General features: G+C 69.5%; 170 protein-coding genes, 2 tRNA genes, 1 rRNA gene, 1 other RNA gene, 5 pseudogenes and 1 riboswitch (1 of these 180 running past the window's edge). Of the genes and pseudogenes, 108 read left to right on the top strand and 71 right to left on the bottom strand.

Features of this window, described 5'->3' with window-relative positions:
• Positions 1–87, top strand: a 5S ribosomal RNA gene (gene rrf / locus ACWIHT_RS24680); the annotation flags it as partial.
• Positions 88–187: 100 nt separating this feature from the next.
• On the opposite strand, the gene ACWIHT_RS24675 is transcribed toward rrf, so the two are convergent.
• From ACWIHT_RS24675 to ACWIHT_RS24655, 5 genes are read right to left on the bottom strand one after another with little or no spacing between them, the layout of a single operon-like run.
• Positions 188–1,498 carry a DUF58 domain-containing protein gene (locus tag ACWIHT_RS24675; protein WP_456170375.1) on the bottom strand — a complete coding sequence of 437 codons (1,311 nt, stop codon included), beginning with the start codon at positions 1,496–1,498 and terminating at the stop codon, positions 188–190.
• Positions 1,498–2,490, bottom strand: a complete 993-nt coding sequence (locus ACWIHT_RS24670; protein WP_456170374.1) for an AAA family ATPase — start codon at positions 2,488–2,490, stop codon at positions 1,498–1,500. Before ACWIHT_RS24670 ends, ACWIHT_RS24675 begins: the two co-directional genes overlap by 1 nt.
• Complete coding sequence (locus ACWIHT_RS24665; protein ID WP_456170373.1) at positions 2,487–3,680, bottom strand: DUF4350 domain-containing protein; 1,194 nt, start codon at positions 3,678–3,680, stop codon at positions 2,487–2,489. The genes ACWIHT_RS24670 and ACWIHT_RS24665 overlap by 4 nt, the downstream gene beginning before the upstream one ends.
• Positions 3,677–4,462 carry a DUF4129 domain-containing protein gene (locus ACWIHT_RS24660; RefSeq protein ID WP_456170371.1) on the bottom strand — a complete coding sequence of 262 codons (786 nt, stop codon included), beginning with the start codon at positions 4,460–4,462 and terminating at the stop codon, positions 3,677–3,679. Before ACWIHT_RS24660 ends, ACWIHT_RS24665 begins: the two co-directional genes overlap by 4 nt.
• A 4-nt stretch (positions 4,463–4,466) precedes the next feature.
• Positions 4,467–5,816, bottom strand: coding sequence for a DUF7544 domain-containing protein (locus ACWIHT_RS24655; protein ID WP_456170370.1), 1,350 nt, complete (start codon positions 5,814–5,816; stop codon positions 4,467–4,469).
• Positions 5,817–5,956: 140 nt separating this feature from the next.
• On the opposite strand from ACWIHT_RS24655, the gene mtnA reads away from it, so the two are divergent.
• The 7 genes from mtnA (at position 5,957) to ACWIHT_RS24620 (ending at position 15,038) form a co-directional block, all read left to right on the top strand.
• Positions 5,957–7,096 (top strand): S-methyl-5-thioribose-1-phosphate isomerase, encoded by a 1,140-nt coding sequence (mtnA, locus tag ACWIHT_RS24650; protein ID WP_456170368.1) that lies wholly within the window; start codon positions 5,957–5,959, stop codon positions 7,094–7,096.
• Positions 7,097–7,104: 8 nt separating this feature from the next.
• Positions 7,105–7,794: a two-component system response regulator MtrA gene (gene mtrA, locus ACWIHT_RS24645; protein WP_187284748.1), complete on the top strand. Its 690-nt coding sequence runs from the start codon at positions 7,105–7,107 to the stop codon at positions 7,792–7,794.
• A gap of 1 nt (position 7,795) precedes the next feature.
• A complete protein-coding gene (gene mtrB, locus ACWIHT_RS24640; protein WP_456170367.1) occupies positions 7,796–9,880 on the top strand; it encodes an MtrAB system histidine kinase MtrB in 2,085 nt (694 codons plus the stop codon).
• On the top strand, positions 9,870–11,708 hold the full coding sequence (locus tag ACWIHT_RS24635) for an LpqB family beta-propeller domain-containing protein (RefSeq protein ID WP_456170366.1): 1,839 nt from the start codon (positions 9,870–9,872) through the stop codon (positions 11,706–11,708). Before mtrB ends, ACWIHT_RS24635 begins: the two co-directional genes overlap by 11 nt.
• A gap of 242 nt (positions 11,709–11,950) precedes the next feature.
• Complete coding sequence (locus ACWIHT_RS24630; protein ID WP_456170365.1) at positions 11,951–13,084, top strand: ComF family protein; 1,134 nt, start codon at positions 11,951–11,953, stop codon at positions 13,082–13,084.
• 312 nt (positions 13,085–13,396) lie between these two features.
• Positions 13,397–14,089 carry a ribosome hibernation-promoting factor, HPF/YfiA family gene (gene hpf / locus ACWIHT_RS24625; RefSeq protein ID WP_019066020.1) on the top strand — a complete coding sequence of 231 codons (693 nt, stop codon included), beginning with the start codon at positions 13,397–13,399 and terminating at the stop codon, positions 14,087–14,089.
• A gap of 205 nt (positions 14,090–14,294) precedes the next feature.
• Complete coding sequence (locus ACWIHT_RS24620) at positions 14,295–15,038, top strand: response regulator (RefSeq protein ID WP_026178126.1); 744 nt, start codon at positions 14,295–14,297, stop codon at positions 15,036–15,038.
• Positions 15,039–15,041: 3 nt separating this feature from the next.
• Here ACWIHT_RS24620 and ACWIHT_RS24615 read toward each other — a convergent pair whose 3' ends face one another.
• Together ACWIHT_RS24615 and ACWIHT_RS24610 are read right to left on the bottom strand one after the other, a co-directional pair.
• On the bottom strand, positions 15,042–16,217 hold the full coding sequence (locus ACWIHT_RS24615; RefSeq protein WP_456170364.1) for a winged helix-turn-helix domain-containing protein: 1,176 nt from the start codon (positions 16,215–16,217) through the stop codon (positions 15,042–15,044).
• A gap of 58 nt (positions 16,218–16,275) precedes the next feature.
• On the bottom strand, positions 16,276–16,845 hold the full coding sequence (locus ACWIHT_RS24610; protein WP_456170362.1) for a GNAT family N-acetyltransferase: 570 nt from the start codon (positions 16,843–16,845) through the stop codon (positions 16,276–16,278).
• 268 nt (positions 16,846–17,113) lie between these two features.
• Between ACWIHT_RS24610 and secA the strand changes: the two genes are divergently transcribed.
• Complete coding sequence (gene secA / locus ACWIHT_RS24605) at positions 17,114–19,927, top strand: preprotein translocase subunit SecA (RefSeq protein WP_456170361.1); 2,814 nt, start codon at positions 17,114–17,116, stop codon at positions 19,925–19,927.
• A gap of 202 nt (positions 19,928–20,129) precedes the next feature.
• Here secA and ACWIHT_RS24600 read toward each other — a convergent pair whose 3' ends face one another.
• Complete coding sequence (locus ACWIHT_RS24600) at positions 20,130–20,948, bottom strand: Rv3235 family protein (RefSeq protein WP_456170359.1); 819 nt, start codon at positions 20,946–20,948, stop codon at positions 20,130–20,132.
• A 333-nt stretch (positions 20,949–21,281) separates the two neighbouring features.
• Here ACWIHT_RS24600 and ACWIHT_RS24595 point away from each other — a divergent pair, with 333 nt between their 5' ends.
• Together ACWIHT_RS24595 and ACWIHT_RS24590 are read left to right on the top strand one after the other, a co-directional pair.
• A complete protein-coding gene (locus ACWIHT_RS24595; protein WP_262061146.1) occupies positions 21,282–21,797 on the top strand; it encodes a DUF6912 family protein in 516 nt (171 codons plus the stop codon).
• 97 nt (positions 21,798–21,894) lie between these two features.
• Entirely contained in the window at positions 21,895–22,560 is a 666-nt protein-coding gene (locus ACWIHT_RS24590; protein ID WP_456170357.1) for an HAD family hydrolase, read from the top strand.
• Between the two features lie 23 nt (positions 22,561–22,583).
• Here ACWIHT_RS24590 and ACWIHT_RS24585 read toward each other — a convergent pair whose 3' ends face one another.
• Entirely contained in the window at positions 22,584–23,150 is a 567-nt protein-coding gene (locus ACWIHT_RS24585; RefSeq protein ID WP_456170355.1) for a DJ-1/PfpI family protein, read from the bottom strand.
• 646 nt (positions 23,151–23,796) lie between these two features.
• On the opposite strand from ACWIHT_RS24585, the gene ACWIHT_RS24580 reads away from it, so the two are divergent.
• Positions 23,797–28,728: an NAD-glutamate dehydrogenase gene (locus ACWIHT_RS24580; RefSeq protein ID WP_456170353.1), complete on the top strand. Its 4,932-nt coding sequence runs from the start codon at positions 23,797–23,799 to the stop codon at positions 28,726–28,728.
• 156 nt (positions 28,729–28,884) lie between these two features.
• A complete protein-coding gene (locus ACWIHT_RS24575; protein ID WP_456170352.1) occupies positions 28,885–29,352 on the top strand; it encodes a GtrA family protein in 468 nt (155 codons plus the stop codon).
• Here ACWIHT_RS24575 and ACWIHT_RS24570 read toward each other — a convergent pair.
• Both ACWIHT_RS24570 and ACWIHT_RS24565 read right to left on the bottom strand, forming a co-directional pair.
• On the bottom strand, positions 29,349–30,209 hold the full coding sequence (locus tag ACWIHT_RS24570) for an ABC transporter ATP-binding protein (RefSeq protein WP_456170351.1): 861 nt from the start codon (positions 30,207–30,209) through the stop codon (positions 29,349–29,351). The two genes, ACWIHT_RS24575 and ACWIHT_RS24570, sit on opposite strands and share 4 nt — an antisense overlap.
• On the bottom strand, positions 30,202–31,119 hold the full coding sequence (locus ACWIHT_RS24565; RefSeq protein WP_456170350.1) for an ABC transporter permease: 918 nt from the start codon (positions 31,117–31,119) through the stop codon (positions 30,202–30,204). The genes ACWIHT_RS24570 and ACWIHT_RS24565 overlap by 8 nt, the downstream gene beginning before the upstream one ends.
• Positions 31,120–31,697: 578 nt before the next feature.
• Here ACWIHT_RS24565 and ACWIHT_RS24560 point away from each other — a divergent pair.
• Entirely contained in the window at positions 31,698–32,324 is a 627-nt protein-coding gene (locus ACWIHT_RS24560) for a TetR/AcrR family transcriptional regulator (RefSeq protein ID WP_262061139.1), read from the top strand.
• Positions 32,325–32,428: 104 nt separating this feature from the next.
• On the opposite strand, the pseudogene ACWIHT_RS24555 reads toward ACWIHT_RS24560, so the two are convergent.
• The 3 genes and pseudogenes from ACWIHT_RS24555 to ACWIHT_RS24545 form a co-directional block, all read right to left on the bottom strand.
• Positions 32,429–33,354: pseudogene (locus tag ACWIHT_RS24555) on the bottom strand (ADP-ribosylglycohydrolase family protein).
• The gene (gene galE / locus ACWIHT_RS24550; RefSeq protein WP_456170349.1) at positions 33,354–34,334 is read right to left on the bottom strand and encodes a UDP-glucose 4-epimerase GalE; all 981 of its coding nucleotides are present in this window, start codon (positions 34,332–34,334) and stop codon (positions 33,354–33,356) included. The pseudogene ACWIHT_RS24555 and the gene galE overlap by 1 nt, the downstream one beginning before the upstream one ends.
• Positions 34,335–34,432: 98 nt before the next feature.
• A complete protein-coding gene (locus ACWIHT_RS24545) occupies positions 34,433–35,704 on the bottom strand; it encodes a glycosyltransferase 87 family protein (RefSeq protein WP_456170391.1) in 1,272 nt (423 codons plus the stop codon).
• Positions 35,705–35,886: 182 nt separating this feature from the next.
• Between ACWIHT_RS24545 and ACWIHT_RS24540 the strand changes: the two genes are divergently transcribed.
• Positions 35,887–37,698 (top strand): glycosyltransferase family 39 protein, encoded by a 1,812-nt coding sequence (locus tag ACWIHT_RS24540; protein WP_456170390.1) that lies wholly within the window; start codon positions 35,887–35,889, stop codon positions 37,696–37,698.
• On the opposite strand, the gene ACWIHT_RS24535 is transcribed toward ACWIHT_RS24540, so the two are convergent.
• Entirely contained in the window at positions 37,658–38,131 is a 474-nt protein-coding gene (locus ACWIHT_RS24535) for a MarR family winged helix-turn-helix transcriptional regulator (RefSeq protein ID WP_456170348.1), read from the bottom strand. The genes ACWIHT_RS24540 and ACWIHT_RS24535 overlap by 41 nt on opposite strands.
• A gap of 133 nt (positions 38,132–38,264) precedes the next feature.
• On the opposite strand from ACWIHT_RS24535, the gene ACWIHT_RS24530 reads away from it, so the two are divergent.
• Positions 38,265–38,678, top strand: a complete 414-nt coding sequence (locus ACWIHT_RS24530; protein ID WP_200714340.1) for an organic hydroperoxide resistance protein — start codon at positions 38,265–38,267, stop codon at positions 38,676–38,678.
• Between the two features lie 97 nt (positions 38,679–38,775).
• On the opposite strand, the gene ACWIHT_RS24525 is transcribed toward ACWIHT_RS24530, so the two are convergent.
• From ACWIHT_RS24525 to ACWIHT_RS24490, 8 genes are all read right to left on the bottom strand, one after another.
• On the bottom strand, positions 38,776–40,053 hold the full coding sequence (locus ACWIHT_RS24525) for a hypothetical protein (protein WP_456170347.1): 1,278 nt from the start codon (positions 40,051–40,053) through the stop codon (positions 38,776–38,778).
• Positions 40,050–42,317: a bifunctional glycosyltransferase/CDP-glycerol:glycerophosphate glycerophosphotransferase gene (locus ACWIHT_RS24520; RefSeq protein WP_456170346.1), complete on the bottom strand. Its 2,268-nt coding sequence runs from the start codon at positions 42,315–42,317 to the stop codon at positions 40,050–40,052. Before ACWIHT_RS24520 ends, ACWIHT_RS24525 begins: the two co-directional genes overlap by 4 nt.
• 7 nt (positions 42,318–42,324) lie before the next feature.
• The gene (locus tag ACWIHT_RS24515; protein WP_456170345.1) at positions 42,325–44,520 is read right to left on the bottom strand and encodes a bifunctional glycosyltransferase/CDP-glycerol:glycerophosphate glycerophosphotransferase; all 2,196 of its coding nucleotides are present in this window, start codon (positions 44,518–44,520) and stop codon (positions 42,325–42,327) included.
• Between the two features lie 150 nt (positions 44,521–44,670).
• A complete protein-coding gene (locus ACWIHT_RS24510) occupies positions 44,671–46,932 on the bottom strand; it encodes a bifunctional glycosyltransferase/CDP-glycerol:glycerophosphate glycerophosphotransferase (protein ID WP_456170344.1) in 2,262 nt (753 codons plus the stop codon).
• A 154-nt stretch (positions 46,933–47,086) separates the two neighbouring features.
• Positions 47,087–47,995, bottom strand: coding sequence for a carbohydrate ABC transporter permease (locus ACWIHT_RS24505; RefSeq protein WP_456170343.1), 909 nt, complete (start codon positions 47,993–47,995; stop codon positions 47,087–47,089).
• Positions 47,992–49,332, bottom strand: a complete 1,341-nt coding sequence (locus ACWIHT_RS24500; protein WP_456170342.1) for a carbohydrate ABC transporter permease — start codon at positions 49,330–49,332, stop codon at positions 47,992–47,994. Before ACWIHT_RS24500 ends, ACWIHT_RS24505 begins: the two co-directional genes overlap by 4 nt.
• Positions 49,333–49,339: 7 nt before the next feature.
• On the bottom strand, positions 49,340–50,725 hold the full coding sequence (locus ACWIHT_RS24495; RefSeq protein ID WP_456170341.1) for an ABC transporter substrate-binding protein: 1,386 nt from the start codon (positions 50,723–50,725) through the stop codon (positions 49,340–49,342).
• Between the two features lie 155 nt (positions 50,726–50,880).
• Positions 50,881–54,369 carry an FHA domain-containing protein gene (locus tag ACWIHT_RS24490; RefSeq protein WP_456170339.1) on the bottom strand — a complete coding sequence of 1,163 codons (3,489 nt, stop codon included), beginning with the start codon at positions 54,367–54,369 and terminating at the stop codon, positions 50,881–50,883.
• 347 nt (positions 54,370–54,716) lie between these two features.
• Between ACWIHT_RS24490 and ACWIHT_RS24485 the strand changes: the two genes are divergently transcribed.
• From ACWIHT_RS24485 to ACWIHT_RS24470, 4 genes are all read left to right on the top strand, one after another.
• Positions 54,717–56,432, top strand: a complete 1,716-nt coding sequence (locus ACWIHT_RS24485; RefSeq protein ID WP_456170338.1) for a serine/threonine-protein kinase — start codon at positions 54,717–54,719, stop codon at positions 56,430–56,432.
• Between the two features lie 144 nt (positions 56,433–56,576).
• Complete coding sequence (locus ACWIHT_RS24480; protein ID WP_456170337.1) at positions 56,577–57,818, top strand: serine/threonine-protein kinase; 1,242 nt, start codon at positions 56,577–56,579, stop codon at positions 57,816–57,818.
• A gap of 348 nt (positions 57,819–58,166) precedes the next feature.
• Positions 58,167–59,273: a peptide chain release factor 2 gene (gene prfB / locus ACWIHT_RS24475; RefSeq protein ID WP_456170336.1), complete on the top strand. Its 1,107-nt coding sequence runs from the start codon at positions 58,167–58,169 to the stop codon at positions 59,271–59,273.
• Positions 59,274–59,607: 334 nt separating this feature from the next.
• Positions 59,608–60,219 carry a hypothetical protein gene (locus ACWIHT_RS24470; RefSeq protein ID WP_456170335.1) on the top strand — a complete coding sequence of 204 codons (612 nt, stop codon included), beginning with the start codon at positions 59,608–59,610 and terminating at the stop codon, positions 60,217–60,219.
• Between the two features lie 96 nt (positions 60,220–60,315).
• On the opposite strand, the gene ACWIHT_RS24465 is transcribed toward ACWIHT_RS24470, so the two are convergent.
• Positions 60,316–60,507, bottom strand: a complete 192-nt coding sequence (locus tag ACWIHT_RS24465; protein ID WP_043679302.1) for a hypothetical protein — start codon at positions 60,505–60,507, stop codon at positions 60,316–60,318.
• Between the two features lie 260 nt (positions 60,508–60,767).
• Here ACWIHT_RS24465 and ftsE point away from each other — a divergent pair, with 260 nt between their 5' ends.
• From ftsE to ssrA, 5 genes are all read left to right on the top strand, one after another.
• On the top strand, positions 60,768–61,457 hold the full coding sequence (gene ftsE / locus ACWIHT_RS24460; protein ID WP_019065989.1) for a cell division ATP-binding protein FtsE: 690 nt from the start codon (positions 60,768–60,770) through the stop codon (positions 61,455–61,457).
• 65 nt (positions 61,458–61,522) lie between these two features.
• Positions 61,523–62,443 (top strand): permease-like cell division protein FtsX, encoded by a 921-nt coding sequence (gene ftsX, locus ACWIHT_RS24455; RefSeq protein WP_262061122.1) that lies wholly within the window; start codon positions 61,523–61,525, stop codon positions 62,441–62,443.
• Positions 62,444–62,510: 67 nt separating this feature from the next.
• On the top strand, positions 62,511–63,695 hold the full coding sequence (locus tag ACWIHT_RS24450; protein ID WP_456170334.1) for a S41 family peptidase: 1,185 nt from the start codon (positions 62,511–62,513) through the stop codon (positions 63,693–63,695).
• Positions 63,696–63,741: 46 nt separating this feature from the next.
• Positions 63,742–64,284 (top strand): SsrA-binding protein SmpB, encoded by a 543-nt coding sequence (gene smpB / locus ACWIHT_RS24445; RefSeq protein ID WP_043259227.1) that lies wholly within the window; start codon positions 63,742–63,744, stop codon positions 64,282–64,284.
• Between the two features lie 105 nt (positions 64,285–64,389).
• Positions 64,390–64,777: a transfer-messenger RNA gene (ssrA, locus tag ACWIHT_RS24440) on the top strand.
• Positions 64,778–64,903: 126 nt separating this feature from the next.
• Here the strand turns inward: ssrA and ACWIHT_RS24435 are convergent.
• The 8 genes and pseudogenes from ACWIHT_RS24435 to ACWIHT_RS24400 all read right to left on the bottom strand — a co-directional run.
• Positions 64,904–65,297, bottom strand: a pseudogene (locus ACWIHT_RS24435) (helix-turn-helix domain-containing protein); the annotation flags it as partial.
• Between the two features lie 273 nt (positions 65,298–65,570).
• A complete protein-coding gene (locus ACWIHT_RS24430) occupies positions 65,571–66,143 on the bottom strand; it encodes an RICIN domain-containing protein (protein WP_055531922.1) in 573 nt (190 codons plus the stop codon).
• 167 nt (positions 66,144–66,310) lie between these two features.
• The gene (locus tag ACWIHT_RS24425) at positions 66,311–69,181 is read right to left on the bottom strand and encodes a glycoside hydrolase family 3 C-terminal domain-containing protein (protein WP_456170332.1); all 2,871 of its coding nucleotides are present in this window, start codon (positions 69,179–69,181) and stop codon (positions 66,311–66,313) included.
• Positions 69,182–69,290: 109 nt separating this feature from the next.
• The gene (locus ACWIHT_RS24420) at positions 69,291–70,301 is read right to left on the bottom strand and encodes a LacI family DNA-binding transcriptional regulator (protein WP_456170331.1); all 1,011 of its coding nucleotides are present in this window, start codon (positions 70,299–70,301) and stop codon (positions 69,291–69,293) included.
• Positions 70,301–72,541: an alpha-xylosidase gene (gene yicI, locus ACWIHT_RS24415; RefSeq protein ID WP_456170330.1), complete on the bottom strand. Its 2,241-nt coding sequence runs from the start codon at positions 72,539–72,541 to the stop codon at positions 70,301–70,303. The genes ACWIHT_RS24420 and yicI overlap by 1 nt, the downstream gene beginning before the upstream one ends.
• Positions 72,542–72,556: 15 nt before the next feature.
• Positions 72,557–73,381, bottom strand: a complete 825-nt coding sequence (locus tag ACWIHT_RS24410) for a carbohydrate ABC transporter permease (protein ID WP_456170329.1) — start codon at positions 73,379–73,381, stop codon at positions 72,557–72,559.
• On the bottom strand, positions 73,378–74,337 hold the full coding sequence (locus tag ACWIHT_RS24405; RefSeq protein WP_456170328.1) for a carbohydrate ABC transporter permease: 960 nt from the start codon (positions 74,335–74,337) through the stop codon (positions 73,378–73,380). The genes ACWIHT_RS24410 and ACWIHT_RS24405 overlap by 4 nt, the downstream gene beginning before the upstream one ends.
• Positions 74,334–75,602, bottom strand: a complete 1,269-nt coding sequence (locus ACWIHT_RS24400) for an ABC transporter substrate-binding protein (RefSeq protein ID WP_456170327.1) — start codon at positions 75,600–75,602, stop codon at positions 74,334–74,336. Before ACWIHT_RS24400 ends, ACWIHT_RS24405 begins: the two co-directional genes overlap by 4 nt.
• 268 nt (positions 75,603–75,870) lie before the next feature.
• On the opposite strand from ACWIHT_RS24400, the pseudogene ACWIHT_RS24395 reads away from it, so the two are divergent.
• The 4 genes and pseudogenes from ACWIHT_RS24395 to ACWIHT_RS24380 form a co-directional block, all read left to right on the top strand.
• A pseudogene (locus ACWIHT_RS24395) lies at positions 75,871–76,143 on the top strand (LysR family transcriptional regulator); the annotation flags it as partial.
• Positions 76,144–76,592: 449 nt separating this feature from the next.
• The gene (locus tag ACWIHT_RS24390) at positions 76,593–77,501 is read left to right on the top strand and encodes a hypothetical protein (protein ID WP_456170326.1); all 909 of its coding nucleotides are present in this window, start codon (positions 76,593–76,595) and stop codon (positions 77,499–77,501) included.
• A gap of 104 nt (positions 77,502–77,605) precedes the next feature.
• The gene (locus ACWIHT_RS24385) at positions 77,606–79,735 is read left to right on the top strand and encodes a glycosyltransferase (protein ID WP_456170389.1); all 2,130 of its coding nucleotides are present in this window, start codon (positions 77,606–77,608) and stop codon (positions 79,733–79,735) included.
• Positions 79,732–81,018, top strand: a complete 1,287-nt coding sequence (locus tag ACWIHT_RS24380) for an acyltransferase family protein (protein WP_456170325.1) — start codon at positions 79,732–79,734, stop codon at positions 81,016–81,018. The genes ACWIHT_RS24385 and ACWIHT_RS24380 overlap by 4 nt, the downstream gene beginning before the upstream one ends.
• Here ACWIHT_RS24380 and ACWIHT_RS24375 read toward each other — a convergent pair.
• Genes ACWIHT_RS24375 through ACWIHT_RS24365 form a run of 3 tightly spaced genes read right to left on the bottom strand, consistent with a single transcriptional unit; the run spans position 80,984 to position 82,236 of the window.
• Positions 80,984–81,181 (bottom strand): DUF397 domain-containing protein, encoded by a 198-nt coding sequence (locus ACWIHT_RS24375; protein ID WP_456170324.1) that lies wholly within the window; start codon positions 81,179–81,181, stop codon positions 80,984–80,986. The two genes, ACWIHT_RS24380 and ACWIHT_RS24375, sit on opposite strands and share 35 nt — an antisense overlap.
• 11 nt (positions 81,182–81,192) lie before the next feature.
• Positions 81,193–81,372 carry a DUF397 domain-containing protein gene (locus ACWIHT_RS24370; RefSeq protein ID WP_456170322.1) on the bottom strand — a complete coding sequence of 60 codons (180 nt, stop codon included), beginning with the start codon at positions 81,370–81,372 and terminating at the stop codon, positions 81,193–81,195.
• 12 nt (positions 81,373–81,384) lie between these two features.
• A complete protein-coding gene (locus ACWIHT_RS24365; protein ID WP_456170321.1) occupies positions 81,385–82,236 on the bottom strand; it encodes a helix-turn-helix domain-containing protein in 852 nt (283 codons plus the stop codon).
• Between the two features lie 185 nt (positions 82,237–82,421).
• Here ACWIHT_RS24365 and ACWIHT_RS24360 point away from each other — a divergent pair, with 185 nt between their 5' ends.
• A complete protein-coding gene (locus tag ACWIHT_RS24360) occupies positions 82,422–82,880 on the top strand; it encodes an ATP-binding protein (protein WP_456170320.1) in 459 nt (152 codons plus the stop codon).
• A 19-nt stretch (positions 82,881–82,899) separates the two neighbouring features.
• Here the strand turns inward: ACWIHT_RS24360 and ACWIHT_RS24355 are convergent, their stop codons facing one another.
• Complete coding sequence (locus ACWIHT_RS24355) at positions 82,900–83,538, bottom strand: hypothetical protein (RefSeq protein WP_456170318.1); 639 nt, start codon at positions 83,536–83,538, stop codon at positions 82,900–82,902.
• A gap of 357 nt (positions 83,539–83,895) precedes the next feature.
• On the opposite strand from ACWIHT_RS24355, the gene ACWIHT_RS24350 reads away from it, so the two are divergent.
• Positions 83,896–85,251, top strand: a complete 1,356-nt coding sequence (locus ACWIHT_RS24350) for a nitrate/nitrite transporter (RefSeq protein ID WP_456170317.1) — start codon at positions 83,896–83,898, stop codon at positions 85,249–85,251.
• 127 nt (positions 85,252–85,378) lie between these two features.
• Positions 85,379–86,539, top strand: a complete 1,161-nt coding sequence (locus ACWIHT_RS24345) for a uroporphyrinogen-III synthase (protein ID WP_456170316.1) — start codon at positions 85,379–85,381, stop codon at positions 86,537–86,539.
• 229 nt (positions 86,540–86,768) lie between these two features.
• Here ACWIHT_RS24345 and ACWIHT_RS24340 read toward each other — a convergent pair whose 3' ends face one another.
• The gene (locus ACWIHT_RS24340; RefSeq protein WP_456170315.1) at positions 86,769–87,299 is read right to left on the bottom strand and encodes an anthrone oxygenase family protein; all 531 of its coding nucleotides are present in this window, start codon (positions 87,297–87,299) and stop codon (positions 86,769–86,771) included.
• A gap of 233 nt (positions 87,300–87,532) precedes the next feature.
• Here ACWIHT_RS24340 and ACWIHT_RS24335 point away from each other — a divergent pair, with 233 nt between their 5' ends.
• The 6 genes from ACWIHT_RS24335 (at position 87,533) to ACWIHT_RS24310 (ending at position 94,694) form a co-directional block, all read left to right on the top strand.
• A complete protein-coding gene (locus ACWIHT_RS24335) occupies positions 87,533–88,126 on the top strand; it encodes a CGNR zinc finger domain-containing protein (protein WP_456170314.1) in 594 nt (197 codons plus the stop codon).
• A gap of 329 nt (positions 88,127–88,455) precedes the next feature.
• Positions 88,456–88,977: a sigma-70 family RNA polymerase sigma factor gene (locus ACWIHT_RS24330; RefSeq protein ID WP_019056398.1), complete on the top strand. Its 522-nt coding sequence runs from the start codon at positions 88,456–88,458 to the stop codon at positions 88,975–88,977.
• 38 nt (positions 88,978–89,015) lie between these two features.
• Positions 89,016–89,771 (top strand): anti-sigma factor family protein, encoded by a 756-nt coding sequence (locus tag ACWIHT_RS24325; protein ID WP_456170313.1) that lies wholly within the window; start codon positions 89,016–89,018, stop codon positions 89,769–89,771.
• A gap of 152 nt (positions 89,772–89,923) precedes the next feature.
• Positions 89,924–92,260 carry a HelD family protein gene (locus ACWIHT_RS24320; protein ID WP_456170312.1) on the top strand — a complete coding sequence of 779 codons (2,337 nt, stop codon included), beginning with the start codon at positions 89,924–89,926 and terminating at the stop codon, positions 92,258–92,260.
• Positions 92,261–92,566: 306 nt separating this feature from the next.
• Positions 92,567–94,006, top strand: a complete 1,440-nt coding sequence (locus ACWIHT_RS24315) for a malic enzyme-like NAD(P)-binding protein (protein ID WP_456170311.1) — start codon at positions 92,567–92,569, stop codon at positions 94,004–94,006.
• Between the two features lie 406 nt (positions 94,007–94,412).
• Positions 94,413–94,694, top strand: a complete 282-nt coding sequence (locus ACWIHT_RS24310) for an HU family DNA-binding protein (RefSeq protein ID WP_019056394.1) — start codon at positions 94,413–94,415, stop codon at positions 94,692–94,694.
• 96 nt (positions 94,695–94,790) lie between these two features.
• Here the strand turns inward: ACWIHT_RS24310 and murA are convergent, their stop codons facing one another.
• The gene (murA, locus tag ACWIHT_RS24305) at positions 94,791–96,137 is read right to left on the bottom strand and encodes a UDP-N-acetylglucosamine 1-carboxyvinyltransferase (protein ID WP_043679363.1); all 1,347 of its coding nucleotides are present in this window, start codon (positions 96,135–96,137) and stop codon (positions 94,791–94,793) included.
• Positions 96,138–96,446: 309 nt separating this feature from the next.
• Here murA and ACWIHT_RS24300 point away from each other — a divergent pair, with 309 nt between their 5' ends.
• From ACWIHT_RS24300 to ACWIHT_RS24250, 11 genes are all read left to right on the top strand, one after another.
• A complete protein-coding gene (locus ACWIHT_RS24300; RefSeq protein ID WP_262061095.1) occupies positions 96,447–97,022 on the top strand; it encodes a YqgE/AlgH family protein in 576 nt (191 codons plus the stop codon).
• 49 nt (positions 97,023–97,071) lie between these two features.
• Positions 97,072–97,359: a DUF3039 domain-containing protein gene (locus tag ACWIHT_RS24295; protein ID WP_026178118.1), complete on the top strand. Its 288-nt coding sequence runs from the start codon at positions 97,072–97,074 to the stop codon at positions 97,357–97,359.
• A 217-nt stretch (positions 97,360–97,576) separates the two neighbouring features.
• The gene (locus ACWIHT_RS24290; RefSeq protein WP_456170310.1) at positions 97,577–98,872 is read left to right on the top strand and encodes an extracellular solute-binding protein; all 1,296 of its coding nucleotides are present in this window, start codon (positions 97,577–97,579) and stop codon (positions 98,870–98,872) included.
• A 4-nt stretch (positions 98,873–98,876) separates the two neighbouring features.
• The gene (locus ACWIHT_RS24285) at positions 98,877–99,758 is read left to right on the top strand and encodes a carbohydrate ABC transporter permease (protein ID WP_456170309.1); all 882 of its coding nucleotides are present in this window, start codon (positions 98,877–98,879) and stop codon (positions 99,756–99,758) included.
• Positions 99,755–100,600, top strand: coding sequence for a carbohydrate ABC transporter permease (locus ACWIHT_RS24280; protein WP_431250755.1), 846 nt, complete (start codon positions 99,755–99,757; stop codon positions 100,598–100,600). The genes ACWIHT_RS24285 and ACWIHT_RS24280 overlap by 4 nt, the downstream gene beginning before the upstream one ends.
• Before the next feature lies 1 nt (position 100,601).
• Entirely contained in the window at positions 100,602–102,242 is a 1,641-nt protein-coding gene (locus ACWIHT_RS24275) for a beta-N-acetylhexosaminidase (RefSeq protein ID WP_456170307.1), read from the top strand.
• Positions 102,243–102,476: 234 nt separating this feature from the next.
• Positions 102,477–103,370 (top strand): FAD binding domain-containing protein, encoded by an 894-nt coding sequence (locus ACWIHT_RS24270; RefSeq protein ID WP_019065955.1) that lies wholly within the window; start codon positions 102,477–102,479, stop codon positions 103,368–103,370.
• Positions 103,367–105,166 (top strand): 2Fe-2S iron-sulfur cluster-binding protein, encoded by a 1,800-nt coding sequence (locus ACWIHT_RS24265; RefSeq protein WP_456170306.1) that lies wholly within the window; start codon positions 103,367–103,369, stop codon positions 105,164–105,166. Before ACWIHT_RS24270 ends, ACWIHT_RS24265 begins: the two co-directional genes overlap by 4 nt.
• Entirely contained in the window at positions 105,163–107,478 is a 2,316-nt protein-coding gene (locus ACWIHT_RS24260; RefSeq protein WP_456170305.1) for a xanthine dehydrogenase family protein molybdopterin-binding subunit, read from the top strand. The genes ACWIHT_RS24265 and ACWIHT_RS24260 overlap by 4 nt, the downstream gene beginning before the upstream one ends.
• 269 nt (positions 107,479–107,747) lie before the next feature.
• A complete protein-coding gene (locus ACWIHT_RS24255; RefSeq protein ID WP_456170304.1) occupies positions 107,748–108,923 on the top strand; it encodes an SUKH-4 family immunity protein in 1,176 nt (391 codons plus the stop codon).
• A gap of 104 nt (positions 108,924–109,027) precedes the next feature.
• Positions 109,028–109,735, top strand: coding sequence for a DinB family protein (locus tag ACWIHT_RS24250; protein WP_456170303.1), 708 nt, complete (start codon positions 109,028–109,030; stop codon positions 109,733–109,735).
• Positions 109,736–110,070: 335 nt separating this feature from the next.
• On the opposite strand, the gene ACWIHT_RS24245 is transcribed toward ACWIHT_RS24250, so the two are convergent.
• Positions 110,071–110,145 (bottom strand) — tRNA-Cys (locus tag ACWIHT_RS24245).
• 189 nt (positions 110,146–110,334) lie between these two features.
• Between ACWIHT_RS24245 and ACWIHT_RS24240 the strand changes: the two genes are divergently transcribed.
• The 6 genes from ACWIHT_RS24240 to ACWIHT_RS24215 all read left to right on the top strand — a co-directional run bounded on the left by ACWIHT_RS24240 (position 110,335) and on the right by ACWIHT_RS24215 (position 116,193).
• Complete coding sequence (locus ACWIHT_RS24240) at positions 110,335–111,804, top strand: MFS transporter (protein WP_456170302.1); 1,470 nt, start codon at positions 110,335–110,337, stop codon at positions 111,802–111,804.
• A 31-nt stretch (positions 111,805–111,835) separates the two neighbouring features.
• Entirely contained in the window at positions 111,836–112,033 is a 198-nt protein-coding gene (locus ACWIHT_RS24235; protein ID WP_388675268.1) for an Arc family DNA-binding protein, read from the top strand.
• Positions 112,034–112,420 carry a type II toxin-antitoxin system death-on-curing family toxin gene (locus tag ACWIHT_RS24230; protein WP_456170301.1) on the top strand — a complete coding sequence of 129 codons (387 nt, stop codon included), beginning with the start codon at positions 112,034–112,036 and terminating at the stop codon, positions 112,418–112,420. It begins immediately after the preceding gene.
• A 118-nt stretch (positions 112,421–112,538) separates the two neighbouring features.
• Positions 112,539–114,338, top strand: a complete 1,800-nt coding sequence (locus ACWIHT_RS24225) for a DEAD/DEAH box helicase (protein WP_456170300.1) — start codon at positions 112,539–112,541, stop codon at positions 114,336–114,338.
• A gap of 330 nt (positions 114,339–114,668) precedes the next feature.
• Entirely contained in the window at positions 114,669–115,310 is a 642-nt protein-coding gene (locus ACWIHT_RS24220) for an IclR family transcriptional regulator (RefSeq protein WP_456170299.1), read from the top strand.
• 88 nt (positions 115,311–115,398) lie between these two features.
• Positions 115,399–116,193 (top strand): S16 family serine protease, encoded by a 795-nt coding sequence (locus ACWIHT_RS24215; RefSeq protein WP_456170298.1) that lies wholly within the window; start codon positions 115,399–115,401, stop codon positions 116,191–116,193.
• Here ACWIHT_RS24215 and ACWIHT_RS24210 read toward each other — a convergent pair.
• From ACWIHT_RS24210 to ACWIHT_RS24180, 7 genes are all read right to left on the bottom strand, one after another.
• Positions 116,190–116,375: a hypothetical protein gene (locus ACWIHT_RS24210; RefSeq protein WP_456170388.1), complete on the bottom strand. Its 186-nt coding sequence runs from the start codon at positions 116,373–116,375 to the stop codon at positions 116,190–116,192. The genes ACWIHT_RS24215 and ACWIHT_RS24210 overlap by 4 nt on opposite strands.
• The gene (locus tag ACWIHT_RS24205) at positions 116,365–116,970 is read right to left on the bottom strand and encodes a helix-turn-helix domain-containing protein (RefSeq protein WP_456170297.1); all 606 of its coding nucleotides are present in this window, start codon (positions 116,968–116,970) and stop codon (positions 116,365–116,367) included. Before ACWIHT_RS24205 ends, ACWIHT_RS24210 begins: the two co-directional genes overlap by 11 nt.
• A gap of 67 nt (positions 116,971–117,037) precedes the next feature.
• A complete protein-coding gene (locus ACWIHT_RS24200; protein ID WP_456170296.1) occupies positions 117,038–117,994 on the bottom strand; it encodes a glycine betaine ABC transporter substrate-binding protein in 957 nt (318 codons plus the stop codon).
• The gene (locus ACWIHT_RS24195) at positions 117,991–118,794 is read right to left on the bottom strand and encodes an ABC transporter permease (protein ID WP_456170295.1); all 804 of its coding nucleotides are present in this window, start codon (positions 118,792–118,794) and stop codon (positions 117,991–117,993) included. The genes ACWIHT_RS24200 and ACWIHT_RS24195 overlap by 4 nt, the downstream gene beginning before the upstream one ends.
• Complete coding sequence (locus ACWIHT_RS24190; protein WP_456170294.1) at positions 118,791–120,047, bottom strand: betaine/proline/choline family ABC transporter ATP-binding protein; 1,257 nt, start codon at positions 120,045–120,047, stop codon at positions 118,791–118,793. The genes ACWIHT_RS24195 and ACWIHT_RS24190 overlap by 4 nt, the downstream gene beginning before the upstream one ends.
• Positions 120,040–120,687 (bottom strand): ABC transporter permease, encoded by a 648-nt coding sequence (locus ACWIHT_RS24185; RefSeq protein ID WP_456170293.1) that lies wholly within the window; start codon positions 120,685–120,687, stop codon positions 120,040–120,042. Before ACWIHT_RS24185 ends, ACWIHT_RS24190 begins: the two co-directional genes overlap by 8 nt.
• Positions 120,688–120,699: 12 nt before the next feature.
• A complete protein-coding gene (locus ACWIHT_RS24180) occupies positions 120,700–121,191 on the bottom strand; it encodes an Lrp/AsnC family transcriptional regulator (protein ID WP_456170292.1) in 492 nt (163 codons plus the stop codon).
• A gap of 126 nt (positions 121,192–121,317) precedes the next feature.
• Between ACWIHT_RS24180 and hppD the strand changes: the two genes are divergently transcribed.
• Together hppD and ACWIHT_RS24170 are read left to right on the top strand one after the other, a co-directional pair.
• Entirely contained in the window at positions 121,318–122,472 is a 1,155-nt protein-coding gene (gene hppD / locus ACWIHT_RS24175) for a 4-hydroxyphenylpyruvate dioxygenase (RefSeq protein WP_456170291.1), read from the top strand.
• 32 nt (positions 122,473–122,504) lie between these two features.
• Positions 122,505–123,371, top strand: coding sequence for a phage baseplate protein (locus ACWIHT_RS24170; protein WP_456170290.1), 867 nt, complete (start codon positions 122,505–122,507; stop codon positions 123,369–123,371).
• Between the two features lie 11 nt (positions 123,372–123,382).
• Here the strand turns inward: ACWIHT_RS24170 and ACWIHT_RS24165 are convergent, their stop codons facing one another.
• Positions 123,383–124,864, bottom strand: a complete 1,482-nt coding sequence (locus ACWIHT_RS24165; protein ID WP_456170289.1) for a tetratricopeptide repeat protein — start codon at positions 124,862–124,864, stop codon at positions 123,383–123,385.
• Between the two features lie 92 nt (positions 124,865–124,956).
• On the opposite strand from ACWIHT_RS24165, the gene ACWIHT_RS24160 reads away from it, so the two are divergent.
• Complete coding sequence (locus tag ACWIHT_RS24160; protein WP_456170387.1) at positions 124,957–126,363, top strand: FAD-binding oxidoreductase; 1,407 nt, start codon at positions 124,957–124,959, stop codon at positions 126,361–126,363.
• A 22-nt stretch (positions 126,364–126,385) separates the two neighbouring features.
• Here the strand turns inward: ACWIHT_RS24160 and ACWIHT_RS24155 are convergent, their stop codons facing one another.
• Entirely contained in the window at positions 126,386–126,859 is a 474-nt protein-coding gene (locus ACWIHT_RS24155; RefSeq protein WP_019065934.1) for an SsgA family sporulation/cell division regulator, read from the bottom strand.
• A 264-nt stretch (positions 126,860–127,123) separates the two neighbouring features.
• Here ACWIHT_RS24155 and ACWIHT_RS24150 point away from each other — a divergent pair, with 264 nt between their 5' ends.
• A complete protein-coding gene (locus tag ACWIHT_RS24150) occupies positions 127,124–128,725 on the top strand; it encodes an RDD family protein (RefSeq protein ID WP_456170288.1) in 1,602 nt (533 codons plus the stop codon).
• 89 nt (positions 128,726–128,814) lie between these two features.
• A complete protein-coding gene (locus tag ACWIHT_RS24145) occupies positions 128,815–129,432 on the top strand; it encodes an RDD family protein (protein WP_456170287.1) in 618 nt (205 codons plus the stop codon).
• Between the two features lie 111 nt (positions 129,433–129,543).
• Here ACWIHT_RS24145 and ACWIHT_RS24140 read toward each other — a convergent pair whose 3' ends face one another.
• A complete protein-coding gene (locus tag ACWIHT_RS24140; RefSeq protein ID WP_456170286.1) occupies positions 129,544–129,873 on the bottom strand; it encodes a hypothetical protein in 330 nt (109 codons plus the stop codon).
• Positions 129,874–130,308: 435 nt separating this feature from the next.
• Between ACWIHT_RS24140 and ACWIHT_RS24135 the strand changes: the two genes are divergently transcribed.
• From ACWIHT_RS24135 to ACWIHT_RS24125, 3 genes are all read left to right on the top strand, one after another.
• A complete protein-coding gene (locus ACWIHT_RS24135) occupies positions 130,309–132,651 on the top strand; it encodes an immune inhibitor A domain-containing protein (protein WP_456170285.1) in 2,343 nt (780 codons plus the stop codon).
• 147 nt (positions 132,652–132,798) lie between these two features.
• Entirely contained in the window at positions 132,799–133,146 is a 348-nt protein-coding gene (locus ACWIHT_RS24130; protein ID WP_456170284.1) for a hypothetical protein, read from the top strand.
• Positions 133,147–133,315: 169 nt separating this feature from the next.
• Entirely contained in the window at positions 133,316–135,514 is a 2,199-nt protein-coding gene (locus ACWIHT_RS24125) for an MMPL family transporter (protein WP_456170283.1), read from the top strand.
• A gap of 63 nt (positions 135,515–135,577) precedes the next feature.
• On the opposite strand, the gene ACWIHT_RS24120 is transcribed toward ACWIHT_RS24125, so the two are convergent.
• Positions 135,578–136,162, bottom strand: a complete 585-nt coding sequence (locus ACWIHT_RS24120) for an isochorismatase family protein (protein ID WP_201055416.1) — start codon at positions 136,160–136,162, stop codon at positions 135,578–135,580.
• Positions 136,163–136,277: 115 nt separating this feature from the next.
• Positions 136,278–137,624, bottom strand: a complete 1,347-nt coding sequence (locus ACWIHT_RS24115) for a nicotinate phosphoribosyltransferase (RefSeq protein WP_456170281.1) — start codon at positions 137,622–137,624, stop codon at positions 136,278–136,280.
• An 80-nt stretch (positions 137,625–137,704) separates the two neighbouring features.
• On the opposite strand from ACWIHT_RS24115, the gene clpS reads away from it, so the two are divergent.
• The 8 genes from clpS to ACWIHT_RS24075 all read left to right on the top strand — a co-directional run bounded on the left by clpS (position 137,705) and on the right by ACWIHT_RS24075 (position 143,510).
• Entirely contained in the window at positions 137,705–138,022 is a 318-nt protein-coding gene (clpS, locus tag ACWIHT_RS24110) for an ATP-dependent Clp protease adapter ClpS (RefSeq protein ID WP_200690853.1), read from the top strand.
• Positions 138,023–138,034: 12 nt separating this feature from the next.
• On the top strand, positions 138,035–138,640 hold the full coding sequence (locus ACWIHT_RS24105; RefSeq protein WP_456170280.1) for a DUF2017 domain-containing protein: 606 nt from the start codon (positions 138,035–138,037) through the stop codon (positions 138,638–138,640).
• Positions 138,641–138,928: 288 nt separating this feature from the next.
• The gene (locus tag ACWIHT_RS24100) at positions 138,929–140,353 is read left to right on the top strand and encodes an amino acid permease (RefSeq protein WP_456170279.1); all 1,425 of its coding nucleotides are present in this window, start codon (positions 138,929–138,931) and stop codon (positions 140,351–140,353) included.
• Positions 140,354–140,442: 89 nt separating this feature from the next.
• Positions 140,443–140,871, top strand: a complete 429-nt coding sequence (locus ACWIHT_RS24095) for a Mov34/MPN/PAD-1 family protein (RefSeq protein ID WP_456170278.1) — start codon at positions 140,443–140,445, stop codon at positions 140,869–140,871.
• 47 nt (positions 140,872–140,918) lie between these two features.
• Entirely contained in the window at positions 140,919–141,974 is a 1,056-nt protein-coding gene (locus ACWIHT_RS24090; protein ID WP_456170386.1) for a LacI family DNA-binding transcriptional regulator, read from the top strand.
• Between the two features lie 100 nt (positions 141,975–142,074).
• Complete coding sequence (locus ACWIHT_RS24085) at positions 142,075–142,170, top strand: putative leader peptide (protein WP_019065921.1); 96 nt, start codon at positions 142,075–142,077, stop codon at positions 142,168–142,170.
• A gap of 104 nt (positions 142,171–142,274) precedes the next feature.
• Positions 142,275–142,553, top strand: coding sequence for a MoaD/ThiS family protein (locus ACWIHT_RS24080; protein WP_019065920.1), 279 nt, complete (start codon positions 142,275–142,277; stop codon positions 142,551–142,553).
• Between the two features lie 6 nt (positions 142,554–142,559).
• Positions 142,560–143,510, top strand: coding sequence for a PLP-dependent cysteine synthase family protein (locus ACWIHT_RS24075; RefSeq protein WP_456170276.1), 951 nt, complete (start codon positions 142,560–142,562; stop codon positions 143,508–143,510).
• A gap of 16 nt (positions 143,511–143,526) precedes the next feature.
• Here the strand turns inward: ACWIHT_RS24075 and ACWIHT_RS24070 are convergent, their stop codons facing one another.
• Positions 143,527–144,432 carry a hypothetical protein gene (locus tag ACWIHT_RS24070; protein WP_456170275.1) on the bottom strand — a complete coding sequence of 302 codons (906 nt, stop codon included), beginning with the start codon at positions 144,430–144,432 and terminating at the stop codon, positions 143,527–143,529.
• 89 nt (positions 144,433–144,521) lie between these two features.
• A complete protein-coding gene (locus ACWIHT_RS24065) occupies positions 144,522–144,947 on the bottom strand; it encodes a type II toxin-antitoxin system PemK/MazF family toxin (protein ID WP_456170274.1) in 426 nt (141 codons plus the stop codon).
• 212 nt (positions 144,948–145,159) lie between these two features.
• Here ACWIHT_RS24065 and ACWIHT_RS24060 point away from each other — a divergent pair, with 212 nt between their 5' ends.
• Positions 145,160–145,912: an MBL fold metallo-hydrolase gene (locus ACWIHT_RS24060; RefSeq protein ID WP_456170272.1), complete on the top strand. Its 753-nt coding sequence runs from the start codon at positions 145,160–145,162 to the stop codon at positions 145,910–145,912.
• 71 nt (positions 145,913–145,983) lie between these two features.
• Here ACWIHT_RS24060 and ACWIHT_RS24055 read toward each other — a convergent pair whose 3' ends face one another.
• Complete coding sequence (locus tag ACWIHT_RS24055) at positions 145,984–146,694, bottom strand: SDR family NAD(P)-dependent oxidoreductase (RefSeq protein WP_456170271.1); 711 nt, start codon at positions 146,692–146,694, stop codon at positions 145,984–145,986.
• Between the two features lie 163 nt (positions 146,695–146,857).
• Here ACWIHT_RS24055 and ACWIHT_RS24050 point away from each other — a divergent pair, with 163 nt between their 5' ends.
• The 4 genes from ACWIHT_RS24050 (at position 146,858) to ACWIHT_RS24035 (ending at position 150,018) form a co-directional block, all read left to right on the top strand.
• Positions 146,858–147,304 carry an Rrf2 family transcriptional regulator gene (locus tag ACWIHT_RS24050; RefSeq protein ID WP_456170270.1) on the top strand — a complete coding sequence of 149 codons (447 nt, stop codon included), beginning with the start codon at positions 146,858–146,860 and terminating at the stop codon, positions 147,302–147,304.
• Positions 147,305–147,429: 125 nt separating this feature from the next.
• Positions 147,430–147,858, top strand: a complete 429-nt coding sequence (locus ACWIHT_RS24045) for a nuclear transport factor 2 family protein (RefSeq protein WP_456170268.1) — start codon at positions 147,430–147,432, stop codon at positions 147,856–147,858.
• Between the two features lie 126 nt (positions 147,859–147,984).
• Positions 147,985–149,049 carry an MBL fold metallo-hydrolase gene (locus ACWIHT_RS24040; protein ID WP_456170266.1) on the top strand — a complete coding sequence of 355 codons (1,065 nt, stop codon included), beginning with the start codon at positions 147,985–147,987 and terminating at the stop codon, positions 149,047–149,049.
• A 36-nt stretch (positions 149,050–149,085) separates the two neighbouring features.
• Entirely contained in the window at positions 149,086–150,018 is a 933-nt protein-coding gene (locus tag ACWIHT_RS24035) for an NADP-dependent oxidoreductase (protein ID WP_456170265.1), read from the top strand.
• Positions 150,019–150,087: 69 nt separating this feature from the next.
• On the opposite strand, the gene ACWIHT_RS24030 is transcribed toward ACWIHT_RS24035, so the two are convergent.
• Entirely contained in the window at positions 150,088–151,341 is a 1,254-nt protein-coding gene (locus ACWIHT_RS24030) for a PTS transporter subunit EIIC (RefSeq protein WP_456170264.1), read from the bottom strand.
• 193 nt (positions 151,342–151,534) lie between these two features.
• Complete coding sequence (locus ACWIHT_RS24025; protein WP_456170263.1) at positions 151,535–152,827, bottom strand: PTS transporter subunit EIIC; 1,293 nt, start codon at positions 152,825–152,827, stop codon at positions 151,535–151,537.
• A 15-nt stretch (positions 152,828–152,842) separates the two neighbouring features.
• Here ACWIHT_RS24025 and ACWIHT_RS24020 point away from each other — a divergent pair, with 15 nt between their 5' ends.
• From ACWIHT_RS24020 to rdgB, 4 genes are all read left to right on the top strand, one after another.
• Positions 152,843–153,202 carry a PTS glucose/sucrose transporter subunit IIB gene (locus tag ACWIHT_RS24020; RefSeq protein ID WP_262061038.1) on the top strand — a complete coding sequence of 120 codons (360 nt, stop codon included), beginning with the start codon at positions 152,843–152,845 and terminating at the stop codon, positions 153,200–153,202.
• A 91-nt stretch (positions 153,203–153,293) separates the two neighbouring features.
• Positions 153,294–154,031 carry a ribonuclease PH gene (rph, locus tag ACWIHT_RS24015; protein ID WP_019065907.1) on the top strand — a complete coding sequence of 246 codons (738 nt, stop codon included), beginning with the start codon at positions 153,294–153,296 and terminating at the stop codon, positions 154,029–154,031.
• Positions 154,032–154,176: 145 nt separating this feature from the next.
• On the top strand, positions 154,177–154,584 hold the full coding sequence (locus tag ACWIHT_RS24010) for a hypothetical protein (RefSeq protein WP_456170261.1): 408 nt from the start codon (positions 154,177–154,179) through the stop codon (positions 154,582–154,584).
• Positions 154,585–154,615: 31 nt separating this feature from the next.
• Entirely contained in the window at positions 154,616–155,218 is a 603-nt protein-coding gene (gene rdgB / locus ACWIHT_RS24005) for an RdgB/HAM1 family non-canonical purine NTP pyrophosphatase (RefSeq protein ID WP_456170260.1), read from the top strand.
• A 52-nt stretch (positions 155,219–155,270) separates the two neighbouring features.
• On the opposite strand, the gene ACWIHT_RS24000 is transcribed toward rdgB, so the two are convergent.
• Positions 155,271–155,343 (bottom strand) — tRNA-Leu (locus ACWIHT_RS24000).
• Between the two features lie 264 nt (positions 155,344–155,607).
• On the opposite strand from ACWIHT_RS24000, the gene ACWIHT_RS23995 reads away from it, so the two are divergent.
• From ACWIHT_RS23995 to ACWIHT_RS23980, 4 genes are read left to right on the top strand one after another with little or no spacing between them, the layout of a single operon-like run.
• Positions 155,608–156,450 carry a helix-turn-helix domain-containing protein gene (locus ACWIHT_RS23995; protein WP_456170259.1) on the top strand — a complete coding sequence of 281 codons (843 nt, stop codon included), beginning with the start codon at positions 155,608–155,610 and terminating at the stop codon, positions 156,448–156,450.
• Positions 156,432–156,641, top strand: coding sequence for a DUF397 domain-containing protein (locus ACWIHT_RS23990; RefSeq protein WP_456170258.1), 210 nt, complete (start codon positions 156,432–156,434; stop codon positions 156,639–156,641). Before ACWIHT_RS23995 ends, ACWIHT_RS23990 begins: the two co-directional genes overlap by 19 nt.
• 27 nt (positions 156,642–156,668) lie before the next feature.
• Positions 156,669–156,878: a DUF397 domain-containing protein gene (locus ACWIHT_RS23985; RefSeq protein ID WP_456170257.1), complete on the top strand. Its 210-nt coding sequence runs from the start codon at positions 156,669–156,671 to the stop codon at positions 156,876–156,878.
• A gap of 27 nt (positions 156,879–156,905) precedes the next feature.
• A complete protein-coding gene (locus ACWIHT_RS23980; RefSeq protein ID WP_456170256.1) occupies positions 156,906–157,115 on the top strand; it encodes a DUF397 domain-containing protein in 210 nt (69 codons plus the stop codon).
• A gap of 94 nt (positions 157,116–157,209) precedes the next feature.
• Here ACWIHT_RS23980 and bcp read toward each other — a convergent pair whose 3' ends face one another.
• On the bottom strand, positions 157,210–157,677 hold the full coding sequence (bcp, locus tag ACWIHT_RS23975) for a thioredoxin-dependent thiol peroxidase (RefSeq protein ID WP_456170255.1): 468 nt from the start codon (positions 157,675–157,677) through the stop codon (positions 157,210–157,212).
• Between the two features lie 121 nt (positions 157,678–157,798).
• Here bcp and ACWIHT_RS23970 point away from each other — a divergent pair, with 121 nt between their 5' ends.
• The 3 genes from ACWIHT_RS23970 (at position 157,799) to sugE (ending at position 159,038) form a co-directional block, all read left to right on the top strand.
• Positions 157,799–158,128, top strand: a complete 330-nt coding sequence (locus ACWIHT_RS23970) for a DUF3618 domain-containing protein (RefSeq protein ID WP_456170254.1) — start codon at positions 157,799–157,801, stop codon at positions 158,126–158,128.
• A gap of 67 nt (positions 158,129–158,195) precedes the next feature.
• Positions 158,196–158,552, top strand: coding sequence for a GroES family chaperonin (locus ACWIHT_RS23965; RefSeq protein WP_026178110.1), 357 nt, complete (start codon positions 158,196–158,198; stop codon positions 158,550–158,552).
• 61 nt (positions 158,553–158,613) lie between these two features.
• A riboswitch (guanidine-III (ykkC-III) riboswitch) is annotated at positions 158,614–158,681 on the top strand.
• A gap of 36 nt (positions 158,682–158,717) precedes the next feature.
• Complete coding sequence (sugE, locus tag ACWIHT_RS23960) at positions 158,718–159,038, top strand: quaternary ammonium compound efflux SMR transporter SugE (protein WP_456170253.1); 321 nt, start codon at positions 158,718–158,720, stop codon at positions 159,036–159,038.
• 12 nt (positions 159,039–159,050) lie between these two features.
• Here the strand turns inward: sugE and ACWIHT_RS23955 are convergent, their stop codons facing one another.
• Complete coding sequence (locus tag ACWIHT_RS23955) at positions 159,051–161,468, bottom strand: transglycosylase domain-containing protein (protein WP_456170252.1); 2,418 nt, start codon at positions 161,466–161,468, stop codon at positions 159,051–159,053.
• Positions 161,469–161,711: 243 nt separating this feature from the next.
• Here ACWIHT_RS23955 and ACWIHT_RS23950 point away from each other — a divergent pair, with 243 nt between their 5' ends.
• The 4 genes from ACWIHT_RS23950 (at position 161,712) to ACWIHT_RS23935 (ending at position 165,276) form a co-directional block, all read left to right on the top strand.
• Positions 161,712–162,512, top strand: coding sequence for an ABC transporter permease (locus tag ACWIHT_RS23950; RefSeq protein ID WP_456170251.1), 801 nt, complete (start codon positions 161,712–161,714; stop codon positions 162,510–162,512).
• Between the two features lie 85 nt (positions 162,513–162,597).
• A complete protein-coding gene (locus tag ACWIHT_RS23945; protein WP_456170384.1) occupies positions 162,598–163,362 on the top strand; it encodes an ABC transporter permease in 765 nt (254 codons plus the stop codon).
• Positions 163,363–163,368: 6 nt separating this feature from the next.
• Entirely contained in the window at positions 163,369–164,355 is a 987-nt protein-coding gene (locus ACWIHT_RS23940) for an ABC transporter ATP-binding protein (RefSeq protein WP_456170249.1), read from the top strand.
• Between the two features lie 63 nt (positions 164,356–164,418).
• The gene (locus tag ACWIHT_RS23935; RefSeq protein WP_456170248.1) at positions 164,419–165,276 is read left to right on the top strand and encodes a DUF1707 SHOCT-like domain-containing protein; all 858 of its coding nucleotides are present in this window, start codon (positions 164,419–164,421) and stop codon (positions 165,274–165,276) included.
• A gap of 69 nt (positions 165,277–165,345) precedes the next feature.
• Here ACWIHT_RS23935 and ACWIHT_RS23930 read toward each other — a convergent pair whose 3' ends face one another.
• A complete protein-coding gene (locus ACWIHT_RS23930; RefSeq protein WP_456170247.1) occupies positions 165,346–166,695 on the bottom strand; it encodes an SGNH/GDSL hydrolase family protein in 1,350 nt (449 codons plus the stop codon).
• A 105-nt stretch (positions 166,696–166,800) separates the two neighbouring features.
• On the opposite strand from ACWIHT_RS23930, the gene ACWIHT_RS23925 reads away from it, so the two are divergent.
• The 6 genes from ACWIHT_RS23925 to ACWIHT_RS23900 all read left to right on the top strand — a co-directional run bounded on the left by ACWIHT_RS23925 (position 166,801) and on the right by ACWIHT_RS23900 (position 173,816).
• Positions 166,801–168,147, top strand: coding sequence for a DUF445 domain-containing protein (locus tag ACWIHT_RS23925; protein ID WP_456170246.1), 1,347 nt, complete (start codon positions 166,801–166,803; stop codon positions 168,145–168,147).
• Positions 168,148–168,231: 84 nt separating this feature from the next.
• Positions 168,232–168,651 carry a hypothetical protein gene (locus tag ACWIHT_RS23920; RefSeq protein ID WP_456170245.1) on the top strand — a complete coding sequence of 140 codons (420 nt, stop codon included), beginning with the start codon at positions 168,232–168,234 and terminating at the stop codon, positions 168,649–168,651.
• Positions 168,652–168,923: 272 nt separating this feature from the next.
• Positions 168,924–170,204 carry a DUF3500 domain-containing protein gene (locus ACWIHT_RS23915; protein ID WP_456170244.1) on the top strand — a complete coding sequence of 427 codons (1,281 nt, stop codon included), beginning with the start codon at positions 168,924–168,926 and terminating at the stop codon, positions 170,202–170,204.
• Positions 170,201–171,595 carry a HupE/UreJ family protein gene (locus ACWIHT_RS23910; protein WP_456170243.1) on the top strand — a complete coding sequence of 465 codons (1,395 nt, stop codon included), beginning with the start codon at positions 170,201–170,203 and terminating at the stop codon, positions 171,593–171,595. The genes ACWIHT_RS23915 and ACWIHT_RS23910 overlap by 4 nt, the downstream gene beginning before the upstream one ends.
• A gap of 60 nt (positions 171,596–171,655) precedes the next feature.
• Positions 171,656–172,282 (top strand): TetR/AcrR family transcriptional regulator, encoded by a 627-nt coding sequence (locus tag ACWIHT_RS23905; protein ID WP_456170242.1) that lies wholly within the window; start codon positions 171,656–171,658, stop codon positions 172,280–172,282.
• Positions 172,283–172,370: 88 nt separating this feature from the next.
• Positions 172,371–173,816 (top strand): alpha/beta hydrolase domain-containing protein, encoded by a 1,446-nt coding sequence (locus ACWIHT_RS23900; protein ID WP_456170240.1) that lies wholly within the window; start codon positions 172,371–172,373, stop codon positions 173,814–173,816.
• A 66-nt stretch (positions 173,817–173,882) separates the two neighbouring features.
• On the opposite strand, the pseudogene ACWIHT_RS23895 reads toward ACWIHT_RS23900, so the two are convergent.
• The 4 genes and pseudogenes from ACWIHT_RS23895 to ACWIHT_RS23880 all read right to left on the bottom strand — a co-directional run.
• Positions 173,883–174,815, bottom strand: a pseudogene (locus ACWIHT_RS23895) (hydrolase); the annotation flags it as partial.
• Positions 174,816–175,063: 248 nt separating this feature from the next.
• The gene (locus tag ACWIHT_RS23890) at positions 175,064–175,912 is read right to left on the bottom strand and encodes a hypothetical protein (protein WP_456170239.1); all 849 of its coding nucleotides are present in this window, start codon (positions 175,910–175,912) and stop codon (positions 175,064–175,066) included.
• Positions 175,913–176,043: 131 nt separating this feature from the next.
• A complete protein-coding gene (locus tag ACWIHT_RS23885; protein WP_456170238.1) occupies positions 176,044–176,646 on the bottom strand; it encodes a DUF5753 domain-containing protein in 603 nt (200 codons plus the stop codon).
• 102 nt (positions 176,647–176,748) lie between these two features.
• A pseudogene (locus ACWIHT_RS23880) lies at positions 176,749–177,605 on the bottom strand (hypothetical protein).
• Positions 177,606–177,735: 130 nt separating this feature from the next.
• On the opposite strand from ACWIHT_RS23880, the gene ACWIHT_RS23875 reads away from it, so the two are divergent.
• Complete coding sequence (locus tag ACWIHT_RS23875; protein WP_456170237.1) at positions 177,736–178,122, top strand: nitroreductase family protein; 387 nt, start codon at positions 177,736–177,738, stop codon at positions 178,120–178,122.
• Positions 178,123–178,133: 11 nt separating this feature from the next.
• Here ACWIHT_RS23875 and ACWIHT_RS23870 read toward each other — a convergent pair whose 3' ends face one another.
• On the bottom strand, positions 178,134–178,340 hold the full coding sequence (locus tag ACWIHT_RS23870) for a DUF397 domain-containing protein (protein ID WP_456170236.1): 207 nt from the start codon (positions 178,338–178,340) through the stop codon (positions 178,134–178,136).
• Complete coding sequence (locus tag ACWIHT_RS23865; RefSeq protein WP_456170235.1) at positions 178,340–179,185, bottom strand: helix-turn-helix domain-containing protein; 846 nt, start codon at positions 179,183–179,185, stop codon at positions 178,340–178,342. The genes ACWIHT_RS23870 and ACWIHT_RS23865 overlap by 1 nt, the downstream gene beginning before the upstream one ends.
• Here ACWIHT_RS23865 and ACWIHT_RS23860 point away from each other — a divergent pair.
• On the top strand, positions 179,184–179,738 hold the full coding sequence (locus tag ACWIHT_RS23860) for an ATP-binding protein (RefSeq protein WP_456170234.1): 555 nt from the start codon (positions 179,184–179,186) through the stop codon (positions 179,736–179,738). The two genes, ACWIHT_RS23865 and ACWIHT_RS23860, sit on opposite strands and share 2 nt — an antisense overlap.
• Before the next feature lie 152 nt (positions 179,739–179,890).
• On the opposite strand, the gene ACWIHT_RS23855 is transcribed toward ACWIHT_RS23860, so the two are convergent.
• Entirely contained in the window at positions 179,891–183,055 is a 3,165-nt protein-coding gene (locus ACWIHT_RS23855) for a DUF3427 domain-containing protein (protein WP_456170233.1), read from the bottom strand.
• A gap of 156 nt (positions 183,056–183,211) precedes the next feature.
• Here ACWIHT_RS23855 and ACWIHT_RS23850 point away from each other — a divergent pair, with 156 nt between their 5' ends.
• A complete protein-coding gene (locus tag ACWIHT_RS23850; RefSeq protein WP_456170232.1) occupies positions 183,212–184,324 on the top strand; it encodes an MrcB family domain-containing protein in 1,113 nt (370 codons plus the stop codon).
• A gap of 69 nt (positions 184,325–184,393) precedes the next feature.
• Here ACWIHT_RS23850 and ACWIHT_RS23845 read toward each other — a convergent pair whose 3' ends face one another.
• From ACWIHT_RS23845 to ACWIHT_RS23835, 3 genes are all read right to left on the bottom strand, one after another.
• On the bottom strand, positions 184,394–185,404 hold the full coding sequence (locus ACWIHT_RS23845; RefSeq protein WP_456170231.1) for an SEC-C domain-containing protein: 1,011 nt from the start codon (positions 185,402–185,404) through the stop codon (positions 184,394–184,396).
• 198 nt (positions 185,405–185,602) lie between these two features.
• Complete coding sequence (locus tag ACWIHT_RS23840; protein WP_456170230.1) at positions 185,603–186,820, bottom strand: MFS transporter; 1,218 nt, start codon at positions 186,818–186,820, stop codon at positions 185,603–185,605.
• A gap of 35 nt (positions 186,821–186,855) precedes the next feature.
• On the bottom strand, positions 186,856–188,331 hold the full coding sequence (locus tag ACWIHT_RS23835; protein ID WP_456170229.1) for a beta-1,6-galactanase: 1,476 nt from the start codon (positions 188,329–188,331) through the stop codon (positions 186,856–186,858).
• A gap of 217 nt (positions 188,332–188,548) precedes the next feature.
• Between ACWIHT_RS23835 and ACWIHT_RS23830 the strand changes: the two genes are divergently transcribed.
• The 3 genes from ACWIHT_RS23830 (at position 188,549) to ACWIHT_RS23820 (ending at position 191,228) form a co-directional block, all read left to right on the top strand.
• A complete protein-coding gene (locus tag ACWIHT_RS23830; protein WP_456170227.1) occupies positions 188,549–189,343 on the top strand; it encodes a class E sortase in 795 nt (264 codons plus the stop codon).
• A gap of 101 nt (positions 189,344–189,444) precedes the next feature.
• Positions 189,445–190,098, top strand: coding sequence for an RNA polymerase sigma factor (locus tag ACWIHT_RS23825; RefSeq protein ID WP_456170226.1), 654 nt, complete (start codon positions 189,445–189,447; stop codon positions 190,096–190,098).
• Positions 190,095–191,228: a CU044_5270 family protein gene (locus ACWIHT_RS23820; protein WP_456170225.1), complete on the top strand. Its 1,134-nt coding sequence runs from the start codon at positions 190,095–190,097 to the stop codon at positions 191,226–191,228. Before ACWIHT_RS23825 ends, ACWIHT_RS23820 begins: the two co-directional genes overlap by 4 nt.
• A gap of 59 nt (positions 191,229–191,287) precedes the next feature.
• On the opposite strand, the gene ACWIHT_RS23815 is transcribed toward ACWIHT_RS23820, so the two are convergent.
• Complete coding sequence (locus tag ACWIHT_RS23815) at positions 191,288–192,715, bottom strand: MFS transporter (RefSeq protein WP_456170223.1); 1,428 nt, start codon at positions 192,713–192,715, stop codon at positions 191,288–191,290.
• 68 nt (positions 192,716–192,783) lie between these two features.
• On the opposite strand from ACWIHT_RS23815, the gene ACWIHT_RS23810 reads away from it, so the two are divergent.
• The 5 genes from ACWIHT_RS23810 to ACWIHT_RS23790 all read left to right on the top strand — a co-directional run.
• The gene (locus ACWIHT_RS23810; protein ID WP_456170222.1) at positions 192,784–193,311 is read left to right on the top strand and encodes a winged helix-turn-helix transcriptional regulator; all 528 of its coding nucleotides are present in this window, start codon (positions 192,784–192,786) and stop codon (positions 193,309–193,311) included.
• Between the two features lie 59 nt (positions 193,312–193,370).
• Positions 193,371–193,661, top strand: coding sequence for a DUF6412 domain-containing protein (locus tag ACWIHT_RS23805; RefSeq protein ID WP_456170383.1), 291 nt, complete (start codon positions 193,371–193,373; stop codon positions 193,659–193,661).
• A gap of 71 nt (positions 193,662–193,732) precedes the next feature.
• Entirely contained in the window at positions 193,733–194,386 is a 654-nt protein-coding gene (locus ACWIHT_RS23800) for a YidC/Oxa1 family membrane protein insertase (RefSeq protein ID WP_456170221.1), read from the top strand.
• A gap of 129 nt (positions 194,387–194,515) precedes the next feature.
• Complete coding sequence (locus ACWIHT_RS23795; RefSeq protein WP_456170220.1) at positions 194,516–195,373, top strand: fumarylacetoacetate hydrolase family protein; 858 nt, start codon at positions 194,516–194,518, stop codon at positions 195,371–195,373.
• Between the two features lie 67 nt (positions 195,374–195,440).
• Positions 195,441–195,510: the beginning of an acyltransferase family protein gene (locus ACWIHT_RS23790; protein WP_456170219.1), read on the top strand. 2,042 nt of this gene lie beyond the right edge of the window; 70 of the gene's 2,112 nt are visible here — the first part of the coding sequence; it begins with the start codon at positions 195,441–195,443; its stop codon lies beyond the right edge, outside the window.

Genomic DNA, 195,510 nt, shown 5'->3' with positions numbered 1-195,510 from the left:
GGTTACATTCCGAACCCGGAAGCTAAGCCTTACAGCGCCGATGGTACTGCAGGGGGGACCCTGTGGGAGAGTAGGACGCCGCCGAACAAATATTGCGAGAACCCCCGTACCGTTAATTCGGTACGGGGGTTTTCTGCGTTTAAGGGGGCCTGAAAAGGGGTCTGCTTTTTTAAGCAGACCCCCCTTATTACAAACGTCCCGCAGCCTTGAGAGCCAGATACGCGTCCGCCAGTGCCGGTGCGAGGTCGTCCGGTGTTGCGTCGACGATGGTGACGCCATGCCGGCGGAGTTTTTCCGCGGTACGGTCGCGTTCGGTCTGGGCACGTGCCGCGGCTGCCGCCTCGTATACCGCCTCTGTGTTTCCACGGGCCGTGGCCATGCGCGCTATGTGCGGATCTGCCACGGATGCCACCAGAACCGTATGGCGCTGAGTGAGTTGGGCGAGGACGGGGAGCAGGCCCTCTTCGACCGGGGCCGCGTCGAGGCTTGTGAGCAGGACGATCAGGGAGCGGCGTGGCGCGGTGCGGATCGCCGTGGCGGCGAGGGCTCGGGCGTCTGTTTCGACGAGTTCCGGTTCGAGTGTCGCCATCGCGTTGACCAGTGAGGGGAGTACGTCGCGTGCGGTGCGGCCCTGGACGAGGGCGCGGACCCTGCGGTCGTAGGCGAGGAGGTCTACGCGGTCGCCTGCGCGGGATGCCAGGGCTGCCAGGAGCAGGGCGGCGTCCATGGAGGCGTCGAGGCGCGGGGCGTCGCCGACGCGGCCGGCCGAGGTGCGGCCGGTGTCGAGGACCAGGAGGATGTGGCGGTCGCGTTCCGGGCGCCAGGTGCGTACCGCGACCGTCGTTTGGCGGGCGGTGGCGCGCCAGTCGATGGAGCGGGTGTCGTCGCCGGGGACGTATTCGCGCAGGCTGTCGAACTCTGTTCCTTCGCCGCGGGTCAGCACGCTGGTGCGGCCGTCGAGTTCGCGGAGGCGGGCGAGTTTCGACGGGAGGTGCTTGCGGCTGGTGAAGGGGGGCAGGACGCGTACGGCCCAGGGGACTGCGTGGGTGCCCTGGCGGGTGAGGAGGCCGAGGGGGCCGTAGGAACGGATGGTCACTCGGTCTGCTTGGCGGTCGCCTCGGCGGGTGGGGCGTAGGCGGGTGGTGAGGCGGCGGCGTTCGCCGGGCGGGATCGTCAGGCGGTGGCGGGAGGCGGCGAATTCCGTGCCGGGGAGCCAGCTGCTGGGGGGCCAGGCGTCGCGGATGCGGGCTCGGAGCAGGCGGCGGGACGGGTTGGTGACGGTCAGGGTGACGTCGGCGGATTCGCCCAGGCGTACGGAGGTGTCGCCCGAGCGGGTGAGGCTCAGGCGGCGTACCGGGGCGGCCAGGGCGAAGTCGCAGGCGCAGGCCAACGCCAGGGGGGCGTTGACGGCCAGGATGCCTGTCCAGCTGGGTTCCCAGATGCCTACGGGGAGGGAGCCCAGGGCTGCGAGGAGGGCGGCGCGGCCGGTGAGGGCCATCAGCGGGGGACCGGGACGTGGGCGAGGATCGCGTTGATGACGGAGTCGGCCGTCACGCCCTCCATCTCGGCCTCGGGGCGCAGCTGTACGCGGTGGCGGAGGGTGGGGAGCGCGAGGGCCTTCACGTCGTCGGGGATGACGTAGTCGCGGCCCGTGAGCCAGGCCCACGCGCGCGAGGTGGCGAGGAGGGCGGTGGCGCCGCGCGGGGACACGCCGAGGTTGAGGGACGGCGATTCGCGGGTGGCGCGGCAGATGTCGACTACGTAGGCGGTGATTTCGGGGGAGATCGTTGTCTTGGCGACTGCCGCGCGGGCTGCTTCGAGGTCGGCCGCGTTCGCTACGGGGCGCAGGCCGGCGGCGTGCAGGTCGCGCGGGTTGAAGCCTTCGGCGTGGCGGGTGAGGACGTCGATCTCGTCCTGGCGGGAGGGGAGAGGGATCGTCAGTTTGAGGAGGAAGCGGTCGAGTTGGGCTTCGGGGAGGGGGTACGTGCCCTCGTACTCGACGGGGTTCTGCGTCGCGGCGACCAGGAAGGGGTCGGGGAGGGGGCGCGGAGTGCCGTCGACCGTGACCTGGCGTTCCTCCATCGCTTCGAGGAGGGACGACTGGGTCTTCGGCGGGGTGCGGTTGATCTCGTCCGCGAGGAGGAGGTTGGTGAAGACCGGGCCGGGCTGGAAGCGGAACTCTGCCGAGCGGGTGTCGTAGACCAGGGAGCCGGTGACGTCGCTGGGCATCAGGTCCGGGGTGAACTGGATGCGCTTGGTGTCGAGTTCGAGTGCGGATGCGAGCGCTCGGACGAGCAACGTTTTGGCGACCCCAGGGACTCCTTCTAGTAGAACGTGTCCGCGGCAGAGGAGGGCGACGACGAGGCCGGTCACGGCGGGGTCCTGGCCGACCACGGCTTTGGCGATCTCGGCGCGCAGGGATTCGAGGGAGGCTCGGGCGGCGCCCGGATTCCCCGCAGGCCCGGCGTTGTCAGTGGTCGGGTCCATCATGGACGGCGTACCTCTCTTTCGAGGGCGTCGAGTTGGTCGGCGAGTGCGATGAGGGCCATGTCGTCGCTGGGCGGCGGGCCGAAGAGGAGGGAGTGCAGGGTCTGTCCGTCGCCGTGGAGGTGGGCGGAGAGCGCGGGGAGCAGGGCCTCGGGCGTGTGCGCCTGGGAGACGGGGACGCCTACGAGGGGGGCGAGGCGAGTGCGGGTGGTGGAGCGCAGAGCGGTGGCCGCGCGGTCACGGGCGTTGGCTTTGCGGTAGAGGCGGGCGCGGCCTTCGACGGTTTCGGAGGCGCGGATCGCCACGGGGAGTTTTTCGGGCACGAGGGGGCCCAGTCGGCGTGCCCGCCAGAGGGCGGCCAGGGCTGCGGCGATGAACAGTTGCAGGGTGCCCCAGAGCCAGCCCGAGGGGAGCAGGTCGAGGAAGCTCTGGCTGCCGGAGTCGGTGGCCGTGGTGTCGGACAGCGAGGGGAGGTACCAGACCAGATGGGGACGCGAGCCGAGGAGTTGGAGGGCGAGCGAGGCGTTGCCCTGCTTGTCGAGACGCTTGTTGAAGAAGATGTCGGGCGCGCCGATGACCACGGTGTCGCCGCCCGCGGATGCGTCCGGGAGCCGGAGCAGGGTCGGTCGGCCGTCGCTGGGGTAGCACTCGTCGGCGTCGGTGGCCGTGGTCGTGTACCTGTAGTCACCGGTTTCCGCGTCGCCCGCGCGCCGGGCGGCGGGCATCGAGCAGTCGGGGGAGAGCGGCGAGTCGAAGCTGGGCCCCGCGTCGACGGTGACCTCGGGGGCGAGCCCGCTGAGGGACGGGGCGCTGGGCGCGACGAGGATCGTACGACCGCCGGAGTTCGCGAACTCCGCGTGCAGGGCGGCCTGTTGACGCTTGGTCAGCAGGTCCGGGACGGCGACCAGGAGGGTGGTGTCCGGGCCGGCCGCGGCGCGGGCCTGGGCCAGGGTCGAGACCACGCGCGTGGACACGCCCCGGTCGCCGAGGAGTTCGGCGACGGCGCGGCTGCCGTAGGGGTCGGCGGAGCGCGGGTCGAGGTCGCCGTGCCGGGCGTCGGAGCGGATCGCGGCGATCCCCACGGCGGCTGCCAGGAGGACCACGAGCGCGAGGACGATGCCACGCGCGCGGGTCCACACCTGGCGGACGGTGGGCGAGGCCGAGGTGGTGGGAAGCGTCGCCTCCGTGGTCATTCGGCGGCCCCCTGGCTGGTGTGGTGGGCCGTGTTGTGGGCGCTGCTCGTGAGGACGGGCCTGGTCCGCTCCAGGGCGCGGTCGAGTTCGGCGATGCGGCGGTACGACTGCTCGCTCGCGCCGCGTCCGCCGTACGTCACGTCGTCGAAGTGTCCGGCGGCGGCGCGTAGTTCGTCCGTGTGCGACGGGAGTGCGCGGCCGGCTTCCGCGACCGCCTCGTCGGCGGTGCGGCCGGGGCGGACGTCGAGCAGGGCGCGTTCCTCCAGGGAGCGGACGATGGCACGCATGCGTTCCTGCACGGCGGGGTTCCAGTGTCCCTGGGCGGCGTGTGCCTCGGCGGCCGAGCGGTGTTCGGCGGCGCTTCGGGGCCGGTCGTCGAACAGGGCGGCGGTGGAGGCGGGTTCGTGGCGGGGGGTGCCGAGGCGCCACCACAGGGCGGCCACGACTGCGATGACGACCAGGATGACGACGATCAGGCCGAGTGTTCCGCCGGGTGTCGCCTCCGATGCCCTGCTGAACAGTTTGTCGACCCAGTGCGAGATGGCGTCCAGGGCTCGTTGCACCAGGCTGGGGTCGTTCTCGTGGTACATCTGCTTGGACAGTTCACGCCGGGCCGCCTCCCGCGCGGGGTCGCGCGGGATCGTCACCGGTGGTTCGTCTCCCGAGAGGGCTGACGACCGTACGACTGTGCCGTGGGCGTGCAGCAGTGCCCTCGTGGCCGATTCGACGGTGTGCGGCAGCGCCGCGGGCACCGCTGTGAGTACTCCCCCCGCCAGGCTCACCGCATCAGCTCCCCGGAGTGGGGCCGGGGGCGGCGGTGCCGTAGTCCTGGACTCCGGCGGCGCGGGCCAGGTCGAGGTCGAGGGCCTCGCGGCGGATGCGCTGGTCGATGTACAGGAGCACGGTGACGCCCGCGGTGATCGGGAACGAGATCATGCGGCCGATCACCGCGCCGATGCCGCTGATGACGAGGAACGTCCAGCCGACGTCGCCGGTGCCGTTGACGAGGCCGCTGAGACCGTCGCCGCTCAGCACTCCGGCGATGAAGGCGAACGGGATCACGAGGATGGACGACAGGATGCTCGCGATGATCTGGGCGAGCAGCTGGATGCCGAAGATCCGCCACCAGGAGCCGCGCACCAGCTTCGCGGAGCGGCTCATCGACTTCACGATGCCCTGCTTCTCCAGCATCAGTGCGGGCGAGGCCAGGGAGAAGCGGATCGCCAGCCAGAGGGTGACGAAGCAGCCGATGAGGCCACCGATGACGGCGAGTGCGATGCCCCCGTCCACGGATCCCGTGACGGCCACGATGATGCCGGGCACGGTGGGGACGCCGATCAGGACGATGGCCATGAGGATCAGCAGGCAGATCAGGCCGAACAGCTTGAGCACTTGGGGGCGGGCGTCACGCCAGGCTTCCGTGGCGGTGACCGGCTTGCCGAGGACGGCGCGGCTGGTGACGGTCGTGAGCAGGGCGGTGGCGATCACCGTGCCGATGAGGGCGACCAGGTAGACGACGCCGGTGCTGAGGAGGGCCTCGCTCATGCCGCGGGTCACTTCGGAGGCGCTGGCGTTCGGGTCGTCGAGGGCGTTGGCGCTGGTGAGGTCGCTGAAGGCGAAGCCCTGCACGAGGACGACGATGGTCTGCATGACGACCGCGACGCTGAGCGAGATGCCCAGGACCGTGCGCCAGTAGGTGCGCATGGTGGACACGGCGCCGTCGAGGATCTCGCCGACGCCGAGCGGGCGGAGCGGGATCACACCGGGCTTGGCCGCGGGCGGGGGACCGCCCCAGCCGGCTCCCCAGCCGGGAGCGCCGTAACCGCCGGGCCCGCCGTATCCCCCAGGGCCTCCGGGGCCCGCCGGGCCGCCGGGGTGGCCTCCGCCCCAGCCGGGGCCGGGCGGTGGGGGCGGTGCCTGGCCCGGGCCCGGGGCGTCGGTGGGCGCGGACCACTGGGCGGGTGGCGGCTGCTCCTTGGACCACTGCGGGCCGGTGCCCGACGGGTCCGTGCCGGGCTGGTCCGCGGGCTGTGCGGGGCCGGAGCCGCTCTCAGGCTCGGCCGGACCGGAACCGCCGGGCTCGGGCCCGTCGGGCGGGGCGGATCCGGGCGAGGCCCAGCCCGGAGTGTCGTTCATCGTCGCTCCTTCACGGTGCCCGTCCGCGGGCGCGGCGGCAGGTTGGCAGCCATCGTGCCATGGGGTGGTCGACCGGTGACCGGCCGCGGTATGGGCTGCGCACCTTCAATTGTCCGTCGGATACGGGGCAGACTGACCGCATGGCTGATCAGTACGCGCGATCCGGCGAGAGCGGCCGGCCGACCGAGATACCCGCGATCCGCTGGGACGAACCCCCCGAGGGTCCTGTACTGGTTCTGCTCGACCAGACGAGGCTGCCCGCCGAGGAGGTCGAGCTGGTGTGCACGGACGCCTCCGCGCTGGTGGACGCGATTCGTTCGCTGGCGGTGCGCGGTGCGCCGCTGCTCGGCATCGCGGGGGCGTACGGCGTCGCGCTCGCCGCCGCGCGGGGCTTCGACGTGGACGAGGCCGCGATCGCGCTGGCGGGCGCCCGGCCCACCGCGGTGAACCTCTCCGTGGGGGTGCGCAGGGCGCAGGCCGCGCACCGGGACGCGGTGGCCAAGGGTGGCGATCCTGAGCAGGCGGCCGGGGCCGCGCTGGCGGCGGCGCGGCGGTTGCACCGGGAGGATGCCGAGGCCAGCGCGCGGATGGCCGCGCACGGGCTGGCCCTGCTGGACGAGCTGCTGCCCGGCGGTGGGCACCGGATTCTGACGCACTGCAACACCGGAGCGCTGGTGTCGGGCGGCGAGGGTACGGCCTTCGCGGTGGCGCTCGCGGCGCACCGGGACGGGCGGCTGCGGCGGCTGTGGGTGGACGAAACGCGTCCATTGCTGCAAGGTGCTCGCCTGACGGCTTATGAGGCGGCGCGCAACGGTATGGCGTACACCTTGCTCACGGACAACGCGGCGGGCTCCTTGTTCGCGGCCGGGGAGGTGGATGCGGTGCTGATCGGGGCGGACCGGATCGCCGCCGACGGTTCGGTGGCGAACAAGGTGGGGAGCTATCCGCTCGCCGTGCTCGCCCGGTACCACCATGTGCCGTTCATCGTGGTGGCGCCGGTGACGACGGTGGATCCGGACACGCCGGACGGTGCGTCCATCGAGGTGGAGCAGCGCCCCGGGTTCGAAGTGACGGAGATCACGTCACCCCAAGTGACGGTGTCGGGAGCGGGAGGCGGGATTCCGGTGGCACCTCTGGGGACCCAGGCCTACAACCCGGCGTTCGACGTGACGCCTCCCGAGCTGGTGACGGCGATCGTCACCGAAGAAGGCGCTGTTTCGCCCGTGACGGCGGGGGCGCTGGCAGAGCTGTGTGACAGGTCACGACAGGTAACGATTTAGTTAATGGGATGATGTCGTTTATGAAGGGACGAGTCCTTGTCGTCGATGACGACACCGCACTGGCCGAGATGCTCGGCATTGTGTTGCGTGGTGAAGGTTTTGAGCCGTCTTTCGTAGCCGACGGCGACAAGGCGCTGGCCGCTTTCCGTGAGAGCAAGCCCGACCTGGTGCTCCTGGACCTGATGCTGCCCGGACGGGACGGTATCGAGGTGTGCCGCCTGATCAGGGCGGAGTCCGGGGTACCGATCGTGATGCTCACGGCGAAGAGCGACACCGTCGATGTCGTGGTGGGCCTGGAGTCCGGCGCCGACGACTACATCGTGAAGCCGTTCAAGCCGAAGGAGCTGGTCGCCCGGATCCGGGCGCGGCTGCGGAGGTCCGAGGAGCCGGCGCCCGAGCAGCTCGCCATAGGCGATCTGGTCATCGACGTGGCCGGTCACTCCGTGAAGCGGGACGGGCAGTCGATCGCCCTGACCCCGCTGGAGTTCGACCTGCTGGTCGCGCTGGCCCGTAAACCGTGGCAGGTGTTCACGCGTGAGGTGCTCCTGGAGCAGGTCTGGGGCTACCGGCACGCGGCGGACACCCGTCTGGTCAACGTGCATGTCCAGCGGCTGCGTTCCAAGGTCGAGAAGGACCCGGAGCGGCCGGAGATCGTGGTGACCGTCCGCGGCGTCGGTTACAAGGCGGGACCGAGCTGACATGTCCAGGGACAGTGCCGCTTCGGCACCCGGGGGGACCGGGGCCCGCGCGGGGCGGCCTGTCGGCCGGACGGCGGCGGGCTCCCGCTGGGCACGTCTGCTGGAGGGCGGGCTGCTTCAGGGCGGGGTCCAGGGCAGCCCGGTCCTCCGCCTGTTCATGCGCTGGGTGCGGCGGCCGCTGCTGCCGGTCATGCGGCTGTGGCGGCGCAACATCCAGCTCAAGGTCGTCGTCACCACCCTGCTGATGTCTCTGGGCGTCGTCCTGCTGCTGGGCTTCGTCGTCATCGGCCAGGTGCGCAACGGCCTGCTGGACGCCAAGGTGAAGGCCTCGCAGAGCCAGGCCACGGGTGGGTTCGCCGTGGCCAAGCAGCGGGCCGACGAGGCGGCCAGCGGGACCGCCGACGACGGCTCCGCGACCGACGGCAACTCCTCGCAGAACGTCATCTCATGGATGAGCGACCTGGTGTCGTCGCTGTCCAGCGGCGGTCAGGGTGCCTTCGACGTGGTGACGCTGCCGGCGGGTGCCGACACCGGCGGCGGACGCAGTCCGCGCGGTTCCGGGTACGTCGACCCGTCCGCGAGCGTGCCGGAGGACCTGCGCGCGCGGGTCAACGGCAGTACGGCGGCGGCCCAGAGCTACACCCGGATCATCTACAGCAACGGCAAGGAGTCCCAGCCCGCGCTGGTCGTCGGCAAGCAGGTCAACGACCCGAACAACAACCCCTACCAGCTGTACTACCTCTTCCCGCTCACCCAGGAGGAGAAGTCGCTCAGCCTGGTCAAGGGGACGCTGGCGACGGCCGGGCTCTTCGTCGTCGTACTCCTCGGGGCCATCGCCTGGCTCGTCGTGCGGCAGGTCGTCACGCCGGTGCGGATGGCCGCCGGGATCGCCGAGCGGCTGTCCGCCGGGCGCCTCCAGGAGCGGATGAAGGTCACCGGTGAGGACGACATCGCGCGGCTCGGCGAGGCCTTCAACAAGATGGCGCAGAACCTCCAGCTGAAGATCCAGCAGCTGGAGGACCTGTCGCGGATGCAGCGCCGGTTCGTGTCCGACGTGTCGCACGAGCTGCGCACGCCGCTGACGACCGTACGCATGGCCGCCGATGTCATCCACGACGCGCGCGTGGACTTCGATCCGATGACCGCGCGGTCGGCCGAACTCCTCGCCGACCAGCTGGACCGCTTCGAGACGCTGCTCGCCGACCTGCTGGAGATCAGCCGCTTCGACGCGGGAGCGGCGGCCCTGGAGGCCGAGCCGATAGACCTCAGGGAGGTCGTACGGCGGGTCATCAGCGGGGCCGAGCCGCTCGCCGAGCGCAAGGGCACGCAGATACGCGTCGTCGGCGACCAGCAGCCCGTGGTCGCCGAGGCCGATCCCCGGCGGGTGGAGCGGGTGCTGCGCAATCTCGTCGTCAACGCCGTGGAGCACGGCGACGGCAAGGACGTCATAGTCAAGCTCGCCACCGCGGGCGGGGCGGTCGCCATCGCGGTGCGCGACTACGGGGTGGGGCTCAAGCCTGGCGAGGCGACCCGGGTGTTCAGCCGCTTCTGGCGGGCCGACCCGGCACGCGCGCGTACCACCGGTGGTACGGGTCTGGGGCTGTCCATCGCCCTGGAGGACGCGCGGCTGCACGGCGGCTGGCTGCAGGCGTGGGGTGAGCCGGGCGGCGGTTCGCAGTTCCGGCTGACGCTGCCGAGGACCGCCGACGAACCGCTACGGGGCTCGCCGATACCCCTGGAGCCCAAGGACTCACGCCGTAATCGTGGACTCAATGACGCCGGACTGTCGAGCGGGGGCGGGGACAAGCGCGCGACGGTCCCGGTGCAGCCGATGGGTGACCAGGGGGCGCCGATACCCGCGCGGACCCCGATCACCCCGAGGCTGACCGGCGCGACCGCGACGGCGGACCCGACGGCGCTGCCCGGCAACGGCGCACGCGTGGTGCCCCGGCCGAGCGGCGGCACACGGCGCCAGGAGGACCGGCCGACCGAGGACGAGCCGCGCAGTGACACCGCGCGCGGTGTCGACCCGGCCGCAGTGCCGGAGGAATCGAACAAGCAGGGGGAGGCATCTCGTGGGCGCTGACCGCGAGGAGGGCGCCCGGCGAAAGCCGGCACGCGCGGCGGCGTACGTCGCGTGCGGCGTCGTAGTGCTGGCGGGATGTGCCTCGATGCCGGACAGCGGGGACCTCCGGGGTGTCGAGTCGACGCCGCGGCAGGACACCCAGGTGCGCGTTTTCGCGATGCCTCCCCGGGAGGACGCGACGCAGGGGGAGATCGTGCAGGGTTTCCTGGAGGCGCTGACCAGCGACGATCCGAACTACAAGACGGCACGTCTGTATCTGACCGCCAAGGCGGCGCGGGGCTGGCAGCCGGAGGCGTCCACCACCGTGCTCGCCGACGGGCCGAGCACCGAGGCCGTCCATCCGCCCGGCGACCGGGAGGACAGCGACGCTTTCGCGTACACACTGACCGGAGACCGGGTCGCCACGGTGGACTCGCAGCAGGCGTACTCGCCCGCGGACGGCCGGTACAGCCAGCGGGTGCATCTGGCGAAGGACACGAAGAGCGGGCAGTGGCGCATCGACGGGCTGCCACAGGGCGTCGTCATGGGCAGTTCGGACTTCCAGCGCAACTACATGTCGGTCGACAAGTACTATTTCGCGTCGAACACGACGGCCGGGGCGACCCCGCAGCCGATCGCCGTGGCGGATCCCGTGTTCGTACGGCGGCGGGTGGACCCCATGACGCAGATGGTGCGCTCGCTCCTCGACGGGCCCACCAGCTGGCTCGGGCCCGTGGTCAGGTCGAGCTTCCCCACCGGGACGGCGCTGCGCAAGGGAGTCACCTCGCTGACCCCCGACGACCAGAACAAGCTGACGGTCCCGTTGAACCAGAAGGCCTCGCGGGTGGGGCTGGCCCGGTGCAACGAGATGGCGACGCAGATCCTCTACACGCTCCACACCATGACGCCCACGGTGGACGAGGTCGAGTTGCAGGCCGCCAACGGCGCACAGCTGTGCGTGTACTCCGAGAACAACGCGGAGTCCCTCGTGACCCGCGGCCCCGTGAACCACCCCGTGTACCTGTACTTCATCGACGACAAGCACCGGGTGGTGCGGATACCCGGCGGCAGCAGGGGCACGCACGCCGAGGCGGTGCCGGGTGCGCTGGGCGAGGGCACCAAGCAACTGGGGTCGGTCGCGGTGTCGCGCGACGAGGAGAGCGGAGCCGCGGTCAGTCTCGACGGGAAGTCGCTCTACGTCGGGTCGATGGTGTCGGGCGCGTCGCTCGGGGACCCCGTGCTGACGAGCCAGGGTAAGACGGCGGCCGACCGGCTGACGGCTCCCAGCTGGGACGTTCAGGGCGACCTCTGGGTGGCCGACCGGGACCCGAAGAACCCGCGGCTGCTCGTGCTGCAGAAGGGCGCCGGCCAGCCGATCGCGGTCGACACCCTGGGGCTGGACGGCCGGATCGAGTCGGTCCGAGTGGCGGCCGACGGGGTGCGGATCGCGCTCGTCGTGGAGAAGGACGGCAAGCGGTCCCTGCAGATCGGGCGGATCCAGCGGAGCGGCGCGACCGGGGAGCAGCCGGTGGTCTCGGTCCTCGAACTGCGTTCCGCGACCCCCGACCTGGAGGAGATCACGGCCATGTCGTGGGCCGGGGACAGCCGGCTCGTGGTGGTCGGGCGCGCGCAGGGCGGCGTGCAGCAGATGCGGTACGTCCAGGTCGACGGCTCCACACCGGAGGGCCCGGCGCCCACCGCCCTGACCGGCGTGAAGGAGATCGCCGCGTCCGAGGACGACAAGCTGCCGCTGGTGGCCTTTTCGGAGGACGGGATCGTACGGCTGCCCACCGGGGCGCAGTGGCAGAAGGTGGTCAAGACTGGGTCGGCGCCGGTTTACCCGGGGTGAGGCGATCGTCGGCCCAATTGGGTTGAGTTGCTTGCCGGTTGATCTGGCGTGAGGCAGTGCGAAGCGGCCGTCCTCGGTCGGGCTGAGGCTCGGCGGGAGGCGGCCGTTCGCGCGTTCCGGGGCGGGGCCGCACTCGTGTGGGGGACGGCTGTCGGCGGTTGCGCGGAGTTCTCCACAGGCAGGCGTCCGCCGGTTGTCCACAGGGGTGGCCGGTCGGCGAGAGCGTTGGCACAGTGGTGGGCATGCGGGGCTGGTGGCGGGACCTCACGGATCTGGTGCTGCCGGCCGAGTGCGGAGGCTGCGGGACGCCTCGCACGGTGCTCTGTCCGGAGTGCCGTGCCGCCCTGAACGGGGCCGTACCGAGCCGGGTGCGACCGGTGCCCGAGCCGTCCGGGCTGCCGGCGACGTATGCGGCGGCTCCTTACGAGGACGAGGTGCGCGCGATGCTCCTCGCCCACAAGGAACGAGGCTCACTGGCCCTCGCCGGACCCCTGGGCGCCGCTCTCGCGGGCGCTGTGCGGGCGGGGCTCCGGGAGTGCCGGGCGCGGGGCCAAGGGGCTGTGACGGAGAGGGACGGGGGGTTGGCGGGGCTGAGCGGAGGTTCGGCGCGGTGGGACGGGGATCGGGTGCCGGGACTTGGCGAGCTGAGAGAGGAGGGGGATGGGGGCAGCGAGGGCGAGAGGGACGACTGGGACGACTGGGACGACTGGGCTGAGCGGGAGGCAGCGGGGGCGAGACAGGCGGCCACGGGAGCACGGCGGGCACCCGCGGGGCGACACGGGCAGGTGGTCGTAGGCGGCGCCCCGTTCCGGAGCGGTGTCGAGGCGCCGGTGCTGCTGGTTCCCGTGCCCTCCGCGCGTGGGGTGGTGCGGGCTCGTGGGCATGATCCGGCGCGACGGATCGCCCTCGCGGCGGCGGGGGAGTTGCGGCGGAGCGGGACGCCGGCCCGGGTGGTGGCCGTGCTGCGGCAGCGGCGATGGGTGGCCGACCAGTCGGGGCTCAACTCCCGGCAGCGGCTGGACAATCTGGCCGGTGCCCTGGAGGTGGTCGCGGGTGGTGCCCGGTTGCTGGTCGGCGGTCGGGTCGTGCTCGTCGACGACCTGATGACGACGGGGGCCTCGTTGCGGGAGGCGGGGCGCGCCGTGCGTGAGGCGATCACCTGCCATGGACCGGGAGGAGCAGTTGGAGCAACTCCGGCCGTGTACGCGGGTGTGTCCCGGGAAGGCAGAGGGGAACAGATGCAGGCAGCAAAGGAGAAGGGGAGTCACATGGCACTCAGTGCACCGGGAATCGTGGGTGTGAACGGCCCCGGTGACCTGATCTGCGCGGCAGTGATCGCGGCATCGCCTGATTCCTTCGAAATAAACCGGAACTGACTGCAAACTTACGTCGTTGCAGGTAATGACAGGGCCAATTCACCTGAACGGAGGTACGCCGCGGTAGAGGGTGACGACATCCGTCCGGGCGAGATATGTTCGGTTGTGAGAGAAAGGCGCAGGCCGCACCTCTCCTATCCGAATGCCGTGCCGTGGGTTTTCTGCAATCACCACGGCCATGGGGTGGAGATCTTGCCCATGGGGGAGGAGGAGGTGGAAGTCACCGAGTCCGAGGTTCCGGGGTGACCGGAACTTGGTGCAAAAGGGAGACGCTCCGCAGCGAAGCGGAGTGATCCGGGAACGGAGTTCTGCGTGGACATCGTCGTCAAGGGCCGCAAGACCGAGGTGCCCGAGCGGTTCCGCAAGCACGTGGCCGAGAAGCTGAAGCTGGAGAAGATCCAGAAGCTCGACGGCAAGGTGATCAGCCTCGACGTCGAGGTGTCCAAGGAGCCCAACCCCCGACAGGCCGACCGTTGCGACCGAGTGGAGATCACGCTCCGCTCCCGCGGTCCGGTGATCCGGGCGGAGGCATCGGCCAACGATCCGTACGCGGCGCTCGACCTCGCGGCGGAGAAGCTGGATGCCCGGCTGCGCAAGCAGCACGACAAGCGTCACACGCGCCGCGGTGCCCGTCGGCTCACGGCCGCCGAGGTCCCCGACCACGTCCCGGGCGCGGCGACGCTCAACGGCAACGGCCACGCCGCCCCCGACGAGCAGTCGGACGGTGTGCCCACCAAGAAGATCGGCTCGCTGGAAGTGAAGGGCGAAGGCCCCCTCATCGTCCGCGAGAAGACCCACGTCGCCTCTCCGATGTCCCTCGACCAGGCCCTCTACGAGATGGAACTGGTCGGACACGACTTCTACCTGTTCGTCGACTCCGAGACCAAGGAACCGAGTGTCGTCTACCGGCGGCACGCCTACGACTACGGCGTCATCCACCTCAGCACGGACCCGATGGTCACCCAGGCGCAACCGCCCGCGGCGGGCGGCACGTTGGGCGGCTGACCCACCCGGCGGCAGTCGAGCCGGTGCCCCTGGAGCGCGTGTGCGCCCCCAGGGGCACCGGTGTGCGACCACTTCGCGCCCCGCTCCGTGACCGCACTAGCGTCCGGGCATGGAATCATGGCCGCACAGGGCCCAACCGGTGGGCCGCTGCCTTGGGTTGGCGATGGCGCAGGACCACAGGCCACAGCCTTCAGGGGGAGGAACGATGGCGGACAGCTTCGGACCGATGCATGTCGAGGATGCCGATGGCGTCGTCGCCATGGGCCCGGAAGCGGGCTCGACACGCAAGGAGCCGATCAGAGTCCTTGTCGTGGACGACCACGCCCTTTTCCGCCGCGGCCTGGAGATCGTGCTGGCGGCCGAGGAGGACATCCAGGTCGTCGGCGAGGCGGGCGACGGCGCCGAGGCCGTCGACAAGGCCGCCGACCTGCTGCCGGACATCGTGCTGATGGACGTACGGATGCCGAAGCGGGGCGGGATCGAGGCGTGCACCTCCATCAAGGAGGTGGCACCCAGCGCGAAGATCATCATGCTGACGATCAGCGACGAAGAGGCCGACCTCTACGACGCGATCAAGGCGGGCGCCACGGGATATCTCCTCAAGGAGATCTCGACCGACGAGGTGGCCACCGCCATTCGCGCCGTGGCCGACGGGCAGTCGCAGATCAGTCCCTCCATGGCGTCGAAGCTGCTCACCGAGTTCAAGTCGATGATCCAGCGCACCGACGAGCGCCGGCTGGTGCCCGCGCCCCGGCTCACCGACCGTGAGCTGGAGGTTCTCAAACTTGTCGCCACCGGTATGAACAACCGCGATATCGCCAAGCAGTTGTTCATCTCCGAGAACACCGTGAAGAACCATGTGCGCAACATCCTGGAGAAGCTGCAGCTGCACTCCAGGATGGAGGCCGTCGTCTACGCGATGCGGGAGAAGATCCTCGAAATCCGGTGACCCTCACGCCAGCAGGCGCAGGAGCTCTCCGGCGAGGGGCGCGCGCAGTTCGGGGGCGTCGACCCGCTCCACGCGTACGTCCGTGCAGTCCACCCAGCTCGCGGCCTCGACCAGGGCCTGTGCCACGGACCGTACGGCCTTCGCGCCGTCCAGGGTGACCTGCTTGGCGACCAGGGTGCGGCCCTCCCGCGCCGGGTCCACGCGGCCGACCAACTGGCCGCCGGCGAGGACCGGCATCGCGAAGTAGCCGTGGATCCGCTTCGGTTTGGGGACGTAGGCCTCCAGGCGGTGGGTGAAGCCGAAGATCCGCTCCGTGCGGGCCCGCTCCCAGATCAGGGAGTCGAACGGGGACAGGAGCGTGGTGCGATGCCGACCGCGCGGGGCGGTCTCCAGGGCCGCCGGGTCGGCCCAGGCCGGCTTGCCCCAGCCCTCCACGGTGACCGGGACCAGGCCCGAGTCGGCGATCACCGCGTCGACCTGCTCGCCCTTGAGGCGGTGGTAGTCGGCGATGTCCGCGCGCGTGCCGACGCCCAGTGACTGGCCCGCCAGCCGGACCAGACGACGGAGGCACTCGGTGTCATCCAGCTCGTCGTGCAGCAGCTGATCCGGGATCGCGCGTTCGGCGAGGTCGTACACCCGCTTCCAGCCGCGGCGCTCCACGCACACCACCTCCCCGTACATGAGCGCGCGCTCCACGGCGACCTTGGCGCCGGACCAGTCCCACCACTCGCTGGTGCGCTTGGCGCCGCCCAACTCCGTTGAGGTGAGTGGGCCTTCGGCCCGGAGCTGCTTGATGACCTGGTCGTAGGTGCCGTCCGGGAGGTCGTGGTTCCAGTGCGGCCGACCGCGGTAGGCGCGGCGACGGAAGGCGAAGTGGGGCCACTCCTCGACGGGGAGGATGCAGGCCGCGTGGGACCAGTACTCGAAGGCGTGCGTCTGGGTCCAGTACGCGTCCTCGACCGTCTTGCGAGGGACGGCGCCGAGGCGGGCGTACGGGATGAGTTCGTGGGAGCGGGCGAGGACCGAGATGGTGTCGAGCTGGACCGCGCCGAGATGGCGGAGCACACCGCGCACGCCCGCGCGGCGGTCGGGGGCGCCGAGGAAACCCTGTGCGCGCAGGGCGATGCGGCGGGCGTCGGCTGCCGACAGGTCGGTCGTGGGGCGCGGGGCACTCGTCATGTCTCCGCACGATAGAGGGTGCCACTGACAACGCGCGCCGACCTGTGGATTCGCCTCGCTACGGCTGCGCGGGCAGGTACGGGGCGGTCGAGGGCAGGCCCAGGTCGGAGGGGAGCAGGGAGGCGACCCAGCAGTCCCGTCGTACGCCCTTGTTGTTGATCGAGGAGCGGAGCGTGCCCTCGATGGTGAAACCGGCGTGCTCGGCGACCGCGCGGGAGCCCTTGTTGCCGACCTCCGCGCGCCATTCCACGCGGTCGATCGACAGCCGGGTGAAGGCCCAGCGCGAGACGGCGACGGTGGCCTCGGTGATGTAGCCGTTGCCCCGGTACTGCTTCGTGGCCCAGAAGCCGACCTCGCCGACACCCAGGGAACGCATCGTGATGCCGAGCATGCCCACCAACTCCCCTTCGGGGAGAAAGACACCGAAGGTGAACATCGAACAGTTCGCCCAGCCCTCGGGGACCAGCTGCTCGGTGAAACTCCGCGCGTGCTCCGGGAGGTAGGGCGAGGGGATCGTCGTCCAGCGCTGGATCTCGGGGTCCTGGGCCGCGGAATACACGACATCGGTGTCCTGCGGGCCGACGCTGCGCAGGAGGAGACGTTCGGTCGTGAGCGTGACGGGTTCCATCGGCCGATTCTGCTCGGGAGCGCACAAGGACGCCATGCTTTTGCGCTGTGTGAGCGGGTGATCACATTTCGCGCAATTCCTCGGAACGACGCGGCACCATCGGCGACTCCCGGCCGTTGTCCCCTTTGAAGCGTTTTTGAAGTAGTGGACGGTCGGCGTCACCAGCAGGCTCCCGGCGTGGCGGGGTCCTCGCATACGATGGCCGTTGCTCAGCCATGTCATTGGAAACCGACCGTCCCAGGCCCGACCGGCAAGGAGACCAACCCCCGTGTCCGTCCTCTCGAAGATCATGCGTGCAGGCGAAGGCAAGATCCTGCGCAAACTGCACCGCATCGCGGACCAGGTCAACTCCATCGAAGAGGACTTCGTCGACCTCTCCGACGCCGAGCTGAAGGCCCTCACCGAGGAGTACAAGCAGCGCTACATCGATGGTGAGACCCTGGACGACCTGCTGCCCGAGGCGTTCGCCACCGTACGCGAGGCCGCCAAGCGCGTCCTCGGCCAGCGGCACTACGACGTGCAGATGATGGGCGGCGCCGCCCTGCACCTCGGCTACGTCGCCGAGATGAAGACCGGCGAGGGCAAGACCCTGGTCGGCACCCTGCCCGCGTATCTGAACGCCCTCTCCGGAGACGGCGTCCACATCATCACGGTCAACGACTACCTGGCCGAGCGCGACTCCGAGATGATGGGCCGCATCCACAAGTTCCTGGGACTTGAGGTCGGCTGCATCCTCGCCAACATGACGCCGACCCAGCGTCGCGAGCAGTACGCGTGCGACATCACCTACGGCACGAACAACGAGTTCGGCTTCGACTACCTGCGCGACAACATGGCGTGGTCGCAGGACGAACTGGTGCAGCGCGGCCACAACTTCGCGATCGTCGACGAGGTCGACTCCATCCTCATCGACGAGGCCCGTACGCCGCTGATCATCTCCGGCCCGGCCGACCAGGCCACCAAGTGGTACGGCGACTTCGCCAAGCTGGTCACCCGCCTGAAGAAGGGCGAGGCAGGCAACTCCCTCAAGGGCCTGGAGGAGACGGGTGACTACGACGTCGACGAGAAGAAGCGCACGGTAGCCATCCACGAGGGCGGTGTCAGCAAGGTCGAGGACTGGCTGGGCATCGACAACCTCTACGAGTCGGTGAACACCCCGCTCGTGGGCTACCTGAACAACGCCATCAAGGCCAAGGAACTCTTCAAGAAGGACAAGGACTACGTCGTCATCGACGGCGAGGTCATGATCGTCGACGAGCACACCGGCCGTATCCTCGCCGGCCGCCGCTACAACGAGGGCATGCACCAGGCGATCGAGGCGAAGGAAGGGGTGGACATCAAGGACGAGAACCAGACGCTCGCCACGATCACCCTCCAGAACTTCTTCCGCCTCTACAGCAACCTCTCGGGCATGACCGGTACGGCGATGACCGAGGCCGCCGAGTTCCACCAGATCTACAAGCTCGGCGTCGTCCCGATCCCGACCAACCGGCCCATGGTCCGCAAGGACCAGTCGGACCTGATCTACCGCACCGAGGTCGCGAAGTTCGAGGCGGTCGTCGACGACATCGCCGAGAAGCACGAGAAGGGCCAGCCGATCCTCGTCGGTACGACGTCGGTCGAGAAGTCCGAGTACCTCTCGCAGCAGCTCGCCAAGCGCGGTATCCAGCACGAGGTGCTGAACGCGAAGCAGCACGACCGTGAGGCGCCGATCATCGCCCAGGCCGGCCGCAAGGGTGCCGTGACGGTCGCCACCAACATGGCCGGCCGCGGTACGGACATCAAGCTCGGCGGCAACCCCGACGACCTCGCCGAGGCCGAACTGCGCCAGCAGGGCCTCGACCCCGAGGAGCACATCGAGGAGTGGGCCCAGGCGCTGCCCGCCGCCCTGGAGCGGGCCGAGCAGGCGGTCAAGGACGAGTTCGAGGAGGTCAAGGACCTCGGCGGCCTCTACGTCCTCGGTACCGAGCGGCACGAGTCGCGGCGTATCGACAACCAGCTGCGCGGTCGCTCCGGCCGTCAGGGCGACCCGGGCGAGTCCCGCTTCTACCTCTCCCTGGGCGACGACCTGATGCGGCTGTTCAAGGCCCAGATGGTCGAGCGCGTGATGTCGATGGCGAACGTCCCGGACGACGTGCCGATCGAGAACAAGATGGTCACGCGCGCGATCGCGTCCGCCCAGTCGCAGGTCGAGCAGCAGAACTTCGAGACCCGCAAGAACGTCCTCAAGTACGACGAGGTCCTCAACCGGCAGCGCGAGGTCATCTACGGCGAGCGGCGCCGCGTCCTGGAGGGCGAGGACCTCCAGGAGCAGGTCGTGCACTTCATGGACGACACGATCGACGCGTACATCACCGCGGAGACCGCCGAGGGCTTCCCGGAGGACTGGGACCTCGACCGGCTGTGGGGCGCGTTCAAGCAGCTCTACCCGGTGAAGGTCACCGTGGAGGAGCTGGAGGAGGCGGCCGGGGACCGGGCCGGTCTGACCGCCGAGTTCATCTCCGAGTCCATCAAGGACGACATCCACGAGCAGTACAAGGAGCGCGAGGAGCAGCTCGGCTCCGAGATCATGCGCGAGCTGGAGCGCCGGGTCGTGCTGTCGGTGCTGGACCGCAAGTGGCGCGAGCACCTCTACGAGATGGACTATCTCCAGGAGGGCATCGGCCTGCGCGCGATGGCCCAGAAGGACCCGCTGGTCGAGTACCAGCGCGAGGGCTTCGACATGTTCACCGCCATGATGGACGGCATCAAGGAGGAGTCCGCCGGCTATCTGTTCAACCTGGAGGTCCAGGTCGAGCAGCAGGTCGAGGAAGTCCCCGTGGAGGACGACAAGCCGTCGCTCGACAAGGAGGACACGGTGCCCGCGCAGGCGAGCGCCCGTCCCGAGATCCGCGCCAAGGGGCTCGACGCTCCCCAGCGGCCGGACCGGCTGCACTTCTCCGCGCCCAGCGTGGACGGCGAGGGCGGCGTCGTCGAGGGCGACTTCACCAGCGACGACGAGCCGGTGCGCTCCGAGGCGGACGGCCTCACGCGCGCGGAGCGCCGCAAGCAGGGGCGCCGGAGCAGCCGTCGCAAGAAGTGACGGCCGCTCCGCGCGGGCGGGCGGCGAGGTGTGACAGGCACCTCTGAATAAGGGCTGAGCCTGTCGGGACCGCTCCTCGTGGAGAGACCTTGAAGGGCCGGGCATCGTGAAGGTGCCCGGCCCTTCGGCGTGCACATGTACGGGCGCTGGCTGCGGCGAATGTGCCCCGCCCGTCAGTTGGCGTCGGCCGCGCGGGCCCCCGTCAGTCGTCGTCCGGCGTGTGCGGGGCGCGCGGACCGCCCAGTTCCACCGCCGTGCAGCGCCAGCGGAGGTCCGTGCCCCGTTCCAGCCGGAAGGCCATCGCCCGTACCTGCTCACCGGCGCTGATCCGGGCGAAGGCCTCCACGGCGCCGGGGCGGGCGACGTAGTAGCCGATGTCGCGGACCACCGGGCGGGTGCCCCGGGTGGCACGCAGGGGACCGTGTTCGGCGAGCCGGATCAGCTCGTCGTAGGCGCGGCCGGCGGTGTGCCGCAGCATCCAGTGGACGGGCCGCTGGCCGCTCAGCACGGCGAGGAGACGGTCGGCGAAGACGTCGGTGGGGCGGGGCTGCGGAACGCGGCCGGGGGCGGCCTGGGCGGGCACGGTGCGGGGTGCGGCCCGGTCCGTAGCGGGAGCTGAGGTGGTTGGGGCTGTGCCGCGACCTGGCGCCGGTGCGAGAGCCGTCGAGGCCACGCCCCGGCCGGACGCGCCTGTGGGTGTCGTACGGGCTGCGCCCCGGCCCGCTGAGCCCGCCGTCGGCGTACGAGGGCTGCGGCCCGGAGCGGCCGGTGGGCGGCTGTCCCCGGGGGCCGTGCGGGCCGCGCTGAGGCCTGCCGTCGCGGCGGCGGCAGTGCGGGTCACCTCGGTTCCGGGCGTCGTGAGAAGCGAGTCCCCGGCGGTGTCGGACGTGATCGGCAGGGCCTCGCCGGTCGTCGTACGGGACGTGCCCCCGCCCTGTCCGCGCGGCGCTGCCGTACCCGGGCGGCGCGGGTCGCGGCGGGTCGGGGGGCGGGTCGGGGTGTGCTGGGCGGTCCTGGTCATGACCTTGTGCATGGGGGTCCCCGTGTGGTCGGCCCGGAATGTACCGGGAAGTAACTTGCTGGTTGGGGATCTTGTACGGGGCCGGGGGCGAGGACGGCAAGCACGTGGCGGGGCGCGTCGGAGGGGCCGTATTGTTCACTTATCCGAGTGATTGCGGGGCCCTGAAGCCCATCGGCGCAGGGGTGCCCCGGGTGAATTTCCGGCGTGGGGTGGACGCCTCCAGTGGTGCGGGTGGGGACTCGATGGGGGACGCGCGCACGTATCCTGGAGGCCCTCCCGGAGGCATGGCACCGTCCTCCGCGAGGCACTCTCCGACTACGAAAGCGGCCAGCCATGCGCGTCTACGTCCCCCTGACCCTCCCCGGTCTCGCCGAGGCGTACAAGACGGGTGAGCTGGGGACGGGACCCTTCGTCGCGTACGCCGTCACACCCGCGCTGCGCGAGTGGTATCTCTCCGACGACATCGAGGAGTTGGAGTACGCGGCGCTGAACCGGGCCGCGCTGGCCTCGCTGCGGCTGCTGGCGGCCGACGCCGACGCACCGCGACGGCGGGTCGTGGTCGCCGTCGACGTACCCGACGGCGCGGCGCACGCCGACCCCGACCGCGGACTCGAACCGGCGGCGCTCGGCGAGGTGCGGGTCACCGGAACCGTGGCGCTGGCCAGGGCGGCGGCCGTGCACGTAGATCTGGGCGACGCGGAGAACGACGTGAGTGCCGCCGCCGACGCGCTCCCGGCGGCGGATCGCGGGGACGACGACGCGCAGTTCGTCGTGGACGGGGCCGAGGACCACGAGCTGCTCTGGTACGCGACGCAGGAGATCCCGAACCTCGTCGGGCTGGCGGACTGAGCCCGTCCAGCGTCCTTTCGGCGGCGGTCAGCCGGCCGAATATGGCCGCTGAGCTGCGGTTCTCTTGATTGTCAGTGGCGGCGGGTACGTTTTTGGCATGGGGATGCAAGCAAACGCGCACATCGTCTGGGACTGGAACGGCACGCTGTTCCACGACAATGACGCGATCATCGGGGCGACCAACGCGGCCTTCGCCGAGCTCGGGCTCAAGGCGATCACGATGGAGGAGTACCGGACGCTGTACTGCGTGCCGGTGCCGAAGTTCTACGAGCGGCTGCTCGGGCGGCTGCCCACCGACGCCGAGTGGGAGGTCATGGACGACACCTTCCACCGGTACTACGCCGAGCACCGGGTCGTCTGCGGTCTGACCGAGGGTGCGGCGGACCTGCTCGCGGGATGGCGGACCGCGGGTCGCAGTCAGTCGATCCTCAGCATGTACGTCCATGACGAACTCGTCCCGCTGGTGCGGGAGTTCGGGATAGAACCGCACTTCATACGGGTCGACGGGCGCACCGGGCCCTCCGGCGGCAGCAAGGCCGAGCACATGGTGCGGCACCTCGGGGCGCTGGCCGACGTGGACCCCGAGCGCACCGTGGTGATAGGCGACGCGGCCGACGACGCCGTGGCCGCCCTGCACGTGGGCGCGCGGGCCGTGCTGTACACCGGCGGTTCGCACAGCCGGGCCAGCCTCGAAGTGGTCGGCGTGCCCGTGGTGGACTCGCTGGCGGAGGCCGTCGCGGAGGCGGAGCGGCTGGCGGCGTAAGGAGGCTTGCGCAGCCTCCGAGATCACGTCACCGGCGCCTTCGTCCGCAGCACCGTGAGGAACTCCCGCATCCAGCTGGAGTGATCCGGCCAGGCGCGGGCAGAGACCAGCGTGCCGTCGACGACCGTCTCGGCGTCCTGGAAGGTCGCGCCCGCGGACTGCATGTCGAGTTCGAGGGCGGGGTACGCCGTGACGCGCCGGCCGCGCAGGCCGTCGATCGCGGCGGTGAGCAGGGGGCCGTGGCAGATCTGGGCCACGGGCTTGTCCGTGTCGAAGAAGGACTTGAGGATCTTGCGGAGTTCGGGATCATTGCGGAGGTACTCGGGGGCCCGGCCACCGGGGATGACGAGGGCCGCGTACTGGCCGGGATCGACCTCGGAGAAGGCGAGATCGGCGGGCCAGGTGTAGCCGGGCTTCTCGGTGTAGGTGTCGAAGCCGGGTTCGAAGTCGTGGACGACGAACTGGAGCTTCTTGCGCTCGGGGGCCGCGATATGGACCTCGTAGCCCTCCTCGCGCAGGCGCTGGTAGGGGTAGAGGACCTCCAGCGACTCCGCTGCGTCGCCGGTGACGATGAGGATCTTCGCTGTCATGTCGGTGCGCTCCTCGGTGGCTGTGACTGGGGCTGGGGCTGCGGGGACGTAGCCGTGACGCGCGTCCGCGTTGCGCGTCCGCGCCGGGTGTCATGGGCAACGTGCCGCGTGCCGGAGTGCTTGCCAAGGGCCCTCGCCGCGCGGACCTCCGTCACCGTCCCGACTGCCCTTGAATACGACGATTTCACTCTCTACGCCCCTGTGCATAACGTCAAAGTTCCACCCTCTGATTTGTACACAACCGGCTCGTGACGAGCCCCCGGTGAGGAGCGATAGCCTTGTGGCGTGATCAGCGCGATATTTCGCGGGGGCATCGTCGCCCCTGCTCCGCGCCCGGCGACCACGGACGACATCCGTGACCGGGCGGCGGTCGCTGGTCCCAGGGCCTGTCCCACAGGTCCGCGCGGGCGGGACGGAGCTCCAAGGGCTCCCAGGACGCCGTGCACACCCCGGGTACCGGCGCGGCAGAGAGCAGCGTCACACCCTTCGGGCGTGCCGAAAATGGCTGATAACCCACCGCTCATCTCACCTTGCGGCATAGCGTCTGAGCAGACCGGACACCCCGGGCCGTGGCGTCGAGCCGCAGGGGAAGACATCGAACTTCCTTCTACGTCACGCAACGGCGCGCGACAGGAGCCAGAGGACAATGCAGACCAAGCTGGACGAAGCCAAGGCCGAGCTGCTCGAACGGGCTGCCCGGGTAGCTGAGAACAGCCCGGTCGGGGGGCACCTACCGACCGGGAAGACGGACGAGAGCACCCCGGACCGGGACACCGTGCTCGCGTTCCTCCAGCGCTACTACCTGCACACCGCCCCGGAGGACCTCGCCGACCGCGACCCGGTCGATGTCTTCGGCGCGGCCTACTCCCACTACCGGCTGGCCGAGACCCGTCCCCAGGGCACGGCCAACGTTCGGGTCCACACCCCGACGGTCGAGGAGAACGGCTGGACGTGCAGCCACACCGTCGTCGAGGTCGTCACCGACGACATGCCCTTCCTCGTCGACTCGGTGACCAACGAACTGACCCGCCAGGGCCGCGGCATCCACGTCGTGATCCACCCGCAGGTCGTCGTCCGCCGCGACCTCACCGGCAAGCTCATCGAGGTGCTCACCACCCCGCCCACCGGCGAGCTGCCGCACGACGCGCACACCGAATCCTGGATCCACGTCCAGATCGACCGCGAGACCGACCGCGCCGACCTCAAGCAGATCACCGCCGATCTGCTGCGCGTCCTGTCCGACGTCCGCGAGGCCGTCGAGGACTGGGAGAAGATGCGCGACCTGGCGCTGCGGATGGCCGACGAGCTGCCCGCCGAGCCGACCGCCTCCGACCTGCCCTCCAACGAGGTCGGCGAGGCCCGCGAGCTGCTGCGCTGGCTGGCCGCCGACCACTTCACCTTCCTCGGCTACCGCGAGTACCAGCTCCGCGAGGACGACTCGCTGGCCGCGGTCCCCGGCACCGGCCTCGGCATCCTGCGCTCCGACCCGCAGCACGCGGGCGAGGACCACCACCCGGTGAGCCCGTCCTTCGAGCGGCTCCCGGCCGACGCCCGCGCCAAGGCCCGCGAGCACAAGCTCCTGGTCCTGACGAAGGCCAACAGCCGCTCCACGGTGCACCGTCCGTCGTACCTCGACTACGTGGGCGTGAAGAAGTTCGACGAGAACGGCGAGGTCGTCGGCGAGCGCCGCTTCCTGGGCCTGTTCTCCTCCGCCGCCTACACCGAGTCCGTCCGCCGGGTTCCCGTGATCCGGCGCACGGTCGACGAGGTGCTGGAGGGCGCCGGCTTCTCGCCCAACAGCCACGACGGGCGCGACCTGCTCCAGATCCTGGAGACGTACCCGCGCGACGAGCTGTTCCAGACCCCGGTCGACGAACTCCGCTCGATCGTCACGTCCGTGCTCTACCTCCAGGAACGCCGGCGGCTGCGCCTCTACCTGCGCCAGGACGAGTACGGCCGCTACTACTCGGCCCTCGTCTACCTCCCGCGCGACCGCTACACCACCGGCGTACGCCTCCGAATCATCGACATCCTTAAAGAAGAGCTCGACGGCACCAGCGTCGACTTCACCGCGTGGAACACCGAGTCGATCCTCTCCCGGCTGCACTTCGTGGTCCGCGTCCCGCAGGGCACCGAACTGCCCGAGCTGTCCGACGCCGACAAGGACCGCATCGAGGCCCGCCTCGTGGAGGCCGCCCGCTCCTGGGCCGACGGCTTCGGCGAGGCGCTGAACGCCGAGTGCGGCGAGGAGCGCGCCGCCGAACTCCTGCGCAGCTACGGCAACGCCTTCCCCGAGGGCTACAAGGCCGACCACACCCCGCGCGCCGCCGTCGCCGACCTGGTCCACCTCGAACAGCTCACCGAGGAGCAGGCGTTCGCGCTCAGCCTCTACGAGCCGGTGGGCGCCGCCCCCGACGAGCGCCGCTTCAAGATCTACCGCAAGGGCGAGTCGGTCTCCCTCTCCGCCGTGCTGCCGGTCCTCAGCCGCCTCGGCGTCGAGGTCGTCGACGAGCGGCCGTACGAACTGCGCTGCTCGGACCGTACGACCGCGTGGATCTACGACTTCGGGCTGCGGATGCCCAAGTCGCAGAACGGCAACGGGGACTACCTCGGCGACGACGGCCGCGAGCGGTTCCAGGAGGCGTTCGCCGCGACCTGGACCGGACAGGCCGAGAACGACGGCTTCAACGCGCTGGTGCTGAGCGCCGGGATCGACTGGCGGCAGGCGATGGTGCTGCGGGCGTACGCCAAGTACCTGCGGCAGGCCGGTTCGACCTTCAGCCAGGACTACATGGAGGACACCCTCCGCAACAACGTCCACACCACCCGGCTGCTCGTCTCCCTGTTCGAGGCGCGGATGTCGCCGGACCGGCAGCGCGCCGGGCGCGAGATCGTCGACGCTCTCCTCGAAGAGGTCGACGCGGCCCTCGACCAGGTGGCCAGTCTCGACGAGGACCGCATCCTGCGGTCCTTCCTGACCGTCATCAAGGCGACCCTGCGTACCAACTTCTTCCAGGAAGCGCTCGGCGGGCACGCGCACGCGTACGTCTCGATGAAGTTCGACCCGCAGGCCATCCCGGACCTGCCCGCGCCGCGACCCGCGTACGAGATCTGGGTGTACTCGCCGCGCGTCGAGGGCGTGCACCTGCGCTTCGGCAAGGTCGCGCGCGGCGGGCTGCGCTGGTCGGACCGGCGCGAGGACTTCCGTACCGAGATCCTCGGCCTGGTCAAGGCGCAGATGGTGAAGAACACCGTCATCGTGCCGGTCGGCGCCAAGGGCGGCTTCGTCGCCAAGCAGCTGCCCGACCCGAGCGTGGACCGGGACGCGTGGCTGGCCGAGGGCATCGCCAGCTACAAGATGTTCATCTCGGCCCTGCTCGACATCACCGACAACCTGGTGGCCGGCGAGGTCGTCCCTCCGGCGGACGTCGTCCGGCACGACGAGGACGACACCTACCTGGTGGTCGCCGCCGACAAGGGCACCGCGACCTTCTCGGACATCGCCAACGGGGTCGCCGAGAGCTACAACTTCTGGTTGGGTGACGCGTTCGCCTCCGGCGGCAGCGCGGGCTACGACCACAAGAAGATGGGCATCACCGCGCGCGGTGCCTGGGAGTCCGTCAAGCGGCACTTCCGGGAGCTGGGCGTCGACACGCAGACCGAGGACTTCACGGTCGTGGGCGTCGGTGACATGTCCGGTGACGTGTTCGGCAACGGCATGCTGCTCAGCGAGCACATCCGCCTGGTCGCCGCCTTCGACCACCGGCACATCTTCCTCGACCCGACCCCGGACGCGGCCGTCTCGTACGCCGAGCGCCGCCGCATGTTCGAGCTGCCGCGTTCCAGCTGGGCCGACTACAACACCGAGCTGCTGTCGGCCGGCGGCGGGGTCTTCCCCCGTACGGCCAAGGCGATCCCGGTCAACGCCCACGTCCGCCAGGCCCTCGGCATCGAGGACAAGGTCGCCAAGATGACACCGGCCGACCTGATGAGGGCCATCCTCAAGTCACAGGTCGACCTCCTGTGGAACGGCGGCATCGGGACGTACGTCAAGGCCAGCACCGAGTCCCACGCGGACGTCGGCGACAAGGCCAACGACGCCATCCGCGTCGACGGCGCCGACCTGCGCGTCAAGGTCGTCGGCGAGGGCGGCAACCTGGGCCTGACCCAGCTCGGCCGGATCGAGTTCGCCCAGCAGGGCGGCAAGATCAACACCGATGCCATCGACAACAGCGCGGGCGTGGACACCTCCGACCACGAGGTGAACATCAAGATCCTGCTCAACGGCCTTGTCACCGAAGGTGACATGACCGTCAAGCAGCGCAACAAGATCCTCGCCGAGATGACCGACGAGGTCGGCGCGCTCGTCCTGCGCAACAACTACGCGCAGAACACCGCGATCGCCAACGCGCTCGCCCAGTCCAAGGACATGCTCCACGCCCAGCAGCGCTTCATGCGCACCCTGGTCCGCGAGGGCCACCTCGACCGGGCCCTGGAGTTCCTGCCCACCGACCGCCAGATCCGCGAACGCCTCGCCCAGGGACAGGGGTTGACCAGTCCCGAGACGGCCGTCCTGCTGGCGTACACGAAGATCACGGTCGCCGACGAGCTGCTGCACACCACGCTCCCCGACGACCCCTACCTGCGCACCCTGCTGCACGCCTACTTCCCGACCGCGCTGCGCGAGAAGTTCGCCGAGCAGATCGACACCCACGCGCTGCACCGCGAGATCGTCACCACGGTCCTCGTCAACGACACGGTCAACACCGGCGGCACGAGCTTCCTGCACCGCCTCCGCGAGGAGACCGGGGCCTCCCTGGAGGAGATCGTCCGGGCGCAGACCGCGGCCCGCGCGATCTTCCACGCCGCCGAGGTGTGGGACGGCGTCGAGGCCCTCGACAACACCGTCGAGGCCCCCGTCCAGACCCGCATCCGGCTGCACTCGCGCCGCCTGTGCGAGCGCGGCACCCGCTGGCTGCTCAACAACCGGCCGCAGCCGCTCCAACTCGCCGAGACCGTCGAGTTCTTCGGCGAGCGCGTCGAGCAAGTCTGGTCCCAGCTGCCGAAGTTGCTGCGCGGCGCGGACCTGGAGTGGTACCAGCAGATCTACGACGAGCTGACCGGCGCCGGCGTCCCCGCCGAACTCGCCACCCGCGTGGCCGGCTTCTCCTCCGCCTTCCCGGCGCTCGACATCGTCTCGGTGGCCGATCGCACGGGCAAGGACCCGATGGACGTCGCCGAGGTCTACTACGACCTCGCCGACCGCCTCCACATCACCCAACTCATGGACCGCATCATCGAGTTGCCCCGCGCGGACCGCTGGCAGTCCATGGCCCGCGCCTCCATCCGCGAGGACCTGTACGCGGCCCACGCGGCCCTGACCGCCGACATCCTGACGGCGGGCAACGGCACTTCGACCCCCGAACAGCGCTTCACCGCGTGGGAGCAGAAGAACACCGCGATCCTCGGCCGCGCCCGCACCACCCTGGACGAGATCCAGGGCTCGGAGATGTTCGACCTCGCCAACCTGTCGGTGGCGATGCGCACGATGCGCACACTGCTGCGCACGCACTCGTAGTCCCTACGACCGTCTCGTCGTAGTCCCTGCGAAGGGACCCGTAGTCCCTACGACGACACAGGCGCCCCGGGCCGCAATGGCTCGGGGCGCCTTTTCATGGGGTGCCTTAGGGGTACTCAGGGCGAGCGCTTACTCAGCCCCGCTAAGCCTGGTGATGTGACTCTGAACCTCACCGAGGAACGTGCGACCGCCGCCCCCGTGCGGCCGGTGCGCAAGGTCGTCCTGGAAGTCGTGAAATTCGGGATCGTCGGCGGCAGCGGCGTCCTGGTCAACTTTGCGGTCTTCAACGCCCTGCTGCACGGCCTGAGTTGGCCCGCGATGCTCGCGACCGTCCTGGCCAGCTGCGTCGCCATGGGCGCCAACTACCTCGGCTTCCGCTACTACACCTACCGCGACCGCGACGCCCCCGACGCCCGCCGCATCGCGCTGTTCTTCGCCTTCAGCGGCATCGGCGTCCTCATGGAGAGCGGACTCTTCTACGTCGGCTACCACGGCCTGGGCCTCCACGGTCCGCTCGGGGCGAATGCCGTGAAGGCCCTGTCGATCGTGCTCGCGTCCGCGTTCCGCTTCCTGGTCTACCGCACGTGGGTGTTCCAGGACGAGGATCTGCGGAAGGACCTCTAGGCGACCTTGTCGGCGGCCGGGGCCTTGGGCTTGTCGGCGCCACCCGTGAAGGCCTCGTACGCCTCCAGGACCTCCTCCGTCGGCCCGTCCATCCGCAGCTCACCGCGCTCCAGCCACAGCACGCGGTCGCAGGTGTCGCGGATCGACTTGTTGTTGTGGCTGACCAGGAAGACCGTGCCCGCGTGCTGCCGCAGCTCGCGGATCCGCTCCTCGGAACGCCGCTGGAACGACCGGTCACCCGTCGCCAGCGCCTCGTCGATCAGCAGCACGTCGTGGTCCTTGGCGGCGGCGATGGAGAACCGCAGCCGGGCGCCCATGCCGGAGGAGTACGTCCGCATGGGGAGCGTGATGAAGTCGCCCTTCTCGTTGATCCCGGAGAAGTCGACGATGCCCTGGTAGCGCTCCTTGACCTGTTCCCGGGACATGCCCATGGCGAGGCCGCCGAGGTAGACGTTGCGCTCGCCGGTCAGGTCGCCCATCAGCGCCGCGTTGACGCCGAGGAGGGAGGGCTGGCCGTGGGTGTAGATACGGCCGTTCTCGACCGGGAGCAGGCCGGCGACGGCCTTGAGGAGGGTCGACTTGCCGGAACCGTTGGTGCCGATCAGGCCGATCGCCTCGCCCTTGTAGGCGACGAACGACACCTTCTTGACCGCGTGCACCGTGCGTACGCCCGCGGCCTTCTCGGCCCTCTCGCGGCGCAGCATGCGGTTGAGGGCGGCGGTCGCGGTGCCGCGTCCGGAGCCGGTTCCGTTGACCCGGTAGATGATGTCGACGCCGTCGCAGACGACGGTCGGGATCGTGCTGTCGGCGGCCACGGGGGTCCGCTCGGTGTGGTACTCGATGGTCTGCTCAGCCACGGCCGTACGTCTCCTCAGCCTTCCAGAAGTAGATGAAGCCGCCGACGCCGGCGATCAGCGCCCAGCCCGTCGCCGCCGCCCACACGTGCGGGGGGAGCTGGCTGGCGTGGAAGCTGTCGATCAGCGCGTAGCGCATGAGGTCGATGTAGACGGCCGCCGGGTTGGTCTCCAGGGCGATCACCACGATGTGCGGCAGGTCGTCGGCCTTGGTCAGCTTGTCGATGCTCCACATGACACCGGACAGGTACATCCAGGTGCGCAGGATGAACGGCATCAGCTGGGCGATGTCCGGCGTCTTCGCGCCCATCCGCGCCATGACCATCGAGACGCCCGCGTTGAACGTGAACTGCAGGAACAGCGCGGGGATCACCAACAGCCAGGAGACGCTGATCGGCACGCCGAAGCAGATCAGGATGACGATGAGCGCGGCCATCGAGAACAGCAGCTGCTGGAGCTGCTGTAGCGCGAACGAGATCGGCAGCGCGGCCCGCGGGAAGTGCAGCGCCCTGACCAGGCCGAGATTGCCGGAGATCGCGCGGGTGCCCGCCATGATCGAGCTCTGCGTGAACGTCCAGATGAACACCCCCGTCACCAGGAACGGGATGTAGTCCGGCACATGCTTCTTGGTGCCCAGCAGCACACCGAAGATGAAGTAGTACACCGCCGCGTTCAACAGCGGCGTCATCACCTGCCAGACCTGGCCCAGTTTCGCCTGGCTGTACTGCGCGGTCAGCTTGGCGGTGGCGAACGCGGTGATGAAGTGGCGTCGCTCCCACAACTGCCGGACGTACTCGGTCAGAGAGGGGCGGGCGCCACTGACCGTGAGGCCGTGGCGGGCGGCGAGCGCCGCGAGGTCGTCTTCGTCGGCCGGGGCCGGCGAATGGGGCGGTGTGTGGAGGACCTGGCTCACATCCGCTGCTTTCGCTCGGGGGGAGGGGGTGCGCGCGTCCGGCTGCCGTGTTCCGTGGCCCGGCGTTTCCTTACGCTTCTCTTTACGTTCTCTTACGTCGGGACGGGACCGTATCGTCGCAACGTGAGCGTAGGCGGATTCGGCGTCGGAACGCAACCGTTTCGTCGTGACGGATGTGATCGGGCCGTTAGGTTCGCTGGGTTTGCGTCGGGACGGGGCTGTTGCGTCGATACGCGCTGGCGTTGGGGTGGGGGCGGGTGCGCCGTCGGGACGGAACGGGCGCGTCGTGGGGACGGGACGGGACGGGTGCGTCGCGACGACGGAACAGGCCCGTCGCGACGACAGGTCAGGCGCGTCGGGCGACGCGCCCGTCCCGTCCCCGCGTCGAACCGGTAGCGTCGCAACGCCCCGCCCGCCCCAGCCCCGCCCCCGCAACCGCCAGCCGACGGCAGCCCCCTCCCGTCACGACGAGTCCGTTTCGTCGCGATGTGCCCCACCCACGACGAAACCCCACCCGCGACGCGCCCCACCCGCGTCGGAACGCAACCGTTTCGTCGCAACGCCCCTATGCTTGAGCTATGACGACGAACGCCGACGAGCCCAAGACACGTCAGCGCCGCCGAACCCCCGCCGGGGCGGCCGTACTCCGCGAGGATGTGACCGAAGCCATTCGGGCGGCGGTCTTCGAGGAGTTGGCGGCGGTCGGGTATGCCCGGATGTCGATCGAAGGGATCGCGCGCCGCGCGGGGGTGGGCAAGACGGCGGTGTACCGCCGCTGGCGTTCGAAGCTGCACCTGGTGCTCGACGTAGTGTCGGCGATCGCGGTGATGGGGCTGCCGACGCCGGACACCGGTTCGCTGGAAGGTGACCTCCGGATGCTGTACGAGGTCACGTCACGGGCCCTCCGTCACCCCGTCGCCTCGCAGATCATCCCGGATCTCCAGGCCGAGGCGGCCCGGAACCCGGAGATCGCCGACGCGATGCAGAAGGCGTTGCGCGAGGGCCAGGAGGGTGTGGCCAGCAAGATCCTCGCGGCGGCCGAACACCGTGGTGAGATCCGCCCCGGCATGGACGAGGACCTGGCGCTGGACCTGATCTCCGGCCCCCTGTACTGGCGTGCCGTGGTGATTCGCAGCCCGAAGCTGCCGAAGGGATACCTGGGGGCGCTCGCCAGGGCCACCACAGAGGGCCTCAAGGCGCTGTAGGACGCCGCCGGACCTCCGCCACACCGCCTCCCGCCACCTGTCACCCGCACACCGCCCCGACGAGTCCGCAGGTCCGTAGGTCCGCGAGTCCGCAAGTCCGCGACTCACCCTCCCCGCCGGTCCAACCGCCGCGCCAGTCCCCGGAGTTCGCGCGCCCGCAGCACCCGCCCCCCCGAACCCCGGCAGCGGTACGCGCAGGGCCTCGCCCCAGTGCTCGGGGATCGCCGCGCTCCCGTACAGCGCCCCGGCGAGCCCGCCCGTCACGGCGGCGACGGTGTCCGTGTCGCCGCCGAGGTCGATCGCGGCGCGCAGGGCGTCCTCGTACGAAGAAGTCGTCCGCAGGGCCCAGACGGCGCCGTTGAACTCCGTTGCCAGGTCGGGGTGCCAGTCGCGGGAGAGGACGACGGCGTACCGCTCCCGGTTGCCGGGGTGGATGTATCCGAGGGTCTCCGCGACGGCGTCGAGCGGGTCGTCGCCCGCGAGCGCGACGCGCGCCAACTCGTGGAAGACGGCCGTGCCTTCCCAGGCCGCGCGGTCTCCGTGGGTGAGGGCGGAGATGCGGCGGGCGGCGTCCATCGTGGCGTCACGGTGCTCGCGCGCGAAGTACACCGACGACGGTGCGGCGCGCATCAACGCACCGTCCCTGGCACCCCGTTGGCTGGTCCGGAAGTGCAGGGCGGCGGCCAGGTCCCAGGGGGTCGCCGCTGCTCAGCACGGCCTCGGTCTGGAGGCCGATGTCCTTCGGGTCGGCGGCTGCCCACACCCGGAACCGCCCGAACATGTCCGGGAGTTGGAGCCCGTCGCACTCCAGCAGTGACTCCGCGACGAGTACGGCCATCTGCGTGTCGTCGGTGGCCTCGCCCGGGTCCCAGCCGCCGCCCCCGCACATCTCACCGCCGTCGCCAGGCGCCGGAAACCGGGCGGAGAAGGCGCCTTCGGGATCGAACTCGAAGGGTGCGTCCAGTGCGTCGCCGACGGCGGAGCCGAGGACGGCGCCCACGGCGCGTTCCGTCCGGGAGCGAGCACTCATCAGGACCGCGCGGCTCCCGGATGCAGCCGCACCCATCCCTCCCACGCCGACGCGATCATGTCCTGGACGTCGTGCTTGGCCTTCCAGCCCAGTTCGGTGGTGATGCGGTCGGCGGAGGCGACGACGCGGGCCGGGTCGCCGGGGCGGCGGGGATGGACGGTCGGGGGACGGTCGTAGCCGGTGATCGCGTTGATGCGGTCGATCATCTCGCGGACCGAAACGCCTTCCCCGCGGCCGATGTTGAGGGTGAGGGCGCGGCCGGGTGAGGCCTGGAGGGCGCGGGCCGCGGCGACATGGGCCTCGGCCAGGTCGACGACGTGGATGTAGTCGCGGACGCAGGTGCCGTCCGGGGTGGCGTAGTCGTCGCCGAAGATGCGCGGGGGCGCGTCCTCGGTGAGCCTCTCGAAGACCATGGGGACGAGGTTGAAGACACCGACGTCGGCGAGTTCGGGGGCGGCGGCGCCGGCGACGTTGAAGTAGCGCAGGGAGGCCGTGGACAGGCCGGTCGCGCGGCCCGTGGCGCGGACCAGCCACTCACCCGCCAGCTTCGTCTCGCCGTACGGCGACATCGGCACGCACGGCGTCTCCTCGGTGACCAGCTCCACGTCCGGCATGCCGTAGACGGCCGCAGAGGACGAGAACACGAAGGACGGGACGCCGGCCGTGGTCACCGCCTCCAGGAGGACGCGCAGGCCCTCGACGTTCTCCCGGTAGTAGCGCAGCGGCTGCTCGACCGACTCGCCGATCTGCTTCTTCGCCGCCAGGTGGACGACTCCGGTGACGTCCTGGTCGGCGAGGGTGCGGGCCACGAGTTCCGCGTCCAGCGTCGAACCCAGCACCACGGGCACATCGTCGGGCACGCGCGCGGCGATGCCGGTCGACAGGTCGTCGTAGACGACCACCTGTTCGCCCGCCTCGGTCATCGCCCTCACGACGTGCGCCCCGATGTAGCCGGCTCCGCCGGTGATCAGCCAGGTCATGTGCGGCAGTCCCCTCCATCACTGGACATAACTCGATGTCACTCGATGTCACTCGATCCGTGGAGGCGCGTCCCTCACGCTCCCCGGGCCCAAGTCAATCAGGCGCCGGAGTGTGCCGCGGTCAACCGCTGGGACTCCCCGTGCGGACCGGAGGGCCGCACGCGCGCGTGCGGAGTCGGCGGAACCGGCCTCGACGACCGCCACAGCCGGACGAAGGAGAGGACGGCCGCGGCGCCCAGCAGACCGTTGCGCGCGACCATCAGGCCGCAGCCCGTCCACGTGCTGCGGATGACGTCGCCGTACAGGCCGGGGAACTCGACGGCGCTGATCACGGTCGCCGCCACGATCAGCGCGGCCACCGGGCGCTGCGCGGTGTGCCGGGAGGTCAGACAGACGGCGGCCAGGCCGAGCAGCCAGATCATGTACTGGGGGCTGATCACCCGGCTGGTCACGGTGAACAGCAGGACGGCGCTCAGCGCGGCGTCGTAGGGGGTCGCGTCGGTCCAGCGGCGGGCCCGGATCCGCCACAGCAGCAGGAACCCGAAGGCGACCGCCGTGAGCGCGAGGGAGACGTCGGCGACGGCGGCGACATGCGGTCCCGTGAACTCCATCGCGCCGTACTGGTAGCGCGCCCGGCCCGGCCAGCCGAGGTGGGTCGCCAGGCCGAGGGCCGTGCCGCCCAGTGACTCGATCTGCACGCCCCTGCCGCCCTGTTGGCGCAAGAAGGCGAGAGGATTGTTGAACAAGGCTACGAGCATCATGAGCGACAAGACCCCCGCCCCCGCCGCCCACGACCACACCGACCGTGTCGCCCGCCCCCTCGGCACCCCCAGCAGCACCAGCGCCGGCCACACCTTCACCAGCGCGCCCAGCGCCGCGAACGCGCCGCACGCACGCGTGGAGCGCGACAACGTCAACAGGGAGATGACGGCGAACGCCGTGACCTGCACGTCGTAGCGGACCAGCGGCATGTCCAGGAGGAGGGGGAGGCAGCCGATCCAGTAGGCGGCGCCGCGCAGGCTGCGGCCGGGGCGGGTGCCCGCGCGGGTCAGGACCACGGTGATCAGCGCGTCGGTGGCGAGGGTGAGGGCGACGAACGCCTGGAAGTACGTCAGGTCAGGCAGCAGGGCCGGGGCCAGCAGGACCGGTCCCGCCCCTGGCGGGTACTGCCACAGGTGGTCGTGGGCCGGGAACGCGCCCTGCGACAGGACCCCGTACCAGTGGTAGTAGAGGCGCCACACCTCCCGGGCGACCGCGCCCCGGCCGAGCAGGGGCAGGCCGTTGTACGCGAGGAGGAGCAGCATTCCGGCGCGCGTGGCGAGCCAGGCGAGCGTGAGGGCGGGGAGGCGGTGTCTGCGGACGGCGTTCATCATGGCGGATCGTAAGCCGGGTGAATGCCGCATGAATGCTAATACACCGTCAATCGTTGGTAAGAGCCCGCTTACAGTACAAAATCGGCCAGGTGGAAAGCCAAGGCGAGGCTGAGTACGGGCACGGGTGCGGGCGACGGACGCGTGCGGAGGTCGTGGCCGTCGTCGTGCCGGTGACCGTCATGCTCGCGCTGGGTCTGTGGGGGCTCGACCGCGGCGGCATGTGGGGCGACGAGGGCGTCACGTACCTGGTGGGGCGGCGCACGGTGCCGCAGATCTGGCGGCTGCTGCACGGCGTCGACGCGGTGCACGGCCTGTACTACCTGCTCCTGCACGCCGTCCTTGCCGTCCACCCCGGCGAGGTGGCCCTGCGCCTGCCGTCGGTGTGCGGCGCGGCGGCGACGGCCGGCCTGGTCGCGGCCCTCGGCGTACGGCTGGCCCGCCCCCGCGTCGGCCTCTGGGCCGGTCTGCTCTACGCGATCACCCCCCTGATCGGCCACTACGCGCAGGAGGGCAGGTCGTACGCCCTCGTCGCGGCCGGGGTCACCGGGGCGACACTGCTCCTCGTACGAGCGCTGGAGAAGCCGTCGGCACCGGCGAATCAGCCACCAGAAAGGCGCTCCTGGTGGCCGTACGGCGCTGTCCTCGCCGTGACCTTTCTGCTGCACGAATTCGCCGTACTGGTGCTCTGCGCGCACGCGTTGACACTGGCGGCGGCGCGGGTGCCCAGGGCGGTGTGGGCTGGCTGGGGGCGTGCGGCGGGCACGGCGGTGGGCGTCCTGCTGCCGTTGGCGTGGGTGTCCCAACGGCAGTCGGGGCAGGTGGCGTGGCTGCGGGTGCCCGACTGGGACACGACCGAGCGGCTGGCCCGCGGTTTCCTGTCCGTCACCCCGACCGGAGTCGTCTTCTGGACCTCGGTCCTGCTGATCCTGCTGGGACTCGGCGCGGGACGGCTCGCGTCGGTGGCGCTGCCGTTGCTGGTGGTGCCGCCGGTGCTGCTGCTGACGGTGTCGCAGTTCCGGCCGCTGTTCCACGAGCGGTATGTGCTGTACGCGCTGGCGGGGGCGCCGTTGCTGGTGGCGGCGGGGGCGGACCGGCTGGTGGGGATGGCGGACCGTGTGTGGCAGGAAAGTCTCCTGCGCCCGGAAGTCGCCCATGGGGCGGGCCGAGCGGCTGTGCTCGAACGCCGCCCCCAGTTGGTCGGAGCCGCAACTCGCCCACCACTGACCGGAGTAGACGACCCGACCGGAGCCACAACTAGCCCACCACTGACCGGAGTCGACCGCACAACCGGAGCCGCGAGCCCCCGACCGGGTCCCTCACCACGCCCCTCACCGCACCCCTCACCGCACCCCTCACCGCGCCCCCCGAAACGGCCTGCCCGCACCCGCCTCATCACCCTCGCCGGAGTGCTCGCCCTGGCCGTCCCCTTCCTCCACGGTCTCCCCGCCTACCGCGGCGACCGCCTGGCGGCCCACCGCCCCGAGAACCTCGCCGCGGTCTCCGCCCTCGCGGGTCGTGAACTGCGGCCCGGTGACCCCGTGTTGTTCCTGCCGTCCTTCTGGCGGGTGACGGAGTTGGCGTACCCGGGCCCGTTCGCCGGGGCGCGGGACCTGGCGCTGGCGGAGTCGGGGGCGAGGTCGGGAACGCTGAGCGGGCGTGAGGTGGCGCCGGCGGAACTGGCGACCAGACTCGCTGCCGTGGACCGCGTGTGGATCGTCGCGCAGTCGAATCTGCTGCCGTCCCGCTGGGTGCCCGGCGACCCGGTCGACCGGGTCAAACTCGCCGTCGTGGACGGGGAGTTCGCGCGTCGGCGGCAGTACGTCAGCGGACGCGTGAAGCTCGCCCTCTACATCCGCCGCATGCCCCCGCAGGACCTGGTCATGCCTGCTCCGCAACACCTGGTCACGCCTGCTCCGCAACACCTGGTCACGCCCGCCCCGGAGCACATGGTCACGCCTCTTCCAGCGCCGCCGAGTCCAGCGCGCCGGTGAGTTCGTCGAGCCGTGCCCGCAGCGCGCGGATCTCGTCGATGTCGAAGCCGGTCGCGCCGAGGATGCGGCGCGGTACGTCGAGGGCGCGTTCGCGCAGGGCGACGCCCTCGTCCGTGAGCCGTACCTCCACCGAGCGCTCGTCGCGGGCGCTGCGCTCACGCCGTACCAGACCCGCCGTCTCCAGCCGCTTGAGCAGCGGGGACAGGGTGCCGGAGTCGAGCCGCAGGTGTTCGCCGAGCTTCTTGACGGGCAGCTCGCCGTGCTCCCACAGCACCAGCATCACCAGGTACTGCGGGTAGGTGAGCCCGAGATCCTTCAGGAGCACTCGGTACACACCGCCGAAGGCGCGTGACGCGGCGTTCAGGGAGAAGCAGATCTGCTGGTCGAGGCGGAGCCAGTCGGCGGTCGGAGTGTCGGCGGGAGTGGTGGTCATGTCCCCAGGATAGCGCGAGTGGGCCATTTAGTTGTGTGCAATTGAATTGTGTGCTCTACTAATCCCCGTGAGGCGGTCCGGACACCCGGACCGGCCCCCACCCCACCAAGACTTCCGAGAGGGATGGTTTCCAATGGACGCGATCTACACCGCCGTAGCCACCGCCACCCACGGCCGTGACGGCCGCGCGGTCAGCAACGACGGCAAGATCGACCTTCAGCTCGGCTTCCCGGTCGAGATGGGCGGCAACGGCGAGGGCACCAACCCCGAGCAGCTGTTCGCCGCCGGTTACGCCGCCTGTTTCGGCAGTGCCCTCGGCGCCGTCGGCCGCCAGGCGAAGGTCGACGTCTCCGACGCGGCCGTGACCGCCGAGGTCGGCATCGGCAAGCAGGGCGAGGGCTTCGCCCTCAAGGTGACCCTGCGCATCGAGCTCCCCGACACCGTGGACGAGGAGACCGGCCGCAAGCTGGTCGAGACCGCCCACCAGGTCTGCCCCTACTCGAACGCGACCCGCGGCAACATCGAGGTCAACCTCGTCATCGAGTAATCACTACGACGGGCAATCACTACGACGAGCAATCACTACGACGTCTCTACGACCCCGGCGACGAGCGCTGATCACCTCGTCGCCGGGGTCGCCCGCGTCATCTGACCGGCTGAGCCCGCTCCCCGAGCCCCTGCCCAGGCAGCGGCACCGGGACGGCGACTCCCTTCCCCCGCACCGCACTCTCCAGCAGCAACGGCACGCCCACCACCGGCAACAACCACACCAGCACGATCAACCGCCCGCCCCACACACTGATGTCGGGGTGCGCGGCCTGCGTGAGGATCCCGGTGAACGCGGCCCCGATGAGGAACACTCCGATCACCGGTCGCCGCAGCGCACCCCACACACCCGCGCCCAGCGCCGCCGCGAGCACCGGCTGCCACAACTGCTGCCGTGTCCACTCCAGCCAGAAGTTGGCTTCCAGGTGCAGGAATTCGGGATACAGCCGGGCACGGTCGGGGCGCGCGTAGTGATCGGTCAGCAGGTCCTGAAGACTGTCGGTCTGCGACGGATAGTGCAGAAGCCCCGCCAACAGCAGAGTCCCTACGGCCGCCCCCGCGCCGAGCCCCGCGACCACCGCCCACGCCCGCCACCGCTGTCGCTGTCGTACGGCGGCCAGCGCGCCCGCACCGGCCAGGCACAGCCCGAGGAACAGGGCCTGCGAGTGCTTGACCGTGAAGAGCAGGACCAACGAGCCCCCGATCAGGGCGAGTCCGGCCCGCGTCCGGCGCCCTTGCAGCACCAGCGCGCAGCCCCACACCACCGCCAGCGTCAGGGCCGTCATCAGCCCCTCTGCCATCGGACGCATCGCGGTCGTCCCGATCGGCAGGACGTAGTAGAGGACCTGCCCGGTCAGCGCGAGCGGCACCGACACGGACAGCGTGCGCAGGATCAGGAACACGAGGATCCCGCCCGCGACCGTGAGGACGACACTCGACGTCCACAGCCCCCACACCGGCCCGAGCAGCGTGACGAACGGCACCAGGAACACCGGGTAGCCGGGCCGCACTTCGAAGATCCGCATGAACCGCTCGGGCATGAACGGTGTGATGAACCCACCCCTGTTCCCGGCCCGCACCTGCGCGTCCACCACCCGCCACTGGGCGGCCCGGCACTTCTTCGCGACCCGCGCGGCGGGGTCCTTGCCGTGGAAGTTCAGCGCGTTCACGCTCTGATCGCGCCGCGCCACCGCCCCCCTGCTCGCGCAGTAGTAGTCGATGGTGACGGTCGCCGCCGCGCGCTTGCTCTCCCCGCTCAGACTCAGCGCGTACGACAGGTAGTTCTTGGTGTCGGGGGTGTCCCGGCCGGTGACATTGGCGAGTTGGAGCACCGCGAACACGGCGGCCAGCACCAGCACCCACGTACGCGGCCTCATGAGGACGCCAACTGGTCGTGACCGGCGGCGGGCGAGGGCACCCGCGTGGCGGCTCCGGCCGTCGGCCGCCAGTCGTCCTCACCCAGCAACAGCGTCCGTACGACCCTCTCGGCGGCGTTCCCGTCGTCGAACTCGCAGTAGCGGGACCGGAATTCGCCCCGCAGCCGCGTCGAGTCCTCGTCCCGCCAGGCACCCGACGCGAACAGCCACGCCAACTCCCGGTAGGAACCGGACACATGGCCCGGTGGCGCGGCGGTGACGTCGAAGTAGGTGCCCCGGCTCGCCGCGTACGCCTCCCGGTCGTCGGTGTGGAGGACGATCGGCCGGTCGAGGTTGGCGTAGTCGAACATCAGGGCCGAGTAGTCGGTGACCAGCGCGTCGGACGCCAACATGACGTCCTCCACGGAGGGTTCGTCGGTCGCGTCGACCAGCACACCCCGCCGGTGCAGATCCGCGAGCCCCATGCCCCGCGCGGGACCGGTCGCCAACGACGGATGCAGGCGTACGACGAGGGTGTGCGCCGGGCCGAGATCCTCCGCGAACCGGGCGAGGTCGAGCCGGTCGACGTGGCCGCTCCGCACGTACTCGCGGCGGGTCGGCGCGTACAGCACGACGGTGTGCCCGTCGGGGATGCCGAGCCGTTCCCGAACTGCCCTCCCCGCCCCGGGAGTTGCTCCCACGAGGACGTCATTGCGCGGGCTTCCGGTCCGCGCCGACGCGAAGTGGCACGGATACGCCCGTTCCCACACCAGTTCCGAGTGGCGGTTGGCGACCAGGCTGTGGTCCCAGCGGTCGGCGCGGCGCAGCATCTGCGGGACGTCGACGCCGTAGCGGGCGCCGGGCTTGTCCAGCAGGTCGGCCGCCATGTACTTGAGCGGGGTGCCCTGGTGGGTGTGGATGTGGACGCTGCCGGGGCGCTTGGTGAGGGTGCCGGGCCAGTTGACGTTGTTCACGAAGTACGTGGCCCGCGCGGTGACTTGGTGATAGCGCGGGGTGTTGAGGAGGACGTGCTCGACGCCCGGCGGCAGCGACGCGGCCTGTTCCGCGTCCTGTACGACCCACACGCCCCGGAGATGCGGCGCGATCTCCCGCGCCTTGTAGTACACGGCGGCCGGGTCGCCGAGAACCCCGCGATGCGAAAAGGCCGAGTACACAACGAGGTTGGGGTCGAGGGAGCGGCGGGCGTGCAGCGCGCCCCAGCCGCCCTTGACCCGCACGGCCGCCGACTTGCGCGCTTGCAGCGCCCGCCGCCCGAGCAGCCGACCGGCGCCTCCCGCCTGCCGCCGGACCCGGTACAGCGCGTAACCGCCCTCCAGGCAACGGACTTCGGCATCCAGCGAGGCCCCCGCCGAGGCCACCGTCGATGCCCCCGCCCCCGCCCCCGCCGTCGCCGCCGGCTTGTGCTTGGCGAACAGCTCGGCCGTACGGCGGAAGAACTCGGCCTTGTCGGACGGGGGCAGGCGGTCCGGCTTGCCGAGGATGTCGAGACAGTGCTCGCCCATCTTGCGGTGCAGATAGGGGCGCCAACTCGCCAGCTCCGGGCGGGAGTCGACGAACGCGAAGACCCGCTCGTACTGGTCGTGGATGTCGAAGTGCTTACGGCTGGTGGTGGACAGGATGTTGCCCTGTCGCCGCTGCCGGTAGTTGAGGCAGATCCGGTCGAGGGTCGCGATCCGCTCGGCGCTGAGCAGCACCGGGAACGTCCAGGGCGTGTCCTCGTAGTAGCCCGGCGGGAACTCGAAGGCGTGCTTGTGCACGAACTCCCGGCGGTACACCTTGTTCCACACGACCATCAACAGGTCGAGGATCTCCGGGTGTTCGGCGACCGTGAAGATGCCGTCGACCTCCGTCAGGACGTGCGCGAGGACGTTGCGCCGGGTGCCGCCCCACCAGTAGGTGCGCGCGTAGTCGAAGACCAGGACGTCCGGGTCGCCGCTCGCGTCGAGCCGGTCGGCCATCGCGCGCAGGGCGCCCGGGGTGAGGGTGTCGTCGCTGTCGAGGAAGAAGAGGAAGTCGCCGGTGGCCAGGGGCAGTCCGGCGTTGCGGGCGCGGCCGAGGCCGACGTTCTCGGGCAGGTGCAGCACCTGCACGCGCGGGTCGCGGGCCGCGTACTCGTCGAGGATCGCGCCGCAGCCGTCCGGCGAGCAGTCGTTCACGGCGATCACCTCGATGTCCCGGTAGGACTGCTCCAGGACCGAGTCGAGGCACTCGCGCAGAAAGCCCTGCACCTTGAAGACGGGGACGATGACGCTGAAGCGGGGCACTTCGGGTTCAGCTCCTTACGAGGGTGGCGGCGGGGGCCGGGACGCGCTCCGCGAGCGGGATCACGGGCGGGACCGCCTCCGGCGGCGCACCGAGGAACACCCGCCGTACGACCCGCTCGGCGGCCAGCCCGTCGTCGAACTCACAGAAACGGGACCGGAATTCGGCCCGTAGCGCGCTGGACTCGACCCCCGTGTACGAGCCGTCGCGGAACACCTGGGCCAGTTCTTCGGGGGTCCGCGCGACCGGTCCCGGAGGGGAGGCCATGAGGTCGAAGTAGACGCCCCGGGTCTCCCGGTAGACGTCCCAGTCGTCGGCGTACACGACGATCGGCCGGTCGAGGTTGGCGTAGTCGAACATGATCGACGAGTAGTCCGTGACCAGCGCGTCGGCGGCCAGGCACACGTCCTCGGAGGAGCGGTGCCCGGTCACGTCGATGATCCGGCCGCTGCTCTTCGCCCGGCCCTGGTCGTAGAAGTAGTGGGCGCGCAGCAGCACGACCACGTCCTCACCGGCCGCCGCGCAGAACGCCTCCAGGTCGAGCCCGGTGTCGAAGCCGGTCTGGTAGTCGCGGTGGGTGGGCGCGTACAGGACCGCCGTCTTCCCCTCCGGAACCCCCAACTCCCGCCGCACGCGCGCCACTTCATCGGCGGTCGCCGAGTAGTACACGTCGTTGCGCGGATAGCCGTACTCCAACGCCTCGTAGGAACCCGGGAAGGCGCGCTCCCACATCTGGGTGGAGTGGCGGTTGGAGGAGATGTTGTAGTCCCAACGGTCCACCCGGCCGAGCAACTTGGCGAAGCTGCCGGTCGCGGCGGCCACCACCGGGTAGGTCGACTGGTCGACGCCCATCTTCTTCAGCGGGGTCCCGTGCTGCGTCTGGACGTGCACGCTGCCGGGCCGCTTGACGACGCCCTCGGCGAAGTTGGCGTTGTTCACCAGGTACTTGGCCCGCGCCAGCACCTCCCAGTACTTCCGGCTGCCGATGACCGCGTGCTCGACGCCCTCCGGTACGGCGTCCACCGCGTCCGGTTCGACCAGGAACACCGAGCGGATGTGCGGGGCGAGTTCGGCGGCCTTGGCGTGGATCGCGGCCGGGCTGCACGCGTATCCCCGGCCCCAATAGGCGCAGTAGACCGCCAAGTTGGGGTCGAGGGGGCGGCGCAGGTCGCGGGCGTAGCGCAGGCGGGTGCGGAGCATCCGGGGACGGGGGACCCGCTCCGCCGCCTCCGACGCCGAGCGGTTGGCGCCGCGCAGCGCCCGGAACGCCGAGTACGCCCCCGAGACCAGTAGCCGGTGCTGAACTCCCAGACTCCCGCCCGGCGTTCGGAATCCGGCGGGCCGGTGAGTCCGGTACAGCCGCCTCGCCCGCCGGAAGAAGGCACGGCGCCTGGAGGGAAGGCGCTCGGGCCGCGAGGCCGTCTTCAGCACCACCGCGAAGAGCTGCTCGAACAGGGCGCCGGACAGCTCACCCCCGACCGCCCGTGTCAGCACCAGGTCGATCTGGTCGAGGAGTTGGTGGTGGTGGTGCGCGCCCGGCAGGTTGAGTCGGCTGCCCTGCCGTCGCAGCAGATGCCGTACGACCACCGAGCGCAGCACCGCGACCCGCTCGGCGGCGAGGGTGACCAGGCCGCCCCATCCGAGGTCGGTGAACGGGCCCTCCGGGAAGGCGAGTTGGTGGTCGGTGAGGAAGACGCGGCGGTAGGCCGCGCTCCACGCCGGGAGCTGGACACCCGTCAACTGCGGTGCCTGGGCAGGTGCGAAGGCACCAGCCGGGGTCTTCGCCAGCAGCGGGGCCGCCGGATTGGTGGGCTCGCCCTCCCACCACGGGGTCCGCTCGTGCTCGAAGTACAGGACGTCGACGTCACCCGTCTCCGTCAACCGGGCGTCCAGCGCGGCCAGCGCTCCCGGGGCCAGGGTGTCGTCGCCGTCCAGGAACAGGACGTAGGCGCCGGTCGCCGTCCGCAGGCCGGTGTTGCGTGCCCCGCTCAGGCCCGCCGAGGGTGGTGAATGGACCGGGGCGACCCGGGAGTCCCGTCCGGCGTGGGCGTGGGCGTCGGCGACGTCGGCGGCCGGGGAGCCGGGGGCGTCGCAGACGGGGATCAGCTCGAAGTCGCCGTAGGACTGCGCGAGGACCGAGTCCAGGGCCTGGGAGAGCCGGCCGGCGACCCCGTGGGACGGGACGATGATGCTGAAGCGGGGCATTCTGTTCTTTCTCCAGTGGTCCGGAGGGGAGGTTCCTGGTCAGTGCGCGCGGTGGCCGGGGCGCCCGGTCGGACGCCAGGTGGTCGGCCGGGTCGGGGTCGGGCGGGACGGGCTTGAAGGCATGTGAACTCCCCTGTGCGGGAACGGCGTTCAGAGGCGGTCGGTGAGGGGCTGGGGCCCCGTGGGCTGCGGCACGGTGGTGAGGGGGGAGTGGGTGCGGCTCGCGGCGGCCGAGGGGACCGGGTGGCGGTCGGCGAGCGGGACGACCGGCGGGAGGTCGCTCTCGCCCAACACCACGTGGCGTACGACGCGTTCGGCGGCGCGGCCGTCGTCGTAGGGGCAGAAGCGTTCGCGGAACGCGGTGCGCAGTTGGGCCGAGCGGGAGCCGCGCCAGTGGTCGGTCGCGAAGATGTCGATCAGTTCGTCCTCGCTGCGCGCGACCGCGCCCGGCGGGAAGGCCCGCAGGTCGAAGTAGGTGCCGCGGGCCGCCTCGTAGGCCTCCCAGTCGTCGGCGTGGATGACGATCGGGCGGTCGAGGTTGGCGTAGTCGAACATCAGGGACGAGTAGTCGGTGACCAGCGCGTCCGAGGCCAGGCAGAGGGATTCGACGCTGGGGTGGTCGGTGACGTCGATGATCCGGCCGGACGCGGCCGTCGCGAGCGGGCCCTCGTGCCAGTAGTGGGCGCGGGCCAGCACGACGAAGCGCGGGCCGAGGCGACGCAGTACGCGGTCGAGGTCCAAGTGGGCGCGCTGGACGCGACGGTAGTCGCGGTGGGTCGGCGCGTAGAGCAGCGCGATGGCGTCCTGCGGGATGCCGAGGGACTCGCGCAGGCGGTGCACGTCGGCCGAAGTGGCTTGCTGGAACACGTCGTTGCGGGGATAGCCGTAGGCGAGCGTGGTGTAGCTGCCGGGGTAGACGCGCTCCCAGGTCAGGGTGGTGTGGCGGTTGGGGGACAGGACGTGGTCCCACTTGTCGACGCCCTTGAGGAGTTCGCCGAAGTCCATGTCCCGTGCGGCGGCGGGGCGTTCCTGGAGGTCGAGGCCCATGTGCTTGAGGGGGGTGCCGTGTTGGGTCTGGATCAGCACCTGGCCGGGGCGTTTGACCAGTCGGCGGTCGAAGTTGACGTTGTTCACCAGGTACTTGGAGCGGGCCAGCGCCGTCCAGTAGGAGACCGTGTTCGGGCGCAGTCTGCGGGTGGCGGCCGGGATGGTGTGGTGGTGCTCGGGGCGGGCGATCCACGCGGTGCGGATGTGCGGGGCGTGGGTGCGGAACGCGGTCTCCAGCGCGCCCGGGTTGCAGCTGTGGCCGCGCCCCCAGTAGGCGGCGAACACCGCGCGATCCCTTAGCGGGAGCCGGAGTTGGACCCGGTAGTGGAGCTGGAGGACGGCCGCCCGCAGGTTGCGGAGGAGTTTGGCGGTGAGCTTGACCGCCCGCCGTCGCCAGCTCATCGCCTTCTGCACGGCCCGGAACGTGCGGTGCACGCCGAAGTGCACGAACGTGTGCCGCATCCGGGTGCGCACCGGGACCGAGCTGCCCGGGATGCGGTAACGGCGGTAGTGGGCGCGGGCCTTGCGCAGGAACTCGGCACGGGTGCCGCGCGGGAGGCGGTCCGGCTTGGTGAAGACCGTCGCGAGGTGGTCGACCATGCGGCGGAACAACACCGGCCGCCACTGGGCGAGTTCGGGGCGCGCGTCGACGAACGCGAAGACCCGGTCGTACTGGTCGAAGACGTCGAAGTGCTTACGGCTGGTGGTGCCGAGGATGTTGCCCTGACGGCGCTGGCGGTAGTGGACGCAGACCCGGTCCAGGGTCGCGATCGTCTCCGCCGCCATCAGGACCGGGTAGGTCCACGGGGTGTCCTCGTAGTAGCCGGGCGGGAAGGCGAAGCCCTCGCGCTCGACGAACTCCCGCCGGTACGCCTTGTTCCAGGCGACCATGATGACCCGCAGCAGCCCGGGGCGGTCCTCCAGACGGAAGGGGGCCGGGCCCTGTTCGGTCAACTGGGCGGCGACCTTGTTGCGTTGGGCCTCCCCGGACCAGTAGGTGCGGGCGTAGTCGAAGACGAGGACGTCCGGCTCGCCGGTCTCCTTGAGGCGGTCGGCGATCGAGCGCAGCGCGTCGGGCGTGAGCGTGTCGTCGCTGTCCAGGAAGACCAGGTAGTCGCCGGTCGCCTGTTCCAGACCGGCGTTGCGGGCGCGGCCGAGGCCCTGGTTCTCGGGGAGGTGGACGGCGCGTACGCGGGCGTCGCGGGCCGCGAACTCGTCGATGATCGCGCCGCAGGCGTCCGGCGAGCAGTCGTCGACCGCGATCAACTCCAGATCGGGATACGACTGGGAGAGCACCGATTCCAGGCATTCGTGCAGGTACGCCTGGACCTTGTACGCGGGGACAATGACACTGAACCTGGGCAAGGGACATCCATGGGTCGGTCGGCGCGGGCGTTCTGCCCGGGAACGGCCGATGGAGTGACTTGGTTACGCCGCGTACGGCATACGGGGGACGCACGGTGAACGCGAAGGGGCGGGCCGGTGACGGCCCACCCCTTGAACTATGTGCGGTTTATAGCTATTTGACCGCGCCCGCCATGACACCGGACACGAACTGCCGCTGGAACGCGAAGAACACGGCCAGCGGGATCACCATGGAGATGAACGCACCGGGCGCCAGCACGTCGATGTTGTTGCCGAACTGGCGTACCTGCGTCTGGAGTGCGACCGTGATCGGCTGCGTGCTGGACTTGGTGAACACCAGCGCGACCAGCATGTCGTTCCACACCCACAGGAACTGGAAGATGCCCAGGCTCGCGATCGCGGGCCCGCCGAGCGGCATCACGACCCGTGCGAACAGGCGGAGTTCACCGGCTCCGTCCAGCCGGGCCGCCTCCAGCAACTCGCGCGGGATCTCCGCGAAGAAGTTCCGCAGCAGGAACACCGCGAACGGCAGCCCGTACCCCACATGGAAGAGGATCACCCCGAAGATGGTCCCGAACAGGCCGATCTTTCCGAAGAGTTCGGCGATCGGGATCAGCGCGACCTGCACCGGTACGACCAACAGGCTGACCACGCCCAGGAACCACCAGTCGCGGCCCGGGAACTCCATCCACGCGAAGGCGTAGCCCGCGAGCGCGCCGATCACCACGACGAGGACCGTCGCCGGGACGGTGATCAGGACGGTGTTCCACAGCGAGCTGGTGATGTCGCTGTTCTCCAGCAGCGTCTTGTAGCTGTGGAAGGTGAGTTGGGAGGGCGTGCTGAAGACCTTCCACCAGCCGCTCGCGTTCATGTCCTCCGGGCTGCGCAGCGAGGACAGCAGCAGCCCGATCGTCGGCACCAGCCAGAACAGGCCGACGAGGATCAGGAACACGCGGACGAGACCTCCGCTCGCCGCCGCCGCGAGCCGGGCGCCCAGCGATTCCCGCGCCTTGACGACCTCAACAGGCCCTGTTTTTCCCAGAGTTCCGGCATCCGTCGTCATCGCCGCACCTCCCGCCGTAGCCGGCGCACATTGAAGAGCATCACCGGAATCACCAGCAGCAACAGGAACACCGAGATCGCGCTGGCCACACCCGGCTGGCCCTCCGAGAAGCCCTTCCGGTACAGCTCAAGGGCGAGCACGTTGGCGTCGTCCTGCGAGGAGCCCGGGGCGATGATGAAGACCAGGTCGAAGATCTTCAGGACGTTGATCATCAGCGTGACGGTGACGACCGCGAGCACGGGTGCGAGGAGCGGCACCGTGACCCGCCGGAACACCTGCCACTCATTGGCGCCGTCGACGCGAGCCGCCTCCAGCAACTCCCTTGGCACACCCGCGAGTCCGGCCGCGATCAGCACCATCGCGAACCCGGCCCACATCCACACGTACGACCCGATGATGGCCGGTGTCACCAGCGACGGGCCCAGCCACTCCACACCGTTGTACGGCGCCTTGAAGTTGCTTGCCGGGAGCCGGAGTTGGGCCCCGTCGGCCTTGGCGGGCAACGTGAACGTGCCGTCGCCCGCGGCCTTCGTCGAGGCGACCACCTTGCCGTCCTTCACGGCCTCGACGCGCATCCCGCCGTAGCCCAGCTCCGACGGGTCGACCGCGCCGAGCTTGCCGACGCCCTTGCCGCGGGTGAAGTCCTGCCAGGTCGTGCCGGTGATCTTTCCGGGCTCGGGCTTCGCCGCGGCGGCCTTCTTCGCGCTGTCGGGCATCTGGTCGGGGGCGACGCCGACCAGCGGGAGCGTGACGGTCTGGCCGGTGTGGACCGTCGTACTGGTGATGAAGCCGCCCTTGTCCGCCTTGAGCGGGGACTCGCGGCCCGGGTGGGCGTTGGGGAACGCCGACGACGAGACGAACGTGTCGTGGATACCGACCCACACCGCGTTGGCGACGCCCTTGTGCGGGTCCTGGTCGTAGACGAGCCGGAAGATGATGCCGGCGGCGAGCATCGAGATCGCCATCGGCATGAAGACGACCAGCTTGAACGCCGTTCCCCAGCGCACCCGTTCGGTCAGCACCGCGAAGATCAGGCCGAGGGCGGTGGCGACCGTCGGCGCGAAGATCACCCAGATGATGTTGTTCTTCAGGGCGGTGCGGATGCCGTCGTCGGTGAACAGGGCCTTGTAGTTGTCGAATCCGGCGAAGCCGTCGCCGGCCTGGTTGCCGAAGCTGCGGACCAGCGAGTACCCGATCGGGTAGACCACGAGCGCGCCGAGCAGCACCAGGGCGGGCAGCAGGAACAGCACTGCCACGGTCCTGCGGGTGCCGGTCACGCTCTTGCGATTGCGGGGAGGGACGGGGGCCCCGGGGGCCTCCGCCGCTGCCGATGCCATCGCCGGATCAGCTCCCGCTCGCGTACGCCGCCGCCGCGTCCTTCTCCAACTGCTGTTGCGTGCCCGCGATATCGGTCGGGTTCTTCAGGAAGTCCTGGAGGTCCTTCCACTCGCCCTTGCCCGGGGTACCGCCGAAGGACTGCGGGGCCTGGTCGGACATGTCGAAGCGGAAGTCGTCACCGGCCGCGATCAGCGACTTGGCGATCGTGCGCTGCACCGCGTTCGGGTACGCCGAGTCCGGCACGTTCTTGTTGGGGGAGAGATAGCCGCCGAGCTTCGCCTGGATCGTCGCCGCGTCGGGCGAGGCGAGGAAAGTGGCCAGCGCCTGGGCCGCCTTGGAGTCCTTCAGGATGACGGCCGCGTCGCCGCCGGAGACCACCGGCGCGGTCGAGCCCACCGTCGGGAACGGGAACACCTTGGCGTCCGTGCCCACCTTCGCCTTGGTCTCACCGATGTTGACCTGCACGAAGTCGCCCTCGTAGACCATCGCGGACTTCGGCTGGTCGCCGCCGGTGAAGGTCTGGGTGACCGAGGCGGGGAACTCGGTCTGGAGCGCGCCGCTCTGGCCGCCCGCGATGTACGCCTTCTTGCCCCAGATCTGGGCGAGCGTGGTCAGCGCCTCCTTCACGGAGGGGTCCGTCCACTTGATCTTGTGCTGGGCGAGGGCGTCGTACTTCTCCGGGCCCGCCTGCGACAGATACACGTTCTCGAACCAGTCGGTGAGCGGCCAGCCGTCGGCGCCCGCGATCGAGAAGGGGGTGACCCCGGAGTCGTAGACCGTCTGCGCGGTCTTCAGCAGGTCCTGCCAGGTCTTGGGCTCCGTGGCGCCCGCGTTCTCGAAGACCTTGGCGTTGTACCAGATCAGCGACTTGTTGGCGGCCTTGTAATAGACGCCGTACTGCTTGCCGTCGACCTTGCCGATGTCCTGCCAGCCCTGCGAGTAGTTCTTCTGCAACTCCGCGAGCGCCTCGGCTCCGAGGGGCTTGGCCCACTTCTTGTCGACGGCCTGTTTGATCGCGCCGGGCTGCGGGAGCATCGCGACGTCCGGCGGCTGGCCGCCCGCGATCTTCGAGCCGAGGAAGTTGATGATCGGGTCCTGCGCGGGCACGAAGGTGACCTTGGCACCCGTGCGCTTCTCGAACTCCGCGAGGACCGTCTTGAAGTTCTTCTGCTCGGCACCCGTCCACACGGCGGCCACTTCGAGACTCTGGCCGTCCAGCTTGGGGAGGGTCACCGTGCCGGTGCTCTCCGAAGGGGTGCTCGACTTGCCGCTGTCGCTCTTGTTGTCGCCGCCACCGCAGGCGGTGAGCGAGAGCGCCAGTGCCCCCGCGGCGACAACTGCCGCTGTGCGTACGGTGGTGCGTGTCCGGATGGTGCTGCTCGTGCTGCGCATCACTGCCCCGTTCTTCGTTCCTCGTCGAACGCTCGAACGCTTCCGTGCGCACTGGTCTACGCCCGGTACTTGAACGCGGCAAGATGGCGTCCGCTGTCAAGTACGGGATCGTGATTGGGTCGTGACGTGGGGTTGTGTGGGCGACCTGTGAACGATCAGAGGAGTGACGGGACCTCCGCCGCCGACACCGACCGCGTCGCCCGCTCCAGCGCGCTGGCCAGGAGCGCCAAGTCCGTTGGCCCGTTGCCCAGTTCGCGGACCGGGCGGCGGGCCGGGGGGTCGCCCATGCGCTGCCACTCCAGCGGGACGACCGTGGGGCGGAGCGTCGCCGTGCGCGGGATACGGCCCGTCACCCGACCACCCTGGAACGGGGTGCTCCGGCCGTCCGCGAGGGTCAACCGGCCGCGGCCTGGCGCCGGTTCCTCCGGGCCGTGGGTCGTCGCGTCGAGGGTGACGCGGAGCGTGGCGTGCCGGGCGGGTTCCGTCTCGGCCGTACGGGCGTCCGGCGCGGCGGCGGCCACCAGGTGCACGCCGAGCCGCTCGCCCTCGCGGGCCACCGCCTCCAGCGCGCGTATCACCGAACCGGCGGCGGGGCGGCCGGGCGAGCCCAACGGCGGCTTCACCAGGGCGTCCAGGTCGTCGACGACCACCACCAGCCGGGGCAACGGCGGTGCCGCCTCGGTCTGTTGACGGGCCGCCGCCGGGCGCAGCCGGATCGTCGAAGTCGTCGGACTCTCCAGGTCCCCGGCACCGGACGTGCCCCGCTGGGCGACGATCCGGCCCGACACCTCGTGCCGCGAGTGCCACTCGGCGAACCCGATCCGGCCGAGCAGCTCGGCCCGCCGCTTCAGCTCCGCGCTCAGCGACTGCGCGAACTCCCGCATCCGCACAGGGTCGTTGGCGGTCAGATGCGTGGTGACATGCGGTACGTCCGTGCAGACCCGCAGGCCCTCGCCGTGACCCCCGCTCGCACCGACACTGTCCCGGCCGTCGATCAGCACGATGCCCAGCCGGTCGGGCCGCTCGGCCGCCGCGAGCGAGGCGACGACCGCCCGCAGCGACTCCGTACGACCACTGCCGGGCGGGCCCTCGATCAGCAGATGCGGGCCCTCGGCGGCGAGGTCCGCGCTGACCGGCCCGCGCGGTCCGGCCCCGAGCACCGCCCAGGCCCGGCCACCGAGCGCGTCCTTGTCGTCACCGGCGTCCGCCCAACGCGCCAGCAGGGACGCCGGGGTGGCCCTGGCAAGACCCAACTCGTCCAGCAGCCGCGCCGATTGGGGCAACGGTGCCGACACGCGCGCGTGCCGCTCACCCGTCGCGCCGTCCGCCCTGAGCGGTGCCAGCGCCCGCGCGAACCGCTCGGCCCACGCGAGCGAGACCGCGTCCACGGCGGCGACGGTGCCTTCGCCGACGGGCCCGGGACGCGGTGCCTCCTGGCCGGTCCGGGACGCCGCCGTACCGTCGTGCGGGACCCGCAACAGCCGTAGCGCCGTGGCGACATCGCCACTGAGCAGGGCGACCGCCCCGCACTCCCGGAACGTCGGCGCGGCCGTGCACGCCGCCTCGTACGTCTCCGTCACCGGAGACGAGGGCGAGGCCGACTCCGTCTCGGCGAGGCACACCACGTGGATACCGGCCCGGGGTCCCTCGTGCGCCAGCCGCGCCACCGCCTCGCGCACATCGGCCCCACCGGGGTCACCGTCCACCACGAGCACGGTGTACGGCCCTACGAAGCCGTCCGCCCGGCCGTCACCGTCGTCGGCGCGGGCCCAGGAGGGGCGGTGGGCGGCGCCGCGCACCGGGTCGGAGGCGTCGGCCGGTTCGGTGTCGGAGGGGCGCTGCCGGGCGACGCCCGACGGGTCGGGCGTGCCGGACCGGTGGTGGTGGGCGTCGTCGGTGGTGCTGTAGACGGTGGACGCGCCGCGCGGGGGGTGTGCGGCGGCGGCCCCCGAGTGGGCGGCCGGGAGCCCCGACTGCCCCTCCGCCGAGCCGCGTTGGGCGCCGATGCCCGGAGTGCGCAGGCCGGAGGCGACGCCCGGCCGGCCCGTGCCGCCGCGTGTGTCCAGGGCGTGGTCCTCCAGGCGGCGCAGCAGTTCGTCGGTGCGGGCCGTGGCCTGTTCGCGGTCGTAGGCCAGCAGGAGACGGCAGTCCTGGCCGTGCCCGGGGCGCAGATGCGGCAGCCAGCCGAGCCAGGACCACTCGGCGGTGCGCTCGGCCGTCGAACGCGCCCGGTCCGTGCTGATCAGCACGATCTCCAGCGCGTCCGGCGAGTGCAGCGCGGCGAGTTGGGCCACCACCGCGCGGGCGAGCCCCGCCAGCCGCGCGCGCGGACCGGCCAGGCCCAGCGCGCCGACCTCACGCAGCCCGGAGGTCACCGGCACCGCGGGCAGCAGCGCCGAGCCGTCCGGTGTCGTCCGGTCCGCCGTGCCGAGCCGTACCGTGAGCGCCTCGGGGTGATCGGGGGCGCGCTCCCACAGGCGGGGGCCGGGGCCCAGGGCGGTGAGCAGCAGGGCCGCCGGGTCGGGCCAGGTGTCCGGTTGCTGGAGGGCGACGGGCGGGGGCGAGGCGCTCTCGTCGGCGCCCTCCTCGTCGTAGGAGGCGTCGTACGTCGACTCGGGGCCCTCGGCCGTCGACTCGTCGCGTCCGCCTGTCAGGCGTCGCGCCCACTTGCCGATGCCGCCGCGCCTGCGTACACCCTGCGGCACATCGGTGCCCCGGAGCGGGGTGCCCTTGCGTCCGCCGTGCTCGCCGGAGCCGTCGTCCAGGGGGACGCGGGAAGTCGTCGTCCGCGCGGAGAACGATTCCTCGGCGCGCTCGTCCCCGAGGGCCTCGCCGAGCGCCCCGAAACGGCCGGCGTGGGTGTCCCCGCCGTCGTGCGCCGCGCGGTGCTCGATGCTCGGGGCGGCGCCCTGACCGGGCACCACGGGCGGCTGCGCACGAGGGCCCGCCGGGGTGCCGGGGGACACGCGCACGTGGCCCTCGCCGTCGGGGGTCGTCCCGGCGCGTGCTCCCGGGCCGCCGGACGGGGTCAGCCGCAGGGCCGACTCGCCGATCCGCAGCAGCGCCCCCGGGGCGAAGCGCACCGGGCGGGTCCCCACGCGCGTGCCCGCCAGGGTGGTGCCGTTCGTCGAGCCCAGGTCGGCGACCGAGACGCGTCCTCCAGGGTCGACGGTCACCGCGCAGTGCAGCCGGGACACGTCCGGGTCGTCCAGCGGGACGTCGGCGTCGGCGGAGCGGCCGATGTGGATCTGGCCGCCGTGCAGGAGATGCACCCCGCCCGCGTCCGGGCCCGCGACGACATGGAGCTGCGTCGGGGCGTCGTCCAGCTCGGGGTGCGCCTCGGGCTCGGCGGGGGCGCCCAGGGACAGCACCGCGCCGTCCGTCAGCGGGGGCTCGCCGAGCGTGCAGCGCTGGGTGTCCAGGCGCTCCACGCCCGCGTAGAGCACGATCGGGGCGCCGGACTCACGGCTCCGCTCGGGCGGGGACGCGGCCGGGTCGGCGGAGACCGCCGAGGCCAGCGCCGACGCCACCGCGGCCAGGGCGGTACCCGCCGGCGCGGTGACCAGCACGTCGCAACTCGCGGCGCGGCCCCGCGGCTGCGCGGGCGGCCCCAGCGGGTCTACGACGGTCAGCCGGATCTGCATCGCCGTCAGCGGTCCCTTCTGCCCCGGGCGCGGAATATTCCCCCACCCCGCGCGAGCACATCGGCCAGTTCTGCACGCATCCTCGCACCTGCCACTGACAACTCGCCCGGGGCCCGGCAGCAAGTGATCTTGATTGGTCAGCTCTGTCCCCAAAAGTGCCTGACCAGTGCCGCACCGGTGATCGAGTGAGACCGGTCATGTCCGGCTTCGGCAACCAGGAGACCGGGGTAAGCGTCTTTCCTTCGAACATGTACGTCGAACATGTACGGCAACGCTTACGTAGGTAGCCCCAAGAGGGGCGGCACTACAGTGGACCGGAACACAGGCAAGCAGCAGGGAGCGCAGACGTGCGGCCGGTAGGCAGCAAGTACCTCCTGGAGGAGCCGCTCGGACGCGGCGCCACGGGCACCGTCTGGCGGGCCCGCCAGCGTGAGACCGCGGGCGCCGAGGCGGCCGTCCAGGGTCAGCCCGGTGAGACCGTCGCGATCAAGGTCCTCAAGGAAGAACTCGCGAGCGATCCCGACATCGTGATGCGGTTCCTGCGTGAGCGGTCGGTGCTGCTGCGCCTGACCCACCCGAACATCGTCCGGGTCCGCGACCTGGTCGTCGAGGGTGACCTCCTGGCGCTCGTCATGGACATCATCGAGGGCCCCGACCTCCACCGCTATCTGCGCGAGAACGGCCCCTTCAGCCCCGTCGGCGCCGCGCTGCTCACCGCGCAGATCGCCGACGCGCTCGCCGCCAGCCACGCCGACGGCGTCGTCCACCGCGACCTGAAGCCGGCCAACGTCCTGCTCAAGCAGGGCGGCGGGCAGATGCACCCGATGCTCACCGACTTCGGCATCGCCCGCCTCGCCGACTCCCCGGGCCTGACCCGCACCCACGAGTTCGTCGGCACGCCCGCGTACATCGCGCCCGAGTCCGCCGAGGGTCGCCCGCAGACCTCCGCCGTGGACATCTACGGCGCCGGCATCCTGATGTACGAGCTGGTCACCGGCCACCCCCCGTTCTCCGGCGGCTCCGCCCTCGAAGTCCTGCACCAGCACCTGAGCGCCGAACCGCGCCGCCCCTCCACCGTCCCCGACCCGCTGTGGACGGTCATCGAGCGCTGCCTGCGCAAGAACCCGGACGAACGGCCGAGCGCCGAGAACCTCGCCCGCGCCCTGCGCACCGTCGCCGAGGGCATCGGCGTGCACGCCAACTCCGCGCAGATCGCCGCCGCCGAGAACGTCGCGATGCTGCTCGCCCCCGACCCCGCGCCCGCCGCCGTACCGGGCGTCCCCGGCGCCGCCGACCCGACGCAGGTCCTCTCGCACGGCGCGGGCGGCTTCGACCCGAACGCGGCGACCAGCGTCCTCCCGCACACCGGCGGCCCGCTGGGCGCCGCCGACCCGACCACCGTGCTGCCGAGCCGGGGCGCGGCCGACCCCACCACGGTCATGCCGCAGAACCCGTACGGCCAGCAGGGACAGCCGGGTCAGCAGAACCCCTCCGGCCCCGGCCCCGAGCAGCCGCACCCCTGGCAGAACCAGCTGCGCGCCGCCCGCGACCGCAACGAACAGACCCAGTTCCAGCCCTACCTCGACCCGGGCGAGGACCCGCTGCGCCGCCGCCCCCAGCGCCAGGTCTCCCGCGCCCCGCAGCCGCCGCAGCAGCCCCGCCAGGCCGCCCAGCAGCGCCCGCAGCAGCGGCCTTCGCAGCGTCGGCAGCCCCAGCAGCCACAGCAGGGCTACGGCTATCCGCAGCAGCAACAGCCGCAGCAGTACGCCCCGCCGAGGCAGCAGCAGCCCCAGCAGCCGCAGCAGCGGCCCCAGGAACCGGCGCGCGAGCCCCGGCAGCCGCGGCAGCGCGGTGCCAATCCGATGAAGATCCCCGGTCTGGGTTGTCTGAAGGGCTGCCTCTTCACGATCGTCCTGCTGTTCGTCGCGGGCTGGCTCGTCTGGGAGCTGACTCCGTTGCAGGACTGGATCGGCACGGGCAAGAGCTACTGGCAGGAGATCACGGGCGTGGTCGACAAGGTGAGCGGCTGGGCCAAGGATCTGGGTTCCGGCGGGAACAACTGACCCTCCATTGGCGGCGCAAAGCCCCAAGTCCGGCGCTGTGTTGGTGATTTGTCGACACCCAGTGGGTGATTTCCGCCTCGGCGGTGAAGGTTGGCTCATCCGACGCGTAGTTTTAACGACAACACGCGTCTGGATGGAGCAGTCTTGGCACGGAAGATCGGCAGCCGGTACACCGCCAACCAGATCCTGGGGCGGGGCAGCGCCGGCACGGTGTGGCTCGGCGAGGGTCCCGAGGGGCCCGTCGCCGTCAAGCTGCTGCGCGAGGACCTCGCGTCCGACCAGGAGCTTGTCGGCCGCTTCGTGCAGGAGCGCACCGCCCTGCTCGGCCTGGAGCACCCGAACATCGTGTCCGTACGGGACCTGGTCGTCGACGGCAACGACCTCGCCCTCGTCATGGACCTGGTCCGCGGCACCGACCTGCGCACCCGCCTCGACCGGGAACGCCGGCTCGCCCCCGAGGCGGCGGTCGCGATCGTCGCCGACATCGCGGACGGACTCGCGGCGGCCCACGCGGCCGGTGTCGTGCACCGGGACGTCAAGCCCGAGAACGTGCTCCTCGACATGCAGGGCCCGCTCGGCCCCGGCGGCGCGCACCCCGCGCTGCTGACGGACTTCGGGGTCGCCAAACTCATCGACTCCCCGCGCCGCACCCGCGCCACGAAGATCATCGGCACGCCCGACTATCTCGCCCCCGAGATCGTCGAGGGCCTGCCCCCGCGCGCGGCCGTCGACATCTACGCCCTGGCGACCGTCCTGTACGAACTCCTCGCCGGATTCACGCCGTTCGGCGGCGGCCACCCCGGCGCGGTCCTACGGCGGCACGTCACCGAGACCGTCGTCCCGCTGCCCGGGATCCCCGAGGAGCTGTGGGCGCTGCTCGTCCAGTGCCTCGCGAAGGCCCCGGCGTCCCGGCTGCGGGCCTCCGAACTCGCCGCCCGGCTGCGCGAACAGCTGCCGCTGCTGGCCGGGATGCCTCCACTGGACGTCGACGAGCCCGACACCGAGCAGGAGGACGCGGAGCCGGAGGAGGCCCCGGTGGCCACGCCCGCGCGCGGGGAGCGGGTACGGCGGGGGGCCGTGCCGCTGGTGCCGGGCGCCAAACCGGCCGACTCCAACCGGGACACGCACACCTCGATGCGGGTGCCCGCGCCGGACGAACTCGCCGGCGGTGCGCGCGGCACGGCCCGCGCTCCGCGTGCGGCGGGCGCTCCGCGGCCCGGGTCGGCGCGGCACCGGGCGGCTACCCGGCGTCGGCGGCTGACCCTCGGGGCGGCGGCGGTGGTGCTGGTCGCGGCGGTGGGGGTCGGTACGTGGGCGGCGACGTCGGGGGACGACTCCGGGGCGACGTCCCCGGACACGAAGAACTCGGCACCGGCTTCGCCTTGAGGGTTTTCGCCCCCGCCGCCCCTACCCGTCCCGTCCCTGGGGGCTGCCGCCCCCGCCCCCCGCGTCGGCCTGAACGGCCTCGTCCTCAAACGCCGGACGGGCTGGGTGATGCGGACGTGCGCTTGACAGCCCGAGTCGGACGGTCCGGAAGTGGCGCACCTCTCGACCGACGGAGTCGCACGGGCTGGGGCGGTGCGGTCTCGGCCGACCGAGTCGGGTGGTGGGTGGGCATAGGTCCGGGGGTCTGGGGGCGGAGCCCCCAGGGACGCCCGCACCAGGCGCCGGTGAGTCGGAGCACCCGTTACAGCCACGGCGCTCCCCGCTTGGCGGAGCCGTTACGCTGGAGGCGTGGCAGTCGTCGATGTTTCCGAAGAGCTCAAGTCCCTCTCCTCGACCATGGAGTCGATCGAGGCCGTCCTGGACCTGGACAAGCTGAGGGCAGATGTCGTCGTCCTTGAGGAGCAGGCCGCGGCGCCCTCCCTGTGGGACGACCCGGAGGCGGCGCAGAAGGTCACCAGCAAGCTGAGTCACCTCCAGGCCGAGATCCGCAAGACCGAGGCCCTGCGCGGCCGGATCGACGACCTCTCGGTCCTCTTCGAGATGGCCGAGGAGGAGGACGACCCGGACACCCTCGCCGAGGCGGAGAACGAGCTGACCGCCGTCAAGAAGGCGCTGGACGAGATGGAGGTCCGTACCCTCCTCTCCGGCGAGTACGACTCCCGCGAGGCCGTCGTCACCATCCGCGCGGAGGCCGGCGGCGTCGACGCCTCCGACTTCGCCGAGAAGCTCCAGCGCATGTACCTGCGCTGGGCCGAGCGCCACGGCTACAAGACGGAGCTCTACGAGACGTCGTACGCCGAAGAGGCCGGCATCAAGTCGACCACCTTCGCCGTGCACGTCCCGTACGCCTACGGCACGCTCTCGGTCGAGCAGGGCACCCACCGGCTGGTGCGGATCTCGCCCTTCGACAACCAGGGGCGCCGTCAGACCTCGTTCGCGGGTGTCGAGATCCTGCCGGTCGTCGAGCAGACCGACCACATCGAGATCGACGAGTCCGAGTTGCGGGTCGATGTGTACCGGTCCTCCGGGCCCGGCGGTCAGGGCGTCAACACCACCGACTCCGCGGTGCGCCTCACCCACCTGCCCACCGGCATCGTCGTCTCCTGCCAGAACGAGCGCTCGCAGATCCAGAACAAGGCCAGCGCGATGAACGTGCTCCAGGCCAAGCTGCTGGAGCGCCGCCGCCAGGAGGAGCAGGCCCGGATGGACGCCCTCAAGGGCGACGGGGGCAACTCCTGGGGCAACCAGATGCGTTCGTACGTCCTGCACCCGTACCAGATGGTCAAGGACCTGCGCACGGAGTACGAAGTGGGCAACCCCGAGGGCGTGTTCAACGGCGAGATCGACGGCTTCCTGGAGGCCGGAATTCGCTGGCGCAAGCAGCAGGAGAAGTAACGGAGAAGTAACTCCGCGAGTCGCCTTCGAGTGACTTTGTCGACAAGGCAACTGCCGCCGACCAGGCGGCAGTTGCCTTTCGCGTATCTGGATGTCTGGGTTTTACATCACACTCACAGAATCCATCTCCCAGCAAAGAACCCTTAGGTGGACATTGCGCTCGCAACGGCCTTGACGTTGCTGTGAAAAATGGGAAGGGTAAAGCGTGGCATGCGTGTCTCCGGGGCGCATGTGAACCGGGGGAGTCGAGCTTTCGCCAGCCGCTACCCCTGTCGATCACGGCCCCGGACACCGACGCACCACTGACGACGAGCTACATGGGGGTAGCAACCTAATGACGAAGAAGACGCGGATACGTGTCGCGCGCATAGCGGCCGGTGTTGTCATCGCCGCCGGCGCCTCGCTGACCGCCGCGGGTGCCGCATCGGCGCTCGACCTCACCGCGAGCGCGGACGACAGCGGGATCGCGGTGGACCTCAAGACCGGTCCCGACGACCCGACGAGCGACCCGGCCTCGACGCCGCCGGCGTCCCCGACCGAATCGGTCATCCCGACCGCCCCGGACAGCACGCCGCCGGCCACCCCGCCGTCCACGCCCGTCTCGACGCCGCCCACCGACGAGCCGACCGAGCCCACGGACAACCCCACCGAGCCGACGGACGAGCCCACGACCGCCAGCCCGACGGACAGCAGCGGCACCGGCTCCACCGGCGGCAACAACGCCGACCCCGACGGCGGCTCCTCCGCCCAGGAGGCCGGCACCTCCGCCCTCACCGACACCGGTTCCGACACCACGGCCCAGGGCAGCGGTGACGAGCTGGCCGAGACCGGTGCGGGCCAGACCGCGTTCCTGCTGATCGGCGCCGCGACGATGATCGCCGGCGGCATCGCCTTCCGCGTGCTCCCGCGCCTCGCGAGCGGCAACCGCGGCGGCACGATCGCCTGACGGTAGCCGTCCCCGTACGGACCGTGCGCACGTCGTACGACGAAGGGCCCGGAGCTTGTCGCTCCGGGCCCTTCGTCGTGTCGTCGTCCAGGCCGCCTACGCGGTCTGGTGTGCCACCAGCGCCAGTGCCGCGATCAGCACCGCGAGCAGGGCGATCAACGCCATGGGGTTGAGATTGCCCCACGGGTTCTCCTGCTGCAACCGCTCGCGGTTCGCGCGGCAGACGGGACAGCGGCCCTCGTTCACGGGCGCCGCGCAGTTCGCGCACACCAACCGGTCGTACGTCATGCGCTCGCCCTCCTTGCACCGGCTATCACAGACACAACGCCCCGGGATGCCAGAACGTTCCCGAACGTTCCCCTCCACTGTGCCAGGTTCCGCGGGATTCGGCGCGGCTCGCCTTATCCTGCCCCGACCTTGTGCGTTCCAGCCCTTCAGATCCGCGACAAAACGTGCAAGCCTCGCACAACCCTGGAGGGCGACTGCGCGGGCACACCCAGGTCGCGTATGGTCACGCTCACCTACCCCCGGCTACCCGTGGTGCTCCCGTGATCCGATTCGACAGTGTCTCCAAGGTCTACCCCAAGCAGACCCGCCCCGCTCTCAGGGACGTCTCCCTGGAAGTGGAGAAGGGCGAGTTCGTGTTCCTCGTGGGGTCCTCCGGCTCCGGAAAGTCCACCTTCCTGAGGCTGGTCCTCCGCGAGGAGCGGTGCAGCCAGGGCCAGGTGCACGTGCTGGGCAAGGACCTCGCCCGCATCTCCAACTGGAAGGTGCCGCAGATGCGCCGCCAGCTGGGGACCGTCTTCCAGGACTTCCGCCTGCTGCCCAACAAGACGGTCGCCGAGAACGTGGCCTTCGCGCAGGAGGTCATCGGCAAGTCCAAGGGCGAGATCCGCAAGTCCGTGCCCCAGGTGCTCGACCTCGTCGGGCTGGGCGGCAAGGAGGACCGGCGCCCGGGCGAGCTGTCCGGTGGTGAGCAGCAGCGCGTGGCCATCGCGAGAGCCTTCGTGAACCGGCCCAAGCTCCTCATCGCGGACGAGCCCACCGGCAACCTCGACCCGCAGACCTCCGTCGGCATCATGAAGCTGCTCGACCGCATCAACCGGACGGGCACCACCGTGGTGATGGCGACGCACGACCAGAACATCGTGGACCAGATGCGCAAGCGCGTCATCGAGCTGGAGGGCGGCCGCCTCGTCCGTGACCAGGCACGTGGCGTCTACGGCTACCAGCACTGACCGCCGCTGGTCGTCGTTCGACCGCCGTCTGATGTCCGTCCACGGAAAGGCCTGAAACAGCCGCCATGCGCGCCCAGTTCGTACTGTCCGAGATCGGTGTCGGTCTCCGCCGCAACCTGACGATGACCTTCGCGGTCGTCGTCTCCGTAGCCCTGTCCCTGGCCCTCTTCGGCGGCTCGCTCCTGATGAGCGACCAGGTCACCACGATGAAGGGCTACTGGTACGACAAGGTCAACGTCTCGATCTTCCTCTGCAACAAGAGCGACGCCGAGTCCGACCCCAACTGCGCCAAGGGCGCGGTGACCGACGACCAGAAGAAGCAGATCGTCTCCGACCTCGACAAGATGTCGTCGGTCGTCCAGAAGGTCACGTACGAGTCGCAGGACGAGGCGTACAAGCACTACAAGCAGCAGTTCGGCGACTCCCCGCTGGCCAGTTCCCTCACTCCGGACCAGATGCAGGAGTCGTATCGCATCAAGCTCAAGGACCCGGAGAAGTACCAGGTCATCGCGACGGCCTTCGACGGCCGCGGCGGCGTCCAGTCGGTGCAGGACCAGAAGGGCATCCTGGACAACCTCTTCGGCCTCCTGAACGGCATGAACTGGGCCGCCCGCGCGGTCATGGCGTTGATGCTCGTCGTCGCCCTGATGCTGATCGTCAACACGGTGCGCGTCTCGGCGTTCAGCCGTCGCCGTGAGACCGGCATCATGCGGCTGGTCGGCGCGTCCGGCTTCTACATCCAGGCCCCGTTCATCATGGAGGCCGCCGTCGCCGGCCTCATCGGCGGCACGGTCGCCTGCGGATTCCTGGTGGTCGGCCGGTACTTCATCATCGACCACGGCCTGGACCTGTCCCACAAGCTCAATCTGATCAACTTCATCGGCTGGGACGCCGTCCTCACCAAGCTCCCGCTCATCCTCGCGACGAGCCTCCTGATGCCCGCGCTGGCAGCGTTCTTCGCGCTGCGCAAGTACCTGAAGGTGTGACGCATGCCAAGAGGGCCGTACGGGCAACCGCCCGTGCGGCCCTTCCCGTTGTCCTAGACTCACCGCCATGTCAGGCCGTGACCTGTTCTGTCAGCCCCGCCGCATCCGCCGCGGGGCCGCCCTGACATTGGTGTTCGCGAGCGTGCTCGTCGCCGGTGCGGCGACCGGGTCGTTCGACGAACCCGGCGGCCCCGACCGTAAATCGGCCTCCGGTACGGCCCGTTCGGCGCCCCTCGGCCGTACGGAGGAGGTCGCGAAGGCCGCCGCCGAGGCCAAGGCCGACGGCAAGTCGCCCATGGAGGCCGCCGAACGCGCCGTCAGCCGCAGCGGGGACCGCTGGGGTGCCGTGTACTCCCAAGGGGAGTACGAGGAGTTCGAGGAGGCCCTCGACGGCCAGTACACCGGCGTCGGCCTCTGGGCCCGCCGGGAGCGCGACGGCCGGATCGAGGTGACCAAGGTGCAGTCCGGGTCGCCCGCCGCCACCGCGGGCGTCCGCAAGGGCGACCGGCTGCGCACCGTGGACGGCGAGAACGTCGACGGACAGCCCGTCACCGAGGTCGTGTCCTTACTGCGCGGCGACGCCCAGGACGCCGCCGCCGGCACCACCGTCACCCTGGGCCTGGAACGCGGCACGCGCGCGTGGAGCGAGACCCTACGGCGCGCCCGCCTCTCCACCGACTCCGTGACCGTCACCAGACCCGCCGGCGAGGTCACCGTCATCAAGATCTCCGCGTTCACCAAGGGCGTCGGCGACATCGTCCGCACCGCCGTCCGCCAGGCCCCCGCCGACTCCGGGTTCATCCTCGACCTGCGCGGCAACTCCGGCGGCCTGGTCGCCGAGGCCGTCACCACCGCCTCCGCCTTCCTCGACGGCGGCCTCGTCGCCACGTACGACGTCGACGGCGAGCAGCGGGTCCTGCACGCGGCCACCGGCGGCGACACCACCAGACCGCTGGTCGCGCTCGTCGACGGCGGCACGATGAGCGCGGCCGAGATGCTCACCGGCGCCCTCCAGGACCGCGGCCGCGCGGTCGTCGTGGGCTCCAGGACCTTCGGCAAGGGCTCGGTCCAGATGCCGAGCCAACTCCCCGACGGCGTCGTCGCCGAACTCACCGTCGGCCATTACCGCACCCCCTCCGGCCACACCGTCGACGGCCGGGGCATCACCCCCGACCTCGACGTCACCGCGCAGGGACAGGCGGCCGTAGAACGCGCCGAGACGGTGCTGAGTGGCCTCGGGGACGCTTCGTAATCGCCTTTCCCTCATGGCCCCTGGTAGTGCGAAAATGGGCAGCACTATGAGCAAGGGAATGTACGTACCCAAGGAGTCCCAGCCCAAGCAGGGCGGCGGGGCCGCGAAGGCCAAGGACGGCAAGCGCAAGATCGTCGCGCAGAACAAGAAGGCCCGGCACGACTACGCGATCGTCGACACCTACGAGGCCGGGCTCGTCCTGACCGGCACCGAGGTCAAGTCGCTGCGCCAGGGGCGCGCCTCGCTGACGGACGGCTTCGTCCAGATCGACGGGGGTGAGGCGTGGCTGCACAACGCCCACATCCCCGAGTACAGCCAGGGCACCTGGACGAACCACACGGTCCGCCGCAAGCGCAAACTGCTGCTGCACCGCGAGGAGATCGACAAGCTGGCGTCGAAGTCCGAGGAGACGGGTCACACGATCGTGCCCCTCGCCCTGTACTTCAAGGACGGCCGGGCAAAGGCCGAGATCGCGCTCGCGCGAGGCAAGAAGGAGTACGACAAGCGGCAGACCCTGCGCGAGAAGCAGGACCGCCGGGAGTCGGACCGCGCGATCGCCGCCGCGAAGCGGAAGCAGCGGGGCGAGTAGCCACGGGGAATACGGTGGCATCGGTGTGCGTTGGTCACGTACGATGGCTACTGCACCCCACAGCGGGTGTGTGACCCTCTTCGGAGGGGCTTGAAAAAACAACATGGGGATGATCGGTTTCGACAGCGGCTGTCGAAGCAGGTGAAGCGTGTCGAGGAAGCGGCAATGATCTCGTTAACCATATGTCGCAACCAATAATCGCCAATTCCAAGAGCGATTCCCAGTCCTTCGCCCTCGCTGCCTAATAACAGCGACTGAAGGACCCTAAAAGGGTGTCAGCCCGGGGGTGTTCCCGACCCGGACCCTGGCATAATCTAGGGAACTAAACCATCGGGCCCGGTCACGGGGTTCGATGGGAAATCAAACAGTGACTGGGCCCGTCGGCGACTTGTTCGCGTGATTGCCGGGGCCGAGAAAATCACAGCGAACTGCACACGGAGAAGCCCTGATTCTGCACCGGTGGACGCGGGTTCGATTCCCGCCATCTCCACTCATCCCATGTGGGTAAAGCCCCCGCTGTTTCGACAGCGGGGGCTTTTTCCTGTCACTGAGCCTTTTCCATCTTCAGTCTGAGCTGGCCAGATGAAGGGTGAGGACGGCCTGGACGAGGCTCGTGACAAGGCAGGCGGACCGTGCCACCGGCGCCCTGATAACCCTTGTCCGCCCAGCAGTTGATGCCGGCCTGGGCGAGAGCGTCGATGATGCCGTGTTCGCGTGTACGCCTTCGTCGACGCAGCCCGAACTGCTTCGGCGAGCGTGGGGGCAAGGGCGGCCAGGAGTTCCACTGCTTCGCCGATGTACCGGTAGGCGGTGGTGGTGCCGATCCCGAAACCGGCCGCGAGCCGGGCGTAGGGCTGGCCGTTACGGAGCTGCGTGAGAGTGAGCAGGGCTTGTCGGCCCGCGCTCAGGCGCCGCCACCGGGTTCCGAGAGCGTGGCGGTGTTTCCTCAAACGGGCGGCGAGGAAGCGGAGGGCAGAGCTGGACACGTCGACGCCGGACGGGTGGACAAGCATGCGCAGCCTCTGGCGGAGACGGTTCTCTTGGTCGAAACCCATCTACCAGGGGCTTCACCTGTCTGTCAGGCCAACTGCCCCACCAACGCGAGAGGTTGGAAAGGCTCACTGCCGCGGCAGGGCCTCCTGGTATTCGCCCCGGGATCGCATCCCGAACCGCCAGAAGGCCCTGCCGTTGTGAACGCCGTTCCTGCCGTGGGATCGCCCCGGCGGGAACGGCGTTCGGTTGAGCAAGCCCGCCGAACGGTGAGCGGCAGGCTGCTCGGAAGCGGCCTAACTCACGATCCAGACCTGGGCCGCCGCCGGGTGTGCGTCGTCGCAACTCCACTGCATGAGCTGGCTGCCGGCACCGCCGACCGTGTCGAGGCACAGATTGGTGCCCACGTGCCTGAACTTCGCGCCGATCTTCTGGTCGACGATCACGGCGGTCTCGACCCACTGTTCCGACGCCAGCCCGTCACAGAGGTACTCGTCGACGGCCTCGCCCGGAACGCTGGTGCCGTTGTTGACCTCGGCGCAGTACCCGCTCGCCTGATTCACCAGGTAGTAGGTGTCCGCCGAACCGGTCGACACAAACGCCCAGTTCTGCGTGCTGGAGCCGTTGCAGGTGGCCAGCTGAAGTCTGACGTTGAGCACCCCGCCGGGCGCGTCCACGCATTGGCTGTAGGCCATGTTCTTGATCGTGTGATAGCTGCTCGCGGCAGCGGCGGCCGTGACACGGGCGGACACTCCCGCCGTAGAGTCCGGCGTCGGCACGGCGGCACTCGCTCCCGTCGCCAACGTGACCATGCCCGCGCAGCTCAGAAGCGTCGCCGCCAGGACGGTGATCCTGTTCTGGATCTTCATCGTCGCAACTCCTATGACTTGTCGACCGGAAACCCGATTCCGTCTCGCTCCGGGACAGTGTGTTCCGGCGAAAGCGCGCAGTCGCCCTCTGTTCCGGCCAGCGGACCAGCCATCGCTTCCTGGCTTTTTCCTCTACGTCCGAACTGACGCGGGAGGTTGGAAAAGGCTCACTGAACAGTGAAGGTCGACATGCGCAGGCCGTTGCTCAGGACCAGATACACGTCCGTACGGCCCTTCGCCGCACCCGACAGATCCGCGGTCACCGTCTCGTAGTCGTACGACGATGAAGTCGCCGCCGTGTGAACCGTCCCCGCGAGCCTGCCCGTCGGGGAACCGAGCCGGACCTCGATCGTGCCGGTTGCCGTTCCCGCCACCCGGGCCGTGAACTTCGTTGCCCCCGTGCCCAGTCGGGTGTCCGCGAACTTCAGCCACGCGCCGTCCGCCGCCGCGCCCACCGCCGTGCCGCTCGCCTTGGACTCGTCGACGAGGTGGACGGCGGAGTAGTCGTCGAAGTTCTCGGCGCGGGTCGTTCGGGACAGGTTCCGGGGCGGGATGGTCTCCCCGTGGACCTGCCAGGTCGTACGGCTGCGGATGTCGGCGGAGGACGCTCCGGCCAGGACGTCGTACGTGCCGGATTCCACGACCCATTTCGAGCGCGTGACGTCCCAGTGGGCCAGGTCCTGCTGCTGGATCTTCAGGTGGACTGTCCTTGTCTCCCCAGGCTTGAGCGAGACCCGTTGGAAGGCCTTGAGCTGTTTCAGGGGTTCCTTGTCGCGGGACGTGCGCTGGTGCGTGTAGAGCTGGACGACCTCGTCGCCCGCTCGGGTGCCGGTGTTCGTGACCGGGACCTCGTAGCCGCCGGCGACGGGTTTCAGGGCGCCGTAGCGGAAGGTCGTGTACGAGAGGCCGTAGCCGAAGGGGTAGAGGGGGGTGCCCTGGAAGTACTGGTAGGTGCGGTCGGACTTGATGATGTCGTAGTCGAGGATCGACGGGAGGTCCGAGGACGACTGGTACCAGGTCTGGGTGAGGCGGCCGGACGGGTTGACGTCGCCGTAGAGGACGTCGGCGAGGGCGTTGCCCGTCTCCTGGCCGGCGTGGGAGGTCCAGAGGAGGGCCGGGACCTCCTGTTGCACGGCGCCCAGTGTGGTGGGGTAGCTGTTCTCGACGATCACGACCGTGTTCGGGTTGGCCCGGTGGACCGCCTTGACCAGGGCCTCCTGTGCGGGGGCGAGGGACAGGTCCGTGCGGTCGTGGGCCTCGCGGCCGTTGATCGACGGCATGGAGCCGATGACGACGACCGCCGTGTCCTTGCCCTTCACCGCGGCGACGGCGTCGGCGACTCCGCTGCGGATTACGTCCTTCGTGTAGTGCGCCGCCTGGTCCTTGGGTACCAGGCCCAGGGTGCCGTTGGCGTCGGTCGGGCCGAGGTAGACCGGGTTCGACCACCAGGACTCGGCGGTCTCGTAGCCCGCGTACTTCAGCAAGTACGTGCCGTCGTCCTGCTGTTCCAGCTTGAACTGCTGCTGGACGTACCAACCATTGGGCTGGGTCTGGTCGTTGACGAAGTTCGACCAGTTGTAGCCGACGTACTTGCCGTTGGCGGCCGAGCGCAGGGTGACGATGCCCGAGCCCCAGTCGAAGGCGTCGAACTGGGCTGTGGCCGTGGGGGTGTTGGCGGTCTCCTGCAAGGGGGCGCCCGTGTCGCCGGTGCCGGCCGTGACGTACTTGCCGGTGGTCGTGTCGCGCAGGGCGATGCGGTCGACTCCCTCGCTGGTGGCCACGGGGGCTTTCAGTTTCGCGGCGATGCCCTGTGCGGGGGTGACGGCGTAGGGGAGCGTGCCCGAGTACCAGTCGGTGTAGAGCGTGTCGGCGAGGGGGCCGACCACTGCCACATTTTTCTGTGTCGTTTTTAGCGGAAGTGACACACTTTTTTTGAGTAGTACCGTCCCCTCGGCCGCCGCCTTGCGCGCCAGCTGCCGATGCGCCGGGCTGTCGATGACCGATGCGTCGATCGAGCCGTACTTCCCGCCGCCCGGGTCGAACTCGCCGAGCCGGACGCGGACGGAGAGGATGTCGGACGCTGCCTTGTCGATGTCCGACACCTTCAACAGGCCTTGTCGCAGCGCCGAGTTGATCGCCGTAGTCGTCGGGCCCGGGTCGGCGCTGTTGTCCGTGAAGCTGTCGACGCCCGCCTTGAGCGCCGCCGCGTCGCCCTCCGCGATCGTCGGGTAGTACTGCTGGGGAGTGACGAGATTGCCCGGGGCGAAGGCGTCGGTGACGTTCAGCAGGTCCTGCCCGGTCCACTTCCGTACGACATCCTCCAGGTCCGGATTCACCGTGGCGGGGCGGCCGTTGACCAGGTTGTACGACGTCATCACACCCGTCGCCGCGTCCGCCTCGATCGCCGGTTTGAACGCGGCCTCGTCGTACTCCTTCTCCACTCGTGGGCGCAGGTCGGAGGAGGTGGTCGCGCGGTCGACCTCGTTGTTGTAGGCGAGGTAGTGCTTGAGGGTGGGGGCCGTCTTGAGGTGGTCAGGGTCGCCGCCGGTCAGTCCCTCGCCGTAGGCCGTGGACAGGGCGCCGGTCAGTTCGGGGTCCTCGCTGTAGCCCTCCTCGTTGCGGCCCCAGCGCGGGTCGCGCAACAGGTTCACCACCGGGGCCCAGAGGTTCAACCCCCACCCGTCGGGGCGTAGTTGCTGGAAGCCGCGGGCCTCGTCGCCGACCGCCGAGCCGACCTGTTCCATCAGCGCCGGGTCCCAGGTGGAGGCGAGTCCGATCGCCTGCGGGAAGACGGTGGCCTTGCCGAGCCAGGCGACCCCGTGCAGGGCCTCGGTGCCCGTGCGGAAGGACTGGATGCCGAGGCGCGGGATCGCGGGCTCGTACTGGTGGAGGAGGGAGATCTTCTCGTCGAGGGTCAGTCGGCCGAGCAGGTCGTCAACGCGCTTGCTGACGGGGAGAGTCGGGTCGCGGAAGGGGTACGGGGTGTCGGCCGTCGCCGGGGCCGTGGCTCCCAGGCCGACGATCAGGGCGAACGCCACGGCGAGCGTGGTTCTGTGGTTTGTTCTGTGGCCTGTTCTGTGACTTCTTCTCTTGCCTTTCATGTCGCGGCTCCTTCAAGTAGGGCCTTGCATACGGGCGTTGTGAACGTCAGGGCGCGTGGCGCGGTGCCGTGCTCGCGCGTTCCGTCAGCCGGGGTGCGAGCAGCGTCGCGTCGGGCACGGTCTTGCCGCCCAGCTTCTTCATCAGCAACTCGACCGCCCCGGAGCCGAGTTCGGCGGCGGGCAGCGCGACCGAGGTGACCGGGACCCGTACGGACTCGGCGAGTTCGTCGGGGCAGATCGCGGTGATCGAGAGATCGCCCGGGACGCGCAGGCCGAGCTGCTCGAAGGCGTCGACGAGGGGTTCGAGGAGCGGCTCGTTGTGGACGACGACTCCGGTCAACGCGGGCTGCTCGCGCAGCAGTTGTTCGGCCACGGCGGCTGCCGCGGCGGGCGCGGGCTCGCAGGGGTGGACGCAGGAGACGAGCCCGTTGCGGTGCGCGGCGGCCGTGAAGCCCTGAACGACCCGCTGGGCGAAGGCGGTTCGGCGGACGTACACCTCGGGCGGTGACCCGACGAGGGCGACGACCCGGTGCCCGAGCCCCGCGAGCCGCTCCACGCACAGCTCACCGGCCGCCCTGAAGTCGAGGTCGATACAGGTCAGCCCGTCGGCCTCGGCGGGAAAGCCGATCAGCACGGACGGCCGGTCCAGGGAACGGAGCAACGGCAGCCGGGGGTCGGCCAGTTGGACGTCCATCACGATCATCGCGTCCACGAGCGCCGTGTCCGCGACCCGCCGCAGCCCCTCCTCGCCCTCCTCCTGGGTGAGCAGCAGCACGTCGTGGTCGTGGCGGCGGGCCGTGGTCGCCACCGACATCGCGAACCGCATGACCACCGGGACGTGGATGCCGGTGCGTAAGGGGATGACGAGGGCCAGCACGTTCGACCGGCTGCTGGCCAGGGCGCGGGCACCGGCGTGCGGCCGGTAGCCCAGCTCGCGGATGGACTCCTCGACGCGCTGCCGGGTCTCCTCGGAGATCGGGCGCTTGCCGCTCAGCGCGTACGACACGGTGCTGGGGGAGACCCCGGCGTGCCGGGCCACATCGGTGATCTTCACCATCAGCCCAGCTCCAGGGTCAGAAACCCGCTGCCCGACCTCGACCGCTCCCCGGCGGCCAGCGCCCACGCCACCGACGGATCACCGCACGACGCCCGGAGCGTGTCCCCCTCCCGTACGACGGTGAAGGTCACGTCGCCGACCGGCACCGTCACCTGCGCGCCCCGCTCCAGGCCGTACGCCCGCAGGGTGACGCCGTCGGCGAAGTCGTAGTCGGGCCGGTCGGTCACCGCGCCGACCGGGATCACCGCACCGGGTCGGACGAGGAGCGGCACGCTGTCGAAGCCGTGCTTCTCGCGCACCCAGCGCGGCCCGGTGACCGTACGGCCGGTGAGGTAGTGGGTCCAGGTGCCCTCGGGGACGTAGTACGAGACGTCGCCGTCGTCGCTGAAGACGGGCGCGACCAGCAGATCGCCGCCGAGCATGTACTGCCGTTCCAGATGCGCGCACCCCGGGTCGTCCGGGAACTCCAGCACCATTGCCCGCATCATCGGCACGCCCTCGGCGGAGGCGGTGCGCGCGGTCTCGTAGAGATACGGCATGAGGCTCAGCTTGAGGCGGGTGAACTGCCGTAGGACGTCCACGGATTCCTCGTCGAAGAGCCACGGGACCCGGTACGAGGAGCTGCCGTGCAGACGGCTGTGGGAGGACAACAGGCCGAAGGCCAGCCAGCGTTTGAAGAGGGCGGGGGTCGGGGTGCCCTCGAAACCGCCGATGTCGTGGCTCCAGTAGCCGAAGCCGGACAGGCCCAGCGACAGCCCGCCGCGCAGCGACTCGGCCATCGACTCGTACGTCGCCTCGCAGTCGCCGCCCCAGTGAACGGGGTACTTCTGGCTGCCTGTTGTGGCCGAGCGGGCGAAGACGACGGCCTCGCCCTCGCCGCGGTGCTTGCGCAGCACGTCGAAGACCGTGCGGTTGTAGAGGTAGGTGTAGTAGTTGTGCATGCGCTCGGGGTCGGCGCCGTCCGCGTAGGCGACATCGACCGGGACCCGCTCGCCGAAGTCGGTCTTGAAGCAGTCGACGCCCTGCGCGAGGAGCGCCTCCAGCTTTCCGGCGTACCAGTCGCGGGCGGCCGGACTGGTGAAGTCGACCAGGGCCATGCCCGGTTGCCACAGATCCCACTGCCAGACACTGCCGTCCGGGCGGCGCAGCAGATGACCGAGTGCCTTGCCCTCGGCGAAGAGCGGCGAGCGCTGCGCGATGTACGGGTTGATCCAGACGCAGATGTGCAGCCCGCGGTCCTTCAGCCGGGCGAGCATGCCCTCCGGGTCGGGGAAGACCCGCGGATCCCACTGGAAGTCGCACCAGTTGAACTCCCGCATCCAGAAACAGTCGAAGTGGAAGACGGAGAGCGGGAGTTCACGCTCCCGCATGCCCTCGATGAAGGACGTCACCGTCTCCTCGTCGTAGGAGGTGGTGAACGACGTCGACAGCCACAGCCCGAACGACCAGGCGGGCGGCAGCGCCGGGCGGCCGGTGAGGGCGGAGTACTTGCGGAGGATGTCCTTGGGGGTCGGGCCGTAGATGACGTAGTACGTCAACTGCTGGCTCTCCACGCTGAATTGGACCCGGGAGACCGCCTCCGAGCCGACCTCGAAGGAGACCTTGCCGGGGTGGTCGACGAAGACGCCGTAGCCCGCGTCGGTGAGGTAGAAGGGGACGTTCTTGTAGGCCTGTTCGGTGGCGGTGCCGCCGTCGGCGTTCCACATGTCGACGACCTGGCCGTTCTTGACGAGCGGGCCGAAGCGTTCGCCGAGGCCGTAGACGGATGTGCCGACTCCCAGGCCGAGTTGCTCGCGCAGATAGTGGGCGCCGGTCGCGTCCCGCATGATGCCCATGCCCTTGGGGCCGCTGCTGGTGAGGGTCCGGCCGTGGGCGAGGAAGTCGACGTGCCAGGGCCCGGTGCGCGCCACCTGGACCGACAGCGCGCCGGAGGTGAGGGTCGCGCGCTCGTCGTCGTAGGACGTTTGGACGGCGAAGTCCTCGGTGTGCACGTCGAATTGGGGGCTGCGTGGTTGCTCGCCCTCGAAGTGGGTGAAGGTGACGCCGATGACGTCGGGCATCGGGGCGTGGGCGCTGATCGTCACGACCGGTCCCTTCAGCAGGTCGCCGCGGTGGCGGATGGGGACGGTCGGCGCGTGGATCTCCAACGCGCCGTCCGCAGCGGTGACATCGAGGACTTCGACCGGGTGGGCGGCGGTGACGCCCTCGCGCAGCAGCCAGTAGCCGTCGGTGAACTTCATGTGGGGGTCCCCTTACTACTTGACGGCACCTACGGCGATACCGCGCGTGAGGGTCCGCTGGAAGACGAGGAAGAAGACGATGGCGGGCAACACACCCAGCAGGGCAGCCGCGTTGGTCATCGTGGCGTCCATCAGGCGCTGGCCCTGGAGGACGCCGAGGGCCACCGACACGGTCTGGTTGTCGTTGGAGATCAGCATGACCAGGGGGAGCAGGAACTCGTTCCAGGTCCAGATGAAGAAGAAGACCAGGAGCACGCCGATCGTGGGGCGGCTGACCGGGACCACGATCCGCCACAGCACCTGCCACTTGTTGGCGCCGTCGATCCGGGCCGCCTCGATGATCTCGCGGGGGAACTGGCCGAGCACGGACGAGAGAAGATACGTGCCGAACGCCGCCTGGATCACCGTGAAGACGATGACGACGCTCAACCTGGTGTCGTACAGGCCGACTTGCTTGCTCAGGTAGTAGATCGGGTAGACCAGCGCCTCCTGCGGCAGCATGTTGGCGAGGACGAAGAAGGCCAGGACCCACGTGCGGCCCCGGATACGGCCGATGCCGATCGCGTACGCGTTGAGGACCGAGAGCACGGCGGCGAGGACGGCCACCGAGCCGCTGATCAGAACCGAGTTGAAGAGTTTCTGGCCGTAGTCGACGCGCTGCCAGAAGTCCTTGAGGCCGTCCAGGTAGAGGCCCTTGGGGAGGCTGAGGGGGCCGTGTTCGGAGTACTCGGCCGGTGACTTCACGGCGTTGATCAGGACGATCAGGAACGGGACGACCATGAAGAGGGCGGCGAGGCAGAGGGCGATGAGTACGGGGTAGCGGCGCAGGGCGGTGGTCATGCACGGTCACCTTCCTCCGCGCGGGTCTGGAGTTTGAGGAAGGCGAGGGAGAGCACGAGGATGATCAGCGTCAACACCGTCGATATCGCGGCTCCGTAGCCGACCTGGGTCTTCTCGAAGAACGTGGTGAAGGAGAAGTAGGAGGGCACGTCGGTCGCGCCGCCCGGGCCGCCCTTCGTCAGGACGTACACCGCGCCGAACACCTTGAGCGCGGCGATCGTGCACCAGGTGAGGACGACGTAGATCTCGGGGCGGATCTGCGGCAGCGTGATGTGCCAGAAGCGGCGCCACCAGCCGGCGCCGTCGAGTTCGGCGGCCTCGTAGAGCTGGGGGTCGACGCGTTGCAGCCCGGCCATGAACACCACGAGCGGGAAGCCGAGTTGGACCCAGACCATGACGCCCATGACACTGTAGAGCGCGATGTCCGGGTCGCCGAGCCAGTCCTGCTGCCAGGAGCCCAACCCCACAGCCTTCAGCAGGGTGTTGAGGGAGCCGTTGTCCGGAGCGAGGATCCAGCTCCAGACGATGCCGGCGACCGCGATCGGGAGCACCTGCGGGAGGTAGAAGCAGGCGCGGAGGATCGCGGCGATACGGCTGCCGAAGTGCTTGCCGACGTAGTCGAACAGGGCGGCGGCCAGGACGAGTCCGACGACCGTCGGTACGGCGGCCATCGCCACGACCATGAACAGGCTGTGCCGGAAGGACGCCCAGAACTCCGAATCGTCCAGCAGGTCACGGTAGTTGGCGAGGCCGGTCCACTTGGGGTCGCCGATGCCCTGCCAACTCGTGAAGCTCACGGCCGTGTTCATCAGGAACGGGACGACGATCACGGCGAGCGCGGCGAGGGCGCCGGGGAGCAGGAACAGGGCGTACGAGTCGCGGGGGCGAGGGCGGTGCGGGCCGGTGGTGTGGTGCCTGGTACCGGCCCGCGCGCCCTTCTCGACGGTGACCGTCATGTCGCCGGAACGCCCTTGTCGTACGCCTTCTGGAGGTTGCTGAGATAGGCGTCCGGTTTCTCGCTGCTGGTGATCAGCTTCTGGGTCTCGGAGACGAGGACGTCGTAGAAGCCGGGGACCGGCCAGTCGGGGTAGAAGGCCAGGCCGTCGCGGGCCGTGAGGGTGTTGAAGTTGGCGATGAGTTCCTTGGACTTGGGGTCGGTGATCGCGGAGGTGTCGGCCGCGACCGGGATGCCGCCCTTGTTGCCCATCAGGTTCTGGATCTTCTTCGACAGGGTGATGTCGATGAAGTCGTAGGCGAGTTGCTTGTTCTTGGCGCCCTTGGGGACGACCCAGATGTTGCCGCCGGAGCCGAGGGTGAGGTTCGAGCCGGGCCACAGGGTCGTGCCCCAGTCGAACTTGGCCTCCGTCTGGAAGCGGCCGTACCACCAGCTGCCGGAGAACAGGATCGGTGCCTTGCCCTGGATCCAGGACACTCCGGCGTCCTCGGCCTTGGTGGAGCTGGAGGTCTTGGCGATGTAGCCCTTCTTCACCCAGTCGGCGAAGGTGGTCGCCGCGTAGGTCCAGGCCGGGTCGTGGAAGTCCGTCTTGCCCTTGTACAGCTCGTACTTGTCGACCCAGGCGCGGTCGGCCTTCGAGAGCGCGAGCTGGTAGAGGTACTGCTGGGCCGGATATTCGGCGCCTGCGTTGGCGAGCGGGGTGACGCCCTTCGCCACGAACTGGTCCATGGCGGCGGTGAGTTCGTCGAACGTCTTCGGTTCGGCGATCTTGTACTTCTTGAAGAGGTCCTTGTTGTAGTAGACCATCGTGTACTCGCCGTAGTCGGTGACGCCGTACCACTTGCCGGAGCCCATCACTCCGTTGGTGTCGTACAGGTCGGTCGTGCCGACGCTCGCGGGGATCTTCTTGTCCCAACCGCGCTTCGTCGCCTCGGCGGTGAGGTCGGTGAGCAGGCCCTGCTTGGACAGCAGACCGGCGGTCGCGTTGCCCTTGTTGTACTCCATGACGTCCGGCGCGTCGGAGGAGTTCAGCACCATCGGAGCCGTCTTCTGGATCTGCTCGAACCCCTTCTCCTCGAACTTCACCTTCACGCCCGGGTGTTGGGCCTCGAACTCCTTGATGGCCTCGTTCCAGGCCACGCCCATCGCACTGTCGGGGCCCTCGTAGTGCCAGAGCTTCAGAGTCTTGCCGTCTGAGGTGCCGCTGTCCGAGTTGCCGCAGGACGTGAGCAGCAGGGCTCCCGTCACGATCACCGCGGCCGTCATCGTTCGCCTTCGGGTCGTCAACATCCAGGGCCTCCGGGGGAGTCGGATGGGTGTCGAAGCGCTTCGATGGAGGAACGTATGTAGGCGGTGGTGATGCGTCAATGGGGTAGGCGGAGATTGGCGCAAGCGATTCGATGAGTTGCGGGTTGCGGGTTGCGGGTTGCGGGTTGCGGGTTGCGGTTCGATGGGTTGTGGGTTGGGTGCGGGTCGGTGCTGCGCTGGCGAGGTTCGTTGTTGCTGGCGCGGCGGGCATCCGGCAAGCCGTAGGGGGGCGGGGGGATTCGAACGGGTGATTGACAAGGCGCGGAACCCGGTTCTCGCCGTGGTGGGCTTTCCGGCCATGCCCCAGACCGTGTTGCGGCCCCTGGTGAAGCCGGTGCCCTTGTCGCCTGTGTCGCTCGTGTGGCGAAAGGGGCTGGTGCACCCCGGATTCGACGCGCTTCGACGGGCCGCGGTGGAGATCGGTGGCGCCGAGGGATGGTTGCGGCGGCCTGGCGATGGGTGGATTCCGGCCATGGACGTGGACATGCTAAAAACGTAGAAATTACGCATCCTGGCACATGTGGAGTCTCACTACGCTACGTTCGGGCCTGAGCACGGTGTGATACAGGGGGCGCGGGAGCCGGTGGGGGACCGGTTCGACGGCGTGTGCTCGGGGTCGTTTGCGCTCTCGGAACAGTCCTTGGGGGGATGTGCGTGCGCGTGGAAAAGTGGCGAGAAGACACCCAACCGGAATGGCCCCAGGCCGCATCCGCGACCAGAGACGTACCGGTCGTAGGCGGAGAGGCTCAGGCGTTCCCGGAGACCGGAGTGGCTCGAACGGGCGGTGGGTCGGAGATTCTTGAGGGCGGTCGGCATGGCCGACACGGCGGGCGTGCCAGTCATGCCGGCGGTCGGATACGGAACGAGCAGTCCGGACCGCCGGGGTCGGGGATGGGGTCGGCGTCGGGGTCGGGCTCGGGGACGGGCTCGGGGTCGTCCTGGCCCGTCGTGCCCAAGGGGGTACGCAAGGGGCCGGCGGGGCCGTTCACCGGTCCGTCCATCGGTTCGCCCATCGGTTCGCCCACGGGTCCTCCCGTCGGTTCGCCCATCGGGCCGCCTATTGGTTCGTCCGGCGGGCCTTCCGGCGCCCTGGCCGATCCCTGGGGCGCGGTCGCGGCGAACGATCCCGACGAGGTGACCGTCCAACTCGACGGCCCCGCCGAGGAGTTGGGAAGCGATCCGGGTGCGAAGGGCGCCGGTCACGACGGATCGGACGGGCCCGTCTTCGTCGACGCGTCCGGCCGCCGTAGCCGTAGGTACCGTCGGATCGGCATGGCCATCGGCATCGCCTGCGCGGTCTACGCCGTCGTCATCGTCGTCACCCTGTTGTCCGGCAGTTCGGACGCGCCCTGGCTCCCGGTGCCGGGGCAGAAGGACGACCCGCCCGCGGGCAAGGTCGACACCTCGCCGCTGCCCGCCCAGTCGGGTCGGCCGTCCGGCGGCAGCGGCAGCGTGGCGCCGGGGAACATTCCGACGGCGAGCGACGGTACGACACCGTCGCGGGGCGCCAGTGCGAGCGCGACCGGCGCGTCCAAGGCGCCCGGCGCCAAGGCGACCACCTCCGCGTCCGCCAAGCCGTCCGCGAGCAAGAGCGCGTCGCCGCCGGCCGGCGGGACCGTGAGCAATCCGGTCGTACAGCCCTCGCATCCGCAGGAGACTCCGTCGTCCGGCCCGAGCACACCGACGGGCAGTACGAGCGCCCCGGTGGAGCCCACGCCGACCCCGACCCCGACGACGGGCACCGGCACGGTCGCCGACGGCCCGAGCAGCCCGTCGCCCGTGGCCCAGGGACCGGCCGCGCCCGCCGAACCGGCGCCCGCACCGGCACCGTCCAAGACCCCGGAGCACATCGTCTGATGGCATCGCACAACCGCCGCCCCGCCGCCACGAACACGGCCCCGGGCGGCCGTCACGGAGGCATATCCAAAGCGGCCCGCGGCTCCCGGCGCCGCCGCCTGTCCATGCGGTTCCTGCTGCCGATGCTGCTGCTCGTCGCGATGCTGGCGATGCTGATGCTGCGCGGCTACGTGCACAGCGAGATCCTCGCCGACCACCGCATCCGCCCCGAGGCGGCGACCAACAAGGTGCCGGAGAAGATCCTCGACGGCGGCCCGGTCATCGACACCCGCAGCGGCCGTACGACGAGTCTGGACGTGCCGGACCGCGACATCGTCCTGACCTTCGACGACGGCCCCGACCCGACCTGGACGCCCAAGGTCCTGGACGTGCTGAAGAAGCATCACGCGCACGCCGTCTTCTTCGTCACCGGCACCATGACCTCGCGCTACCCGGAGCTGGTCAAACGCATCGTGGACGAGGGCAACGAGGTCGGCGTGCACACCTTCAGCCACCCCGACCTCTCCTTCCAGTCCAAGAAGCGCATCGACTGGGAGCTGTCGCAGACCCAGCTCGCGATCACCGGCGCGGCCGGCATCCGGACGTCGCTGTTCCGGCCGCCGTACTCGTCCTCCGCCGACGCGATGGACAACCTGTCCTGGCCGGTGACCGAGTACATCGGCACCCGCGGCTACATCACCGTCGTCAACAACACGGACAGCGAGGACTGGCAGAAGCCCGGCGTCCCGAAGATCATCAGCAACGCCACCCCGCGCGAAGGCAAGGGCGCGATCGTCCTGATGCACGACTCCGGCGGCGACCGCCACCAGACCGTGCAGGCGCTGGACAAGTTCCTGCCGGAGATGCAGGCCAAGGGCTACAAGTTCGACAACCTCACCGAGGCGCTCGGCGCCCGCAGCGCGCTCACCCCGGTCACCGGCGTGAACCTGTGGAAGGGCAAGGCATGGATCTTCCTGGTCCAGGCCTCGGACAACATCACCGACGTCCTGGTGGTCGGCCTGGCGATCACCGGGTCCCTGGTCATCGCCCGCTTCGGGCTGATGCTCCTGCTCTCCGTGCTCCACGCCCGCCGGGTCCGCCGCAAGGACTTCGCCTGGGGCCCACCGGTCACCGAACCGGTCACGGTCCTCGTCCCGGCCTACAACGAGGCCAAGTGCATTGAGAACACGGTCCGTTCACTGATGGCGAGCGAGCATCCCGTCGAGGTGATCGTCGTCGACGACGGCTCGGCGGACGGCACGGCGAGAATCGTGGAAGCGATGTTCCTGCCGAACGTCCGGGTCGTACGCCAGGTCAACGCGGGCAAACCGGCCGCCCTCAACCGCGGCCTGGCGAACGCCAGTCACGACCTCATCGTCATGATGGACGGCGACACGGTCTTCGAACCGGCCACCGTACGGGAGTTGGTGCAGCCCTTCGGCGACCCGCGCGTCGGCGCCGTCGCCGGCAACGCGAAGGTGGGCAACCGGGATTCGATGATCGGGGCCTGGCAGCACATCGAGTACGTGATGGGCTTCAACCTCGACCGCCGGATGTACGACGTCCTGCGCTGCATGCCGACGATCCCGGGCGCCGTGGGGGCCTTCAGGAGAAGCGCGTTGGAGCGGGTCGGCGGGATGAGCGACGACACGCTCGCCGAGGACACCGACATCACGATGGCGATGCACAGGGACGGTTGGCGCGTCGTCTACGCCGAGAAGGCCCGCGCGTGGACCGAAGCACCGGAGACGGTCCAGCAGTTGTGGTCCCAGCGCTACCGGTGGTCGTACGGCACGATGCAGGCGATCTGGAAGCACCGGGGCGCGCTGCTCGACCGCGGCCCGTCCGGCCGCTTCGGTCGCGTCGGCCTGCCGCTGGTGGCGTTGTTCATGGTCGTGGCGCCCATCCTGGCCCCGCTGATCGACGTGTTCCTGCTCTACGGCCTGGTGTTCGGCCCGACGGAGAAGACGTTCCTGGCCTGGCTGGGCGTCCTCGCCATCCAGGCGTTCTGCGCGGCGTACGCGTTCCGCCTGGACCGCGAGCGCATGACCCACCTGGTCTCGCTCCCTCTCCAGCAGATCCTCTACCGCCAACTCATGTACGTCGTACTGCTCCAGTCCTGGATCACCGCGCTCACCGGAGGCCGCCTGCGCTGGCAGAAGCTGCGGCGCACGGGCGTCGTGGAGGCACCCGGCGGTCCGGTACCGACCCAGCGCAGCCGCAGTGGCAGTGACGATCGGAGGCCGGTCGCATGACGCACGGACACGGACACGGATACACGACAGGGACGGGTACGGGACCCGAGTCGACGCCGGCCTACGGGATTCCCCAACAACGGCAGCAAGAACCGGAGTTGGCGCCGGGGTCGGCGAAGACGGCCAAGCCGGGCGGCGGCGGCCGGGACCGCTACCTCGACCTCCTCCGCTCGATCGCGTTGGTCCGGGTGGTCGTCTACCACCTCTTCGGCTGGGCCTGGCTGTCGGTCCTGTTCCCGTCCATGGGCGTGATGTTCGCGCTCGCGGGTTCCCTGATGGCCCGCTCGCTGAACCGTCCCGCACTGGGCGTGATCAAGGGTCGGCTACGGCGACTGCTGCCCCCGCTGTGGGCGTTCAGCGCGGTGGTGCTGGTGTTGATGTTCGCGATGGGCTGGAACCCGCTCAAGGACCCTGACCTGGGCGGCACTTGGTGGGGTGCGGCGAAGGTCTTCGACTACCTCGTGCCGTTCGGCGCGCCGCCGTACCCCGAGCATCTGGGCTCGGAGTCGGGCCTGTTGGAGAGCACGTGGGCGGACCAGGCGGCGGGGCCGCTCTGGTATCTGCGGGCGTATCTGTGGTTCGTGATCGCGTCACCGCTGCTGCTGTGGGCGTTCCGGCGGGTTCCGTGGGCGACGCTGCTGGCGCCCTTGCTGCTGACGGCGGTTGTCGGTACGGGGCTGGTGACGATCCCGGGTGAGACGGGCAACGCGGTGTCCGACTTCGCGGTGTACGGCGGCTGTTGGGTCCTGGGCTTCGCCCATCATGAGGGGAAGTTGAAGGAGATTCCGCGCTATCTGGCGGTGTCGGGCGCGACCGTCATCATGGGCTTCGGCCTGTGGTGGGCGTCGGGTCATCTGGGCCCGGACGGCTGGGACTTGAACGACATTCCGCTGGCGCAGGCGGCATGGTCCTTCGGGATCGTGGTGATCCTGCTCCAATACGCCCCGTCCTGGCAGGAGTTGCCGGGCCGCCTGGCCCGCTGGGACAAGCTGGTGACCCTCTCCAACAACCGCGCCGTCACGATCTACCTGTGGCACAACCTCCTCATCATGGCCACGGTCCCGATCATCGACCAGCTGTACAACCTGCCGTTCATGGAGAGCGACAGCGCGACCGCGTTGCTCGACAAGGCGGACACGTTCCTGATGTTCGTGCTCATCTGGCCGCTCATCGCGGTGGCGATCCTGGCGTTCGGATGGATCGAGGACATTGCCGCGAAGCGGGGGCCCAGGTTGTGGCCCAACGGGGTCAGTGGTGGGGGGAGTCGGCGGAAGGGGACTTGAGGGTGTCGATCAGGTGCCGTAGGCCGGCGGGTGTGGTGGTGAGGATCGTGTGGGGGATGTCGCTTTCGCGGAGGTGGATGACATTGGCGGGGCCTCCGGCTACGTAAACGCAGTGGGAGCCGTCGGGACTGTAAGTGGATTTTTGCCAGAGGCGGTTGGACACGGTCGGGCTCCTCACTCGGGAAGCTTGAGGGTGCGGATGAGGTGTCGTAGGCGTTCAGTTGTAGTGGTCAGGATGACGTCGGGGGCGTCGCTTTCGCGGAGGTGGATCGTGTCGGGGGTCGTGGCGGCGATGTTGACGCAGTTGGACGCGTCGCCGCTGTAAGTGGACTTCTGCCAGTGGTGCGTGGTCATGCTGTGTGCCCCTCAGAGTTCGTGCGTGATGCGGTGGATCAGGTCGCGGGACGCCTCAGGAGCGAGGGCGTTCGCCTCCATGTGATCCACGACCGACCGGTACTTGCTCAACTGGGCCTCGCCGTCAAGGAATTCGCAGCCGTGGTGAGTGTCCAACTGCACGGTGTCGAGTTGAGGCACTGCTCCCGCTACGTAGTCGATGCCCTGGCCGGTGCCGTGGAAGCTCTCCGTGCCGAAGGGGACGACCCGGACGGTGACATGAGCCAGTTCGCTCATGCCGATGAGGTGCTTGAGTTGCGCGGCGGCGACGTCTCGGCCGCCGTACCCCATTCTGAGCGCTGCCTCGTGAATGGTCGCCGTATAGGGCGTGGGATCGTCCCGATGGAGGATGCCCTGCCGCTTGATGCGATGGGTGAGGCGGTGCTCGATCTCGTACTGCTGCAGGGGCGGGAAGACGCCACGGAAGAGCGCGCGGGCGTGGTCGGTGGTCTGGAGCAGAGCTGGGATGTGGATCACCAGTGCCACGCGCAACTCGGCCGCGTAGTGTTCCAGTTCGGCCAGGTCGATCAAGCTGGCCGGCAGGTGTTCTCGGTACTCGTCCCACCATCCGCGCATGCGTCCGCCGGTCATCTCTGCCAGCGCCTCGACCAGCGCAGGGTCCGCGCAGCTGTAGGCACGGGCGAACGTACGGACCCGGTCAGCGCTGACGGCGTACCGACCCGCCTCGATGCTGCTGATCTGCGCCTGCTTGACGCCGAGCAGTCCCGCCGCCGAGCTGGACGTCAGTCCCGCGTGCTCCCGCAGTTTGCGCAGTTCCGTGCCCAGGCGCTGCTGGCGCAGGGTCGGGATGGTGCTCGGCGGCACGAGATCCTCTCTCGCTCTTGGTGTCCCGTGGTCACTCACAGGAGGGAATTGTGAACTCTATTGGCCAATCGATGTTAAATCTTACATCAGCGCCGCTATGGTGATTCCTGTACCGCCCAACTGCCCCTGCCCGGCGCAGTCGTTGAGCGAACCCGAGTCCGTCCGTCCCCCCTCCCGGAGCCTTCATGGTCACCGTATCCCCGCCCGCCACCTGGGTGTACGCCCTTCGTCTGCCCCACGACCCCCGAGCCGCACGCGTCGCACGTATGACCGTACGAGCCGCCCTTGACGGGCACGGGATGTCCGAAGTCCTGGACGTGGTCGAGTTGTTGACGTCCGAACTTGTGACCAACGCGTACCGGCATGCGAGGGGTCCCGCCTCTCTCCGTCTCACCGCGCTCGGGGGTGGGCGGTTGCGGGTCGGTGTCTGGGACTCGAATCCGCATGTCCCCGCGCCCTTCGACAGGCGGCCCGGTGAGCTGCTGTCGCCCGCCGCAACCGATGCTGACAGCGGGCGCGGTCTCCACCTCGTCCAGGCGTACGCCACTTCCTGGGGCGGCTGGCCGATCGGTGATGGCGGGGTGTTGGACCGGGGTGCCGGAAAGCTGCTGTGGTTCGAAGTGGGCGGGTGTTGCGGCCGTTGACGGTCCGGGGCCGGGTCCGTCAGCCACGCGCCGTCAGGTACAGGCCGATACCGGCGAAGAACACGGCGCCGACAGCCAACGGATCGGCAACGACCGACCAGGTGAAGTACCGCCGAAGCCTGGCCGGTTCCGGCAGCGGCCCGGCCTTCGACTCTGCCCGCACATGTGCCTGCATGGCGTGGTCGCAGACGCTGGAGAAGTTGTAGAACGCGTCCCACAGCGAACCGTCGAACAACGCGAAGTCGACGTTCTCCCCGTCGTTGGTCTCCAGGGCAAGGACACCCCGGAACAAGTCGCGGTGCAGCCTCTTCACCTCCGAGCAGGGCACCACCACGTGCCGCAACACACCGAAGCGCACGATCTCGCCCGGCCGGAGCACCACTCTGATCAGCGAGCCCCGCCACAGGCACGACGCCATTGCCAGCGCCATGGCGCACATCTCGGCACGGTCCCGTGCGAGGCCCACCGTGTCCACCTGGATGTACAAGGCGAAACCGACGGCGCCACAGGACAGGCCCCTGAGAATGCCGACCCGCAGCCAGCGCACCAGCTTGATCTCTCCGTGCCGGTTCGGCCGGTAACCCCGTACCCGCTGGACGATCGGGGTCCCGGGCCCGTACCAGTCACGCAACCCCGACTGCCACAGCCCTGACGTCACCCGCGCGAGCGTACCCGCAGGGGAGTAGTCCCCCAGAAGTGGGCCACTTTTCCGCAGAGTGTCACACTTTTTTCAACCCACCCCCACCCCCACCCCCACCCCCGACCGCGCGTTGTTCCACCGGCCCGCCGGGCGCGAGGCCCGGCTGCTGGGGTACGCGGGCCTGGACCGGGCCGAGTTGTTGGAGGCCGGAGGTCCTGCCCTGAGGACCTCACCGTGCGCCTTCTGCGCTCGTGAGAGCAACGTTTTCTTCCGGTCACTCACAGCCACAGCGTGGAAACCCGCCCTCCCTACCTTCGGGATGCAGCCCTTGGAAGACAAACCGCTCGTTACCCCGTAGTGGACCGTGGAGGCGTCATGACAGCCACTGGCAAGTGGATCGAGCACTGGGATCCGGAGGACGAGACCTTCTGGCGGGAGACCGGAGAGAAGGTCGCCCGTCGCAATCTCCTGTTCTCCGTGCTCTCCGAGCACATCGGCTTCTCGATCTGGACCCTGTGGTCCGTGCTGGTGCTCTTCATGGGCCCGGAGTACGGGCTGACCCCGGCCGACAAGTTCCTGCTGACCTCGATGGTCACGCTCGTCGGCGCGGTCGTCCGCGTGCCGTACACCTTCGCGGTCGCCATCTTCGGTGGGCGGAACTGGACGATCGTCTCCGCGAGCCTCCTCCTCATCCCCACCATCGCCGCCTTCGTGGTGATGAAGCCGGGGACCTCCTTCGACACCTTCCTCTGGATCGGCCTGCTGGCCGGTATCGGCGGCGGCAACTTCGCCTCCTCCATGACCAACATCAACGCCTTCTTCCCGTTGAGGAAGAAGGGGTGGGCTCTCGGGCTCAACGCCGGGGGCGGCAACATCGGCGTCCCGGTCATTCAGCTCATCGCCCTTGCGATCATCGGGGCCAGTGGCGGGCCGCGCGTGCTGCTCGGGATCTACATCCCGCTCATCCTTCTCGCCGCCACCCTCGCCGCGCTCTTCATGGACAACCTCACCTCCGTGAAGAACGACACCGGCGCCGCCAAGGACGCCGCGCGGGACTGGCACACCTGGATCATGGCGTTCCTGTACATCGGCACGTTCGGGTCGTTCATCGGGTACGCGTTCGCGTTCGGGCAGGTGCTTCAGGTCCAGTTCGGCCGTACGCCGTTGCAGGCCGCGTACCTCACCTTCATCGGGCCGCTGCTCGGCTCGCTGATCCGCCCGGTGGGCGGCTGGCTCGCCGACCGCTACGGCGGCGCGAAGATCACGCTGTGGAACTTCGTCGGCATGGCCGCCGCCACCGCCGTACTCCTCGTCGCCAGCATGCAGAAGTCGCTGCCGCTGTTCGTCACCGTCTTCATCGTCCTGTTCGTGCTCAGCGGGCTCGGCAACGGGTCGACGTACAAGATGATCCCGGGCATCTTCCAGACCAAGGCCCTCGCCAAGGGGCTCACCGGTGACGAGGCGGCCGCCTACGGTCGGCGGCTCTCCGGGGCCTCCATGGGGCTCATCGGTGCCGTCGGCGCGCTCGGCGGCGTCGGCATCAACCTCGCCTTCCGGCAGTCCTTCCTCTCCTACGGCTCCGGCACCGGCGCGTTCGTCGCCTTCCTCGCCTTCTACGGCCTCTGCTTCGCCGTCACCTGGGCCGTATACCTTCGCCGCCCGACCGCACAGGCGCAGGCCAAAGCTTCCGCATCGGAGGCGAAGCCGCAGCTCAGCTATGCCGAGGTGTGACGTAACACCGCCGACATGAAGTCGAACCGAGCCTGTCACGCACCGTTGACAGGCTCGTTCGGCATGTAGGCACCGCCGCACCACCCCCTGCACGACTGCATGTACGACTACGTTCGGGACGAGAGACATGGACGAACAACCGCAGCGACCGGAGAGCGCGCCGCACGGCCCCCTCTCCGGGTTCACCGTGGGCGTCACCGCCGCGCGCCGCGCCGACGAGCTGGGGGTCCTGCTCCAGCGGCGCGGCGCGGTGGTCGTGCACGCGCCCGCGCTGCGCATCGTGCCCCTCGCCGACGACAGCGAACTCCTCGCCGCCACCAAGGAGTTGATCGACCAGGCGCCCGACGTCGTGGTGGCCACCACCGCGATCGGATTCCGCGGGTGGGTCGAGGCCGCCGACGGGTGGGGGCTCGGCGAGGCCCTCCTCGACCGGCTGCGCGGGGTGGAACTGCTCGCCCGCGGGCCCAAGGTGAAGGGCGCGGTACGGGCCGCCGGTCTCACCGAGAAGTGGTCACCGTCCTCCGAGTCCATGGCCGAGGTGCTCGACCGGCTCCTGGAGGAGGGCGTCGACGGCCGCCGGGTCGCCGTACAGCTGCACGGTGAACCGTTGCCCGGGTTCGTCGAATCACTGCGGGCCGGGGGAGCGGACGTCGTGGTGGTCCCCGTGTACCGATGGATGCCGCCCGAGGACATCGCCCCGGTGGACCGGCTGCTGGACGCGACCGTCTCGCGCGGCCTGGACGCCCTGACCTTCACCAGCGCGCCGGCCGCCGCGTCGCTCCTCTCCCGCGCCGAGACCCGCGGCCTGCTGCCCGAACTCCTCGCCGCCCTGCACCACGACGTCCTCCCGGCCTGCGTCGGCCCCGTCACCGCGCTCCCGCTCCAGAACCACGGCATCACCACGGTCCAGCCCGAACGCTTCCGCCTCGGCCCGCTCGTCCAGCTCCTCTGCCAGGAACTCCCCGCCCGCGCCCGCACCCTGCCCGTCGCGGGCCACCGGATGGAGATCCGCGGCCACGCGGTCCTGGTCGACGGTGCGCTACGGCCGGTTCCGCCGGCCGGTATGTCCCTGCTCCGGGCGTTGTCCCGCCGCCCCGGCTGGGTCGTCGCCCGCGCGGAACTCCTCCGCGCCCTCCCCGGCGCCGGGCGCGACGAGCACGCCGTAGAAACGGCGATGGCACGTCTGCGTACGGCACTTGGCGCGCCGAAGCTGATCCAGACGGTGGTGAAACGGGGGTACCGGCTGGCGTTGGATCCGGCGGCCGACGCGAAGTACTCCGACGGTTGAGCGGGTGTTTGTGCGGGGTGTCGATGCGGGCGTTGCTGGGGGCTCCGCCCCCAGACCCCCGATCGGCCCTGAAGGGGCCTCGTCCTCAAACGCCGGACGGGCTGGATTTTGTCGGCCCCGCGTCAAGAAGTCGGCTCGGCTCCGCGTCAAGAAGCGAGCCGGCGCGCGCTGGATTGCCTCGGCCCGCGTCAAGAAGTGGGCCGGGCGGGCTGGATTGCCCCGGCCCGTGTCAAGAGCTGAGCCGGGACGGGCTCACCTGCGCCGACCGGCGTCGACAGGCCCCGTACAACACCAACCCCCGCCCCAAACACCCCACCGCCACCGTCGACAACACCGCCCGCACCGCATTCCACCCCACCCACGCACCCTCGAACCGCTCCCGCGCCACCCCCGCATCCGCCGTCCGCGCGAGCTCGTCGTTCAGCGGGATGTTGAAGGCGACCGTGACGAGGAAGGCGAGCGCGTACGCCGTCAGGCCAGCCCACACCCAACCCCGGTACGGCCGCCCCCGCGCCTGCCACGCCGACACCGCGGACAGCACCAGCGCGCCCATGAAACTCAGGAAGAACACCGGGTTCTGGATCACGTCGTTGATGTTCCGCATCACCTCTACGAACACCCGGTCGTCGCTGCGCGCCAGCCCGGGCATCACCGCGCAGGCGAAGACGTAGAAGGCCCCGGCGATCAGCCCCATCGCGACCGTGGCCGCACCCAAAACCCAACCAGCGGCTGTCCTGTTCTCTGTCCCGTTCTCTGTCATGACTTCAGTCAACGGACCCGCCCCCGTCCCCGACATCGCCGAGACGCGCACGCGCATACGCGGCCGTCCACGCGTGCTCCCCACGCGCGCTCCCCACGCGTGCTCCCCACGCGCGCTCCCCACGCGCGCTCCCCACGCGCGCTCGGTACGAGGGGTTCCGGCCGCGCGGGCGGGCAGGCACTGTAGAGGCAACGGTTTCCCGACCGGGGTAGTCCCTAGGCGGTGACAGGCACATGGCACTGGGTACGACCATGGCCCCGTACGAGCTGCGCTTCGACGCCGGGCGGATCTGCCTGGATCTCCTCGCGACCACGCATCCCGAGGAACGGCTCGACGCGCCGGAGCAGTTGCGCGCGTGGATCGTCCGCGCGGGGCTGGTCCCGGCGGGCACCGCGCTCGCGCACGTCGACGCGACCTGGCTCGTCGGCTTCCGTGAACTGCGGGGACGGATCGGACAGTTGGTGCGCAGCAGACCGCAGACCGAGGCCCACTCCTACGATCTCGCGCTCGCCCACCTCAACGACCGCGCCCGCGCCGCGCCCCCGGCACCTCGTGCCGTACAGGCCGAAGACGGGGCGTTGGTGCGGGAGTTGGCCGGTCCGCCGGGGTGTGAGGCGTTGCTCGCGGTGATCGCCAGGGATGCCGTCGAGCTGCTCACCGATCCGGTCGCGCGGGCCTCGCTCAGGGAGTGCGCGGGGGACAACTGCCCGATCGTCTATCTCGATACGTCCCGGGGGCGGCGGAGGCGCTGGTGCTCCAGTGAGGTGTGCGGGAACCGCGAAAGAGTGGCCCGGCATCGTCGGCGCGCGGCCCTCGCCCGAGCCTGAGAATCCCATATGCGGCTTCTGTGAAGTGACGGACCGTCAATTGGCGACGTGATTTTGACAACAGTGCGTTTCACTCGGCAACCGCTCGGGCAGTCCGCGTGATCTTGCTGATGTGGTGGAAATGTAAAGATCGTACGGCTGGAATGTGCACTCATGTCCCGGTCGTCACGTCAGTTCGAAGAAAACTGTCGCCTCACGTTGAACACCCGCCCACCCTCCCGCGTACTCCTCACCGAGCGACCGACCGGGGCAACCCCCGGACACCGGAGGTGGGCGTGCGCAAGGATTCCGTCGTGGCCAATGAACAAGCGCCGAGGGCCCGACATCGCATGTCCCAGTCCTCGGAACCTGATGAGGAGCTGATGCGTGCCCTGTACCGAGAGCACGCCGGACCCTTGCTCGCCTATGTGCTGCGGCTCGTCGCCGGTGACCGGCAACGTGCCGAGGACGTGGTGCAGGAGACGCTCATCCGGGCCTGGAAGAACGCCGGCCAGCTCAACCGGGCGACCGGATCGGTACGACCCTGGCTGGTGACGGTCGCACGGCGCATCGTCATCGACGGTCACCGCAGCCGGCAGGCCCGGCCGCAGGAGGTGGACCCGTCGCCGCTGGAGGTCATCCCCGCGGAGGACGAGATCGACAAGGCGTTGTGGCTGATGACACTGTCGGACGCGCTGGACGACCTGACCCCGGCCCACCGGGAGGTGCTCGTCGAGACGTACTTCAAGGGGCGTACCGTCAATGAGGCGGCCGAGACGCTTGGCATCCCCAGTGGCACGGTGCGCTCAAGGGTGTTCTACGCCCTTCGATCGATGAAGCTTGCTCTGGAGGAGCGGGGGGTGACGGCATGAGCATTTACGGGGGATACGGAACGGGTAGTCCTGGTTCCATGCAGGGATCTCAGGGCTCGAACGAACACGAGACCGTCGGCGCCTACGCCCTCGGGATTCTCGACGACGCCGAAGCAACCGCTTTCGAGGCACACCTCGCCACCTGCGAGTGGTGCGCCCAGCAGCTCGACGAGCTGGCCGGGATGGAACCGATGCTCGCGGCGCTCGCGGACCTGCCGGGCTCCGGCACCCCCGCGATCGGCGAGTCCCTGTCCGCCAAGCCGAGCCCGCGGCTGGTGGAGCGGCTGGTCGACGACGTCGGTGAACGCCGGGCGTTGAAGCGCCGGCGCAGCTTCTACATGATCGCCGCGTCAGCCGCGCTGATCATCGCGGGACCGCTGGCCGTGATCGCGGCCAACGGTGGCAACAGTTCGGGTGACACCCCGGCGGTGGCCACCGCGAAGACCACCTTCGACACTTTGTCCGACAAGGTCTCGGCCACGGACAAGACCACCAAGGTCAGCGCGACCGTGGCGATGTCGAAGAAGGACTGGGGCACCCTCGGGGTCGTCGAGCTCAGCAACGTCAAGGGCCCCCTGAAGTGCTCCCTGATCGCCGTCGGCAAGAACGGCGAACGCGAGACCATGAGCTCCTGGTCGGTCCCGGCCTGGGGTTACGGCATCGCGAACGCCACGAAGGCCGAGGCCAAGGCACCGCTCTACGCCCAGGGCGGCGCGGCCCTCACGCCGAACGAGATCGACCACTTCGAGGTCATGACCTTCGACGGCAAGAAGCTCGTGGAAGTCGACGCTTAGCACCAGGTCGACTGTGCTCGACGGGGTCCGGAACGCGCCTGGCGCGCACCGGGCCCCGCGTCTTTGTCAGGTTCCGCCGGGCGGGCCCCTCGCCTCGGCGGCCTCCCTTCGCGTACGGTTGACGGCTGCCCAGCACGTCAGAAGGGGGCCCGGTGGCCGCACAGGCTCAACAGGAGACCGCGCTCGATGCGGTGTCCGACAAATCCGCCCAGGATTCGCTACGGGACCGGGAGATCAGCGGCGAACAGACACACCTGGACCGGGTGTACCGACGCCTTGAGGAGAAGATCCGCGAGGCCGAGTTCCTCATGAACGACGCCGCCAAACGCGGCCAGGTCGGCACCCCCGGCGCGCTCGCCGAACGCGACGCGCAGGTGTTCCGCGCCGGTATCCACCTCAACCGGCTCAACAACGAGTTCGAGGACTTCCTCTTCGGCAGGATCGACCTGCTGCTCGGCAAGGACGGCCAGAAGGGGCCCGACGGCGCCTACACCGCCGTAGAACCCGCCGACGGCTCCGTCCGCGACGACAACACGGCCGACATCGCCGAGACCCTGCACATCGGCCGCATCGGCGTCCTCGACACCGAGTACGCGCCCCTGGTCATCGACTGGCGGGCGCCCGCCGCCGCCCCGTTCTACCGCTCGACCCCGGTCGACCCCGGACGGGTCGTACGGCGTCGCGTCATCCGCTCCAAGGGCCGCCGGGTCCTCGGGGTCGAGGACGACCTGATGCGCCCCGAGCTGACCGCCTTCCTCGACGGCGACAAGCTCGCCGTCATCGGCGACGGCGCGCTGATGGCCGCGCTCGGCCAGGCCCGCAGCCACACCATGCGCGACATCGTGGCGTCCATCCAGGCCGAACAGGACCTGGTGATCCGCGCCCCCGCCGCCTCGGTGACGTATGTCGAGGGCGGCCCGGGGACCGGCAAGACGGCCGTCGCGCTGCACCGCGCCGCCTATCTGCTCTACCAGGACCGGCGCCGCTACGCGGGCGGCATCCTCATCGTCTCGCCGACACCGCTGCTGGTCGCGTACACGGAGGGCGTCCTGCCGTCCCTCGGCGAGGAGGGCCAGGTCGCCATCCGGGCCATCGGCTCGCTCGTCGACGGCGCCGAGGCCACCCTCTACGACTCCCCGGCCGTGGCCCGTACCAAGGGCTCGTACCGCATGCTCCGCGTCCTGCGGAAGGCCGCGCGCGGCGCCCTGGAGTCGAGCGACGCGCCGGACCGGCTGCGGGTCGTCGCCTTCGGGCGGCGGCTTGAGTTGGAGGCCGTCGACCTGGAGCGCGTCCGGCAGAACGCCCTCAGCGGTACGGCACCCGTCAACATGCTGCGCCCGCGCGCCCGCAAGCTCCTCCTGGACGCCCTGTGGGAGCGCTCCGGCTCGGCCGGCCGGCACACCGACCCCGAACTCGCCGCCGAACTGCGCTCCTCCTTCGACGAGGACGTCGCGAGCGAGGACGAGTTCATCGCGTTCCTCGACGCCTGGTGGCCCGAACTCACCCCGCGCGCCGTCCTGGCGGCCATGTCCGACGAGCGCAAACTCGGCCGCTGGGCCCGCCGCATCCTCAACCCCGGCGAGGTCCGCAGGACCGCCCGCGCCCTCAAGCGGGACGGCCTCTCCGTCCACGACGTGGCGATCCTCGACGAACTCCAGGCGATCCTCGGCACCCCGGCCCGCCCCCGCAAGCGGCGCGACCTGGACCCGCTGGACCAGCTCACCGGTCTCGAAGAGCTGATGCCCGTACGCGAGGAGACACAGCGCGAACGGGCCGAGCGGCTCGCCCAGGAGCGCGTCGAGTACGCCCACGTCATCGTCGACGAGGCCCAGGACCTCACCCCGATGCAGTGGCGCATGGTCGGCCGCCGCGGCCGGCACGCCACCTGGACGGTCGTCGGCGACCCGGCCCAGTCCTCCTGGTCCGACCCCGACGAGGCCGCCGAGGCCCGCGACGAGGCCCTCGGCTCCCGCCCCCGCCGCCGCTTCACCCTCACCGTCAACTACCGCAACCCGGCCGAGATCGCCGAACTGGCGGCCAAGGTCCTCGCCCTCGCGATGCCCGGCTCCGAGTCCCCGTCCGCGGTCCGCTCGACGGGCGTACGACCACGTTTTGTGGCTACGAACAATGAGCACAGCGCCGTCGTACGGGATTCCCTCGCGCAGTCCGTGCGCGCGGAGGCCGCCCGGCTGCTCGACCAGGTCGACGGCACGGTCGGCGTCGTCGTCGCCATGAACCGCCGCGAGGAGGCCCGCCGTTGGCTCGCCGGCCTCGGCGACCGGGTCGTCGCGCTCGGCAGCCTGGAGGCCAAGGGGCTCGAATACGACGCGACCGTCGTCGTATCGCCGGCGGAGATCGCCGACGAGTCACCGGCCGGTCTGCGGGTCCTCTACGTCGCTCTCACCCGCGCGACCCAGCAGCTCACGGTCGTCTCCGCCGAACGGGACGAGCCGGACGCGAACGGGGTGCCGGATCTCCTGCGGGACTGATTCTGTGAACCTGCGGGATGGGAATGGTCTTACGGGATCCGTTTGTTAGCCTGGGTGTGACACCGGCCCGATCCAAGCCCCCGGGCCCAACCTTCGTCGCTTAGAGCGACCACTTGCCGCGAGGCGAGCATGGCGGGTCGGTGTCACTGATCGCGAAAGAGGCCCCCGTCACGGGAAAAGTGGCGGGGGCCTCTTTTTCTCGCGAACAAAACGTTCGCAATCAGGGGCGGCTAACGCCTACCCGGCAGTAGGTGCGACCATCGGAGCGCGTACTCAGCTCAACGGTGAAAGCAGAGGAAGTCGGCCATGGCTACGGCGCCCAGCGTCTCCTACTCGATCACGGTCCGTCTGGAGGTGCCCGCCAGCGGAACGGCGGTATCCCAGATCACCACGGCCGTGGAGTCCCACGGAGGCTCGGTGACCGGCCTCGACGTGACCGCCTCCGGCCACGAGAAGCTCCGCATCGACGTCACCATCGCGGCGTCCTCCACGGCCCACGCCGACGAGATCGTCCAGCAGCTGCGCGGCATCGAGGGCGTCACCCTCGGCAAGGTCTCCGACCGTACGTTCCTCATGCACCTCGGCGGCAAGATCGAGATGCAGTCCAAGCACCCGATCCGCAACCGTGACGACCTCTCCATGATCTACACCCCGGGTGTGGCCCGCGTGTGCATGGCGATCGCGGAGAACCCCGAGGACGCGCGCCGCCTCACCATCAAGCGCAACTCCGTCGCGGTCGTGACGGACGGTTCGGCCGTTCTCGGGCTCGGCAACATCGGCCCGATGGCCGCGCTGCCGGTCATGGAGGGCAAGGCGGCCCTGTTCAAGCGGTTCGCCGGCATCGACGCCTGGCCGATCTGCCTGGACACCCAGGACACCGACGAGATCGTCGCGATCGTCAAGGCCATCGCCCCGGGCTTCGCCGGCATCAACCTGGAGGACATCTCCGCGCCGCGCTGCTTCGAGATCGAGGCCCGGCTGCGCGAGGCCCTCGACATCCCCGTCTTCCACGACGACCAGCACGGCACCGCGATCGTCGTCCTCGCCGCGCTGACCAACGCCCTGCGCGTGGCCGGCAAGGGCATCGGTGACATCCGGGTCGTCATGTCCGGCGCGGGCGCGGCCGGTACGGCCATCCTCAAGCTGCTGCTCGCCGCTGGCGTCAAGAACGCGGTCGTCGCCGACATCCACGGTGTCGTGCACGCCGACCGCGAGGACCTGGTCCACGCCAAGCCCGACTCGCCGCTGCGCTGGATCGCCGACAACACCAACCCCGACGGCCTCACCGGCACCCTGAAGGAGGCCGTGCGCGGCGCCGACGTCTTCGTGGGCGTTTCCGCCCCGAACGTCCTCGACGGCGACGACGTGGCCGCGATGGCCGACGGCGCCATCGTGTTCGCGCTCGCGAACCCGGACCCCGAGGTCGACCCGACGATCGCCCGCCAGACGGCCGCCGTCGTGGCCACCGGCCGCTCGGACTTCCCGAACCAGATCAACAACGTGCTGGTCTTCCCGGGTGTGTTCCGCGGTCTGCTCGACGCGCAGTCCCGCACCGTCAACACCGAGATGATGCTCGCCGCCGCGACCGCACTCGCGAACGTCGTGTCCGAGGACGAGCTGAACGCGAACTACATCATCCCCAGCGTCTTCAACGACAAGGTCGCCGGTGCGGTGGCCGGCGCGGTGCGCGACGCCGCGAAGGCCGCCGGAGCCGCGGCGCCCACCACGACGCCTACCGCGTCGTAGCCCGTCGGGCCGCGTGTGTGCGGCGGCTGTGAGGATCGCCACGGCCGCCCGCACATCGGCGCGTCGCGGAACCCCGGGCCTCGGGCGGCCGTTTATCGTGGCGGCCAGGCTTTGGGCCTCTCCAGGCCCGGCCCTCGCTGCCGGGAGCCGACGGAGCGTCACCACGCTGATGCTGTGGCGCTCTTCGTGTGACTCCCACGGGTGTTCTCGCGACTCCTACGGGTGCCGGATTGGCTTTCCCGCCGCAGGTAGGGGCAGGATGCGTCTTCGGGCGCGAGGGTCTGGACGACGGACCCGGGTCCGGGGACTCACCGAGGTCCCTGGCAGCATCGGCTTCACCGTGCCCGATATGCGGCTCCGCCGCGTGGCACGCCTCAAACGGCAAGAAGAACACGGGAGTAACAACATGAACCGCAGTGAGCTGGTGGCCGCGCTGGCCGACCGTGCCGAGGTGACCCGCAAGGACGCCGACGCCGTTCTGGCCGCGTTCGCCGAGACCGTCGGCGAGATCGTCTCCAAGGGCGACGAGAAGGTCACCATCCCCGGCTTCCTGACCTTCGAGCGCACCCACCGTGCCGCTCGCACCGCGCGCAACCCGCAGACCGGCGACCCGATCAACATCCCCGCCGGGTACAGCGTCAAGGTGTCCGCGGGCTCGAAGCTCAAGGAAGCCGCCAAGGGCAAGTAAGCCTTCGCGTACGCGACGGGATTGCGTACGAGGCTCCAGTAATGCGAATGGGGCGGCCACCCGGTCAGGGTGGCCGCCCCATCGTCGTACGGACGCTTAACCCAGGGCCTTGCCCGGGAGTTCGACCTTCGCACCCAGCTCGACCAACTTCTCCATGAAGTTCTCGTAGCCGCGGTTGATGAGGTCGATGCCGTGGACGCGGGACGTGCCCTGGGCCGCGAGGGCCGCGATGAGGTACGAGAAGCCGCCGCGGAGGTCGGGGATGACCAGGTCGGCGCCCTGGAGGCGGGTCGGGCCCGAGACGACCGCCGAGTGCAGGAAGTTGCGCTGCCCGAAGCGGCAGTGCGAGCCGCCGAGGCACTCGCGGTAGAGCTGGATGTGCGCGCCCATCTGGTTGAGCGCGGAGGTGAAGCCGAGCCGGGACTCGTAGACCGTCTCGTGGACGATGGAGAGGCCGGTCGCCTGCGTCAGGGCGACGACCAGCGGCTGCTGCCAGTCCGTCTGGAAGCCCGGGTGCACGTCCGTTTCGAGCGCGATGGACTTCAACTGCCCACCGGGGTGCCAGAAGCGGATGCCCTCGTCGTCGATCGCGAAGGCACCGCCCACCTTCCGGTAGGTGTTGAGGAACGTCATCATCGAGCGCTGCTGCGCGCCCCGGACGTAGATGTTGCCCTCGGTCGCCAGCGCCGCCGACGCCCAGGACGCGGCCTCCAGACGGTCCGGGAGGGCCGCGTGGGTGTAGCCGCCGAGCGAGTCCACACCGGTGATGCGGATCGTGCGGTCGGTGTCCATGGCGATGATCGCGCCCATCTTCTGCAGGACGCAGATGAGGTCCTCGATCTCCGGTTCCACGGCCGCGTTGGCGAGTTCGGTGACGCCCTCCGCCAACACCGCGGTCAGCAGCACCTGTTCGGTGGCGCCCACGGACGGGTACGGCAGCTGGATCTTCGTGCCGCGCAGCCGCTGCGGGGCCTCCAGGTACTGGCCGTCCGCCCGCTTCTCGATCTTCGCGCCGAACTGCCGCAGCACCTCGAAGTGGAAGTCGATCGGCCGACCGCCGATGTCGCAGCCGCCGAGCCCCGGGATGAACGCGTGCCCGAGCCGGTGCAGCAGCGGACCGCAGAACAGGATCGGGATGCGCGACGAACCCGCGTGGGCATCGATGTCGGCGACGTTGGCGCTCTCGACGTGCGACGGATCGAGCACCAGCTCGCCCGGCTCCTCACCCGGACGGACCGTCACCCCGTGCAGTTGCAGCAGTCCGCGTACGACCCGAACGTCACGGATGTCCGGTACGTTGCGCAGTCGACTTGGCTCACTGCCCAGCAGGGCGGCGACCATGGCCTTGGGTACGAGGTTCTTCGCACCGCGGACACGGATCTCGCCCTCCAGCGGGGTTCCGCCGTGGACAAGCAGTACGTCGTCTGAGCCGTTGACGGTCATGAATCTCGCGTTCCGTGGAGTTGGGCAGGGGCCGAAGACGTAAGCGTAATGGCCGCCCACCCCCCTTCAGAAAGCCCGAGGACCACTCAGCTGCGTCATAGCTGTGTCACAACACGAACCGTTCCCAATCGGGCACATGGGGTCACGAGGGGGGCCGTGCGCCCTCGGCGCCCCTTTCCGCCCACCCGTCTCCCACCACCACCCTCAAACGACGCCCTGACGGGCGGATTCTCTTAATTCATGGCTGCATTCACTCCCGAACCCCCATTGCCTCCCCCATCCGCCGGAAGATGCGAGATCATGTCTGGCATGACCGAGGTGTCCTCGCTCACAGGGCGGTTGCTCGTGGCAACACCCGCCCTGGCGGACCCGAACTTCGACCGCGCGGTGGTGCTCCTTCTCGACCACGACGAGGAGGGCTCCCTCGGTGTCGTCCTCAACCGGCCGACTCCTGTGGACGTCGGCGACATCCTGGAGGGCTGGGCGGATCTCGCCGGCGAGCCGGGAGTCGTCTTCCAGGGCGGCCCGGTGCAGTTGGACTCGGCCCTCGGCGTCGCCGTCATCCCGGGCGGCGCGTCGGCCGGCGAGCGTGCCCCGCTCGGCTGGCGGCGGGTGCACGGCGCGATCGGCCTCGTCGACCTGGAGGCCCCGCCCGAACTGCTGGCCAAGGCGCTCGGCTCGCTGAGAATCTTCGCCGGGTACGCCGGCTGGGGACCGGGGCAACTGGAGGACGAACTGACGGACGGCGCCTGGTACGTCGTCGAGTCGGAGCCCGGTGACGTCTCCTCGCCGTCCCCGGAGCGGCTCTGGCGCGAGGTGCTGCGCCGCCAGCGCAGCGAGCTGGCGATGGTGGCGACGTATCCGGACGACCCTTCCCTGAACTGATCGACCCTTGGCGGAACTGATGCCCGTGAGCTTCAGTACCCTTGGCACTATGAGCACTCTTGAGCCCGAGCGCGGGACTGGTACGGGGACCCTCGTAGAGCCGACGCCCCAGGTGTCGCACGGCGACGGGGACCATGAGCGCTTCGCCCATTACGTCCAGAAGGACAAGATCATGGCGAGCGCCCTCGACGGCACTCCCGTGGTGGCGTTGTGCGGGAAGGTCTGGGTACCGGGCCGCGACCCGAAGAAGTACCCGGTGTGTCCCATGTGCAAGGAGATCTACGAGTCCATGGGCTCGGGCGGGGACGGCGACAAGGGCAAGGGCGGCGACAAGTAGCCGTTCGTCCGGTCTGACTTCGTAAGGCCCTCGGGGCGCGCTTCGGCGCGCCCCGAGGGCCTTTTGCATGTTTCGACGGCTTTTCGATGGTCTTTCGCGTGTCACGAAGTGGTTGAGACCTCTTGTGGCTTCGTTCATCTACTCCTTAATCTCCGTGGTGTTGTGCAGAGCGAAACGCCCATTGCATATGTTGCAACGCACTCCGGAGGAACGCTCCATGAAGCTCGCCCCCCGATTCGCCGTACTCCTGGCAGCCGCCGCTGTCGTCGCCGGCTGCGCGCCCCAGACCTCCGACAACTCCGCCTCCGACCAGGACGAGACGAGCGGCACCCTGCGGGTGTGGCTCTTCCAGGAGGTCGGCAACGACCCGAAGGCGAAGGTCGTCGACTCCGTGGTCACGGCCTTCGAGAAGGCCCACAAGGGCACCAAGGTGGACGTCGAGTACATCCCGATCGACACCCGCGCCCAGCGCGTCAAGGCCGCGTTCAACGACCCGAAGTCCGCGCCCGACGTCATGGAGTACGGCAACACCGACACGGCCGGTTACGTCCACGACGGCGGACTCCTCGACGTCACCAAGGAGTTCGGCGCCTGGAGCGAGGCCAAGGACACCGACCCCACCGCGAAGCAGTCCGTCACGGTCGACGGCAAGCAGTACGGCTCCCCGTTCTACGTCGGCGTCCGCGCCCTCTACTACCGCACCGACGTCTTCAAGGACCTCGGCCTCCAACCCCCCAAGACCATGGCCGAGTTGGCGTCCACCGCCCGGAAGATCCACAAGGCGAAGTCCGACCTCTACGGCCTTGTCGTCGGCGGCGCCTACACGTACGGCGCGATGCCTTTCGTATGGGCCAACGGAGGTGAACTCGCCACGGCCAAGAACGGCGCCTACACCTCCGGGATCGACAGCGCCGCCGCCCAGAAGGGCATCAAGGCCTACACCTCGCTCTTCACCAGCGACAACTGTCCCGCCGCCAAGTGCGCGGTCATGGGCGGCAACGACACGATCACCGCGTTCGCCGCGGGCAAGGCGGGCATGGCGATCGGCGGCGACTTCAGCCACAGCGCGGTCGAGGCGGGCAAGGTCAAGGGCAAGTACGCGGTCGTCCCGCTGCCGGGTGTCGCGTCCGGCTCGGTCGCCCCCGCGTTCGCCGGCGGCAACAACATCGGTGTCCTGAAGAGCACTTCGCACCGCACGCTCGCGGTGGACCTGATGGAGCAGCTCACTTCGAAGGCGACCCAGGCCTCGATGTTCGACGCGATGGGCTTCCTGCCGACGTTCACGGACGTCCGTGACGCGGCCGCGGCGAAGGTGCCGTTCGAGAAGCCCTTCGTGGAGACGTTGGCCGCGGGCACCAAGTTCGTTCCCGCGTCGCCGGGTTGGTCCGAGATCGACTCCTCGCTCGTGCTGCCGACGATGCTCCAGGAGGTCATCAGCGGCAAGAAGAGCGTGGCGGCGGCTTCGAAGGACGCGGCGAAGAAGATGAACTCCGCGTTCAACTCCGCGGGTTGAGCGGATGCGTACGCGAACGACCTGGACCCCCTGGCTCTATCTCGCCCCCGCCCTCGTCGTCCTCGGCGGTCTGCTCGTCTACCCCATCTACCAACTCGGCCTGATCTCGTTCTTCCAGTACACGCAGGCCCAGGTCAGTGGCGGGGAGCCGACGACCTTCAAGGGGTTCGGGAACTACGCGGAGTTGTTCTCCGACAGCCAGTTCTGGCAGGTGCTGCTGTCGACCGTGCTGTTCGCGGGGGCCTGTGTCGTGTCGACCCTCGCGGTCGGCTGCGCGCTCGCCGTACTGCTCACCCGTGTGCGGGCCGTGCCCCGACTCGTGCTGATGCTGGCCGCGTTGGGGGCGTGGGCGACCCCGGCGGTGACCGGGTCGACGGTCTGGCTGCTGCTCTTCGACCCGGACTTCGGGCCGGTGAACCGGATCCTGGGCCTCGGTGACCACTCCTGGACGTACGGACGCCTCAGCGCGTTCTTCCTCGTGCTGCTCGAAGTGGTGTGGTGCTCCTTCCCGTTCGTGATGGTGACGGTCTACGCCGGCATCCGCGCCGTACCCTCCGAGGTCCTGGAGGCCGCCGCCCTGGACGGCGCCTCGCAGTGGCGCATCTGGCGGTCGATCCTCACGCCGATGCTCCGGCCGATCCTGACCGTCGTCACCATCCAGTCCGTCATCTGGGACTTCAAGGTCTTCACCCAGATCTACGTCATGACCAACGGCGGCGGCATCGCGGGCCAGAACCTCGTCCTCAACGTGTACGCCTACCAACAGGCGTTCGCGTCCTCGAAGTACAGCCTCGGCTCGGCGATCGGCGTCGTCATGCTGCTGATGCTGCTCGCCGTCACGCTGATCTATCTGCGCCTGCTCCGCAGGCAGGGGGAGGAGTTGTGAGCATGCTCCGCGGTTTCGTACGACGGCCCTGGCGGCTCGCGGCCGAGGCCTCGGCGCTGCTGATCGCGGTCGTCGTCGCCTTCCCCCTCTATTGGATGGTGCTCAGCGCCTTCAAACCGGCCGGGGAAATCGAGTCCAGCGAGCCCCGGCCATGGACGCTCGCGCCCTCCCTGGACTCCTTCCGACGGGTCTTCGGGCAGCAGGAATTCGGCCGCTACTTCGTCAACAGCCTTGCCGTGGCGGGCACCGTGGTCATCGTCTCGGCACTGATCGCCTTTCTCGCCGCGACCGCCGTGACCCGATTCCGGTTCCGCTTCCGGACCACCCTCCTGATCATGTTCCTGGTGGCCCAGATGGTGCCCGTGGAAGCCCTGACGATCCCCCTCTTCTTCACCATGCGGGGGCTCGGGCTGCTGAACACCCTGGGGTCGCTGATCCTGCCCCAGATCGCGTTCTCGCTGCCGTTCGCGATCTGGATGCTGCGGGGGTTCGTGAAAGCCGTACCGGACGCGCTGGAGGAGGCCGCGTACATCGACGGGGCGAGCCGGACGCGATTCCTGTGGCAGATCCTTTTCCCGCTCGTCTTCCCGGGGCTGGTCGCCACGAGCGTGTTTTCCTTCATCTCGGCCTGGAACGACTTCCTCTTCGCCAAGTCGTTCATCATCAGTGACACCTCCCAGTCGACCCTGCCGATGGCCCTCCTTGTCTTCTACAAGCCGGACGACCCGGACTGGGGCGGGGTCATGGCGGCCTCCACGGTGATGACGATTCCGGTGCTGGTGTTCTTCGTACTCGTACAGCGACGCCTGGTCTCGGGACTGGGCGGAGCGGTTAAGGACTGACGTGACTGAACTGATTCCTCAGCCCCGCGGTGTTGTCGCCGGTTCCGGCGAGGTGCGGTTGACGGCGCGTTCCCGCTTCTACGCCGGCAGGGGCACGGAGGGCGTCGGCAACTGGCTGCGCGCCACCCTCCAGCAGGCCACCGGTCTGCCGCTGCGCGAGGGGCGGGAACTCGACGACGCCTGCGACGACGGCATCGGGCTCCAACTCGACCGCGCGCTCGGCCCCGAGGAGTACCGCCTCGTCAGCGACTCGAACGGGGTCTTCATCGAGGGCGGCGACCCGGCCGGTGTCTTCTGGGGCGCTCAGACACTGCGTCAACTCCTCGGCCCCGACGCCTATCGCAGGGCTGCGCTCCACCGCGAACGCACCTGGGTCGTACCGCATGTCACGATCCAGGACTCCCCCCGCTTCCGCTGGCGCGGTCTCATGCTCGACGTGGCCCGGCACTTCATGCCCAAGGAAGGCGTCCTGCGCTACCTGGATCTGATGGCGGCGCACAAACTCAACGTCTTCCACTTCCACTTGACGGACGACCAGGGCTGGCGCGTACAGATCAAGCGGTACCCGAAGCTGACCGAGATCGGCTCCTGGCGGGCCCGCACGAAATTCGGCCACCGTGCCTCACCCCTGTGGGACGACAAGCCCCACGGCGGCTACTACACGCAGGACGACATCCGCGAGATCGTCGCCTACGCCGCCGAGCGGCATATCACCGTGGTCCCGGAAATCGACGTACCGGGACACTCGCAGGCCGCCATCGCCGCGTATCCGGAACTCGGCAACACCGACGTCATCACAGCATCGATCGAGGGGGGCAACTCCCTCTCCGTCTGGGACACCTGGGGCATCAACCCGAACGTACTCGCCCCCACTGACAACACCCTGCGCTTCTACGAGGGGGTGTTCGAGGAACTCCTCGACCTGTTCCCCTCGGAGTTCATTCACGTCGGCGGCGACGAATGCCCCAAGGACCAGTGGAAGCAGTCGGCGACCGCGCAGGCCCGCATCGAGGAACTCGGGCTCGCGGACGAGGACGAGTTGCAGTCCTGGTTCATCCGACACTTCGACAAGTGGCTCTCCGCGCGCGGGAGAAGGCTCGTCGGCTGGGACGAGATCCTGGAGGGCGGGCTCGCGGACGGGGCGGTCGTGTCGTCCTGGCGCGGCTACGAGGGCGGGATCACCGCCGCCCGCGCGGGCCACGACGTCGTCATGTGCCCTGAACAACACGTGTACTTGGACTGGCGCCAGGATGGCGGCGAGGACGAGCCGGTGCCGATCGCCCATGTGCGCACCCTGGAGGACGTCTATCGCTTCGAGCCCGTTCCGGAGCGGCTCACCGAGGCCGAGGCCCGTCATGTGCTGGGCACTCAGGCCAACGTGTGGACCGAGGTGATGGAGGATCACGCGCGCGTGGACTACCAGACGTTCCCCAGGCTGGCCGCGTTCGCCGAGGTCGCCTGGAGTGCCCTTCCGGCGCCCGCGGAACGGGACTTCGCCGACTTCGAGCGCCGGATGACCGCCCACTATCCGCGACTCGACGCCCTGGGTGTCGCCTACCGCCCGCCCACCGGCCCCCTGCCGTGGCAGCGCCGCCCCGGAGTGCTCGGACGACCCAAGGACGGCCCGCCCCCGAACGCCTAGAACACGGAAGGGAGAAAGCCCCCAGAAGTCACCGGTGAGTGGCAATTCGCGCGTACCGGTGATGCCGTACCAAAACGGTCTATCTCGCCGATGAGGCGGGCGAATGCCTCCTAGCGGACCCCCGAGTTCGGGTCTTGCGAAGATGTGCCAGAGTTGCCACGTCCGCCCTGTCAGCACGTACCGTACGGCAGCAACAGGCGGGACCAGGTGGGGCAGCGGGAAGGGGCAGCCGGTTTGACCACGCACGCACCGCAGGCGGGGCAGTCCGTCACGCTGCCCACAACGCTGGACGAGGCCGTGGCGGCGCTCACGGCCCTGCCCACGGCCGTTCCCGTGGCCGGCGGCACCGACCTCATGGCGGCCGTCAACTCCGGCCAGCTCAGGCCCAGCGCGCTGGTCGGTCTCGGGCGCATCAGCGAGATCCGCGGCTGGCAGTACCAGGACGGCCACGCGCTGCTCGGCGCGGGCCTCACGCACGCCCGCATGGGCCGCCCCGACTTCGCCGCCCTCATCCCGGCGCTCGCCGCCTCCGCGCGCGCCGCGGGCCCGCCGCAGATCCGCAACGCGGGCACTCTGGGCGGCAACATCGCCTCGGCCGCGCCCACCGGGGACGCGCTGCCCGTACTGGCCGCCCTGGAGGCGACGCTCATCATCGCGGGCCAGGGCGGAGCCCGCCGGGAGATCCCGGTGTCGCACCTCCTGGCCGGCGTGGAGATGCTGCGCGGCGGCGAACTCATCGGCTTCGTGCGTGTGCCCCTGCTGCACGCCCCGCAGGTCTTCCTGAAGGCGACCGGCCGGACCGGACCCGGACGCTCGGTCGCGTCCGTCGCGGTCGTCCTCGACCCCGCCAGGCGCGGCGTCAGGTGCGCCGTCGGCGCCATAGCGCCGATGCCGCTCAGACCTCTGGACGCCGAGCAGTGGGTCGCCCGGCTGATCGACTGGGACAACGGCCGCGCGATCGTCCCCGAGGCGCTGACCGCCTTCGGGGAGTACGTCGCCGCGGCCTGCATCCCCGACCCGGCCCCGGCCGAGGACGGCTCCGTGGAACAGCTTCCGCCCGCGGTACTGCACCTGCGGCGCACCGTCGCCGCACTTGCCCGACGAGCACTCGGGAGGGCGCTGTCGTGACCGACGACCAGCACGGAGAGGGCACCCCCCAGGGCGGCGGACGCTGGGACCCGCTGCCCCAGGGCGACTACGACGACGGCGCCACGGCCTTCGTGAAACTCCCCGAAGGGGGCATCGACGCCCTCCTCGCCGCCCCGGGCCACGGCTATGTGCCGCCGCCCATAGCGGCCGGCCCCGCCCAGGACGGCGACCCCTCGGGCACCGGCTCCTGGGCCGTGCCCGCCGAGGGCGTCCAGTGGCCCGACCCGAACGCCGTACCGCAGCAGGGGACCGCCGGGGGCGAGCAGTTCGCCTACCACCCCGGGGCCACCGGCCAGTGGACCTTCCAGGACACCAACGCCCCGGCCCCGGGTACCGCGCCCGGTCACGACGTGACCGGGGAGTGGTCGATCCCCGTCGCCGGGGGCGATCTCCCGGACGAATCGGGCGAGTTCACCACCTCCGCCCTGGTCGAACAGTGGGGCGGCACCCCGCCCGCCACCCTGCCCGGCGGCGCGCCCGCGCCCTGGGCGACGGACGGCGCGGGCCAGAACTGGGCACAACAGGCGTCCGGCACGGGCGTCACGGAACGGCCGGGCACGGCACCGGGCGCACAACCCGACGCGCACCCGGCCGAGCACACCGACGGCCGTGGCGCGGTCTACCCGGCGACGGGCACCGACGGGCGCGGCGCCGCCTACCCGACGACCGGCACCGACGGGCGGGGTACGGCCTACCCCGCGAGCGGCACCGACGGCCGGGGCGCCGCGTACCCGGTGACGGACACGGACGGGCGAGGTGTCGCCCACCCGGCCGACCGGTCCGGGGAGCACCCCGCCGCCGAGGCGACCCACCGGCCGTACGAGGAACCCCAGGGCGCCGACCCGTACGCCCACGCCCGCACCGAGGCCGCCACCGACCCCTACGGGGACGCGCGTGGCGACCGCCACGACGACACCGCCGCCGAACTCGCCACGCCCGACGCGCAGTCGGCGGACGCGGACGGCGCGGCAGGCGGCGATGCCGAAGGGGCCGAGGGGGCCACTGAGAGGCCCGCTGAGCCGTCCGCGGCGACTGGCGCGTCCGACGGTGCCGAAGCCGCCCCGGAGGCCGCTGAGGCGCCCGTGACGGCCCCGGACACCGACGCGCCGGACGAGGACGCCGAGCCCGCCCCGAAGATCCCCGGCGAGGAACACCCGCTCGCCTCCTACGTGTTGCGCGTCAACGGCGCCGACCGGCCCGTCACCGACGCCTGGATCGGCGAGTCACTGCTCTACGTCCTCCGCGAACGCCTCGGCCTCGCGGGCGCCAAGGACGGCTGCTCCCAGGGCGAGTGCGGGGCCTGCAACGTCCAGGTCGACGGACGGCTCGTCGCCTCCTGCCTGGTGCCCGCCGTCACCGCCGCCGGCTCCGAGGTCCGTACGGTCGAGGGTCTCGCCGTCGAGGGGCAGCCCTCGGACGTGCAGCGGGCGCTCGCCAAGTGCGGTGCCGTGCAGTGCGGATTCTGCGTGCCCGGCATGGCGATGACCGTGCACGACCTCCTGGAGGGCAACCCCGCGCCCACCGAACTGGAGGCCCGCCAGGCCCTGTGCGGCAACCTGTGCCGCTGCTCCGGCTACCGGGGTGTCCTGGACGCCGTACAGGAAGTCGTCGCCGAACGTGAGGCGCACGCCGCTGCCGCCGAACCTGAGTCGGACGGCGACGAGGCGCGTATTCCCCACCAGGCGGGTCCCGGGGGCGGTGGGGTCCACCAGTCGGCGTTCGAGTCCCCGCGCACACAGGACCAGGTCTACGGCCAGGACGGAGGTCAGGCGTGAGCAACGAAGCCGCCACCGCGACCACGGAGGCCGCGCCCGCCCCGGAGCATCCGGGCCACGGCCTGGGCGCCTCGCTCCCGGCCGCCGACGCCCGCGCCAAGACCGAGGGCACCTTCCCGTACGCGGCCGACCTGTGGGCCGAGGGCCTCCTGTGGGCGGCCGTCCTGCGCTCACCGCACCCGCACGCGCGCATCGTGTCCGTCGACACGTCCCACGCGCGGGACATGCCCGGCGTACGGGCCGTGATCACCCACGAGGACGTGCCGGGCACCGCCCGCTACGGCCGGGGCACCGCCGACCGCCCGGTGTTCGCCTCCGAAGTGGTGCGCCACCACGGGGAGCCCATCGCGGCCGTCGCCGCCGACCACCCGGACACCGCGCGGATGGCCGCCGCCGCCATCATGGTCGAGTACGAAGTACTCGACCCGGTGACCGACCCCGAGCAGGCCTTCGAGGCCGAACCGCTGCACCCCGACGGCAACCTGATCCGCCACATCCCGCTGCGCCACGGCGACCCGGACGCGGCCGGCGACATCGTCGTCGAGGGCCTGTACCGCATCGGCCGCCAGGACCCCGCCCCGATCGGCGCCGAGGCCGGCCTCGCCGTGCCCCGCCCCGACGGCGGAGTCGAGCTGTACATCGCCTCCACGGACCCGCACACCGACCGCGACACGGCCGCCGCCTGCTACGGCCTGGAGCCCGACCGCGTGAAGGTCGTCGTCACCGGCGTCCCCGGGGCCACCGCCGACCGCGAGGACCAGGGCTTCCAACTCCCGCTCGGACTGCTCGCGTTGAAGACCGGCTGCCCGGTCAAACTCACCGCCACGCGCGAGGAGTCCTTCCTCGGCCACACCCACCGCCACCCCACGCTCCTGCGCTACCGCCACCACGCCGACGAGGACGGCCGCCTGGTCAAGGTCGAGGCCCAGGTACTGCTCGACGCGGGCGCCTACGCCGACACCTCCTCGGAGGCCCTGGCCGCCGCCGTCTCCTTCGCCTGCGGCCCCTACGTCGTCCCGAACGCCTTCATCGAGGGCTGGGCCGTCCGCACCAACAACCCGCCTTCAGGGCATGTGCGCGGCGAGGGCGCCATGCAGGTCTGCGCCGCCTACGAGGCGCAGATGGACAAGCTCGCCAAGAAGCTCGCCATGGACCCGGCGGAGCTGCGCCTGCGCAACGCCATGGCCACCGGTGACGTCCTCCCGACCGGCCAGACGGTGACCTGCCCCGCACCGGTCGCCGAACTCCTCCAGGCCGTACGGGACTTCCCGCTGCCCCAGCTCCCCAAGGACACCCCCGAGGACGAGTGGCTGCTGCCCGGCGGCCCCGAGGGCGCGGGCGAACCGGGCGCGGTGCGCCGGGGCGTCGGCTACGGCGTCGGCATGGTGCACATGCTCGGCGCGGAGGGCGCCGACGAGGTCTCCACGGCCACCGTGAAGGTCCACGACGGCATCGCGACGGTCCTGTGCGCGGCCGTGGAGACCGGCCAGGGCTTCACCACCCTCGCCCGCCAGATCGTCCAGGAGACCCTGGGCATCGACGAGGTGCACGTAGCCCCTGTAGACACCGATCAGCCCCCGGCGGGCCCCGGCTGCCGGGGCCGCCACACCTGGGTCTCGGGCGGCGCGGTCGAACGCGCCGCGAAAATGGTCCGCACCCAGCTGTTGCAGCCCCTGGCGCACAAGTTCGGAATGTCGACCGAGCTGCTCCAGATCACAGACGGCAAGATCACGTCGTACGACGGCGTCCTCTCGACCACGGTCACCGAGGCCCTGGACGGCAAGGAACTGTGGGCCACCGCCCAGTGCCGCCCGCACCCGACCGAGCCTCTGGACGAGGCGGGTCAGGGCGACGCCTTTGTAGGCCTCGCGTTCTGTGCGATCCGGGCGGTGGTCGACGTCGACATCGAGTTGGGCTCGGTGAGGGTCGTCGAACTGGCCCTCGCCCAGGACGTCGGCCGCATCCTGAACCCGACCCAGTTGGTCGCCCGTATCGAGGGCGGGGTGACTCAGGGCGTAGGCATCGCGCTGACGGAAAACCTGCGCACCGCGCGCGGGTTGATCCGCCACCCCGACCTCACCGGCTACGCCCTCCCCACCGCCCTGGACACCCCCGACATCAAGATCGTGAAACTCGTCGAGGAACGTGACGTGGTCGCCCCCTTCGGGGCGAAGGCGGTCAGCGCGGTACCGGTGGTCACCTCACCGGCGGCCATCGCCTCCGCCGTACGCGCCGCGACCGGCCGTCCCGTGAACCGCCTGCCGATCCGCCCGCAGGCGGCGGTCGTGACGAACGGCCAGTACGGCCAGTAGGCGGAGCGCCGGCCGGCGGAGCGGTAGCGGTCGCCGAGGGACGGGAACGCTCACGGGTGGTCTGAGCGTCTGATGGGGTGAGGACGTCTCGGACGTTCCGCGTCCGTCCGCGCCCTGCGAGGCGTCTCCACTCCGGGTTCACCGCGTTTTCGCTGGTCAGGGCCATTGTCAGTGGTGCCGCGTAGTGTTCTGGGCAGTGGGGACGACAGCGGAACACCGGTGCCGCACGGGGAAGATTCACGCACGGGGGAACCATGCACGGGGGAACGATGAGCAGGACCGACGCCGGTTCCACGGCGACCACGATCACCTTGACCGAGGACGACCTCGATCCGTACATCACGCACGCGTCCACGCGCCGCTGGCTGACGGGCCCTGGACTGCCGGGTGACAGCGCCCTGTTGACGTTCGAGGAGCTGCGCAGGGAGGGCCTGCGGACGGTCGGGGACTCGCTGGGCGATCCCGACCCGCTGGCGGAAGAGCTGCGGGACCAGCTGGTGATAGGCGCGCTCTGGGGACCCGACGGCGGCGAGGCGGAGTCGATCCTGCTCGACGGCGAGACGGGCGAGATCGCAACAACATACTTCTTCCACGACCGCCCGGACCTGATGGAGACCGGCCCGCTGGCCCCGTCGGTCGAAACGCTGGCCCGCCTCACCGCGACCACCGATGAACTGACCGCCCTGCGCGGCCAGTTCGCGTCCTACGAGGGCCGCCACGGCGCGCAGACGGCGGCGGAGGCGTCACGCCACCTGCTCTCGATCTTCGAGTCGGAGACGGACGGCGAGGTGCCCCCGTTCTGGAAGGCGGCGGCCCTGATCCGCCCGCTGGCCCTGGTCGCGGGCCCCGGCACGACATCGGGCCTGACCCTCGACATCCCGGCCCGCCTGCTGGACCAGGAGTTCGGCCAGGGCACGGTGGCCCGCTTCGAGGAGGTCGACTTCCCCGCCACGCTCACCCATGAACCGACCCGCCGCTTCCTGTGCGAGACGGGCCTGCCCGAGGACGCGCTCCTCTTCCAACTGGACACGGACGTCCCGCTCCCGACCCTGGCCGAGTTCTACGAGGACGAGCCCGCCGACGAACTCCCCGCTCGCTCCCGCGAGTTGATCCGCCTCGGTCATCTCGTCGAGGACAACAGCCTGGTCGTGGACGGCGCCACGGGCGAGATCCTGACCTGGAGCGAGCCGGAAGCGACGCTGGCTCCCCTCAACACGGACGTCTCCACCCTCGCCTTCACGCTCTGGCTGCTCCACCGCGAGAGAGCGATCGACGCGGACCTCTCGGGCGAGCTGACGGCAGAGGTGTACGACCAGTTGGCCACGACGATGCTCCAGACCCTGTCGACGGTGGACCCGACGGGCCGACAGACCGGGACCACCGGCCGACGCCACCCGCACTACTGGACGGAGGCGTTCCAGGACGAGGCGGGAGGGGTGCTCTGACGGGAACGCGGCCGCGGTCGGCGCCGAAACCCGCTCGCGCCGATGCGAGGCGAGTGGTTACCTTCCGCCTGACCGCACCACAACGCGGCGAGGGGGAACGGGACATGGACACCGACCACACGCGGACCGACCGACTGGGCGTGCTGCTGGAGCAGTTCGACAAGGCCCGGGAGATGGCCGAGGTCCGGCTGACGGGACTCAGCGACGAGGAGTATCTCTGGGAACCGGCGCCCGACTGCTGGTCTCTCCGCCGCCGGAGCGAGGCGGTGACACCGAGGGCGTTCGGCCCGGGGGAGTGGGTGCTCGACCTGGGCGCGGCGGACATCCCGGCAAGCGAGTACGCCGAGGTCGCCCGCCAGGCCGCCGACGGCATGACCGTAGACAAGATCGCCGAGGACTGGAGCGTGAGCGTCGAACGGGTCGAACAGGTCCTCGCCCACAAAGGCGAGCCGGAACCGGACTCGACACCCATCACGACGATCGCGTGGCGCCTGGGCCACCTGCACTTCCAGTTCGCGGGCGCGTGGGAGTGGACGTTCGGTGAGCGACGCCGGGACCCCAAGCAGATGGTCGACTTCACACCCTCGGCGACCCGGACCCTGGACCGGTTCTGGCCGGTGATCGACCGCTGGCGGGCAGCCGTGGCCACGGTCACGGAGGACCAGTTGGACGTGGTCGGCTTCTCCCAATACCCGTACGGCTCCGACCCCGACGACCCGTACATAGCCGTCGTGGCGGGAGCCAACCTGGAATTCATCCACCACATGGCGGAGATCGCACTGCTGCGGGACCTGTGGCGGGCGAGGTCGTGAGTCAGCCTCGGGACTCAGCGCTCCACGCCCGCTGGAGAGCCGCCTGCGCACCCTCCCCGAGAACCGCGCGCGTCGTCATCTCGCCCGGCAGCGTGGGCAGTTCGGCCCAATGTGTCACGGTATCGGCTGTGTCGGCCCAGTGCTGCCCTGAGGCTTCCTGAGCACGCTCCGGAGAGGTGTACGTGCTGGCACGGTGGCTCCCTTGTGCCGTGTGGCGCTCTGGAGCTACGTCAGTCGGTAGAGGACCAAGCGACTGACGTAGCCCTGTCTGGTGGGGGAGTCCCAGACGCTGGAAGCACTCCGCAACGTGTAAACGTGCAGGTCATCCATGTAGTTGGAGGCCGTGGCGGGAATCGAACCCGCGTAACTCGCTTTGCAGGCGAGTCCCTGAACCACTCGGGCACACGGCCGTGGTTGGTGAGTTGACCGTATGGGGGGAGGGTGGGGCCGGGCAAGAGGGCCGGGGGTGGTGCAACGGGACTGCCATACCGCGTTCATGAATGGGGGAGCGGGGGGCAGCGGTCGTACGACCAAGGTCTCGGTGGTGGACCGTCTTTTGACAGGGGTCAAGGTGGGGGATGAGCCTTACGCTGGCTCGCATGACCGTTCTCGAACCGCGTGACGCCGATGTCACGGATGCTGCCCCTGACCTGGTCGACGAGTGTCGTGACGGGGTGCTGGGGCGGTCGTATCGGGCGCTCAGCGTCGGGATCGTGTCCGTTGTGCTGTTGATCGCCTTCGAGGCGACCGCCGTGGGGACGGCCCTGCCCGTCGCGGCTCGGGAGTTGGACGGGGTGGGGCTGTACGCGTTCGCGTTCTCCGGGTATTTCACCACCAGCTTGTTCGGGATGGTGTCCGCCGGGCAGTGGTCGGACCGGCGGGGGCCGCTCGGGGCGTTGACCACCGGGATCGGGGCGTTCGCCGCCGGGTTGCTGGTCGAGGGGACCGCTCGGGTCATGTGGGTGTTCATTCTGGGGCGGGCCGTGCAGGGGCTGGGCGGTGGGCTGGTCATCGTCGCTCTGTACGTCGTCATCGGGCGGGCTTATCCGGAGCGGTTGCGGCCCGCGATCGTGGCCGCGTTCGCCGCGAGCTGGGTGGTGCCGTCCGTCGTCGGGCCGCTCGCCGCCGGTGCGGTGACCGAACAGCTGGGCTGGCGTTGGGTGTTCCTCGGGATACCGGTGCTTGTCCTCCTTCCGCTCGCGCTTGCCCTGCCTCAGATACGGCGGCGGGCCGCCGGGCCCGTGGGCGACACCGGTGAGCCGCCCGGCTCCTTCGACCGGCGTCGTATCCGGCTCGCTCTCGGAATCTCGCTCGGTGCCGGGCTCTTTCAGTACGCCGCTCAGGATCTGACGTGGTTCTCGCTGGTCCCGGCCGCCGCGGGCGTCGCGCTGCTCGTGCCGGCCGTGCTCGGGCTGTTGCCGCGCGGTACGTACCGGGCGGCGCGGGGGCTGCCGTCGGTCGTGTTGTTGCGGGGGCTGGGGGCCGGGGCGTTCATCTCGGCCGAGTCCTTCGTGCCGTTGATGCTGGTGACCCAGCGGGGGCTGTCGCCGACGCTGGCCGGGTTCTCGCTCGCGGCGGGCGGCGGGACATGGGCGCTCGGGTCGTGGGTGCAGGCGCGGGCGCGGGTCGAGCCGTATCGGGAACGGCTGATGACGCTCGGGATGGTGCTGGTGGCCGGTGCCATCACCGCGGCGCCCAGCGTCCTCATCCATACGGTTCCGGTGTGGATCGTGGCCGTCGCCTGGGGGTTCGGGTGTTTCGGGATGGGGCTGGTGATGTCCTCCACCAGCGTGCTGCTGCTCCAGCTGTCCGCGCCGGAGGAGGCGGGCACCAACTCGGCCGCGCTTCAGATCTCCGACGGGCTGTCCAACGTCGTGCTGCTGTCCGTCGGCGGGGCCGCGTTCGGCGCGCTCGGCGGGGGCACGGTCGGGCATGTGGTCGGTTCGGCGAGTGGCGGCTCCCATCCGGCCGCGTTCGCCGCCGTGTTCCTGCCGATGGCGGGGGTGGCGTTGGTGGGGGCCTGGGTGACGACGAGGGTGCGGGCCGTACCGCGGGTGGTACCACTTTGACCCCATCCGGTGGTACCGTTTTGGTATGGCTATGAACCTTCGTCTGCGCGACGACCAGCAGGAGGCGCTCAAGCTGCGTGCCGAGGAGGAGGGGCGCAGCATGCACGCCGTAGTGCTTCAGGCGATCGATCGGTACCTGGAGCAGGAGGCGGACCGGGCCACGGTTCGTCGGCTCGGGGCCAAGTACGCGGCCGGCCACGCCGACCTGCTCCGGAGGCTGGGGGAATAGGTGAAGTACCTCACGGTCCAGGAGGTCCTGGACCTGGCGGAGCTGGGTTGTGGGGAGCAGACCCAGGTTGCCGTACGTGATCTTGGACTGCTCAGCTCGGCCGTCCACCGTCCCCAGTCGCAGATGTTCGGCGTCGAGGCGTACACGGACCTCTTCGAGAAGGCTGCGGCCGTGCTCCATTCGCTTGCCGTGAACCATCCTCTGGTGGACGGCAACAAACGCATGGCGTGGATGTCCACGGTCGTCTTCCTCGACTTCAACGGCACGGAGATGCTCGGCGTCGATCAGGACGAGGCGTACAAGCTCGTCATCGAAGTGGCAGCGGGCAGCCTGGAGGACGTAGGGCTGATCGCCCCGCGTCTGCGGGCCCTCCATGAGGCGATGTGACGTCAGTCCCATCCCTCGTAGCCCCGGCGTCGTCCGCACGTTGACAGCGCCGGCCCGCCGGTAAGGTGGCCCGGTTGTCATACGTAGCCGAGCTGCCCCAACCACGAACCCGGAGACCGTGACTACCACCGCCGCCTCCTCCGCCAACACCCACCACCTCTCCCCGGCCTTCCCCGGCCGCGCCCCCTGGGGCACCGCAAGCAAGCTGCGCGCCTGGCAGCAGGGGGCCATGGAGAGGTATGTCCAGGAGCAGCCACGGGACTTTCTCGCGGTCGCGACCCCGGGTGCCGGTAAGACGACCTTCGCGCTCACCCTCGCCTCCTGGCTGCTGCACCACCATGTCGTGCAGCAGGTGACCGTGGTCGCGCCGACCGAGCACCTGAAGAAGCAGTGGGCGGAAGCCGCCGCGCGGATAGGGATCAAGCTCGACCCGGAGTACAGCGCCGGGCCGCTCGGCAAGGACTACGACGGGGTCGCCGTCACGTACGCGGGCGTCGGCGTACGGCCGATGCTGCACCGCAACCGTGTCGAGCAGCGCAAGACCCTCGTCATCCTCGACGAGATCCACCACGCCGGTGACTCCAAGTCGTGGGGCGAGGCGTGCCTGGAGGCGTTCGAACCGGCCACGCGGCGGCTCGCGCTCACCGGTACGCCGTTCCGGTCGGACACCAATCCGATCCCCTTCGTGACGTACGAGGAAGGGAACGACGGGATTCGGCGGTCCTCCGCCGACTACACCTACGGCTACGGCAACGCGCTCGCCGACCATGTCGTCCGGCCGGTCATCTTCCTCTCCTACAGCGGCAACATGCGCTGGCGGACCAAGGCCGGGGACGAAATCGCCGCGCGGCTCGGCGAGCCGATGACCAAGGACGCGATCAGCCAGGCCTGGCGTACGGCGCTGGATCCGCGCGGCGACTGGATGCCGAGCGTGCTGCGCGCCGCCGACCAGCGGCTGACCGAGGTCAGGAAGGGCATCCCGGACGCCGGCGCGCTCGTCATCGCCTCCGACCAGGACTCCGCGCGTGCCTACGCCAAGCTGATCCGCGAGATCACCGGCTCCAAGGCGACCGTCGTCCTGTCCGACGACACCGGTGCCTCCAAGCGCATCGACGACTTCGCCGCGAGCAACGACCGGTGGATGGTCGCGGTGCGGATGGTGTCCGAGGGCGTCGACGTACCGCGGCTCGCCGTCGGTGTGTACGCCACCACGATCTCCACCCCCCTCTTCTTCGCCCAGGCCGTCGGGCGTTTCGTGCGGTCCCGGCGGCGCGGCGAGACCGCCTCCGTCTTCCTCCCGACCGTCCCCGACCTCCTCACCTTCGCCAACGAGATGGAGGTCGAGCGCGACCACGCCCTCGACAAGCCCAAGAAGGAGGGCGAGGAGGACCCGTACGCCGAGTCCGAGCAGGAGATGGACGAGGCGAACAAGGAGCAGGACGAGGACACCGGCGAGCAGGAGCAGTTCGCCTTCGAGGCGCTGGAGTCCGAGGCCGTCTTCGACCGGGTGCTCTACGACGGCGCCGAGTTCGGTATGCAGGCGCACCCGGGGAGCGAGGAGGAGCAGGACTACCTCGGCATCCCCGGGCTCCTCGAACCCGACCAGGTGCAGATGCTTCTCCAGAAGCGGCAGGCCCGGCAGATCGCGCACAGCCGCAGAAAGCCGGACGAGGAAGCCGACCTGCTCGAACTGCCCGCCGAGCGGCGGCCCGTGGTCTCCCACAAGGAGATGATGGAGCTGCGGAAGTTGCTCAACACCATGGTCTCCGCGTACGTCCACCAGACCGGCAAACCGCACGGCGTCATCCACACCGAGCTGCGCCGCACGTGCGGCGGCCCGCCGAGCGCCGAGGCCACGGCGGGGCAGCTGCGGCAGCGCATCGCCAAGGTCCAGGAGTGGGCCACGCGGATGCGCTGACCCACCCCACTCGCCCCGCACATCTGTGCGGAGGTCGTGCGCGGGCGATCCGCAGGTCAGGACATATCACCGTGAACCGAACCGGTCCGTACCAGGCAGTGCCCGGATTCTGGACGGAGACTTCCGCTCAGCGAACCCCCTTCGCTAGTGTCCCGCTACGCACACGCCCCGTGGCAGCGCCGCCGCGGAGCGCAGCCGTGAAGCGACTGGGGCCCGGACACGCCGGGCCGCCTCGCCGATCGGCGGCCTCTGTAGCGCGTCACTGACGGGACTCGGTGACGCATCCGCCGCGAGGGGGCCGCCGACCTCACCACTTAAGGAGTGGGCGTCGTGACCGCGGAGACCTCCCAGACGCTCGACCGGGGACTGCGCGTCCTCAAACTGCTGGCCGACACCGACCACGGGCTGACCGTCACCGAACTGTCCAACAAACTGGGCGTCAACCGGACCGTCGTGTACCGGTTGCTGGCCACCCTCGAACAGCACGCTCTCGTACGACGTGATCTGGGCGGCCGGGCCCGGGTCGGGCTCGGGGTGCTGCGGCTCGGCCGCCAGGTGCACCCCCTCGTACGCGAGGCGGCGCTGCCCGCGCTGCGGTCGCTGGCCGAGGACATCGGGGCGACCGCTCATCTCACCCTGGTCGACGGGGCCGACGCCCTCGCCGTCGCGGTGGTCGAGCCGACCTGGACCGACTACCACGTGGCCTACCGGGCGGGCTTCCGCCATCCCCTGGACAAGGGAGCCGCGGGTCGCGCGATCCTCGCCGCCCGGCATCGGGGGGCCGACGAGCCCGGATACACGCTGACGCACGGGGAGTTGGAGGCGGGCGCGAGCGGTGCCGCGGCTCCGCTCCTCGGAGTCACGGGGGTCGAGGGCAGCGTCGGCGTGGTGATGCTGGCCGACGCCGTGCCCGAGCGGGTGGGGCCGCGGGTCGTGGACGCGGCACGTGAGGTCGCGGACGCGCTGCGCTGAGGCGTTCATGATGATCGGGTGACCGGCGTTCATGACGATCGGGTGACCGGCGCACGGCCGAAAGTGACCGTCGCGTTAGATTGATCCCGTGCTCCTCTCTCGCCTCACGCGCCCCTGGGCCGTAGCCGTCTGTGCCCTGCCCGTCGTGGCGCTGCTCGCCACGGCGGGTTTCGCGCCGCTGCCGTTCTCGCTGGCGCAGCCCGGTCTGACCGCGAACGTGCTCGGCGAGAACCAGGGCACCCCGGTGATCACGATCTCCGGGGCGCCGGTGCGTACGACGAGCGGCCAGTTGCGCATGACGACGATCGAGGCGACCGGACCCGATCAACATGTTTCGCTGAGCGATGTGATCGACAGCTGGTTCCGCACCGACCGGGCGGTCATGCCGCGGGACTCGGTCTATCCGAGCGGCAACAACGTCAAGGAGATCGAGCAGCACAACACCCAGCAGATGCAGGAGTCGCAGGACGCCGCGACCACCGCCGCGCTCAACTACCTGAACCTCAGCGACAAGAAGGTGAAGGTCACGCTCACGCTTGCCGACGTGGGCGGCCCCAGCGCGGGCCTGCTGTTCACCCTGGGGATCATCGACAAACTGAAGGGCGACGGCGACGGCGGTGACCTCACGGGCGGTCGCACCATCGCCGGTACGGGGACGATCGGCACGGATGGCACGGTCGGCGCGGTCGGGGGAGTGGCCCTCAAGACCCAGGCCGCGCGCCGCGACGGAGCGACGGTGTTCCTGGTCCCGAAGGCCGAGTGCTCGGACGCCAAGTCCGAACTCCCCAAGGGGCTACGGCTGGTGGCGGTCACCTCGCTGAAGGGCGCGGTCAGTGCCCTGGAGGCGCTGGAGTCGGGGAAGGGTTCCGTGCCGGGCTGCTAGGCGACGGCGGGCTGCGGGGCCGTTGCGGCGAGACGAAGGCCCAGCTCTACGAGGGTCCAGCCGAGCCGGGTTCGGAGTTGGCGCGGGGGCTCGGCCGTGAGGGCGAGGCGGTGGGCTGCGGCCTGGGCACGGAGTTCGGCGGCTCGGATGTGGTGCAGGGCGAGGTGGCTCTCAGGGTCGATCACTGGGTTTCCTTCGCTCTGTGGTGATGGGGAAGACGTGCGAGTGGAGGCGGACCTGTTCCGCTTCCGGGTCGTCCTCGGCCGCCTCGTTGTCCTTGTAGCTGCCGAGCAACTCGTGGATCTTGCCGATGAGTTCGCGTGAGAGCGCCGGGGTCAGGCGTAGTTGCCAGTCGCTGAGATCCATCGCGTGGTCCGACCACGCGGGGAACCACTGGTCGCGGGTGGCCAGCCAGGCCGATACCTCGCGGCCGTGCTGCGTGGCGTGCTCCTGGAGGAACATCTCGGCCGCTCCGCGCACCGACGGATCCGAACTCTGGAGCAGGTCCTCCTCCATGGAGATGCCCTGCTTCACCACCTGCCACCAACGCTCCCGCCCCTTGCCGCGCTCAGGCGCGTCCTCGACGAAGCCATGCGTGGCGAGCTGCCGCAGGTGATAGCTGGTGGCACCGCTGGACTCGCCCAGCCGCTCGGCGAGCATCGACGCCGTGGCGGGGCCGTTCCGCTGTAGCGCGCTGAGCAGTTCCATCCGCAGGGGATGGGCGAGTCCGCGCAGCGAACGGGCGTCGAGCTTCCGAGGGTCGGGCTGTTCCGGCATGCGTACAAAGATAGCGTTGCAAAGAATCAGTTGCAACGTCTTCTTTGTAACTGGCCCTTCGTAGGCCCTACTTCACCAACCCCTCCGCCTTCATCCAGTCCAACGCCACCTGGTGCGGGTCCTCCCCGTCGACGTCCACCTTCGCGTTCAGCGCCTGCGCCACCGTGTTGTTCAGCTTCTTCGTGACCGGGGCGAGGACCTCCGCGATCGCCGGCCACTTCTTCAGGGCCTTGGTGTTGATCTCGGGCGCCGCGTTGTAGTTGGGGAAGAACTTCTTGTCGTCGGCCATCACCGCGAGGTTCATCGACTTGATGCGGCCGTCGGTGGTGAAGACCTCGCCGTACGTACAACTCCCCTTCTTCACCTGGGTGTAGATGATCCCGGTGTCCATCTGCGTGATGTTCTTCGCGGGCAGACTCATCCCGTACGCCTTCTCCATGCCGGGCAGTCCGTCCGCGCGGTTGGCGAACTCGCTCTCCACGCACACCGTCACCGCGCCCGGGTCCTTCTTCGCCAGCGCGGCCACGTCCGACAGCGTCTTCGTGCCGTACTTCTTGAAGTTGGCCTGGTTCATGGCCAGCGCGTACGTGTTGTTGAGGGCGGACGGCGGCAGCCAGGTCAGGCCGTTCTTCAGGTCCGCGTCCCGTACCGCCTGCCACTGTTTCATCGGGTCGGTGATCGGCTTGCTGTTGCCGAGGTAGGTGATCCACGCGGTGCCGGTGTACTCGTACATCCCGTCCGCGTCACCGGACTTGACGGCCTCCCGCGCTCCGATCGAACCCTGGATGCCGGTCCGGTCGAGGACGTCCGCACCGGCCGCCTCGAAGGCGATGCCCATCATCGCGCCGAGGATCAGCTGCTCGGTGAACTCCTTGGACGTGACGGTGAGATGGGCGCCCTTGAGGGGCTCGCCCCGCCCGACCGTGCCGGGGCTCACGTCGTCGACCATGGGGGAGCCACTGGTCAGTCCGCAGCCGGAGACGACGATCAGCGCGCCGACCGCCACCAGACAGGTGCGTTTCACGCGCCCGCCTCCAATCCCCTTGGCCGCAGCATCAGTTCGGCCAGCGAGGCCAGCCAGTCCACCAGCAGCGCGAGGCTCACCGTGAGGATCGAGCCGAGGACCAGGACGGGCATCCGCTGGGTGGTGATGCCGGTGGTGATCAGGACGCCGAGGCCGCCGCCCCCGCCGAAGGTCGCGAGGGTCGCCGTACCGACGTTGAGGACGAGGGCGGTTCGGACACCGGCCAGGATCAGTGGGACCGCGAGAGGTAGCTCCACCCGTCCCAGGACGCCGAGTTGGGACATGCCGATGCCCCTGGCCGCCTCCAGCAGCGTCGGGTCGTTGGCCTTCAGACCCGCGATGGTGTTGGAGAGGACCGGCAGGACGGCGTAGATGATGATGCCGATCAGGGCCGCCTTCTCGCCGGTGCCCAGCCAGATCACCAGCAGGGCCAACAGGCCGATCGCCGGGGTCGCCTGGCCCATGTTGGCGAAGGTCATCGCCACCGGGGCGGCCTTCCGGAACGCCCCGCGGGTCAGCAGGATGCCCAGCGGGATCGCGATGATCAGCACGAAGAACGTGGAGATCACGGTGAGTTGGACATGCTGCCAAAGCGCCTTGCTCACCTGCCCGTTGGAGAGCGCGTTCTCCGAAATGGCGTCCAGGTGCGCCTGGTTGAACCACAGCCAGGTCGCCAGCAGGACCGCCACCAGGAACGCGGGCAGGATGGTCAGCTTCTGCCAGGTGATCCGGCGTTTCGGGGGAGCCGGGGGCGCCGGGGCCGCCGTCTCCTCCTCGTCCAGTTCGGGAGTGGTGGTCACGTGTCCCGCTCCCCTCCGGCGCCCTCCTGCTCGGCGTGCGTCTGGAGGGCCCGGGCCTCCTCCAGCTCGTGTCGCGACTCCATCGCGTCCAGCCGGTCGGCCTCCAGGAGTTCCTGCACGGAGTTCATCAGCGTCTCCATGTCGACGACACCCGTGTACTCACCGCGCCGCCCGGTCACCGCGACCCGCCCCGCGTTGTCCGTCAGTACGGCCTCCAGCGCGTCCCGCAGCGTCGCGTCACGCGTCACCGTGTCGCTGACCAGCGTGCCCGCCCGGGCCAGTGAACCCTTGGCGCGCATCATGTCGCCGCGCCGCAGCCACTTGTAGGGCCGGCCGCGCTTGTCGAGCAGCAGGATCTCGTTGGTGCCGCTGTCCCGGAGCTTGTTGAAGATGGTCTGGAGCGGGTCGTCCACCGTCACCGTCGGATAGTCGGTGATCTCCACGTCCCGGACCCGGGTGAGGTTGAGCCGTTTCAGGGCCGCTCCGGCGCCGACGAACCCGGACACGAAGTCGTCCGCCGGGTTGGTGAGGATCGCCTCCGGGGTGTCGAACTGCGCGATGTGCGAGCGTTCGCGCAGCACCGCGATCCGGTCGCCCAGTTTGATCGCCTCGTCGAAGTCGTGGGTGACGAAGACGATCGTCTTGTGCAGTTCGTGCTGGAGCCTGATCAACTCGTCCTGGAGATGGTCGCGGGTGATCGGGTCGACCGCGCCGAACGGCTCGTCCATCAGCAGCACCGGCGGATCCGCCGCCAACGCCCTTGCCACGCCCACGCGTTGCTGCTGACCACCGGACAGCTGACGCGGATAGCGGCCCTGGAACTCACCGGCGTCGAGACCGACCAGGTCGAGCATCTCCTCCACCCGGTCCCTGATCCGGGACTTCGACCAGCCGATCATCCTCGGGACCAGCGCGATGTTCTGGGCGACCGTCATGTGCGGGAAGAGTCCGCTCGACTGGATCGCGTAGCCGACCTTGCGGCGCAGCTTCACCGGGTCGATGTCGGTGACGTCCTCGCCGTCGATCCGGATCCGGCCGCCGGTCGGTTCGATCAGCCGGTTGATCATCTTGAGCGTGGTCGACTTGCCGCAGCCGGAGGGCCCGACGAAGACGACCAACTCACCCGCCTTGATCTCCATGTTGACGCTGTCGACCGCCGGCTGCGGGCTGCCGGGATACCGCTTGGTCAGGTTCTCCAGCTCGATGGAGGCACCGGACGTGGTCGTGGTCGTAGTCGTGGTCGGCTCAGGCACGGATCCCCCTGGGAATGGTCAGCCGTCCCAGCAGGACGTACGCGGCGTCGAACAACAGCGCCAGGACGATGATCCCGAGCGTGCCCGCGAGCACCTGGTTGAGGGCGTTCTTGCTGCCCAGCGAGCCGATACCGCGGAAGATCTCGTTGCCGAGGCCGGGCCCGGAGGCGTACGCCGCGATGGCCGCGATGCCCATCAGCATCTGGGTGGAGACCCGGATGCCGGTGAGGATCGGCGGCCAGGCCAGCGGCAGTTCGACCCGCGCGAGCCGCGTCAGCCGGGACATCCCGATGCCCTTCGCCGCGTCCACCAGCGACGGGTCGACCCCGCGCAGCCCCACGATCGAGTTACGGACGATCGGCAGCAGGCCGTACAGGGTCAGCGCGATCACCGTGGGCGGGACGCCGAGCCCGACGATCGGAATGAGCAGACCGATCATGGCGAGCGAGGGAATGGTCAGAATGGTCGAGGTGGCCGTGGTGGCGAGGTTGCCCGCCCACTCGCTCCGGTACGTCACGACCCCGATCACCACCCCGATCAGCGTGGCCACGACCATGCACTGGAAGACCGCGCTGGCGTGTTGATAGGCGTCGGTGAGCAGCTGCTGGTGCCGGTTGCCCACGTACTCCCAGAAGCTCACACGCACACACCCCTACGTCGGCCGGCTCGTCCCTTCCGGGTCCTCCGCCGCCTGTTTCACCAACGGGATGATCCGCAGTGGAACGGGGTTCTCCATCACGATCGCGGTGGCGGCCCGGACAATGCCATCAAAACCGACAACCCGGTCGATGACCCGCTGGAGATCGGCGTTCGAGCGGGCCACCAGCCGGCACAGCATGTCCCCGCTGCCGGTGGTGGTGTGCAGTTCGAGGACCTCCGGGACGGTCGCCAAGTGCGCCCGGACGTCCGGGCCTTGCCCCTGCCGGATCTCCAGCGTCGCGAACGCCGTGACCGGATAGCCGAGCGCCGCCGGATCGACCTGCGGACCGAACCCCCGGATGACTCCATTCGACTGAAGCCGGTCCAGCCGCGCCTGCGCCGTCCCCCGGGCGACCCCCAGCCGCCGGGACATCTCCAGCACCCCGATGCGCGGCTCCTCGGCCAGCAGCACGATGATCCGGCCGTCGAGCTGATCGATCCCCATGGTGTCCGCCTCCGAGGATGGTCATCCTGTACAGAAAGCCCGCCGAAACAGTCGTACCACTGAACAAGCTGCCCAGCAGAAACGCAAACTATTGCGCACCTTGCCAGGGAGGGGGAGCCTGCGCTCATGGCTGTCATCTCTGCGAACACTCACCACACTCCCGACACCGCCCGGCAGGCCGACCCCTTCCCGGTCAAGGGAATGGACGCGGTCGTCTTCGCCGTGGGCAACGCCAAGCAGGCGGCGCACTACTACTCCACGGCCTTCGGCATGACGCTGGTCGCCTACTCCGGACCGGAGAACGGCAGCCGCGAGACCGCCTCGTACGTCCTCACCAACGGCTCCGCCCGCTTCGTCTTCACCTCCGTCATCAGGCCCGCCACGCCCTGGGGCGAGTTCCTCACCCGGCATGTGGCCGAGCACGGCGACGGCGTCGTCGACCTCGCCATCGAGGTCCCGGACGCGCGCGCCGCCCACGCCTACGCCGTCGAGCACGGCGCCCGCTCCCTCGCCGCGCCGCACGAGCTGAAGGACGAGCACGGCACGGTCGTCCTCGCCGCCATCGCCACCTACGGCGAGACCCGCCACACCCTGGTCGAGCGCGTCGACTACGACGGCCCGTACCTCCCCGGCTTCGCCCCCGCCGACCCGCTCGTCGAGGCGCCCACCCACCGCACGTTCCAGGCCATCGACCACTGCGTCGGCAACGTCGAACTCGGCCACATGAACGAGTGGGTCGGCTTCTACAACAAGGTCATGGGCTTCACGAACATGAAGGAGTTCGTGGGCGACGACATCGCGACCGAGTACAGCGCGCTGATGTCGAAGGTCGTCGCCGACGGCACCCTGAAGGTCAAGTTCCCGATCAACGAACCGGCCGTCGCCAAGAAGAAGTCCCAGATCGACGAGTACCTGGAGTTCTACGGCGGCGCGGGCGTCCAGCACATCGCGCTCAACACCAACGACATCGTGCGGACGGTACGGACCATGCGCGCGGCCGGGGTCAAGTTCCTCGACACCCCGGACTCGTACTACGACACCCTCGGCGAGTGGGTCGGCGACACCCGCGTCCCCGTCGAGACCCTGCGCGAACTGAAGATCCTCGCCGACCGCGACGAGGACGGGTACCTTCTCCAGATCTTCACCAAGCCGGTCCAGGACCGTCCTACGGTGTTCTTCGAACTCATCGAGCGGCACGGCTCGATGGGCTTCGGAAAGGGCAACTTCAAGGCCCTGTTCGAGGCGATCGAGCGGGAGCAGGAAAAGCGGGGCAACCTGTAACTCACAGGTCCCGCAAGGGACTTGGGAGGACCGTGGCCGACGCGCCCATCGACCTGACCGCACCGGCCGTGCGCTGGCTCTGGAACAAGAGCACCCTGCACGAACCCACGGTCCTCCAGTCGTTCGCCCTCGACGAGGTCCACCAGCGCCTGTACGTCCTCCAGTTGAGACAGGGCGGCGCCGACGCGGGCAACCTCTGCCTCAACCAGCTGGACTACAAAGGCACTTCGCTCGGCCACATGCACCTCCAGGGCTTCGGGCACGGCGTCAGCATGGGCGTGCAGAACACCCCCGACGGCGACGTCTGGATCTGGACCGAGGCCGCCGCGAAGGCCGGTTCCGGCGGCGCCTACGGCCAGGCCGTCACCCGCTTCCACTTCGCGAACGGCACGGTCCGCACGGCAGCCGACGTAGCGATCCGCAAGCCGATCGCGAACGCCACGAACAACCAGCCCACGGTCTGCACGACGTCCAACCGCATCGCCATCCGCTACCGCATCGCCAACCAACCCCGGTACCGCATATGGGACTTGGACGCCTTCGCGGCCCGCGACTACGCCACACCGCTCGCCGACATCGCGCAGACCGGCGCCCACCCCGACCCGGCGATCCCGTTCCAGGGCTACGCCCTCGACGGCGACCACCTCTACCAACTCGCGGGCACCGCCTACGACTCCACCACCAACCCGCCCGCGAAACACGGCAACACCTACGTCTCCTGCCTCGACATCCGCACCGGCGAACTCCTCCAGCAGTCCCGCACGGAGGCCGCCCACACCCTCACCCACCGCGAACCGGAGGGCCTGGCGGTCCGCACGAAGCCCGGCACCCGACTGTGTCTGGGCTTCGCGTCAGGAGAGGCCGGGGCGCGACGGTTCTCGCTCTGCTACAAGCCGTAGGCGCGAGTCGCTCAACCCGCCTTCTCCTGCTGCTCCTTGTCCTGCGGATCCTTGTCCGAGGGCAGGGGCTCGGCGGGCGGTTCGCCCAGGGCCGCCAGCGCCTGCTGTGCCAGCGGCACCCGCAGCGGCGAGAAGTACGGGTTGATCTGCAACGCCTCCTGGAGATGGCGGCGCGCCGACGCGGGCTTGTCCAAGTCCCGCTCGATCATGCCCCGGTGGAACGCGTACAGCGCGTCCCGCACCCCGCCCCCGTGCACCTTGTCCGTCGCCGTCGACGCGAACTTCAGCGCCTCCGCGTCCTGTCCGGCCCGGTGCAGCGCCCACCCCAGCGCGTCCGCGACCGGGATCCCCGGCTGCCGGGTCCACTCGGCCCGGAGCCGCCGTACGGCGTCCCGCGCGTCGCCGTGGTCCGCCTCGAACACGCCGAGCACCAGCTCGTCGTCGACACCGCCCGCCGCGTCCCGGGTCGCCAGGGTCCGCAGGGTGTCGTACTGCACGCGGGCCGCCTGGGTGAGGCCCAGCGACTCGTACAACTCGCCGAGTTCCAGGGCGTATTGGGGGGTCGGCTGCTTGGCGAGGGCGACCTGGTAGGCGTTCAGCGCCTCCGAGGTGCGGCCCAGTGCCGCCAGCGCCCGGCCCTCCCCGGCGAGCGCCTCCCGCTGGTCGGGGTCGATCCGTACGGCCGCCTCGAAGTGCCGTAGCGCCATCTCACGGTCCCCGCGTTCCCAGGCCAGTTCCCCGGCCCGCTGCCACCAGGCCGCCTGTTCGGCGGGCGCGGTCGCCCGTGCCGCCGCGTCGGCGAGCTGGGCGGCGGCGTCCTCGCGCCAGCCCCGGTCGCGGTAGACCTCGGCGGCGCGCGCCATCACGGCGGGTCCGGAGTGCAGTTCCTGGAGCTTTTCGAGGGTCCGCCGGGTCGCCTTGTAGTCGCCGAGGCCGGTGTACGCGTCGATCAGCAGCGGATACGTCGTCCAGCGCTTCGGTGCGAGTTTCACCGCGGCCTCGCCCCAGGTGCGGGCCGCCCGGAAGTCCCGCCGTTCGTTCGCGAGCGCCGTCAGGCCGTCCATCGCCACGGCGCTCGCGTCGTTCCCCTTCGCGCGGACCTTGAGCGAGGTGTGGAGGGCGTCGTCGGCCTTCGGGTAGTACAGGGCGTCGCCGGTCCGCCGTCCCTGCTCCACGTAGGCCACCCCGAGCACCGCCCACGAGCGGGCATCCCGCGAATTGGCCCGCACCCGGGCCTCGCGGTCGCCGATCAGCGCGGCCAGGTCGGGGAGCGCGGCCGGGACCCCCGCGGTCACCGCGGTCAGCGCCTGCGTCTTGGGGCCCGGCGCGGGCGGCGGCGCCGGACGCGGTTCCTCGGGCAGCAGCCACAGCAGCCCGCCGACCACGGCACACCCGGCGACCGAGGCGATCAGCACCCACCGCAGAACGGGGGAGCGGCGCCTGCGCTCCTCCGCCACCAGGGACGTACCGGGGCTCCGCTGTTCGTTCTCCATGGCGCTCACTCTGCGTCAGTACGACGACCGCGCCCGGGCAGCCGAAGCCGCGCGTGGACGGGGTTCACACCGATGGCCGCGAGTGCGACGCTGTGATCATGAGCCGTATCGAAGCGCCTCGCGACCACGACACCGGATCCCTGCTCGACCGCCTGCTGACCGGGCTGCCCGCCGAGGCCGTCCTCACCGACCCGGACGTCACGGTCTCGTACGCCAACGACATGGCGAGCTTCTGCCCGTCCGGCACCCCCGCCGTCGTCGTGCTGCCGCGCACGGTCGAACACGTCCAGCACGTGATGCGCGTCGCCACCGAACTGCGCGTCCCGGTCGTCCCGCAGGGCGCCCGCACCGGCCTGTCGGGCGCGGCCAACGCCTCCGAGGGCTGCATCGTGCTGTCGCTGACGAAGATGGACCGCATTCTGGAGATCAGCCCGGTCGACCGCATCGCGGTCGTCGAGCCGGGCGTCATCAACGCGACCCTCTCCCGCGCGGTCAACGAACACGGCCTCTGCTACCCGCCGGATCCCTCCAGCTGGGAGATGTGCACGATCGGCGGCAACATCGGCACCGCCTCGGGCGGGCTGTGCTGCGTGAAGTACGGGGTGACGGCCGAGTACGTCCTGGGCCTGGACGTCGTCCTCGCCGACGGGCGACTCATGACCACCGGCCGGCGTACGGCCAAGGGGGTCGCCGGGTACGACCTGACCCGGCTGTTCGTCGGCTCCGAGGGCTCGCTCGGCATCGTCGTGAAGGCGGTCCTGGCGCTGAAGCCGCAGCCGCCCCAACAGCTGGTCCTGGCGGCCGAGTTCGGGTCCGCTGCCGCCGCGTGCGACGCCGTGTGCCGGATCATGGAGGGCGGGCACGTGCCGTCCCTCCTCGAACTGATGGACCGTACGACCGTCAAGGCCGTCAACGACCTCGCGCACATGGGACTGCCGGAGAGCACGGAGGCACTGCTCCTCGCGGCCTTCGACACGCTCGACCCCGCCGCCGACCTGGCCGCCGTAGGAGCCCTCTGCGAGGCCGCCGGAGCCACCCAGGTGGTGCCCGCCGAGGACGCGGCGGAGTCCGAACTGCTGCTCCAGGCACGGCGGTTGTCGCTCACCGCGCTCGAAGCGGTCAAGGGCACGACGATGATCGACGACGTGTGCGTGCCCCGCTCGCGGCTCGGCGAGATGCTCGAAGGGGTCGAACGGATCGGTGAGAAGTACCAGTTGACGATCGGCGTCTGCGCACACGCGGGCGACGGCAACACCCACCCCACCGTCTGCTTCGACGCGCAGGACCCCGACGAGTCCCGGCGCGCCCGCGAGTCCTTCGACGAGATCATGGCCCTCGGCCTGGAACTCGGCGGCACCATCACCGGCGAACACGGCGTCGGCGTCCTGAAGAAGGAGTGGCTGGCCCGCGAGATCGGGCCGGTGGGCGTGGAGATGCAGCGGGCGGTCAAGGCGACCTTCGACCCGCTGGGGATCCTCAACCCCGGCAAACTCTTCTGACCCCCTCCCTCTCTTCTACGGCTCACTCCCCGTCCCGCGACTCGTCCGACGGCCACGGGTCGCGCAGCCACAGGTCGTCGGCCGGGGTCGGTGCGAGCAGCTCGGCCAGGCCGTCGTCGATACCGAGCTGCTCGGCCTCAGAGCCCGGGGGCACCACCCGCAGGGTCCGCTCCAGCCACGCCGACACCTGGGCCGCCGGGGCCTCCAACAGGGCGTCCCCGTCGGGTGAACTCAGCGCCATCAGAACGACACTGCGCCCCTCGACCTTCGTCGGCCACACCCGCACGTCCCCGTGCCCGCACGGCCGGAACACCCCCTCGACGAGCAGTTCGCGGGCGAACGTCCAGTGCACCGGGTGCTCGGAGTTGATGTGGAAGGAGATGTGGACGGCGTACGGGTCGTCCGTGCGGTAGCTGAGCCGGGCCGGAACGGGAATGCTCCGTTCCGGCGACAGGATCAGCTTCAGCTCCAACTCCCGCTCTACGACTGTGTGCATGACGTGTGTCCTCTCGTGCTCGCGGGGTCCCGCGGTGGGCCCGTACGAGTGGAGAGGGCGTGCGGCCGTAAGCATTACGCGACTTCGGGAAACTTTTTTCCGCGAGGCTTCGCGAAGGCGTCACGGGGCTTCGGGGAGTGTGGACTCCGTGCACGAGCTTGCCCGGAAAGGGGTGGGTCGGGCGGGACGGGCAGTGGCGATGGCACAGGTCTGATAGATGTGGACACCCTCATTCGACCTCCGAGCAGATACGGGACGACGGACATGAGCGCCCCAACCCCGGCACCCGGTGACGACAGGCCCCGCGAGGGGTACTACCCGGACCCGTCCATTCCTGGATACGTCCGGTACTGGAACGGCGCGTCCTGGGTGCCCGGCACCAGCCGCCCGGCGCCGTCGGACGGGCTGGCGCCCGCCGCGCCGTCCGTCGAGGAGACCGGCCCGCACTTCTTCGACGAGGACCCCGAGCCGGCGTCGGCGTGGGGCGCGGACCGCGCCCACCAGAGCGGTTTCGGCGGCGCCCGGGACCACCACGTGTCCTGGGGCGCCCCGGACCCGAGGGTCCCCGCCCAACAGGACGAACCGCCCAACCCGGGCACGTTCGTCTTCCACCGCCAGACCCCGGCCCCGGACCTCCCCGACGAGGGCACGACGACTTTCCGCCGCCCCACCCCGCGCACCCCCCAACAGGGCGGGGCGCCGGGGGCGCAGGGCGGGGGCACGGGGAACGCGGGCAGCGCGTCGGCGGGGTCGGGTGCGGGTGCCGGGGGGTATGGCTCGCAGGGTTCGGCCGGTTCGGTCGGCGGAGGCTACGGGCCCGTCGGCACCGGCACCGGCTCCGCAGGCGGGGACTATGGCGGCCGGGGCTCTGCGGGGGATTACGGTGCCCGGGGCGTCGGCGGGACCGGCTCCGCCGCAGGCGGTCTCGGGGGTGCCGCTGCGGCGCCCGCGGCCGATGGTCGGCGGCCCGGTGGGAGTCCGCCCGCCGCCGGTGGCCAGGCGCCTGGCGCGAACTCTCCGTCCGGTGATCCCTCCGGCCCCGGTTTCGGTGCCGGAAAGGCCGCCGCCGCGCGGGCCGCCGCGGCCCAGGCCCAGGCGGGCCAGGCAGGCATCGGCACCGGGATGCCCGCCGCCCCCGCCCCCGCGTCCGCTTCCACCGCCCTCTCCGGCCCCCCGCAGCCCGCCCCCGGCGTCCCCCAGCAGTCCGGCCCGGTGCAGTCCCAGGCGGGCTCCGGAGGCATGCCCATGGCCTCCGGAGCCGGTGGTGGGCAGCCCTCCTGGGCGCAGCAGGTGCACCGGCTGGCGGGGGACGAGGAGGGGCCCGTGACGCCCTGGAAGCCGCCCGTGGACGACGTGTTCCAGGCGGCGGCCCGGCGGCAGTCGGCGGCCCGCCCCGCGGGGCTCGGCAAGCGGCTGGTGGCCCGGCTCGTCGACACCCTCGTGCTCGGCGCGGTCACCGCGACCGCGGCCGTACCGCTCGGCGCCAAGGCGGCCGACCACATCAACGAGAAGATCGACGCGGCCAAGCTCTCCGGCCGCACCGAGACCGTCTGGCTGCTGGACGGCACCACGGCCGCCTACCTCGGCATCGTCCTCGCCGTACTCCTCCTCTTCGGCGTCCTCTACGAGGCGCTGCCGACCGCCAAGTGGGGCCGCACCCTGGGCAAGAAGCTCTGCGGTCTTGAGGTGCGCGGCATCGAGAGCCACGAGCCGCCCGGCTTCGGCGGGGCGCTGCGCCGTTGGCTCGTGTACAGCGTCCCGGGCGTGCTCGGCATCGGGATCGTCGGTGTCGCCTGGTGCCTCTTCGACCGGCCCTGGCGCCAGTGCTGGCACGACAAGGCCGCACATACGTTCGTAGCGGGATAGCGGGGTACGGCATCCGGGGGACGAGAATCCGTACCCCGGACGGCCGCTCGCCGGATGCGGAGACACGGCGTTCGCGGTCGACTCGGGCCATGAGTACCGAACCGCCTCCGGGCTCCGGCCAGCAGCCGCCGGAAGACGACCCGTTCAGGAAGCAGCCCCCTCCTGGCCAGGGATCGGGCTCACCGTACGACCCGCCGCCGTACGGCGGTGAACCGCCCCCCTACGGCGGCGGCTCCTACCCCACCGACCCGCTCGCCGGCATGCCTCCGCTCGCCGACAGCGGCCGGCGCACGCTCGCCCGGATCATCGACATGATCCTCGTCGGCATCGTCGTCTGGCTGCTCACCTGGGCCTTCGGCGTGCACGAGTACGACATCAACTCCGACCACGTGTCGTACGCCAAGTCGCTCGGCCAGTCGCTCACCGCGGCCGTGCTGTACATGGGCTACGACACCGTGATGCTCGCCAAGTCGGGCCAGACGCTGGGCAAGAAGTGGCTGGGCCTGCGGGTGGCCAACCTCGACAACGGGTCGACGCCCTCCGTGCAGACCAACCTGATCCGCGCGGCGGTGCTGTGGATCCCGTTCGCGTTCTGCTGCGCCTGCATCTGGACGGCGATCAGCGGCGGTTGGAGCTTCTTCGACAAGCCGTACAAGCAGGGCCTGCACGACAAGGCCGCCAAGACCGTGGTGGTCAGCACGCGTTGAGGCGGCCGGGTGCAACTCCCGGGCGTACACAAGCGATCGGCGGGTCCGTCGTCAACGGGCCCGCCGATTCGCATAGTTGAGCTTGAGCTTGTGCCTGCGCTTGTGCTTGGTCTAGGGAGTGCTCCGCTCCCGTACCGGCTCCGCCGACGAGACGGCGGCGGCGGACACGGTCTCCCGCCGCACCGGCACGCGCCTGCGCTGCGGAACGAGGGCCGGGGCGGGCGCGGGCACGGCCTCGGCCGCCGCGCGGGCCGCGGCCGCGGCACGGGACTTGGGCTGTGGCACCGTCAGCGAGACGAGCAGCCCGAGGGCGAGCGCCGCGAAGGCGACGACCGCGATCCCCAGACCCGAACTCGTCTGTGACAGCAGCAGCATGGCGAGCGTCGAGAAGATCACGGTGAACGAACCGTAGGCGAGCTGTGCGGCGGTCGGACGAGGCATGGCAATCGAGTCCTCGTTAGGCGATGGAGGGGAGCAGTGAAAGGGGGGTGCGACAAGGATGTCGGCCTGGCTTTCCGCCGGGTTCCGGGCGATCCGCCAATCGACTCTATTCGCCTGCATGCCCGAGTGGAACGTGCAGTAAGCATGACCTAACACACAGCTCCGGAGCATGGGGGGCGCACGGAGTCATGGCGTCCACCAAGTGGACGGATGTACGCGCCCGTTGAGCGAGCCCCGAGGCGCCTGTGCGTGTCCGTAAAGCGGACCCCGGCTTCGCATAGTGCACTTGTCCTGTCCAAGTCAAGGTCTGTCTTTTCTCGTAAACCTCTAGTCAAATAACGTCACTTGACTATCACGCGTACACCGCGCGCGGATCTTCCACGACTTCCAGGACCCCCCCTTCCGCGCGGTCGGGCACGCAGGGGAGGACCTCAAGTGACCAGCAGACCCTGGACGTTCAGAGCGGCCGCGATAGGTGTCGCCCTCGCGGCGGCCACCGCCACGTTCTCGACGTTCGCCGTGGCGGAGGCCAACACCTCGGCCAAGTCCGCAGCCGTCGACCGGCACGACCCCGCGCCGGTCGCGCAGAAGGAGCACGACCTCGACGGCCCGCTGAGCAAGACGCAGGACGCCCAGCGCCAGGAGGCCCTCAACGAGGTCATAGCCGGCAAGGCGTCCGTCAAGGACCGCAACGGCTCGAAGGTCGTCCAGCTCAAGAGCAAGGGCGGCAAGAGCAAGTACGTCGAACTGAGCCGGGAGAAGACCGACAAGATCTTCACCATCCTGGTCGAGTTCGGCGACCAGGTCGACAGCCGCTACGGCGGCACCGTCGGCCCGCTGCACAACCAGATAGCCGCGCCGGACCGCACGAAGGACAACTCCACGGCCTGGCAGGCGGATTACAACCAGGCGCACTTCCAGGACCTGTACTTCGGCACCGGCAAGAACACCGAGTCGCTCAAGAAGTACTACGAGAAGCAGTCCTCGGGCCGCTACTCGGTCGACGGCGAGGTCACCGACTGGGTCAAGGTCCCCTACAACGAGGCCCGTTACGGCTCCAACAAGGCCTCCACCGGCGCCTGGTACGCGGTGCAGGACGGCGTCAACGCCTGGGTCGCCCAGCGCGAGGCCGCCGGTGACACGGCCGCCGAGATCAAGACGGAGCTGGCCCAGTTCGACCAGTGGGACCGCTACGACTACGACGGCGACGGCAACTTCAACGAGCCCGACGGCTACATCGACCACTTCCAGATCGTGCACGCCGGCGAGGACGAGTCCGCGGGCGGCGGCGCGCAGGGCGAGGACGCGATCTGGGCCCACCGCTGGTACGCCTTCGGCACCGACGCCGGCTCGACCGGCCCGGACACCAACAGGCTCGGCGGCGCGCAGGTCGGCGACACCGGCGTCTGGGTCGGCGACTACACCATCCAGCCGGAGAACGGCGGACTCGGCGTCTACGCCCACGAGTACGGCCACGACCTCGGCCTGCCCGACGAGTACGACACCGCGGGCGGCGAGAACTCCACCGGCTTCTGGACCCTGATGTCGTCCGGCTCCTGGCTCGGCACGGGCAAGGAGGCCATCGGCGACCTGCCCGGCGACATGAACGCCTGGGACAAGCTCCAACTGGGCTGGCTGGACTACGACGTGGCGAAGGCCGGCGTCAAGTCGAAGCACACGCTGGGTGTTGCCGAGTACAACACCAAGAACGCGCAGGCTCTGGTGGTGCAGTTGCCCGAGAAGGCGGTCACCACGACGGTGGTCACCCCGGCGCAGGGTGCCACGCAGTGGTGGAGCGGCAGCGGCAACAGCCTGAGCAACACCCTTTCCCGCACAGTGGACTTGACCGGCAAGTCGTCGGCCGCGCTCACGCTGGACGGCTGGTACGACACCGAGCAGGACTACGACTACCTCTACACCGAGGTGTCGAAGGACGGCGGCGCCACCTGGACCCCGATCGACGGCACGCTGGCCGACGGCTCCGCCATCCCGCGTGACGGCAGCGGCAACCCCGCCCTCACCGGCACGGCCGCCGCGTACCAGAAGCTGACGTACCCGCTGGACGCCTACGCGGGCCAGAAGATCGACGTCCGCTTCCGCTACCAGACGGACAGCGGTGTGGCGCAGAAGGGCTTCGCGGCCGACGAGATCACGGTGACCGCCGACGGCGCCACCCTCTTCTCCGACAACGCCGAGTCCGCGGACGCGGCCTGGACGGCGAAGGGCTTCTCGCGCATCGGCTCGTCCTTCACGGACGACTACGCGCAGTACTACATCGCCGAGAACCGTCAATACGTGTCGTACGACAAGGTGTTGAAGGTCGGCCCGTACAACTTCGGCTTCTCGACGACCCGTCCGGACTGGGTGGAGCACTACGCCTACCAGAACGGCCTGTTGATCTGGAAGTGGGACACCTCGCAGGCGGACGACAACACCAGCGAGCACGCCGGTGAGGGCCTGATCCTGCCGATCGACTCGCACCCGACGCAGCTGAAGTGGTCCGACGGCACGCTGATGCGCAACCGCATCCAGGCCTACGACTCGCCGTTCAGCCTGTACCGGACGGACTCGGTCACGCTGCACAAGGCCGACGTCGCCACGAAGATCAAGTCGCAGCCCGGCGTCCCCGTCTTCGACGACGGGAAGTCGACCTACTACGACACGTCGAACCCGACAGCTGGTGTCAAGATCACTGACACCAACACCCGGATCAAGATCGTCAAGGAGCCGCTGAACGGCTCGACGGTCACGGTCCAGGTCGGCCCCTCGGCGAAGTAGTCGGTAAAACCGCAGGTCAGAAACGTATCGGCGGCGACCCCCTGGCGGGTCGCCGCCGATACGTGTTTAGGTGCGTCCTGTGCCCGTCTTATTGACACCGACACTGACACCGACATCGACACCGACTCGCACGGGGGTGTGACCGCATTGTCCGCAGGAGGTTTCTGCAGGCTGCCCACAGGCAGCGTGGTGGTGGCATTGAACCTGCCAAGACCCACCGCCCAGGGCGAAGGCTGCGTCCGCGTGCTCGTCCACGCCCGCAACCGCGCCCGGGCCCTGACCAGGCTCCGCAACCTCGGAATGCGGGCCGTCTACCTGCGCGGCAACGCGGAGCCACCGACCCCGGACGAGATCACCGCGGTCCTGCACCACCCCGACGGCCTGATATGGCGCACGGCCCCTGACAACGCTGTCGCGACCCCGGGCGCGGAACTCCCACACGAACTGTGGCACCCGATCAGAGCGCTGCTGCGCAGGCCCGCGGCGCCCGCATAAGGGCGGCGCCTGCAACGCGCCCCTCAGGGGCGCGGGGAACTGCGCGCCCAGCCCCCACCGGCCCGCAGACAACCGACGACGCACCCCGCGTGCCCCCAACAGGCGGTCCGCCCCGATGCACCCCATCCTGAGATGGCTCGGGGCACCCTAAAGACCGCCGGAGGCCTTCGTGGCAACCGTCCTCTACCGCCTGGGGCGCATGGCCTTCCGCCGGCGCTGGTACGTGACCATCCTCTGGGTGGTGATCCTCGCGGCCCTCGGTTTCGCCTCCGCCAAGGCGGCCGAAGCCCCCGCCACCACCTTCTCCACCCCCGGCGTCGAGTCCCAGCGGGCCTTCGACCTGATCCAGCAGCGCTTCCCCGGCGCACAGGCGGACGGCGCCGTGGCCCGGGTCGTCTTCGTCGCCCCGGACGGACAGAAGATCACCACCGGCGAGGACCGCGCGGCCGTCGTCCGGCTGGTCGACGAGGTCTCCGGCGGCCCGCAGGTCGCGAGCGCGGTGAACCCCTTCCAGGCGGACGCGGTCAGCAAGGACGCGACGACCGCGTACTCGACGATCACGTACACCGTGCAGGCCAGCGACCTCTCCGACACCGCCAAGAACAACCTCAGGACCGCCGCCGCGCAGGCCCGCGACTCCGGCCTGACCGTCGAGATCGGCGGCACCGCCCTGGCCGCACAGCCCTCGGCGGGCGGCGTCGGCGAGATCCTCGGCGTCGCGATCGCCGCCGTGGTCCTGCTGATCACCTTCGGATCCCTCGCGGCCGCCGGACTCCCGCTGCTGACCGCGATCCTCGGCGTCGGCATCTCGATGACCGCGATCACCACCCTGGCCGCCACCCTCGGCCTCTCCGACTCCACGGGCACCCTCGCCACGATGCTCGGCCTGGCCTGCGGGATCGACTACGCGGTGTTCGTCGTCTTCCGCTACCGCGAGGAACGCGCCAACGGCCACACCACCGACGAGGCGGCGGGCCTCGCCGTCGGCACCGCGGGCTCGGCGGTGGTCTTCGCGGGCCTCACCGTCGTCATCGCCCTCGCCGGCCTCTCCGTCGTAGGCATCCCGCTCCTCACGAAGATGGGCCTGTGCGCGGCGGGCGCGGTCGTCATCGCCGTCCTCATCGCGCTGACCCTCGTCCCCGCCCTGCTCGGCTTCTGGCCCCGCGCGGTCCTCTCCCGCCGCTACAAGACCACCGGCCGCCGCATCCAGGGCGTGGCCGGCAACATGGGCAGCCGCTGGGCCGGGTTCGTGCTGCGCCACCCCTGGCCGGTGCTGTTCGGCACGGTCGCCGGACTCGTCGTCCTCGCGCTCCCCGTGATCGGCCTCCAGCTCGGCCAGTCCGGAGACGAGGCCAAGTCCACCGCGACCACGGAACGCCGTGCCTACGACGACCTCGCCAAGGCGTTCGGCCCCGGCTTCAACGGCCCGCTGACGGTGGTCGTGGACCTCACGGACTCCACTCACCCGAAGGCCGCCGCGGCCACGGTCGAGAAGCGGATCGCCGCCGTACCGGGCGTGGTCTCGGTCTCACCGGTGCGCTTCAACTCGGCAGGAAACACAGCCCTGTTCACCGCCGTACCGGCCGAGGCGCCGACCAGTCAGAAGACCGTCGACCTCGTCCACACCATCCGCGACGACCGCCCCGCGATCACCGCGGCGACCCCCGGCGCGACCTTCGAGGTCACCGGCACCACCGCCCTCAACATCGACGTGGCCCAGAAGGTCAGCGGCGCCCTGATCCCGTACCTGATCGTGGTCGTAGGCCTGGCGGTCCTGCTCCTGCTCCTGGTGTTCCGCTCGATCGTCATCCCGATCAAGGCGGCCGTAGGGTTCCTGCTCTCGGTGCTCGCCGCACTCGGCTGCGTGGTCGCGGTCTTCCAATGGGGCTGGGGCGCAAGCCTGTTGGGGGTGGAGAGCACCGGCCCGATCATGAGCCTGATGCCGATCTTCCTGGTGGGCATCGTGTTCGGCCTGGCCATGGACTACGAGGTCTTCCTCGTCTCCCGCATCCGCGAGGCCTACGTCCACGGCAGCGCGGCCCGAGCCTCGATCGCGACCGGGTTCCGCTACAGCGCCCGCGTCGTGACCGCCGCCGCCCTCATCATGATCTCGGTCTTCGCGGGCTTCATCACGGCCGGCGACTCCATGATCAAGATGATCGGCTTCGGCCTCGCGATAGCCGTCCTCTTCGACGCGTTCGTAGTCCGCATGGCCTTCGTCCCGGCAGTCCTGGCGATCCTCGGCGAACGCATCTCCTGGCTCCCGGGTTGGCTGGACAGGCTGTTGCCCAACGTCGACATCGAGGGCGAGAGCCTCAGCAGGCAACATCCGGTGAGCGGGAGCGCCCCTGAAGGGGCGCGGGTCTGAATCGATTTGCGGCTCCGCCGCGTGGGCGCGACCAGCCCCCACCGGACCGCAGTCAAAAAGCCGCTAGACGACCGGCTTCCCCGTCAACTCCACACCGGCCGCGCGCAGTTCCTCCAGCGCGCGGTCGGTCGTCTCCTTGGCCACCCCAGCCGTCAGATCAAGCAACACCTGCGTACGGAACCCCTCCCGCACAGAGTCCAACGCGGTCGCCTTCACGCAGTGGTCGGTCGCGATCCCCACCACATCCACCTCGTCGATCTCCCGCGCCCGCAACCAGTCCCCCAGCGCGACCCCGTTCTCGTCCCGCCCCTCGAACCCGCTGTACGCCGCCGCGTACGCCCCCTTGTCGAAGACGGCGTCGATCGCCCCGGAGGCGACCGCGGGCGCGAAGTTCGGGTGGAACCCGACCCCCTCCGTGCCCGCGACGCAGTGCGCGGGCCAGGAGTGGGCGTAGTCGGGGTTGTCGGCGAAGTGGCCGCCGGGCGCGATGTGGTGGTCGCGGGTGGCGACGACATGCCGGTAGCCGGCGGGCGCCTGCCCGATCAGCTCGGTCACGGCGGCGGCCACGTCGGCACCACCGGCCACCGCGAGACTGCCTCCTTCGCAGAAGTCGTTCTGTACGTCAACGACGATCAAGGCGCGGCGCATGGTGGTGTCCTTCGCGGAGAGTGAGATTCGAGCCTAGAGACTTCGGCGCCACCGCGGGAGGGCGCACTCCTGATTTTCGTACTGGTCTTAACTCGCGAGACGTGAGTGGCGGGTCTTAACTACCCGAGCGCAGTTGCACGTACTCCGTAGGAATGACCGCTTCCCCGCGCGACAACTGGGTGGCGGACAACGGCAGGTTGGCCCGCGCCGCCGCATGCCGGTCCCGTACGACGTCCAGCGGTTCGCGGGCCACGACCTCGCCGCCCTTGACCAGCTCGACGAGGAGCTGCCGGTCGGCCAGTTCGGCGGGGACCGGTCCGATGCCGATGACCTCGGCCTCCGCGATCCCCTCGCCGTCCAGCCGCCGTGCCGCCCACTTGCGCCCGCCGATGGACGTCTTGCCCCCGCTGGACTTCTTCGCGACCGGCAGAAGCGGCGCCTTCGGGTCGGCGGACTCGGCGCGGGCGACCAGCTTGTAGACCATGGAGCAGGTCGGGTGCCCGGAGCCGGTCACCAGCTGGGTGCCGACGCCGTACGCGTCCACGGGCGCCGCCGCGAGCGAGGCGATGGCGTACTCGTCGAGGTCGGAGGTCACGATGATCTTCGTGTTGACGGCGCCCAGCTCGTCCAGCTGCTGCCGCACCCGGTGTGCGACGAGCAGCAGGTCCCCGGAGTCGATGCGGACGGCGCCCAGTTCGGGCCCGGCGACCTCCACCGCCGTACGGACGGCCTCGGTGACGTCGTACGTGTCCACGAGGAGGGTGGTGTTGCGGCCGAGCGAGTCCACCTGGGCCTGGAACGCGTCGCGTTCGTTGTCGTGGAGCAGGGTGAAGGCGTGTGCGGAGGTGCCGACGGTGGGGATGCCGTAGCGGAAACCGGCCGCGAGGTCGGACGTGGTGGCGAAACCGCCGACGTAGGCGGCGCGGGAGGCGGCGACGGCGGCGAGTTCGTGGGTGCGGCGGGCGCCCATCTCGATCAGCGGGCGGTCGCCCGCCGCGGAGGCCATGCGGGAGGCGGCGGCCGCGATCGCGGAGTCGTGGTTGAGGATGGAGAGGATCACGGTCTCCAGGAGCACGCACTCGGCGAAGGAGCCCTCGACCCGGATGATCGGCGAGCCGGGGAAGTACACCTCGCCCTCCGGATAGCCCCAGACGTCACCGCTGAAGCGGTAGGCGGCGAGCCATTCGAGGGTCTCCTCGTTGACGACCCGACGCTCGCGCAGGAAGCCGAGGACGTCCGCGTCGAACCGGAAGTTCTCCACCGCGTCCAGGACGCGTCCGGTGCCCGCGACGACGCCGTAGCGACGCCCCTCGGGCAGCCTCCGGGTGAAGCACTCGAAGACCGAACGCCGGTCCGCCGTACCCGCTTTGAGGGCGGCCTGAAGCATCGTCAGTTCGTAGTGGTCGGTGAAGAGCGCCGTCGAGGGAACGTCCACCGGCAGCCCAAGGTCCGCTGTGTTCATGACGATGGATGGTACTCCCATCTCGTCACTCTGACGATTTGTGGGGTCCATTTGTGCGGGCACCCCCTTGTGGTGGCAGCATGGGCGCTGTGACGTCACCCGCACCCCTGGAGATCGAACGCACCGAGTCGGCGGAGGAGGTCTTCGCCGTACCCGAGCCCGATGTCCCCTGGGTCACGATCGTGCACAACGACCCGGTCAACCTCATGAGCTACGTGACGTACGTCTTCCAGACGTACTTCGGCTACTCGAAGGACAAGGCCACCAAGCTCATGAAGGACGTCCACCACAAGGGCCGCGCGGTCGTCTCCAGCGGAAGCCGCGAGGAGATGGAACGCGACGTGCAGGCCATGCACGGCTACGGTCTGTGGGCCACCCTCCAGCAGGACCGGAAGTAGCGACCCATCCCGATGCCAGGACACTTCGAACCGCTCCGCGACGGCGGCGCCGCCGTCGCCCTCGACGATGTCGAGATCTCGATCATCCGGTCACTGGCCGTCCAGCTCCTTGAGCTGATCGGCCCCGGCCCCGGCGAGGACGCCTCCGCCGACCCGCTCGCCGAACTCTTCGCCGAGGGCCCGAGCGAACCGCCCTCCGACCCGGTGCTGCGGCGCCTGTTCCCGGACGCGTACACGGACCCGGAGCAGGCCCCGGACTCCCCGCAGGACGCGGAGGAACGGATGGCGCACTCCGCCGAGTTCCGCCGCTTCACCGAGAACGACCTGCGCGCCGGCAAGCGCGAGAACGCCCTCGCGGTGATCCGCACCCTCGACTCGCTCACCCCCGGCGGCGACGGCGGCGCGGTCCTCAAACTCACCGCCGACGAGTCCCGCCAGTGGCTCGGCTCCCTCAACGACCTGCGCCTGGCGATCGGTTCACGCCTCGACATCACCGACGAGGACGACACCGACGACCTCTACCGCCTCCCGGACGAGGACCCCCGCAAGCCGATGGTGATGGCCTACCTGTGGCTGGGCGGCCTCCAGGAAACCCTGGTCACGACGTTGCTGCGCTGATCCGAGACAGCCGTTCCGTTCGCGCCCTGTTCGCTCAGCGGACCCTCAAATCCACATAACGATCACGTCACCGCGACGGCCAGGAATGCTGGCCGTCGCTCCTTTTTGTCCGCTTCTTCCTGTGGTGTGTGCCACAAGTGTTCCCGTCGATCACGATTGCGACCGTGATAAATCTTCACGACCGCCCGGCGGACGCCACCCATGTCCCGCCGGGTTCGCCATGCGGCCGACGGACCTCGGCCGGGCAGCTCCAGTCCATGGGGGGATTCGGAGAAAGGCGCACCACACATGACCTCCGCTCAGGTCGAGACGGACAAGACCCCCGAGGAGGGGTACGAGCGCGGGCTCGGCAGCCGTCAGGTCCAGATGATCGCGATCGGCGGCGCCGTCGGCGTCGGGCTGTTCCTGGGAGCCGGGGCGAACATCGCCAAGGCCGGACCCAGCCTCATCTTCATGTACGCCCTCGCGGGCGTGATCATCTTCTTCATCATGCGGGCTCTGGGCGAACTGCTCCTGTACCGCCCGGTGTCGGGCTCCTTCGCGGAGTACTCCCGCGAATTCCTCGGCCCGTTCTTCGGCTACCTCACCGCCTGGACGTACTGGCTGATGTGGGTGGTCACCGGCATGGCCGAACTCACGGCCGCCGCCATCTACGTCAACTACTGGTTCCCCGCCGTCTCCCAATGGATGACCGCGCTCGCCTTCCTGGTGATCCTCTTCGTCGCCAACCTGATCTCGGTGAAGCTCTTCGGCGAGATCGAGTTCTGGTTCTCGATGGTCAAGGTCACCGCCTTGATCGGCATGATCGTGATCGGCCTCGGCGTCCTCACCTTCGGCTTCAGCAGCGCCGGTGACACCGCGTCCGTCGCCAACCTCTGGCAGTTCGACGGCTTCTTCCCCAAGGGCATCGGCTCCTCCCTGATGACCCTCCAGGGCGTGATGTTCGCCTACCTCGCCGTCGAACTGGTCGGCGTCACCGCGGGCGAGTCCGAGAACCCGGAGAAGACCCTCCCCAAGGCGATCAACACCCTCCCCTGGCGCATCGCCCTCTTCTACGTAGGCGCCCTCACCGTCATCCTCTGCGTCGTGAAGTGGACCGAATTCGCCCCGGGCGTCAGCCCGTTCGTCGAGGCGTTCGCGAAGATCGGCATCCCGGCGGGCGCGGGCATCGTCAACTTCGTGGTCCTCACGGCGGCCCTTTCCTCCTGCAACTCGGGCATGTACTCGACGGGCCGCATGCTCCGCACCCTCGCGGACAACGGCGAGGCCCCGAAGGTCTTCAGCAAGCTGTCCGCGTCCAAGACCCCGGCGACCGGCATCACGATCTCCGTCGCCTTCATGGGCATCGGCGTGGTCCTCAACTACGTCGTCCCGGAGAAGGCCTTCGGCTACGTCACCTCGGTGGCCACCGCCGCCGGCATCTGGACGTGGCTGATGATCCTGATCAGCCACGTCCTCTACCGCCGCGCGGTCGACGCGGGCCGCCTCCCGGCCTCGTCCTTCCCGGCCCCGGGCGGCGCGAAGTTCTCGTACGTGGCCATCGCGTTCCTGCTCTTCGTCACGGGCCTCATCGCCTACGACCCCGACTCCCGCGTCTGCCTCTACGTCATGGCGGGCTGGACCCTCGCCCTGATCGGCGGCTGGATCGCCCTCAAGGTCCGCGACCCGCAGGTCACCGAGCGCCGCGAGCCGCAGTTCGAGAAGGTCGGCTGATCCGTCCGCTGACCCCTCCGATCCCGGCATACGGGCCGGTGCGTACCACGAGTCGGTACGCACCGTCCCGTCTGCTTATCCTGACGACCATGTCGACCCTGACCATCACCCACACCCTCTTCGACCAGATCGTGGCGCACGCGCGCGCGGACCACCCCGACGAGGCGTGCGGAGTCGTCGCGGGCCCGGCGGGCACGGACCGCCCCGAGCGGTTCATCCCGATGCTGAACGCGGCCCGCTCGCCCACGTTCTACGAGTTCGACTCGCAGGACCTGCTGAAGCTCTACCGCGAGATGGACGACCGCGACGAGGAGCCGGTGATCATCTACCACTCCCACACCGCGACCGAGGCCTACCCCTCCCGCACCGACCTCTCCTACGCCAACGAGCCCGGCGCCCACTACGTTCTCGTCTCCACCGCCGACACCGACGACGCCGGCCCCTTCCAGTTCCGCTCCTACCGGATCGTGGAGGGCGAGATCACGGAGGAGGACGTGAAGGTCGTAGAGGCGTACTGAGAGGCATACTGACCGCGTACGCAACAGCCCAACTCGCCGTGACGGAGATGGTGTTGACGCAGCGGTCGAACGCACGGCGCCCCACGCTGGAGGATGTCGCCCGCTGGTCGGGGGTCTCCAAGTCCACGGTGTCGCGGGTGGTCAACGGCGAGCCCAAGGTGAGTGGGGAGGTCGCGGTCCGGGTCCGGGAGGCGATCTCCGCGCTGGGCTACGTCCCCAACCAGGCGGCCCGGCAACTGGTCACCCGCCGCACCGGCGCCGTCGCGGTCGTGGCCGCCCAGCCCGAGGACCGGCTGTTCCTCGACCCGTTCTTCGACTGCCTGCTGCGCGGCATCCGCTCCGAACTCGCCCAACACGGCGCCCAGGCCGTCCTGTTGTTCGTCGACGAACCCGACGACTACGCGCGCGTGGCCGACTATCTCGGCGGCGGCCATGTCGACGGCGCGATCCTCTTCTCGCTGCGCCCCGGCGACCGGATGCCCGAGATGGTCGACCGGCTCGCCCTGCCCGCCGTCTTCGGCGGCCGTCCCCTCCTGTGCGACGGCGACCCCGTGCGCGGCCAGGCCTACGTCGACGGCGACAACCGCGGCGGCGCCCGCCAGGCCGTACGGCACCTCCTCGCCCTCGGCCGCCGCCGCATCGCCACCGTCACCGGCCCCTACGACCAGGAGCACTCCGCCGCCGACCGGCTCGCCGGTTACCGCGACGCCCTCCCCGACACCGCGCCCCACCTGGTCGAACGCGCCGACTACACCCGCCAGGGCGGCGCCGACGCCATGGCCGCGCTGCTCGACCGCCACCCCGACCTGGACGCCGTCTTCGTCGCCTCCGACCTCATGGCATCCGGCGCCCTCCAGACCCTGCGCGAACGCGGGCGCCGGGTCCCCGAGGACGTGGCCGTGGTCGGCTTCGACGACCTCGTCTCCATCTCCGAGGCGACCGATCCACCGCTGACCACCGTCCACCAGGACGTCGCCGAGATGGGCCGCCTGCTGGCCCGACTCCTGTTCGACCGCACCGAACCGCTCCCCGGGGACGACGCTGTCGTGGCGCCGCCCTCGGCGATCGTGCCCACCCGGCTGGTCGTACGGCAGTCCGCCTGACAGTCCGCCTGAGCTGCGCCGTCTCACCCCCCGAATGAATTTAGTCCGAATTGTGAGATCACATACCGGGGCCCGGACCGGGAATCGATACGATGAGCCCATGGTTCTTCTCGACGTGAGCGACAAGGCGCCGGGCACGCTGCTCGTGGCGCGGCTGCACGTCGACCTGTGCAGGCTGAACAGCGCCATCTGTTGAGGCCTCGCGCAGTCGCCGTACGGCCGCGTGCTGTGGGCGCCCCCGCTCATGCCGCGCGCCCACCGAGACCAGACCCCTTCCGCTTCCGACAGGAGCCCCTTGCCATGGCCATCGAGGTCCGCATCCCCACCATCCTCCGCACCTACACCGGCGGCGAGAAGGCCGTCGAGGGTGCCGGTGAGAACCTCGCCGCGCTCTTCGCCGACCTCGAAACCCGGCACGCGGGCATCCAGGCCCGGATCGTCGACGGCGGCGAACTGCGCCGCTTCGTCAACGTCTACCTGAACGACGAGGACGTCCGCTTCCTCGACGGCATCAACACCAAGCTGACCGACGGCGACAGCGTCACGATCCTGCCGGCCGTGGCCGGCGGTATGGCCTGATCGTCGATGCGTTACGACTCCCCGCTGGCCGCGGTGGGCAACACCCCTCTGGTGCGCCTGCCGCGGCTCTCGCCGTCCACCGACGTCCGCATCTGGGCCAAGCTGGAGGACCGCAACCCGACCGGCTCGGTCAAGGACCGCCCGGCCCTGCACATGATCGAACAGGCGGAGAAGGACGGCCGCCTGACCCCCGGCTGCACGATCCTGGAGCCGACCTCGGGAAACACCGGCATCTCCCTGGCCATGGCGGCGAAGCTCAAGGGCTACCGCATGGTCTGCGTGATGCCCGAGAACACCTCGCAGGAACGCCGCGACCTGCTCAACATGTGGGGCGCGGAGATCATCCCCAGTCCCGCGGCAGGCGGCTCCAACACGGCGGTCCGCGTGGCGAAGGAACTCGCCGCCGAACACCCGGACTGGGTGATGCTCTACCAGTACGGCAACCCGGACAACGCGGGCGCCCACTACGCGACCACGGGCCCGGAGATCCTCACCGACCTCCCGTCGATCACCCACTTCGTGGCGGGCCTCGGCACGACAGGCACCCTGATGGGCGTCGGCCGCTACCTCCGCGAACACAAGCCGGACGTCAAGATCGTCGCCGCCGAGCCGCGCTACGACGACCTCGTCTACGGCCTCCGCAACCTCGACGAGGGCTTCGTCCCCGAGCTCTACGACGCCTCCGTCCTCACCACCCGCTTCTCGGTCGGCTCGGCCGACGCGGTCACCCGCACCCGCGAACTCCTCCAGCAGGAGGGCATCTTCGCGGGCGTCTCCACCGGCGCGGCCCTGCACGCGGCGATCGGCGTCGGCAAGAAGGCCGTAGCGGCGGGGGAGAGCGCGGACATCGCGTTCGTGGTGGCGGACGGCGGCTGGAAGTACCTGTCGACGGGCGTGTACACGGCGGCGACGACAGAGGAAGCGATCGCGACCCTCCAGGGTCAGCTCTGGGCCTGACACGAGCGCCCCGGGCTCACTCCCCGGGGCCCCAGGAGACGACCGCCTCACGGGCCCAGTCGTCCTTGATCCTCGCGTCGATGCGGTCGACCACCGCGAAGCCGAAGAGCGCGACCGCCATCCGCACCTGACCCGGGTCGTACGGCTCCGTCGCCGGGCGGGTCGCCGGATCCAGTTCCGCGTAGCGCTCCCGCGCCACCCGGAGCGCCGCTTCCCCCTTGCCGGTGACGGTGGGCAGGTGACGCGGCATGGCCGGGCCGTCGGGGAAGACCTTCCGCAGTGCCATCGCCCCGATGAGGAACGCCAGCCCGGCCCGGACCCAGGCCTGGTCGAGCAGCAGCACGGTCACGGCAGGCACCGTGGCCGCCGCGGCGATCGCCGACCACCGGCCCCAGCGCAGCGGCAGACCGGGAACCATCTCGAACTGCGCCCGGGTCCAGCCCTCGCCGACCAGCCGTGCCTCCGCCGATTTCACCAGGTGGTAGGAGTTCGGCGCCCGTAGCTCCCACAGGTACTCGCCCTCGCCCTGGTCGGGGGAGAAGGCGGGGTTGCGCACATGCAACGGCCGCGCCGCGTCCCACAGTTCACGCTCGAACTCGTCGGCGTCCGAGGGCGGTGCGTCACGGGATTCCCAGCGCCCCTGCCCGGGTGTGTCCTGCGGCATCCGGTGCAGCCGCCCCGCAGCCACCAGCCTGGCCAGCGCCCCCGTGCGTGCCCCCCATTGCGCCTCGCCGTTCAGCGCGCCGAGGGCCAGCGGGCCGAGCCGTTCCACGTCCTCCGGGCCGACGACGGCGCCGCCGCGGTCCTCGGCCAGAAACGCCTCCAGGCGGGCATCGGCGGCGCCGCCGCGCACCTTGTCGTCGAGCATCAACGCCGTGAACGCGATCACGAAACAACCCGCGAGTATGAGCCAGTCCGTCATACGGGTCAGTATCCCCACGAACCGGTGTCCGACCCCTGTGGCGCCGCCCCAATCGCCATGGATCCAGGGGTCGTTGTGCTCGTCAGCGCCTACCGCGCGAGGTGTCGTACCTGGTCCCAGAGAACCGGGTCCGCGACCCCCACCCGCCGCCGGAAATCGGCCACCGGCACGGACCGCAGCTCGTCGGTCTCCAGATAGCTCGCCCGCCCCCGCGCGTCGCCCACCGACCCCGGGGGCAGCGCGATCACCCCGCCGCGCTCGTCGTGGTACTTGCTGGTGATCTTCGCGACCGTCGCCGTCCGCCCGCGCACCGCGAGCACCAGACACGGCCGGTCCTTCGCCGCGCCCGGCTGATCCTCGTAGGGGACGTTGGCCCACCAGATCTCGGCGGGCCGGGGCCGGTCCCCGCGCACCTTCCGCGCGGGCCCGCGCCCCCGCCCCCATCCGTCGACCAGCGTGGCGACGAGCGCCAGCAACATCACCGCCGCGAGCGCGAGCCACCAGAACCTGTCCATGGGACGACGTTACCGGCGCGCAATCCCCGCCGCGCGCCCCTCGCGCACCCCACCCGCCCCGGTTCCAGCCGAACCGGTGACACCACAGGTGAGTTCCCCCACAACAGCCCTTGGCGGAGGAGCGACCGGCCCTTTTGCGCCTTACGCTCGACGGACCGCACGACCCCCGTCCCCCAACTCCAGAAGTTACCGCCAGCGGAGGTTTCTGCTTTATGAAGCTCACCGTCGTCGGCTGCTCAGGGTCGTTCCCGTCCGCGGAATCGGCCTGTTCGAGCTACCTCGTAGAGGCCGACGGCTTCCGGCTGCTCCTCGACATGGGCAACGGCGCCCTTGGCGAGCTGCAGCGCCACTGCGGTCTCTACGACCTCGACGCGATCTTCCTCAGCCATCTGCACGCCGACCACTGCATCGACATGTGCGCGTACTTCGTCGCGCGCTACTACCGCCACGACGGCGGCCGTTGCGACCCCATCCCGGTCTACGGCCCCGAGGGCACCGAGCACCGCCTCACCACGGCCTACGCCGACACCCCCACCGCCTCCTCGATGAGCGAGGTCTTCGACTTCCACACGGTGAAGCCGTCCACGTTCGACGTCGGCCCCTTCACCGTGCACACCGAGCGGGTCCGCCACCCCGTCGAGGCCTACGCCATCCGCGTCGAGCACGGCGGCCGGTCCCTCACCTACTCCGGTGACACGGGCGTCAGCGAATCCCTGGACGAACTCGCCCGGGACACCGACCTGTTCCTGTGCGAGGCCGCGTTCACCCACGGCAAGGAGAACATCCCCGACCTCCACCTCAACGGCCGCGAGGCGGGCGAGACGGCGACCAGGGCGGGGGTCAGGCGCCTCGTGCTGACCCACATCCCGCCGTGGACCGACCCCCAGGCCAACCTGGCCGACGCCCGCGAGGTCTACGCCGGCCCGGTGGAACTGGCGGCGCCGAGAGCGTCGTACGACATCTGACCGCGCACAGGTGAAGGCCCCCGCGGCCCGTTTTTCCTCCGGGCCGCGGGGGCCTTGTCGTGCCCCGGCGCTCAGCGCAGCAGGCTGCCGCCGTCCACCGTCAGGACCTGGCCGGTCAGCGCCTCGGCGGCGTCGCCCGCCAGGAAGCCCACGGTCGCGGCGACGTCGTCGGGGACGAGGGGGCGGGGGAGTGCCTGGGTGGCCAGGGCCGCCTCGAAGGCCTCGTCCGGCTGGTAGGCGGTCGCGGGGGTGCGGGTGAGACCGGGGGCGACGGACGTCACGGCGATCCCGTCCCTGCCGAGCGCGGTGGCCAGGGTGCGCCCGAACGCGGTGAGCGCCCCCTTGCTGGTGATGTAGCCGAGCAGGTCGGGGCTCGGCGGCTTCCACACGGTGTCGGAGGTGATGAGCACGATCCGGCCGAACCCGCGTTCCCGCATCCCGGGCACGAAGGCCTGGGCCAGCAGCAGGACCGACTCGACGTTGACGGCCTGGATCCGCCGCCAGTCGGCGAGGGCGACGGTCTCCCACTCCAGCGGATCGGCCGCGGCGGCCGAGTGCACGAGCACGTCGACCCGGCCGTACCGCTCCAGGATCTCGGCGGCGGCCCGCCGTACGTCCTGCTCCGAGGCGAGATCGCACACGACGTCACCGGTCCGGTCCAGGACGACGACCCGGTGTCCGAGCCGGGCGAGTTCGCGGGCGATCGCACCGCCGATCGCGCCGGCTCCGCCGGTCACCACCGCGACCCGTGCGGTCGGGAGATCGCTCGGGACATCAGCCATGGTTCTCATCTCCTGCGTCACAGCGTCGAGGGCGTCGAGAGTACTGAAGAGGTGCTCATTGCTCACGCAAGCAAATTGTGCGCCAGTCGACGGCCGCACGGCAAGTCTTCGCTGCGGCATAGTGGGACGTGTAACCGTCACTCTTACACGCTCCGGGATCGCCATGCCCACCAGCAGTCGTTTCGTCGTCGCCGTCCACGCCCTGGTCGCCCTCGCGGTCAGCGGCGGCAAACCGCTGCGCTCCGAGGACCTCGCCCACTCGGCCAACACGAGCCCCGTGGTGATCCGCGGCCTGCTGTCCCGGCTGAGCGCCGCCGGGCTCACCCGGTCCCAACTCGGCGCGGGCGGCGGCGCGTTGCTGGCCAGGCCGGCCGAGGAGATCAACCTCCTTGAGGTGTACCGGGCGGTGGAGGACACCCGCCTGTTCACCCTGCACCGCACCCCGCCGCCGCCGGACTGCGCGGTCGGCAGCAACATCGTGGGCGGTCTCCAGCCCGCGCTGACCCGTGCCCGCGAGGCCTTCGAGGCGGAGCTGGACCACACCACGGTCGCCGAGATCGCCGACGAGGTCGCCCGCCTCGGGAACTTCACGATGCCGCTCGAATGGTGACCTGACCGCCCGGCGGGGTGACCCTCGGCGTCACCCCGAAAGAAGTGTCGCTGTGTCGCTTACACAGTGCTAGTGTCGGAGCGTCCGTCACCCACGGCGGACGTCACTCACGACAGGAGCACACGATGAGCGGCACCACCCCCGGTACCCCCTCGGCCGTCGACCTGCTGCGGCACACCCTCGACACCTTCCTCGCCAAGGACATGAAGGCCTGGACGGATCTGTGCGCGGACGGCGTCGTCGCCGAATTCCCCTTCGCCCCCGAGGGATCGCCCGCCCGGATCGAGGGACGCGAGGCGCTCTACGACTACCTGCGCGGCTACCCCGACCTCATCGACATCCGCGAGATCCCCTCGGTGCGCGTCTACGCGACCGCCGACGAGAACGTGGCGATCGCGGAGTGGAGCGTGATCGGCGGCGTGGTCTCCAACGGCAACCCCTACAACATGAGTTACGCGACTTTCGTGACCTTCCGCGACGGGCTGATCGTCAACTACCGGGAGTACTGGAACCCGAAGGTCTTCCTGGAGGCGCTCAGCGGCGACAGCTTCTGATCGCACGCCCCCACGCATCGAACTGCTTGCCTGGGCAACTAAACAAGCCTATTGTTGCTCAGGCAAGCAATTATCCAGCCCCTGTATCCTGCGTTCTGCGCCGCCGCAGAGAAGAGGTCCAGCCACATGGCCGCCCACACCTCGCGCCGCTCCCTCCTGGCCCGCGCCGCCGCCCTGACCGCGGTCCCCGCGATCGGAACCGTCGTCGCCGACACCGCACTCGCCGCCCCGGCCCGCGCCGCCGACACCACCGGCCTGCCCGACTACGCCCCGGTGCCCAAGTCCTCGCTCGGCCCGGCGCTCAACAGCCAGGGCTACTACGTCGGACGTATCAAACGGAACCTCTACTGGGTCACCGACGGCACCTATGTCTCCGCGTTCCTGACCACCCGCGACGGAGTGGTGCTGCTCGACGCGCCGCCCTCGATCGGCCACAACATCCAGCGCGCGATCGACGACGTGACCAGGCCGAGCGGCCTGAGCAACAAGGTCACGCACCTCATCTACTCGCACCACCACTCCGACCACGCGGGCGGCTCCGGCATCTTCGGTCGGCATGTCACGCGGATCGGACACTCAGAGACCCGCAGACTCCTCCTCCGGGACGACGACCCCAACAAGCCCGCCCCCGAGGAGACCTTCGAGGACCACCGGGTCCTGCACATCGGCGGCGAGCGCATCGAACTCGCCTGGCAGGGCGCCAACCACACCCCCGACAACATCTACATCCACCTCCCGGCCCACGACACGCTGATGCTGGTGGACGTGGCGCTGCCGGGCTGGGTGCCGTTCGCCAACCTCAACATCAACGAGGACATCCCGGGCTCGCTCCAAGCGCCGGCCAAGGCCCTCAAGTACCCGTGGACCACCTTCATCGGCGGCCACCTCGGCAGACTGGGGACGCGCCACGACCTCAGGATCCACATCGACTACATGGACGACCTGGAGACGGAGATCCGTACCGCCCTCACCACGGTCGACGCCACCCCCTACTTCGTGAAGTACGGCGACAACACCTGGGCCGCGGTCAAGACCTACCTCGACGAGGTGGTCGCCGTAGCCGCCCGCCCGGTGGTCCGGAAGTACACCGGTGTCCTCGCCGCGGCCGACGTCTTCACCGAGAGCAACGCCTTCATGCTCATGGAGTCGATGCGCCTCGACGGCGGCTTCGGAATGACCGTCCACGACTGACCCGCCCCCACCCGACTCACCACGAAAGAGGCTGTGATGAAAGCGATTCAGCAGTACGACTTCGGTGGCCCCGAGGTGCTCACCGTGACCGAGATCCCCGAACCCGAGCCGCGCGCCGGACGGGTCCGGGTCCGGGTGACGGGAACGTCCGTGAACCCGGCCGACCTCGCGGCCCGCGCGGGCTGGCTGCGCCAGGTGCTGCCCGATCTGGCACCGCCGTTCATCCTCGGCGCGGATCTCGCGGGCACGGTGATCGACGGCGAGGGACCGTTCGCCCCGGGCACCCGGGTCGCCGGGCTCGCGCCCTGGTTCGTGGACCAGGAGGGCACGTACGCGGAGGTCGTCTCCATCGACCCCGCCCATCTCGCGGAGATTCCGGACGGCGTCGACGACATCACGGCCGCCGCCGTCCCGATCACCGCCGAGACCGCCTGGCAGTCCCTCGACCTGGGCGGCCTCGAAGCCGGGCAGACCGTCCTGGTCACCGGCGCGAGCGGCGCGATCGGGATGTGGGCGGTCCAGCACGCGGCCGGCCGCGGCGCCAGGGTCGTCGCCGTCGCGTCGAACGGCGACGAGAAGTATGTCGAGGGTCTCGGCGCCGACATCGTCCTCGGCCGGGCGGGCGACGCCGGTGAACTCGCCGCCGCGGTACGGAAGTCGGTGCCCGGCGGGGTCGACCTCGTCGTGGACCCCGCCGGTATCGGCGGCGACCTGATCCACGCCGTGCGCGACGGCGGTGTCTTCGTCGTCATCGCGGTCGTGCCGGAGCCCGCGGCGGAGCGCGGTGTCGACGTACGCCGGGTCAGCGCGCAGTCGGACGGCGCGCTGCTCGCGCGGATCCTCGCCGATCTCGCCGACGGGAAGAAGAAGGCCCGCGTCGGCCTGACCCTGCCGCTGACCGAGGCGGCGGAGGCGCATCGCAGGAGTGAGGCGCGGTCGGTGCGCGGGAAGATCGTCCTCACGGTGTGACGGGCGCGGCACACGACGATGCCCGGTCCGGGGTGAACTCCGGGCCGGGCATCGGGTGTTGGTACGGGCTCACGCCGTGGTGAGGTCCTCGATCTCCTCCTCGGGCTCGCGGCCCGGGGTGGGGAGGTTCCACCTGATGATCGCGAAGCGGAAGACGGTGTAGTAGATCGCCGCGAAGACCAGGCCGATCGGGATGATCAGCCAGGGCTTGGTGGCCAGGTTCCAGTTGAGGAAGTAGTCGATCGCACCGGCCGAGAAGCTGAAGCCGTGGTGCACGCCCAGGGCCCAGGTGACCGCCATCGAGAGGGCGGTCAGCACCGCGTGGATGGCGTACAGGACCGGCGCGATGAACATGAACGAGAACTCGATCGGCTCGGTGATGCCGGTGACGAACGAGGTCAGCGCGAGCGACAGCATCATGCCGCCGACGACCTTGCGGCGCTCGGGGCGGGCGCAGTGCGTGATCGCCAGCGCGGCGGCCGGGAGGGCGAACATCATGATCGGGAAGAAGCCCGTCATGAACTGGCCGGCGGTCGGGTCGCCGTGGAAGAAGCGCGGCAGGTCGCCGTGCCAGACGGCACCGGAGGAGTCCTTGTAGGTGCCGATCTCCTGCCAGGCCACGGTGTTGACGAACTGGTGCATACCCACCGGCAGCAGCGCGCGGTTGATCGCGCCGAAGATGGCCGCACCGACGGCGCCCAGGCCGGTCATCCACTGGCCGAAGTCCGTGATGACGTTGCCGATGGGCTCCCAGACCAGGCCGAAGAAGACGCCGACGGCGGTGCCGACGAAGGCCATCAGGATCGGCACCAGACGACGGCCGTTGAAGAAGCCGAGCCAGTCGGGGAGCTTGGTGCGGTGGAACCGCTGCCAGGTGACCGCGGCTATCAGACCCATGATGATTCCGCCGAGCACCTTGGGGTCGTTGTAGGTCGCGGCGACGTCGACGCCCTTGGTGACCTTCGCGTCGGTGATCGGGAACGCGGTCAGTACGTTCTTGTAGACCAGGAAACCGACCAGCGCCGCCAACGCCGTGGAGCCGTCCGACTTCTTGGCGAAGCCGATGGCGATGCCCACGCAGAACAGCAGTGGCAGGTTGCTGAAGACGGCGTCGCCCGCGGTGGCGAACACGGAGGCGACCTTGTCCCAGCCGAGGCCGTCCTTGCCGAACACGTCGGGCTGTCCGAGCCGGAGGAGGATGCCCGCCGCCGGAAGCACGGCGATCGGGAGCTGGAGGCTGCGGCCGATCTTCTGTAGGCCCTGGAACAGGCCGGATCCCCACTTCTTCGCGGGGGCCGCCGTTGGCGCGGTGGCGGTGGACATAGACTTCCTCCATCGGGTGGTGGTCTACACCACTCAGTGGTGTAGACCTGTTGTAGCAGATGAAGTCCGCATAAAGGAACCCGCGGAATCTGCGACCGATTCGCTACGCCACGTACACGGGGGCAGGCACAGCAAAAGGCCCCCGGACCGGCGGTCCGGGGGCCCAACTCGCTTACACCGTAAGGCTGTTCCGTCAGGCTTTTGTCACGTCCTCCTGCTCGTCCTCCGGTTCCCGCCCCGGAGTCTTCAGGTCGAACTTCGTGATCGCGAACCGGAAGACGACGTAGTACACCGCCGCGAAGCACAGCCCGATCGGAATGATCGCCCACGGCTTCGTCGCCAGATTCCAGTTGATCGCGTAGTCGATCAGACCCGCCGAGAAGCTGAACCCGTCGTGCACCCCGAGCCCCCAGGTCACCGCCATCGACACACCCGTCAACACCGCGTGGACGGCGTAGAGGAGGGGCGCGATGAACAGGAACGAGTACTCGATCGGCTCGGTGATGCCGGTCACGAAGGACGTCAGCGCGACCGACAGCATCAGCCCGCTCACCTCCTTGCGGCGGCTCGGCTTCGCGCAGTGTGCGATCGCGAGCGCCGCCGCCGGCAGCGCGAACATCATGATCGGGAAGAAGCCCGAGGTGAACTGCCCCGCGTTCGGGTCACCCGCCAGGAACATGTTGATGTCACCGTGCACCACCGTCCCGTCCGGCTTGGTGTAACTCCCGAACTGGAACCAGATGGGCACGTTCAGGAACTGATGCAGTCCTACGACGAGCAGCGCCCGGTTGGCGAGACCGAACACCCCCGCACCCACCGCGCCCCGGGCACTCAGCCAGTCGCTGAAGTGCTCAAGACCCGTGCCGATCGGCGGCCAGATCCACAGCGCCACCGCCGCGACCGCGATCGCCACGAACGACATGATGATCGGCACCAGCCGCCGCCCGTTGAAGAAGCCCAGCCAGTCCACCAGCTTCGTACGGTGGTACCGCGCCCAGAAGAACGCGGTCAGCAGCCCCAGCACGATCCCGCCGAACACCCCGGGATTCTGGTACGTGAACGCCGACACCGAATGATCCGCGGCCTGGCAGCCGATCCCCGGCACCACGTTCGTACCGCCCGTGCAGTCCTTGGGGAACTGGCGCAGCACGTTGTAGTACACGAGGAAACCGACCAGCCCGGCCAGCGCCGTCGACCCGTCAGACTTCTTCGCCATCCCGATCGCGACACCCACACAGAACAGCAGCGGCAACCCCAACTGCCCGTCCAGCAGCGCGCCGCCCGCACCCGCCATCACCTTCGAGACATTGGTCCAGCCCAGCCCGTCGTCCCCGAACACGTCCGGCTGCCCCAGCCGGTTGAGGATGCCGGCGGCCGGCAGTACGGCGATGGGGAGTTGGAGACTGCGGCCCATCTTCTGCAACCCCTGGAACACCTTGTTCCAGGAGACGCGCCCGGGACCGGCGGCGGCACTGTCGGCACTCATGGACGCCCCTCGGTAATGTGGTGTAGACCAGTTGGCGAAGTGATCGTCACCATCATTCGGCACGCACGACATGACCGCTCGCGAAGCTGGGCCAACTGTGGGTTACTGCGACAAAGCGGTTCTGATCAGGGAGAGAACACCATGGCCACCAAGGCTGAGAAGATCGTTGCCGGGCTGGGCGGCATCGACAACATCGAAGAGGTCGAGGGCTGCATCACCCGCCTGCGCACCGAGGTCAAGGACCCGAGCTTGGTCGACGAAGCCGCCCTCAAGGCCGCCGGCGCCCACGGCGTCGTCAAGATGGGCACGGCGATCCAGGTCGTCATCGGCACGGACGCGGACCCGATCGCGGCGGACATCGAAGACCTGATGTAAGTCCCGCAAGCGCACTTCCGAGGGGCTCTTCCCGATCCGGGAGGAGCCCCTTCCCCGTGTGAGGACCGCCCCTACCACTAGGCTCTTCGCCATGTCTCGAATCGACGGCCGAACCCCCGAACAGCTCCGCCCCGTCACCATCGAACGTGGCTGGAGCAAGCACGCCGAGGGCTCCGTCCTCGTCTCCTTCGGCGACACCAAGGTCTTCTGCACCGCCTCCGTCACCGAAGGCGTCCCCCGCTGGCGCAAGGGCAGCGGCGAGGGCTGGGTCACCGCGGAGTACTCCATGCTGCCCCGCGCCACCAACACCCGCGGCGACCGCGAGTCCGTCCGCGGCAAGATCGGCGGCCGCACCCACGAGATCAGCCGCCTCATCGGCCGCTCGCTGCGCGCCGTCATCGACTACAAGGCCCTCGGCGAGAACACCATCGTCCTCGACTGCGACGTCCTCCAGGCCGACGGCGGCACCCGTACGGCCGCCATCACCGGCGCGTACGTCGCGCTCGCGGACGCCGTCACCTGGGCCCAGGGCAAGAAGCTGATCAAGGCCGGCCGCCAGCCGCTCACCGGCACGGTCTCGGCGGTCTCGGTAGGCATCGTCGGCGGAGTCCCCCTCCTGGACCTCTGCTACGAGGAGGACGTCCGCGCCGAGACCGACATGAACGTCGTCTGCACCGGCGACGGCCGCTTCGTCGAGGTCCAGGGCACCGCCGAGGCCGAACCCTTCGCCCGCGACGAACTCAACGCCCTCCTCGACCTCGCCGTCGCCGGCTGCGGCGAGCTGACCGCCGTACAGCGCAAAGCACTTGAGGCCGCGCTGGAGAAGTAAGAGGCTTGGCAAGGCAAGTAAAGGACGTACAAAGCGAGGCGGGCCGCGGGGGCAACCCGGCGGCCCGCCCTCGCGTCCCTACGCATACGGAACGGAAACGGGGAGTGGCCACAGCAGCCCACCCCCCACGGGGAGGAAACCGACCATGGCCGCCGCAAGCCGACGCAGTCGCCGACGCCGTATCGCCACAGCCGCCACCCTCGCGGTGATCGGCCTGACCGCCGGACTCGCGACCGGCTGCGACGCCGTCGACAAGGCCATCGACTGCGTCCAGACCGCCGACACCATCGCCGACAGCGTCACCGGCCTCCAACAGGCCGTGGAGAACGCGGCCAACGACCCCACCCAGACCGACCAGTCCCTCAACTCCATCGAGAAGGACCTCGACAAGATCGGCGACAAGACCGACAACACGGACGTCAACAAGGCGGTGGACAGCCTCGAAAAGGCCGTCGACAACGTCCGTACGGCGGTCAAGAACGGCGACAACACGCCGGACATCAGCCCGGTGACGGACGCGGCGGGCGAACTGACGAAGGTCTGCACGTCGTAGACGGGGGTGGGGGGTTGGGATACTGGACGCCATGACACGCCTGATCCTCGCCACCCGCAACGCCGGGAAAATCACCGAACTGAGGTCGATCCTCGCCGACGCGGGACTGCCTCACGAACTGATCGGCGCCGAGTCTTACCCCGACATCCCCGACGTCAAGGAAACGGGCGTCACCTTCGCCGAGAACGCGCTCCTGAAGGCCCACGCCCTGGCCCAGGCAACGGGCCTCCCGGCGGTGGCGGACGACTCGGGCCTGTGCGTGGACGTGTTGAACGGCGCCCCGGGCATCTTCTCCGCCCGCTGGGCAGGCCGCCACGGCGACGACAAGGCCAACCTGGATCTGTTGTTGGCCCAGTTGTCAGACATCGGAGACGAACACCGGGGCGCCCACTTCGCCTGCGCGGCGGCCCTGGCTCTGCCGGACGGCACGGAACGCGTGGTCGAGGGCCAGCTGAGGGGCGTCCTGAGGTTTGCGCCGACCGGCACGAACGGCTTCGGCTACGACCCGATCCTCCAGCCGGACGGCGACACCCGGACCTGCGCGGAACTCACGGCGGAGGAGAAGAACGCGATCAGCCATCGGGGGAAGGCGTTTCGGGGGTTGGTGCCGGTGGTGCGGGAGTTGCTGGGCTGACGCTACGAAAGAGCCCCTCGCCTACGAATCGAAGGTGAGGGGCCTTTCCTTGTGCGCCCGGTCGGATTCGAACCGACAGACACGACCACCTAAAGATCGCCGCTCAGCCCTTGGCGTACGGGCGCCAGTGCTGCGAACCACTTTACAAGCCGCCGCAACTGCGTTGTCGACCTCCTCTGCACCAGGTGCTGGTGACCGCGTGGCGGTTGGGACACAGGTGTCGCAGATTTTCGCGACGGTTGTCGCGTCATTCCCCGTTGGGTCCTCGTCAGGACGGTCGGCTGTGTGGTTGTGCTGATTCCATGACCTGGCTGTGCTGGGTGAATTACGCTGTGTAGTCCGGTCGTTGTGGCGTTGCGCCCGGATGCGAACGTCCCGGAGGGAGCGGTATGCCGCAACGACGCGTCATCACCGACCGCAGTCAGGAACCCCGCCAGCGGTTCGCCGAGGAGTTGCGGAGACTGCGGGAAGCGAGCGGGCTGAGCCTGCGGGCGCTCGGTGAACGGCTCGGCTGGGACTCGTCGTTGTTCGGCAAGATGGAGAACGGCGAGACGCTCGGCAGCCCGGAGGTCGTCCAGGCGTTGGACACGCACTATGGGACGCCGGGGCTGCTGCTGGCGTTGTGGGAGCTGGCCGCCGGGGATCATACGCAGTTCCGCGAGCGGTACCGGCGGTACATGGCGCTGGAGGCGGAGGCGGTGAGCCTGTGGCACTTCGCGGTGAGCGTGCTGCCGGGGTTGTTGCAGACGCCGGGGTACGCGCGGGAGATGCTGACGGTGGGCGGGCTTGAGGGAAAGGAGCTTGAGCAGCAGGTCGAGGCGCGGATGGGGAGGCGGGAGTTGTTGGAGGGGGTGGATGCGCCCCGGTTCCGGACCGTTCTTTCTGAGGCGGTCCTGCGCACGGCGTTGCTGAACACCCCTGAGTGGCGTGGGCAGTTGGAGCACCTGACTGAGATGTCGAAACGCCCGAACATCGTCGTCCATGTGTTGCCCTTCAGCGCGGGTCCTTACGGGCTTGATAGCACTGACGTGTGGTTCCTGCGCCTGGCACAGGGACGTACGGTGGCATACACGGAGAACGCGTACCGCGGCGACCTGATCGAGGACAGTGCGGCGGTCGAGAAACTGCAAGGTGCTTACGATGTAGTTCGTGACCTGGCGTTGTCCCCGGCCGAGTCGCGGAAGTTCGTCCTGCGCATGTTGGAGGAAATGCCATGCGATCCATCGACTTGAGCGTCGTGAACTGGCGCAAGAGCTCATACAGCAACTCGGACGGTGGCGCTTGCCTTGAGGTCTCTGACGACTTCGCCACTGTCGTTCCGGTACGGGACAGCAAGGTTCCTCATGGGCGGCTGCTTGTGTTCCCTGCCGGTGGGTGGACTTCCTTCGTTTCGGCCATCAGGAATGGGCAGTTGAGCGACTGACCAGGCACTCACCCCGGAGGAAGCATCGTGCGATCCATCGACCTGAGTGTCGTCTCTTGGCGCAAGAGCAGCTACAGCAACCAGGACGGTGGGGCGTGTGTCGAGGTCTCTGACGACTTCGCCACTGTCGTTCCGGTACGGGACAGCAAGGTTCCTCATGGGCGGCTGCTTGTGTTCCCTGCCGGTGGGTGGACTTCCTTCGTTTCGGCCATCAGGAATGGGCAGTTGAGCGACTGACCAGGCACTCACCCCGGAGGAAGCATCGTGCGACCCATTGACCTGAGTGCCGCAGCTTGGCGTAAAAGCAGCTACAGCAACCAGGACGGAGGCGAGTGCGTCGAGGTCTCTGATGGCTTCGCTGCCGTCGTTCCGGTACGGGACAGCAAGGTTCCCCACGGGCCGCTGCTCGTGTTCCCTGCTGGCGGGTGGACTTCCTTCGTTTCGGCCATCAGGGACGGGCAGTTGAGCCACTGACCAGGCATGGCGAGGAGCGCAGGTCGGTGCCCGAGCGGCCCGACCTGTCTCCCGATGTGTGGATCTCGTTCAGCTGTCGAAAGGCACTGGAGGCCTAGATCCCCAGGTCCTTGATGATCTTCGCCACGTGGCCCGTCGCGCGGACGTTGTACAGGGCGTGCTCGACCTTGCCGGACTCGTCCACGACGATCGTGGAGCGGATCACGCCCATGTAGGTCTTGCCGTAGTTCTTCTTCTCGCCGAAGGCCGCGTAGGCGTCGAGGACCTGCTTGTCGGGGTCCGCGAGGAGGGTGATCTTGAGGTTCTCCTTGTCGCGGAACTTGGCGAGCTTCTCCGGCTGGTCGGGGGAGATGCCGATGACGTCGTACCCGGCGCCGGTCAGCAGCTCCAGGTTGTCCGTGAAGTCGCAGGCCTGCTTGGTGCAGCCGGGCGTCAGGGCCGCCGGGTAGAAATAGACGATGACCTTGCGGCCCTTGTGGTCGGCGAGGGACACCTCGTTGCCGTCGGCGTCGGGAAGCGTGAAGGCGGGGGCAACGTCCCCGGGCTGGAGTCGTTCACTCATCGCGCTAGCGTAACCGGGGGTGCTGACAGTGCACTCCGCGCGAGAGCTGACAGACTGTCCGGCACAAGTACCAGCAGACTTCGGAGGCCGTACGGTGGCGGACACGTCGAACAAGCCGGACATGCCGGACACCAGAACCCCGGCGCAGATCGAGGCGGACATCCAGCGTCGCCGCGATGTCCTGGCCGACACGCTCGACGAGATCGGGGTGCGGGTGCACCCGAAGACCATCGTCGGCGACGCGAAGGCCAAGGTCGCGTCCAGCATCGATCACACCCTCGGCAGGGCGTACGTCGGCGTCAACCGGGTCGTGAGTGACGTCAAGGGTCAGTTCGTGGACGACGAGGGTGCGCCGAGGGTGGAGCGGATCGTCCCGGTCGCTCTCGTCGCTGTCGGGGTCGTGGGCCTGTTCGTCCTCGGGTCCCGGCGCGGCAAGGGTCGTAAGGGCTGAGTGGCGGCTGATTTCGCGGGGCACCCGGCGGCGTACCGACGGGTCGGAGGCAGGTAGGTTCGTGGGTGTGAGCGCCAAGAGAGACGAGCAGAGCACCCAGCACGACAAGCTGCCCATCCGGATGCTGCACGACCGTGTGCTCGTGCGGCAGGACAAGAGCGAGGGCGAGCGGCGTTCGGGCGGCGGGATCCTGATTCCGGCGACGGCCGCGGTCGGGCGGCGGCTGGCCTGGGCCGATGTCGTCGCGGTGGGCCAGAACGTACGGACCGTAGAGCCCGGCGACCGCGTCCTCTACGACCCGGAGGACCGCGCCGAGGTCGAGGTGCGCGGGATCGCCTACGTCCTCATGCGCGAGCGCGACCTGCACGCGGTCGCTGCGGACCGGTTCGAGGGGTCCGAGGACTCGACCGGGCTGTACCTGTAGTACGAAGCCTCCAGAAGCCTCGAAGGGGCTGGTGACCATCGTCACCAGCCCCTTTGCCGTTCCTTTGCTACGTTTGGAAGGAACCCGACGAGACGCGCCGTACCGGGAGACACGCAAAGACGACGCACTGCCGTCAGTCGCGTGTGTGTCTCGGAGGTGCCTGTCATGGCCTGGGTTCTGCTTGTCGTCGCCGGTCTGCTCGAAGTCGGCTGGTCGATCGGGATGAAGTACACGGAGGGGTTCACCCGGCTCGTCCCCAGCGTGCTCACCGGCGCCGGGATCGTCGCCAGCATGCTGCTGCTGTCGTATGCCGCGAAGTCGCTGCCCATCGGTACCGCGTACGGCGTGTGGGTGGGGATCGGGGCGGCGGGGGCGGCGGTGCTCGGCATGGTGGTGCTGGGGGAGCCCGCCACCGCCGCCCGGATCTTCTTCGTGTGTCTGCTGCTGGTCGCCGTCGTGGGGCTGAAGGCGACCTCCGGTCACTGAGGCGTACTGCTACTACTCCTTCTTGCGTGCCGTGCTCTGCGGCCCCGCCGTGGTCCCTCCGGTCGTCGTGCCGCCCGTGGTGCCGTCCGTCGTCGTCCCCGTCGTGCCGCCGGTCGTCGTCGTGCCGTCCGTGGTGGTGCCTGTCGTGCCGCCGGTGGTGGTCGTGGAGCCGTCCGTCGTGGTTCCTGTCGTGCCGCCGGTCGTCGTGGTGCCGCCGTCCGTGGTGGTCGTGTCTCCGGTGGTCCCGCCGGTGGTCGTGCCGCCGTCGGTGGTGCCGCCCTGGGTCTGGCCCTGGTCGGTCGGGCCGCCGGTGGTGGTCGTGCCGCCGATGTCCTGGCCGTCGGTCGTGGACGGCTGGGAGGGCTGGATGCTCGGGGGCGCGACCGTCTCGGCGCCGTCCTGGAGCTGGAGGTCGAAGTCGCTCGCCTCGGTGCCCTTCAGGGCCGCCTTGGTGAACTGGGCCCAGATCTCGGCGGGCGCCCCGCCGCCGTTGACGCGGGCGAGGCCCATCACGCCGTAGAGCGGCTCGTGCGCGGCGGTGGTCGGGTTCTGGCCCATGACGGAGACGACGGTGGCGAGGTCGGGGGTGTAGCCCGCGAACCAGGCCGCCGTGTCCTTCTCCGCCGTGCCGGTCTTGCCGGCGGACGGGCGGTCGGCGGCCTGGGCCGCGGTCGCCGTGCCGTTGTCGACGACGCTCTCCAGGACGTTGGTCGTGGTGTCGGCGGACTCGCGGCTCACCGCGCGGGTGGTCTTCCGCGCGGGCAGCTTGACCTGGTCGGTGCCGTCCTTGGTGATCTTCGAGATCATCGTGTACGTGTGCCGCTGACCGTGGTTGGCGAGGGTGGCGTAGGCCTCCGCCATGTCGAGGACGCTCGCGGTGGAGGGGCCGAGCGCGATGGACGGGGTGGCGGTGAGGTCGGGGGTGTCGGCGGGGATGCCGAGGTCGATCGCGGTCTGCTTGATCTTGGCGGGGCCTACGTCGACCGCCATCTGCGCGTACACCGAGTTGACGGACTTGTCGGTGGCCGTACGGACGGTGATGTCGCCGTAGGAGACGCCGTCCTCGTTCTCGGGGGCGTACGAGCCGCCGCTCCAGCCTTCCACGGGGCGCTTGTCGGTGCCGTCGTAGTAGGTGTTGGGGGTGATGGTCTGGCCGTCCTGGGTCTGCGAGCCGTTCTGGATCGCGGAGGCGAGGACGAACGGCTTGAAGGTGGAGCCCACTTGGAAGTCGCCGCGGGTCGCGCCGTTCGTGTACTGCTTGACGTAGTCGATGCCGCCGTACATCGCGACGATGTTGCCCGTCTTGGGGTCGACCGAAGCGCCGCCCGCGCGCACGTAGTTGTCGACCTTGCGGCCCTTCTTGTCGAGCTTGGACATGAGTTGGTCGTTGACGGCCTTCACGAAGGCGTCCTGCTTGCTCTTCTGGAGCGTGGTGGTGATGCGGTAGCCGCCGGCTTCGAGGGTGTCCGCGTCGATGATCTTGTTGGTGGCGAGGTAGTCCTTGATCGCGGTGACGATGTAACCCCGCTGCCCGGACATGCTCGTTGAGGCCGTGGCCTCCTTCGGCATGGGGAACTTCATGCCGGTGCGCGCGGACTCGGTGAGCCAGCCCTTCTTGACCATGCCGTCGAGGACGTAGTTCCAACGGGCCACCGCCGCGGCCTTGTTCTCCGGATGCGCCACGACGTCGTACTCGCTCGGCGCGTTCAGCAGCGCGGCGAGATAGGCGCCGCGGCCCGCGTCGAGGTCGACGGCGTCCTTGCCGTAGTAGGCCTGGGCGGCGGCCTGGATGCCGTAGGCGTTGCGGCCGAAGTAGCTGGTGTTGAGGTAGCCCTCCAGGATCTGGGACTTGGACTCCTCGCGGTCCAGCTTGATCGAGATGAAGAACTCCTTCACCTTTCGGGTGACGGTCTGTTCCTGGCCCAGGTAGTAGTTCTTGACGTACTGCTGGGTGATCGTGGAGCCGGACTGGGTGCCCTTGCCGGTGGCGGTGTTCCAGGCGGCGCGGACCATCGCCTTGGGGTCGACGGCGGACTCGGAGAAGAAGTCCCTGTCCTCGGCGGCCAGTACGGCGTGCTGGGCGTTGGCGGAGACCTGGTCGAGTCCGACGTTCTCGCGGTTGACCTCGCCGTCGCGGGCGAGTTGGGTGCCGTCCGCGTAGAGGTACACGTTGGACTGCTTGGTGGCGAGCGCGTTGGCGGGCGGGATCTTGACCAGCGAGTAGCCGAGGTAGAACGCGCCGATCAGCAGCGCCACCAGCACGACGACTCCGCCGAGCGTCATCCGCCAGGTCGGGATGATCCGGCGCCACCCGGTGCGCTTGGGCCGCTTCGGCTTCTTGCCTCCGGGGGCCTCGGGTGCGGCAGCCGCTTCCGGCTCTCTCGGTGCCCAGCCCTGCTCGGGCTGTTGCGGCTGCGGCTGGTCGCTCATGTCGTGCACGGACTCCTGTTTCGCGTCGTACAGTCCAGTACGGCCCCGCATGTTCCCATACGGTCGCGTATGTTCCTGTACGGCCTTGTGCGCTTCTGCGCCCCCAGACGAAGACTCTCGCACCATGCGTTCCGTTCCCGACCATCGGCACGCAGTTGCCCGAAAAATGCGTGGCGTGCGTCACCACCTGCGCACTAGGCTCCTGCGCTTCGGTGTCAAGAGGTCGTGGAGGGTGGGTTTCTGGTGGGTGCCGGTCGGTTGTACGCGGCCGTCGCGGCGGGGAGTTTCAGGCGGTACGCGACCTATCGGGCGGCGACGTTCGCCGGGGTGTTCACCAACACCGTCTTCGGCGTGGTCCTCGTCTACACGTATCTCGCGCTGTGGGACGAGCGCCCGCATCTCGGGGGCTACGACCAGGCGCAGGCGGTGACCTATGTGTGGCTCGGGCAATGTCTGTACGCGACGCTGGCGATCCAGGGCGGCGGGTTCGAGAAGGACCTGATGGACCGCATCCGTACGGGTGACATCGCCGTCGACCTGTACCGTCCGGCCGACCTCCAACTGTGGTGGCTGGCAAGCGACTTCGGGCGGGCCATGTTCCAGATGCTGGGGCGTGGGGTGATCCCGTTCATCTTCGGCGCACTGTTCTTCAAGATGGCGCTGCCCACGGACGTCGGCTCCTGGGCGGCGCTGCTGGTGGCGCTGCTCCTGGCGGTGCTCGTCAGTTTCGGCATCCGCTATCTGGCCGCGCTCAGCACGTTCTGGCTGCTGGACGCCATGGGCGTCAACCAGGCCATGATGATCCTGGGGATCTTCTGCTCGGGCATGGTGCTCCCGTTGAACGCCTTCCCGGGCGTGCTCGGCGATGTCGTACGGGCCCTGCCGTGGGCGGCGCAGCTCCAGATGCCGGCGGACGTCCTGATGGGGAAGACCGATCCGCTCCACGCGTACGCCTTCCAGGCGACCTGGGCGGTGGCGCTGCTCGTGGCGGGGCGGCTGTTGCAGTCGGCGGCTACGCGAAGGGTGGTGGTGCAGGGTGGCTGAGGCTGAGGTCGTTCAACCGCGCGATGACGTGGGGGAGTTGCCCCGCTGGCGCGAAGGGCTGCGCGCCTACCGGCTGATCGCCGGGATGTGGGTCCGGTCGAGCATGACCTACCGCGCCTCCTTCGCCATCACGGTCGTCGGCAACCTGCTGGTGACCGGTCTGGACTTCGCCACGATCCTGCTGATGTTCTCGCGGGTCGACTCGCTGGGCGGCTGGTCGCTGCCCGAAGTCGCCTTCCTGTACGGCCTGTCGGCGACCGCGTTCGGGGTCTCCGACCTGGTGCTCGGCTCGATGGACGTGCTGGGCACCCGCATCCGCGACGGCTCCTTCGACACGCTGCTGGTGCGTCCCGTGCCGGTGCTGGCGCAGATCGGCGCGGACCATTTCGCGCTGCGCCGACTGGGCCGGATCACCCAGGGCGCCCTGGTTCTCGGCTACGCGCTGATCGCCGTCGACGTCGACTGGACTGTCGGGAAGCTGCTGTTGGTGCCGGTGATGCTGGTCTGCGGGGTGGCGATCTTCGGGGCGCTGTTCGTGGCGGGCGCGGCCTTCCAGATCGTGGCGCAGGACGCGGCCGAGGTGCAGAACGCGTTCACGTACGGCGGCACCACCCTGCTGTCGTATCCGCCGGTGGTGTTCGGCAAGGACTTCGTGCGGAGTGTGACCTTCATGCTGCCGCTCGCCTTCGTCAACTGGGTGCCCGCCTCCTATGTGTTGGGGCGGCCGTACCCGCTGGATCTGCCGCCGGGCGCGGAGTTCGCCTCTCCGCTGGTGGCGCTCGGCTGCTGCGCGCTGGCCGGGCTGGCCTGGCGGGCTGGGCTCAAGTCGTACCGAAGCACAGGGAGTTGAGTGAGGGTGACGGAGCAGGCGTTCATCGAACTGGACCGGGTCGAGAAGGTCTTCGACGTGCGCAGGAAGACCGGGTTCATGAAACGGGAGCGGCGGCAGGTGCGGGCCGTCGACTCGATCTCCTTCGCCGTGGCGCGCGGTGAGATGGTCGGCTACATCGGGCCGAACGGCGCCGGGAAGTCGACCACCATCAAGATGCTGACCGGCATCCTCACCCCGTCCGGGGGCCGGCTGCGGGTGGCCGGCATCGACCCGTCCCGCGAGCGCACCCGGCTCGCGCACCGCATCGGCGTGGTGTTCGGGCAGCGTACGACCCTGTGGTGGGACCTCCCGCTGATCGACTCGTACAAGCTGATGCACCGCATGTACCGCATCCCGGACGCCCGTTACGCCGAGAACCTCGCCCGCTGTGTCGAACTCCTCGAACTCGGCGCCCTGTTGGACGTCCCCGTACGTCAGCTCTCGCTCGGCCAGCGGATGCGCGGGGACATCGCGGCGGCCCTGCTGCACGACCCCGAGGTGCTCTACCTCGACGAGCCGACCATCGGCCTGGACGTCATCTCCAAGGCCAAAGTGCGGGAGTTTCTTCGGGAGTTGAACTCCGAGCGGGGCACCACGGTGCTGCTCACCACCCATGACCTCCAGGACATCGAGCAGTTGTGCTCGCGCGTGATGGTCATCGACCACGGCCGGCTGATGTACGACGGTCCGCTCACCGGGCTGCACGAGGCGGGGGAGAGCGAGCGGACCCTGGTGGTGGACCTGGAGCGGGAGTTGCCGCCGATCGAGGTGCCGGACGCGCGGACGGTGAAGGTGGAGGGCCCGCGGCAGTGGCTCACCTTCCCGGCGTCGGCGTCGGCGGCTCCGCTGGTGGCGCGGATCGCGGCGGAGTACCCGATGGTGGACCTGTCGGTGCGGGAACCGGACATCGAGGCCGTCATCGCGAAGATGTACGCCGAACAGGCGGAGAAGGCGGAGAAGGCGGTGTCGTAGTCCGTCGTAGGCCCTTGTAGCCCCTCGTAGCCCTCCGTCGAGCGGTCTCGTAGGCTGCTGGCTATGACTGACGACGCAGTCCCGGAGCTTCGCGCATCCGACGCCGACCGTGAGCGAGTCGCCGAGGTCCTGCGCGACGCCGTCGCCGAGGGCCGGCTCGACATGGAGGAGTTCGAGGAGCGTCTTGAGGCGACGTACAAGGCGCGGACCTACGCCGAACTGACCCCCATCACCCGCGACCTGCCGGCCCCCGGGGTCACCCCGCCGCCGGTGAACATGGTCAAGGAGCCGGTGGAGAGCGGGAGTTGGGCGGCGCGGATCGTCGGCGGCGAGGGGTCCTCGACCGGCGCCGTGGCCATCATGTCCGGGTTCCAGCGCAAGGGACGCTGGACGGTCCCCAAGCGGTTCACCGCCTTCGCCTTCTGGGGCGGCGGCGAGATCGACCTGCGCGAGGCGAACTTCGCGGACCGCGAGGTCGAGATCAACTGCATCGCGATCATGGGCGGCGCGCAGGTGATCGTGCCGCCGGGCGTCGAGGTCGTCGTGCGCGGCATCGGCGTCATGGGCGCCTTCGACCACAGCCAGGAGGGCGTGCCGGGCGACCCCGGCGCCCCGCGCGTGATCATCAAGGGCTTCGCCTTCTGGGGCGGGGTCGGCGTGGAACGCAAACTCCCCCGGGCCGAGCGCCAGCGGCTCAAGGAGGAGCGGCGCCGCCAGAAACTGGAGGGCGGCTCCTCGACGAAGGAGCTCTACGGCTCCCACCGCGACGCCCTCTCCGGCCTGGACGACGCCCACCGCGAGGCCATGGAGGAGTACCGCGACTCGATGCGCCGCCGGCACGAGGAACGGCGCGAACGGCACGAGGAGCGCCGCGAGCGGCACCGGGAGCGGCGGGAGCGCAGGCACCGCGACTGGGACTGACGGGGCGCGACTGGGACTGACGGGGACTGACGGGGACTGATGGGGACTGACGGGGGCTGATCCGCCGGTTCACAACCGGGCGGGGACCGCGCCCTTGAGGTCGGCCAGGTCGATGGTCTCGGCCATCTTGCGGTAGCCCCGGTCGCTGGGGTGGAGGTGGTCGCCGCAGTCGTACTCGGGGGCGAACCTGCGCGGGTCGTACGGGTCGCGCAGCGCCTTGTCGAAGTCGACGACGGCGTCGTAGACCTTGCCGCTCCTGATCTCCGCGTTGACCTTCTGCCGTACGGCGTCCCGGGCCGCCGAGTAGCGGAGGTGGCCGCCGAAGGGCATCAGGGTCGCGCCGACGACCTTGATGCCGTGGGCGTGCGCCTCGCGGACCAGGGTGCGCAGACCGGCCAGGATCCGGTCGGCGTCGGCGTCGCGCAGGGTGTCGTTGACGCCGAGGTCGACGATGACGACCCTGACGTTCGGGCGGCCGAGCACGTCACGGGCGAAGCGGGTCAGGCCGTTCTGGTTCTCGGCGGGGCGGCCGCCCGCGCTGGCGAGTATCTGGTTGCCGCTGATGCCCTCGTTGACGACGCTGTAGCGCGGTACGTCCTTCTGTCCGTCCGCCACGGCCGCGCGCAGCCGCCGCGAAAAGGCGTCCGGCCAGCGGCGGTTGGCGCTCACGGTCGAGGTGGACCCGTCGGTTATCGAGTCGCCGAACGCGACGACCGTGCCGTTCGCGTCGCGACTCAGCACGTCCAGCGCGGTCAAGTAGCGCCACACCGAGGTCCGTTGGGTGTACGGCGCGCCGCTCGGGTTCTCGACCCGGTCGCCGTCGGCCAGGTACGAGGTCTGCCGGGCGTACGGGTGGAAGGTGACCGGGCCGGAACCGGCGGGGGCGTAGGTGGTGACCAACACGTCGGCGCCCTGCGGGACTTGGAGGCGGACGGCGTCGCTCAGGGCCTGCTGCCCGGCCGGGACGGTGACGGAGGTGGCGCCGCCGAAGGTCAGCCGGCGCATGGTGCCGGGGGCCGCGGCGGAACTGTTGTGGTCGGCCGCGAGGGCGATCGAGGCGTGGGTGACGGTGAGCGGGGAGCGGCCGTAGAGGTTGGAGAGGGTGATCCGGGCGCTCGTCCCGGCGGCGCTCGTGTGGACGACGTTGCGCACCGAGCGGCCCGCCATGCCCGCGGGCCCGGTGCCGGGCTCGCCGCCCACCGGGGCGGCGGACCAGGCGCCGACCCAGGTGCCGGTCGAGGCGGGGGCGGCGGAGTGGGCCCCGGCGGAGTCCGTCCCGTCGTCGCGGGTTCCGTCATCGGCGGAGACACCGACGTAGATGCAGGCGGAAACGGCCACGATCAGGGTGATGATCGCGGACAGCAGGGCACGCTGCTTTGTGGGGGACACCCCCACGCCCCCGGTACGACGCTTGGTCACGCGGTGCGGTCTCCTCGGCTGAGTGGCAGGGCCCTGCCATTCTGCACTTTCGGGTGACGCCGGGAACTCCTGTTCCGTCCCAGGAGTCGGTCAGGAAGGGACAATATGCACGGTACCGGCGAACGGGTGGAGCGGATGGAACGTACGGAAGTGGGCGCTGAGGGCGACGGGTCGTCCTCCCGCCGCACGATGACCACGTTCAGCGCGGCCGACGAGGAGAAGCAGCGCGGCGTACGCCGGATGAAGCTGACGGCGCTGGCCCTGCTGCTCTTCGTGGCCGTCGTGTACGTCCTCGCCAAGTGGGCGTCGAACTCGGGCGCGGGCCCCTGGGCGGGCTATGTCGCCGCGGCGGCCGAGGCCGGCATGGTCGGCGCGATGGCCGACTGGTTCGCGGTCACCGCCCTGTTCCGCCGCCCGCTCGGCCTGCCCATCCCGCACACCGCGATCATCCCCACCAAGAAGGACCAACTGGGCGTCTCCCTGGGCGAGTTCGTCGGCGAGAACTTCCTCTCCGAGGAGGTCGTACGACAGCGGCTGCGCGCCGTCGGCATCGGCAGTCGGCTCGGCGCCTGGCTGGCCGTACCGGATCACGCCGACCGGGTGACGGCGGAACTGTCGGCGGCCCTCCGCGGAGCCCTCACGGTGCTCCGGGACTCCGACGTCCAGGCGGTGGTCGGCGAGGCGATCACCCGCCGCGCCGACGCCCAGGAGATCGCGCCCGGCATCGGCAAGACGCTGGAGAAGATCGTCGCCGACGGCGGGCACAAGCGGGTCGTCGACCTGATCGTCGCCCGCGCGCACGACTGGCTCGTCCTGCACGACGAGCAGGTCATGGACGCCGTCGAGGGCGGCGCGCCCGGCTGGACCCCGAGATTCGTCGACAAGCGGATCGGCGAGCGCGTCTACAAGGAGCTGCTCCGCTTCGTCACAGAGATGCGCGACATGCCCTCCCACCCGGCCCGCGGCGCCCTGGACCGCTTCCTCGGCGACTTCGCCGCCGACCTCCAGTCCGACACGGACACCCGCGCACGTGTGGAACGCCTCAAGGGCGAGGTGCTCGGCCGCGGCGAGGTCCAGGACCTGATCGCCAGCGCCTGGACGTCCGTACGCTCGATGATCGTGTCGGCCGCCGAGGACGAACGCAGTGAGCTACGGCTGCGGGTGCGGGCGTCCCTGCTGTCGCTCGGCGCGCGGATGGCGGTCGAACCGAAGCTCCAGGCAAAGGTCGACGGCTGGCTGGAGGGCGCGGCGGTGTACGTCGTCACCACCTACCGCAAGGAGATCACCTCCCTGATCACGGACACGGTGGCGGGCTGGGACGCGGAACACACCACCCGCAAGATCGAGGCGAACATCGGCCGCGACCTACAGTTCATCCGGATCAACGGCACGGTGGTGGGTTCATTGGCGGGGCTGCTGATCTACACGGTGTCGCGGCTGGTGGGGGTGTAGAAGCCGGAGGACCTCCCCGACATCGCCGGATCTGAGTACGCGTACTCTGTTGCGCGCCCGCCGCACCGGGGAACCCTCGTACGTATGACCGAGAAGCTGCTGAGCCCCCTGCGGACGCGCCCCTGGCCGGAACGCTGGCTGACCCGCACCCTCGGCGCCGCCCTCGCGTCGGCCGCGTACTTCGTCTGCGTCGCCTGGACGGGGGCGTCCGTCCCGGGCGCGCTGGTCCTCGCGGTCCTCCTCCTGCTCCTGGCGGGCTACCTCGGCCGCCGCGACGAACCGGCCTGGCCGGTCCTGCTGGTGGCGGTGCCCCCGGCCGGCCTGATGTACGTCACCCACCCGCGGAGCTACACCAACTGGCCCGACGAGACCGAATGGCCCCAACAGTGGGCGTTCGCGACGCTGGTGATCGGCGCGGGCGTACTGGTGGCGTCGTCGGTGGGCCGCCGCTTCCGCCCGTGCGAGGAGGACTCGACGGAGGGGACCCTCTCCGCAAAAGTGTGACACTTCAGCACCTGAGTGTCACACTTCCGCGCCGCACCCCCGGTAGCAGGAAATCTTATTCGCGCGATAAGCGCAGCCTGTCAAATGTATAAGTGAATTCTCTGAATTCACGCCGCTTTCCTATGGAACCTGAAACTTATTTTATCCACGTGGCGATCCATTGAGATTTCGGTAAGAGCGTCGATATTGTTGTCAACAATCGCGCGAACGGCCGGTCGGCGCTCCGCTGACGAGCGGAATCCCCGGAATTACTGGAATCGAAGGAGTCGTTCGTGAGCAGAGACAGAACCCGCCTGGTACGCACCAGACGGACCTGGCGCGGCATAGCAGGAGCCGTTACCGCAATTGTGCTGGTCGGCGGCGGTTTCGCCGTGGCGAATGCCTCGACGGACACCGCAACCGGTAAATCGGCGGCGGGCGTCAAGCGTCCCGTCGACAAGAAGGCCACCGGCACCGCGGCCGTGGTCAGCGCGGCCAACGAGTTCCTGAACACCCTGGACGCCGACCAGCAGGCCGCCACCCTGCTCGACCTCACGCAGGCCAACGCCACCGCGTGGTCGAACCTCCCGTGCGGCTCGTCCTGCCGCCCCGGCATCCAGCTCGGCTCCCTGACGGACACTCAACTCGCCGCCGCCATGAAGGTGTTGAAGCTCGCCACGGGCACCGGCAAGAACACCGGGTACGACCAGATCACGCAGATCATCAAGGCCGACGACGTGCTCAACTCGGCCCAGAGCACCAGCTCCGCGGGCCCGGCACCGTCGGACACCGCGTCGAGCACGGCCTCGGCGGACCCGTCCGCGACGGCGACCCCCACCTCGACGGCCACCGACGCGCCGACCGACGTCCCGACCGGCACCCCGCCCTCCGGCGGCACCGGAGGCGGCGGAACGGGCGGCTACGGCAGCGGCGTCTACTTCCTCGCCTTCCTCGGCACCCCCTCCGCCACCGGCACGTGGCAACTCCACTTCGGCGGCCACCACTTGGCCCTCAACCTCACCTACAAGAAGGGCAAGGTCGCGGGCGCCAGCCCGTTCTTCGTCGGCGTCGAGCCCACCACCTGGACCGACGACGACGGCACCACGTACTCACCGCTCGCGACCATGCGCGACGGCCTGCTCGCCCTCACCGGCAGCCTGAGCACGGAGCAACTGGCCACCGCCAAACTCTCCGCGTCCTTCAGCGACGTACTCCTCGGCCCGGGCCAGGACGGCCAGTTCCCGGAGACGAAGGAGGGCATCAAGGTCAGCACGCTCTCCCCGAAGCAGAAGCAGCTGGTCCTCAAGGCCATCCACCCCTGGATCGCCAACGTGGACGACGCCACCGCGAAGAAACTCATGAAGACGTACGAGCACGAGCTGAACCAGACCTACGTCGCCTACTCCGGCACCACCGCCCTCGACACCCAGGGCGACTACGTGCGCATCGACGGCCCCGGCGTCTGGGTCGAGTTCGTCTGCCAGAACGGTGTCGTGTACCGGGACCAGATCCACTACCACACCGTGTACCGCGACCACACCCGCGACTACGGCAGCGAGTTCACCTTCTCATGACCCGACCGCGAACTTGGCTGACCACAGCGCTACTTCGCCTGGTGGCCGGGATCGCGATCGCGGTACCGGCGGCGCTCCTCCTCGGAGCGTCGCCGGCCGCCGCGCACCCGATGCCGCACTCGGTGGTCCAGCTCGACGTGTACAAGGACTCCGTCACCGCCCAACTGGCCCTGCCGGTGGGCGACTTCGCGATGGCAAGCGGCATCGACCTCACCACAGTCAAGTCGACGGCCCTCCCCGCCAAGGCCAGGACGATCCGCAGCTACCTCGCCGCCCACATCCACCCGACCACCCTCAAGGGCCAGGCATGGCAGGTCACCATCGGCGCCCTGAGCCTCAGCCACACCGAACAGACCTCCACCGGCCCGTACCGCGAACTGGTCGCCAAGGCGGTACTCACCCCGCCCCCCGGCGCCGATGTACGCCACTTCACCTTCGACTACGACGTGATCGTGCACCAAGTGGTCACCCACATCACACTCGTGACGGTACGTCAGGACTGGGCGGCCGGCCGGGTCACCGGCGACGGCGCCACCCAGGTGGGAACCATCCGCCTCGACGTCCGCCACATGAAGGTCCCGCCGCTGACGGTCGACCTCGGCAAGGGCAGCGCGTGGCGAGGCTTCGTGGCCATGCTCCGACTCGGCGCCAACCACATCCTCACCGGCACCGACCACCTCCTGTTCCTGCTCATCCTGCTGCTGCCCGCACCGCTGTTGGCGGCGGGCGGACGCTGGAACGGCGGCCTGGCAGGCCCCCGTACGGCACTCACGCGCATAGCCCGCATCACCCTCGCGTTCACCGTCGGCCACTCGGTCGCGCTGGCCGCCGCCGCCCTGACCCGCCTCCAGATCCCCGGCCGGCCGGTCGAGGCGTTCATCGCGGCGAGCATCCTCGTGGGCGCGGTCCACGCGATCCGCCCGCTCTTCCCCGGCAGGGAAGCCCTCGTGGCCGGCGTCTTCGGCCTCGGCCACGGCATGGCGTTCTCCTTCGTCCTCGCCGAAATGCACCTGTCCACAGGCCAGTTGGCAAGCAGCCTCCTCGCCTTCAACCTGGGCATCGAACTGGTCCAACTCCTGCTGGTCTGCCTGGCGTTGCCGTCGCTACTGGTACTGGCCCGCCTCCGGATACAGCCCGTACTACGCGTGACGGGAGCCCTGATCACGGCGACGGCGGCGATCGGCTGGCTGGCGGACCGCCTCGGCCTGCCCAACCCGGTGGCGAGGGCGGCGGACAGCGCGGGATCGCACACGACGGGGATGCTGACGGTCCTCGCGGTGGCGGCGGTGGCGGCGGTCGCGGCGACGACGGCCTTCGGCTGGACGCGGGCCGTCCGCCAACGCGAGTGCGGGCTACCGGAGTTGGAGACGGCGACCGAGCCCGCCGGATAGGGAAAAGTTTGCCGTCCCGGCATCTTTTCCCTTCCGGCAAGTCGGAGTACGGTCCGAGGCGTGGCGACGGAGACAGAGGAGACAGGGGATACAGGTCTGACGGGTCTACGGGAGCGCAAGAAGGCGCGGACGCGCGCCGCGTTGGCGAGCGCGGCGATGCGACTGGCGCTGGAACGCGGGGTGGAGAACGTAACCGCCGACGCGATAGCCGAGGCCGCGGACGTGTCGCCGCGCACCTTCCGCAACTACTTCTCCGGCAAGGAGGAGGCGATCGTCGCCGAACTGGTCGACGGCATGGGACACATCGCCGACGGCCTGCGCGCCCGCCCGCCCGGCGAACCGCTGTGGGAGTCGCTGCGACACGCGCTGACGTTCTCGGCGTTCCTGCCGCCGGAGCAGTTGGAGCAACTGGCCGTCAAGGTAAGGATGGTGAGCGCGAGCAGGTCCCTGCTGGGCTCGCAACTGGCGATCTTCGAACGGCTCGGCGAGCTGCTCACCGAGGTCATCGCCGAGCGCACCGGAACGGACGCGAGCCGCGATCTGTACCCGCGCCTGACGGGTGTCGTAGCGGCGAACGCCCTACGCCTGGCGGTCTTCATGTGGCTTGAGAGCGAAGGCGAGTCGGACCTCGCCGAGCTGACGGCCGACGCGCTCGCACGACTACGGGCGGGGCTTCCCGAGCCGTAGAGAGAACAATTCCGAGGAGGCATCACCCATGAACGACCCGAGACAAGGGCGGCCCGCCCGAAGTCGCCGACATTCGGTGCTGGCTGTCGTGGCAAGCGCGTGCCTGTTCCTGGGATTCTTAGGGCTCTCTGCGCCAACTGCCCAGGCCGAGAAGGCAGTTGGTACGGCGACGGTCACCGGCCCGGTAACGGGCGGCAACGGCGCCGTAGTACTGCAAGGCACGACCTTCGACCTCGCGAGCGTGGGATACACACAGTCGGAGTTCTTCCTCTCCGGCACGGCCACGTCCTACACGTCGGCCGCGCCGCTGGGCTCGGACGGCCGCTGGAGCGTGACGCCCGCGAGCACCGCGCCGTACACCACCAGGATTGTCATGGACAGGCCATTGAATCCGGCCCGTTTCAACGGGACGGTCGTGGTGGAGTGGCTCAACGTCTCCGCCGGCCTGGACGTGGCCCCCGAGTGGATCTACACCCACAACGAACTGATCCGCGAGGGCTACGCCTGGATCGGCGTCTCCGCCCAGGCGGCCGGCGTGACCGCCACCAAGGCCGCCGACCCGGTCCGCTACGCGTCCCTGTCCCACCCCGGGGACAGCTACTCCTACGACATCTTCTCCCAGGCCGGACAGGCCGTACGGGACTCCGCGGCCACGATCCTCGGCGGCCTCCGCCCGCGCGCGGTGCTGGCCGAGGGCGAGTCCCAGTCGGCGTTCCGCCTCACCACGTACATCGACGCGGTCCAGCCCCTGGCGCACGCGTACGACGGATTCCTCGTCCACAGCAGGGCCGGATTCGCCGCGGCCCTCTCGCAGGCACCCCAGGCCGACGTACCCACTCCCGCGGCCGTCCAGTTCCGCACCGACACGGACGTCCCGGTGCTCACGGTGGAGACCGAGACCGACGTGATGCTCCTGGGATATGTGACGGCCCGTCAACCGGACACCGCACGCCTGCGGTTCTGGGAGGTGGCCGGCACCGCGCACGCGGACGACTACGTCGCCAACGTCGGCGCCGCGGACAACGGTGACGGAACCGTCACCCAACGGGAGTTGGGGACCATGCTCGACCCGCCGACCGGCACCCCCAGCTTCTCCTGCGCCGCCCCGATCAACACCGGCCAGGCGCACTACGTCATGGACGGCGCCCAACACGCCCTGCGCGGCTGGGTCTTGACCGGCATCCCACCGGCCAAGACCCCTCGACTCCAGGTGACCACAGGCACCGACGGCACACCCGCGTTCGTTCTGGACGCCAACGGCAACGCCATAGGCGGAGTCCGAACCCCCGCAGTGGACGCACCCGTCGCCGCCCTCTCGGGCCTCGGCCAGACCGGCTCGGCGCAGTTCTGCTTCCTCTTCGGCACGACAACTCCCCTGACCAGCGCCAGACTTGCCGCCCTGTACCCCACGCACGCGGAGTTCGTGAGGCAGTGGGCGACCCGTACGGCGGCTGCGGTAGCGGCCGGAACGATCAGGCCGGCCGACGCGGCGGACCTCGTCAAGGCGGCGGTGAGGTCCGACATCGGGAGTTGAAGTGGCCGGTTGGCTACGGGCGGTTGACTTACGGGCCGGTTGGCCTACGGGCCGGTTGGCCTACGAGGAGAGCCATTCCGTGGCGTTGAGGGCGAGGGCGGCATTGGTGGCGCCGGTGTCGTTCCAGCCGTCGTAGAGCGTGTTGCCGGACTGCCCGGTGCCGTCGTCGACCGGCGAACTGTCGCCCCAGAAGGCCACCTTGCCGCTCCCGAAGGTGCTGGTCGCGAAGAAGGCGCCGGTGTTGCCGGAGTAACCGCTGCGGTACAGCAGCCCCTTGGCGGCGGAGTTGTCGGCGGGCTTGATCGTGGCGGTCGTACCGTTGGCGATCAGGCTCTTGGTGACGGTACCGAAGGAGCCGTGCAGCACCGGGTTGCTGCTGTCACTGATGGCGGCCGGATACCCGGAACTGATGTTCAGCGAGTCGATGGAGAACCCGAACGGGTCAGTGGAATCAACGCTGTTGTTGGTCATCAGGTCGTTGAGGATCTGGACCGCGTCGTAGCCGTCGTTGTTGCGGTCGGACCCGGTGTGGTCGGAGATCATGAACAGCCCGCCACCGGCCTTCACGAAGTTCATGATGGCGGTCTTCTCGGCGGTCGTGAACTTGATGTTCGGCTCGGGCAGCACGAGCGTGTCGAAGTTCGAGAGATCGTTCGCCGACGACCCCCCGTAAGTCAGCGCGCTGGTAGCGGTCTTGAGGCTGTAGTCACCGGTCTTCTGCAACGCGATGCCCCACGACGACAGCGCTCCCGTCCAGTCCTTGTCGGAGGAGGGAGAGGAGTCCTGAGCGAGCGGATCGGGCTTGCTCGTGGAGATGATCCAGTCGGCGTTACCGGCCTCCTCGGCATGCCCGTCGTCGAACAGCACGCGGTGCGTGGTGGCCGCGGCGGCGGGCGTGACGGTGGCGGCCTGGGCGACGGCACCGGCGGCGAGCAGACCGAGGACGCTGAGAGCGGTGGTGAGCCTACGACGTGACGTGAACTTGCCAAGACTGGGCATCCGGTGAACCTCCGTGAAGTGGGGGGATTCCATGAGTGGGGGCTGGAATGAACTGAACGGTGGGTGCGGGTGCTGCGGGCGCTGCGAATGTGGCCGACTACGGTGAGCTGGGGTGAATCTCCGCGCGTAGAACGGTAGTTGAGTGATCACCGATCAACACAAGGGAGGACGCTACACACGCGATCGGGACCGACGGGAGGCCCTCCCGCCGGTTCACGTAGATCTCTTACTCGGATGAGCCGAACTGTTTACCGGACGTCGACGAAGTCGCCGGGCGCGGTCGCCGCGCCGGTGGTGGAGGTGCCGGCGAAGACGTACCGGTAATACCCGTCGACTGTGGCCTTGGCGGTGGCCTTCAGAACGCCGGTGCTGTTGGTCTTGACCGTCTTGAGGGTGGTGTAGGCGCTGCTGCCCTTCTTACGGAACTGCAGCTTCGCGGGCTGGGACGCATACCCCGCGTACTTGCCGGTCGCCCAGTTCGCCCGGGCGAGCTTGCCCGTGACCGTGATGGTCTTGCCCTTCTTGACCGGCTCGGGCGCGGCGTCGGCGGTCAGCGTGGAGGCTTTCTTGATGGCGACGGTGGCGACGTCGTCGTTGTAACTGGCGTTCGCGTACAGATCCCAGGCCCCCAGGAACAGCTTCCAGGTCCCGGCCACGCCGTTGTCCTTCATGTCGGTCGCGGGGTGGATATTGAAGACGGCCTTGCAGGTGTACGTCCCCTGGGTAGCCGTCTCCGTGCAGTTGGGGTCGTCGTCCGTCCCCAGCCCACCGGTGATCCCGTCCGTGGTCGAACTGTCCGTCCCCTGCCACAGAAAGGCCTCGGTGAGGGCAACGCCGTTCTGGTCGGTCGCGGTGTACGTGACGGTGACGGCCTTGGTGCCGCTGGTACCGAGGACGATGTCCTTACCGCCGTTGACGACGGCATGCGAGAACTTGGTGTTACCCAGGGAGTCTCTGGGCTGAACGGCAGCCGAGACGAAGGAACTTAGCCCCGCCGCGCCCCCCTTGCGCTCCGCAGCCTGAGCGGCAACGGGAAGAGCGAGCGCGGACAGAACGACAGCACCAGAGACAACACTGGCCGCAACACGTATACGCATGAAACCCCCACAGGAACCCGAGAGGCCCGACCAAGTCTCGCCTTGGCCGGGCCTGTTGATCTCCGTATGATATGCACTCAGGTCGGGACCAGTGAAGATCCTTTGTGCAAATAGTGCGTAACGGGGCGCGGTCAGGCGTTGCTCCAGAAGGCAAGGGCCTTGCTGATCAGGCCTCTTGCCGAGTCTCCGTAGCTCGCCGCACCGCTGAGGGCATCGAACGCCTTGTGGTGGAGGGCCAGTTCACCGGCGTCGGTGATGTCCACACCGCTGGAGACGAGCTCGTAGCGGACGCGGTCCTCACTCATGTTGAACCCGGGCATGGGGACGATGCCGAACTCGGCGACGGCAGGAAGGATTCCAAGACCGAGCGAGGGCAGGTCCATGTCCCGGAGGAGCCGCTCCAACTGCTCGCACATGACCCGACTGCCCCCGACGTTCGTGTACAGGGCCTGTTCCCCGAGGACCACGTCATGGCGGTGCTCGCCGTCGTACAGCACCTGCTGCCGCCCCATGCGCTTGGCCACGCCGGCTGGTACGTCGTCCGGAACTCCGAGGAAGTCGACGACGCGGCCCAGAATCTCGGTCGCGTACGCCTCGGTCTGGAGCGTGCCCCAAATCATGTTGGGGACATACGCCTTCCCATGCCGAGTCTGCTGATACCAGCCGATCACCTCGTCCTGGATGTCTTCCGTACCGGTGGACAGGCGTTGCTGCCACGGAGTTGAACTGGTCACTGTACGTTCCCTTCGGTTGCTGAGGGTGAACCGGTCGGGCTCATACCCTGCGCAACGGATCGCGGATCATCGCCGAACCCTCCTTTGGGACCGCTCGCGTGATCAGCCTGTCTGAAGCTCCTTGATGACCTGTTCGGCCATGCGCCGGGCGGGTTCTAGCCGGGGGTCTTCCGGGTGCGCGTACGGCCCGAGGATTTTCGAGCAGGCGAACAACGTCATCAACTGCCGTCCCGGCTCTCGAAGTCGGACCGGCGCTCGTGCCATACCCGATTGGCCAGAGCCGGGACGGCAAGGGAACTCGCCCACAGCGAGGCCGAGTCCAGCCCCAGCGGCGCGTTACCCCAGTCCTCCCAGTCGAAGAGACTGAACGCCGGAGCGGTCACGTTGGCCCAGTTCAGATCCGCGTGCGCCGGTGCCCACTGCTCGATGGCCGTATCGAAACCGCCGGAGAAAACACTGCGGATGGACTCGGTGACGAGGGCCTGGGTGATGGTGTCGGTGTCCGGTGTGGCAACCCGCCTCGTGCTCTGTTTCGCCAGCGCGTCCAACGACGCGTCCAACGCCTCCCACCAGTCGTCCGGCAGCTCCGGCGCTTCACTCAAGATGGCGTTGCCGATAGGGGCCCCTGGCAGGAGCTCGGTTTCGTCGGCTCGCCACATCACCGGCCCGCCCGTGGCCCGCCAGACGACACATCCGTGCCATTCGGGCTGGGCGATGCCCTTCAGGCGGGCGGCACTTTCCGTCCCGTTCCAACCCTGGTCGGAGATCTTGTCGAGCAGGCGTCGCTCGATCCGCACCCAGGTGTCGCGGTCTGTTCTGGCCCCCACGGATCGGCGCTTGCGCACCAGCGTGTCCGGGAGCAAGCCCACTTGCAGAGACCGCTCGACGCGATCAAGAACCTCGTCAACCGGTTGTACGCGTAGGTCGACATCCCGACCTGTGGAGACCGAGAGCGCCATGGACGCGACCGTAGCAGTGGTGGGGCGGAGGTGCCCGACGCCTCTGGTTGTCGGCGATGACGACGCGGATACCGAACTTGCGCACCCCCGACAGCGCCGGGCGGATGTCGGCGTACAGAACACCCCGACCATGCAGTACGCCCCGCTGGTTGTCGTACCCCTGGCCCACAAGGCGGCGTACCTGGAGCGATACGCCGAACCCGACAAGGGCTGGGAGGACCGCGCCGAGGCCCGCTGGCCCGCGCCGTACTGGCACATCGACACCGGAATGGCCGCCCTACTGATGCTCCTGGCCGCGGTCGACGAAGGACTCGATGCCTGCTTCTTCGGCATCATGCCGGAGCATCTACAGCCGTTCCGGGCGGAGTTCGGGGTGCCGGACGAGTACGACCCGATCGGCGGGATCACCGTCGGGTACCGGGCTGAGGATGTTCCCGAGCAGAGTGGGCGTATCGCGGAGCGGCGGCGGGGCTTGGAAGACGTTGTTCATCGTGGGCAGTGGGGACGGCGTCCCTGACGCCGGGTCCGTCAGTGTTGCACCATCGCCGCGCCGACCCGCAACGCCTGGGTAAACGCGAGCCAAGCCTGTCTGTGGACGGCGAACGAGGGACCCCTCTGGTTCTTCGAGTCGCGTATCAGGGCTCCATCCGTAGTGCAGGCACACTCAACGCACTCCGTCCCGCTGCCCCCGCTGTAAGAAGACTTGAACCACTGGTGCGTTGAGGGCGCCGACATTAGGACTCCTTGCTTATGCGGTGGATGATGTCCGTCGAGGACTCAAGATCGAGCGCCTGTGCGCTGAGGTACTCGAATGCCAACCTATAACGCCTCAGTTCTTGTGGCTTCTCCATGAACAGGCCGCCGCTGAGTAGGTCCACGTACACTACGTCCAGTTCTGGAGCCGGCCCCCGGAGGATGGCAAAGCTCCCAACAGCCGCTGCATGTGCGCCTGTTGAGAATGCGAGTACTTGGATGGTGACGTGAGGCCGCTCAGTCAAGGCACGTAGATGGCCGAGTTGTTCTCGCATGACCTGGCGACCGCCGACCTGGCGGCGGAGTGCTGCCTCGTCGATCACGCACCAGATGCGGGGCGGTTCCTCTCGATCTAGGAGTTCCTGGCGCTTCATGCGGATGTCGACCATGTGCTGCACTTCGCGCTCAGGACACTCCACCTCCGACGCTCGATGAACTGCCTCGGCGTAAGCGCGAGTCTGGAGCAATCCGGGGATGTAGACGCACGCGTAGTGGTCTTCGCGTACGACCTCGTCCTCAAGCGTGAGCATGAGGTTCATGGACTCGGGGATGGGGTCGGCGAGTGACCGCCACCAGCCTTGGATTTTGGCACCCTTGGCCAGCTCGACGAGAGCGAGGCGTTCTGCGTCGTTGGCCCCGTATTCGCGACAAAGGGCGTCAACGGCCGGCCACTTGACCGTCCCCTCCTTCGTCTCATAGCGGCTCAGCGTTGCCTTTGAGATGCCGACGCGGGCTCCTGCCTCCTCCAGGGTCAAGCCCTTGGTTTCGCGGAGTCGGCGCAGTTCGGCGCACAGCTGGCGCCTGCGTGTGGTGGGTCCAACTGGCATGCTTCCAGCCCTTCATGTCGATCTGTCAGATCGTGCTGCCTGTGCGAGTCCGACGGCAAGACAGCGCGCGCCGGGGGCGCACGATGTCGATGCGCACCAGCTCTGCGTCAGTGAGCTCATCTCCAACGTGATCACTCACGTGGGTGCAGGTACCCCGGCCGCTCTCGCCGTCTCTATGAATGGCACCCGTCTGCGCATCGAAGTCCACGCCCCTGACACCCGCGCCCTACCGATGCTCGTCGACGCAACGGACGATGCTGAAACGGGACGGGGTATGGCTCTCGTGACAGCCACCACTGACCGTTGGGGCGTTCAGCTTCTGGCTGATCGGAAGGTGACGTGGTGTGAGTTCGGCACGGATCTGAACGTGTCTCACGGGCACTGCGGTGACCATCGAGTAAGCCGGTTGAGAGCAGTGGTAACGGAGGCCGCGGCGATCGATGTCATCTCTGATCTCCTGCACTGGCTTCGGGCGCACGGTCATGACCCGGAGGATGTTCTGGATTGGGCACAGATGCGTTTCGAGGCGGACCTCGGTCTCGTGGGCGACTAACGGGTCTTCGAGGTTGGATGGTGTGCGGAGATCCTCGGTGTCAGGTGGTGCGGCTGGGAAGTGTGACGCTTGGTGCTCAAGCGTCACACTTTTGCGGGGGTGGTCCCCTCTGGGTCGTCAAAGGGCCGCGTCACTCCGGTTTGAAGACCACATCACCCAGCGGCAATCGCCGAGTACGTCCAGACTTCCGCCGGTAGCGCGTGCTTGAGCTTCCACTTGATCGCCATTGGCTTGCTCCCTGTAGCGCCGTCGAACTCGGCAGGGCCGAGCAGCATCCACGGTTGGGCGCTCCCAATGTCCGTGCTTTTGTAGCGGCGCACAAAGAGCAGGACGTGGCTGCCTTCGGCTACATGATTGCGGTAACGCAGACCTGTGGGAGAGGTCGCCGACGTCTGATTCTGGGACTCCCAGTGGAAGAGAGTCTCGCTCAACGCGTAGTCGTGGTACCGGGTTTGGGGAGAGAAGTCCTTCTCGTCCTTCTCCAGAGTGATGAGGAGTGCGTCTGTCTTGATTGACTCACACCACTTCACTCCCTCGCGGAAGTCGCCCGGCATGAAGCCGCCGATGTAGGACTGGCCAAGGGCAGGGAGGATCTCTTCGCGGCTGTACGAGGCATGCACGGTCAGCGGAACGCCGTTCTGCCCGCCAATGCCCAGAAGCGGGATCGGGACGTGCTCTGTGTGCGCAAGGTTGTACGCCAGAACCTGGCGCAACTCACTGCGAACTGCCCACTGCTCGCGCAGAGTTGTGAATCCAGCGTCGTAGTCTGCGAAGCCCTTGCGAGTGACGCCACCTAGCGGCCACAGCTGGAAGAAGAGCATGCGGGCATAGGCCTGCCCTTGCTCGTCGAGGTCGCCGTAGGCGGGAGCGTCGTCCGCCAGCATCCGCGTGTATGCGGTTACCCGCAACGGGTCGTCCACGTGGAGAAAGGCGGATGCGCGCTTGAGAAGGTTGGCTTCACCTTCCGGCGGCTCACCTTGAAGCAGGCCGGAGCGGCGCAGCAATCCGGTCCAAGAGTTGCCGCTGCCTCGGTAGAGCTCTTTCAGCTCGCGACCGCTTTCGTGCAGATACCGGCTGAGCTTCCGCTCGGCATAGTCGGCGACCTCGCGCGCCAGTGCCGTGACGTTGACGCCGATCTGATCCTTGATGTTGGCGATGATGGTGTTCTTCGCCTTCTCCTCAAGGATGATCTGGCAGCCGGACGGCAGTTGCGGGAAGCCGTGCTCGATGTTGTCCAGGAGCCGCTTGCGGGTGAGGTTGGTGAGCGCCCGGAACTGGTTTTCGAAGCGGAACTCCTTGCGGTGCTGCCCAATGAAGTCCAGCACCGTGAGCACGGCCTTGTCCTCGGTGCGGCGCAGGCCTCGGCCGAGTTGCTGAAGGAAGACGGTGGCGCTGGAGGTGGGGCGCAGGAGGAGCAACGTATCCACGTCAGGGATGTCGAGCCCCTCGTTGAAGAGGTCCACCGAGAAGATCACTTGCAGCGCCCCTGACCTGAGGTCTGCCAGTGCCCGCGCACGCTCTTCGGCAGATGATCCCCCGGACAGTGCTACGGCATTGAGGCCGGCCGTTCGGAAGGCCTCGGCCATGAAGTGCGCGTGCGCAACCGAGACGCAGAAACCCAGCGCCCGCATAGTCCCAGGGTCGGTGACCTTGTCTCTGACGGCCTTCACGACGAGTCGTGCTCGTGCCGTGTTCCCGGTCAGTACGTTACTCAAGGCGCTTGCGTCATACGCTCCGCGCTTCCACTCCACCGTGCTCAGATCGGTGGTGTCACTGATACCGAAGTAGTGGAAAGGGCTGAGGAGTTCATTCTCTAGCGCCTCCCACAGCCGCATCTCGGCAGCGATCCGGCCGTCGAAGAACTCGTCCTGGATGTTCTTGCCGTCCATGCGCTCAGGCGTCGCGGTGAGCCCGAGCAACTCAACTGGCTGGAAGTGGTCAAGGATTTTCCGGTACGTCGGTGAAGTCCCGTGGTGGAACTCGTCGATCACGATCACGTCGAAGTGATCACGGGGCAAGTGGTCGAGCGCTCGTGCGTTGAGCGACTGGACGCTGGCGAACACGTGAGTCCAACGTTCCGGGATCTCACCGCTGTGCAGCGACTCCCCGAAGTTCGCGTCCATCAAAACGTCTTGGTACGTTCGTAGAGATTGCTGCAAGATCTCCTTGCGGTGCGCCACGAACAGCAGACGCAAGTCACGGCCGTACTTCTTCCGGAGTTGCTTGTAGTCGAGTGCGGCCATCACTGTCTTGCCGGTACCTGTTGCCGCGACCAGAAGATTCCGGTGTACGTCATGCACCGACCGCTCGACATTTAGCCGCTCCAGCATGTCGCGTTGATGCGGGTACGGGCGCACCTCAAGGCCGGACAGCGTGATCCTGCGGTCTGCCGCAGCCGTTGAAGAAGTGCCGCCTGCGATGGCCAAGGCTTCCTGGAGTCGCTCCCCGTCTGCGTCGGGGTCGTACGTTTCGAAGGACAGGTCGTTCCAGTACGCCTCGAAGGTCGCCTCGAACTTACGCAAGACGTCTGGCGTGGCGATCGAAGACAGCCGGACGTTCCACTCCAGGCCGTCGAGAAGCGCGGCCTTGGACAGGTTGGAACTGCCGACGTAAGCGGTGTCGTAGCCGCTCGTGCGACGGAACAGCCATGCCTTCGCGTGCAGGCGCGTCGATCGCGTCTCGTAGTTGACCTTGACCTCGGCGTTGAATTCCCGCACCAGCCGGTCCAGTGCACGCCGCTCGGTGGCGCCGATGTAGGTCGTCGTGATGACTCGTATCGGCACGTCACGTTTGTGGGCTGCTTGCAGGGACTGTTCGATGATGCGCAGCCCGTGCCATTTCACGAAGGCGCAGAGCAGGTCGACATGGTCGGCGGTGGCGAGCTCGGCACGCAGTTCGAAGCCGAGGCTCGGGTCCTCCGGAGAGTTGGTGATGAGGGCGGTGTCGGAGAGGGGGATGCCAGGACGTACGGCGAAGACACCGGGTGCCTCTTGCCGCGTCAACGCGAGGAGTTGACGGGGGCCATCAGCTACGAGGTCTACCCACTCTTGGGCGCCTTCTAGGGTGCTGATGGACTCCAGGATGTGGTTCGCCGCGTGTACCCGTTCTTCGGCAGGAAGGTTCTGCAGTACGCGTCGTACGGTCCCCGAAACATGCCGAGCTAGGACGTGAGGCATGGACTCCGGCCCCACCTGGTCGCTGACGGGGTGCCACCCGAGGTTGGCGAGTTCCGTCAACTGTTGTTCAAAGCGCAGGGTGATGAGCTGCTCATACAGCCCAGCGGATGGTGCAGACGCATCGCTGTGGCGCTGAGACATAGGCGTGTTCCCCCGGCTGAACGGATGGCTGAGACGATGCACACGTTCTACCAGGCGACACTGACAGCACTCAGATTCGATCAATAGTGATCGCGCCGGCGCCATGAGTGGGCATATTGAGAAGCGCGTCTGATCGATTCCGGGTACGTTTCATGCGTGCCGCTACACGACCTGCTCATACGCATCGCAGAGACCTACGACCCCCAAGACGGCACGTCCAAAGACGTACCAGCACAAGTCCTCCTCCGAGAAGTGAAGGAGAGGACTGATCTCCCCCTGCCTCATGGGTTCATTGCGTCAGGGCATGGCGGGCAAGGATCCGCAAGCAGCACACCGTGGATCGGGGTGTTCGACAAGGCGATCAACACCGAGCCCCAGGAGGGGCTGTACCTCGCCTACATCTTTGATGCGAGCCTTGCGTCCGTCACGCTCACACTGCAACAGGGCGTCACGAACCTGTCCAAGGAGTACCCCAAGCAGGGTGATCTACGGCGCGAGTTGAAGCGGCGCGCCAAGCACCTTCGAGCAGGAATGCAACCGCAACTGGCCGCGAGGTGGACACATGCGCCAGCTTTCGGGACGAAGGCGGAGCGGCCTCGCGCCTACGAGGCCGGGAGCATCGTGGCGAAGCGCTACGAGATTGCCCAACTGCCTGCCGAAGAGGTCCTCAAAGAGGATCTCCACACAGCTTCCTTGCTCCTTCGAGACGCCGCTGCCAGCCAACGGATCTGGCTCCAGGCGCCGGCACCGGACGAGCCCTTCGAGTACGTGCCTGAAGAGCACGTCCCGGTTGCCGACCCCCTAGATGGCTTCCACCCCAACGACAGCAGCGACTACTACGTGCAGGTAACTGGGGGCACGCACCGCAGGGAGCGTCTGCACGAAGAGCTCATCCGCGATTTTGGCCTCCACGTCGTGACGTGTGGATATACCCCAATTACGCGCCGCATGTATCCAAGAGACCTGGTTCTGCGCCGCTCCGCCGAAGGCCGTCAGCCCGAGTGGTTGATCGAGGGCAAGACTGTGAAGAAGGGGAATGCCACACAGGCCGTTCGGGAAGCCGTTGGACAGCTTCTTGAGTACAGCTACTACTGGTATGAGCAGCGCGACGAGCCGAAGCCGCACCTCGTAGCCCTCTTTACTGAAGACATAGGCCAGTACTCGGAGTATCTAGAGGACCACGGCATAGCTTCTGTCTGGCGCGCTCCTGATGGAGGGTGGGCAGGTTCGCCAACAGCCATTTCTTGGGGGCTAACCGGCGATCGATAAATCGCCGCCGGTACCCCATCAACTTCCGGGCAGCGGGCGTGTGTTGTCCAGCCGCCCCCCCATCGCTCCTCAGCCCCCGTGACACTCCCCATAAGCCCGTCCCGACCCACACCAACAGCTGGCCCCCCGCTGCGGAGGCCAGACCACAGCCCGTCCCCTTGCCGCCAGTGTCGTCGCGTACTGCGGCAGCAAGTCGGCGTCCCCCGGCGAGGCGCCCTCCGATGCCGCGAACGCCTCGTAAGAAGGCACCGTCCCCGTCACGATGCCGAGGTTCGGGGTGCCCGAGGCGGCCAGTTCACGCAGTGAGCCCTCTATCGTCGCCAGGTGCTCCTCGTGCGAGGGGTACTCCACGGACAGTGAGGCGTACGACCCCACCAGTTCCGCCAACTCCCCCTCCGGCCAATGGAGTACGGCCACCGGGAACGGGCGGGACAACGCCTCCCGGAACGCCCCCAACTCCGCCCGTAGCCGCGAGATCTCGGCCTCAAGTTCCGCGGGGTTGTCCGAGCCCAGCGACCACACCCGCTTCGGGTCGTGCAGCTCGTCCAGCGACACGGACGACGAGTGCAACGTGTCCGCCAGCGTGTCCCACTCGTCGTGGGACACGCCCAGCATCCGCCGGACGCGGTGGCGGCCGAACAGCAACGGGTGGGTGGAGTACGGGGGTTCAGGGACATCGGTCAGCAACAACGTCACCCCCTCCGTGAACGTCTCCTGCGCCGCCTCCAACTCGTCGTGGGACTCCAGGGACTCCGCGACGATCACCCAGGGCGCGGCGTCGCGCGGGGACGCTGCCCGTACGCCGTCGATGATCGCCCTGGCCTCGGCCTCGTGGCCGTATTCCCAGAGGTTCGAGGCCTTGAGGGCTCGTACCAGGTGGGGGGTTTCCAGGTCGTCCGGCGACGACAGCAGGCGGTCGTAGAGCGTGGTGGCGGCGGGGCGGTCGCCGGCCAGTTCCAGGTGGGCCGCGGCCTGGAGGAGCAGGGCCTCGGCGTCCTCGGGGTAGCGGGCGGCCGTCCGCTCCAGGCGGGCCGCTTCGGCGGAGTGGTCGACGTTCTCGGCGGGAGTGTCGGGGCGCATGAACGACACGGTACTGCCGATGCCGACACAGATGGAGGCAAGGGGAGAGATATCCGCAGGTCGGCCAGCGAGAGAGACGTGGGCATGTGTGAGACGGACGTGGGGAGGCCGGGTCGTTGGGAACGACGGGTGGCTTCCGGGCTTCCGGCAGGTTTACGACCGCCATGACCGTCACGATCGCCATGACCCCCGCGACCACTACGACCGCTGCGTCACCGTCACCGCGTCCTCTGCCGACGCCGACGCCGTGGCCCCTGCCGACCCCGCCGACCCCGCCGACCCCGCCGTCCACGCCGCCCAGCCCATGACCCCCACCCCCGCCCCCACAATCCCCGCCCCTACGAACAACGGCGCCGTGTACCCCCACCCCGCGCTGATCACGACACCCCCCAGCCACGCCCCCACCGCGTTGCCCACGTTCGACGCGGAGACGTTCGCGCTGGCCGCCAGCGGTACGCCGCCCGCCGCGTCCGTCACCCTCGTGATCATCCCGGGGACCGTCGCGAAGCCGAAGACGCCCAGCAGGAAGACCAGGATCACTGACGCCGGGCGGCTGTTCGCCAGCAGGCCGAAGGCCGTCAGTGTTGCCGTCAGGCCGATCAGCGAGGCGAGCAGCGTCGCGTCGCGGTTGTGGTCCGCGCCCCGGCCGCCCGCGATGTTGCCTACGACCAGGCCCGTGCCGTAGACCACCAGGAGCCAGGCGACGTCCGTCGTGGAGAAGCCCGTGACCTCGGTGAACGTGTACGCGAGGTAGCTGAACGCGCCGAACATGCCGCCGTAGCCGAGGGCCGTGGCCGTCAGGGTCAGCCATACCTGGGTCGAGCGGAAGGAGCGGAGTTGGGTCCTCAGGCCGCCTGTTCCTTCACTCACCCGTCCCGCCCAGCCGGGCACGAGGACCGCGATTGCCACCAGCGCGACCGTCCCCGTCCCCGTGATCGCCCAGAACGTCGCGCGCCAGCCCCAGCGTTCGCCGACGAGGGCGCCGAACGGGACGCCCAGGACGTTCGCCACCGTCAGGCCGGCGAACATCATCGCGACCGCTCGGGAGGCCCGTTCCGGTGGGACCAGGCGGCGGGCGACCAGGGAGCCGATGCCGAAGAACGTGCCGTGGCAGAGGGCGGCCACCACGCGGCCCAGGAGCATGGTCGGGTAGTCGGGCGCGATCGCGCACAGCAAATTGCCCGCCACGAAGAGGGCCACCAGGCCTACCAGGACCGGTTTTCGAGGGAGTCCTGCCGTCGTCGCCGTCACTCCTATCGCGCCCACCGCCACCGTCAGCGCGTAGCCGGAGATCAGCCAACCCGCCGCAGCCGTCGACACGTTCAGGCTGCGGCTGACCTGCGGCAGCAGCCCGGCGATCACGAACTCGGTCAAGCCGATTCCGAAACCGCCGAGCGCCAGTGCCAGCAGGCCCAACTGGCCGCCGTCGTAACGGGGTTCGGGTTGCGCGGTCAGATCACCACTCCGTCGATCTGCAAGGTCTGCACCGCCCCGGCCGCGAACGTCGCGCTCACCGTCTTGCCGCTGACGTAGGTGTCCGAGTGGGAGGTGTACAAGTCGCCCCCGCCGCCCGTCACCGTGTTCCAGCGCGGGACCAGGCCGCTCGAACCTCCCGCCACCGTCGTGAACTTGGAGAGGTCGAAGGTGAGAGTCGTGGAGGACGAGCCTGTGTTCGCCGCCACTATCACCAACCGCTTCGCCGACGCGTCGTAGCCCGCCGCCGCGTAGCTCACGCCCGTGTCCAGGATCGTCATGCCGGGGCGGATGTGGCGGCTGAACTGGGCCATCACGTAGTACTTCGTCTGCACCGCGCCGGCCGTGAGCGTGCTCTGGTCGTACGCGATCATCGCCCAACCGGACGACGGGTCCATGACCTGCCAGTACGTCCACGCCGTGGGGTGCAGCCAGCGGAAGTCGTAGAGCAGGTTGCTCGCCATCGTGAGGCCGGTGGCGTCGCTGTCGCCCGTCTCCGAGTTCCACAGGGCCTTGCCCGACGTCGTCACCACGTCCGTGTACAGGAGGTCTCTACGGCCGCCCGAGCCCTGGTAGCCGTGGACGTTGACGCGGTTGACGTAGCCCTTCGTCGTGGAGGAGAAGGCGCTCCAGGTCGTGCGTGCCAGGTCGTAGCTCGTCTCGTCGGAGGCCGAGATCTTCGTGCTCGTCAGGCCGCGACTGTCCAACTCGCTGCGCACGTACGGGAGTACGGCCGCCTGGACCGTCGAGTCCATGTGGCAGCCCTCCTGTGTGCCGGTCGCCGTCCACCAGCTCGACGAGGGCTCGTTGAAGGCCTCGACCGTCGCGAAGTTCACGCCCCAGTTGTTCTTCGCGTACAGGGCCACGGCCGCCAAGTGCGAGGCGTGCTGGCGGTAGTTCCAGGACTGGAGGTTGTTGCCGCCGCCCGCGGCGCCCGACGGGTTGTGGTTCAGACACATCCACCACATGGGGGAGTTGGCGAAGAGTTCGGTGGTCGCGCCGCGTGCCGTCGCCTTCACCAGCATCGCGCGCTGGGTCGCGTCCGCCGTCCACTTCCATGCCGAGGACGTGGGGTCCTCGTTGTTCCAGTCCTGCCAGTAGCCCTCGATCTGCTTGAACGCGGGGATGTTGGCGGAGGCGACCATCGACTCGCCGTTCACCGTGTTCGAGCTGCACGCGCCGAGGTTGTAGCGGGCGATGTTCAGGCCCAGGCCCGGGAGTGATGTCCCGTTGTACGTCGTCGACTTGGTGGTGAAGAAGATGTCGGCGAAGTCGTCCCGGGCGCCGAAGACGTTCGCCCACCAGGCGAGCGAGGTGCCCCAGCCTTCCCAAGTGCCGTACGTCGTCGACGGGTTGACCGCGATCGTCGCGTCGGCCCGTGCGGTACCGGTCGCCAGGGCGGTGCCGAGGAGGCCACCACCCGCCGCGGCCAGCAGGGTTCTGCGTCGGATCATTTCTTCTCCCGATTCGCTCAACCGCCGGTCGTCCCACCGGCGTCGGCCATCCCCCCGGCTCGTACCACCAGGAAGCATCGGGTGTGGTGCGTGGGGTTGTCGAGGGTTGTGACACCCCTTTCTAAAACCCGTGTACGAAGGATCGAACGGGTGCCCTTTCAGGTAACCGGGGCCATGCGTCTGGTGAGTTCGGGTACCGGCCCTTATCGTGCCGCCCATGCGGGTCCCCGTCGTGCAGCAGCACCACCGTCGACGCCGTGCGCTGCGCCGACGCGCCCTGTGGACCGGCGGCGAGTTGCTCGTCACCGCCGGGGTGGTTCTTCTGCTTCTCGTCGTCCAGCAACTGTGGTGGACCAACCGGGAGGCCCGCCAAGGCGCGGAGCGCCAAGTGCAGGCGCTGGAACGGCAATGGGGGAATCAGACGTCGACATCGCCATCATCGTCATCGCCATCGACACCGGCCAACACGGGCGCCGGCGACGGCAGTTCACCGAACCGGACCACCGGCACCACCGCCACCGGATCCGGATCCGGCGGATCCACGACCACCCCTCGCCGCTCCCAGGCGTACGCCGTCCTCACCATCCCCCGCCTCCACCTCCGCGCCCCGATCGCGGAAGGCGTCAGCAAGCGGAACGTGCTCAACAAGGGGTACGTCGGCCACTACCCGGGCACCCAACAGCCGGGCCAGGAAGGGAACTTCGCGCTCGCCGGGCATCGCAACACCCACGGCGAACCCTTCCGGTATCTTCCGCGGCTGCGGCTCAAGGACACCGTCCAGGTCGAGACCGGCACGGCCATCTACACCTACACGGTCGACAAGATCCTGCCGCGGACCTCCGCCGCCGACTCCGGCGTCATCCGGCCGATCCCGCGCTCGACCGTCAAGCCGTCCTACGGATACAGCGCGCCCGGCCACTACATCACCCTCACCACCTGCACCCCGGAGTTCACGTCCAGGTACCGGATGGCGGTGTGGGGCACGCTCACGTCCACGCGACCGCGCACGTGACACCGGGGGTCCGTGACACTGGGGGTCCGTGAACCCGATTCCGGTCAGTCGGCAAGTACTGGGTGAACGCCGTCCCTTTCCTCCGACGACACGGACCGTCCATGACCGATTCCGATTCACTGTGCCGTTCCTCTCCAAGAAGTGACCCGAGAAGTGACCCCAGACAGGCGGACGCCGCGCCGGCCGACGCCGTGCTCGTCGCCGCCTCGCTCGACGAACCCGAGCGTTTCGCCGTGCTGTTCGACCGGCACGCGCCCACCATCCACCAGTACGTCGCCCGGCGCCTCGGCCGGGACGCGGCCGACGACGTCACCGCCGAGACCTTTCTGACGGCCTTCCGGATCAGGTCCCGTTACGACAGCGGGCGGGCCGGTGTCCGCCCCTGGCTGCACGGCATCGCGGCCAAGCTGATCAGCCGGCACCGCCGTGAGGAGGTCAGGGCGCTGAAGCTGCTGGCCCGTACCGGTCACGACCCGGTGGCCGAGACCTGGACCGACTCCGCCGACGACCGGGTCACCGCGCAGGCCGCCTCCCGGCCGCTGGCCAAGGCGCTGGCCGCGCTCTCGGAGGGGGACCGGCACGCGCTACTGCTGTTCGCCTGGGCCGACTTCACCTATCAGGAGATCGCCGAGGCCCTCGACATCCCGGTCGGCACCGTCCGCTCCCGGCTCAACCGGGCCCGCCGGAAACTCCGCGCGACGACAGCCCCGTACAGCCCACTCGATCCGCACGTCCCGGAAGGTGATCCCGCATGAACGAGCCCGCCGGCGCACGTGTTCCGCGTGTCGACATCCCCCTGCGCATCGACATCCCCCTGCGCGCGGACGTGCCGCTGCCCGACAGTGACCGTCTCGCGCCCCAACGGGCCCTGCTCACCGAGGCGTTCCGGCAGGAGGCGGGCGAGACGGCCGTAGCCGAGCGGCCCGTCCCGGTCTCGCTGCCTCGCCGCAGGTTCGTCCTGATGACCGCCGCGGCGGCCACGGGGCTCGTCGTCACGGGCGGGGTCGTGGCGGCCCTCTCCGACGACGACGCCGCGGGCACCGCCCGCGCCACCACCACTACCCCCGCCGGCCGTCGGCTGCTCTCCGCGCAGGCCTCCGCCGACACCCTCGAACTGGCCGCCGCCACCGTGGAGAAGCTCGGCGCGACCGAGCCCGGCCCGAAGCAGTGGGTCTACGAGAAGACCACCTCCTTCGACCTGGGAAAGCCCGGGAGCATCGAGCAGTGGACCCGCTGGGACGGCACGGGCGCCGCTCAACTGCCCGGCGTTCCGGGCGTGGGGGACACGTCGGACTTCGACCCGAACAAGGTCCAGGTCCGGTACTTCCCCAACCAGGAGGAGAAGTGGAAGAGGGAGGGGTACGATGACCGGTCCCAGCGCCAGTTCTACCGTTTCCTGGCGACTCTCCCGAGCGATCCCGGCCCGATGATGGCCGCCATTCGCAAGGAGCACGCCCTCGGTGACATCAAGGGCGAGACCACGGCACAGCGCGACTGGCGGGAGATCGACGTCCTCTACCGTTCCGTGCTGATCCCGCCGAACGCGCAGGCTGGACTGTTCCGGGCGCTCGCGAGGATTCCCGGGGCCCGCGTGGAGAAGGGCATCGAGGACCCCCTCGGGCGGGCGGCGATCGGGGTGACCGTGACGTACACCAAGGCCACCGTCTCGGGCTGGCAGGGCAAGCAGGAACTGTTCTTCGACCCGAGGACGTATGTCTTCCTGGGGGAGGCCAGGCACGCCCCGCCGGTCGAGATTCCCCAGTGGGCCAAGGACGCCCAGGGCTCGTACGCGTCGGCCTCGCCCGCGCCCGGCACGGATCCCGACGCGATGATCACGGCCCGGGCCGCGTGGGGCGTCGTGGACAAGCCGGGGGAGCGGCCCTGAGGAGAGGGGAGCGGCCCTGAGGAGAAGGGGAGCGGCTCTGAGGAAGGAGCGGGGGCCGGTCAGGCCTGCGCCTGTGCCTGCGCCCGCTCCCGCAGCCCCACCACACTCCCCGCCGCCAGTACCGCGAGTGCCGCCGAGACCACCATCGCGATGTCCGCGCCGCGGGCGAGACCGCTGCCCGCCGACGTGGCGATCGCGATCGTCAGCGCGACGCCCGCGCAGGAGCCGATGTAGCGGAACGTCTGCTGCGCGCCCGAGCCCATCGCGGCGCGGGCGGCCGGTACGGACTCCACGGACAGCAGCGGCAGCGCGGCGTTGAGCAGGCCGCTGCCCACCCCGGCGATCACCAGGCCCGGCAGCAACCGGGTCCAGGAACCGGAGTCGAGGGCGCCGAGCATGGTCAGGACGCCGGCCGCGTGGAGCAGGAATCCCAGGGCGAGTTGGTGGCGTGAGGAGACGCGGCCGGCGAGGCGGCGGGCCTGGAGGGCGACCGTGAAGGACAGGCCCGACCAGAGGAGGAACAGCCAGGCCGTGTCGATCGCGGACAGGCCCAGCGTCTGCTGGAGCAGCGTCGGCAGGAAGCTGAACAGGCCGATCACCGCGAAGCCCGTGAACAGGCCGCCCGCCGAGGAGGCGAGGAAGGGGCGGTGGCGCAGCAGGCTCAGGTCGATCATCGGGGTCGCACCCCGGCGTTCGACGAGGGCGAAGACGCCGACGAGCAGTACGGCGGCCAGTAGGAGCAGGCCCACCGGGGCGCGCAGCCAGCCGTCGCGGCCGAGGGTGAGTGCGGCGACGAGGGCGACCAGGGCCAGGCCGAAGGTGACCGCTCCGGCCAGGTCGGGGCGGCCGCCTCGGGGCGCGCGGGACTCGGACAACCAACGGACGCCCAGGGCGGCCACGACGAGCGCGGCGGCGCCGAGGACGACGTAGGCGAGGCGCCAGTCGGGCATCGCGCCGGTCACCAGTGGGCCGACCGCTATGCCGCCGCTGACGAACGCGCCCCACACGCCGGTCGCGTGCAGTCGGCCGCGCGGGGTCGGGAAGGCGTGCACGATCAGGCCCAGGCCGCTGGCCAGCAGTGCCGCGCTGGAGGCGCCCTGTGCGATGCGGGTCAGGGTGAACAGCAGGGTCGAGGAGGTGAGCGCGGAGAGCGCGGTGGTGATGCCGAGCGCGAAGGTGCCGGCGAGGAAGATCCGGCGGCGGCCGTAGTCGTCGGCGAGGCTGCCGGCGACCAGGAGCAGCGCGGCGAGGCCGAGCGGGGTGCCGTTCAGCAGCCAGGCCTGGGCGGAGAGGGGGGTGTGCAGGGCGGCGGCGATGTCGGGGAGCGTGACCATGGGCGCGGTGTACGTCATCAGTGCTACGGCGGTGGCCGCGCTGGTCAGGGCGAGGGTGGCGCGGGGGCGGGGCGTGCCGTCCTCGGTGACCTCGGGCTTTTCGGAAACCGGAGCGGAGACCCGGGAGAGGGTTCGTTCACTGAACCTAGTCATGGGGAGTACCGTAGCACTGTCGGTTCGTTCATTGAACCTTGAGTCGGAAAATGGCTAAGGTGGTCGGCATGGCACTGGGCAAGGACTACGCGACGCAGGAGTGCTCGATCGCCCGGGCACTGGAGGTGGTCGGCGAGCGCTGGACGCTGCTCGTCATCCGCGACGCCCTCTACGGCGTCCGGCGCTACAACGACTTCCTCGTCCACCTCGGCATCCCGCGCGCGGTCCTCGCCGCCCGCCTCCAGGCGCTCACCGCCGAGGGCATCCTCGAAAAGCGCCGCTACCAGGAGTCGCCGCCGCGCGACGAGTACGTCCCCACGGACCGCGCGCTCGCCCTGTGGCCGACGCTGCGCTCGCTCGGCCGCTGGGGGCGCGAGCAGTTCGACGAACCCCAGCTGCGCTACTTCCGGCACGCCGACTGCGGCACCGAACTCGGCCTGTACGGCGAGTGCCCGCGCTGCGCGGTCGTCGTCCCCGTCCCCGACGTCCTCGTGGACCCGGGCCCCGGACTCGACCCGAACCCGGCGGACCACATCAGCCGCGCCCTCCTCAAGCCGCGCCGACTGCTCCAGCCGTTCGAGTCCGATCAGGTATAACGGACGGGTATAACGGACGGTACGAGAACGGCAGTTGGGGGAGGGGGTAGCCGATGGTGATGGTCCGCGATCGCGCCGCCGTGCTGCTCCTCGTGCTGCTGCTCCCGCTGGTGCTGGCCGACACCGGGAGCCTCCCGGCCGCCGTCGCGCTCGCCGCGACCGGCACCGCCCTCGCCGTCTGCGCCCTCCTCACCGCGCGCAGCGCGCCCGCCGTACCGCCCACCCGGGTCCGTACGGCCATCCGCGACCGGGCCCGCCGTACGGCGTTCCTGCCCCAGCGCGACCCCGACGCCTCGGGCCGCCCCCGCCCCAGAGCACCCGGCACCACCCTCCGGACGACCACCGCGTAACGCGTTCCCGCGCGGGTCGTCGCATCGCCATGCCCCACTCCGGCACGACGAGACCCACGGAGGGCTCACCCATGTCCGTTCTCACCCATGTCGTCGGCCAACTCGCCGACCTGCTCCACCCGTTGTTCGGCCCGTCCGCGGTCGCCGCCGCGATCGTCCTGTTCACCGCGCTCGTACGACTCCTCGTCCATCCCCTCTCCCGGGCCGCGGCGCGCGGACAGCGGGCGCGGGCCCAACTCCAGCCGCAGGTCGCCGAGTTGCGGAAGCGGTACGCGAAGCGGCCCGAGAAACTGCGGGAGGCCGTACTGGAGTTGCACGCCGACGCCAAGGTGTCACCGCTGTCCGGGCTGCTGCCGACCCTGCTCCAACTCCCGGCGTTCTTCCTGCTGTACCGGCTGTTCTCCGGCGGGGGCGAACTGCTCTCCCACCGCCTGTTCGCCGCGCCGCTCGGCGGACGGTGGGCCGACGCGCTCGCCGGGGGCGGGGTGTTCGGGCCGGCGGGGCTCGTGTACGTCGGTCTGTTCCTCGTCGTCGCCGTGGTCGCCGGCTTCGGCTACGTCCGTGCCCGGCGGACCGTCGTCGACGCGGGTGCCGTCGGCCGGGTGCTGCCGTTCATGTCCTTCTTCACCCTCGTCACCGTGGCCGTGGTGCCGCTCGCCGTCGCCCTGTACGTGGTGACCAGCGCGGCCTGGAGCGCGGTCGAGCGGGCCCTGCTGTACAGCTGAGCGGCGCGGTGCCGGTCCAGTCCGTGAACCGGGTATTGCGGACTGGACCTTGCCATCGGAGGATCGACCAGTCATCCGATGGCTGCACCCATCGGTCGACGGCCCGCACGATCGATGGAGATGGTGAAGATGAAGCTGCTGCGAGTCGGTACGGCGGGGGCGGAGCGGCCCGCGCTGCTCGACGCCGACGGGGTCCTGCGGGACCTGTCCGGCATCGTCCCGGACATCGACGGACCGCTGCTCGCCGACAGTGCCGCGCTCGGCCGGATCCGCGCGGCGGCCGACGCGGGCTCGCTGCCCGCACTGGACGCCGACGGGCTGCGGGTCGGGCCGCCGCTGGCGCGGATCGGCAAGGTCGTGTGCATCGGGCTGAACTACCACGACCACGCCCGCGAGACCGGCGCCGAGCCGCCCGCCGAGCCGGTCGTCTTCTTCAAGGCGGCGGACACGGTCGTCGGGCCCTACGACACCGTGCTCGTCCCGCGCAGGTCGGTGAAGACCGACTGGGAGGTCGAACTCGCCGTCGTCATCGGCCGTACGGCCCGCTACCTGGACTCCCACGAGGAGGCGCTCGCGCATGTCGCGGGGTACGCGGTCGCGCACGACGTGTCCGAGCGGGAGTTCCAGATCGAGCGGGGCGGGACCTGGGACAAGGGGAAGAACTGCGAGACGTTCAACCCGCTGGGCCCGTGGCTGGTGACGTCCGACGAGGTGCCGGATCCGCAGGCGCTCTCGCTGAAGCTGTGGGTCAACGGGGAGCTGAAGCAGGACGGGACGACCGCCGAGCAGATCTTCCCGGTCGCCGAAGTGGTGCGCTACGTAAGCCAGTTCATGACCCTGTACCCCGGTGACGTCATCAACACCGGTACGCCGGCGGGGGTCGCTCTCGGGCAGCCCGAGCCGAAGCCGTTCCTGCGCGCCGGGGACGTCGTGGAGCTGGAGATCTCCGGACTCGGGCGGCAGCGGCAGGAGTTGAAGGACGCCTGACGAACAACGGGGAACCATTGTGATGTGAATCACCGGAACGCCCTTCGCCTGTAGGACAGTTCCAGGTATGACGTACACCCCGACGACGGCCGCCGGTCCGGCGCGCGACACGGCACCGGACCCCCGGCCCGCCCCTG

Source organism: Streptomyces sp. NPDC002276, from assembly GCF_053891435.1.
The sequence above is the reverse complement of the archived record's forward strand: the minus strand, read 5'-3'. Positions and strand labels throughout refer to the sequence as shown.

Excerpts from the sequence above, each read along its gene's own strand:
- ACWIHT_RS24675 (WP_456170375.1), bottom strand. The coding sequence starts at position 1,498 with ATGGCCCTCACCGGCCGCGCCGCCCTCCTCGCAGCCCTGGGCTCCCTC.
- ACWIHT_RS24670 (WP_456170374.1), bottom strand. The coding sequence starts at position 2,490 with ATGATGGACCCGACCACTGACAACGCCGGGCCTGCGGGGAATCCGGGC.
- ACWIHT_RS24665 (WP_456170373.1), bottom strand. The coding sequence starts at position 3,680 with ATGACCACGGAGGCGACGCTTCCCACCACCTCGGCCTCGCCCACCGTC.
- ACWIHT_RS24655 (WP_456170370.1), bottom strand. The coding sequence starts at position 5,816 with ATGAACGACACTCCGGGCTGGGCCTCGCCCGGATCCGCCCCGCCCGAC.
- mtnA (WP_456170368.1), top strand. The coding sequence starts at position 5,957 with ATGGCTGATCAGTACGCGCGATCCGGCGAGAGCGGCCGGCCGACCGAG.
- mtrA (WP_187284748.1), top strand. The coding sequence starts at position 7,105 with ATGATGTCGTTTATGAAGGGACGAGTCCTTGTCGTCGATGACGACACC.
- mtrB (WP_456170367.1), top strand. The coding sequence starts at position 7,796 with ATGTCCAGGGACAGTGCCGCTTCGGCACCCGGGGGGACCGGGGCCCGC.
- ACWIHT_RS24630 (WP_456170365.1), top strand. The coding sequence starts at position 11,951 with ATGCGGGGCTGGTGGCGGGACCTCACGGATCTGGTGCTGCCGGCCGAG.
- ACWIHT_RS24620 (WP_026178126.1), top strand. The coding sequence starts at position 14,295 with ATGGCGGACAGCTTCGGACCGATGCATGTCGAGGATGCCGATGGCGTC.
- ACWIHT_RS24615 (WP_456170364.1), bottom strand. The coding sequence starts at position 16,217 with ATGACGAGTGCCCCGCGCCCCACGACCGACCTGTCGGCAGCCGACGCC.
- ACWIHT_RS24610 (WP_456170362.1), bottom strand. The coding sequence starts at position 16,845 with ATGGAACCCGTCACGCTCACGACCGAACGTCTCCTCCTGCGCAGCGTC.
- ACWIHT_RS24600 (WP_456170359.1), bottom strand. The coding sequence starts at position 20,948 with ATGACCAGGACCGCCCAGCACACCCCGACCCGCCCCCCGACCCGCCGC.
- ACWIHT_RS24595 (WP_262061146.1), top strand. The coding sequence starts at position 21,282 with ATGCGCGTCTACGTCCCCCTGACCCTCCCCGGTCTCGCCGAGGCGTAC.
- ACWIHT_RS24590 (WP_456170357.1), top strand. The coding sequence starts at position 21,895 with ATGGGGATGCAAGCAAACGCGCACATCGTCTGGGACTGGAACGGCACG.
- ACWIHT_RS24585 (WP_456170355.1), bottom strand. The coding sequence starts at position 23,150 with ATGACAGCGAAGATCCTCATCGTCACCGGCGACGCAGCGGAGTCGCTG.
- ACWIHT_RS24580 (WP_456170353.1), top strand. The coding sequence starts at position 23,797 with ATGCAGACCAAGCTGGACGAAGCCAAGGCCGAGCTGCTCGAACGGGCT.
- ACWIHT_RS24560 (WP_262061139.1), top strand. The coding sequence starts at position 31,698 with ATGACGACGAACGCCGACGAGCCCAAGACACGTCAGCGCCGCCGAACC.
- galE (WP_456170349.1), bottom strand. The coding sequence starts at position 34,334 with ATGACCTGGCTGATCACCGGCGGAGCCGGCTACATCGGGGCGCACGTC.
- ACWIHT_RS24545 (WP_456170391.1), bottom strand. The coding sequence starts at position 35,704 with ATGAACGCCGTCCGCAGACACCGCCTCCCCGCCCTCACGCTCGCCTGG.
- ACWIHT_RS24540 (WP_456170390.1), top strand. The coding sequence starts at position 35,887 with ATGCTCGCGCTGGGTCTGTGGGGGCTCGACCGCGGCGGCATGTGGGGC.
- ACWIHT_RS24535 (WP_456170348.1), bottom strand. The coding sequence starts at position 38,131 with ATGACCACCACTCCCGCCGACACTCCGACCGCCGACTGGCTCCGCCTC.
- ACWIHT_RS24530 (WP_200714340.1), top strand. The coding sequence starts at position 38,265 with ATGGACGCGATCTACACCGCCGTAGCCACCGCCACCCACGGCCGTGAC.
- ACWIHT_RS24525 (WP_456170347.1), bottom strand. The coding sequence starts at position 40,053 with ATGAGGCCGCGTACGTGGGTGCTGGTGCTGGCCGCCGTGTTCGCGGTG.
- ACWIHT_RS24515 (WP_456170345.1), bottom strand. The coding sequence starts at position 44,520 with ATGCCCCGCTTCAGCATCATCGTCCCGTCCCACGGGGTCGCCGGCCGG.
- ACWIHT_RS24505 (WP_456170343.1), bottom strand. The coding sequence starts at position 47,995 with ATGACGACGGATGCCGGAACTCTGGGAAAAACAGGGCCTGTTGAGGTC.
- ACWIHT_RS24500 (WP_456170342.1), bottom strand. The coding sequence starts at position 49,332 with ATGGCATCGGCAGCGGCGGAGGCCCCCGGGGCCCCCGTCCCTCCCCGC.
- ACWIHT_RS24495 (WP_456170341.1), bottom strand. The coding sequence starts at position 50,725 with ATGCGCAGCACGAGCAGCACCATCCGGACACGCACCACCGTACGCACA.
- ACWIHT_RS24490 (WP_456170339.1), bottom strand. The coding sequence starts at position 54,369 with ATGCAGATCCGGCTGACCGTCGTAGACCCGCTGGGGCCGCCCGCGCAG.
- ACWIHT_RS24470 (WP_456170335.1), top strand. The coding sequence starts at position 59,608 with ATGACGAAGAAGACGCGGATACGTGTCGCGCGCATAGCGGCCGGTGTT.
- ACWIHT_RS24465 (WP_043679302.1), bottom strand. The coding sequence starts at position 60,507 with ATGACGTACGACCGGTTGGTGTGCGCGAACTGCGCGGCGCCCGTGAAC.
- ftsX (WP_262061122.1), top strand. The coding sequence starts at position 61,523 with ATGCGCGCCCAGTTCGTACTGTCCGAGATCGGTGTCGGTCTCCGCCGC.
- ACWIHT_RS24450 (WP_456170334.1), top strand. The coding sequence starts at position 62,511 with ATGTCAGGCCGTGACCTGTTCTGTCAGCCCCGCCGCATCCGCCGCGGG.
- smpB (WP_043259227.1), top strand. The coding sequence starts at position 63,742 with ATGAGCAAGGGAATGTACGTACCCAAGGAGTCCCAGCCCAAGCAGGGC.
- ACWIHT_RS24430 (WP_055531922.1), bottom strand. The coding sequence starts at position 66,143 with ATGAAGATCCAGAACAGGATCACCGTCCTGGCGGCGACGCTTCTGAGC.
- ACWIHT_RS24420 (WP_456170331.1), bottom strand. The coding sequence starts at position 70,301 with ATGGTGAAGATCACCGATGTGGCCCGGCACGCCGGGGTCTCCCCCAGC.
- yicI (WP_456170330.1), bottom strand. The coding sequence starts at position 72,541 with ATGAAGTTCACCGACGGCTACTGGCTGCTGCGCGAGGGCGTCACCGCC.
- ACWIHT_RS24410 (WP_456170329.1), bottom strand. The coding sequence starts at position 73,381 with ATGACCACCGCCCTGCGCCGCTACCCCGTACTCATCGCCCTCTGCCTC.
- ACWIHT_RS24405 (WP_456170328.1), bottom strand. The coding sequence starts at position 74,337 with ATGACGGTCACCGTCGAGAAGGGCGCGCGGGCCGGTACCAGGCACCAC.
- ACWIHT_RS24400 (WP_456170327.1), bottom strand. The coding sequence starts at position 75,602 with ATGACGGCCGCGGTGATCGTGACGGGAGCCCTGCTGCTCACGTCCTGC.
- ACWIHT_RS24385 (WP_456170389.1), top strand. The coding sequence starts at position 77,606 with ATGCGGTTCCTGCTGCCGATGCTGCTGCTCGTCGCGATGCTGGCGATG.
- ACWIHT_RS24380 (WP_456170325.1), top strand. The coding sequence starts at position 79,732 with ATGACGCACGGACACGGACACGGATACACGACAGGGACGGGTACGGGA.
- ACWIHT_RS24370 (WP_456170322.1), bottom strand. The coding sequence starts at position 81,372 with ATGACCACGCACCACTGGCAGAAGTCCACTTACAGCGGCGACGCGTCC.
- ACWIHT_RS24360 (WP_456170320.1), top strand. The coding sequence starts at position 82,422 with ATGGTCACCGTATCCCCGCCCGCCACCTGGGTGTACGCCCTTCGTCTG.
- ACWIHT_RS24350 (WP_456170317.1), top strand. The coding sequence starts at position 83,896 with ATGACAGCCACTGGCAAGTGGATCGAGCACTGGGATCCGGAGGACGAG.
- ACWIHT_RS24345 (WP_456170316.1), top strand. The coding sequence starts at position 85,379 with ATGGACGAACAACCGCAGCGACCGGAGAGCGCGCCGCACGGCCCCCTC.
- ACWIHT_RS24340 (WP_456170315.1), bottom strand. The coding sequence starts at position 87,299 with ATGACAGAGAACGGGACAGAGAACAGGACAGCCGCTGGTTGGGTTTTG.
- ACWIHT_RS24335 (WP_456170314.1), top strand. The coding sequence starts at position 87,533 with ATGGCACTGGGTACGACCATGGCCCCGTACGAGCTGCGCTTCGACGCC.
- ACWIHT_RS24330 (WP_019056398.1), top strand. The coding sequence starts at position 88,456 with ATGTCCCAGTCCTCGGAACCTGATGAGGAGCTGATGCGTGCCCTGTAC.
- ACWIHT_RS24325 (WP_456170313.1), top strand. The coding sequence starts at position 89,016 with ATGCAGGGATCTCAGGGCTCGAACGAACACGAGACCGTCGGCGCCTAC.
- ACWIHT_RS24315 (WP_456170311.1), top strand. The coding sequence starts at position 92,567 with ATGGCTACGGCGCCCAGCGTCTCCTACTCGATCACGGTCCGTCTGGAG.
- ACWIHT_RS24310 (WP_019056394.1), top strand. The coding sequence starts at position 94,413 with ATGAACCGCAGTGAGCTGGTGGCCGCGCTGGCCGACCGTGCCGAGGTG.
- murA (WP_043679363.1), bottom strand. The coding sequence starts at position 96,137 with ATGACCGTCAACGGCTCAGACGACGTACTGCTTGTCCACGGCGGAACC.
- ACWIHT_RS24300 (WP_262061095.1), top strand. The coding sequence starts at position 96,447 with ATGACCGAGGTGTCCTCGCTCACAGGGCGGTTGCTCGTGGCAACACCC.
- ACWIHT_RS24295 (WP_026178118.1), top strand. The coding sequence starts at position 97,072 with ATGAGCACTCTTGAGCCCGAGCGCGGGACTGGTACGGGGACCCTCGTA.
- ACWIHT_RS24290 (WP_456170310.1), top strand. The coding sequence starts at position 97,577 with ATGAAGCTCGCCCCCCGATTCGCCGTACTCCTGGCAGCCGCCGCTGTC.
- ACWIHT_RS24285 (WP_456170309.1), top strand. The coding sequence starts at position 98,877 with ATGCGTACGCGAACGACCTGGACCCCCTGGCTCTATCTCGCCCCCGCC.
- ACWIHT_RS24255 (WP_456170304.1), top strand. The coding sequence starts at position 107,748 with ATGAGCAGGACCGACGCCGGTTCCACGGCGACCACGATCACCTTGACC.
- ACWIHT_RS24250 (WP_456170303.1), top strand. The coding sequence starts at position 109,028 with ATGGACACCGACCACACGCGGACCGACCGACTGGGCGTGCTGCTGGAG.
- ACWIHT_RS24240 (WP_456170302.1), top strand. The coding sequence starts at position 110,335 with ATGACCGTTCTCGAACCGCGTGACGCCGATGTCACGGATGCTGCCCCT.
- ACWIHT_RS24235 (WP_388675268.1), top strand. The coding sequence starts at position 111,836 with ATGAACCTTCGTCTGCGCGACGACCAGCAGGAGGCGCTCAAGCTGCGT.
- ACWIHT_RS24205 (WP_456170297.1), bottom strand. The coding sequence starts at position 116,970 with ATGCCGGAACAGCCCGACCCTCGGAAGCTCGACGCCCGTTCGCTGCGC.
- ACWIHT_RS24180 (WP_456170292.1), bottom strand. The coding sequence starts at position 121,191 with ATGGGGATCGATCAGCTCGACGGCCGGATCATCGTGCTGCTGGCCGAG.
- hppD (WP_456170291.1), top strand. The coding sequence starts at position 121,318 with ATGGCTGTCATCTCTGCGAACACTCACCACACTCCCGACACCGCCCGG.
- ACWIHT_RS24165 (WP_456170289.1), bottom strand. The coding sequence starts at position 124,864 with ATGGAGAACGAACAGCGGAGCCCCGGTACGTCCCTGGTGGCGGAGGAG.
- ACWIHT_RS24155 (WP_019065934.1), bottom strand. The coding sequence starts at position 126,859 with ATGCACACAGTCGTAGAGCGGGAGTTGGAGCTGAAGCTGATCCTGTCG.
- ACWIHT_RS24150 (WP_456170288.1), top strand. The coding sequence starts at position 127,124 with ATGAGCGCCCCAACCCCGGCACCCGGTGACGACAGGCCCCGCGAGGGG.
- ACWIHT_RS24145 (WP_456170287.1), top strand. The coding sequence starts at position 128,815 with ATGAGTACCGAACCGCCTCCGGGCTCCGGCCAGCAGCCGCCGGAAGAC.
- ACWIHT_RS24140 (WP_456170286.1), bottom strand. The coding sequence starts at position 129,873 with ATGCCTCGTCCGACCGCCGCACAGCTCGCCTACGGTTCGTTCACCGTG.
- ACWIHT_RS24120 (WP_201055416.1), bottom strand. The coding sequence starts at position 136,162 with ATGCGCCGCGCCTTGATCGTCGTTGACGTACAGAACGACTTCTGCGAA.
- ACWIHT_RS24115 (WP_456170281.1), bottom strand. The coding sequence starts at position 137,624 with ATGAACACAGCGGACCTTGGGCTGCCGGTGGACGTTCCCTCGACGGCG.
- clpS (WP_200690853.1), top strand. The coding sequence starts at position 137,705 with ATGGGCGCTGTGACGTCACCCGCACCCCTGGAGATCGAACGCACCGAG.
- ACWIHT_RS24105 (WP_456170280.1), top strand. The coding sequence starts at position 138,035 with ATGCCAGGACACTTCGAACCGCTCCGCGACGGCGGCGCCGCCGTCGCC.
- ACWIHT_RS24100 (WP_456170279.1), top strand. The coding sequence starts at position 138,929 with ATGACCTCCGCTCAGGTCGAGACGGACAAGACCCCCGAGGAGGGGTAC.
- ACWIHT_RS24095 (WP_456170278.1), top strand. The coding sequence starts at position 140,443 with ATGTCGACCCTGACCATCACCCACACCCTCTTCGACCAGATCGTGGCG.
- ACWIHT_RS24090 (WP_456170386.1), top strand. The coding sequence starts at position 140,919 with ATGGTGTTGACGCAGCGGTCGAACGCACGGCGCCCCACGCTGGAGGAT.
- ACWIHT_RS24085 (WP_019065921.1), top strand. The coding sequence starts at position 142,075 with ATGGTTCTTCTCGACGTGAGCGACAAGGCGCCGGGCACGCTGCTCGTG.
- ACWIHT_RS24080 (WP_019065920.1), top strand. The coding sequence starts at position 142,275 with ATGGCCATCGAGGTCCGCATCCCCACCATCCTCCGCACCTACACCGGC.
- ACWIHT_RS24075 (WP_456170276.1), top strand. The coding sequence starts at position 142,560 with ATGCGTTACGACTCCCCGCTGGCCGCGGTGGGCAACACCCCTCTGGTG.
- ACWIHT_RS24070 (WP_456170275.1), bottom strand. The coding sequence starts at position 144,432 with ATGACGGACTGGCTCATACTCGCGGGTTGTTTCGTGATCGCGTTCACG.
- ACWIHT_RS24065 (WP_456170274.1), bottom strand. The coding sequence starts at position 144,947 with ATGGACAGGTTCTGGTGGCTCGCGCTCGCGGCGGTGATGTTGCTGGCG.
- ACWIHT_RS24060 (WP_456170272.1), top strand. The coding sequence starts at position 145,160 with ATGAAGCTCACCGTCGTCGGCTGCTCAGGGTCGTTCCCGTCCGCGGAA.
- ACWIHT_RS24055 (WP_456170271.1), bottom strand. The coding sequence starts at position 146,694 with ATGGCTGATGTCCCGAGCGATCTCCCGACCGCACGGGTCGCGGTGGTG.
- ACWIHT_RS24050 (WP_456170270.1), top strand. The coding sequence starts at position 146,858 with ATGCCCACCAGCAGTCGTTTCGTCGTCGCCGTCCACGCCCTGGTCGCC.
- ACWIHT_RS24045 (WP_456170268.1), top strand. The coding sequence starts at position 147,430 with ATGAGCGGCACCACCCCCGGTACCCCCTCGGCCGTCGACCTGCTGCGG.
- ACWIHT_RS24040 (WP_456170266.1), top strand. The coding sequence starts at position 147,985 with ATGGCCGCCCACACCTCGCGCCGCTCCCTCCTGGCCCGCGCCGCCGCC.
- ACWIHT_RS24035 (WP_456170265.1), top strand. The coding sequence starts at position 149,086 with ATGAAAGCGATTCAGCAGTACGACTTCGGTGGCCCCGAGGTGCTCACC.
- ACWIHT_RS24030 (WP_456170264.1), bottom strand. The coding sequence starts at position 151,341 with ATGTCCACCGCCACCGCGCCAACGGCGGCCCCCGCGAAGAAGTGGGGA.
- ACWIHT_RS24025 (WP_456170263.1), bottom strand. The coding sequence starts at position 152,827 with ATGAGTGCCGACAGTGCCGCCGCCGGTCCCGGGCGCGTCTCCTGGAAC.
- ACWIHT_RS24020 (WP_262061038.1), top strand. The coding sequence starts at position 152,843 with ATGTGGTGTAGACCAGTTGGCGAAGTGATCGTCACCATCATTCGGCAC.
- rph (WP_019065907.1), top strand. The coding sequence starts at position 153,294 with ATGTCTCGAATCGACGGCCGAACCCCCGAACAGCTCCGCCCCGTCACC.
- ACWIHT_RS24010 (WP_456170261.1), top strand. The coding sequence starts at position 154,177 with ATGGCCGCCGCAAGCCGACGCAGTCGCCGACGCCGTATCGCCACAGCC.
- rdgB (WP_456170260.1), top strand. The coding sequence starts at position 154,616 with ATGACACGCCTGATCCTCGCCACCCGCAACGCCGGGAAAATCACCGAA.
- ACWIHT_RS23995 (WP_456170259.1), top strand. The coding sequence starts at position 155,608 with ATGCCGCAACGACGCGTCATCACCGACCGCAGTCAGGAACCCCGCCAG.
- ACWIHT_RS23990 (WP_456170258.1), top strand. The coding sequence starts at position 156,432 with ATGCGATCCATCGACTTGAGCGTCGTGAACTGGCGCAAGAGCTCATAC.
- bcp (WP_456170255.1), bottom strand. The coding sequence starts at position 157,677 with ATGAGTGAACGACTCCAGCCCGGGGACGTTGCCCCCGCCTTCACGCTT.
- ACWIHT_RS23970 (WP_456170254.1), top strand. The coding sequence starts at position 157,799 with ATGCCGGACACCAGAACCCCGGCGCAGATCGAGGCGGACATCCAGCGT.
- sugE (WP_456170253.1), top strand. The coding sequence starts at position 158,718 with ATGGCCTGGGTTCTGCTTGTCGTCGCCGGTCTGCTCGAAGTCGGCTGG.
- ACWIHT_RS23955 (WP_456170252.1), bottom strand. The coding sequence starts at position 161,468 with ATGAGCGACCAGCCGCAGCCGCAACAGCCCGAGCAGGGCTGGGCACCG.
- ACWIHT_RS23945 (WP_456170384.1), top strand. The coding sequence starts at position 162,598 with ATGTGGGTCCGGTCGAGCATGACCTACCGCGCCTCCTTCGCCATCACG.
- ACWIHT_RS23935 (WP_456170248.1), top strand. The coding sequence starts at position 164,419 with ATGACTGACGACGCAGTCCCGGAGCTTCGCGCATCCGACGCCGACCGT.
- ACWIHT_RS23925 (WP_456170246.1), top strand. The coding sequence starts at position 166,801 with ATGCACGGTACCGGCGAACGGGTGGAGCGGATGGAACGTACGGAAGTG.
- ACWIHT_RS23920 (WP_456170245.1), top strand. The coding sequence starts at position 168,232 with ATGACCGAGAAGCTGCTGAGCCCCCTGCGGACGCGCCCCTGGCCGGAA.
- ACWIHT_RS23910 (WP_456170243.1), top strand. The coding sequence starts at position 170,201 with ATGACCCGACCGCGAACTTGGCTGACCACAGCGCTACTTCGCCTGGTG.
- ACWIHT_RS23890 (WP_456170239.1), bottom strand. The coding sequence starts at position 175,912 with ATGCGTATACGTGTTGCGGCCAGTGTTGTCTCTGGTGCTGTCGTTCTG.
- ACWIHT_RS23875 (WP_456170237.1), top strand. The coding sequence starts at position 177,736 with ATGCAGTACGCCCCGCTGGTTGTCGTACCCCTGGCCCACAAGGCGGCG.
- ACWIHT_RS23870 (WP_456170236.1), bottom strand. The coding sequence starts at position 178,340 with ATGTCGGCGCCCTCAACGCACCAGTGGTTCAAGTCTTCTTACAGCGGG.
- ACWIHT_RS23860 (WP_456170234.1), top strand. The coding sequence starts at position 179,184 with ATGCTTCCAGCCCTTCATGTCGATCTGTCAGATCGTGCTGCCTGTGCG.
- ACWIHT_RS23865 (WP_456170235.1), bottom strand. The coding sequence starts at position 179,185 with ATGCCAGTTGGACCCACCACACGCAGGCGCCAGCTGTGCGCCGAACTG.
- ACWIHT_RS23855 (WP_456170233.1), bottom strand. The coding sequence starts at position 183,055 with ATGTCTCAGCGCCACAGCGATGCGTCTGCACCATCCGCTGGGCTGTAT.
- ACWIHT_RS23845 (WP_456170231.1), bottom strand. The coding sequence starts at position 185,404 with ATGCGCCCCGACACTCCCGCCGAGAACGTCGACCACTCCGCCGAAGCG.
- ACWIHT_RS23835 (WP_456170229.1), bottom strand. The coding sequence starts at position 188,331 with ATGATCCGACGCAGAACCCTGCTGGCCGCGGCGGGTGGTGGCCTCCTC.
- ACWIHT_RS23830 (WP_456170227.1), top strand. The coding sequence starts at position 188,549 with ATGCGGGTCCCCGTCGTGCAGCAGCACCACCGTCGACGCCGTGCGCTG.
- ACWIHT_RS23825 (WP_456170226.1), top strand. The coding sequence starts at position 189,445 with ATGACCGATTCCGATTCACTGTGCCGTTCCTCTCCAAGAAGTGACCCG.
- ACWIHT_RS23820 (WP_456170225.1), top strand. The coding sequence starts at position 190,095 with ATGAACGAGCCCGCCGGCGCACGTGTTCCGCGTGTCGACATCCCCCTG.
- ACWIHT_RS23815 (WP_456170223.1), bottom strand. The coding sequence starts at position 192,715 with ATGACTAGGTTCAGTGAACGAACCCTCTCCCGGGTCTCCGCTCCGGTT.
- ACWIHT_RS23810 (WP_456170222.1), top strand. The coding sequence starts at position 192,784 with ATGGCACTGGGCAAGGACTACGCGACGCAGGAGTGCTCGATCGCCCGG.
- ACWIHT_RS23805 (WP_456170383.1), top strand. The coding sequence starts at position 193,371 with ATGGTCCGCGATCGCGCCGCCGTGCTGCTCCTCGTGCTGCTGCTCCCG.
- ACWIHT_RS23800 (WP_456170221.1), top strand. The coding sequence starts at position 193,733 with ATGTCCGTTCTCACCCATGTCGTCGGCCAACTCGCCGACCTGCTCCAC.
- ACWIHT_RS23795 (WP_456170220.1), top strand. The coding sequence starts at position 194,516 with ATGAAGCTGCTGCGAGTCGGTACGGCGGGGGCGGAGCGGCCCGCGCTG.